The organism is Enterobacter cloacae complex sp. ESBL7 (assembly GCF_041679625.1).
Classification (GTDB): Bacteria; Pseudomonadota; Gammaproteobacteria; order Enterobacterales; family Enterobacteriaceae; genus Enterobacter; species Enterobacter asburiae_B.
In genome coordinates, this window is sequence record NZ_JBGORN010000005.1 from 1 (window position 1) to 195,215 (window position 195,215).

197 protein-coding genes, 1 rRNA gene and 1 pseudogene are annotated in these 195,215 nt (G+C 56.3%); 78 read left to right on the forward strand and 121 right to left on the reverse strand.

Features of this window, described 5'->3' with window-relative positions:
• Positions 1 to 355: 355 nt before the first annotated feature.
• A complete protein-coding gene (locus ACERY3_RS17205; protein WP_058841964.1) occupies positions 356 to 910 on the forward strand; it encodes a gamma carbonic anhydrase family protein in 555 nt (184 codons plus the stop codon).
• Here ACERY3_RS17205 and ACERY3_RS17210 read toward each other — a convergent pair.
• From ACERY3_RS17210 to dprA, 6 genes are read right to left on the reverse strand one after another with little or no spacing between them, the layout of a single operon-like run.
• Entirely contained in the window at positions 886 to 1,134 is a 249-nt protein-coding gene (locus tag ACERY3_RS17210; RefSeq protein WP_373226150.1) for a DUF1488 domain-containing protein, read from the reverse strand. The two genes, ACERY3_RS17205 and ACERY3_RS17210, sit on opposite strands and share 25 nt — an antisense overlap.
• Positions 1,131 to 1,949 carry a shikimate dehydrogenase gene (gene aroE, locus ACERY3_RS17215; RefSeq protein ID WP_048976998.1) on the reverse strand — a complete coding sequence of 273 codons (819 nt, stop codon included), beginning with the start codon at positions 1,947 to 1,949 and terminating at the stop codon, positions 1,131 to 1,133. Before aroE ends, ACERY3_RS17210 begins: the two co-directional genes overlap by 4 nt.
• A 4-nt stretch (positions 1,950 to 1,953) precedes the next feature.
• Entirely contained in the window at positions 1,954 to 2,526 is a 573-nt protein-coding gene (gene tsaC, locus ACERY3_RS17220) for an L-threonylcarbamoyladenylate synthase type 1 TsaC (protein WP_033146781.1), read from the reverse strand.
• Positions 2,519 to 3,073, reverse strand: coding sequence for a type I DNA topoisomerase (locus ACERY3_RS17225; RefSeq protein WP_023309445.1), 555 nt, complete (start codon positions 3,071 to 3,073; stop codon positions 2,519 to 2,521). Before ACERY3_RS17225 ends, tsaC begins: the two co-directional genes overlap by 8 nt.
• A gap of 26 nt (positions 3,074 to 3,099) precedes the next feature.
• A complete protein-coding gene (smg, locus tag ACERY3_RS17230) occupies positions 3,100 to 3,573 on the reverse strand; it encodes a DUF494 family protein Smg (RefSeq protein ID WP_008503477.1) in 474 nt (157 codons plus the stop codon).
• Entirely contained in the window at positions 3,545 to 4,669 is a 1,125-nt protein-coding gene (dprA, locus tag ACERY3_RS17235) for a DNA-protecting protein DprA (RefSeq protein ID WP_058841967.1), read from the reverse strand. The genes smg and dprA overlap by 29 nt, the downstream gene beginning before the upstream one ends.
• 127 nt (positions 4,670 to 4,796) lie before the next feature.
• On the opposite strand from dprA, the gene def reads away from it, so the two are divergent.
• The 5 genes from def (at position 4,797) to mscL (ending at position 9,574) form a co-directional block, all read left to right on the forward strand.
• Positions 4,797 to 5,306 (forward strand): peptide deformylase, encoded by a 510-nt coding sequence (gene def, locus ACERY3_RS17240; RefSeq protein ID WP_006812188.1) that lies wholly within the window; start codon positions 4,797 to 4,799, stop codon positions 5,304 to 5,306.
• Positions 5,307 to 5,331: 25 nt separating this feature from the next.
• Positions 5,332 to 6,279 (forward strand): methionyl-tRNA formyltransferase, encoded by a 948-nt coding sequence (fmt, locus tag ACERY3_RS17245; RefSeq protein WP_058841968.1) that lies wholly within the window; start codon positions 5,332 to 5,334, stop codon positions 6,277 to 6,279.
• 52 nt (positions 6,280 to 6,331) lie between these two features.
• On the forward strand, positions 6,332 to 7,618 hold the full coding sequence (rsmB, locus tag ACERY3_RS17250; protein WP_058842014.1) for a 16S rRNA (cytosine(967)-C(5))-methyltransferase RsmB: 1,287 nt from the start codon (positions 6,332 to 6,334) through the stop codon (positions 7,616 to 7,618).
• Between the two features lie 22 nt (positions 7,619 to 7,640).
• Positions 7,641 to 9,017: a Trk system potassium transporter TrkA gene (gene trkA, locus ACERY3_RS17255; protein WP_008503482.1), complete on the forward strand. Its 1,377-nt coding sequence runs from the start codon at positions 7,641 to 7,643 to the stop codon at positions 9,015 to 9,017.
• Positions 9,018 to 9,163: 146 nt separating this feature from the next.
• The gene (gene mscL / locus ACERY3_RS17260; protein WP_023309449.1) at positions 9,164 to 9,574 is read left to right on the forward strand and encodes a large-conductance mechanosensitive channel protein MscL; all 411 of its coding nucleotides are present in this window, start codon (positions 9,164 to 9,166) and stop codon (positions 9,572 to 9,574) included.
• Here mscL and ACERY3_RS17265 read toward each other — a convergent pair whose 3' ends face one another.
• The 31 genes from ACERY3_RS17265 to rpsJ form a co-directional block, all read right to left on the reverse strand.
• Positions 9,575 to 9,790, reverse strand: coding sequence for an alternative ribosome-rescue factor A (locus ACERY3_RS17265; RefSeq protein ID WP_023333665.1), 216 nt, complete (start codon positions 9,788 to 9,790; stop codon positions 9,575 to 9,577).
• Positions 9,791 to 9,847: 57 nt separating this feature from the next.
• Positions 9,848 to 10,273 (reverse strand): Zn(2+)-responsive transcriptional regulator, encoded by a 426-nt coding sequence (gene zntR, locus ACERY3_RS17270; protein WP_058841969.1) that lies wholly within the window; start codon positions 10,271 to 10,273, stop codon positions 9,848 to 9,850.
• 2 nt (positions 10,274 to 10,275) lie between these two features.
• The gene (locus tag ACERY3_RS17275; RefSeq protein ID WP_047059612.1) at positions 10,276 to 10,644 is read right to left on the reverse strand and encodes a DUF1992 domain-containing protein; all 369 of its coding nucleotides are present in this window, start codon (positions 10,642 to 10,644) and stop codon (positions 10,276 to 10,278) included.
• Positions 10,645 to 10,751: 107 nt separating this feature from the next.
• A complete protein-coding gene (gene rplQ / locus ACERY3_RS17280; protein WP_001216368.1) occupies positions 10,752 to 11,135 on the reverse strand; it encodes a 50S ribosomal protein L17 in 384 nt (127 codons plus the stop codon).
• 40 nt (positions 11,136 to 11,175) lie between these two features.
• A complete protein-coding gene (rpoA, locus tag ACERY3_RS17285) occupies positions 11,176 to 12,165 on the reverse strand; it encodes a DNA-directed RNA polymerase subunit alpha (RefSeq protein ID WP_002919219.1) in 990 nt (329 codons plus the stop codon).
• 25 nt (positions 12,166 to 12,190) lie between these two features.
• The gene (rpsD, locus tag ACERY3_RS17290; protein ID WP_004868345.1) at positions 12,191 to 12,811 is read right to left on the reverse strand and encodes a 30S ribosomal protein S4; all 621 of its coding nucleotides are present in this window, start codon (positions 12,809 to 12,811) and stop codon (positions 12,191 to 12,193) included.
• 33 nt (positions 12,812 to 12,844) lie between these two features.
• On the reverse strand, positions 12,845 to 13,234 hold the full coding sequence (rpsK, locus tag ACERY3_RS17295; protein WP_003863312.1) for a 30S ribosomal protein S11: 390 nt from the start codon (positions 13,232 to 13,234) through the stop codon (positions 12,845 to 12,847).
• 16 nt (positions 13,235 to 13,250) lie between these two features.
• The gene (rpsM, locus tag ACERY3_RS17300; protein WP_003863308.1) at positions 13,251 to 13,607 is read right to left on the reverse strand and encodes a 30S ribosomal protein S13; all 357 of its coding nucleotides are present in this window, start codon (positions 13,605 to 13,607) and stop codon (positions 13,251 to 13,253) included.
• A 146-nt stretch (positions 13,608 to 13,753) separates the two neighbouring features.
• Positions 13,754 to 13,870, reverse strand: coding sequence for a 50S ribosomal protein L36 (gene rpmJ, locus ACERY3_RS17305; RefSeq protein ID WP_000868187.1), 117 nt, complete (start codon positions 13,868 to 13,870; stop codon positions 13,754 to 13,756).
• Positions 13,871 to 13,901: 31 nt separating this feature from the next.
• Positions 13,902 to 15,233 (reverse strand): preprotein translocase subunit SecY, encoded by a 1,332-nt coding sequence (gene secY, locus ACERY3_RS17310; protein WP_003863305.1) that lies wholly within the window; start codon positions 15,231 to 15,233, stop codon positions 13,902 to 13,904.
• Positions 15,234 to 15,240: 7 nt separating this feature from the next.
• Positions 15,241 to 15,675: a 50S ribosomal protein L15 gene (gene rplO / locus ACERY3_RS17315; RefSeq protein WP_003863304.1), complete on the reverse strand. Its 435-nt coding sequence runs from the start codon at positions 15,673 to 15,675 to the stop codon at positions 15,241 to 15,243.
• A gap of 3 nt (positions 15,676 to 15,678) precedes the next feature.
• A complete protein-coding gene (rpmD, locus tag ACERY3_RS17320) occupies positions 15,679 to 15,858 on the reverse strand; it encodes a 50S ribosomal protein L30 (RefSeq protein WP_003863301.1) in 180 nt (59 codons plus the stop codon).
• 6 nt (positions 15,859 to 15,864) lie between these two features.
• Positions 15,865 to 16,365, reverse strand: a complete 501-nt coding sequence (gene rpsE / locus ACERY3_RS17325; protein ID WP_003863299.1) for a 30S ribosomal protein S5 — start codon at positions 16,363 to 16,365, stop codon at positions 15,865 to 15,867.
• 14 nt (positions 16,366 to 16,379) lie between these two features.
• Positions 16,380 to 16,733 carry a 50S ribosomal protein L18 gene (rplR, locus tag ACERY3_RS17330; protein WP_003863297.1) on the reverse strand — a complete coding sequence of 118 codons (354 nt, stop codon included), beginning with the start codon at positions 16,731 to 16,733 and terminating at the stop codon, positions 16,380 to 16,382.
• A 9-nt stretch (positions 16,734 to 16,742) separates the two neighbouring features.
• A complete protein-coding gene (rplF, locus tag ACERY3_RS17335; protein WP_003863296.1) occupies positions 16,743 to 17,276 on the reverse strand; it encodes a 50S ribosomal protein L6 in 534 nt (177 codons plus the stop codon).
• Between the two features lie 12 nt (positions 17,277 to 17,288).
• A complete protein-coding gene (gene rpsH, locus ACERY3_RS17340) occupies positions 17,289 to 17,681 on the reverse strand; it encodes a 30S ribosomal protein S8 (RefSeq protein ID WP_006178918.1) in 393 nt (130 codons plus the stop codon).
• A gap of 30 nt (positions 17,682 to 17,711) precedes the next feature.
• Positions 17,712 to 18,017, reverse strand: a complete 306-nt coding sequence (gene rpsN, locus ACERY3_RS17345) for a 30S ribosomal protein S14 (RefSeq protein ID WP_003863291.1) — start codon at positions 18,015 to 18,017, stop codon at positions 17,712 to 17,714.
• A gap of 14 nt (positions 18,018 to 18,031) precedes the next feature.
• A complete protein-coding gene (rplE, locus tag ACERY3_RS17350) occupies positions 18,032 to 18,571 on the reverse strand; it encodes a 50S ribosomal protein L5 (RefSeq protein ID WP_001096206.1) in 540 nt (179 codons plus the stop codon).
• Between the two features lie 14 nt (positions 18,572 to 18,585).
• Complete coding sequence (gene rplX, locus ACERY3_RS17355; protein WP_003863287.1) at positions 18,586 to 18,900, reverse strand: 50S ribosomal protein L24; 315 nt, start codon at positions 18,898 to 18,900, stop codon at positions 18,586 to 18,588.
• Between the two features lie 10 nt (positions 18,901 to 18,910).
• Positions 18,911 to 19,282 (reverse strand): 50S ribosomal protein L14, encoded by a 372-nt coding sequence (rplN, locus tag ACERY3_RS17360; protein WP_002919748.1) that lies wholly within the window; start codon positions 19,280 to 19,282, stop codon positions 18,911 to 18,913.
• A 166-nt stretch (positions 19,283 to 19,448) separates the two neighbouring features.
• Positions 19,449 to 19,703 carry a 30S ribosomal protein S17 gene (gene rpsQ, locus ACERY3_RS17365; RefSeq protein WP_008503489.1) on the reverse strand — a complete coding sequence of 85 codons (255 nt, stop codon included), beginning with the start codon at positions 19,701 to 19,703 and terminating at the stop codon, positions 19,449 to 19,451.
• Positions 19,703 to 19,894, reverse strand: a complete 192-nt coding sequence (gene rpmC / locus ACERY3_RS17370) for a 50S ribosomal protein L29 (RefSeq protein WP_003863282.1) — start codon at positions 19,892 to 19,894, stop codon at positions 19,703 to 19,705. Before rpmC ends, rpsQ begins: the two co-directional genes overlap by 1 nt.
• On the reverse strand, positions 19,894 to 20,304 hold the full coding sequence (rplP, locus tag ACERY3_RS17375; protein WP_002919759.1) for a 50S ribosomal protein L16: 411 nt from the start codon (positions 20,302 to 20,304) through the stop codon (positions 19,894 to 19,896). The genes rpmC and rplP overlap by 1 nt, the downstream gene beginning before the upstream one ends.
• Positions 20,305 to 20,316: 12 nt before the next feature.
• Positions 20,317 to 21,018, reverse strand: a complete 702-nt coding sequence (gene rpsC, locus ACERY3_RS17380; RefSeq protein ID WP_000529945.1) for a 30S ribosomal protein S3 — start codon at positions 21,016 to 21,018, stop codon at positions 20,317 to 20,319.
• 17 nt (positions 21,019 to 21,035) lie between these two features.
• Positions 21,036 to 21,368, reverse strand: coding sequence for a 50S ribosomal protein L22 (gene rplV / locus ACERY3_RS17385; RefSeq protein ID WP_002919773.1), 333 nt, complete (start codon positions 21,366 to 21,368; stop codon positions 21,036 to 21,038).
• Positions 21,369 to 21,382: 14 nt separating this feature from the next.
• The gene (gene rpsS, locus ACERY3_RS17390; RefSeq protein ID WP_001138117.1) at positions 21,383 to 21,661 is read right to left on the reverse strand and encodes a 30S ribosomal protein S19; all 279 of its coding nucleotides are present in this window, start codon (positions 21,659 to 21,661) and stop codon (positions 21,383 to 21,385) included.
• Positions 21,662 to 21,677: 16 nt separating this feature from the next.
• Positions 21,678 to 22,499: a 50S ribosomal protein L2 gene (gene rplB / locus ACERY3_RS17395; protein ID WP_000301859.1), complete on the reverse strand. Its 822-nt coding sequence runs from the start codon at positions 22,497 to 22,499 to the stop codon at positions 21,678 to 21,680.
• A gap of 17 nt (positions 22,500 to 22,516) precedes the next feature.
• The gene (gene rplW / locus ACERY3_RS17400; RefSeq protein WP_000617546.1) at positions 22,517 to 22,819 is read right to left on the reverse strand and encodes a 50S ribosomal protein L23; all 303 of its coding nucleotides are present in this window, start codon (positions 22,817 to 22,819) and stop codon (positions 22,517 to 22,519) included.
• Positions 22,816 to 23,421, reverse strand: coding sequence for a 50S ribosomal protein L4 (rplD, locus tag ACERY3_RS17405; RefSeq protein WP_000424395.1), 606 nt, complete (start codon positions 23,419 to 23,421; stop codon positions 22,816 to 22,818). Before rplD ends, rplW begins: the two co-directional genes overlap by 4 nt.
• Positions 23,422 to 23,431: 10 nt before the next feature.
• On the reverse strand, positions 23,432 to 24,061 hold the full coding sequence (gene rplC, locus ACERY3_RS17410) for a 50S ribosomal protein L3 (RefSeq protein WP_006178923.1): 630 nt from the start codon (positions 24,059 to 24,061) through the stop codon (positions 23,432 to 23,434).
• A 32-nt stretch (positions 24,062 to 24,093) separates the two neighbouring features.
• Positions 24,094 to 24,405, reverse strand: coding sequence for a 30S ribosomal protein S10 (gene rpsJ / locus ACERY3_RS17415; RefSeq protein WP_001181005.1), 312 nt, complete (start codon positions 24,403 to 24,405; stop codon positions 24,094 to 24,096).
• A gap of 380 nt (positions 24,406 to 24,785) precedes the next feature.
• On the opposite strand from rpsJ, the gene ACERY3_RS17420 reads away from it, so the two are divergent.
• The gene (locus ACERY3_RS17420; RefSeq protein ID WP_033146787.1) at positions 24,786 to 25,259 is read left to right on the forward strand and encodes an A24 family peptidase; all 474 of its coding nucleotides are present in this window, start codon (positions 24,786 to 24,788) and stop codon (positions 25,257 to 25,259) included.
• Here the strand turns inward: ACERY3_RS17420 and bfr are convergent.
• The 11 genes from bfr to fkpA all read right to left on the reverse strand — a co-directional run bounded on the left by bfr (position 25,243) and on the right by fkpA (position 33,443).
• Positions 25,243 to 25,719 (reverse strand): bacterioferritin, encoded by a 477-nt coding sequence (gene bfr / locus ACERY3_RS17425; RefSeq protein WP_008503492.1) that lies wholly within the window; start codon positions 25,717 to 25,719, stop codon positions 25,243 to 25,245. The two genes, ACERY3_RS17420 and bfr, sit on opposite strands and share 17 nt — an antisense overlap.
• A gap of 72 nt (positions 25,720 to 25,791) precedes the next feature.
• The gene (gene bfd / locus ACERY3_RS17430; protein ID WP_008503493.1) at positions 25,792 to 25,986 is read right to left on the reverse strand and encodes a bacterioferritin-associated ferredoxin; all 195 of its coding nucleotides are present in this window, start codon (positions 25,984 to 25,986) and stop codon (positions 25,792 to 25,794) included.
• Positions 25,987 to 26,164: 178 nt separating this feature from the next.
• The gene (tuf, locus tag ACERY3_RS17435; protein WP_014068448.1) at positions 26,165 to 27,349 is read right to left on the reverse strand and encodes an elongation factor Tu; all 1,185 of its coding nucleotides are present in this window, start codon (positions 27,347 to 27,349) and stop codon (positions 26,165 to 26,167) included.
• A 69-nt stretch (positions 27,350 to 27,418) separates the two neighbouring features.
• Positions 27,419 to 29,533: an elongation factor G gene (gene fusA, locus ACERY3_RS17440; protein ID WP_033146789.1), complete on the reverse strand. Its 2,115-nt coding sequence runs from the start codon at positions 29,531 to 29,533 to the stop codon at positions 27,419 to 27,421.
• Between the two features lie 96 nt (positions 29,534 to 29,629).
• Positions 29,630 to 30,100 carry a 30S ribosomal protein S7 gene (rpsG, locus tag ACERY3_RS17445; protein WP_004106370.1) on the reverse strand — a complete coding sequence of 157 codons (471 nt, stop codon included), beginning with the start codon at positions 30,098 to 30,100 and terminating at the stop codon, positions 29,630 to 29,632.
• Positions 30,101 to 30,196: 96 nt separating this feature from the next.
• Positions 30,197 to 30,571 carry a 30S ribosomal protein S12 gene (rpsL, locus tag ACERY3_RS17450; RefSeq protein ID WP_000246815.1) on the reverse strand — a complete coding sequence of 125 codons (375 nt, stop codon included), beginning with the start codon at positions 30,569 to 30,571 and terminating at the stop codon, positions 30,197 to 30,199.
• 124 nt (positions 30,572 to 30,695) lie between these two features.
• Complete coding sequence (gene tusB / locus ACERY3_RS17455; protein ID WP_033146790.1) at positions 30,696 to 30,983, reverse strand: sulfurtransferase complex subunit TusB; 288 nt, start codon at positions 30,981 to 30,983, stop codon at positions 30,696 to 30,698.
• 7 nt (positions 30,984 to 30,990) lie between these two features.
• The gene (gene tusC / locus ACERY3_RS17460) at positions 30,991 to 31,350 is read right to left on the reverse strand and encodes a sulfurtransferase complex subunit TusC (protein ID WP_033146791.1); all 360 of its coding nucleotides are present in this window, start codon (positions 31,348 to 31,350) and stop codon (positions 30,991 to 30,993) included.
• Positions 31,350 to 31,736, reverse strand: a complete 387-nt coding sequence (tusD, locus tag ACERY3_RS17465) for a sulfurtransferase complex subunit TusD (RefSeq protein WP_033146792.1) — start codon at positions 31,734 to 31,736, stop codon at positions 31,350 to 31,352. Before tusD ends, tusC begins: the two co-directional genes overlap by 1 nt.
• Positions 31,736 to 32,458 carry a transcriptional regulator gene (locus ACERY3_RS17470; protein ID WP_014171909.1) on the reverse strand — a complete coding sequence of 241 codons (723 nt, stop codon included), beginning with the start codon at positions 32,456 to 32,458 and terminating at the stop codon, positions 31,736 to 31,738. The genes tusD and ACERY3_RS17470 overlap by 1 nt, the downstream gene beginning before the upstream one ends.
• 166 nt (positions 32,459 to 32,624) lie before the next feature.
• A complete protein-coding gene (fkpA, locus tag ACERY3_RS17475) occupies positions 32,625 to 33,443 on the reverse strand; it encodes an FKBP-type peptidyl-prolyl cis-trans isomerase (protein ID WP_023309460.1) in 819 nt (272 codons plus the stop codon).
• A 238-nt stretch (positions 33,444 to 33,681) separates the two neighbouring features.
• On the opposite strand from fkpA, the gene ACERY3_RS17480 reads away from it, so the two are divergent.
• Complete coding sequence (locus ACERY3_RS17480) at positions 33,682 to 33,900, forward strand: protein SlyX (protein ID WP_023309461.1); 219 nt, start codon at positions 33,682 to 33,684, stop codon at positions 33,898 to 33,900.
• A 54-nt stretch (positions 33,901 to 33,954) separates the two neighbouring features.
• On the opposite strand, the gene slyD is transcribed toward ACERY3_RS17480, so the two are convergent.
• The 4 genes from slyD to kefG all read right to left on the reverse strand — a co-directional run bounded on the left by slyD (position 33,955) and on the right by kefG (position 37,213).
• Complete coding sequence (gene slyD, locus ACERY3_RS17485; RefSeq protein ID WP_014833521.1) at positions 33,955 to 34,545, reverse strand: peptidylprolyl isomerase; 591 nt, start codon at positions 34,543 to 34,545, stop codon at positions 33,955 to 33,957.
• A 94-nt stretch (positions 34,546 to 34,639) separates the two neighbouring features.
• Positions 34,640 to 34,840: a YheV family putative zinc ribbon protein gene (locus tag ACERY3_RS17490; RefSeq protein ID WP_033146793.1), complete on the reverse strand. Its 201-nt coding sequence runs from the start codon at positions 34,838 to 34,840 to the stop codon at positions 34,640 to 34,642.
• Between the two features lie 13 nt (positions 34,841 to 34,853).
• Complete coding sequence (gene kefB / locus ACERY3_RS17495) at positions 34,854 to 36,659, reverse strand: glutathione-regulated potassium-efflux system protein KefB (protein ID WP_373226159.1); 1,806 nt, start codon at positions 36,657 to 36,659, stop codon at positions 34,854 to 34,856.
• Positions 36,659 to 37,213, reverse strand: coding sequence for a glutathione-regulated potassium-efflux system ancillary protein KefG (gene kefG / locus ACERY3_RS17500; protein ID WP_021242220.1), 555 nt, complete (start codon positions 37,211 to 37,213; stop codon positions 36,659 to 36,661). The genes kefB and kefG overlap by 1 nt, the downstream gene beginning before the upstream one ends.
• A 135-nt stretch (positions 37,214 to 37,348) precedes the next feature.
• On the opposite strand from kefG, the gene ACERY3_RS17505 reads away from it, so the two are divergent.
• The 4 genes from ACERY3_RS17505 to ACERY3_RS17520 all read left to right on the forward strand — a co-directional run bounded on the left by ACERY3_RS17505 (position 37,349) and on the right by ACERY3_RS17520 (position 41,503).
• Entirely contained in the window at positions 37,349 to 39,253 is a 1,905-nt protein-coding gene (locus ACERY3_RS17505) for an ABC transporter ATP-binding protein (protein ID WP_033146795.1), read from the forward strand.
• Positions 39,254 to 39,365: 112 nt separating this feature from the next.
• Positions 39,366 to 40,388 (forward strand): hydrolase, encoded by a 1,023-nt coding sequence (locus tag ACERY3_RS17510; protein ID WP_039263094.1) that lies wholly within the window; start codon positions 39,366 to 39,368, stop codon positions 40,386 to 40,388.
• Positions 40,385 to 40,603 carry a YheU family protein gene (locus ACERY3_RS17515; protein ID WP_008503016.1) on the forward strand — a complete coding sequence of 73 codons (219 nt, stop codon included), beginning with the start codon at positions 40,385 to 40,387 and terminating at the stop codon, positions 40,601 to 40,603. Before ACERY3_RS17510 ends, ACERY3_RS17515 begins: the two co-directional genes overlap by 4 nt.
• Positions 40,604 to 40,633: 30 nt before the next feature.
• Positions 40,634 to 41,503 carry a phosphoribulokinase gene (locus tag ACERY3_RS17520; RefSeq protein ID WP_023309465.1) on the forward strand — a complete coding sequence of 290 codons (870 nt, stop codon included), beginning with the start codon at positions 40,634 to 40,636 and terminating at the stop codon, positions 41,501 to 41,503.
• Between the two features lie 66 nt (positions 41,504 to 41,569).
• Here ACERY3_RS17520 and ACERY3_RS17525 read toward each other — a convergent pair whose 3' ends face one another.
• A complete protein-coding gene (locus tag ACERY3_RS17525; protein ID WP_008503018.1) occupies positions 41,570 to 41,974 on the reverse strand; it encodes an OsmC family protein in 405 nt (134 codons plus the stop codon).
• A gap of 311 nt (positions 41,975 to 42,285) precedes the next feature.
• Here ACERY3_RS17525 and crp point away from each other — a divergent pair, with 311 nt between their 5' ends.
• Both crp and ACERY3_RS17535 read left to right on the forward strand, forming a co-directional pair.
• Positions 42,286 to 42,918 carry a cAMP-activated global transcriptional regulator CRP gene (gene crp, locus ACERY3_RS17530; RefSeq protein ID WP_000242758.1) on the forward strand — a complete coding sequence of 211 codons (633 nt, stop codon included), beginning with the start codon at positions 42,286 to 42,288 and terminating at the stop codon, positions 42,916 to 42,918.
• A 57-nt stretch (positions 42,919 to 42,975) separates the two neighbouring features.
• Entirely contained in the window at positions 42,976 to 45,063 is a 2,088-nt protein-coding gene (locus tag ACERY3_RS17535) for a YccS/YhfK family putative transporter (protein WP_217073234.1), read from the forward strand.
• Here the strand turns inward: ACERY3_RS17535 and ACERY3_RS17540 are convergent.
• From ACERY3_RS17540 to ppiA, 4 genes are all read right to left on the reverse strand, one after another.
• Positions 45,060 to 46,280 carry an aspartate aminotransferase family protein gene (locus ACERY3_RS17540; RefSeq protein WP_176686530.1) on the reverse strand — a complete coding sequence of 407 codons (1,221 nt, stop codon included), beginning with the start codon at positions 46,278 to 46,280 and terminating at the stop codon, positions 45,060 to 45,062. The genes ACERY3_RS17535 and ACERY3_RS17540 overlap by 4 nt on opposite strands.
• A gap of 87 nt (positions 46,281 to 46,367) precedes the next feature.
• The gene (gene pabA / locus ACERY3_RS17545; RefSeq protein ID WP_039263092.1) at positions 46,368 to 46,931 is read right to left on the reverse strand and encodes an aminodeoxychorismate synthase component 2; all 564 of its coding nucleotides are present in this window, start codon (positions 46,929 to 46,931) and stop codon (positions 46,368 to 46,370) included.
• 30 nt (positions 46,932 to 46,961) lie between these two features.
• Positions 46,962 to 47,546: a putative adenosine monophosphate-protein transferase Fic gene (locus ACERY3_RS17550; protein ID WP_207167869.1), complete on the reverse strand. Its 585-nt coding sequence runs from the start codon at positions 47,544 to 47,546 to the stop codon at positions 46,962 to 46,964.
• Between the two features lie 106 nt (positions 47,547 to 47,652).
• Positions 47,653 to 48,225 (reverse strand): peptidylprolyl isomerase A, encoded by a 573-nt coding sequence (ppiA, locus tag ACERY3_RS17555; protein WP_023309471.1) that lies wholly within the window; start codon positions 48,223 to 48,225, stop codon positions 47,653 to 47,655.
• 278 nt (positions 48,226 to 48,503) lie between these two features.
• Here ppiA and tsgA point away from each other — a divergent pair, with 278 nt between their 5' ends.
• Complete coding sequence (gene tsgA / locus ACERY3_RS17560) at positions 48,504 to 49,688, forward strand: MFS transporter TsgA (protein WP_373226161.1); 1,185 nt, start codon at positions 48,504 to 48,506, stop codon at positions 49,686 to 49,688.
• Between the two features lie 3 nt (positions 49,689 to 49,691).
• On the opposite strand, the gene ACERY3_RS17565 is transcribed toward tsgA, so the two are convergent.
• A complete protein-coding gene (locus tag ACERY3_RS17565) occupies positions 49,692 to 51,008 on the reverse strand; it encodes a cytosine deaminase (RefSeq protein WP_373226163.1) in 1,317 nt (438 codons plus the stop codon).
• A 239-nt stretch (positions 51,009 to 51,247) separates the two neighbouring features.
• Here ACERY3_RS17565 and nirB point away from each other — a divergent pair, with 239 nt between their 5' ends.
• The 4 genes from nirB to ACERY3_RS17585 all read left to right on the forward strand — a co-directional run bounded on the left by nirB (position 51,248) and on the right by ACERY3_RS17585 (position 55,937).
• Positions 51,248 to 53,791 (forward strand): nitrite reductase large subunit NirB, encoded by a 2,544-nt coding sequence (nirB, locus tag ACERY3_RS17570; RefSeq protein ID WP_373226164.1) that lies wholly within the window; start codon positions 51,248 to 51,250, stop codon positions 53,789 to 53,791.
• The gene (nirD, locus tag ACERY3_RS17575; RefSeq protein WP_023309475.1) at positions 53,788 to 54,114 is read left to right on the forward strand and encodes a nitrite reductase small subunit NirD; all 327 of its coding nucleotides are present in this window, start codon (positions 53,788 to 53,790) and stop codon (positions 54,112 to 54,114) included. The genes nirB and nirD overlap by 4 nt, the downstream gene beginning before the upstream one ends.
• Before the next feature lie 135 nt (positions 54,115 to 54,249).
• On the forward strand, positions 54,250 to 55,623 hold the full coding sequence (gene cysG, locus ACERY3_RS17580) for a siroheme synthase CysG (protein ID WP_224979669.1): 1,374 nt from the start codon (positions 54,250 to 54,252) through the stop codon (positions 55,621 to 55,623).
• A gap of 143 nt (positions 55,624 to 55,766) precedes the next feature.
• Positions 55,767 to 55,937 carry a YhfL family protein gene (locus ACERY3_RS17585; RefSeq protein ID WP_058841980.1) on the forward strand — a complete coding sequence of 57 codons (171 nt, stop codon included), beginning with the start codon at positions 55,767 to 55,769 and terminating at the stop codon, positions 55,935 to 55,937.
• 142 nt (positions 55,938 to 56,079) lie between these two features.
• Here the strand turns inward: ACERY3_RS17585 and trpS are convergent, their stop codons facing one another.
• From trpS to pilM, 12 genes are all read right to left on the reverse strand, one after another.
• The gene (gene trpS, locus ACERY3_RS17590) at positions 56,080 to 57,084 is read right to left on the reverse strand and encodes a tryptophan--tRNA ligase (RefSeq protein ID WP_023309477.1); all 1,005 of its coding nucleotides are present in this window, start codon (positions 57,082 to 57,084) and stop codon (positions 56,080 to 56,082) included.
• A complete protein-coding gene (gene gph / locus ACERY3_RS17595) occupies positions 57,077 to 57,838 on the reverse strand; it encodes a phosphoglycolate phosphatase (protein WP_033146807.1) in 762 nt (253 codons plus the stop codon). Before gph ends, trpS begins: the two co-directional genes overlap by 8 nt.
• Positions 57,831 to 58,508, reverse strand: coding sequence for a ribulose-phosphate 3-epimerase (gene rpe / locus ACERY3_RS17600; protein ID WP_024907923.1), 678 nt, complete (start codon positions 58,506 to 58,508; stop codon positions 57,831 to 57,833). Before rpe ends, gph begins: the two co-directional genes overlap by 8 nt.
• Before the next feature lie 41 nt (positions 58,509 to 58,549).
• Positions 58,550 to 59,362 (reverse strand): adenine-specific DNA-methyltransferase, encoded by an 813-nt coding sequence (gene dam, locus ACERY3_RS17605; protein ID WP_033146808.1) that lies wholly within the window; start codon positions 59,360 to 59,362, stop codon positions 58,550 to 58,552.
• A 67-nt stretch (positions 59,363 to 59,429) separates the two neighbouring features.
• Positions 59,430 to 60,728 carry a cell division protein DamX gene (gene damX / locus ACERY3_RS17610; RefSeq protein WP_319876844.1) on the reverse strand — a complete coding sequence of 433 codons (1,299 nt, stop codon included), beginning with the start codon at positions 60,726 to 60,728 and terminating at the stop codon, positions 59,430 to 59,432.
• 92 nt (positions 60,729 to 60,820) lie between these two features.
• Positions 60,821 to 61,909 (reverse strand): 3-dehydroquinate synthase, encoded by a 1,089-nt coding sequence (gene aroB / locus ACERY3_RS17615; protein ID WP_373226166.1) that lies wholly within the window; start codon positions 61,907 to 61,909, stop codon positions 60,821 to 60,823.
• A gap of 57 nt (positions 61,910 to 61,966) precedes the next feature.
• A complete protein-coding gene (gene aroK, locus ACERY3_RS17620) occupies positions 61,967 to 62,488 on the reverse strand; it encodes a shikimate kinase AroK (RefSeq protein ID WP_003861630.1) in 522 nt (173 codons plus the stop codon).
• A 286-nt stretch (positions 62,489 to 62,774) separates the two neighbouring features.
• Entirely contained in the window at positions 62,775 to 63,998 is a 1,224-nt protein-coding gene (gene hofQ / locus ACERY3_RS17625) for a DNA uptake porin HofQ (protein WP_231113511.1), read from the reverse strand.
• The gene (locus tag ACERY3_RS17630; RefSeq protein WP_373226167.1) at positions 63,925 to 64,329 is read right to left on the reverse strand and encodes a HofP DNA utilization family protein; all 405 of its coding nucleotides are present in this window, start codon (positions 64,327 to 64,329) and stop codon (positions 63,925 to 63,927) included. Before ACERY3_RS17630 ends, hofQ begins: the two co-directional genes overlap by 74 nt.
• A complete protein-coding gene (locus ACERY3_RS17635; RefSeq protein ID WP_094934891.1) occupies positions 64,319 to 64,774 on the reverse strand; it encodes a HofO in 456 nt (151 codons plus the stop codon). The genes ACERY3_RS17630 and ACERY3_RS17635 overlap by 11 nt, the downstream gene beginning before the upstream one ends.
• A 3-nt stretch (positions 64,775 to 64,777) precedes the next feature.
• Positions 64,778 to 65,272, reverse strand: a complete 495-nt coding sequence (locus ACERY3_RS17640) for a PilN domain-containing protein (protein ID WP_373226168.1) — start codon at positions 65,270 to 65,272, stop codon at positions 64,778 to 64,780.
• On the reverse strand, positions 65,269 to 66,051 hold the full coding sequence (gene pilM / locus ACERY3_RS17645; RefSeq protein WP_373226169.1) for a pilus assembly protein PilM: 783 nt from the start codon (positions 66,049 to 66,051) through the stop codon (positions 65,269 to 65,271). The genes ACERY3_RS17640 and pilM overlap by 4 nt, the downstream gene beginning before the upstream one ends.
• A 120-nt stretch (positions 66,052 to 66,171) precedes the next feature.
• Here pilM and mrcA point away from each other — a divergent pair, with 120 nt between their 5' ends.
• Positions 66,172 to 68,724 carry a peptidoglycan glycosyltransferase/peptidoglycan DD-transpeptidase MrcA gene (gene mrcA, locus ACERY3_RS17650; RefSeq protein ID WP_047059820.1) on the forward strand — a complete coding sequence of 851 codons (2,553 nt, stop codon included), beginning with the start codon at positions 66,172 to 66,174 and terminating at the stop codon, positions 68,722 to 68,724.
• 89 nt (positions 68,725 to 68,813) lie between these two features.
• On the opposite strand, the gene nudE is transcribed toward mrcA, so the two are convergent.
• Positions 68,814 to 69,374: an ADP compounds hydrolase NudE gene (nudE, locus tag ACERY3_RS17655; RefSeq protein ID WP_008503041.1), complete on the reverse strand. Its 561-nt coding sequence runs from the start codon at positions 69,372 to 69,374 to the stop codon at positions 68,814 to 68,816.
• A gap of 324 nt (positions 69,375 to 69,698) precedes the next feature.
• Between nudE and ACERY3_RS17660 the strand changes: the two genes are divergently transcribed.
• From ACERY3_RS17660 to pckA, 5 genes are all read left to right on the forward strand, one after another.
• Complete coding sequence (locus tag ACERY3_RS17660) at positions 69,699 to 71,834, forward strand: intracellular growth attenuator family protein (RefSeq protein WP_033146817.1); 2,136 nt, start codon at positions 69,699 to 69,701, stop codon at positions 71,832 to 71,834.
• A 67-nt stretch (positions 71,835 to 71,901) separates the two neighbouring features.
• A complete protein-coding gene (gene yrfG / locus ACERY3_RS17665) occupies positions 71,902 to 72,585 on the forward strand; it encodes a GMP/IMP nucleotidase (RefSeq protein WP_032662264.1) in 684 nt (227 codons plus the stop codon).
• A complete protein-coding gene (gene hslR / locus ACERY3_RS17670) occupies positions 72,582 to 72,983 on the forward strand; it encodes a ribosome-associated heat shock protein Hsp15 (RefSeq protein WP_029740483.1) in 402 nt (133 codons plus the stop codon). The genes yrfG and hslR overlap by 4 nt, the downstream gene beginning before the upstream one ends.
• 17 nt (positions 72,984 to 73,000) lie before the next feature.
• The gene (gene hslO, locus ACERY3_RS17675; protein WP_161495995.1) at positions 73,001 to 73,885 is read left to right on the forward strand and encodes an Hsp33 family molecular chaperone HslO; all 885 of its coding nucleotides are present in this window, start codon (positions 73,001 to 73,003) and stop codon (positions 73,883 to 73,885) included.
• Between the two features lie 391 nt (positions 73,886 to 74,276).
• On the forward strand, positions 74,277 to 75,896 hold the full coding sequence (pckA, locus tag ACERY3_RS17680) for a phosphoenolpyruvate carboxykinase (ATP) (protein ID WP_373226170.1): 1,620 nt from the start codon (positions 74,277 to 74,279) through the stop codon (positions 75,894 to 75,896).
• Positions 75,897 to 76,022: 126 nt separating this feature from the next.
• Here the strand turns inward: pckA and envZ are convergent, their stop codons facing one another.
• Positions 76,023 to 77,369: a two-component system sensor histidine kinase EnvZ gene (gene envZ, locus ACERY3_RS17685; RefSeq protein ID WP_010436407.1), complete on the reverse strand. Its 1,347-nt coding sequence runs from the start codon at positions 77,367 to 77,369 to the stop codon at positions 76,023 to 76,025.
• Positions 77,366 to 78,085 (reverse strand): two-component system response regulator OmpR, encoded by a 720-nt coding sequence (gene ompR / locus ACERY3_RS17690; RefSeq protein ID WP_001157751.1) that lies wholly within the window; start codon positions 78,083 to 78,085, stop codon positions 77,366 to 77,368. Before ompR ends, envZ begins: the two co-directional genes overlap by 4 nt.
• A gap of 232 nt (positions 78,086 to 78,317) precedes the next feature.
• On the opposite strand from ompR, the gene greB reads away from it, so the two are divergent.
• From greB to feoC, 5 genes are all read left to right on the forward strand, one after another.
• Positions 78,318 to 78,791 carry a transcription elongation factor GreB gene (gene greB, locus ACERY3_RS17695; RefSeq protein WP_014885539.1) on the forward strand — a complete coding sequence of 158 codons (474 nt, stop codon included), beginning with the start codon at positions 78,318 to 78,320 and terminating at the stop codon, positions 78,789 to 78,791.
• A gap of 87 nt (positions 78,792 to 78,878) precedes the next feature.
• Positions 78,879 to 81,209: a Tex family protein gene (locus tag ACERY3_RS17700; RefSeq protein ID WP_373226171.1), complete on the forward strand. Its 2,331-nt coding sequence runs from the start codon at positions 78,879 to 78,881 to the stop codon at positions 81,207 to 81,209.
• A gap of 337 nt (positions 81,210 to 81,546) precedes the next feature.
• Positions 81,547 to 81,774: a ferrous iron transporter A gene (feoA, locus tag ACERY3_RS17705; RefSeq protein ID WP_008503050.1), complete on the forward strand. Its 228-nt coding sequence runs from the start codon at positions 81,547 to 81,549 to the stop codon at positions 81,772 to 81,774.
• Between the two features lie 30 nt (positions 81,775 to 81,804).
• The gene (feoB, locus tag ACERY3_RS17710; RefSeq protein ID WP_373226172.1) at positions 81,805 to 84,123 is read left to right on the forward strand and encodes a Fe(2+) transporter permease subunit FeoB; all 2,319 of its coding nucleotides are present in this window, start codon (positions 81,805 to 81,807) and stop codon (positions 84,121 to 84,123) included.
• Between the two features lie 10 nt (positions 84,124 to 84,133).
• Positions 84,134 to 84,370 (forward strand): [Fe-S]-dependent transcriptional repressor FeoC, encoded by a 237-nt coding sequence (feoC, locus tag ACERY3_RS17715; RefSeq protein ID WP_048976275.1) that lies wholly within the window; start codon positions 84,134 to 84,136, stop codon positions 84,368 to 84,370.
• A gap of 33 nt (positions 84,371 to 84,403) precedes the next feature.
• Here the strand turns inward: feoC and ACERY3_RS17720 are convergent, their stop codons facing one another.
• Entirely contained in the window at positions 84,404 to 84,673 is a 270-nt protein-coding gene (locus ACERY3_RS17720) for a YdgH/BhsA/McbA-like domain containing protein (protein ID WP_033146824.1), read from the reverse strand.
• A 111-nt stretch (positions 84,674 to 84,784) separates the two neighbouring features.
• Entirely contained in the window at positions 84,785 to 85,558 is a 774-nt protein-coding gene (gene bioH / locus ACERY3_RS17725; protein WP_033146825.1) for a pimeloyl-ACP methyl ester esterase BioH, read from the reverse strand.
• A gap of 36 nt (positions 85,559 to 85,594) precedes the next feature.
• Here bioH and gntX point away from each other — a divergent pair, with 36 nt between their 5' ends.
• The 3 genes from gntX (at position 85,595) to gntT (ending at position 88,617) form a co-directional block, all read left to right on the forward strand.
• Positions 85,595 to 86,278, forward strand: a complete 684-nt coding sequence (gntX, locus tag ACERY3_RS17730) for a DNA utilization protein GntX (RefSeq protein WP_047059832.1) — start codon at positions 85,595 to 85,597, stop codon at positions 86,276 to 86,278.
• Positions 86,279 to 86,339: 61 nt separating this feature from the next.
• Positions 86,340 to 86,915 carry a Fe-S biogenesis protein NfuA gene (gene nfuA, locus ACERY3_RS17735; protein ID WP_008503055.1) on the forward strand — a complete coding sequence of 192 codons (576 nt, stop codon included), beginning with the start codon at positions 86,340 to 86,342 and terminating at the stop codon, positions 86,913 to 86,915.
• A gap of 385 nt (positions 86,916 to 87,300) precedes the next feature.
• The gene (gene gntT, locus ACERY3_RS17740) at positions 87,301 to 88,617 is read left to right on the forward strand and encodes a gluconate transporter (RefSeq protein ID WP_063441650.1); all 1,317 of its coding nucleotides are present in this window, start codon (positions 87,301 to 87,303) and stop codon (positions 88,615 to 88,617) included.
• Between the two features lie 80 nt (positions 88,618 to 88,697).
• Here the strand turns inward: gntT and malQ are convergent, their stop codons facing one another.
• Positions 88,698 to 90,779, reverse strand: a complete 2,082-nt coding sequence (malQ, locus tag ACERY3_RS17745; RefSeq protein WP_319876855.1) for a 4-alpha-glucanotransferase — start codon at positions 90,777 to 90,779, stop codon at positions 88,698 to 88,700.
• Between the two features lie 9 nt (positions 90,780 to 90,788).
• Positions 90,789 to 93,182 carry a maltodextrin phosphorylase gene (malP, locus tag ACERY3_RS17750; RefSeq protein WP_373226175.1) on the reverse strand — a complete coding sequence of 798 codons (2,394 nt, stop codon included), beginning with the start codon at positions 93,180 to 93,182 and terminating at the stop codon, positions 90,789 to 90,791.
• A 586-nt stretch (positions 93,183 to 93,768) separates the two neighbouring features.
• On the opposite strand from malP, the gene malT reads away from it, so the two are divergent.
• Positions 93,769 to 96,474, forward strand: coding sequence for an HTH-type transcriptional regulator MalT (gene malT, locus ACERY3_RS17755; protein ID WP_048981440.1), 2,706 nt, complete (start codon positions 93,769 to 93,771; stop codon positions 96,472 to 96,474).
• Positions 96,475 to 96,536: 62 nt separating this feature from the next.
• Here the strand turns inward: malT and ACERY3_RS17760 are convergent, their stop codons facing one another.
• The 3 genes from ACERY3_RS17760 to glpE are packed head-to-tail and all read right to left on the reverse strand — an operon-like array spanning position 96,537 to position 98,522.
• The gene (locus ACERY3_RS17760; RefSeq protein ID WP_008503060.1) at positions 96,537 to 97,295 is read right to left on the reverse strand and encodes a DeoR/GlpR family transcriptional regulator; all 759 of its coding nucleotides are present in this window, start codon (positions 97,293 to 97,295) and stop codon (positions 96,537 to 96,539) included.
• A gap of 16 nt (positions 97,296 to 97,311) precedes the next feature.
• Positions 97,312 to 98,142: a rhomboid family intramembrane serine protease GlpG gene (gene glpG, locus ACERY3_RS17765; protein WP_045888427.1), complete on the reverse strand. Its 831-nt coding sequence runs from the start codon at positions 98,140 to 98,142 to the stop codon at positions 97,312 to 97,314.
• Positions 98,143 to 98,189: 47 nt separating this feature from the next.
• Positions 98,190 to 98,522 (reverse strand): thiosulfate sulfurtransferase GlpE, encoded by a 333-nt coding sequence (glpE, locus tag ACERY3_RS17770; RefSeq protein ID WP_006177908.1) that lies wholly within the window; start codon positions 98,520 to 98,522, stop codon positions 98,190 to 98,192.
• A gap of 302 nt (positions 98,523 to 98,824) precedes the next feature.
• Here glpE and glpD point away from each other — a divergent pair, with 302 nt between their 5' ends.
• Positions 98,825 to 100,333, forward strand: a complete 1,509-nt coding sequence (gene glpD, locus ACERY3_RS17775; RefSeq protein ID WP_058841994.1) for a glycerol-3-phosphate dehydrogenase — start codon at positions 98,825 to 98,827, stop codon at positions 100,331 to 100,333.
• A 110-nt stretch (positions 100,334 to 100,443) separates the two neighbouring features.
• Here glpD and glgP read toward each other — a convergent pair whose 3' ends face one another.
• The 6 genes from glgP to asd all read right to left on the reverse strand — a co-directional run bounded on the left by glgP (position 100,444) and on the right by asd (position 111,165).
• Positions 100,444 to 102,891, reverse strand: coding sequence for a glycogen phosphorylase (gene glgP, locus ACERY3_RS17780; RefSeq protein WP_029740650.1), 2,448 nt, complete (start codon positions 102,889 to 102,891; stop codon positions 100,444 to 100,446).
• A gap of 18 nt (positions 102,892 to 102,909) precedes the next feature.
• Positions 102,910 to 104,343, reverse strand: coding sequence for a glycogen synthase GlgA (gene glgA, locus ACERY3_RS17785; RefSeq protein WP_023309509.1), 1,434 nt, complete (start codon positions 104,341 to 104,343; stop codon positions 102,910 to 102,912).
• Complete coding sequence (gene glgC / locus ACERY3_RS17790; protein ID WP_023337914.1) at positions 104,343 to 105,638, reverse strand: glucose-1-phosphate adenylyltransferase; 1,296 nt, start codon at positions 105,636 to 105,638, stop codon at positions 104,343 to 104,345. Before glgC ends, glgA begins: the two co-directional genes overlap by 1 nt.
• A gap of 17 nt (positions 105,639 to 105,655) precedes the next feature.
• Entirely contained in the window at positions 105,656 to 107,629 is a 1,974-nt protein-coding gene (gene glgX / locus ACERY3_RS17795) for a glycogen debranching protein GlgX (protein WP_047059850.1), read from the reverse strand.
• Positions 107,626 to 109,812, reverse strand: a complete 2,187-nt coding sequence (gene glgB, locus ACERY3_RS17800; RefSeq protein ID WP_047059922.1) for a 1,4-alpha-glucan branching enzyme — start codon at positions 109,810 to 109,812, stop codon at positions 107,626 to 107,628. Before glgB ends, glgX begins: the two co-directional genes overlap by 4 nt.
• A gap of 249 nt (positions 109,813 to 110,061) precedes the next feature.
• The gene (gene asd, locus ACERY3_RS17805; protein WP_033146834.1) at positions 110,062 to 111,165 is read right to left on the reverse strand and encodes an aspartate-semialdehyde dehydrogenase; all 1,104 of its coding nucleotides are present in this window, start codon (positions 111,163 to 111,165) and stop codon (positions 110,062 to 110,064) included.
• A 179-nt stretch (positions 111,166 to 111,344) separates the two neighbouring features.
• Here asd and yhgN point away from each other — a divergent pair, with 179 nt between their 5' ends.
• Complete coding sequence (yhgN, locus tag ACERY3_RS17810) at positions 111,345 to 111,938, forward strand: NAAT family transporter YhgN (RefSeq protein WP_003861574.1); 594 nt, start codon at positions 111,345 to 111,347, stop codon at positions 111,936 to 111,938.
• Positions 111,939 to 112,002: 64 nt separating this feature from the next.
• Here yhgN and tusA read toward each other — a convergent pair whose 3' ends face one another.
• Positions 112,003 to 112,245 carry a sulfurtransferase TusA gene (gene tusA, locus ACERY3_RS17815; protein WP_008503071.1) on the reverse strand — a complete coding sequence of 81 codons (243 nt, stop codon included), beginning with the start codon at positions 112,243 to 112,245 and terminating at the stop codon, positions 112,003 to 112,005.
• A gap of 167 nt (positions 112,246 to 112,412) precedes the next feature.
• On the opposite strand from tusA, the gene ACERY3_RS17820 reads away from it, so the two are divergent.
• Both ACERY3_RS17820 and ACERY3_RS17825 read left to right on the forward strand, forming a co-directional pair.
• Complete coding sequence (locus ACERY3_RS17820; protein WP_023309514.1) at positions 112,413 to 113,078, forward strand: 7-cyano-7-deazaguanine/7-aminomethyl-7-deazaguanine transporter; 666 nt, start codon at positions 112,413 to 112,415, stop codon at positions 113,076 to 113,078.
• A gap of 72 nt (positions 113,079 to 113,150) precedes the next feature.
• Positions 113,151 to 113,708, forward strand: a complete 558-nt coding sequence (locus ACERY3_RS17825) for a DcrB family lipoprotein (protein WP_023309515.1) — start codon at positions 113,151 to 113,153, stop codon at positions 113,706 to 113,708.
• Between the two features lie 4 nt (positions 113,709 to 113,712).
• On the opposite strand, the gene ACERY3_RS17830 is transcribed toward ACERY3_RS17825, so the two are convergent.
• On the reverse strand, positions 113,713 to 114,930 hold the full coding sequence (locus ACERY3_RS17830; RefSeq protein WP_058841995.1) for an MFS transporter: 1,218 nt from the start codon (positions 114,928 to 114,930) through the stop codon (positions 113,713 to 113,715).
• Between the two features lie 145 nt (positions 114,931 to 115,075).
• Here ACERY3_RS17830 and ACERY3_RS17835 point away from each other — a divergent pair, with 145 nt between their 5' ends.
• From ACERY3_RS17835 to acpT, 20 genes are all read left to right on the forward strand, one after another.
• Positions 115,076 to 116,125, forward strand: coding sequence for an AI-2E family transporter (locus ACERY3_RS17835; protein WP_032662225.1), 1,050 nt, complete (start codon positions 115,076 to 115,078; stop codon positions 116,123 to 116,125).
• Positions 116,126 to 116,462: 337 nt separating this feature from the next.
• Entirely contained in the window at positions 116,463 to 116,852 is a 390-nt protein-coding gene (locus ACERY3_RS17840) for a hypothetical protein (RefSeq protein WP_023309518.1), read from the forward strand.
• Between the two features lie 69 nt (positions 116,853 to 116,921).
• Positions 116,922 to 117,986 (forward strand): methyltransferase, encoded by a 1,065-nt coding sequence (locus tag ACERY3_RS17845; RefSeq protein ID WP_058841997.1) that lies wholly within the window; start codon positions 116,922 to 116,924, stop codon positions 117,984 to 117,986.
• A 66-nt stretch (positions 117,987 to 118,052) separates the two neighbouring features.
• Complete coding sequence (locus ACERY3_RS17850) at positions 118,053 to 118,775, forward strand: beta-ketoacyl synthase chain length factor (RefSeq protein ID WP_039263062.1); 723 nt, start codon at positions 118,053 to 118,055, stop codon at positions 118,773 to 118,775.
• Positions 118,772 to 119,587 (forward strand): 1-acyl-sn-glycerol-3-phosphate acyltransferase, encoded by an 816-nt coding sequence (locus ACERY3_RS17855; RefSeq protein ID WP_058841998.1) that lies wholly within the window; start codon positions 118,772 to 118,774, stop codon positions 119,585 to 119,587. Before ACERY3_RS17850 ends, ACERY3_RS17855 begins: the two co-directional genes overlap by 4 nt.
• The gene (locus ACERY3_RS17860) at positions 119,568 to 119,825 is read left to right on the forward strand and encodes a phosphopantetheine-binding protein (protein ID WP_008503081.1); all 258 of its coding nucleotides are present in this window, start codon (positions 119,568 to 119,570) and stop codon (positions 119,823 to 119,825) included. The genes ACERY3_RS17855 and ACERY3_RS17860 overlap by 20 nt, the downstream gene beginning before the upstream one ends.
• A 10-nt stretch (positions 119,826 to 119,835) precedes the next feature.
• The gene (locus tag ACERY3_RS17865) at positions 119,836 to 120,087 is read left to right on the forward strand and encodes an acyl carrier protein (protein ID WP_024908875.1); all 252 of its coding nucleotides are present in this window, start codon (positions 119,836 to 119,838) and stop codon (positions 120,085 to 120,087) included.
• Positions 120,088 to 120,093: 6 nt separating this feature from the next.
• A complete protein-coding gene (locus tag ACERY3_RS17870; protein ID WP_058841999.1) occupies positions 120,094 to 120,681 on the forward strand; it encodes a hypothetical protein in 588 nt (195 codons plus the stop codon).
• Positions 120,674 to 122,035 (forward strand): AMP-dependent synthetase, encoded by a 1,362-nt coding sequence (locus ACERY3_RS17875; protein WP_373226180.1) that lies wholly within the window; start codon positions 120,674 to 120,676, stop codon positions 122,033 to 122,035. Before ACERY3_RS17870 ends, ACERY3_RS17875 begins: the two co-directional genes overlap by 8 nt.
• Entirely contained in the window at positions 122,022 to 122,375 is a 354-nt protein-coding gene (locus ACERY3_RS17880) for a hydroxymyristoyl-ACP dehydratase (protein WP_039263058.1), read from the forward strand. The genes ACERY3_RS17875 and ACERY3_RS17880 overlap by 14 nt, the downstream gene beginning before the upstream one ends.
• The gene (locus ACERY3_RS17885; RefSeq protein ID WP_058842001.1) at positions 122,366 to 124,057 is read left to right on the forward strand and encodes a glycosyltransferase; all 1,692 of its coding nucleotides are present in this window, start codon (positions 122,366 to 122,368) and stop codon (positions 124,055 to 124,057) included. Before ACERY3_RS17880 ends, ACERY3_RS17885 begins: the two co-directional genes overlap by 10 nt.
• A gap of 3 nt (positions 124,058 to 124,060) precedes the next feature.
• On the forward strand, positions 124,061 to 124,483 hold the full coding sequence (locus ACERY3_RS17890; RefSeq protein WP_023309526.1) for a thioesterase family protein: 423 nt from the start codon (positions 124,061 to 124,063) through the stop codon (positions 124,481 to 124,483).
• Entirely contained in the window at positions 124,480 to 125,085 is a 606-nt protein-coding gene (locus tag ACERY3_RS17895; RefSeq protein ID WP_058842002.1) for an outer membrane lipoprotein carrier protein LolA, read from the forward strand. Before ACERY3_RS17890 ends, ACERY3_RS17895 begins: the two co-directional genes overlap by 4 nt.
• Entirely contained in the window at positions 125,054 to 127,378 is a 2,325-nt protein-coding gene (locus ACERY3_RS17900) for an MMPL family transporter (RefSeq protein WP_373226181.1), read from the forward strand. The genes ACERY3_RS17895 and ACERY3_RS17900 overlap by 32 nt, the downstream gene beginning before the upstream one ends.
• Positions 127,375 to 127,953 (forward strand): DUF3261 domain-containing protein, encoded by a 579-nt coding sequence (locus ACERY3_RS17905; RefSeq protein ID WP_033146845.1) that lies wholly within the window; start codon positions 127,375 to 127,377, stop codon positions 127,951 to 127,953. Before ACERY3_RS17900 ends, ACERY3_RS17905 begins: the two co-directional genes overlap by 4 nt.
• A gap of 1 nt (position 127,954) precedes the next feature.
• Positions 127,955 to 129,124 (forward strand): beta-ketoacyl-[acyl-carrier-protein] synthase family protein, encoded by a 1,170-nt coding sequence (locus ACERY3_RS17910; protein WP_373226182.1) that lies wholly within the window; start codon positions 127,955 to 127,957, stop codon positions 129,122 to 129,124.
• Complete coding sequence (locus ACERY3_RS17915) at positions 129,121 to 129,594, forward strand: 3-hydroxy-fatty acyl-ACP dehydratase (protein ID WP_373226183.1); 474 nt, start codon at positions 129,121 to 129,123, stop codon at positions 129,592 to 129,594. The genes ACERY3_RS17910 and ACERY3_RS17915 overlap by 4 nt, the downstream gene beginning before the upstream one ends.
• Positions 129,591 to 130,322: a 3-ketoacyl-ACP reductase FabG2 gene (locus ACERY3_RS17920; protein WP_373226184.1), complete on the forward strand. Its 732-nt coding sequence runs from the start codon at positions 129,591 to 129,593 to the stop codon at positions 130,320 to 130,322. Before ACERY3_RS17915 ends, ACERY3_RS17920 begins: the two co-directional genes overlap by 4 nt.
• On the forward strand, positions 130,319 to 131,548 hold the full coding sequence (locus ACERY3_RS17925; RefSeq protein WP_373226185.1) for a beta-ketoacyl-ACP synthase: 1,230 nt from the start codon (positions 130,319 to 130,321) through the stop codon (positions 131,546 to 131,548). The genes ACERY3_RS17920 and ACERY3_RS17925 overlap by 4 nt, the downstream gene beginning before the upstream one ends.
• Before the next feature lie 2 nt (positions 131,549 to 131,550).
• Positions 131,551 to 132,168, forward strand: coding sequence for a 4'-phosphopantetheinyl transferase AcpT (gene acpT, locus ACERY3_RS17930; RefSeq protein ID WP_048981452.1), 618 nt, complete (start codon positions 131,551 to 131,553; stop codon positions 132,166 to 132,168).
• Here the strand turns inward: acpT and arnF are convergent.
• The 8 genes from arnF to ACERY3_RS17970 all read right to left on the reverse strand — a co-directional run bounded on the left by arnF (position 132,116) and on the right by ACERY3_RS17970 (position 140,322).
• On the reverse strand, positions 132,116 to 132,505 hold the full coding sequence (arnF, locus tag ACERY3_RS17935; RefSeq protein ID WP_047059881.1) for a 4-amino-4-deoxy-L-arabinose-phosphoundecaprenol flippase subunit ArnF: 390 nt from the start codon (positions 132,503 to 132,505) through the stop codon (positions 132,116 to 132,118). The genes acpT and arnF overlap by 53 nt on opposite strands.
• Positions 132,502 to 132,837 (reverse strand): 4-amino-4-deoxy-L-arabinose-phosphoundecaprenol flippase subunit ArnE, encoded by a 336-nt coding sequence (gene arnE / locus ACERY3_RS17940; RefSeq protein WP_039263049.1) that lies wholly within the window; start codon positions 132,835 to 132,837, stop codon positions 132,502 to 132,504. Before arnE ends, arnF begins: the two co-directional genes overlap by 4 nt.
• Entirely contained in the window at positions 132,837 to 134,492 is a 1,656-nt protein-coding gene (gene arnT / locus ACERY3_RS17945; RefSeq protein WP_373226186.1) for a lipid IV(A) 4-amino-4-deoxy-L-arabinosyltransferase, read from the reverse strand. The genes arnE and arnT overlap by 1 nt, the downstream gene beginning before the upstream one ends.
• Complete coding sequence (gene arnD / locus ACERY3_RS17950) at positions 134,489 to 135,391, reverse strand: 4-deoxy-4-formamido-L-arabinose-phosphoundecaprenol deformylase (protein ID WP_094934867.1); 903 nt, start codon at positions 135,389 to 135,391, stop codon at positions 134,489 to 134,491. Before arnD ends, arnT begins: the two co-directional genes overlap by 4 nt.
• The gene (gene arnA / locus ACERY3_RS17955; RefSeq protein WP_373226187.1) at positions 135,388 to 137,370 is read right to left on the reverse strand and encodes a bifunctional UDP-4-amino-4-deoxy-L-arabinose formyltransferase/UDP-glucuronic acid oxidase ArnA; all 1,983 of its coding nucleotides are present in this window, start codon (positions 137,368 to 137,370) and stop codon (positions 135,388 to 135,390) included. The genes arnD and arnA overlap by 4 nt, the downstream gene beginning before the upstream one ends.
• Positions 137,367 to 138,350, reverse strand: a complete 984-nt coding sequence (gene arnC, locus ACERY3_RS17960) for an undecaprenyl-phosphate 4-deoxy-4-formamido-L-arabinose transferase (protein WP_058842009.1) — start codon at positions 138,348 to 138,350, stop codon at positions 137,367 to 137,369. Before arnC ends, arnA begins: the two co-directional genes overlap by 4 nt.
• Position 138,351: 1 nt before the next feature.
• Positions 138,352 to 139,491 (reverse strand): UDP-4-amino-4-deoxy-L-arabinose aminotransferase, encoded by a 1,140-nt coding sequence (arnB, locus tag ACERY3_RS17965; protein ID WP_039263045.1) that lies wholly within the window; start codon positions 139,489 to 139,491, stop codon positions 138,352 to 138,354.
• A gap of 327 nt (positions 139,492 to 139,818) precedes the next feature.
• Positions 139,819 to 140,322 (reverse strand): phenolic acid decarboxylase, encoded by a 504-nt coding sequence (locus ACERY3_RS17970; protein WP_058842010.1) that lies wholly within the window; start codon positions 140,320 to 140,322, stop codon positions 139,819 to 139,821.
• A gap of 99 nt (positions 140,323 to 140,421) precedes the next feature.
• Between ACERY3_RS17970 and ACERY3_RS17975 the strand changes: the two genes are divergently transcribed.
• Together ACERY3_RS17975 and ACERY3_RS17980 are read left to right on the forward strand one after the other, a co-directional pair.
• Positions 140,422 to 141,303, forward strand: coding sequence for a LysR family transcriptional regulator (locus tag ACERY3_RS17975; protein WP_033146854.1), 882 nt, complete (start codon positions 140,422 to 140,424; stop codon positions 141,301 to 141,303).
• 32 nt (positions 141,304 to 141,335) lie between these two features.
• Complete coding sequence (locus ACERY3_RS17980) at positions 141,336 to 142,130, forward strand: SDR family NAD(P)-dependent oxidoreductase (RefSeq protein WP_045403298.1); 795 nt, start codon at positions 141,336 to 141,338, stop codon at positions 142,128 to 142,130.
• 5 nt (positions 142,131 to 142,135) lie between these two features.
• On the opposite strand, the gene ACERY3_RS17985 is transcribed toward ACERY3_RS17980, so the two are convergent.
• Positions 142,136 to 142,663, reverse strand: coding sequence for an NlpC/P60 family protein (locus ACERY3_RS17985; protein ID WP_032667969.1), 528 nt, complete (start codon positions 142,661 to 142,663; stop codon positions 142,136 to 142,138).
• Positions 142,664 to 142,902: 239 nt separating this feature from the next.
• Between ACERY3_RS17985 and ACERY3_RS17990 the strand changes: the two genes are divergently transcribed.
• Positions 142,903 to 143,565, forward strand: a complete 663-nt coding sequence (locus tag ACERY3_RS17990; RefSeq protein ID WP_014885577.1) for an HAD family hydrolase — start codon at positions 142,903 to 142,905, stop codon at positions 143,563 to 143,565.
• Positions 143,566 to 143,625: 60 nt separating this feature from the next.
• Here the strand turns inward: ACERY3_RS17990 and ACERY3_RS17995 are convergent, their stop codons facing one another.
• Positions 143,626 to 144,651 carry a TerC/Alx family metal homeostasis membrane protein gene (locus ACERY3_RS17995; protein WP_024908851.1) on the reverse strand — a complete coding sequence of 342 codons (1,026 nt, stop codon included), beginning with the start codon at positions 144,649 to 144,651 and terminating at the stop codon, positions 143,626 to 143,628.
• A gap of 166 nt (positions 144,652 to 144,817) precedes the next feature.
• Positions 144,818 to 145,216, reverse strand: coding sequence for a potassium channel family protein (locus tag ACERY3_RS18000; RefSeq protein ID WP_023309546.1), 399 nt, complete (start codon positions 145,214 to 145,216; stop codon positions 144,818 to 144,820).
• A gap of 317 nt (positions 145,217 to 145,533) precedes the next feature.
• On the opposite strand from ACERY3_RS18000, the gene ACERY3_RS18005 reads away from it, so the two are divergent.
• Positions 145,534 to 146,868: an MFS transporter gene (locus tag ACERY3_RS18005; RefSeq protein WP_373226188.1), complete on the forward strand. Its 1,335-nt coding sequence runs from the start codon at positions 145,534 to 145,536 to the stop codon at positions 146,866 to 146,868.
• Positions 146,869 to 146,905: 37 nt separating this feature from the next.
• On the opposite strand, the gene ACERY3_RS18010 is transcribed toward ACERY3_RS18005, so the two are convergent.
• Positions 146,906 to 147,643 carry an IclR family transcriptional regulator gene (locus tag ACERY3_RS18010; protein ID WP_182071620.1) on the reverse strand — a complete coding sequence of 246 codons (738 nt, stop codon included), beginning with the start codon at positions 147,641 to 147,643 and terminating at the stop codon, positions 146,906 to 146,908.
• Between the two features lie 169 nt (positions 147,644 to 147,812).
• Here ACERY3_RS18010 and ACERY3_RS18015 point away from each other — a divergent pair, with 169 nt between their 5' ends.
• The gene (locus tag ACERY3_RS18015) at positions 147,813 to 148,505 is read left to right on the forward strand and encodes an RraA family protein (protein WP_373226189.1); all 693 of its coding nucleotides are present in this window, start codon (positions 147,813 to 147,815) and stop codon (positions 148,503 to 148,505) included.
• A complete protein-coding gene (locus ACERY3_RS18020) occupies positions 148,505 to 149,443 on the forward strand; it encodes an NAD(P)-dependent oxidoreductase (RefSeq protein WP_373226201.1) in 939 nt (312 codons plus the stop codon). Before ACERY3_RS18015 ends, ACERY3_RS18020 begins: the two co-directional genes overlap by 1 nt.
• 32 nt (positions 149,444 to 149,475) lie before the next feature.
• Here ACERY3_RS18020 and ACERY3_RS18025 read toward each other — a convergent pair whose 3' ends face one another.
• Complete coding sequence (locus tag ACERY3_RS18025) at positions 149,476 to 150,672, reverse strand: NAD(P)/FAD-dependent oxidoreductase (RefSeq protein WP_029740248.1); 1,197 nt, start codon at positions 150,670 to 150,672, stop codon at positions 149,476 to 149,478.
• 228 nt (positions 150,673 to 150,900) lie between these two features.
• Between ACERY3_RS18025 and pitA the strand changes: the two genes are divergently transcribed.
• Positions 150,901 to 152,400: an inorganic phosphate transporter PitA gene (pitA, locus tag ACERY3_RS18030; RefSeq protein WP_373226191.1), complete on the forward strand. Its 1,500-nt coding sequence runs from the start codon at positions 150,901 to 150,903 to the stop codon at positions 152,398 to 152,400.
• Between the two features lie 54 nt (positions 152,401 to 152,454).
• Here the strand turns inward: pitA and uspB are convergent, their stop codons facing one another.
• Entirely contained in the window at positions 152,455 to 152,790 is a 336-nt protein-coding gene (uspB, locus tag ACERY3_RS18035; RefSeq protein WP_003861224.1) for a universal stress protein UspB, read from the reverse strand.
• 282 nt (positions 152,791 to 153,072) lie between these two features.
• On the opposite strand from uspB, the gene uspA reads away from it, so the two are divergent.
• Positions 153,073 to 153,510, forward strand: coding sequence for a universal stress protein UspA (gene uspA, locus ACERY3_RS18040; protein ID WP_003861223.1), 438 nt, complete (start codon positions 153,073 to 153,075; stop codon positions 153,508 to 153,510).
• A gap of 96 nt (positions 153,511 to 153,606) precedes the next feature.
• On the opposite strand, the gene rsmJ is transcribed toward uspA, so the two are convergent.
• Complete coding sequence (gene rsmJ, locus ACERY3_RS18045; protein WP_373226192.1) at positions 153,607 to 154,359, reverse strand: 16S rRNA (guanine(1516)-N(2))-methyltransferase RsmJ; 753 nt, start codon at positions 154,357 to 154,359, stop codon at positions 153,607 to 153,609.
• Between the two features lie 7 nt (positions 154,360 to 154,366).
• Positions 154,367 to 156,409 carry an oligopeptidase A gene (prlC, locus tag ACERY3_RS18050; protein WP_048976969.1) on the reverse strand — a complete coding sequence of 681 codons (2,043 nt, stop codon included), beginning with the start codon at positions 156,407 to 156,409 and terminating at the stop codon, positions 154,367 to 154,369.
• Between the two features lie 207 nt (positions 156,410 to 156,616).
• On the opposite strand from prlC, the gene ACERY3_RS18055 reads away from it, so the two are divergent.
• From ACERY3_RS18055 to ACERY3_RS18065, 3 genes are all read left to right on the forward strand, one after another.
• The gene (locus tag ACERY3_RS18055; protein ID WP_032640380.1) at positions 156,617 to 157,459 is read left to right on the forward strand and encodes a 23S rRNA (adenine(2030)-N(6))-methyltransferase RlmJ; all 843 of its coding nucleotides are present in this window, start codon (positions 156,617 to 156,619) and stop codon (positions 157,457 to 157,459) included.
• Between the two features lie 71 nt (positions 157,460 to 157,530).
• Positions 157,531 to 158,883 carry a glutathione-disulfide reductase gene (gene gorA / locus ACERY3_RS18060; protein WP_033146863.1) on the forward strand — a complete coding sequence of 451 codons (1,353 nt, stop codon included), beginning with the start codon at positions 157,531 to 157,533 and terminating at the stop codon, positions 158,881 to 158,883.
• Between the two features lie 181 nt (positions 158,884 to 159,064).
• Positions 159,065 to 160,714, forward strand: coding sequence for an alpha,alpha-trehalase (locus ACERY3_RS18065; protein ID WP_045355923.1), 1,650 nt, complete (start codon positions 159,065 to 159,067; stop codon positions 160,712 to 160,714).
• Between the two features lie 127 nt (positions 160,715 to 160,841).
• Here ACERY3_RS18065 and ACERY3_RS18070 read toward each other — a convergent pair whose 3' ends face one another.
• Positions 160,842 to 162,431: an STY4199 family HEPN domain-containing protein gene (locus ACERY3_RS18070; protein WP_032662140.1), complete on the reverse strand. Its 1,590-nt coding sequence runs from the start codon at positions 162,429 to 162,431 to the stop codon at positions 160,842 to 160,844.
• Between the two features lie 148 nt (positions 162,432 to 162,579).
• Here ACERY3_RS18070 and ACERY3_RS18075 point away from each other — a divergent pair, with 148 nt between their 5' ends.
• Both ACERY3_RS18075 and ACERY3_RS18080 read left to right on the forward strand, forming a co-directional pair.
• Positions 162,580 to 163,119, forward strand: coding sequence for a GNAT family N-acetyltransferase (locus ACERY3_RS18075; RefSeq protein WP_058842087.1), 540 nt, complete (start codon positions 162,580 to 162,582; stop codon positions 163,117 to 163,119).
• Between the two features lie 71 nt (positions 163,120 to 163,190).
• Positions 163,191 to 163,289, forward strand: a pseudogene (locus ACERY3_RS18080) (lysozyme); the annotation flags it as partial.
• 97 nt (positions 163,290 to 163,386) lie between these two features.
• On the opposite strand, the gene ACERY3_RS18085 reads toward ACERY3_RS18080, so the two are convergent.
• Positions 163,387 to 164,145, reverse strand: coding sequence for an SDR family NAD(P)-dependent oxidoreductase (locus ACERY3_RS18085; protein ID WP_373226202.1), 759 nt, complete (start codon positions 164,143 to 164,145; stop codon positions 163,387 to 163,389).
• A 119-nt stretch (positions 164,146 to 164,264) separates the two neighbouring features.
• Here ACERY3_RS18085 and ACERY3_RS18090 point away from each other — a divergent pair, with 119 nt between their 5' ends.
• The 3 genes from ACERY3_RS18090 (at position 164,265) to ACERY3_RS18100 (ending at position 167,825) form a co-directional block, all read left to right on the forward strand.
• A complete protein-coding gene (locus tag ACERY3_RS18090; protein WP_029742152.1) occupies positions 164,265 to 165,164 on the forward strand; it encodes a LysR family transcriptional regulator in 900 nt (299 codons plus the stop codon).
• Positions 165,165 to 165,216: 52 nt separating this feature from the next.
• Positions 165,217 to 166,242 carry an inner membrane protein YhjD gene (yhjD, locus tag ACERY3_RS18095; protein ID WP_058842099.1) on the forward strand — a complete coding sequence of 342 codons (1,026 nt, stop codon included), beginning with the start codon at positions 165,217 to 165,219 and terminating at the stop codon, positions 166,240 to 166,242.
• A gap of 260 nt (positions 166,243 to 166,502) precedes the next feature.
• Positions 166,503 to 167,825 (forward strand): MFS transporter, encoded by a 1,323-nt coding sequence (locus ACERY3_RS18100; RefSeq protein WP_023309582.1) that lies wholly within the window; start codon positions 166,503 to 166,505, stop codon positions 167,823 to 167,825.
• A 60-nt stretch (positions 167,826 to 167,885) separates the two neighbouring features.
• On the opposite strand, the gene ACERY3_RS18105 is transcribed toward ACERY3_RS18100, so the two are convergent.
• A complete protein-coding gene (locus ACERY3_RS18105) occupies positions 167,886 to 169,928 on the reverse strand; it encodes an AsmA family protein (protein WP_058842089.1) in 2,043 nt (680 codons plus the stop codon).
• A 65-nt stretch (positions 169,929 to 169,993) separates the two neighbouring features.
• Positions 169,994 to 170,767 (reverse strand): cyclic-guanylate-specific phosphodiesterase, encoded by a 774-nt coding sequence (gene pdeH, locus ACERY3_RS18110; protein ID WP_039263033.1) that lies wholly within the window; start codon positions 170,765 to 170,767, stop codon positions 169,994 to 169,996.
• Positions 170,768 to 170,996: 229 nt separating this feature from the next.
• On the opposite strand from pdeH, the gene ACERY3_RS18115 reads away from it, so the two are divergent.
• Positions 170,997 to 171,926, forward strand: coding sequence for a sugar kinase (locus tag ACERY3_RS18115; protein ID WP_058842090.1), 930 nt, complete (start codon positions 170,997 to 170,999; stop codon positions 171,924 to 171,926).
• Between the two features lie 531 nt (positions 171,927 to 172,457).
• On the opposite strand, the gene ACERY3_RS18120 is transcribed toward ACERY3_RS18115, so the two are convergent.
• The 9 genes from ACERY3_RS18120 to bcsR form a co-directional block, all read right to left on the reverse strand.
• Positions 172,458 to 173,951: a pitrilysin family protein gene (locus ACERY3_RS18120; RefSeq protein ID WP_058842091.1), complete on the reverse strand. Its 1,494-nt coding sequence runs from the start codon at positions 173,949 to 173,951 to the stop codon at positions 172,458 to 172,460.
• A 227-nt stretch (positions 173,952 to 174,178) separates the two neighbouring features.
• The gene (locus ACERY3_RS18125) at positions 174,179 to 175,465 is read right to left on the reverse strand and encodes a dicarboxylate/amino acid:cation symporter (protein ID WP_023309587.1); all 1,287 of its coding nucleotides are present in this window, start codon (positions 175,463 to 175,465) and stop codon (positions 174,179 to 174,181) included.
• A gap of 159 nt (positions 175,466 to 175,624) precedes the next feature.
• Complete coding sequence (hmsP, locus tag ACERY3_RS18130; RefSeq protein WP_373226195.1) at positions 175,625 to 177,631, reverse strand: biofilm formation regulator HmsP; 2,007 nt, start codon at positions 177,629 to 177,631, stop codon at positions 175,625 to 175,627.
• A gap of 119 nt (positions 177,632 to 177,750) precedes the next feature.
• Entirely contained in the window at positions 177,751 to 181,233 is a 3,483-nt protein-coding gene (gene bcsC, locus ACERY3_RS18135) for a cellulose synthase complex outer membrane protein BcsC (protein ID WP_373226196.1), read from the reverse strand.
• Positions 181,215 to 182,321: a cellulose synthase complex periplasmic endoglucanase BcsZ gene (gene bcsZ / locus ACERY3_RS18140; protein WP_373226204.1), complete on the reverse strand. Its 1,107-nt coding sequence runs from the start codon at positions 182,319 to 182,321 to the stop codon at positions 181,215 to 181,217. Before bcsZ ends, bcsC begins: the two co-directional genes overlap by 19 nt.
• A gap of 6 nt (positions 182,322 to 182,327) precedes the next feature.
• Positions 182,328 to 184,748, reverse strand: a complete 2,421-nt coding sequence (gene bcsB, locus ACERY3_RS18145) for a cellulose biosynthesis cyclic di-GMP-binding regulatory protein BcsB (RefSeq protein WP_373226198.1) — start codon at positions 184,746 to 184,748, stop codon at positions 182,328 to 182,330.
• A 10-nt stretch (positions 184,749 to 184,758) separates the two neighbouring features.
• On the reverse strand, positions 184,759 to 187,374 hold the full coding sequence (bcsA, locus tag ACERY3_RS18150; protein ID WP_029740462.1) for a UDP-forming cellulose synthase catalytic subunit: 2,616 nt from the start codon (positions 187,372 to 187,374) through the stop codon (positions 184,759 to 184,761).
• Positions 187,371 to 188,123: a cellulose biosynthesis protein BcsQ gene (bcsQ, locus tag ACERY3_RS18155; protein WP_023333774.1), complete on the reverse strand. Its 753-nt coding sequence runs from the start codon at positions 188,121 to 188,123 to the stop codon at positions 187,371 to 187,373. Before bcsQ ends, bcsA begins: the two co-directional genes overlap by 4 nt.
• 11 nt (positions 188,124 to 188,134) lie before the next feature.
• Positions 188,135 to 188,323, reverse strand: coding sequence for a cellulose biosynthesis protein BcsR (gene bcsR / locus ACERY3_RS18160; RefSeq protein ID WP_008503237.1), 189 nt, complete (start codon positions 188,321 to 188,323; stop codon positions 188,135 to 188,137).
• A gap of 175 nt (positions 188,324 to 188,498) precedes the next feature.
• Here bcsR and bcsE point away from each other — a divergent pair, with 175 nt between their 5' ends.
• From bcsE to bcsG, 3 genes are read left to right on the forward strand one after another with little or no spacing between them, the layout of a single operon-like run.
• Complete coding sequence (gene bcsE, locus ACERY3_RS18165) at positions 188,499 to 190,061, forward strand: cellulose biosynthesis c-di-GMP-binding protein BcsE (RefSeq protein WP_033146877.1); 1,563 nt, start codon at positions 188,499 to 188,501, stop codon at positions 190,059 to 190,061.
• Positions 190,055 to 190,252, forward strand: coding sequence for a cellulose biosynthesis protein BcsF (gene bcsF / locus ACERY3_RS18170; RefSeq protein ID WP_024908822.1), 198 nt, complete (start codon positions 190,055 to 190,057; stop codon positions 190,250 to 190,252). Before bcsE ends, bcsF begins: the two co-directional genes overlap by 7 nt.
• Complete coding sequence (gene bcsG / locus ACERY3_RS18175; protein ID WP_033146878.1) at positions 190,245 to 191,924, forward strand: cellulose biosynthesis protein BcsG; 1,680 nt, start codon at positions 190,245 to 190,247, stop codon at positions 191,922 to 191,924. Before bcsF ends, bcsG begins: the two co-directional genes overlap by 8 nt.
• Before the next feature lie 48 nt (positions 191,925 to 191,972).
• Here bcsG and ACERY3_RS18180 read toward each other — a convergent pair whose 3' ends face one another.
• The 4 genes from ACERY3_RS18180 to rrf form a co-directional block, all read right to left on the reverse strand.
• Positions 191,973 to 192,965 (reverse strand): glycosyl hydrolase family 8, encoded by a 993-nt coding sequence (locus tag ACERY3_RS18180; protein ID WP_058842095.1) that lies wholly within the window; start codon positions 192,963 to 192,965, stop codon positions 191,973 to 191,975.
• A 16-nt stretch (positions 192,966 to 192,981) separates the two neighbouring features.
• Complete coding sequence (gene birA, locus ACERY3_RS18185) at positions 192,982 to 193,944, reverse strand: bifunctional biotin--[acetyl-CoA-carboxylase] ligase/biotin operon repressor BirA (RefSeq protein ID WP_058842096.1); 963 nt, start codon at positions 193,942 to 193,944, stop codon at positions 192,982 to 192,984.
• Complete coding sequence (gene murB / locus ACERY3_RS18190) at positions 193,941 to 194,969, reverse strand: UDP-N-acetylmuramate dehydrogenase (RefSeq protein ID WP_058842097.1); 1,029 nt, start codon at positions 194,967 to 194,969, stop codon at positions 193,941 to 193,943. The genes birA and murB overlap by 4 nt, the downstream gene beginning before the upstream one ends.
• Before the next feature lie 124 nt (positions 194,970 to 195,093).
• Positions 195,094 to 195,209: ribosomal RNA gene (rrf, locus tag ACERY3_RS18195) — 5S ribosomal RNA — on the reverse strand.
• Positions 195,210 to 195,215 lie beyond the last annotated feature (6 nt).

Here is a 195,215-nt window from a genome sequence, read left to right on the forward strand (position 1 = left end):
CAGATTGTCTGATAAATTGTTAAAGAGCAGTGCAACGCGGCTTTCGCTCACCGTTGCGAGGTGGCGTATATTACGCTTTCCTCTTTCAGAGTCAACCCGTTATTTCAGAATTTTTCTCTTCAACCGACCGCGTTGTCTGTGAAGTGATTCACATCCGCCGTGTCGATGGAGGCGCATTATAGGGATCCCATTTTTTAGCACAAGTATTTTTTAGATCTTTTTTTCCGACTGCTGATTTTCCGCGCTTTTCGCTGAAATCCCGCCCGATCTGCTTAAATATTGACGTATTTTGCCTTGCCGCGATCCATTAATATGATCAAAGTCTTCTGTATAGCGCTCATTGTTAGAGGTAGATATGCCTGCAGTATTACGTCCTTATAAAGATCTGTTCCCCCAAAAAGGCGATCGCGTGATGATCGATGCCAGCAGCGTGGTGATCGGCGATGTCCGAATGGCCGATGACGTCAGCATCTGGCCCCTCGTCGCCATCAGGGGAGATGTTAACTATGTGTCGATTGGCGCCCGTACCAATATTCAGGACGGCAGCGTTCTGCATGTCACGCACAAATCCTCCTATAACCCGGACGGTAATCCCCTCATCATTGGAGAAGAGGTTACCGTCGGCCATAAAGTGATGCTTCACGGCTGCACTATCGGGAATCGCGTACTTGTTGGCATGGGGTCGATTTTGCTGGATGGCGTCATAGTAGAAGATGACGTAATGATTGGTGCCGGTAGCCTGGTCCCGCAGAACAAACGGCTGGAGAGTGGCTATCTCTATCTGGGAAGCCCGGTAAAACAGATCCGCCCCCTGAAGGAGGCGGAGATCGAAGGATTAAAATACTCGGCGAACAACTACGTTAACTGGAAGAATGACTATTTGGATCAGGACAACCAAACCCAGCCCTGATCGTCTTCCTGCTGTTCGCGGATTAAATCGCTGGCTTCCTCTTCCAGATCCCAGCGATTTTCACAAAATATCGCTATCGGGTCTGAACCGCCAAAACGGCGCAACAGCGTCTCCCCATGAATGGCACAGGTAAGTTGCATCCCCTGCACCAGCACCGGAAAATAGACCGCTTGTTTAGTCTCATCCCAGTTCTCTCTGTCCGGGAAATGGATAGCCTGGTTCATGCCGAAAGCTCCTGCTTTAACTTTTCAATGACAGGTTCGACCGCAGGCAACACGCCATGCCAGAGCAGCACCGCATGCGCGGCCTGACCCACCAGCATTCCCAGTCCATCGGCTAACTGCTTCGCGCCGTGTTGTTCACACCAGTTAAGGAAAGGCGTTTTCCCTTTCTGATAAAACATGTCATAGAAGTACATATGCGCGCTGACCAGAGAAGCGGGAATTGCCGGGATCTCGCCATTGATGCCGCTGGACGTGGCATTGATGACAAGATCGAACTCACGATCGGCAAGATCGTCAAGCGCTACCGCGCTCACGCTGCCGGTATGCTCAAACAACGCCGCCAGCGCTTCCGCGCGGGAAAAGGTTCTGTTGGTAATGGTCACCGCACAGTCCAGTGAAAGCAGAGGCAACAGTACTCCCCGCGATGCGCCACCCGCACCAATCAGCAGGACCCGGAATCCGGGCTTAATAAACGACAGTCGTTCCAGATCGCTAAGTAAACCAATTCCGTCGGTGTTGTCACCCAAAAGGCGCCCATCCTCAAGCCGCTTTAGGGTATTGACTGCACCAGCCAGTGAAGCGCGCTCGGTCAGCTCATCCGCACGTTCAAAGGCTTCCTCTTTAAAAGGAACCGTCACATTCGCGCCTTTACCGCCCGCGGCGAAAAAAGCCTCCAGCGTTGGAATAAAGGCATCCACCGGTGCCAGTACGCGACCATAGGGATGATTTATCTGCAGCTGCTTCGCAAATTGCTGATGGATCAACGGTGACTTGCTGTGTGCAATCGGATTACCAAAAACAGCATAGGTTTCCATGAGATTACCCCTGGCGAAAACGTTCGCCGGTCAAAGCGTCGCGAATTTCAGACGGATTCAGGCGCCCTCCCGTTTCACCGACAGCGACTGGGAAGTCATTCCCGAACTGCGCCAGTACTTCTTCGGTTGTCCGACAAGGTGGCAATCCGGTCAGGTTGGCGCTAGTTGAGACCAGCGGTTTACCAAATGCCAGGCAAAGTTCAACAACCAGCGGATGGTCAGTTACGCGAACGGCGAGGGAATCAAAACGTCCGGTTAACCAGCGAGGCGTAGTCGGCTGCGCCGGGAAAACGAAGGTCACCGGGCCAGGCCACGCGGAGAAGATAGTCTCGCGCTGCGCCGGCGTCAGCATGGAGTCATCGATATAGGGTTTAAGCTGCTCATAATTCGCAGCGATCAAAATCAGCCCTTTCTCGACGGGTCTTTGTTTTAAGGCAAGCAGTCGGCTTACGGCCGTCTCGCTGTCAGGATCGCAACCGACTCCAAAAACAGCTTCAGTTGGATAGGCGATGACTTCTTCTTTTTTCAGTACGTCCACAGCATGCGCAATGGAGCCTGATGGCAGGTTATTATTCACTATTTTGATCCGCCGTAACCGGCTTTCCACATTGTTTACTGGCGCAGAAGCGTTTCATGCCTTGCGCGGTTTTCTTCTCTATAAGTAGCGGATAATTGCAATGAGGGCAGGTTCCCGCTACCGGTTTAAAATTGATAACGAACTGGCATTCAGGGTAGCGATCGCACGAATGGAAAGTCTTACCATAACGGGAACGGCGCTGTACCAACTGACCGCGCTGACACTGAGGGCACGCAATTGCCGTTTCATCAGGCTTATCAATTTGTTCCGTATGCTCACATTCCGGGTAGCGGCTACATCCAATAAACATGCCGAATCGCCCCTGCCGCAGGGCTAATTCACCACCGCAGAGTGGGCAATACTGACCTTCCAGAATTTTAACGATATGTCCATCCGCCTGGCTTTTCAGGGGACGGACATAATCACATTCCGGATAGTGTGAACAACCGAGAAACGGGCCGTGTTTCCCGGACCGAATAACAAGTTCAGCCCCGCACTGCGGGCAGGGCTCGTTTTTATGCACCGTGAATAGTGCTGATTTGGCCATAACAACTCTTGGTGCTGCACATTGAATTAGTGCAGCATACCTTCATTCACTTCAAAGAGTAATTCTTCCATTTGCTGATAGGCGTTTTCACAGCCCGGGATATTAAACAGAACCATCAGGATCACCCACTTGAGATCTTCCAGTTCAAATTCTGCTGTATCCAGCGCCATGACGCGCTCTATCACCATTTCTCTCGTTTCGAGGTTCAGCACCTGAATCTGCTCAAGGAATAAGATGAACCCCCGGCAGCTGGCGTCCAGCCTTTCACACTCTTCCGCTGTATAAATGCGTACTGACAATGGGTCAGAAGCAAGCTGCATCGGTTCGGCGAGGCCTTCCTGATAATCAGCCAGTTTTTCCAGCCACATCAACGCATTATAGATATCTTCCCGCTCAAACCCCGCATCGGTAAGATCCTGTGTCAATTTGTCCTGATCCACTCGCATTTCTGCTTCGTTATGGATGTAAGTCTCAAACAAATACATCAGTACGTCGAACATGGCATGCCCTCCTTAATCGGACATAGCCGCCGGGTACAGCTGCGATCCACCCTGCTAACTCCAGTTCGAGTAGCTGTGCTACCGTTACTGGCACAGGTTGGCCGGCACGTTCAGCGACAACGTCAACAGGTGTTACCTCATCTCCTACGTTAGCCAGGAGCTTGGGAAATGGCAATGCCACCTTTCCCTGATCTGATGAATATTGTCGCTTTTCGGGATCTTCCTGCAGCCATTGCAACCCATATTGCAAATTTTCAAGAATATCTCCTACTTCCGTTACCGGCGTTGCCCCCTGCTTAATCAGCCAGTGGGGCCCCTCGCATCCGGGGTTACCTATCGGTCCAGGTAAGGCGAAGACTTCTCTTCCCTGTTCGAGCGCGCATCGCGCCGTGACCAGCGAACCGCTTCGGCGCGCCGCTTCAACCACCAGCACGCCTTTGCTAAGCCCGCTGATAATTCGATTACGACGCGGAAAGTTTGCCGGCCTGGGCTGTGCGGAAAGCGGAAACTCAGACACTATAGCGCCGTCAGATTCGATAAGCCGCATCGCCAACGCCTGATGCCGGCGTGGATAAATGCTAAAAAGACCGTTCCCCAGCACCGCTACACTTCGTCCTTTAACTGACAGCGCCGCAGTGTGGGCTACGCCGTCAATACCGCAGGCCAGACCGCTGGTGATCGTGAAACCGCTTTGCGACAGTTGTTCGCACAGGATTTTCCCCCATCGCTCGCCGTACCATGACGGCGAACGACTGCCTACCACCGCCAGTTGAACCGTATTAAGCGCCTCAGGGTTACCTTTTATGAATAATGCCCCGGGATAATCTGGAATTGTTCGGAGTAAAGGAGGATAAAGGGGATGGTTGGCCGTTAATAAATAATGTCCAGGCTGCTCAAGCCACACAAGGCTACGTTCCAGCTCGCTCTCATCGAGTGCAAAGAACCGTTCAGCCTGCTTTGCTGTCAGCCCGGCCTCTCTGGCGACGAGCACGTTGAGGTGTTCCAGCTTCTGCAGTCGCGCAGCCGCTTCCAGCATTACATCACCACACAGAGACCCAGTGTGTACTAGCCGTAGCCATATCTCGGTAGACGTCATCCTTTCCCCTGCCATAAGCGGCCTCCGCAATCATTGCGATTGGTCACTGATGCTGTCAATCGATGGGGGATTTGTCTAGAATAGAGAGAGTATTCTTATCAACTCCTGAACACGACTCTGGAAATTTATGGCAGTTTTGCAAGTGTTACATATTCCGGACGAGCGCCTTCGCATCGTCGCTGAACCGGTCAAAGAAGTGAATGCAGAAATCCAGCGTATCGTTGATGATATGTTCGATACCATGTACGCCGAAGAAGGTATTGGCCTGGCGGCGACGCAGGTGGATATTCATAAGCGTATTATCGTGATTGATGTTTCCGAAAATCGCGATGAGCGTCTGGTGCTGATCAACCCTGAGCTTCTCGAAAAGAGTGGCGAAACCGGTATTGAGGAAGGCTGTCTGTCCATTCCTGAACAGCGCGCTTTAGTACCGCGTGCCGAAAAGGTGAAAATTCGCGCTCTGGATCGTGACGGTAACCCGTTCGAACTGGAAGCAGACGACCTGCTGGCGATTTGTATTCAGCATGAGATGGATCACCTGGTCGGTAAACTGTTTATCGATTATCTCTCGCCGCTGAAGCAGCAGCGTATTCGTCAAAAAGTAGAGAAACTGGATCGTTTGCGTTCTCGCGCATAACGTCCCCCCGGATACAAGGATCATCGTGTCTAAAACACTACGTATTATCTTCGCGGGAACCCCTGATTTTGCAGCGCGTCATCTTGACGCGCTGTTATCTTCTGGTCACCAGGTTGTTGGCGTCTTTACCCAGCCTGACCGTCCGGCAGGTCGAGGTAAAAAACTGATGCCGAGCCCGGTAAAGGTGCTGGCAGAAGAGCATGGGCTACCCGTTTTCCAGCCCGCATCGTTACGCCCACAGGAAAATCAGCAGCTGGTTGCTGACCTGAATGCCGACGTAATGGTGGTGGTGGCTTACGGTTTAATTCTGCCGAAAGCTGTGCTCGATATGCCTCGCCTGGGGTGCATCAACGTGCACGGGTCTCTGCTTCCGCGCTGGCGTGGTGCTGCACCTATCCAGCGCTCGCTGTGGGCAGGTGATGCCGAAACGGGCGTTACTATTATGAAGATGGACGTAGGTTTAGACACCGGCGATATGCTGTATAAACTGGCCTGCCCCATTACGTCAGACGATACCAGCGCTACGCTGTATGACAAACTGGCAGACCTTGGTCCACAAGGGCTTATCGAGACGCTCCAGCAGTTTGCTGACAACACGGCGAAACCGGAAGTTCAGGATGACGCGCTGGTGACTTATGCCGAAAAACTGAGCAAAGAAGAAGCGCGTATCGACTGGTCCCTGTCAGCCGCGCAGCTTGAACGCTGCATCCGCGCTTTTAATCCGTGGCCGATGAGCTGGATGGAGATTGATGAGCAGCCGGTGAAAGTCTGGAAAGCCTCCGTCATTAGCGGTACTACCACGGCTGAACCCGGTACGATTGTTGACGCCAACAAGAACGGGATCCAGGTGGCGACCGCACAAGGGATCCTGAATCTTGAATCGCTACAACCGGCCGGCAAGAAGGCCATGAGCGCTCAGGATCTGTTAAATTCCCGTCGCGAATGGTTTATTCCGGGCAATCGTCTTGCCTGAGCAAATCTATCCTTAAGGCCCGGTGTTTCCGGGCATTTTTATTTTTACGGTTATGAAAAAACAAAATCTACGCAGTATGGCGGCTCAGGCCGTTGAGCAGGTTATCGAGCAGGGCCAGTCCTTAAGTAACGTCCTGCCTCCCCTGCAACAAAAAGTATCTGATAAAGACAAAGCCCTGCTTCAGGAGCTCTGCTTTGGCGTTCTGCGCACGCTATCTCAGCTTGAGTGGTTGATTAACAAACTGATGTCACGCCCAATGACAGGCAAGCAGCGCACCGTACACTATTTGATTATGGTGGGTTTTTATCAGCTTCTTCATACCCGCATCCCACCGCATGCCGCGCTGGCTGAGACGGTTGAAGGCGCCGTTGCGATTAAACGCCCTCAGCTGAAAGGGCTGATCAACGGCGTACTGCGTCAGTTCCAGAGACAGCAGGAAGAGCTTCTGGCTGAATTTGCCCAAAGCGAAGCACGTTTCCTGCACCCGGACTGGCTGTTGAAGCGCCTGAAAAAAGCTTATCCACAGCAGTGGCAGGAGATTGCCGAGGCCAACAACCAGCGCCCGCCAATGTGGCTACGCGTGAATCGGAATCACCACACCCGTGACGCATGGCTGGCAATGCTTGAAGAAGCTGGAATGAGTGGATTCCCGCATCAAGCCTATCCGGATGCAGTACGCCTGGCCTCACCGACACCGGTACATGCATTACCCGGTTTTGATGAAGGCTGGGTAACAGTACAGGATGCCTCGGCTCAGGGTTGCATGACCTGGCTTGAACCCAAAAATGGTGAGCAGATCCTCGATCTTTGCGCCGCGCCTGGGGGAAAAACGACGCATATTCTTGAAGTGGCTCCGCAGGCCAGCGTGCTGGCAGTGGATGTCGATGAACAGCGTCTCTCACGCGTCTACGACAACCTCAAGCGTCTGGGCATGAAGGCTCAGGTTAAGCAGGGCGATGGACGCAAACCCGCAGAATGGTGCGGTGAAACCCAGTTCGATCGCATTTTGCTGGATGCCCCCTGCTCTGCAACCGGTGTTATTCGTCGTCATCCGGACATCAAGTGGCTACGCCGCGATCGTGATATTCAGGAACTTGCCCAACTGCAATCCGACATTCTCGACGCCATTTGGCCGCATCTTAAATCTGGCGGAACGCTGGTCTATGCAACCTGCTCCGTGCTGCCGGAAGAAAACAGCCAGCAAATCGCGGCCTTCCTTAAACGTACGCCGGACGCCGCGCTGCGCGATACGGGAACGCCTGAATCCCCAGGTCTGCAGAACCTGCCGGGTGCTGAAGAGGGCGATGGCTTCTTTTACGCTAAGCTAATCAAAGAATGATGTTGAGAACAGGTCACGAGATATGAAGATTATCATTCTGGGTGCAGGACAGGTGGGCGGAACGCTGGCGGAAAACCTGGTTGGCGAAAACAACGACATCACAATCGTTGATACCAACGGCGATCGTCTGCGTGTCTTACAGGACAAGTTTGACCTGCGCGTGGTGCAGGGTCATGGTTCGCACCCACGCGTTCTTCGTGAGGCGGGCGCCGACGATGCCGACATGCTGGTTGCGGTAACCAGTTCTGACGAAACCAATATGGTGGCCTGTCAGGTGGCCTACTCGCTTTTCAACACGCCAAACCGAATTGCGCGCATTCGCTCTCCGGACTATGTTCGCGATGCTGAAAAACTGTTTAATTCCGAAGCGGTCCCCATTGACCACCTCATCGCGCCAGAACAGCTGGTTATCGACAATATCTATCGCCTGATCGAATATCCGGGCGCTCTGCAGGTGGTGAACTTTGCCGAGGGCAAAGTGAGCCTGGCAGTGGTTAAGGCCTATTACGGCGGACCATTGATCGGCAATGCGCTTTCCACCATGCGCGAGCATATGCCGCATATCGATACGCGCGTCGCAGCGATTTTCCGTCACGACAGGCCAATTCGCCCGCAAGGTTCAACGATTGTCGAAGCCGGTGATGAGGTCTTCTTTATTGCGGCCTCACAGCATATTCGTGCGGTGATGAGTGAACTTCAGCGTCTCGAAAAACCCTATAAGCGCATTATGCTGGTCGGCGGTGGCAATATCGGTGCCGGCCTGGCACATCGGCTGGAAAAAGATTACAGCGTGAAGTTGATCGAGCGCGATCAACAGCGTGCTGCTGAACTAGCGGAAAAACTGCAAAATACGATCGTATTTTATGGTGATGCGTCGGATCAGGAGCTACTGGCTGAAGAGCATATTGATCAGGTTGATCTCTTTATTGCCGTCACCAACGACGACGAGGCGAATATAATGTCCGCCATGCTCGCGAAGCGCATGGGGGCTAAAAAAGTCATGGTGCTTATCCAGCGTAAGGCGTATGTCGATCTGGTTCAAGGCAGCGTTATTGATATTGCCATTTCCCCTCAGCAGGCGACAATTTCCGCGCTCCTGAGCCATGTTCGTAAAGCGGATATTGTCGGTGTGTCATCGCTTCGCCGTGGCGTAGCGGAAGCTATTGAAGCCGTTGCTCATGGAGATGAAACGACGTCGCGGGTCGTCGGCCGTTCGATCGACGAAATTAAACTGCCGCCAGGCACGATAATCGGCGCCGTTGTGCGCGGGAATGATGTCATGATTGCCAATGATAATTTACGAATTGAGCAAGGCGATCACGTTATTATGTTCCTTACCGATAAAAAGTTTATTACCGACGTCGAACGTTTATTCCAGCCAAGTCCATTCTTCCTTTAAAGAATTGGGTGCTCAAGTAAGAGCACCCTTACTTTATCCTTTTCATTTCTGTGCCTTTTATTTTTCATAATGTTTAATTATCCCGAATGGCAATTGGCTAATCATTTGTTAAACTTAAACTCGTCAGCTGGCACAAGGAGAGAAAAATGAGTTTTATTAAAGAATTTCGCGAATTTGCGATGCGCGGGAACGTGGTAGATTTGGCAGTGGGTGTCATTATTGGTGCGGCATTCGGCAAGATTGTTTCATCATTAGTGGCCGACATTATCATGCCACCTTTAGGGTTGTTAATCGGCGGCATTGATTTCAAACAGTTCGCTTTCACGCTGCGTGAAGCGCAGGGTGATGTTCCGGCAGTAGTGATGCACTACGGCGTATTTATTCAGAACGTATTTGATTTTGTGATTGTCGCGTTTGCCATATTTATGGCCATCAAGCTGATCAACAGGCTCAACCGTAAAAAAGAAGAGCCGGCTGCAGCACCTGCGCCAACGAAAGAAGAAGTGCTGTTGAGTGAGATCCGCGATCTGTTAAAAGAGCAAAATAACCGCGTCTAATCAACAGATAAAAGCAGGAAGGCCAGTGGTAAATAAGCGATTCGCTTGCTTGCCACTGGCCTCCCAGTTACCCCGTTTTTCATGTTTGTCTTTGCGCAGATAACTTCCTTTCCCTTTTTTATTCTTCTCAACGCGCTGCCTGAATAACGGGTCGTGAAGTAACGCCTCAATGGCATTGTCCTTAATTTGTCCTTTCGTGTGCTGATAGCGGCTCATAATGTCTCCAGAGCAGGGTTTATGACGAAGCGAGTCTAGACCCGGATGAACTTAAAATCAACAGCCCTGCGTTTCTCTACTCGCTCCCTGCTCAAGGGCTTCGAGAATTGAACAGTAAATGCTGCTGTGGGCCGTACCGCAGCAGGCATCATTCAGCCTTTGCAGAGAGCGCTGCATGGTTTGCAGTTCCTGTATACGCGCTTCAACTTCATCCAGCCGGGCCTGCACGATGCTTTTAGATTCCTGGCAGGTGTGATGTTCCGGATCGATGCGGATCGATAATAACTCGCGGATCGAATCCAGTGTAAAACCGAGCTGACGCGCATAACGAATAAACCGCAGGCGCTGCAGATCGTTATCGGAATAGAGGCGAAAGCCTCCTTCAGTCCGAACTTCATGATCGATCATCTGCTGCTTTTCGTAATATCGGATGGTATCCGGCGTGACGTTCGCAAGCTTCGCAAGTTCACCGATACGGTACATAACTACTCCTCGTTTATTTTCTGCATCAATCTTTCACCGTATTCACCGCGCAGAAAATCAGTGTTCATCCCAGCCTGGCGCAGCTTGAGTTCAAGCAGGGCGAGGCGGCGGCTAAGTTCAGAATGTCGTGGATCGTCATAGCGGATCCCTTTGAGAAGATCGGCCAGTTCAACAGCCTCTCTGCGCTGTTCGAGCTCCGGGGGGAGACAGCCCGCATTTTTCAGTAAACGGTATCCAGCCCGTAGTTCAGGCGCGATGTGCGAGTCATCGTCAAGCGCAAGGGGTTCACCGCTCCCCGGGAGATCGTCGAATTCACCTTTTTTTTGGGCATCGCGAATATGGCGTTCTGCCCACTGGTCGAGCAACCACATTACCAGCTCCAGGGGATGAACAGAATTGATACAGACATTGTAGAGAAGTGGGGGTATCGCGGATATAAAAAAACCCGCCGGAGCGGGTTTTTTTACGTTACTGCAGATTACTCTGCAGCAGCTTCTGCTTTCTCTGAACGATCAACCAGCTCGATGTAAGCCATCGGCGCGTTGTCGCCTGCACGGAAACCACACTTCAGAATGCGAGTGTAACCACCGGCACGGCTCGCGAAACGCGGGCCCAGTTCGTTAAACAGTTTTGCCACGATCTCGTTATCACGAGTACGGGCGAATGCCAGACGACGATTAGCAACGCTGTCAGTCTTGGCAAGAGTAATCAGCGGCTCAACTACGCGACGCAGCTCTTTCGCTTTAGGCAGGGTCGTCTTGATGATCTCATGACGAACCAGTGAACCTGCCATGTTGCGGAACATAGCCTGGCGATGGCTGCTGTTGCGGTTCAGTTGACGACCACTCTTACGATGGCGCATGACCTTATCCTTCTCAGTAAAACCTTAACCTGTGATCCGGTTACTCGTCAGCAATGCTTGCCGGTGGCCAGTTTTCCAGGCGCATGCCCAGAGACAGACCACGTGAAGCCAGCACGTCTTTAATCTCAGTAAGAGATTTTTTACCCAGGTTCGGCGTTTTCAGCAACTCAACCTCGGTACGCTGTACCAGATCACCGATATAGTGGATAGCTTCTGCCTTAAGGCAGTTAGCAGAGCGGACAGTCAATTCGAGATCGTCAACAGGGCGCAGCAGGATCGGATCGAATTCTGGTTTCTCTTCTTTAACTTCCGGCTGACGTACATCACGTAAGTCAACGAAAGCTTCAAGTTGTTCTGCCAGGATGGTCGCCGCACGACGAATCGCCTCTTCAGGATCGATTGTGCCATTGGTTTCCATTTCGATGACCAGCTTGTCCAGGTCGGTACGCTGTTCTACACGCGCTGCTTCAACATTGTAGGCAATACGCTCTACAGGGCTATAGCATGCGTCGACCAGCAGACGGCCGATTGGGCGCTCATCTTCTTCCGAATGAATTCGGGCAGAAGCCGGCACATAACCACGACCGCGCTGAACTTTGATACGCATGCTAATAGCTGCGTTCTCATCGGTCAGGTGGCAGATCACGTGCTGCGGCTTGACGATTTCAACATCACCGTCGTGGGTGATGTCGGCTGCAGTCACAGGGCCAATGCCAGATTTATTCAGAGTAAGAATAACTTCATCTTTACCCTGAACTCTCACCGCCAGCCCTTTCAGGTTGAGCAGGATTTCAAGGATATCTTCCTGAACGCCTTCTTTGGTGCTGTACTCATGAAGTACACCATCAATCTCAACCTCGGTCACCGCGCAACCCGGCATCGATGAGAGCAGAATACGGCGCAGTGCGTTACCCAGAGTATGGCCAAAGCCACGCTCTAAAGGCTCAAGGGTCACCTTGGCGTGCGTCGAACTCACTTGCTCGATATCTACCAGGCGCGGTTTTAGAAACTCTGTCACAGAACCCTGCATTGTGTCCTCTCTTTGGTACTAAGCTTTACTTGGAGTAAAGCTCGACGATCAGGTGTTCGTTAATGTCCGCAGACAGATCAGAACGTTCTGGCTGACGCTTGAACGTACCTTCCATCTTGCCAGCATCAACTTCCAGCCAGGTTGGCTTTTCACGCTGCTCAGCCAGCTCCAGAGCGGCCTTCACGCGAGATTGCTTTTTCGCTTTCTCACGAATGCTAACAACGTCATTCGCTTTAACCTGATAAGAAGCGATGTTAACAACACGACCGTTTACCATGATTGCTTTGTGGCTAACCAGCTGACGTGATTCAGCACGAGTAGCGCCGAAGCCCATACGGTATACAACGTTGTCCAGACGACCTTCCAGCAGAGCCAGCAGGTTTTCACCTGTGTTGCCTTTCAGACGTGCTGCTTCTTTATAGTAGTTACGGAACTGACGCTCCAGCACACCGTACATACGGCGAACTTTTTGCTTTTCACGCAACTGCACACCATAGTCAGACAGACGCGGTTTACGCGCACCGTGCTGGCCAGGAGCTTGTTCAATTTTACACTTGGTATCGATCGCGCGAACGCCAGACTTAAGGAATAAGTCGGTGCCCTCACGACGGCTCAGCTTGAGCTTAGGACCCAAATATCTTGCCATTTTCTATCTCCAACTAACCTAAAAAACGGAGCGTTATACGCGACGTTTTTTCGGCGGACGACAACCGTTATGAGGGATCGGAGTCACATCAGTAATATTCGTGATGCGGAAACCAGCGGCGTTCAGAGCGCGAACAGTAGATTCACGACCCGGACCCGGACCTTTAACCATAACTTCCAGATTCTTGATGCCGTATTCTTTTACGGCTTCTGCGCAACGCTCTGCTGCAACCTGAGCTGCGAACGGAGTGGATTTGCGAGAACCACGGAAACCGGAACCACCGGCTGTTGCCCAACCCAATGCGTTACCCTGACGATCAGTAATAGTAACGATGGTGTTGTTGAAAGAAGCATGGATATGAGCCACGCCGTCAGAGACTTGTTTTCTTACACGTTTACGTGCACGAACTGGTGCCTTTGCCATTATTCAATCACCCCGATTATTTCTTGATCGGTTTGCGCGGACCCTTACGGGTACGTGCGTTGGTCTTAGTACGCTGACCGCGCACTGGCAGACCACGACGATGACGCAAACCGCGATAGCAACCAAGATCCATCAGGCGCTTGATGCTCATGCTGATTTCACGGCGCAGATCACCTTCAACGACAAATTTGGCAACTTCGTCACGCAGCGTGTCGATTTGTTCTTCAGACAGCTCACTGATCTTAACATCTTCAGCGATACCCGCTGCAGCCAGAATGGCTTTAGAACGGGTCTTGCCGACGCCGTAGATCGAAGTTAATGCGATCACAGCATGTTTCTGATCAGGAATGTTAATGCCTGCTATACGGGCCACTATGCACTCCTACTATTTAATATGTACGCACCATGCTGAAAAGCCCGTTTTCAGGATACTCAAATGGAAACGTACAGACATACAAAAGATTGGCTGGCTAATCTAGCCAGCTCAACCCAACTTTGCAAGAAAAATATGCGAAATAATCAGCCTTGGCGCTGTTTATGCTTCGGCTCGGCACTGCAAATCACACGGATGACACCATCACGCTTAACGATTTTGCAGTTACGGCATAATTTCTTGACGGAAGCACGAACTTTCATTTTTACTCTCCGTAACTTCTCAGGCGACCATTTAGCGGCCGTAGCCTTTCAGGTTCGCCTTCTTCAATGCAGACTCGTACTGACTGGACATCATCAGAGTTTGCACTTGAGCCATAAAGTCCATAATCACGACAACAACGATAAGCAGTGAGGTCCCACCGAAGTAGAACGGTACTTTCATTGCATCACGCATGAACTCCGGGATCAGGCAGATAAAAGTAATATAAAGCGCACCAACCAAAGTCAGGCGAGTCATTACTTTATCGATATACTTCGCCGTTTGCTCTCCCGGACGAATTCCTGGTACAAATGCACCGGACTTCTTCAGGTTATCTGCTGTTTCACGCGGGTTGAAGACCAACGCCGTGTAGAAGAAACAGAAGAAGATGATCGCAGACGCATAGAGTAACACATAAAGTGGTTGCCCAGGCTGCAAATACAGCGAAATTGTTGTCAGCCAGTTCCAACCAGTACCGCCCCCGAACCATGACGCGATGGTCGCCGGGAACAGAATAATACTGGAAGCGAAGATAGCCGGGATAACCCCCGCCATGTTCACTTTCAGCGGTAAATGTGTGCTCTGTGCAGCATAGACACGACGACCCTGCTGACGTTTAGCGTAGTTCACCACAATGCGGCGTTGACCACGTTCAACGAAAACAACAAAGAACGTCACTGCAAATACTAATACTGCAACCAACAGCAACAGGAGGAAGTGCAGGTCGCCTTGACGCGCTTGCTCGATAGTATGGGCGATGGCTGGCGGGAGGCCCGCAACAATACCGGCGAAGATAATGATAGAGATACCGTTACCGATACCACGCTCAGTAATCTGTTCGCCGAGCCACATCAGGAACATAGTCCCTGTGACCAGACTTACAACAGCGGTGAAGTAGAATGCAAAGCCCGGGTTTAACACCAGGCCCTGCATACCAGGCATATTCGGCAGACCGGTAGCAATACCGATCGACTGGAATATTGCCAGCACCAGAGTACCGTAACGGGTGTACTGACTAATCTTACGACGTCCAGACTCCCCTTCTTTCTTCAACTCTGCCAGGGCCGGATGAACGACCGTCAGCAGCTGGATAATAATAGATGCCGAAATGTACGGCATAATACCCAATGCAAAGATAGAAGCACGGCTGAGAGCACCACCAGAGAACATGTTGAACATTTCAATGATGGTGCCTCGCTGTTGCTCAAGCAGTTTGGCAAGTACAGCGGCATCGATACCAGGGATCGGAATAAAAGAGCCAATACGGAACACAATCAGCGCGCCGATAACAAACAGCAGTCTGCGTTTCAGCTCGCCAAATCCACCTTTGGCACTTTGAAAATCTAATCCCGGTTGCTTAGCCATCTGCTACTTATTCCTCAATTTTACCGCCAGCAGCTTCGATAGCAGCACGAGCACCTTTAGTAACACGCAGGCCACGAACAGTTACCGGAGTAGAAACTTCACCAGCCAGGATCACTTTCGCGAACTCGATCTGGATACCGATAATGTTTGCTGCTTTCAGCGTGTTCAGGTCTACAACGCCGCCTTCAACTTTCGCCAGGTCAGACAGACGGATTTCCGCTGTGATCGCTGCTTTGCGAGAGGTGAAGCCGAACTTCGGCAGACGACGGTACAGTGGCATCTGGCCACCCTCGAAACCGCGACGTACGCCACCGCCAGAACGAGAGTTCTGACCTTTGTGACCACGACCACCGGTTTTGCCGAGGCCAGAACCGATACCACGACCCAGGCGTTTACCCGCCTTTTTAGAGCCTTCGGCCGGAGACAGAGTATTTAAACGCATCTCTTACTCCTCAACTTTAACCATGAAGTAAACCGCGTTGACCATACCACGAACAGCGGGAGTATCCTCGCGCTCAACGGTATGACCAATACGACGCAGACCCAGGCCAAGCAGCGTTGCCTTGTGTTTCGGCAGACGACCGATTGCACTGCGGGTTTGAGTGATTTTAATAGTCTTTGCCATGGTCAATTACCCCAGAATTTCTTCAACGGATTTACCACGCTTGGCAGCGACCATTTCTGGAGAATTCATATTTTCCAGGCCATCAATAGTTGCACGAACCACGTTGATCGGGTTGGTGGAACCATATGCTTTGGCCAGAACGTTATGAACCCCAGCAACTTCCAGAACGGCGCGCATTGCACCACCGGCGATGATACCGGTACCTTCTGAAGCTGGCTGCATGAATACACGAGAACCCGTGTGAACACCTTTAACTGGGTGTTGCAGGGTACCGTTGTTCAGCGCGACGTTAATCATATTGCGACGGGCTTTTTCCATCGCTTTCTGGATCGCTGCTGGAACTTCACGCGCTTTACCGTAACCAAAACCAACGCGACCGTTACCATCGCCTACTACAGTCAGAGCTGTGAAGGAGAAAATACGACCACCTTTAACGGTTTTAGATACGCGGTTTACCGCGATCAGCTTTTCCTGCAGTTCGCCAGCCTGTTTTTCGATGTGAGCCATCTTACACCTCTACCTTAGAACTGAAGGCCAGCTTCACGGGCAGCATCTGCCAGTGCCTGGACACGACCATGATATTGGAACCCGGAACGGTCAAAGGAAACATTGCTGATGCCTTTTTCCAGAGCGCGTTCAGCAACAGCTTTACCTACAGCTGCAGCGGCGTCTTTGTTACCGGTGTACTTCAATTGTTCTGAGATAGCTTTTTCTACAGTAGAAGCAGCTACCAGAACTTCAGAACCGTTCGGTGCAATTACCTGTGCGTAAATATGACGCGGGGTACGATGTACCACCAGGCGAGTTGCACCCAGCTCTTTGAGCTTGCGGCGTGCGCGGGTCGCACGACGGATACGAGCAGATTTCTTATCCATAGTGTTACCTTACTTCTTCTTAGCCTCTTTGGTACGCACGACTTCGTCGGCGTAACGAACACCCTTGCCTTTGTAAGGCTCAGGACGACGGTAGGCGCGCAGATCTGCTGCAACCTGACCGATCAGCTGTTTATCAGCGCCTTTCAGCACGATTTCAGTTTGAGTCGGACATTCTGCAGTGATACCGGCCGGCAGCGGATGCTCAACAGGGTGTGAGAAGCCCAGAGACAGGCCTACTGCATTCCCTTTGATAGCTGCACGATAACCTACACCAACCAGCTGAAGCTTTTTAGTGAAGCCTTCGGTAACACCAACAACCATTGAGTTCAGCAGGGCACGCGCGGTACCAGCCTGAGCCCATCCATCCACGAAACCATCACGTGGACCGAAGGTCAGAGCGTTATCTGCATGTTTAACTTCAACAGCTTTGTTGAGGGTACGAGTCAGCTCGCCGTTTTTACCTTTGATCGTAATAACCTGACCGTCGATTTTTACATCAACGCCGGCAGGAATAACGACCGGTGCTTTAGCAACACGAGACATTCTTTCCTCCGATTAGGCTACGTAGCAGATAATTTCGCCACCAAGACCAGCCTGGCGCGCTGCACGATCAGTCATAACACCTTTAGAGGTAGAAACAACTGCGATACCAAGACCAGCCATAACTTTTGGCAGCTCATCTTTTTTCTTATAGATGCGCAGGCCTGGGCGGCTGACACGCTGAATGCTTTCTACAACAGCTTTACCCTGGAAATACTTAAGAGTAAGTTCCAGTTCCGGCTTGGTGTCGCCTTCAACTTTAAAATCTTCGATAAAACCTTCTTCCTTCAGCACGTTGGCAATTGCCACTTTCAGCTTGGCGGAAGGCATGGTGACCGCAACTTTGTTCGCGGCCTGACCGTTACGGATACGGGTCAGCATATCCGCGATCGGATCTTGCATGCTCATCTGTCTTTACTCCCGTGATTCAATTGGTAATTACCAGCTAGCCTTTTTCAAGCCTGGCACTTCACCGCGCATGGCGGCTTCACGCAGTTTGATACGGCTCAACCCAAACTTGCCCACATAACCATGTGGACGACCTGTTTGACGACAGCGGTTACGCTGACGAGACGGGCTGGAATCACGCGGCAGAGACTGCAGCTTGAGAACCGCATTCCAACGATCTTCGTCGGAAGCGTTCACATCAGAAATGATCGCTTTCAGTTCAGCGCGTTTAGCGAAGAATTTATCAGCTAAAGCTACGCGCTTTACTTCGCGTGCTTTCATTGATTGCTTAGCCATTCAGTAACCCTACCTTACTTGCGGAACGGGAAGTCAAAGGCAGCCAGCAGAGCACGGCCTTCTTCGTCAGATTTCGCAGTAGTGGTAATGGTAATATCCAAACCACGCACGCGGTCGACTTTATCGTAGTCGATTTCTGGGAAGATGATCTGCTCACGGACACCCATGCTGTAGTTACCACGACCGTCGAAAGACTTAGCGGACAAGCCACGGAAGTCACGGATACGTGGAACAGCAATAGTGATCAGGCGCTCAAAGAACTCCCACATGCGTTCGCCACGCAGAGTTACTTTACAGCCGATCGGATAGCCCTGACGGATTTTGAAGCCTGCAACAGATTTGCGTGCTTTGGTGATCAGCGGTTTTTGACCGGAGATTGCTGTCAGGTCAGCTGCTGCGTTATCCAGCAGTTTCTTGTCAGCGATCGCTTCACCAACACCCATGTTCAGGGTGATCTTCTCGACCCGAGGGACTTGCATGACAGAATTGTAGTTAAACTCAGTCATGAGTTTGTTAACTACTTCGTCTTTGTAGTAATCATGCAGTTTCGCCATCGTACTACTCCAAATTACTTGATAGTTTCGCTGTTAGACTTGAAGAAACGGACTTTTTTGCCGTCTTCGAATCTAAAGCCTACACGGTCAGCCTTGCCGGTAGCCGCATTGAAGATTGCAACGTTAGAAACCTGAATAGCAGCTTCTTTTTCAACGATGCCACCTGGTTGGTTCAGGGCCGGAACCGGCTTCTGATGTTTCTTAACCAGGTTGATACCTTCAACGACAAGTTTGCCGGAAGACAGAACATTTTTTACTTTACCGCGTTTACCTTTATCTTTACCGGTTAACACGATAACTTCGTCATCACGACGGATTTTCGCTGCCATGATTCGCTCCTTAGAGTACTTCTGGTGCCAGAGAGATAATTTTCATGAACTTCTCAGTACGAAGTTCACGAGTTACCGGCCCAAAGATACGCGTGCCGATAGGCTGCTCGCTGTTATTGTTTAAAATAACGCATGCATTACCATCGAAGCGAATGACAGAACCGTCAGGGCGACGAACACCCTTCTTGGTGCGCACCACTACCGCCTTCAGCACATCACCTTTTTTGACCTTACCACGTGGAATTGCTTCCTTGATGGTGATCTTGATGATGTCGCCTACGCCTGCGTAGCGACGGTGCGAGCCACCCAGAACCTTGATACACATTACGCGACGTGCACCGGAGTTGTCGGCGACGTTCAGCATAGTCTGTTCTTGGATCATTTTAGTGCTCCGCTAATGTCAACTACTACCTGAGACTCTAAAATCAGAGCCGTTAAAAAGCCCCATATCGAGGGCGCGGCATTATAACACCGCTTCTGCAATATGGGTAGAAAAAATAAACGGCTCATCGCTGAGCCGTTTATTCGTATTGAGAAGGCGTACTGTATTACAGAACCGCTTTCTCTACAACGCGAACCAGCGTCCAGGACTTAGTCTTGGACAGTGGACGGCATTCACGGATTTCAACCTTGTCGCCGATACCACATTCGTTGTTCTCGTCATGTACGTGCAGTTTGGTCGTACGCTTGATGAATTTACCGTAGATCGGGTGTTTCACAATACGTTCGATAGCTACAACAATGGATTTCTCCATTTTGTCGCTAACAACACGACCTTGCAGAGTACGGATTTTATCGGTCATTACGCACCCGCCTTCTGAGTCAGTAAAGTCTTAACGCGTGCAACATTGCGACGCACTTGCTTCAGCAGGTGAGTCTGTTGCAGCTGGCCACTTGCAGCCTGCATACGCAGGTTGAACTGCTCACGCAGCAGGTTCAGCAGCTCAGCGTTCAGCTCTTCAACGCTTTTTTCACGCAGCTCTTTTGCTTTCATTACATCACCGTCTTAGTTACAAAGGTGGTTTTGATAGGCAGTTTCGCTGCTGCCAGGCCGAAGGCTTCACGGGCCAGCTCTTCCGGAACACCGTCCATTTCATAAAGGACTTTGCCCGGTTGGATCAAGGCAACCCAGTACTCCACGTTACCTTTACCTTTACCCATACGAACTTCCAGTGGCTTCTCGGTGATCGGTTTGTCCGGGAATACACGGATCCAGATCTTACCTTGACGCTTAACTGCACGGGTCATTGCACGACGTGCTGCTTCGATCTGACGTGCAGTCAGACGACCACGGCCAACAGCTTTCAGACCGAAAGTGCCGAAGCTAACATCCGTACCCTGCGCCAGACCACGGTTGCGGCCTTTGTGCACTTTACGGAATTTTGTACGCTTTGGTTGTAACATCAGCGACGCTCCTTATTTACGGCCTTTACGCTGCTGCTTTTTAGGTTGAGCAGCCGGTTTTTCCGGTTGTTCAACAGCAGCCATACCACCCAGGATCTCACCTTTGAAGATCCATACCTTAACGCCGATTACACCGTAAGTGGTGTGCGCTTCAGAGGTGTTGTAGTCGATGTCAGCACGCAGAGTGTGCAGCGGTACGCGACCTTCGCGGTACCATTCGGTACGTGCGATTTCCGCGCCGCCCAGACGGCCGCTAACTTCAACTTTGATACCTTTAGCGCCCAGACGCATTGCGTTCTGTACAGCACGCTTCATAGCACGACGGAACATAACACGACGTTCCAGCTGTGAAGTGATGCTGTCAGCAACCAATTTAGCGTCCAGTTCAGGCTTACGAACTTCAGCGATATTGATCTGTGCAGGAACGCCAGCGATATCCGCTACGACCTTGCGCAGTTTTTCTACGTCTTCGCCTTTCTTACCGATAACGATGCCAGGACGAGCAGTGTGAATAGTCACACGGATGCTCTTCGCTGGACGCTCGATAACGATACGAGATACAGACGCTTTAGCCAGTTCCTTAGTCAGGTACTGACGTACTTTAAAATCGCTGTCCAGGTTGTCAGCGAATTCTTTGGTGTTCGCAAACCAGGTAGAGTTCCATGGTTTTACAATACCCAGGCGAATACCATTAGGATGTACTTTCTGACCCATTGCTAGTCTCCAGAGTCTCAGCGATCGGACACAACCACAGTAATGTGGCTGGTGCGCTTCAGGATGCGATCTGCACGACCTTTCGCACGCGGCATAATGCGCTTCATGCTTGGGCCTTCATCTACGAAAATTTTCGCGACTTTCAGATCGTCGATGTCAGCGCCATCGTTGTGTTCAGCGTTAGCAATGGCAGATTCCAGTACTTTCTTGACCAATACCGCAGCTTTCTTGTTGGTATAGGTCAGGATGTCCAGGGCCTGCGACACTTTCTTACCGCGAATCAGGTCAGCAACAAGGCGAACCTTCTGAGCAGAAGAACGAGCATGGCGATGTTGAGCTAAAGTTTCCATCTCTTCCTCCTACCTTATTTCTTCTTCGCTTTTTTATCAGCAGCGTGGCCGCGATAAGTACGAGTCGGTGCGAATTCACCCAGTTTGTGACCAACCATTTCGTCGGTAACAAAGACTGGAACGTGCTGACGACCATTATGGACAGCGATGGTCAAACCGATCATGTTAGGAAAGATCGTTGAACGACGGGACCAAGTGCGCAGGGGCTTCTTGTCTCCGCTTTCCACCGCTTTCTCTACCTTCTTCAGCAAGTGCAGGTCAATAAAAGGACCTTTCTTGAGAGAACGTGGCATGGCTTATCCTCTAAAATTATTTGCTACGGCGACGTACGATAAATTTATCAGTACGCTTGTTGCTGCGGGTCTTCTTACCTTTGGTCTGAACGCCCCACGGAGTTACCGGGTGCTTACCAAAGTTACGACCTTCACCACCACCATGTGGGTGGTCGACTGGGTTCATCGCAGTACCGCGAACGGTAGGACGAACACCACGCCAGCGTGCAGCACCTGCTTTACCCAGAACGCGCAGCATATGCTCAGCATTGCCAACTTCGCCCAGAGTAGCGCGGCAGTCTGCTTCGACTTTACGCATTTCACCAGAACGCAGACGCAGGGTGACATACGCACCATCACGAGCAACGATCTGAACGTAAGTACCAGCGGAACGTGCCAGCTGACCGCCTTTACCTGGTTTCATTTCTACGTTATGAACGGTAGAACCAACCGGGATATTGCGCATCGGCAGGGTGTTGCCTGCTTTGATTGCAGCATCAACGCCAGACTGAATCTGGTCGCCAGCTTTCAGGCCTTTAGGGGCCAGGATGTAACGGCGTTCGCCGTCTTTGTACAGAACCAGCGCGATGTTCGCGGAACGGTTCGGATCGTACTCAAGACGTTCAACAACTGCTGGGATACCGTCTTTGTTGCGTTTGAAGTCAACAATACGATAAGCCTGCTTGTGGCCACCACCGATGTGACGAGTGGTGATACGGCCATTGTTGTTACGACCACCGGATTTGCTGTTTTTTTCCAGCAACGGAGCAAAAGGTTTGCCCTTGTGCAGCTCAGGGTTAACCACTTTAACTACGTGGCGACGACCCGGAGATGTCGGTTTACATTTAACAACTGCCATTGTATTACTCCTCCGACTTACTCAGCGCCGCCAACGAAGTCCAGATTCTGGCCTTCTTTCAGGGTGACGTAAGCTTTTTTCCAGTCGCTACGACGACCGATACGCTGTCCGTGACGTTTAACTTTCCCTTTAACTACCAGGGTGTTAACGACTTCGACTTCGACTTCAAACAGTTTCTGCACAGCAGCTTTGATCTCTGCTTTGGTCGCGTCTTTAGCAACTTTGAGAACGATGGTGTTTGTTTTTTCCATCGCAGTAGACGCTTTTTCAGAAACGTGCGGTGCGCGAAGCACCTTCAGCAGACGTTCTTCACGAATCATGCCAGCATCTCCTCAACTTGCTTAACAGCATCAGCAGTCATTACGACTTTGTCGAAGGCGATCAGGCTAACCGGGTCGATACCAGTCGCATCGCGTACGTCAACCTTGTGCAGGTTACGTGCGGCCAGGAACAGGTTCTCGTCCAGCTCACCGGTGATGATCAGCACATCTTCCAGAGCCATGTCTTTCAGTTTCTGTGCCAGCAGCTTAGTTTTAGGCGCTTCAACAGAGAACTTCTCGACAACGATCAGACGATCCTGACGTACCAGTTCGGACAGGATGCTTTTCAGCGCGCCGCGGTACATCTTTTTGTTAACTTTTTGACTGTGGTCCTGTGGACGCGCAGCGAAGGTCACGCCACCTGAACGCCAGATCGGGCTCTTGATAGAACCTGAACGCGCACGGCCGGTACCTTTCTGGCGCCATGGCTTTTTGCCAGAACCAGTTACTTCAGCACGAGTCTTCTGAGCACGAGTACCCTGACGAGCACCAGCTGCATAAGCAACAACAACCTGGTGAACCAGCGCTTCGTTGAAATCACGACCGAAGGTAGTTTCGGAAACAGTCAGCGCGCTCTGCGCGTCTTTCAATACTAATTCCATTGCTATCCCCTTACGCCTTCACAGCTGGTTTAACGATCAGGTCGCTACCGGTTGCACCCGGAACTGCACCTTTAACCAGCAGCAGGTTGCGCTCAGCGTCAACACGTACTACGTCCAGGCTCTGAACGGTCACACGTTCGTTACCCAGCTGACCTGCCATTTTCTTGCCTTTGAACACTTTGCCCGGAGTCTGGTTCTGACCGATAGAACCCGGAACGCGGTGAGACAAGGAGTTACCGTGGGTAGCGTCCTGGGTACGGAAGTTCCAGCGCTTAACGGTACCAGCAAAACCTTTACCTTTAGAGGTACCGGTTACGTCAACTTTTTTAACGTCAGCAAACAGCTCAACGCTAATGTCCTGACCTACGGTGAACTCTTCGCCTTCAGCAAGACGGAATTCCCACAGACCACGGCCAGCTTCTACGCCAGCTTTAGCGAAGTGACCCGCTTCTGGTTTGGTTACACGGTTAGCTTTTTTAGCACCAGTGGTCACCTGAACAGCGCGGTAGCCATCGTTAGCCAGATCTTTAACCTGGGTAACGCGGTTTGCTTCAACTTCGATTACGGTTACTGGGATTGAAACGCCATCTTCAGTGAAGATGCGGGTCATGCCCACTTTTTTACCGACTAAACCAATCATTGTATCAACCTCTCAATCGCTCGATGACCTGATTAACCCAGGCTGATCTGCACGTCTACACCGGCAGCCAGATCCAGACGCATCAGAGCATCAACGGTTTTCTCAGTTGGCTCAACGATGTCAACCAGACGCTTGTGAGTGCGGATTTCGTACTGATCACGCGCGTCTTTGTTGACGTGCGGAGAGATCAGAACGGTGAAGCGCTCTTTGCGGGTCGGCAGCGGGATCGGACCACGGACTTGCGCACCAGTGCGCTTAGCAGTCTCGACGATTTCCGCGGTTGATTGATCGATCAGACGATGATCAAACGCTTTAAGGCGGATACGGATTCTTTGGTTCTGCATGAGACCAGAGCTCCAATTATTTTATAAACGAAAATGATTACTCCTCAAACCCATTACGATTGATGGGAGAGTGTAACCGTTCTTACGTAGCTCCCCAATTGGGAGCATTGTTGAGTAACAAAATGAGCTACTCTGGTTCTGATTGAACCCGCCGTCAATTACGACAAGCCCGCGCATTATACGTAAATCTGGACAAGACGCAAGTGCCGTTTAGAAATTAAGCGCCAGAGGCGCAGTATGCGTATGGGCGCGCAACTTTTTACGCAATGTATCCCTTCTCAAGGCTTTGTCTCGAGCCCCTACGCAAGTGTCGTTTTTATAGATTGCCGACCAGGTCGATTATAGCGAGGATGCGCTCAAACCCTTTTGAGGCCTTTTCCATGTTAACCACCCTCCCCTTTTTGCTGGTCTATTTTTCGCTGACTGCCTTTCTCGTACGTGCAGATATTCGCTGCGGACTGCTTCCTGATAAATTTCTCTGCCCGTTGCTATGGGCGGGCCTGCTCTTTCAGCTCTGTGTCCAACCTGATTTTCTGCCGAGTGCAGTGGTGGGAGCGATGGCTGGATATGTCGGCTTTGCCGTTATTTACTGGGGATATCGGTTTATCTGCCGGCGTGAAGGGATGGGATACGGCGATGTAAAATACCTGGCGGCGCTTGGCGCGTGGCATGGCTGGTGCATGCTGCCTACACTGGCGTTACTCGCTGCGCTTATGGCGCTACTTAGCATTCTTGTGTTTTCGTTACTCACCGGCGATAAGGGAGCATTAAAAAACCCACTGCCTTTTGGGCCATTTCTGGCAGCAGCGGGTTTATGCGTAGGCTGGAAGACGGTGGTTACTCTTCCACTTTAATCTGCGACTGAAGGTAGTTCTGCAGACCGATTTTAGCAATCAGATCCAGCTCCGTTTCCAGCCAGTCAATATGACCTTCTTCATCGGCCAGGATCTGGATCATCATATCGCGACTAACGTAGTCATGTACGCTGTCGGCATAGGCAATGGCTTCACGGAGATCTTTGGCACCTTCAAGTTCCAGCCTGAGGTCGGAACGCAGCATCTCTTCGACATCTTCTCCGATGCCCAGCTTTCCGAGATCCTGCAGGTTTGGAATGCCTTCAAGGAATAAAATACGCTCGATATATTTATCAGCGTGCTTCATTTCATCGATCGATTCATGGTACTCAACGTCGTTCAGACGTTTAAGCCCCCAGTTTTTGAACATTCTCGCGTGAAGAAAGTACTGGTTAATTGCGACAAGCTCATTTCCCAATAATTTATTGAGATAACTTATGATTTTAACATCACCTTTCATTATATAGTCCCTCCGCTTCCACTCATTGAAGCGTAGATCGGGCTACAGGGATGTCAAAAAAAAGATGGGCGCTTACGCGATCTCTTTGTATTCCGGGATCTGCATCAATTCGTCCTGCATGATCTCTCGCGCAGCACGTACACATTTACCGCATTGATTTCCCACCGGAACAAATTTGCGTAGTTGCTGAAATGACTGAGGCTGAAACTGGCGAACGGCCTGACGTATTTTCTTGTCGCTTACACCATTACATAAACAAACGTACATAGAGACTCCCGTTCAAATTATGCGCAAAGTGTAAGTGAGAATGGTTATGATTACAATAGCACAAACGCCACAATACGGGGCGGGAGCAGGCAAAAAATGCGAAATTTTGTGACAGTAACTGAGCGGCAGAAAACAAAAAAGGACGCCGAAGCGTCCTTTTTTATTCGGGGATAATTAATTAGCCCAGAACTTTAGCAACAACGCCCGCGCCAACGGTACGGCCGCCTTCACGGATTGCGAAACGCAGACCGTCGTCCATCGCGATTGGGTGGATCAGAGTCACAACCATCTTGATGTTGTCGCCTGGCATTACCATCTCAACGCCTTCTGGCAGTTCGATGGTACCGGTCACGTCAGTTGTACGGAAGTAGAACTGTGGACGGTAGCCTTTGAAGAACGGAGTATGACGGCCGCCTTCGTCTTTGGACAGGATGTACACTTCAGATTCGAACTTGGTGTGTGGCTTGATTGAGCCTGGCTTCGCCAGAACCTGACCACGTTCGATTTCTTCACGTTTGATACCACGCAGCAGAACACCAACGTTCTCACCAGCACGGCCTTCGTCCAGCAGTTTGCGGAACATTTCAACGCCAGTACAGGTAGACTTAGCAGTCTCTTTGATACCAACGATTTCAACTTCTTCACCAACTTTGATGATACCGCGCTCTACACGACCGGTAACAACGGTACCACGACCGGAGATGGAGAATACGTCTTCGATTGGCAGCAGGAACGGCTTGTCAATCGCACGCTCTGGTTCTGGGATGTAAGAATCCAGGAAGCCAGCCAGTTCGATGATTTTAGCTTCCCACTCAGCTTCGCCTTCCAGCGCTTTCAGAGCAGAACCACGAACGATTGGAGTATCGTCGCCCGGGAAATCGTACTGAGACAGCAGTTCACGAACTTCCATCTCTACCAGTTCCAGCAGCTCTTCGTCATCAACCATGTCGCATTTGTTCAGGAACACGATGATGAAAGGAACGCCTACCTGACGACCCAGCAGGATGTGCTCACGAGTCTGAGGCATTGGGCCGTCAGTCGCAGCAACAACCAGGATCGCGCCGTCCATCTGCGCAGCACCGGTGATCATGTTTTTAACATAGTCGGCGTGGCCTGGGCAGTCTACGTGTGCGTAGTGGCGAGTCGGGGTGTCATATTCAACGTGGGAAGTGTTGATGGTGATACCACGTGCTTTTTCTTCTGGTGCGTTATCGATCTGGTCGAATGCACGAGCAGAACCACCGTAGGTTTTAGCCAGAACGGTAGTGATTGCAGCAGTCAGGGTAGTTTTACCATGGTCAACGTGGCCGATAGTACCAACGTTGACGTGCGGTTTTGTACGTTCAAATTTTTCTTTAGACACGGCTATATTCCTTACTATAGTGCTCTCCCCTGTGGAGAGAGCACGGGACTTAGGTTTTAATCCTGTGGATTACTTACCACGGGCTTCAATAACGGCCTGAGCAACGTTGTTAGGCGCATCATCATACTTCAGGAATTCCATGGTGTATGATGCACGACCTTTGGTCAGAGAACGCAGCTGAGTTGCATATCCGAACATTTCAGACAGCGGAACTTCAGCGTGGATCTTAACGCCAGTTACTTCGGATTCCTGACCACGCAGCATACCGCGACGACGGCTCAAGTCACCGATAACGTCACCGGTGTTCTCTTCAGGAGTTTCTACTTCAACCTTCATGATTGGCTCAAGCAGAACTGGTTTTGCTTTCTTAAAGCCTTCTTTAAAGGCAATAGACGCAGCCAGTTTAAACGCCAGTTCAGAGGAGTCAACGTCGTGGTAAGAACCGAAGTGCAGACGAACACCCATGTCAACAACCGGATAGCCAGCCAGAGGGCCCGCTTTCAGCTGTTCCTGGATGCCTTTATCAACGGCTGGGATGTATTCGCCAGGAATTACACCACCTTTGATGTCGTTGATGAACTCGTAACCTTTCGGGTTAGAGCCCGGCTCCAGTGGGTACATGTCGATCACAACGTGACCGTACTGACCGCGACCACCAGACTGCTTAGCGTGTTTACCTTCAACATCGGTAACTTTCGCGCGAATCGCTTCGCGGTAAGCAACCTGAGGTTTACCCACGTTCGCTTCAACGTTGAATTCACGCTTCATACGGTCAACGATGATGTCCAGGTGCAGTTCACCCATACCAGCGATGATGGTCTGGTTAGATTCTTCATCAGTCCATACGCGGAATGATGGGTCTTCTTTCGCCAGACGGCCCAGAGCCAGACCCATTTTTTCCTGGTCAGCTTTGGTTTTTGGTTCAACTGCGATGGAGATTACCGGCTCAGGGAATTCCATACGCTCCAGAATGATCGGGTGATCCGGGTCACACAGGGTGTCACCAGTGGTCACGTCTTTCAGACCGATAGCTGCAGCGATGTCGCCCGCACGAACTTCTTTGATCTCTTCACGTTTGTTAGCGTGCATCTGTACGATACGGCCAAAACGTTCACGCGCCGCTTTCACGGAGTTCAGGATGGTGTCACCGGAGTTAACCACACCAGAGTAAACGCGGAAGAAGGTCAGGTTACCCACGAATGGGTCGGTAGCAATTTTGAACGCCAGTGCAGAGAATGGCTCTTCGTCGCTTGCGTGACGCTCAGCCGGAGTATCTTTACCGTCGTCCAGGATGCCGTTGATCGCAGGAACGTCAACTGGGGATGGCAGGTAGTCAACTACCGCATCCAGCATCGCCTGAACACCTTTGTTCTTGAACGCAGAACCACAGGTTACCAGGATGATTTCGTTGTTCAGAACGCGCTGACGCAGAGCTTTTTTGATCTCTTCTTCAGTCAGTTCTTCACCACCCAGGTATTTCTCCATCAGCTCTTCAGAAGCTTCAGCAGCGGATTCGATCAGGTTCTGGTGCCATTCGTCAGCCAGGTCCTGCATTGCAGCTGGGATATCTTCGTATTCGAAGGTAACGCCCTGGTCTGCATCGTTCCAGTTGATGGCTTTCATTTTCACCAGGTCGATAACGCCGGTGAAGCCTTCTTCAGCACCAATTGCCAGCTGCAGCGGAACAGGGTTCGCGCCCAGACGGGTTTTGATCTGGCCAACAACTTTCAGGAAGTTAGCACCCATACGGTCCATTTTGTTAACGAACGCGATGCGTGGAACTTTATATTTGTTCGCCTGACGCCATACGGTTTCAGACTGTGGCTGAACACCACCAACTGCGCAATAAACCATTACCGCGCCGTCAAGAACACGCATGGAACGTTCTACTTCGATGGTGAAGTCAACGTGCCCTGGGGTGTCGATGATGTTTACGCGATGCGGTTCGTACTGCTTAGCCATACCTGACCAGAATGCAGTAGTCGCTGCGGAGGTGATAGTGATACCACGCTCCTGCTCCTGTTCCATCCAGTCCATGGTGGCTGCGCCGTCATGAACTTCACCGATTTTATGGTTTACACCGGTGTAGAACAGAATACGTTCGGTAGTAGTGGTTTTACCGGCGTCGATGTGCGCACTGATACCGATGTTACGGTAGCGTGCGATGGGTGTTGTACGAGCCATTTGATTCCTCGTTTATATCTTTAGGCGTTCAGTTAAGTTACCCAGAGCGGGCGGCTTCTCTGAAGCGCCCGCCTGGTGACTAATACTCCGAAGGGATTACCAACGGTAGTGTGCGAACGCCTTGTTGGCTTCTGCCATACGGTGAACGTCTTCACGTTTCTTAACTGCAGTACCTTTGTTGTCTGCAGCATCAGAAAGTTCGTTCGCCAGACGCAGAGCCATGGATTTATCACCGCGTTTACGAGCAGCTTCAACGATCCAACGCATTGCCAGAGCATTACGACGAACCGGACGAACTTCAACTGGAACCTGATAAGTAGAACCACCAACGCGGCGGGACTTAACTTCTACGGTTGGGCGAACGTTGTCGAGAGCGACTTCGAAAGCTTCCAGTTCATTTTTACCAGAACGCTGAGCCAGGGTCTCAAGCGCGCTGTATACGATTGCTTCTGCAGTAGATTTTTTACCATCTACCATCAGGATATTTACAAATTTTGCCAGCAGTTCTGATCCGAATTTCGGATCTGGAAGAATTTTACGCTGACCAATAACGCGACGACGTGGCATGGGAATACTCCGTTGTTAATTCAGGATTGTCCAAAACTCAAAGAGTTTAGTTTGACATTAAGATAAATCAGTTTGGCCTTACTTAACGGAGAACCATTAAGCCTTAGGACGCTTCACGCCGTACTTGGAGCGAGCCTGCTTACGGTCTTTAACACCTGAGCAGTCGAGCGCACCACGAACGGTGTGGTAACGAACACCCGGAAGGTCTTTAACACGACCGCCACGGATCAGGATCACGGAGTGCTCCTGCAGGTTGTGACCTTCACCACCGATGTAGGAAGTCACTTCGAAACCGTTAGTCAAACGCACACGGCATACTTTACGCAGTGCGGAGTTTGGTTTTTTAGGAGTGGTGGTATATACACGAGTACATACGCCACGTTTCTGCGGGCAGGCTTCCAGCGCAGGCACGTTGCTCTTTGCAACTTTGCGTGCGCGTGGTTTGCGTACCAGCTGGTTAACTGTTGCCATTAAATAGCTCCTGGTTTTAGCTTTTGCTTCGTAAACACGTAATAAAACGACCTCATACAATATGAGGACGCGAAATTTTAGGGCTACGTCGAAAAGGTGTCAAGAAATATACAGCGATCTCAAATCACCAGTTCATTTGACTGGCGTGCGTCACAGTAAGATTGACGAAATCAGTATAGCCAACCACGTCAATTTTGGCTGAAATTTGACCAGAAAGACCCCGCGCATCCAGATCGTCCTTCAGCGCAGAGACTGTTATGGGGGCATTCGTGAGGATTTCAACGAAACGACTGCCGTCCAGTGCGGCAAGCACACCATCCTGAATCAGCAGCAGGTCATCACCTTCGCGCAGCATACTCAGTAACGCGTCGATATCACATTGCCACGGTGAATGGCTCAGAGTATGGAGCATGTCAGCCTCAGAAAGTCAGAACGGTGTCGTAGTGGGAAAGGTGTTCGCGCAATGCAGCAGAAGACAAGACTGTCACATCCAGCACGAAAGGCGTTGCCTCGTTTAGGCCGCGCGCAGCCAGGGAGTCGGCACAGACATAGAAGGTTTCGATATCGTAAAGCGGTAACACTTTGAACGTCGCGATGTAATCACGCGCCAGAATGGCCTGAGGCTGTTGCCCCGCCAGAAGTTGAAATACGCCGTCGCCCAAAAAGAAGACACCGATATCTTCGGTCAATGCTGAGGTCGCGAGCAGCGCATCCAGCCCTTCTCTGCCGGACGCATTGCCGTGCGGTGCGGAGGAAAAAACAAACGCGACACGCTTCATCAGAATTGCACCACTCTGTCGCAGGTTAATGCCGCCTGTGCCAGTGCACCCAGGCCACTCAACGAAAAGCCGGGCTGCAGGTTAGAACCCGATAAACCAAGACGTGCGGCTTCGGTTGCATCGGTCACCCCGCGGCGCAGTGCCGCCGCCACGCAGATGTGCAGTTCTACGCCCTGCTTTTCGTTTAATGCCTGCCAGGCGCGCACCAGATCGAATTCGTCGCTCGCCGGTGACGTAAACTGATTCGCGTTATACACCCCTTCCCGATAGAAGAAGACGCTCGCTAGCTCATGTCCGGCCGCCAGTAGCGCATGCGCAAACTGCAGCGCGCTGCTGGCCTGCTGAGTGCCGTACGCCGGGCCTGTCACCATTAACGCAAAACGCATTACTTGTCTTGTCCCTGGAAATCGCCGCTTTTGAACTGGCGAATATAGAGGTAGACCGTGTGCTTGGAGATGTTCAGACGATCGGCCACCTGGTTGATGGCGTCTTTAATATCAAAAATCCCTTTTTCGTAGAGATTAAGCACGATCTGGCGATTCTTGGCGTTGTTCGAGACGTTGCGATCGGCATTCACCTCTTCAATCGTAAACTCAAGCGTCTGCGTCACCAGATCTTCAACGGAGGAGGCAAAGTTAACAGAAGAGCCAACGTCCGGCGTTTCTGGTGGAATAAAGGTGCTCATGATTTGCGAGAATGGCACATCAAGGTTCATGTTGATGCACAGCAGCCCAATAACACGATGCTCGCGGTTTCGAATCGCGATGGTTTCTGATTTCATCAGCACGCCGCTTTTGGCGCGGGTGAAATAGCATTTTGAGACGCTGCTGTCCGCGCCGGTCATGTCATGCAGCATACGCAATGCAAGGTCGGTAATTGGCGAACCAATTTTACGGCCAGTATGCTCACCATTCGCAATGCGGATGGCGGAACACTTCAGATCTTGCAGGGAGTGCAATACGATTTCGCAGTGGGAGCCAATGAGCATCGCTAACCCGTCCACTACCGCTTCGTAGGATTTCAGAATATCGAAGTCGGTCTGATCGAAAGGACGTTGATCCAGCAAATCAAGTTCACTGGTTTCGTTGGTTAAAAGCGACCTGGACATGAAAAAAACACTCCTTTTCAGGAGCCTGTCGTTAGGTTTTCAGGGCAGGCTCATTATCTACACGGACAACTAAATTAATACAGCGTGCGTAGCGCTTTCCAGTGTTAATTATATCTGCCCCACAATAAAAAAACCGCCGCCTGAAAGGCGGCGGTTTTTTTCAACATTACTTCTTAGCAGCAGCGGCTTTATCGTCAGCCGGTGCGTCTGCTTTCGCATCCGCTTTCGGTGCCGGTTTGATATCCAGCAGCTCTACGTCAAAGACCAGCGTAGAGTTGGCAGGGATACCCGGAACGCCGGTTTTGCCATAGGCCAGATCCGGTGGGATAACCATCTTGATCTTGCCGCCTTTCTTGATGTTTTTCAGGCCTTCAGTCCAGCCAGGGATCACACCATCCAGACGGAAGGAGAGCGGCTCACCGCGGGTGTAAGAGTTATCGAACTCTTTACCGTCGATCAGCGTACCTTTGTAGTTCACAACAACGGTGTCGCTGTCTTTAGGCGCATCGCCGGTGCCTTCTTTCTCAACTTTGTACACCAGGCCGGTAGAAGAGGTTTTCACACCTTTCTCTTTGGCAAAGGTATCTCGGTAGGCTTTGCCTTTCGCTTCGTTGTCTTTAGCGTCCGCGTCCATCTTGGTCTGCGCGGCACCCTTCACGCGCGCTTCGAACGCCTGCAGAGTCTGTTCAATTTCCTGGTCAGACAGCTTGCTCTTATCTGCAAATGCGTCCTGAACGCCCGCGATCAGCTGAGCTTTATCCAGTTTGATGCCCAGTTTCTCTTGTTCTTTCAGAGAGTTTTCCATGTAGCGACCCAGAGATGCGCCCAGTGCGTAGGCGGATTTCTGGTCGTCATTTTTGAACGCCGCTTTGCTGTCTGCAGTGGCAGCAGGCTTCGCAGCAGTATCAGCAGCGAATGACAGCGGCGCGTTCAGCGCAACAGCCATCGTCGTCGCCAGCAGCGTTACTTTAAACAGTGATTTCATCCATATCTCCAGGGCCTGGGGACTCTCACCCCAGCGTTAAACGTAAATGAGTTACGTACTATAAAACGTTGCGGAAGAAATCTACAGACAGACACTTCCAATTCTCGCCACTTTTCAGACTATTTTTGTTTAAATAAGTTTCCTGCCAAGGGGATGCGGACTGTACTTAAGGATAAACTCAGTTAAACTGCGCCGCCGCAGGGCCATTATGGCGAATCTGAAATAAACGAGGTGAATGATGAAGGATACAGCAATAGAAGCGAGAATGGCTGAGCTGGAAAGCCGCCTGGCTTTTCAGGACATCACCATCGAAGAGCTAAACCAGACCGTGACCGCACATGAGCTCGAAATGGCAAAACTGCGGGATCATATGCGCCTGCTGACGGAAAAGCTGAAGGCTACACAGCCGTCAAACATTGCCTCTCAGTCAGAAGAGACGCCACCTCCTCATTATTGAGGCGTAAAAAAAGCGGGATTATTATCCCGCTTTTTTATTTTCCGCATGACGGAATTAGTGGCAACCGCAGCCGCCGTTACCGCAACCACCTTTACCATGATCATGACCATGGTCGTGATCGTGGCCGTGACCACCGCAGCAGCCGTCGTGGCCGTGATCGTGGTCATGGTCGTGACCATGTGCACCGTGAACGTGGCCATGAGCCAGCTCTTCTTCGGTCGCTTCACGGATCGCAACAACTTCTACGTTGAACTTCAGGTTCTGGCCAGCCAGCATGTGGTTGCCGTCAACCACGACGTGGTCATCTTCCACTTCGGTGATTTCAACAGGAACCGGACCCTGGTCAGTTTCAGCCAGGAAGCGCATGCCAACCTGCAGTTCGTCAACGCCCATGAACACGTCTTTAGGAACGCGCTGAACCAGGTTGTCGTCATACTGACCGTAAGCGTCGTTCGCGCCTACAGCAACGTCAAATTTGTCGCCAACTTCATGACCTTCCAGCGCGTTTTCCAGGCCGGAAATCAGGGAACCGTGACCATGCAGGTAGTCAAGCGGCGCACTCACCGGAGACTCATCAACCAACACACCGTCTTCTGTACGTACCTGATAGGCCAGGCTGACCACCAGGTCTTTTGCTACTTTCATGATATCTCCTGAGCGTGGGAAAATTGCTGGCGCAGATTGTAGCGGAAATCTGCACCCGTGTACCCTTTAGCTTAAAAAAACTCAGGGCATATCGCTAGTCCGGATGAAAAATCCCGATAACTTGCTCTTCTTTGCGAACGTGATCGCGGGCCTCTTTATCGGCCTCACGCATCTGGTGACCGCACTTAACACACTCAACAACATCAACATTATTTTCCCGCCACATCGCCAGGGTATCTTGCGCCTGACAGGTCGGGCATTTTGCACCCGCGATAAAGCGTTTACGTACAGCCATCTTTCGTTACCCTTTATTCAAATTCATCCCAGCCATCAAGCTGGCGTCGTTCCTGTTGCATCTCTCGCTGGAAGATCTCCTCCAGCTCGCGACGCGCTTCCCGCACGCGGGAGATCTGCGCCGTATCGGTATGTACCGGCATCAGCTCGCGCAGCATCCGCATATCCAGCCGGCGGAAGTGCATCTGGGCGCGCTGCGCCTGATGCGGATGCATGCCGAGCGAGATCAGCGCCTTACGGCCCAGCTCCAGCGCACTGGAGAACGTCTCACGGGAGAAGTGTTTCACACCCGCCTGCAACAATTCGTGAGCTTCAACACGTCCCCGCGCACGCGCCAGAATATGCAGATGCGGGAAATGCTGCTGGCACAGATCCACCAGCTTCATCGTGTCTTCCGGATCGTTACAGGTAATCACGATGGACTCTGCCGCTTCCGCCCCCGCCGAGCGCAGCAGCTCGAGCTGGGTCGCATCGCCGTAGTAAACCTTGTAGCCATATTTACGCATCAGGTTGACCGCGCTGATATCCCGCTCCAGTACCGTAATGCGCATTTTGTTCGCCATCAGCAGGCGTCCAATCACCTGTCCAAAACGGCCAAAGCCCACCACAATCACCTGCGGCTTATCGTCTTCCACCCACGGCGCTTCGTCTTCATCGTCATTTGGGTTCAGGCGGCGCGACAGCAGTTTATCCACCAGCTTCATCAGCAGCGGCGTGGTCATCATAGACAGCGTGACCGTCACCAGCAAAAGCGCCATCTGATCGTCTTTAAACAGCTTCTGGGAGGATGCGGTCGAGAACAGCACAAACGCGAACTCGCCTCCCTGGCTTAACACGCTGGCAAACTGCATGCGTTCCGAACTGCGCAGCCCGTAGATACGCGCCATGACGTACAGTACCAGCATCTTCACCGCCACCAGGATAGCGACGCTCACGACCACCCACAGCAGATGGGTATAGAGCACACCGAGGTTGAGCGCCATCCCCACAGAAATAAAGAACAGGCCTAACAGCAGCCCTTTGAAGGGATCGATGGCAATTTCCAGCTCGTGCCGATACTCGCTCTCCGCCAGCAGCACCCCGGCGATAAAGGTCCCGAGCGCCATCGACAGCCCCAGCGCGTCCATAAACAACGCCGATCCCAGCACCAGCAGCAGCGTCGCGGCGGTAAACACCTCGCGAACGCCCGACGCGGCAATAAAGCGGAACACGGGACGTAACAGGAAACGACCGCCAATCAGCATGCCCGCGAAGGCCAGCACCTTCATGGCAATTTTAGCCCAGTCGAAGTGATCGTCCCCGGACCCCGCCAGCAGCGGCACCAGCGCCAGCGCCGGGATCACCGCCAAATCCTGGAACAGCAGCACCGAAAAGCCCAGCTGACCGGCTTCGTTGCGATTCATCCCTTTGTCGCGCATCAGCTGCAGCGCCATCGCCGTCGACGACATCGCAAGGCCTATCCCGCCAATCACCGCCGCCTGCCATGAAAAGTTTGTCAGCATTAACAGGCCACCCAGGATCGCGGCGCTGAACAACAACTGCGCGGCGCCCACGCCAAAGATAGAGCGTCGGAGCTGCCACAATTTCGAAGGATTCAGCTCCAGGCCGATGATGAACATCAGGAACACCACGCCCAGCTCGGAGAAATGGAGGATCTCATCGACATCGCTGATGAATCCCAGCCCCCAAGGGCCAATCGCGATCCCCGCCAGCAGATACCCCAGCACCGCACCGATACCAATGCGTGCAGCAAGCGGCACCGCGACGACGGCCGCAAATAAAAACAGCACCCCGGCGAGGAGTAAATTCGATCCTTCCATTAACGACCTCCTGCCGGAATAGGTGACGCCAGCCATTCACCGTAGGCTCTGGCGTGGCTTGCCAGCTCTTTCGGATCCTGACGCCGCGCCCAGTAGACAATAATCGGGCTCATCCAGTGCATACGGCACATCGCCGCCGTCAGCTCGAATGGCCTGAGGATATCGCTCATCGGATAGCGGTTCAGCCCGTCGTGACGGTAAGCGCTTTCGGGTTCACCGGTCGTAATCACGCTACGCCAGTACTTTCCCGCCAGCTGGTTGCCCCCCACCCCGCTGGAGAAGCCCCGGCTCAGCACGCGGTCCAGCCACTCTTTCAGCAGCGCCGGACAGCTATAGGTATAAAGCGGATGCTGGAACACAATCACGTCATGCTGACGCAGCAGCTCCTGCTCGTAAGGGATATCAATAAAGAAATCAGGATAGTGCGCGTAGAGATCGTGCACCGTTACGTTACTAAGCTGTGTGGCCGGCTTAAGCAGCACCCGGTTTGCCACCGAGTCCTGAGATTCCGGATGGGCATACAGCAGCAGCACTTTTGCTGTCTGAGACATCATTCCCCTCCCGGTCTTGTTTCTGTTTTTGTGTATCGTCGCTGTTTTGGGCTACCATGGCGGCCCGGTGCGGAAAATGGCCCACACCTTACATTATCATAATGACAAATTAACATAGTCGGAACATACGGCGCTTCTATGATTGTTTTCTCCTCGTTACAAATTCGTCGCGGCGTGCGCGTCCTGCTGGATAACGCCACTGCTACCATCAACCCGGGCCAAAAAGTGGGTCTGGTCGGCAAAAACGGCTGCGGTAAATCCACCCTGCTGGCGCTGCTGAAAAACGAGATTAGCGCGGATGGCGGTAACTTTACCTTCCCGGGGAACTGGCAGCTCGCCTGGGTAAACCAGGAGACGCCGGCGCTGAGTGAACCGGCGCTCGACTATGTTATCGACGGCGACCGTGAATACCGCAAGCTCGAAGCGGAACTTCATTCTGCTAACGAGCGCAACGACGGTCACGCCATCGCCACCGTTCACGGCAAGCTGGACGCCATCGACGCGTGGACCATTCGCTCCCGCGCCTCCAGCCTGCTGCACGGCCTGGGCTTCAGCAACGAACAGCTGGAACGCCCGGTCAGCGACTTCTCCGGCGGCTGGCGTATGCGCCTCAACCTGGCGCAGGCGCTGATCTGCCGCTCTGACCTGCTGTTGCTCGACGAACCGACCAACCACCTCGATCTCGATGCGGTTATTTGGCTGGAGAAGTGGCTCAAGAGCTATCAGGGCACTCTGATTCTGATCTCCCACGACCGCGACTTCCTTGACCCTGTGGTGGATAAAATTATTCATATCGAACAGCAAACGATGTTCGAGTACACCGGCAACTACAGCTCCTTCGAGCGCCAGCGCGCGACGCGTCTCGCCCAGCAGCAGTCCATGTATGAAAGCCAGCAGCAGCGCGTGGCGCATCTGCAGAGCTTTGTGGATCGCTTTAAGGCCAAAGCCTCAAAAGCCAAGCAGGCCCAGAGCCGCATCAAGATGCTGGAACGTATGGAGATGATTGCCCCGGCGCACGTGGATAACCCGTTCCACTTCAGCTTCCGCGAGCCGGAAAGCCTGCCTAACCCGCTGCTGAAAATGGAAAAAGTCAGCGCTGGCTATGCCGACCGCATTATTCTCGACTCCATCAAGCTCAACCTGGTGCCGGGTTCCCGCATTGGCCTGCTGGGGCGTAACGGCGCCGGTAAATCGACGCTGATCAAACTGCTGGCGGGCGAGCTTAACCCGGTCAGCGGTGAAATTGGTCTGGCGAAGGGTATCAAGCTGGGTTACTTCGCCCAGCATCAGCTGGAATTTTTACGCGCGGATGAATCGCCGATTCAGCACCTCGCGCGTCTTGCGCCGCAGGAGATGGAGCAGAAGCTGCGCGACTATCTCGGCGGCTTTGGCTTCCAGGGCGATAAGGTGACTGAAAACACCGAGCGCTTCTCCGGCGGCGAAAAGGCCCGTCTGGTGCTGGCGCTGATCGTCTGGCAGCGCCCGAACCTGCTGCTGCTCGATGAACCGACCAACCACCTGGATCTCGACATGCGTCAGGCGCTGACCGAAGCGCTGATTGAGTTCGAAGGCGCGCTGGTGGTGGTTTCGCACGACCGTCACCTGATCCGCTCCACCACGGACGATCTCTATTTAGTGCACGGCGGCAAAGTCGAACCGTTCGACGGCGATCTGGAAGACTACCAGCAGTGGCTGACGGACGTGCAGAAGCAGGAAAACCAGCCTGAAGAGTCAGCGAAAGACAACGCCAACAGCGCGCAGGCGCGTAAAGATCAGAAGCGCCGTGAGGCGGAGCTGCGCACCCAGACGCAGCCCCTGCGTAAAGAGATTACCCGTCTCGAAAAAGAGATGGAAAAACTCAACGCCACGCTGGCTATCGTTGAAGAGAAGCTTGGTGATAGCGGCCTGTATGACCAGAGCCGCAAGGCTGAGCTGACCGACTGCCTGCAAACCCAGGCGAAGACCAAATCCAGTCTCGAAGAGTGCGAGATGGCGTGGCTCGACGCGCAGGAACAGCTGGAAGCGATGCTGCAGGCTGACTGACTTATTTACCCCGTTTGAAGAGCAGAATCCGTACCGGGTTCGGAAATCCAGCTTAAACGGGGTACAATTCGGAAAGTATCGTAAATTTCCGACAAGAATCAGCATCGCGCTTATGACCCAAATCATTCCATCAGACTTCGACATTGCGGCCGAAGACAGCACTGAGTTCGTGCCTATGCGCGGCGTGGCCAATCCGCATTTGCAGACCATGCTGCCGCGACTGATCCGCCGCAAGGTTCAGTTCACCCCGCACTGGCAACGGCTTGACCTGCCAGACGGTGATTTTCTGGATCTCGCCTGGAGCGAAGCGCCTGAACAGGCTCGCCATAAGCCGCGTCTGGTGGTTTTCCACGGTCTGGAAGGCAGCCTGCACAGCCCGTATGCGCATGGGCTAATTGAGGCGGCAAAAGCGCGCGGCTGGCTCGGCGTGGTGATGCATTTTCGCGGCTGCAGCGGTGAACCGAATCGTCAGAAACGCATTTATCACTCGGGTGAAACCGAAGACGGGACGTGGTTTTTACACTGGCTGCGGGAAAATTATGGCACCGTGCCAACGGCCGCCGTGGGCTACTCGCTGGGCGGGAATATGCTGGCCTGTCTGCTGGCCAAAGAGGGTGAAAGCGTACCGCTGGATGCCGCCGTCATTGTCTCCGCGCCGTTTATGCTCGAGCAGTGCAGCTACCACATGGATAAAGGCTTTTCCCGCGTCTACCAGCGCTACCTGCTCAACCTGCTGAAGGCCAACGCGGCGCGTAAGCTGAAGGCCTACCCGGATACCCTGCCGGTAAGCCTGCGCCAGCTGAAAAAGGTGCGTCGTATCCGCGAGTTCGACGACCTGATCACCGCGAAAATCCACGGCTTCGCCGACGCGATTGACTATTATCGTCAGTGCAGCGCCATGCCGCTGCTCAGCAAGATCACGCAGCCGACGCTGATTATTCATGCCAAAGATGACCCGTTTATGGATCATCACTCGATCCCCGCTCAGGAATTCCTGCCCGACAACGTTCACTATCAGTTGACCGAGCACGGCGGCCACGTCGGGTTTATCGGCGGCACGCTGCGCCGCCCGAAAATGTGGCTTGAGGCGCGTATTCCTGACTGGCTGACCCCTTATCTGGACGGTGCAAAATGATTATTCCCTGGCAGGATCTGGCTCCCGAAACGCTCGATAATCTGATTGAAAGCTTTGTATTACGCGAAGGCACCGATTATGGTGAACAGGAACGCTCGCTTGAGCAAAAGGTCAACGATGTTAAGCGCCAGCTGAAAAGCGGCGACGTGGTGCTGGTGTGGTCAGAACTGCATGAGACGGTCAATATCATGCCCCGCAACGCGTTTCACGGCTGATCTTCCACCCTTTTCAGTCAGGGAGTTGCTATGTCTGCCAGACATCCGGTTATTGCCGTTACGGGGTCGAGTGGTGCGGGAACCACCACCACCAGCCTCGCATTTCGCAAGATTTTCGCCCAGCTGAATCTCCGTGCGGCGGAGGTCGAAGGCGACAGCTTTCACCGCTACACGCGTCCGGAGATGGACATGGCCATTCGTAAGGCGCGCGATTCGGGTAAACACATCAGCTACTTCGGCCCGGAGGCCAATGACTTCGGCCTGCTGGAACAAACCTTTATAGAGTACGGTAAGAGCGGCAAAGGGCAGTCCCGCAAGTATCTGCACACCTATGATGAAGCCGTACCCTGGAATCAGGTGCCGGGAACCTTTACCCCGTGGCAGCCGCTGCCGGAACCCACCGACGTCCTGTTTTACGAAGGATTGCACGGCGGTGTGGTCACGCCTCAACACGACGTGGCGCGCCATGTGGATCTGCTGGTCGGCGTGGTCCCTATCGTTAACCTGGAGTGGATCCAGAAGCTGACGCGCGACATGAGCGAGCGCGGCCATTCGCGAGAGGCGGTGATGGACTCCGTGGTGCGCTCCATGGAGGATTACATTAACTTCCTGACGCCGCAGTTCTCCCGCACCCATATCAACTTCCAGCGCGTGCCGACGGTGGATACCTCGAACCCGTTTGCCGCTAAAAGCATCCCGTCGCTGGATGAGAGCTTTGTGGTGATCCATTTCCGCAATCTCGAAGGTATTGATTACCCCTGGCTGCTGGCAATGCTGCAGGGCTCGTTTATTTCGCACATGAATACGTTAGTCGTGCCGGGCGGAAAAATGGGGCTGGCGATGGAGCTCATCATGACGCCGCTGGTGGAGCGACTGATGGAAGGGAAGCAGATCGCGTGAGCATGTTCCCTCTCCCTGTGGGAGAGGGTTAGGGTGAGGGCATCAACACGCACGATGCCCCATCAATCACGCCTCGATCACTTCATACGAATGCGTGATTTTTACCGCTTTCTCCAGCATTAACGCCACCGAGCAGTACTTCTCCGCAGACAGGTCCACCGCACGCGAGACCGCCGCGTCTTTCAGCTCTTTACCGGTGACCACAAAGTGCAGGTTAATATGGGTGAACAGGCGTGGCGCCTCTTCGCGACGTTCTGACGTGAGTTTAACCTCACAATCCGTCACGTCATGACGACCTTTTTGCAGAATCGACACCACGTCAATTGCGCTGCATCCGCCTGCCGCCATCAGCACCATTTCCATTGGGCTGGGTGCTTTATCGCCGGAGTTACCGTCCATCAAAATCTGGTGTCCTGACGCGGACTCGCCCAGGAACGTTAAACCTTCAACCCATTTCACGCGCGCTTGCATATTCATTAACTCCAACGTTGCATTTTTGGTGACAGATTACGTGTGCGTTACATTTATCGCAATGGAAGGCGACCTGCATCATGCTGAAGCGAGACACCAGGAGACACGCGGCGAAAGCTATGCTAAAACACTCAGGATGCTACAGTAATACATTGACGTTACACGTGTATGCAGAGGACATCAAACTTTACTGGCTGCGAAACGTTACGGTAGCCGACTTCCCAGGGTATGGGTAAGAATTCGATTGCAACCCCAGAGTCCGGATGCATCTGATGACTCTGGTGACAGCTTATAACAGAGGATAACAGCGCATGGTGCTTGGCAAACCGCAAACAGACCCGACTCTCGAATGGTTCTTGTCTCATTGCCACATTCATAAGTACCCATCGAAGAGCACGCTGATTCACCAGGGTGAAAAAGCGGAAACGTTGTATTACATCGTTAAAGGCTCGGTGGCAGTGCTGATCAAAGATGAAGAAGGGAAAGAGATGATCCTTTCTTATCTGAACCAGGGCGATTTCATCGGTGAACTGGGCCTGTTTGAAGAGGGCCAGGAACGTAGCGCCTGGGTTCGAGCAAAGACAGCATGTGAAGTGGCTGAAATTTCTTACAAGAAGTTCCGTCAGCTGATTCAGGTTAACCCTGACATCCTGATGCGTCTTTCTTCCCAGATGGCGCGCCGTCTGCAGGTCACGTCAGAGAAAGTGGGTAACCTCGCCTTCCTGGACGTTACCGGCCGCATCGCACAAACCCTGCTGAACCTGGCGAAACAGCCAGACGCTATGACCCACCCGGACGGCATGCAAATTAAAATTACCCGTCAGGAAATTGGTCAGATCGTCGGTTGCTCCCGTGAAACAGTGGGCCGTATCCTGAAAATGCTGGAAGATCAAAACCTGATCTCCGCCCACGGTAAAACCATCGTGGTCTACGGAACGCGTTAATTCCGCTTAAACGGCGTGCCATCGCAAGGTGTCACGCCGTTTTTGTCTCTACTCCCCATGTGGCGCAGGCTGATCTATCACCCGGAAGTTAACTACGCACTGCGACAAACGCTGGTGTTGTGTCTTCCTGTGGCCATAGGCCTGATCCTCGGACATCTTCAACAAGGCCTCCTGTTTTCCCTCGTGCCCGCCTGCTGCAACATTGCCGGTCTGGACACGCCGCATAAGCGCTTTTTCAAACGCCTGATCGTTGGTGGCTGCCTGTTTGCGGGCTGTAGCCTCGCCGTGCAGCTTCTGCTTGCCCGGGATATCCCGCTGCCGCTGATCCTGACCGTACTGGCGATGACCCTTGGCGTCACGGCGGAAATCAGTTCGCTGCACGCCCGCCTGCTTCCCGCTTCGCTGATTGCGGCCATTTTCACGCTGAGCCTCGCCGGGAACATGCCGGTGTGGGAGCCGCTGCTGATCTACGCCCTGGGGACATTATGGTACGGGCTGTTTAACTGGTTTTGGTTCTGGCTGTGGCGCGAACAGCCGCTGCGTGAATCCCTGAGCCTGCTCTATGTGCAGCTTGCGGATTACTGCGAAGCCAAATACACCCTGCTCACCCAGCATACCGACCCGGAAAAATCCTTACCGCCGCTGCTGACGCGCCAGCAGAAGGTGGTGGATCTCATAAGCCAGTGCTATCAGCAGCTGCATATGCTCGCCGCCAACAAGAACCACGAGTACAAACGGCTGCTGCGCACCTTCCAGGTCGGGCTGGATCTGCAGGAGCACATCTCCGTAAGCCTTCACCACCCGCAGGAGGTGCAAAAGCTGGTCGAACGCAGCCACGCCGAAGCGGTGATCCGCTGGAACGCGCAGACCGTCTCGGCACGTCTGCGCGTGCTGGCCGATGATATTCTCTATCACCGCTACCCGACGCGCTTTAACATGGAAAAACAGCTCGGCGCGCTGGAGAAAATCGCCCGTCAGCATCCCGATAACCCGGTCGGCCAGTTTGCCGCCTGGCACTTCAGCCGCATCGCCCGCGTGTTACGCACGCAGCGCCCGCTGTATCCCCGCGACCTGATGGCGGATAAGCAAAAACGGCTTCCGCTATTGCCCGCGCTCAAAAGCTATCTTTCTCTTAAATCGTCCGCTCTGCGCAACGCCGCAAGGATCAGCGTGATGCTCAGTACCGCCAGTCTGATGGGCATGGCGCTGCACCTGCCGAAACCGTACTGGATCTTAATGACCGTGCTGTTTGTCACCCAGAACGGCTACGGCGCCACGCGGGTGCGTATTCTGCATCGGGCTGGCGGAACGATGGCCGGGCTGATCATTGCGGGCGTGACGCTGCACTTCCACGTGCCGGAAGGCTATACCCTGGCAGGGATGCTGGCGATTACGCTGGTGAGCTATCTGATTATCCGCAAAAACTACGGCTGGGCGATGGTGGGCTTTACGGTGACGGCGGTATATACGCTGCAGTTGCTCACGCTCAATGGCGAACAGTTTATTGTCGCCAGGCTGATTGATACCCTGATCGGCTGCCTGATTGCCTTTGGCGGCATGGTCTGGCTGTGGCCGCAGTGGCAGAGCGGGCTGCTGAGGCAGAACGCCCACGACGCGCTGGAAGCCGACCAACAGGCTATTCGCCTGATCCTGAGCGACGACCCGCAGCCCTCCCCGCTGGCCTATCAGCGGATGAAGGTCAACCAGGCGCACAACGCCCTGTTTAACTCGCTCAACCAGGCGATGCAGGAGCCGGGCTTTAACTCGCACTATCTGGCAGACATGAAGCTCTGGGTGACGCACAGCCAGTTTATCGTCGAGCATATTAACGCCATGACCACGCTGGCGCGCGAGCACACGATGCTAACGCCGGATCTGGCGCAGCGCTATTTGCAGTCGTGTGAAATTGCGTTGCAGAGGTGCCAGCAGCGTCTGGAGTATGACGCGCCGGGCGAGTCGGGCGACTCAAATATTCTGGAAGCGCCGGAGACGTTAACCCACGGGCCAATGAGTACGCTGGAGCAGCACTTGCAGCGCGTTCTGGGGCATCTGAACACCATGCACACCATTTCGTCGGTGGCATGGCGTCAGCGTCCGCATCACGGGATTTGGTTAACGCGCCGGTTAAAGCGAACCGAGTATTAGCCTTTAACGATCTTCGCGACCGCCGTGGCAAAGCGGGTTAACCCCTCTTCGATGTCTTTGTCTTCTACCACCAGCGACGGCGCAAAGCGCATCACGTCCGGCCCGGCATTGAGCACCATCACCCCTTCGTGGGCGGCGGCGTGCAGGAAATCACGCGCCCGGCCTTTGTACTGCGGCTTCAGCTCGGCGCCAATCAACAGCCCCATCCCACGGATTTCGCTGAACACGTCGTACTGTTCATCAATCTTTTGCAGGTGTTTTACGAACAGCTCGCGCTTCGCGCTCACGGCGTTCAACACCTCCGGCGTGTTGATAATGTCGAATGCGGCACCCGCCACGGCACTCGCCAGCGGGTTACCGCCGTAGGTGGAACCGTGAGAACCGACGTGGAACGCGGAGGCGATCTCCTGCGTCGTCAGTACCGCACTCACCGGGAAACCGCCGCCGAGCGCTTTGGCGCTGGTCAGGATGTCCGGCGTCACGCCGTAATGCATATAAGCGAACAGATCGCCGGTACGCCCCATCCCGCACTGCACTTCATCAAAGACCAGCAGCGCCTGATGCTCGTCGCACAGCGCGCGCAGCCCTTTCAGGAATTCCGGAGTTGCCGCCGTCACGCCGCCTTCCCCCTGGATCGGCTCGACAACAACGGCGCAGGTATGGTCGTCCATGACCGCTTTCACCGCGTGCAGATCGTTAAACGGCACGTGGACAATGTCGGCCGGTTTCGGGCCAAACCCGTCGGAATACTTCGGCTGGCCGCCAACGGAGACGGTAAAGAAGGAGCGTCCGTGGAAGGCATTGTGGAAGGCGATGATTTTGGTTTTGTACGGGCTGTGGCGCGTTGTCGCGTAGTAGCGCGCCAGCTTAAACGCAGTTTCGTTGGCTTCAGTGCCGGAGTTCATAAACAGCACGCGCTCGGCAAAGGTCGCATCGATGATCTTGCGGCCCAGGCGCAGCGCCGGTTCGTTGGTGAACACATTGCTGGTATGCCACAGGGTTTCGCCCTGGGTTTTCAGCGCCTCAACCAGCGCGGGATGGCAATGACCCAGCGCCGTGACCGCAATACCGCCCGCGAAATCCACATACTCTTTCCCCTGCTGATCCCAGACGCGGCTGCCTTTTCCCTTCACCGGGATAAACTCAGCCGGTGCATAAATCGGCAGGATCACTTCATCAAATGTCGCGCGGGTAATTGCTGGTTGTTCAGTTGCCATGTCATGACCATCCATTTTTATGTCACAGTGATTGTGAAAATATAATCACAAAATATGCATAAAAAATCACAGCAAGGCAACAGATATTCAGCGATTGAGGAAATTTGCCAGCAGCGCGTGCCCCTGCTCGCTGAGGATGCTTTCCGGGTGGAACTGCACGCCTTCGAGGTCCCATTCGCGGTGGCGAATCCCCATGATCTCCTGCGTATCGCTCCAGGCGGTCACCTCAAAGCAGTCGGGCAGGGTCGACGGGTCAATCACCAGGGAATGGTAGCGCGTCACGGTTAACGGGTTATTGAGCCCCGTGAATACCCCGGTGCCGGCGTGGGTGACCGGAGAGGTTTTACCGTGCATCACTTTCGCGGCGCGCACGATGGTGGCACCAAACGCCTGAGCAATCGCCTGATGGCCCAGACAAACGCCCAGGATCGGCAGCTTGCCGGCATAGTGCTGGATAACATCCAGAGAAATACCCGATTCTGACGGCGTACACGGCCCCGGAGAAATCACGATTTTCTGCGGAGCCAGCATCCCGATATCGGCCAGTCCGATCTCGTCGTTACGGCGGACAACCACCTCTGCACCCAGTTCACAAAAATACTGGTAAAGGTTCCAGGTGAAGGAATCGTAGTTATCAATCAGCAGAATCATGGCGGCTCCCGAAAAAAATGCCGCCCTATTCTACTCAGATTCCCGCGCTTCGCTCACTACTTTGGCAAAGATAGCGTTGAGCGCGGTTAAATCTCCCGTTGCGCCGCTTCGGTTAGCCGTCACCCACTGGTCGGGATCGATATCGCGCCAGTCCAATGCGTAGCCTGCGTGGAGCGCCAGCTGCTCGAAGAAAACGCGTTGGGCAATACCGTTGCCGCGCATAAATGGATGCAGCATGTTGATTTCGCAGTAATAGTGGCTAACCCGGTCAACAAACGCCGCTTTCTCAAGACCCACGAGATACTTTTCGCTTTCCAGCGCCGCCATTAGCTCGTTGCCCATCTTCTCGATGTATTCGAAATGGCAGAAAGGAATGTCACCCTTAAAAATATCGTCGGTACGTAACTCGCCTGCCCGCTTCATCTCGCTGCGGTACAGATGACGATGAATGAGGCACAGATGGGGCAACCCGGGCGCGGAAGGCCCAAGCTCCAGCGTCTCAATATGGGGCTCTGAGGGACCATTACCTTTTTCAAGGAGACAACTGGCCTGTAAATTGACGTTACGCTGCTGTTCCCAGAGACGGGATTTTTGCTTGTCGGTGAGCTTTTTCACTTAACGCCTCCCTGAATAGTCCGTTTGCCACAAGTATAAGCAGCAAAACGCGCTTTCGCAGGGAGGGTCATATAACGCGGGCAGAAGAAGCCCGCGTTCAGAAGAATTACGGCAGAACTTTTGCGGAGAGGATAACCACCGGTTTTGACGGCACATTCTGGTACGGACCGACGTCGTGAGTAGGCACCTGAGAAATCTTATCGGCCACGTCCATGCCTTTCACAATCTTACCGAAAACGGCATAGCCAAAGTCGCGCTGACCGTGGTCGAGGAAGGCGTTATCCGCCACGTTCAGGAAGAACTGGCTGGTCGCGCTGTCTTTGTCTGCGGTACGCGCCATGGAGATGGTGCCGCGTTTGTTCAGCAGGCCGTTGTCCGCTTCGTTTTTGATTGGCGGGTTCGGCTGCTTCTGCTGCATTTGCTCGTTGAAGCCGCCGCCCTGCACCATAAAGCCTGGGATCACGCGGTGGAAAGTGGTGTTGTTATAGAAACCACTGTTCACATAGTCGAGGAAGTTTTTCACGGAAACAGGGGCTTTCTGGCTATTCAGTTCCAGCTCAATATTCCCGGCAGAGGTGGTCAGCAGAACGTGAGGGTCCCCTTTGGCTGCCAGCGCAGCAGGGGAAACGGCAGAAAGAGCAAACACAGCTGCGACAGCCGCCAGTGTTGATTTGAGCATGAGAATTCCTTAACAAAGCGCAGTATAAAAAGCGAATGGCTTGATTCTAAAGAGCAGTATGAACGGAGACCAGCCTTTTACCTAATTTTACGAAATTGAAACAATTATTACCGCGCAAACGATTGGTTACGCCGTCAAATAATGTGATTTAGATCACACTAAAACCTGCAATGACGTACTCATTGCCCTTAAAAGATAGGAATAGATCACTTTAGCGACTAAAATCTGCCCGCTCTCAGCGCCCCCCGGGCGTTTTTCTTTTTCTGAACAGGCCAGACATGACTAACAGCAATCGCATCAAGCTCACATGGATCAGCTTCTTCTCCTACGCCCTGACCGGCGCGTTGGTGATCGTCACCGGGATGGTGATGGGGAATATCGCAGACTACTTCCAGCTGCCCGTTTCCAGCATGAGTAACACCTTTACCTTCCTCAACGCGGGGATCCTGATCTCTATCTTCCTGAATGCCTGGCTAATGGAAATCGTCCCGCTGAAAACCCAGCTACGCTTTGGCTTTGTGCTGATGGTTGCCGCCGTGGCGGGCCTGATGCTGAGCCACAGCATCGCCCTGTTCTCCGCCGCCATGTTCGTGCTGGGTCTGGTCAGCGGGATCACCATGTCGATCGGTACGTTCCTGATTACCCATATGTATGAAGGCCGCCAGCGCGGCGCGCGTCTGCTGTTTACCGACTCCTTCTTCAGCATGGCCGGAATGATTTTTCCGATGCTCGCGGCGGTTCTGCTGGCGCGCAGCATTGAGTGGTACTGGGTCTATGCCTGCATCGGCCTGGTCTACGTGGCGATCTTTATTCTGACCTTCGGCTGCGACTTCCCGGTGCTGGGCAAGAAAGCACAAACCACGGCAGAGCCCGTTGCGAAGGAAAAGTGGGGCATTGGCGTGCTGTTCCTCTCCGTTGCCGCGCTGTGCTACATCCTAGGCCAGCTGGGCTTTATCTCCTGGGTACCGGAGTACGCCAAAGGGCTGGGCATGAGCCTGAACGACGCGGGTAAACTGGTGAGCGATTTCTGGATGTCTTACATGTTCGGCATGTGGGCGTTTAGCTTCATCCTGCGCTTCTTCGACCTGCAGCGCATTCTGACCGTGCTGGCGGGGCTGGCGACCGTGCTGATGTACCTGTTCATCAACGGTTCCCCGGAGCATATGCCGTGGTTCATTCTGACCCTGGGCTTCTTCTCCAGCGCCATTTATACCTCGATCATCACCCTGGGCTCCCTGCAGACCAAAGTGGCCTCGCCGAAGCTGGTTAACTTCGTCCTGACCTGCGGCACCATCGGCACCATGCTGACCTTCGTGGTCACCGGCCCGATCGTCGCCCACAGCGGCCCGCTGGCGGCGCTGCACACCGCGAACGGTCTGTATGCCGTGGTATTCATCATGTGCTTCATTCTGGGCTTCGTGACCCGCCACCGCCAGCACAACGCGGCAGCAGCGTCTCACTAACCCCTACGCCCCTTTGCGCTCGGCAGAGGGGCTGTTTCTGGCAAAACTTACCTCTTCTCCTCCGATATCCATCTGGATCCACGTCTGCGCCAGCTGCGTCGTGGCGATCACGCGTCCCTGACGAATCGACCAGCGCACCGGCACCTGACAGCGCACCGCTTCAAACCCGCTCTCGGCAGGCAGAATAATCAGGTTCGCCGGGTTCCCCGTGGCAATACCGTAATCGCTCAGGCCGAAGGTACGGGCGCTGTTATGGGTGATGAGATTCAGACCGCTGTCGATTTGCGGATAGCCCATCATCTGGCAGACGTGCAGCCCCATATGCAGCACCTGCAGCATGTTGCCGGTGCCGAGCGGGTACCACGGGTCGAAGACGTCGTCATGGCCGAAGCAGACGTTAATGCCCGCTTCCTGCAGCTCTCTCACCCGGGTGATGCCGCGGCGCTTCGGATAATCATCAAAGCGTCCCTGCAGGTGAATGTTGACCAGCGGGTTGGCAACGAAATTAATCCCCGACATTTTCAGCAGACGGAAGAGCCGCGAGGTGTAAGCACCGTTGTAGGAGTGCATGGCGGTGGTGTGGCTGGCCGTCACGCGCGGGCCAATACCGGCCTCATACGCCAGCGCTGCCACCGTCTCGACAAACCGCGACTGCTCGTCGTCGATTTCATCGCAGTGGATATCCAGCGGACGGTCATACTTCTTCGCCAGTTCAAAAGCGATATGCAGCGACTGCACGCCATACTCGCGGGTGAACTCGAAGTGCGGGATCGCCCCCACCACGTCGGCCCCCAGCTTTAACGCCTCTTCCAGCAGCGCCGCGCCGTTCGGGTAAGAGAGAATACCTTCCTGCGGGAACGCAACGATTTGCAGCGTCACCCACGGGGCAACCTCCTGCTTCACCTCCAGCATCGCCTTCAGGGCGGTGAGCGTCGGGTCGGAGACATCCACATGGGTGCGGACAAACTGGATGCCGTTGGCAATTTGCCACTTCAGCGTTTTCCAGGCGCGCGCTTTAACATCCTCATGGCTGAGCAACGCCTTGCGCTCCGCCCAGCGCTCAATGCCTTCGAACAGCGTGCCGGACTGGTTCCAGCTCGGCTCACCCGCGGTCTGGGTCGTATCAAGATGGATATGCGGCTCAATGAACGGCGGGATAGCAAGACCACCGCGCGCGTTCAATACTTCATAACTTTCGGCGTGGGTGTCGTTCATCGGGGTGATGTCACCAAATCGCCCGTTCTCAATGGCGAGCTGCCACAGCCCTTCGTGACCCGGTAAACGAACATTCTGAACAAGCCATAACGGTGTTGTAGACATACCCTTCCCCTAAAAAACGCCGCTGATATTCAGGCGTATCGATTTTGGCAAAACCGCCCCTGATTTGTACACAAATTCAACGGGCACGAAAAGCCTGCGATTTCCGCCACTTATAAAAATCCTGACAAATCAGTCGCATACCACCTAAGGAGTAGGCGAAGACGTATTTGATTTGCATCAATAAGCACTCCTGCTGAATCGTTAAGGTAGGCAATAATAGAAAAGAAATCGAGGCAATAATGAGCAAAGTCAGACTCGCTATCATCGGTAACGGCATGGTCGGCCACCGCTTTATCGAGGATCTTCTCGATAAGGCCGATGCTGAGCAGTTCGATATTACCGTATTCTGTGAAGAACCCCGCAAGGCGTACGACCGTGTGCACCTGTCTTCCTACTTCTCCCATCATACCGCCGAAGAGCTCTCTCTGGTGCGCGAAGGTTTCTACGAGAAGCATGGCGTAAAAGTGCTGGTGGGCGAACGCGCTATCACCATCAACCGTCAGGAAAAAGTGATCCACTCCAGCGCCGGGCGTACGGTTTTTTACGACAAGCTGATCATGGCGACGGGCTCCTATCCGTGGATCCCGCCGATCAAAGGCTCGGAAACTCAGGATTGCTTCGTCTACCGTACCATTGAAGACCTCAACGCCATCGAATCCTGCGCCCGTCGCAGCCGTCGCGGCGCGGTCGTCGGCGGCGGCCTGCTGGGTCTGGAAGCGGCAGGCGCGCTGAAAAACCTCGGCGTTGAAACCCACGTCATCGAATTTGCCCCGATGCTGATGGCCGAACAGCTCGACCACATGGGCGGTGACCAGCTGCGTCGTAAAATCGAAAGCATGGGCGTGAAGGTTCACACCAGCAAAAACACCAAAGAGATCGTTCAGGAAGGGACTGAAGCGCGCAAAACCATGCGCTTTGCCGACGGCAGCGAGCTGGAAGTGGACTTCATCGTCTTCTCCACCGGTATTCGCCCGCGCGACAAGCTGGCGACCCAGTGCGGGCTGGCCGTGGCGCAGCGCGGCGGGATCATGATCAACGACGCCTGCCAGACCTCCGATCCGGATATCTACGCCATCGGCGAATGCGCCAGCTGGAATAACCGCGTCTACGGCCTGGTGGCGCCGGGCTACAAAATGGCGCAGGTCGCCGTGGACCATATCCTCGGCAGCGAAAACGCGTTTACCGGTGCAGACATGAGCGCCAAGCTGAAGCTGCTGGGCGTGGACGTGGGTGGTATTGGCGATGCGCATGGCCGCACGCCCGGCGCTCGCAGCTATGTCTATCTCGACGAAAGCAAAGAAGTCTACAAACGCCTCATCGTCAGCCAGGACAACAAAACCCTGCTCGGCGCGGTGCTGGTGGGCGACACCAGCGACTTCGGCAACCTGCTCCAGCTGGTGCTGAACGCCATCGAACTGCCGGAAAACCCGGATGCGCTGATCCTCCCGGCGCACGCGTCCAGCGGCAAGCCGTCTATCGGCGTGGATAAACTGCCGGACAGCGCGCAGATTTGCTCCTGCTTCGACGTCACCAAAGGCATGCTGATCTCCGCCATCAACAAAGGCTGCCACACCGTGGCGGCGCTGAAAGCGGAAACCAAAGCCGGTACCGGCTGCGGCGGCTGTATTCCGCTGGTCACTCAGGTGCTGAACGCCGAACTGGCGAAACAGGGCATCGAAGTGAACAACAACCTGTGCGAGCACTTCGCGTATTCTCGCCAGGAGCTGTATCACCTGATCCGCGTGGAAGGCATCATGTCCTTCGACGAACTGCTGGCGAAACACGGCCAGGGCTACGGCTGCGAAGTGTGTAAACCGACCGTCGGCTCCCTGCTGGCCTCCTGCTGGAACGAGTACGTACTCAAGCCGGAACATACGCCGCTGCAGGACACCAACGACAACTTCCTGGCGAACATCCAGAAAGACGGCACCTACTCCGTTATTCCACGCTCAGCCGGTGGCGAAATCACGCCGGAAGGGCTGGTCGCCGTGGGTCGTATTGCGCGTGAATTTAACCTCTACACCAAAATCACCGGTTCCCAGCGTATCGGCCTGTTTGGCGCGCAGAAAGACGATCTGCCGGAAATCTGGCGTCAGCTCATTGAAGCCGGCTTCGAAACCGGTCACGCGTATGCCAAAGCGCTGCGCATGGCGAAAACCTGCGTGGGCAGCACCTGGTGCCGCTACGGCGTGGGCGACAGCGTGGGCTTCGGCGTGGAGCTGGAAAACCGCTACAAAGGCATCCGCACCCCGCACAAAATGAAGTTTGGCGTCTCCGGCTGTACCCGCGAATGTGCGGAAGCGCAGGGTAAAGACGTGGGGATCATCGCCACCGAGAAGGGCTGGAACCTGTACGTCTGCGGCAACGGCGGGATGAAGCCACGCCACGCGGACCTGCTGGCGGCGGATCTCGATCGCGACACGCTGATTCAGTATCTCGACCGCTTCATGATGTTCTATATCCGCACCGCCGATAAGCTGACCCGTACCGCCTCCTGGCTCGATAACCTGGAAGGCGGCATCGACTACCTGAAAGCGGTGATCATCGACGACAAGCTGGGCCTGAACGAGCACCTGGAAGCGGAGATGGCGCACCTGCGCGAGGCGGTGATCTGCGAATGGACGGAAACCGTCAACACCCCGGCGGCGCAGACGCGCTTCAAACACTTCATCAACAGCACCCAGCGCGACCCGAACGTACAGGTAGTGCCCGAGCGTGAACAGCATCGTCCAGCGACACCGTATGAACGTATTCCGGTCAAGCTGGTGGAGGAAAACGCATGAGCCAGTGGATAAACATTTGCGATATTAACGACATCATCCCGGCCACCGGCGTATGCGCGCTGCTGGGCAGCGAGCAGGTTGCGATTTTCCGCCCTCGCCACGATGAACAGGTTTTTGCCATCAGCAATATCGACCCGTTCTTCGAGGCCAGCGTGCTCTCCCGCGGACTGATTGCCGAGCATCAGGGCGAACTGTGGGTCGCCAGCCCGCTGAAAAAGCAGCGTTTCCGCTTAAGCGACGGTTACTGCATGGAAGATGAGAGTCATTCAGTGAAGCACTATGACGTTCGCGTGAAGGACGGCAAGGTGCAGTTGAAAGGCTAATCCCCCGCCTTTTCAATACGAATAGCTTATGACCCCTTGTGGGTAACGGCAGGAAAAACCGTATGTTTTGTACGATTCCTGCTGTTATCCTGACGTCAATTCTTACCCCCTCCATGAAAGCTGCGAGGTAACGTCGTGGATCACCTGCCGATTTTTTGTCAATTACGCAACCGCGACTGCCTGCTCGTGGGCGGCGGCGACGTGGCTGAACGCAAAGCGCGCCTGCTGTTAGAGGCTGGCGCCCGGCTCACCGTCAACGCCCTCGCCTTCGCCCCACAGTTTGAGGTCTGGGCCCAGGAAGGGATGCTCACGCTGGAACAGGGTGAGTTTAATGAATCCCTGCTCGATACCTGCTGGCTGACGATTGCCGCAACGGACGACGATGAAGTGAACCAGCGCGTCAGCGACGCCTGCGAAGCGCGCCGAATCTTCTGCAACGTGGTGGATGCGCCGAAAGAGGCCAGCTTTATCATGCCCTCGATTATTGACCGCTCGCCGCTGATGATTGCAGTGTCGTCCGGCGGACGCTCGCCGGTTCTCGCCCGCCTGCTGCGGGAAAAGCTGGAGGCCGTGCTGCCGCAGCACCTTGGTCAGATTGCGCATTACGCCGGGCAGCTCCGCTCCCGCGTGAAGCAAACTTTCTCCACCGTGGGCGAGCGCCGCCGCTTCTGGGAAAAATTCTTTGTGAACGACAGGCTGGCGCAGTCGCTGGCTAATCAGGACACCAAGGCCGTTGAAGAGACGACCGAACGGCTCCTGAGCGAGCCGCTGGACCATCGCGGCGAAGTGGTGCTGGTGGGCGCAGGCCCCGGCGATGCGGGCTTGCTGACGCTGAAAGGGCTACAGCAGATCCAGCAGGCCGATACCGTGGTTTACGATCGCCTGGTCTCCGATGACATCATGAACCTGGTACGCCGCGATGCCGACCGCGTATTCGTTGGAAAACGGGCGGGCTATCACTGCGTGCCGCAGGAGGAGATTAACCAGATCCTGCTGCGCGAGGCGCAGAAAGGTAAGCGCGTGGTGCGCCTTAAGGGTGGCGATCCGTTTATCTTTGGTCGCGGCGGCGAGGAGCTGGAAACCCTGTGTGACGCGGGTATTCCGTTCTCCGTGGTGCCGGGCATTACGGCGGCATCCGGCTGCTCAGCTTACTCTGGCATTCCGCTGACCCACCGCGACTATGCCCAGAGCGTGCGTCTGGTGACGGGCCATCTGAAAACCGGCTGCGAGCTGGACTGGCATAACCTGGCCGCTGAAAAGCAAACGCTGGTCTTCTACATGGGGCTGAACCAGGCCGCGACGATTCAGGCGAAGCTGCTGGAGCACGGCATGGAGGCTGATATGCCGGTTGCGCTGGTGGAAAACGGTACGTCCATCAAGCAACGCGTGGTGAATGGTGTACTGACGCAGCTCGGTGAACTAGCTCAGCAGGTCGAAAGCCCGGCGCTGATTGTGGTGGGTCGCGTGGTTGAGCTGCGCGATAAGCTGAACTGGTTCTCAAATCACTAACGCATATTCTTCCTTTGCGGAGTAGTCCTTATGCGGACTACTCCCCTCTTACCGCTGTCGATAACATACCGCCCCGAAGTGGAATTTCTCCCTTTATTCCCTTGAGTTACATCCAACTTTCGTTTTTAAGACAAGGAATGCGTATGTTCAAACTGGCAAAAGCCGCCGTTCTGGTTGGCCTGTTATCGACTCTGACTGCCTGTACCGGTCATGTACAGAACACCAAAAATAACTGCAGCTACGATTACCTGCTGCACCCGGCGGTCTCCATTTCGAAGATCATCGGCGGTTGCGGCCCGGCGGCGGATCAGTAAGCGTTTTTCAGGCGTAAAAAAACCGGGATATCCCGGTTTTTTTGTTTAGGGAAGTGCGGCCTGATGCCCTCACCCTGACCCTCTCCCACAGTGAGAGGGTACAACCCTAAAAACGGTAACGTGGTTACCGTTTTGCTTTTACCTAAGGTTTACCCACAAACCCAATCGCTTCGTACACCGCTTTCAGGGTTTCGGACGCGCGCGCGCTGGCTTTTTCCGCGCCGTCTTTCATCACCTTCTGCAGGAAAGCTTCATCGTTACGGTAGCGGTGATAACGCTCCTGCAGCTCGGTCAGCATGCCGGAAACGGCGTCTGCCACTTCACCTTTCAGGTGGCCGTACATCTTGCCTTCGAAGTGTTTTTCCAGTTCAGGAATGCTCTGGCCGGTCACGCCGGAGAGGATATCCAGCAGGTTGGAGACGCCCGCTTTGTTCTGCACGTCGTAGCGCACTACAGGCGGCTCGTCGGAGTCGGTGACCGCGCGCTTGAGCTTTTTGACGACAGATTTCGGATCTTCCAGCAGGCCGATAACGTTGTTGCGGTTATCGTCAGACTTGGACATCTTCTTGGTCGGCTCCAGCAGCGACATCACGCGCGCACCGGACTTCGGAATGAATGGCTCTGGCACTTTAAACACATCGCCGTAAATCGCGTTAAAGCGCTGGGCGATATCGCGGCTCAGCTCCAGGTGCTGCTTCTGGTCTTCACCTACCGGTACCTGGTTGGTTTGATACAGCAGGATGTCCGCCGCCATCAGCACCGGATAGTCGAACAGACCGGCGTTGATGTTTTCAGAGTAGCGCGCGGATTTATCCTTGAACTGGGTCATACGGCTCAACTCGCCGAAATAGGTGTAGCAGTTCAGCGCCCAGCCCAGCTGCGCGTGCTCCGGCACGTGAGACTGAACGAAAATGGTGCTCTTCTCAGGATCGATGCCGCAGGCCAGGTACAGCGCCAGGGTGTCCAGGGTAGCTTTACGCAACTTCTCAGGATCCTGACGCGCGGTAATCGCATGGAGATCGACGATGCAGTAAATGCAATGGTACTCATCCTGCATGCTGACCCACTGACGTAACGCACCCATGTAGTTACCAATGGTCAATTCACCTGAAGGCTGTGCGCCACTAAAAACGATGGGCTTAGTCATTATTCAATTCCTGATGTTCACTGTGCGAAAGCCCGAGTGCGGGCAACAAATCTTTGAAGTGGTCGAAGACCACATCCGGCTCACTTAGCGTGATGGCTTCACCGTAGTTGTAGCCATAGGTTAATCCGACGGAAGGACACCCTGCCGCTCGGGCAGCCAGAATATCATTGCGCGAATCCCCGACAAAGAGCAGCTCCGCAGGCGTTAAGGATAATTTTCCTGCCACCAGCAACAGCGGTTCCGGATGCGGCTTTTTGTTCTGCACGTCGTCGCCGCCCACAATCACGGAGAAATACTTCGCGATATCGAGCGCTTCCAGCAGCGGTGCAACAAACGGCGTCGGTTTGTTGGTCACCAGCCCCAGCGGAATGCCCTTCGCGTGCAGCGCGCTCAGCGTTTCCTGAACGTCCGGGAACAGGAAACTGCCCTCCTCGACGGTCTCTTCATAGAAACGATCGAACAGTTTGCGCAGAATCCGCAGCTGTTCATCCTTAGGGATGTCAGCGTGGTCAACGCTCGGTTTACCCTGCGCGGAACGCTGCGACGCGCGCTCCTGACGCGCCCACGTCAACGCGCGCTCCATCAGGACATCGGCGCCGTTGCCAATCCACGTTACCACGCGCTCTTCTCCCGCAACGGGGAGTTCAAGGGCGTACAGCGCCTGGTCTACGGCGCTCGTTAAGCCCGGCGCGCTGTCGACCAGCGTGCCGTCGAGGTCAAATGCGATACCCCGAATTGCCTGCAATTTATCCATGACTTACCTTCGCCAGCTCACGGCGCATTTCATCAATGACTTTTTTGTAATCCGGTTGGTCGAAAATTGCCGAACCTGCAACGAACATATCCGCGCCGGCTGCCGCAATTTCACCAATGTTATTTACTTTCACACCGCCGTCCACTTCCAGGCGAATATCGTAACCTGACTCATCAATACGACGGCGCACTTCACGCAGCTTATCCAGCGTGTGGGGAATGAACGACTGACCGCCAAAGCCCGGGTTAACGGACATCAGCAGGATCACGTCCAGCTTGTCCATGACATAGTCGAGATAGCTCAGCGGCGTGGCCGGGTTAAACACCAGGCCCGCCTTACAGCCGTTCTCTTTGATCAGCTGCAGCGTGCGGTCCACGTGTTCAGAGGCTTCCGGATGGAAAGTGATGATACTGGCACCCGCTGCGGCGAAGTCAGGCACGATGCGATCAACAGGCTTCACCATCAGGTGAACGTCGATAGGCGCGGTAATGCCATAGTTACGTAATGCCTTGAGCACCATTGGGCCAATGGTCAGGTTAGGGACGTAGTGGTTATCCATAACGTCAAAATGGACGACATCTGCGCCAGCCGCGAGAGCTTTGGCGGTGTCTTCACCCAGGCGGGCAAAATCGGCCGACAGAATTGAGGGAGCAATCAAAAACTGTTTCATCCGCTTCTCCTTGAAATGTGTTTACCGGCGGGCAAAACGGCTCAGGGGCGATAAAGAGCCAGAAGTTCGTCCACCTTTTTACGTGTGCCGCCGTTGCTGCTAATGCTACGCCGCACTTTGACCTGAAAATGCTTCGCGGCTTTATACCATTCGCGCGTATCAGGCGTGTCGTGATTCGAAATTAACACCGGAATTCTTTTGCTGACCAGCTTTTCTGCCATCTCCGCCAGACGGGCCTGTTCGGCCGGGCTGAAGCTGTTGGTGTGATAAGCGGTGAAATTCGCCGTTGCCGACAGTGGTGCGTAAGGCGGGTCACAGTAAACCACCGAGTTTACGCCTGCCAGCTCCATACACTCTTCATAGGAGAGGCAATGAAACTCTGCGTTCTGCGCTTTTTCGGCAAAGTGGTACAGCTCGTCCTGCGGGAAATACGGGCGCTTATAGCGACCAAACGGCACGTTAAACTCCCCGCGCAGGTTATAGCGGCACAGGCCGTTGTAACCATGACGGTTGAGATAGAGGAACAGCAGCGCCCGACGGAACGGATCCTGACTCTGATTAAACTCAGTGCGGAACTGGTAGTAAACGTCCGGCTGATTGTTCTCCGGCGTAAACAGTTTGCGCGCCTCTGCGACATACTCTTCGGTACGCAGCTTAACAATGTTATAGAGGCTGATGAGGTCGTTGTTGATATCCGCCAGGATATAACGAGAAAAATCGGTGTTCAGGAACACCGATCCTGCGCCCACGAAAGGCTCGATTAGACACTCGCCTTTTGGCAGGTGCTTTTTAATATCATCGAGCAGGGGGTATTTCCCCCCAGCCCATTTCAGAAAAGCGCGATTTTTTTTCATGCTGACTAACTGATTACACCTTCTCCGGCTGTGGAGAAAGCTCCGACAGCATCCTGCGCTTTAAACATTACTTCAGATCGGCCTGAACCTGATGAATCGGCTTCGCCCAGGGATTTTTTGCCTGAACATCCGCTGGCAGTGCCGCTACGGCACGTTTCGCTTCATCTTTGGACGAATAAACGCCGCTGACCAGCACATACCACGGTTGACCGTTACGGGTCGTCTGATAAACAACATAGTCTTTCAGATTTGATTTCTTCGCCCAGCTGTTGAGGTTGTCATAGTTAGACGAACTGCTCAGCTGCAACGTGTAGTTGCTGGATGGCGCAGACTTCATCGAGCCAACGTTACCTGCAGTTTTGCCTGCGGCGCTGCTGGAGGCTGTTGCCGTGGCTGCCGGAGCCGTTGCTGCAGGTGCCACTGTGGTTGCCGTTGCTTTCGGCGCAGTCTGCGTGACTGGCGCTTTAGCAGGCTCGCTCACCGCAGCCGTTTCGGTGCGTTTCGGCTGTGCCGGTACCGCTTTCACTTCAGGCGCTTTTACGACTGCCTGAGGTTTGGTTTCACGCTTAGGCTCAATCACCGCCTGCTTACGTTCAGGACGCGTCGCAGTTTGCGTCTGGCGCGGTTTGGTTTCCGTCGCAGCCGTTTGTGGCTGAGCGTTACCGCCGCGAATTGGGGCAACGGTTGCCGGCTCAGTTGGCAGCGTAGAGTTAACCACGACGTTATCAACCTGCTGCTGGTTCTGCGGCTGCGTCAGCGCATTGTTCAAATCTCCCTGAACTTCTACGCGCTGCTGGCCTTCAGGCGTAGCAGGTGCCTGACCCTGAGCAGGGGTTGAAGAAACGGGCGGCAGAGAAACATCCTGCGGCGCTGTGGTGTTACCTGCGGTCTGCTCTGCGGAAGTCGCACCCGGTGCAGGCTGTGCGCCATTCGCCTGATTGGTCGCATCGTTACCGGACAGGTTGATGCTCTTCTCAGCGGAAGCAGTTTGCTCGGTTGAGTTCGTTGACGGTGCTTTAAGCGCGGAGCCAATGCCGACAATCAGCAGCACAAGCACCAGAACGCCCAGGCCCATCATGATGTACTGGCGGGAAGCCGGTTTCGGCGCAGCGGCTTTTTTACGTTTACGTGGGCGACGCTCTACAGGCTGTTCGTCCATTGAATCTTCTTCGGACTCATAATCCTCTTCTGCTCGCTCTTCGTGCGCGTTGCGGCTGCGCGAAGGGCGACGATCGTCTGCATCCAGATCAACATCGTCAAAGTTGATCTGCGGCTCGTTATCACGTTCTGAAGATTGACGAGAACGACCAGTACGACGATCGCTGGGATCGGGTTTCAGCTCGTCTTCTGGTTTGAATTCATCCATTTAACACCCCACTCAAAGGCTTATGCTAACGACTTTGCATTTCACCTGAAGCTAAACGACCACCTGCGACAGTGGCCTGACCTTTCTAGTTGTTACGCCTGCTGACAATCAGCGATAGCGCCAAGAACGACATCGTGCGGCACTCCGCCACGCACTTCACTCTTCCCTATTGCAAGCGGGAGTACAAGACGCATCTCACCTGCCAATACTTTTTTATCGCGTATCATGTGGGGTAAATACGCTTGCGCCGACATCTCCTGCGGCCCGGTTACCGGCAAACCTGCACGCTCAAGCAGCGCAATGATGCGTGCCGTCTCTTCAGGTTTAAACTGCCCCAGACGTTCAGAGGTGCGCGCTGCCATGACCATACCGGCCGCGACGGCTTCACCGTGCAGCCAGTTGCCGTAACCCATCTCGGCTTCAATGGCGTGGCCAAACGTATGCCCAAGATTCAGTAAAGCACGTAAGCCCGTTTCACGCTCGTCTGCAGCGACAACTTCTGCTTTCAGTTCACAACAACGACGAATGCAGTATGCCAGTGTAGCCTCATCCAGGCACAGCAGCGCATCCATATTCTCTTCAAGCCAGCTAAAGAACTCGCCATCGAGAATAATGCCGTATTTGATCACTTCTGCCAGACCCGAAGCCAGTTCGCGCTTCGGCAGGGTTTTCAGACAGTCGAGATCCACCACCACCGATGCGGGCTGGTAGAACGCGCCAATCATGTTTTTGCCGAGCGGATGGTTGACTGCCGTTTTGCCACCCACAGAGGAGTCGACCTGGGACAGCAACGTGGTCGGGATTTGAATAAAACGGACGCCACGTTGATAGCTTGCGGCCGCAAAGCCGGTCAGATCGCCCACAACACCGCCGCCCAGGGCAAGCAGTGTTGTATCGCGACCGTGCGGTTTTTGCAGCAATGCGGTAAAGACGGTATCCAGTACCGTCAGGCTTTTATACTGCTCGCCATCGGGGAGAATCACACTGTCGACTTTTACGCCCGCCTGCTCAAGCAGGTGGCGTACGCGGTCAAGATAAAGCGGAGCCAGCGTCTCATTGGTGACCAGCATCGCCTGATCACCCGCTTTCAGTGGTAAAAAGGAAGCTGGGTCGTTAAACAAACCAGCCGCGATGGTGATAGGGTAACTACGTTCCCCGAGAGTAACTGTAATCCTCTCCATGACGCGACATCCACCTTTAATGCTTTTACCCGCAGGCGAGTGTATATAAAGCCAGAATCAGTTGCTTTCCAGCATATGAATAATCTGGTTTGCAACCACTTTAGCGCTCTGGTCGTCAGTACGAATGGTCACGTCGGCAATCTCTTCATACAGCGGATTGCGTTCATCGGCCAACGCTTCCAGAACTTCGCGTGGTGGCGTTTCAACCTGCAGCAGCGGGCGCTTTTTATCGCGCTGCGTACGTGCCAGCTGTTTCTCGATGGTCGTCTCAAGATAGACCACTACGCCACGGGCGGAGAGACGGTTACGGGTTTCGCGAGATTTCACAGAACCGCCGCCTGTTGCCAGAACGATGCCCTGTTTTTCCGTGAGTTCGTTGATCACTTTTTCTTCTCGGTCACGGAAACCTTCTTCGCCTTCTACATCGAAAACCCAGCCCACATCAGCTCCGGTTCGTTTCTCAATCTCTTGATCAGAATCGTAAAATTCCATATTGAGTTGTTGAGCTAACTGACGCCCAATAGTGCTTTTGCCGGCACCCATAGGCCCAACCAGAAAGATATTGCGTTTCTCTGCCATTTTATCGGTACTACTAAGACTATTCGTTAATGGTAATTCCCGCTTCGCAGACACCCAGCGTAGCAGGACATGAACTGAAACCTCATATGCAATAGAGCGAGAGTCAGACTAAAAATTATCTCAATACTCCGGCTTGTTTGGCAACTGATTAAATCACCGCGCCGGGCGCATAAGGTAATAAGACGTAAGTCCAACTCAAATCGGTACTCCTTGTATGCTAATTCATGCCCCACGTCAAACATCTGCAACAAACTGAATGCAAAATCATTGCGGGGATCGTTACCCGTCAGCGAATACCGACCAGACGTGGTGTAATAAACACCACTAGCTCGCGCCGTTCATTATCCTTCCCATCGTGGCGAAAAAGCTGCCCAAGCCAGGGGATTTTCCCCAGCCCCGGCACGCTGTCGCTGCCAGTTTTGTTCTTCTGCGAAAAAATTCCCCCCAACGCCAGCGTTTCTCCACTTTTTACCTCCACCTGGGTTTCTATCTCCTGTTTGTCGATCGCCAGCGTTTCGCCGTCAGCCTGCTGCAGGACTTGTCCCGGCATATTTTCACTGATGTGCAATTTCAGGCGCACGCGCCCTCCCGGTAAGACCACCGGCGTGACCTCCATCCCTAATACCGCCTCTTTAAACTCAACGGAGGTTGCGCCACTTTCGCCGCTTGAGACCTGATACGGAATTTCACTCCCCTGCTTGATGCTGGCCGGTTGCATATGCGAGGCCAGCAGCCGCGGGCTGGCGATGATATCGACCTGCTGTTTTTGCTCCAGCGCAGAAAGCTCCAGATCCAGCAGCCGACCATTGATCCGTCCGATGTTAAAACCCACGTGGCTGGTGGCGCTGGCGACGGAAAGATCGCTGCCAAGCGTGGTGAGCTGGCCAACCTTTCCCGCGTCGGCGGCGTCGGCGAGATTCCATTTCACTCCCAGCTCACGCAGGCTTTTTTCATTAATGGTCACAATATGCGCCGCCAGCTCGACCTGTTCGACAGGAATATCCATCTGAGCGGCCCAGCGCTGCAGCGTCTCCACCACCGTCTGGTTATCGCGAATCAGCAGCCGGTTGGTGCGTTTGTCGAGAGACAAACTTCCCTTTGGGCTCAGGAGTTTTTCAGCGTCTTTTTGCAGCTCTCCGGCATCGGCATAGGAGAAAGCGAGGCTGTGAGAAACCAGCGGCGCCTCAAGCTGTCGACGCGTTCGCTCCTGTTCTGAGCGCTCCTGCTGTTCACGCTGCCAGGCCGCGGTATGAACATAAAAAATGCCGCCCTCCTCTCGCAAAACGAGGCCAGCGCTGGTGACAACCGTCTGTAACGCTTGCCGCCAGGGGACGCGCGTCAGGTTGAGCGAAAGCGAGCCGCCGACGTCAGGCGATATCACCAGATTTCGGTTCTCCTGTGCGACCAGGCTCTGCAGCACCTGGACTACAGGCACGTCATCCACCACCAGCGTGACCGGTTTTGGCGCGGCGGCCCACAGCGGATGGCTGAACGCCATCAGCCACAGCATTATCCGTAAATTCATTCTTATCCGTTCCTTCTCGTTGCCACGTCCATGTTCCTGGTTCACATGTGTCACCCACATCAACAACCAGTTCCGTTTCATTGATGGCTGTTATCGTCCAGCCCGCCGGGAAGCGTTCATGCGTTTTCAGCCGGTACCAGCGCTTTTGCCCATCCTGTAAAATGCCGATAGCCTGCTGTCCTCCCACCATGCCGCGATAGCGCCACTGCGCCAGCTCGCCAATGGCACAGGGATCGTCCGGCGGGCGAAACGGATCGCGCATGCCGGTCAATAGCAGCGCTGAGCAAACCAGCAAATATCGCGCGCTATTTCGCATGTTCCAGCTCCAGTCGCAGGCGCAACGCTGTACCTTGTGGTGCAATCGCGAAAGCGGCGATCTGCACATCCCGCTGCGCCAGCCGGGAAAAAAGCGCCGGGAGAGCCTGCCACTCCACCTCCAGCATCAGTTCCCCTCCGTTTTGCAGCGGCTTCCAGTGAACCAGCGTCGCGTTATCACCCTGAAAATCGAGCGGGGAAAACGGCGTCAGCTCGCGTACTTCCGTTGTTTCCGTACGAAACGGCACCTTTCTGACGGCAGGCCATAACGCCGCGTTCGTCCTCGCGTCCTGAATCAGCTGTCGCTGTCGTTCAGCACACTGCCTGTCCAGCGGTCTGAGCAAGGTACCCCACGCGGCCAGTCCTGCCAGGAGGCTCCCCAGACACCAGAAAAGCACCCGATACCAGGGACGGCTTTCGCACCAGCGTTCTAACAGGGTATCCATGCGTTACCCCTCGCTTTTAAGATGGAGGGTGAACATCCAGCGCCCCTGGCTGTCCTGCCGAAGCTCACCCGCCGTTCCGGGCGTAAAACCCGCTATTTGGCCCAGCGCATCGCGCAGAGCAGACAGGGCTGGCAGGGTTATGGCATACCCGGTCAACATCAGAGCAGGAGGCTGATAGCGCAGCTCTGTCAGCCAGACCTGTGAAGGAGTGGCGCGGGAAAGGGATTCCAGAACCGGTTGCCATGCGCGTCGTTGAAGGGTCTGCGCTGGCTTCTGCGCCTGTGAGGCGAGTTTCTGCCGGGAGGCAAGAGCGTGCTGCACGGCCTGCGTTCCCGTCAGCTCCGTTTGCAGCACGTGTAGCCTCATAACAGGGTTTATCCGCAGGCAGAAAATGATCGCGAACATCAACAGCACGGTGCCGACACACATTGCCCCCCAGAAACGCAGGCATCGTGCGCGCCGCTGCTGTCGCCAGGGCAGAAAGTTCATGAGGCTCATCCGGGCACCTCGCTCATGGCCAGCGCCAGCGCCAGCGCAACGGTATAATCAGCGCCGCAGTCCGGTAGCGGGGCCTGGCAGCGCTCCAGGATTTCCCACGGGTCACGTCGGCTATCAAACAGCGCGATGTCATCCGGACCAAGCGCCAGCAGCGCCGCCAGCTCGGCCACGCTTTCGGCTTCTGTCGTAAAACGGCGTCCCCACTGGTGGCGCATCGCCCACAGCCACTGCCGCTCGTCCCGCCAGGCGACGCACGTCGCTGGTGCCACCGCGGGAAGAAGATTCGCCAGCGCGCTGGCATCCGGCGTAATCGCCACCAGCCGCAAACGCAGCGTTTTCGCCAGCGCCAGCAGGGTGTCGATCTCGTTGTTTTGCGCGGCGGTCACGTGAAAGGTATTGCTGAAGGTATCCTGCGCGTAATCGAAACAGAGCGTATCGGCAGACATCTCCAGTTCGCGCGCGAGCGCCGCACCAAGCCATGAGAGCTGCTCGCTGTCGCGCAGCGCGACGGTCGGGCGGGGGAGCGTCCGTTGCAGGGTGCGTGCTGCCGGGAAAGAGAGGAACACCCGGTGGTAGTGCGGCAGCGTTTTCCGCCAGTCGCGTAACGCATCAACCAGCTGTTCTGGCTGACAAATTTTGCCGTCACGAATGATGCCCTCGTCCAGAGGAATCGCCCACCAGCGGCGCATGCACCAGCCCGACTTCTCCCGTGCCAGCGCAACGATCCGCACCCTATCCTGTTGAATATGAACGCCCGTTTGCCATGTTTTGAAAGCCATGCTTCACGATCTCCTTATCGCCCGTCGTCTTGACGGCTATATCAATGAATCAGGCTTGCCTTTATACTACCGCGCGATTGTTTAGAAACTGCCCAAGTGAAACCAAATGGGAAATCTCCGGTGAAGTTCGTAAAGTATTTATTCATCCTTGCAGTCTGTTGCATTCTGCTGGGAGCAGGCTCGATATACGGTTTATACAAATATATTGAGCCACAGCTACCTGATGTCGCCACGCTTCGCGATGTGCGCCTCCAGATCCCGATGCAAGTCTATAGCGCCGATGGCGAGCTGATGGCGCAGTATGGCGAGAAGCGTCGTATTCCGCTGACCTTAAACCAAATCCCCCCCGTGATGGTGAAAGCCTTTATCGCCACGGAGGACAGCCGTTTTTACGAGCACCACGGTGTCGATCCGGTGGGGATTTTCCGTGCCGCGAGCATTGCGTTGTTCTCTGGTCACGCCTCTCAGGGGGCGAGTACCATTACGCAGCAGCTGGCGCGTAACTTCTTCCTCAGCCCTGAAAAGACGCTGATACGCAAGATCAAAGAGGTGTTCCTCGCGATCCGTATTGAGCAGCTGCTGAGCAAAGACGAAATCCTTGAGCTGTACCTCAACAAAATCTACCTGGGTTACCGCGCCTATGGCGTGGGGGCTGCCGCACAGGTGTACTTCGGTAAGCCCGTTGAGCAGCTCACCTTAAGCGAAATGGCAACCATCGCCGGTCTGCCGAAAGCGCCGTCCACGTTTAACCCGCTCTACTCGCTCGATCGCGCCACCGCGCGCCGTAACGTCGTTTTGTCACGTATGCTGAGCGAAGGCTACATCAGCCAGAGCGAGTACGACCAGGCGCGTAACGATGTCATTGACGCTAACTACCACGCCCCTGAGATCGCCTTCGCGTCCCCTTACCTGACCGAAATGGTTCGCCAGGAGATGGTGAATCGCTATGGTGACAAGGCCTATGAAGATGGCTATCGCGTGTACACCACCGTCACCCGTAAGGTCCAGCAGGCGGCTCAGGAAGCGGTGCGGAACAACGTGATGGACTACGATATGCGTCACGGCTATCGCGGCCCGTCAAACGTGCTCTGGAAAGTGGGCGAAAGCGCGTGGGACAGCAAAAAAATCACCAGTACGCTGAAGGCGCTGCCAACCTATGGTCCGCTCCTTCCTGCCGTGGTGACGCAGGCCGATCCTCAGGAAGCCGTTGCGACGCTCGCGGACGGTACGTCCGTCTCGCTGCGTATGGACGGTATCCGCTGGGCGCGTCCTTACCGCTCGGATACGCTGCAGGGCGCAACGCCGCGTAAAGTGACCGATGCCGTCCAGACCGGGCAGCAAATCTGGGTGCGCAAGGTAGGCGAATCCTGGTGGCTGGCACAGGTGCCGGACGTCAACTCGGCCCTGGTCTCTATCAATCCACAGAACGGTGCCGTTCTGGCCCTGGTCGGCGGGTTTGATTTCAACCAGAGCAAATTTAACCGCGCCACTCAGGCGCTGCGTCAGGTCGGTTCCAATATCAAACCGTTCCTCTACACGGCAGCGATGGATAAGGGCTTGACCCTCGCCAGCATCCTTAACGACGTCCCAATCTCCCGCTGGGATGCCGGTGCCGGTTCCGACTGGCAGCCGAAGAACTCCCCTGCGGAGTATGCCGGCCCAATTCGTCTCCGTCAGGGCCTGGGACAGTCGAAAAACGTGGTGATGGTGCGCGCCATGCGCGCAATGGGCGTCGACTATGCCGCAGAGTATCTGCAGCGCTTCGGTTTCCCGGCGCAGAACATCGTTCGCACCGAGTCGCTGGCGTTAGGCTCCGCCTCGTTTACGCCGCTTCAGGTCGCACGCGGGTACTCGGTGATGGCCAACGGCGGCTTCCTGATTGACCCGTACTTCATCAGCAAAATCGAGAACGACCAGGGCGGCGTGCTGTTCGAAGCGAAGCCGAAAATTGCCTGCCCTGACTGCGATATTCCGGTGATTTATGGTAATACGCCAAAATCCGAGGTGCTTGAGAATAAGGACATGGAAGACCCTGCCGTGTCTCAGGAGCAGCAGAACGGCGTCGTGCCGCAGCCGCAGCTTGAGCAGGCTAACCAGTCGCTGGTGGCACAGACTGGCGCGCCAGAATATGCCCCGCACGTGATCAACACGCCGCTGTCGTTCCTGATCAAAAGCGCGCTGAACACCAACATCTTCGGTGAACCGGGCTGGCAGGGCACAGGCTGGCGCGCAGGGCGCGATTTGCAGCGTCATGACATCGGCGGTAAAACGGGGACAACCAACAGCTCGAAAGATGCGTGGTTCTCCGGCTACGGCCCGGGCGTGGTGACGTCGGTCTGGATCGGTTTCGACGATCACCGCCGTGACTTAGGCCGTACAACGGCATCCGGCGCGATTAAGGATCAGATTTCCGGCTACGAAGGCGGAGCAAAGAGCGCGCAGCCGGCCTGGGACGCCTACATGAAGTCCGTTCTTGAAGGCGTGCCGGAGCAGCCGTTAACGCCACCGCCAGGCGTGGTGACGGTTAATATCGACCGCAGCACGGGCCAGCTCGCCAACGGCGGTAATAGTCGCGAAGAGTATTTCATCGAGGGCACGCAGCCAACCACGCAGGCGGTGCATGAGGTGGGGACAGAGATTATTGATAACGGCGAGACGCACGAGCTGTTCTGACAACAAAGCAAAACGGCAACCTTTGGTTGCCGTTTTTGTGTTTGCTCCCTCTTCCCGTGGGAGAGGGTTGGGGTGAGGGCATCAGGCCACTACAATCGCCCCTGCCCCTTCAACCACTCCCGTACCAGGAACAGCGCGCTCACGTTGCGAGCCTCATTAAAGTCAGGGTCTTCAAGCAGATCCATCAGGTGCGCTAGCGGCCAGCGAACCTGCGGCAGCGGCTCCGGCTCATCCCCTTCCAGCGATTCAGGATAGAGATCTTCAGCCACCACGATATTCATTTTGCTGGAAAAATAGGACGGCGCCATGCTTAGCTTTTTCAGGAATGAAAGCTCATTCGCACCGAAGCCGACCTCTTCTTTCAGCTCGCGGTTTGCCGCTTCAAAGACGGTTTCACCCGGGTCGATAAGCCCTTTCGAGAACCCAAGCTCGTAAGATTCCGTTCCCACAGCGTATTCGCGGATCAAAATCAGATGATCGTCGACAATGGGAACAATCATCACCGCTTCGCGCGAAGAGGGGCGCATACGTTCATAAACGCGACGCACACCGTTGCTGAACTCCAGGTCCACACTTTCGACATTAAACAGGCGCGATTTGGCGACAGTTTCAACATTCAGAATGGTGGGTTTTTGTAATGGTTTGCTCATCTTGATGGGTCTTAGCAGTGAGAACTGGCGTTATTGTGCGATATGCCGCACGGTTTCGGCAATGTCAATCGTTCTTTATTTACATTTATGCAACGTATCAGGGATCAATCCTCAATTCAAAACAAATGTCAAGAGGTTGAAATGTTTCCAGGAATTTGCTGATATCGCGCCATAACAGGCTTTGCTATCATCACCGGTCACTGGGATGCGCTTCAGAATGCTCAAGTTCGACTCCATACTTGCCGATAGCCAGCCACAGACTCTCATTCAATGTAAAGGTGCTACTGACTACACCTGTAAGAAGATAAGTAAGATGGGGAAAGCATGAGCACCATTTTGATTGTTCTCGCTGCTATGCTGGCCGGCGCGTTGGTTGCAGGGTGGTTGTACAGGCGCCGCGTACAGCGCCGTTATCGTCTGCCTTTTTTAAACGCATTTGCGGGTGCGAGCACGCGTAAACTCACGCAGGACGAGCGCGATGCGGTTGAAAACTATCTCGAAATCCTGAACCGTACTCAGTTAACGCCTGGGCCAACGGGAGCCACCGCTGCGCCCGTCGCGCTAAAGCTGAATGCGCAAAGTGATACCGTGCTGTGCGTGACGCGCTCCATCACGCGCTATGGCATTACCACTGATGACCCGAACAAATGGCGCTATTACCTTGATTCCGTCGAAGTGCATCTGCCCCCGTCCTGGGAGCAATACATTAATGACGAAAACAGCGTTGAGCTGATTCACACCGATTCGTTGCCTCTGGTTATCACGCTTAACGGCCATACGCTGAATGAATACCTTCAGGAAGCCCCGCGTTTTGCGCTGGAGCGCGCGAGTTCAACGCAGGCGTCCATTCGTGGCGAAGAGACAGAGCAGATCGAACTGCTGAACATTCGCCAGGAAACGCATGAAGAGTACGCCCTGAGCCGCCCGGACGGCATCCGTGAAGCCATTCTGATCGTTGCTGCCTTCCTGCTCTTTTTTATCTGCCTGCTGACGCCGGATGTGTTTGTCCCCTGGCTGGCTGGCGGCGCGGTGCTGCTGCTGGCCGGCGGGCTTTGGGGTCTCTTTGCTCCACCGGCTAAAACCTCGTTGCGCGAGATCCACTGCCTGCGCGGGACGCCAAAGCGCTGGGGCCTGTTCGGTGAAAACGATCAGGAACATCTCAACAATATTTCGCTCGGTATTATCGACCTGATCTACCCGCGTCACTGGCAGCCGTGGATCGCACAGGATTTAGGGCAGAAAACCGATATTGATATCTACCTTGACCGCCACGTTGTGCGCCAGGGGCGCTTCTTATCCCTGCATGATGAAGTGAAAAATTTCCCGCTTCAGCACTGGCTGCGCAGTACGGTCATTGCCGGCGGCGCCGCGCTGGTCTTAGCCATGCTGCTGCTTTTCGTGCCGCTGGATATGCCCATTAAATTCACCCTGTCGTGGATCAAAGGGGCGCAAACCATTGAAGCGACCAGCGTCAACAAACTGGATGAAGCCGGTGTACGCGTGGGGGACACGCTGCGCCTGAAAGGGACCGGGATGTGTAATATTCACACCCCGGGGGCGTGGAACACGCGTCAGAGCTCGCCGTTCATGCCGTTCGACTGTTCGCAAATTATCTGGAACGACGCGCCGCCGCTGCCGCTGCCGGAATCCGAAGTGGTGAATAAGGCCACGGCTCTTACCCAGACGGTTAACCGCCAGCTGCATCCGAAACCGGACGATGATTCGCGCGTCAGCCCCGCGCTGCGCTCGGCCATTCAGAAATCAGGCATGGTTCTGCTGGATGATTTTGGTGACATCGTCCTGAAAACGCAGGATTTATGCTCCTCTCAGGATGAGTGCATACGCCTTAAAAACGCCCTGGTAAACCTGGGGAACAGCAAAGACTGGGACTCGCTGGTAAAACGCGCCGAAGCGGGACGACTGGATGGCGTTAACGTGCTGCTGCGTCCGGTGAGCGCGGAATCGCTGGATAACCTGGTCGCCACCTCGACGTCGCCGTTCATGATGCGCGAGACCACCCGTGCGGCTCAGGCGCTGAACAGCCCGGCGCCGGGTGGCTTTGTGATAGCAAGCGATGAAGGCAGCGATCTGGTCGATCAGCCCTACCCGCAGGTTGCGCTTTATGACTACCCGGCGCAGGAGCAGTGGAGCCAGTTCCAGCGCCTGGCGCAGATGCTGATGCAAACGCCGTTCAGCGCCGAAGGGATTGTTACGAGTATTTATACCGACGCCAACGGCACTCGCCATATCGGCCTGCACCGGATGCCGGATAGCGCAGGCTTGTGGCGTTACATCGGCACCTCTCTGCTGATGACCGCGATGCTGATCGCCATTTTCTGGAACGGCTTTATGGCCCTGCGCCGCTACCAGCGCTCGCGCACCCGGCTTGCCGACATTCAGCAGTATTATGAAAACTGCCTCAATCCAAAGCTGATCCCCTCGTCTGAGAGCCTGATCTGATAACGTCGTTGCGCGACAAGATGTGCTACCCTGTCGCGCACGTTTCTTCTGGCTGGAGTTCCCCCTTATGCATCTTGATATCGCCTGGCAGGAGGTAGATACCGTTCTGCTGGATATGGACGGCACGCTGCTCGATCTCGCCTTTGATAACTATTTCTGGCAAACGCTGGTTCCTGAAACCTATGGCGAGCAGCAGGGGATCTCCCCGGCAGAAGCGCAGGCATTCATTCGTTCGCAATATAGCGCGGTGCAACATACGCTAAACTGGTACTGTCTTGACTACTGGAGCGAGCGCCTCGGTTTGGATATTTGTGCCATGACCACCGCCCAGGGCCCGCGCGCCGTTCTGCGCGAGGACACCGTGCCCTTTCTGGATGCGCTGAAAGCGAGCGGCAAGCGCCGTATTTTGTTGACCAACGCGCATCCACATAATCTGGCGGTGAAGCTGGAGCATACCGGTCTGGCGTCGCACCTTGATTTATTACTTTCCACCCACACATTTGGTTATCCGAAAGAGGATCAGCGGTTGTGGCATGCGGTAAGGGAAGAGACGGGTTTGCAGCCAGAACGTACGTTGTTCATTGATGACAGCGAGCCCATTCTGGATTCCGCGGCAAGGTTCGGCATTCGCTACTGTCTGGGCGTGACCAATCCTGACTCTGGCCTGGCTGAAAAAAGCTATCTGCGCCACCCTGGGCTGAACGACTATCGCCAGATGATCCCCTCACTGACCGTGAAGGAGACGCCATGAAAGAAAAACCCTCTGACGGGGTAAGACTGGATAAATGGCTGTGGGCAGCGCGTTTTTATAAAACACGCGCCCTTGCCCGCGAGATGGTTGACGGCGGAAAAGTGCATTACAACGGCCAGCGCAGCAAACCGAGCAAGCTGGTTGAGCTGAATGCCACCTTAACGCTGCGTCAGGGCAACGATGAACGTACGGTGGTGATTAAAGCCATTACCGAACAGCGTCGACCTGCAGCGGAAGCCGTACTACTTTATGAAGAGACGGCGGAGAGCATTGAAAAGCGCGAGAAGACCGCGCTGGCGCGCAAAATGAACGCGCTGACGATGCCCCACCCGGACCGGCGACCGGATAAAAAAGAGCGCCGCGATCTAATGAAATTTAAACACGGTGAGACTGATTAACCTCACCCGCACGAGAGATGAAAATGGCCCAACACGACCAATTACACCGCTATCTGTTTGAACAATTCGCCGTGCGCGGCGAGCTGGTCACCGTATCCGAAACCTGGAAACAGATTCTGGAAAACCACAACTACCCGCTGCCGGTGAAGACCCTGTTGGGCGAACTGCTGGTTGCCACCAGCCTGCTGACGGCGACGCTGAAGTTTGCCGGTGATATCACCGTGCAGCTGCAGGGTGACGGCCCGATGACGCTGGCGGTGATCAACGGCAATAACCAGCAGCAGATGCGCGGCGTGGCGCGCGTTCAGGGCGACGTGCCTGAAAATGCAGACCTCAAAACGCTGGTGGGTAATGGCTACCTGGTGATCACCATCTCCCCAGAGGAAGGCGAGCGCTATCAGGGCGTGGTGGGTCTGGAAGGCGATACCCTGGCAGCCTGCCTGGAAGATTACTTCATGCGTTCTGAACAGCTGCCGACGCGTCTCTTCATCCGCACCGGTGAAGTGGACGGTCAGCCTGCTGCGGGCGGTATGCTGCTGCAGGTTCTGCCTGCGCAGGACGCACAAACCAATGACTTTGAGCACCTGGCGACGCTGACCGAAACCATCAAAGCGGAAGAGCTGTTCAACCTGTCGGCGACCGACGTGCTGTGGCGTCTGTACCACGAAGAAGAAGTAACGGTTTACGACCCGCAGTCCGTGGAATTTAAGTGCACCTGCTCACGCGAGCGCTGTGCTGGCGCGCTGAAAACCCTGCCGGATGAAGAGATCGACAGCATCATGGCGGAAGACGGCGAAATTGATATGCACTGTGACTACTGCGGTACGCACTACGTGTTCAATTCGATGGATATCGCTGAGATCCGCAATAACGCCTCCCCAGCGGATCCGCAGGTTCACTAAACCTCTTTCCCCTCACCCAGCCCTCTCCCCAAAGGGGAGAGGGAACTTGAACCCCCTCTCCCCTTTGGGGAGAGGGCTGGGGTGAGGGGTAAAAAACTCCCCCCAAGCTGAATCGTTTTCCTTATGTAACTCTTACGTAATTTTCTTACGTGTATGCGATTACATTCACATTCTTTCCGATAAAATCACCACTCTTTAACCTTTTCGGAACATTTTCCCCAACCAAAAAGCGATTCCTGCGATAATCCGCCTGCGCTGTGACTGGAGTCGCAGCGTTTTCCGTTAGTAAGGGTTTTGTCCAGATGCGTAAATCTATGAGCCCCGTCGCGGTTAACAACCTCAGAAAAACCCTACAATTTCAGGCAGTACATATTGGCTAAGGAGCAGTGATATGCGTGTTACTGGTTTAACCCCGCAAGATCTCAAGGCTTATGGTATTCACGACGTCCAGGAAATCGTCTACAACCCCGACTACGATACGCTGTATCAGGAAGAGCTCAATCCAGCACTGGAAGGATACGAGCGTGGTGTGTTGACGAATCTTGGTGCTATCGCCGTCGATACCGGTATTTTTACCGGTCGTTCGCCGAAAGATAAGTATATCGTCCGAGACGAAACCACCCGCGATACGCTATGGTGGGCTGATAAGGGCAAAGGGAAGAACGACAACAAACCGCTCTCCCCGGAAACCTGGCAGCACCTGAAAGGGCTCGTCACTCATCAACTTTCCGGCAAGCGTCTGTTCATTGTCGACGCTTTCTGCGGCGCTAACGCCGATACCCGTCTCTCCGTGCGTTTTATCACTGAAGTGGCCTGGCAGGCGCACTTCGTGAAAAACATGTTTATTCGTCCAACCGACGAAGAGCTGCAGGATTTCACCCCGGATTTCATCGTGATGAACGGTGCGAAATGCACGAACCCACAGTGGAAAGAGCAGGGTCTGAACTCCGAAAACTTTGTGGCCTTCAACCTGACCGAGCGTATCCAGCTGATAGGCGGTACCTGGTACGGCGGCGAAATGAAGAAAGGGATGTTCTCGGTCATGAACTACCTGCTGCCGCTGCGGGGCATCGCCTCCATGCACTGCTCGGCTAACGTCGGTGAAAAAGGCGACGTGGCGGTATTCTTCGGCCTGTCCGGCACCGGGAAAACCACCCTGTCCACCGATGCAAAACGTCGCCTGATTGGCGATGACGAACACGGCTGGGATGACGACGGCGTATTCAACTTTGAAGGCGGCTGCTACGCGAAGACCATTCGCCTGTCTGAAGAGGCCGAGCCTGATATCTTCCACGCGATCCGTCGCGATGCGCTGCTGGAAAACGTCACCGTGCGTGCCGACGGCTCCATCGACTTCGACGATGCGTCGAAAACGGAGAACACCCGCGTTTCTTACCCGATCTACCACATCGACAATATCGTGAAGCCGGTGTCAAAAGCGGGTCATGCCACGAAGGTCATTTTCCTGACCGCGGATGCGTTCGGCGTGCTGCCTCCGGTGTCTCGCCTGACGGCCAGCCAGACGCAGTATCACTTCCTCTCCGGTTTTACCGCCAAGCTGGCGGGTACCGAGCGTGGCGTGACGGAGCCAACCCCAACCTTCTCCGCCTGCTTCGGCGCGGCCTTCCTGTCGCTGCACCCGACGCAGTACGCTGAAGTGCTGGTGAAACGCATGCAGGCATCCGGCGCGCAGGCATACCTGGTGAACACCGGCTGGAACGGTACCGGCAAACGTATCTCCATCAAAGATACCCGCGCGATTATCGACGCCATTCTGGATGGTTCTCTGGACGACGCCGAAACCTTCACGCTGCCGATGTTTGACCTGGCGATCCCTACGTCGCTGCCGGGTGTGGATACGCATATCCTCGACCCGCGCAACACGTACGGTTCTCCGGAGCAGTGGCGCGAGAAAGCAGAATCGCTGGCGAAGCTGTTTATCGAGAACTTCGAGAAGTACACCGATACCCCGGCGGGTGCTGCGCTGGTGAGCGCGGGTCCGAAGCTGTAGTCCTTCTCCCTCTCCCCGTGGGAGAGGGCCGGGGTGAGGGCATCAGACCGCAGAGACCGCATTTTGTCGGGTGGCGGCTTCACCTTACCCGACCTACAAAAAAGGGTGGCAATTGCCACCCTTTTTTTAACCCTCTTTCACCTGCCCCCGCGTCACCGGTACCGGCAGCCAGGCGCGAATGCTCAGCCCACCCCGCTCGCTGGTGCCAATCTCCAGCAGTCCGTTGTGGTTATCGATAATACGCTGAACAATCGCCAGGCCTAAGCCCGTGCCGCTGGTGCTGCGCGCGCTGTCGCCGCGCACAAACGGCTGGAACAGATGCTTACGCTGCTCGGGCTTGATGCCAGGACCGTCGTCTTCCACCTGGAACCAGGCGCGGTTGAGTTCAGACCCGCTGCTGACTTTGATCCAGCCATTGCCGTAGCGCGCCGCGTTGACCACCATGTTCGCCACCGCGCGCTTAATGGAGAGCGGGTGCATGCGTACCTGAATTTCACCCGCCTGCAGGTCGGTATCAATCTCGCGCTCGTAGCCGCTTTCCGCCGCCACCACCTCGCCCAGCACCGCGTTCAGATCCGCCATCTCCATTGGCATCTCTTGCCCGGTGCGCAGGTAGTCGATGAACTGCTCGATGATGGCATTACACTCTTCGATGTCCTTGTTAATGGACTCGGCGAGATAACCGTCCTCTTCCCCCATCATCTCCGTCGCCAGACGAATACGCGTTAGCGGCGTGCGCAGGTCATGGCTTACGCCCGCCATCAGCAGCGTACGATCGTCCGCCAGCTGCTTCACGCCTGCCGCCATATGGTTAAACGCGCGCGTCACCGAACGGACTTCCGAGGCACCATACTCGCGCAGCGGAGGTGGAATAATTCCTTTACCGACCTGCAGCGCAGCGTGCTCCAGGTCGACCAGCGGTCGGTTCTGGATACGGATAAATAGCCACGCGCCGCCTATCGCCAGCAGCATAATCGCCAGGGTGTAGCGGAACAGCGGCGAGAAGTCGCCCTGATGGATTTCGGTCAGCGGAACGCGCACCCAGATATTGGGTGACAGCCACGTTTTCAGCCAGACGACGGGCGAGCTTTTGTTGACCTCAACGCGCACTTCCGTTGGGCCGCCCAGCTGCTGCGCCATCTGCTGGCTGAGGAATTCGTAGTGCTGCGCCCAGCGCAGGCCAGCGTCTTCCGCCGCTTCGTTGGAGTAGAGCGAAATGCCCAGCTCACGGTAGATTTCACGGCGAAACGCCGGGGGAACGACGAGCTGCGTGCCGTCCTCCAGCTGCAGTTTGTCGGTCATCAGCATACGGACTTCGTAGGCCAGGACCTTATTAAACTGCTGGAGGCTCGGCAGGATCGCAAAGTTCAGCACCACCAGATAGGTCGTCACCAGGCTGACGAACAGCAGGGTGACGATCAGCAACAGGGTGCGGGCAAACGAGCTACGCGGCGAGAAGCGCATTCGCCTCATGCTTTAGAGCCGTCCGGGACGAACACGTAGCCCAGACCCCATACGGTCTGAATATAACGAGGATGCGCAGGATCTTCTTCCACCATGCGGCGCAGGCGGGAGATCTGCACGTCAATGGAGCGTTCCATTGCGGAGTATTCGCGACCGCGCGCCAGGTTCATCAGCTTGTCGCGGGAAAGCGGTTCACGCGGGTGGCTGACCAGCGCTTTCAGAACCGCAAACTCGCCGCTGGTGAGCGGCATTGGCTCATCTTCACGGAACATCTCGCGCGTGCCGAGGTTCAGCTTGAACTTGCCGAAGGCAATGACGGCTTCTTCCTGAGACGGTGCGCCAGGCAGTTCGTTCGCCTGACGGCGCAGCACAGCGCGAATACGCGCCAGCAGTTCACGCGGGTTAAACGGTTTTGGAATGTAGTCATCTGCGCCGATTTCGAGGCCGACGATACGGTCAACTTCCTCACCCTTCGCCGTCACCATGATGATCGGCATCGGGTTGCTCTGGCTGCGCAGACGGCGGCAAATAGAAAGCCCGTCTTCGCCAGGCAGCATCAGGTCGAGAACCATCAGGTGGAAAGATTCACGGGTCAGCAGACGGTCCATCTGCTCAGCGTTCGCGACGCTACGAACCTGGAAGCCCTGCTCGGTCAGATAACGCTCCAGCAGCGCGCGCAGGCGCATGTCGTCATCCACGACCAGAATTTTGTAGTTCTCTTGCATTGTGTGTACTCCCAAAGGTTCGGATAGTCTTTGTAACAGCGTATTCTAAAAAAGTGCACGTATTCGACCAGTTAATTCTGGTATAAATTCTAGTCGAAATTGTTACAAAGCATATTTAACAGCAGCTTATCTGCTCATTTCATCACATAAATCATTATTAATCCTGTCTGTTACACTGTGCGGTACGTATTGTGCGCAAGACAGTTAACCGGCAGGCAGCAAAGGCTTTACCATGAAAACGCCCCTGATCACCCGCGAAGGGTACGAAAAGCTCAAAAAAGAGATGGATTACCTCTGGCGCGAAGAGCGTCCTGAAGTAACCAAAAAGGTGACCTGGGCAGCAAGCCTGGGCGATCGCAGCGAAAACGCTGACTACCAGTACAACAAAAAGCGGCTGCGCGAAATTGACCGCCGGGTTCGCTACCTGACGAAGTGTCTCGAGAATCTCAAAATTGTCGATTACTCCCCGCAGCAGGAGGGCAAAGTGTTCTTCGGCGCGTGGGTGGAGATTGAAAACGACGATGGCGACACTCTGCGTTTTCGCATTGTCGGCTACGATGAAATTTTTGGTCGTAAGGACTACATCTCCATCGACTCCCCGATGGCTCGCGCGCTGCTGAAAAAGGAAGTGGGCGATCTGGCCGTCGTTCAGACCCCTGCCGGTGAAGCCAGCTGGTACGTCAATGAGATCGTCTACGTAAAATAGTCCGAGAGCGCCCTCCCCGGCTGGCATTTTGCCGTGTCAGCCCGTATAACTATCCCCTGATTTTTCGACTCAACAGATGATAAAGCCATGATGAAAGATTCGCTCTGCCGCATTATTGCGGGTGATATTCAGGCCAGAGCCGAACAGGTAGAAGCTGCCGTTCGCCTGCTTGATGAAGGGAACACCGTGCCGTTTATTGCACGCTATCGTAAGGAAGTCACCGGCGGTCTGGATGACACGCAGCTGCGTAACCTGGAGACCCGTCTGGGCTATCTGCGCGAGCTGGAAGAACGTCGTCAGGCGATCCTCAAATCCATCGGCGAACAGGGCAAGCTGACCAGCGAGCTTGAAAGCGCCATCAACGGCACCCTGAGCAAAACCGAACTCGAAGATCTCTATCTGCCGTACAAACCGAAGCGCCGCACGCGCGGGCAGATTGCGATTGAAGCGGGTCTTGAGCCGCTGGCCGACCTGCTGTGGAGCGAGCCGTCCCACGATCCGGAAACCGAAGCTGCCAAATTTATCGACGCCGACAAAGGCGTAGCGGATACCAAGGCCGCCCTCGACGGCGCGCGCTACATTCTGATGGAGCGCTTCGCCGAAGACGCCGCCCTGCTCGCTAAAGTGCGTGATTACCTGTGGAAGAATGCCCACATCGTCTCTACCGTCGTCGCGGGCAAAGAGGAAGAAGGCGCGAAATTCCGCGACTACTTCGATCACCACGAACCGATCTCTACCGCCCCTTCACACCGCGCGCTGGCGATGTTCCGCGGCCGCAACGAAGGCGTGCTCCAGCTCTCCCTGAACGCCGACCCGCAGTTTGACGAGCCGCCGAAAGAGAGCCACTGCGAGCAGATCATTATCGACCATCTCGGCCTGCGCCTGAACAACGCCCCGGCGGACAGCTGGCGCAAAGGCGTGGTGAGCTGGACCTGGCGCATCAAGGTGCTGATGCACCTCGAAACCGAGCTGATGGGCACCGTGCGCGAGCGCGCCGAAGACGAAGCGATTAACGTCTTCGCCCGTAACCTGCACGACCTGCTGATGGCCGCCCCTGCCGGCCTGCGTGCGACTATGGGTCTCGATCCGGGTCTGCGTACCGGCGTGAAGGTCGCTGTGGTTGACGGCACCGGCAAGCTGGTGGCGACCGATACCATTTATCCGCACACCGGCCAGGCAGCGAAAGCGGCCGTCGTGGTGGCGGCGCTGTGCGAAAAATACAATGTGGAGCTGGTTGCCATCGGCAACGGTACGGCCTCACGCGAAACCGAGCGTTTCTACCTCGACGTGCAGAAGCAGTTCCCGAAAGTGACGGCACAGAAAGTGATAGTCAGCGAAGCGGGAGCATCCGTCTATTCTGCGTCCGAGCTGGCGGCCCAGGAGTTCCCGGACCTGGACGTTTCCCTGCGCGGTGCGGTCTCTATCGCACGCCGCCTGCAGGATCCGCTGGCGGAGCTGGTGAAGATCGACCCGAAATCCATCGGCGTGGGCCAGTATCAGCACGACGTGAGCCAGACTCAGCTGGCGCGCAAGCTGGATGCGGTGGTGGAAGACTGCGTAAACGCCGTCGGCGTTGACCTGAACACCGCTTCCGTTCCCCTGCTGACCCGCGTGGCGGGCTTAACCCGCATGATGGCGCAGAACATCGTCGCCTGGCGTGATGAGAACGGCCAGTTCCAAAATCGTCAGCAGCTGCTGAAGGTGAGCCGTCTGGGGCCAAAAGCCTTTGAGCAGTGTGCGGGCTTCCTGCGCATCAACCACGGCGATAACCCGCTGGATGCCTCCACCGTTCACCCGGAAGCGTACCCGGTTGTGGAGCGCATTCTGGCCGCCACCCAGCAGGCACTGAAAGATCTTATGGGTGACAGCAGCGCCCTGCGCAACCTGAAAGCCGTTGATTTCACCGATGACAAATTTGGTGTCCCCACCGTCACCGACATCATCAAAGAGCTGGAAAAGCCGGGCCGCGATCCGCGTCCTGAGTTCAAGACGGCGACCTTTGCTGACGGCGTGGAAACCATGAATGACCTGCTGCCCGGCATGGTGCTGGAAGGCGCGGTGACCAACGTCACTAACTTTGGCGCGTTTGTGGATATCGGCGTACATCAGGACGGTCTGGTGCATATCTCTTCCCTTGCCGACAAGTTCGTTGAAGACCCGCACACCGTGGTCAAAGCGGGCGACATCGTGAAGGTGAAAGTGCTGGAAGTCGATCTGCAGCGCAAGCGTATCGCGCTGACCATGCGTCTGGACGAGCAGCCGGGCGACACCAGCGCGCGCCGCGGCGGCAATGGCAGCGGTCGCGAGCAGCAGCGCCCGGCCGCGAAAGCGGCAAAACCGCGCGGACGTGATGCTCAGCCTGCAGGCAACAGCGCGATGATGGATGCGCTGGCGGCAGCGATGGGTAAGAAACGCTAAGGCTGTCAATGCCCCTCACCCTAACCCTCTCCCCAAAGGGGAGAGGGGATCGCACGGTGCAGTCTTTCCCCCTCGTCCTCATGGGTGGGGGGAATAAATTCATATCGAAATATATGAAACCGATTGCATAGCCATATTTAAACCATGAATTATCACCCCGTTAACAAATACTCCCCTTTTTGTTTTCCAGGCAATTCAGCAAATATTGAGCCAGGTCAAACAGGCCGTAAATTAATACCGTAAACAACATTCCGTCACAGTTTTAATATTGCTGATAAAAACTATTCTCATTATCATCCCATAGTAGATAATTTAACCTTTCGTGGAATCAGGCGTTATGCAATTCACTCCAGACAGTGCATGGAAGATTACCGGTTTTACCCGCGAAATTAGCCCAGCCTATCGGCAAAAGCTGCTGTCGCTGGGCATGCTGCCCGGCTCGTCATTCCAGGTCGTGCGCGTGGCGCCGCTGGGCGATCCGGTTCACATCGAAACCCGCCGCGTGAATCTGGTGCTGCGTAAGAAAGACCTCGCGTTAATAGAAGTCGAAGCCTTATCCCGATAACAAGCCAGCGGTTTCAGTGAGTCTAAAAAAATGAAAAAGTTAACTATTGGCTTAATTGGCAATCCTAATTCCGGCAAGACTACGCTTTTTAACCAGCTGACCGGAGCCCGCCAGCGCGTGGGCAACTGGGCGGGCGTGACGGTTGAGCGTAAAGAGGGCCAGTTCACGACAACGGACAGCCAGGTGACGCTGGTTGACCTTCCCGGCACCTACTCCTTAACCACCATTTCGTCGCAAACCTCGCTCGATGAGCAGATTGCCTGCCACTACATTCTTGGCGGCGACGCGGACCTGCTGATCAACGTGGTCGACGCTTCCAATCTCGAACGTAACCTTTATCTGACGCTGCAGCTGCTGGAGCTGGGTATCCCCTGCATCGTGGCGCTCAACATGCTCGACATTGCGGAGAAACAAAAGCTGCGTATCGACGTCGATGCCCTCTCCGCGCGCCTGGGTTGCCCGGTCGTTCCGCTGGTCTCGACGCGCGCTCGCGGTATTGATGCGCTGAAGCTGGCTATTGACCGTCACCAGGGAAATCATGACATTGAGCTGGTGCATTACGCGAAGCCTCTCCTGCGCGAAGCCAATGTGCTGGCGCAGGAGATGGACAAAAGCATGCCTGCAAAACAGCGCCTGTGGCTCGGCCTGCAGATGCTGGAAGGGGATATCTACAGCCGCGCTTACGCCGGGCATGCGGCTGATAAGCTGGACGCGACGGTGGCCCGTCTTAGCGACGAGCTGGACGACCCGGCGCTGCACATCGCCGACGCGCGTTACCAGGCCATCGCCTCGATTTGCGACGTTGTCAGTAACGCCCTGACGGCAGAGCCCAGCCGCTTTACGGCAGCGGTGGATAAGGTTGTGCTTAACCGCTTCCTCGGTTTGCCCATCTTCCTGCTGGTCATGTACGTGATGTTCCTGCTCGCCATTAACATCGGCGGCGCACTCCAGCCTATTTTCGACGCCGGTTCCGTCGCGGTCTTCGTCCACGGAATTCAGTGGGTGGGTTACACCCTGCACTTCCCTGAATGGTTAACCATCTTCCTCGCACAGGGGATCGGCGGCGGTATCAACACCGTTCTGCCTCTGGTGCCGCAGATCGGCATGATGTATCTGTTCCTCTCGTTCCTGGAAGATTCCGGCTACATGGCGCGCGCCGCGTTCGTGATGGATCGTCTGATGCAGGCGCTGGGTCTGCCAGGTAAATCCTTCGTCCCGCTGATTGTCGGCTTCGGCTGTAACGTACCGTCGGTGATGGGCGCGCGCACCCTGGATGCGCCACGTGAGCGTCTGATGACCATCATGATGGCGCCGTTTATGTCCTGTGGCGCCCGTCTGGCAATCTTTGCGGTCTTTGCCGCAGCCTTCTTTGGTCAGCAGGGCGCGCTGGCGGTCTTCTCGCTGTACGTGCTGGGCATCGTGATGGCTATTCTTACCGGTTTAATGCTGAAGCACACCATCATGCGCGGTGAAGCGTCGCCGTTTGTGATGGAGCTGCCGGTGTATCACGTGCCGCATCTGAAAAGCCTGGCGATCCAGACCTGGCAACGCCTGAAGGGCTTTGTGCTGCGCGCCGGTAAGGTGATTGTCATCGTCAGCATTTTCCTGAGCGCGCTGAACAGCTTCACCCTCAGCGGGCAGGCGGCGGATAACATCAACGACTCTGCCCTCGCCTCCGTCAGCCGCGTCATCACGCCGGTCTTCAAACCGATTGGCGTGCATGAGGATAACTGGCAGGCAACCGTCGGGCTATTCACCGGAGCGATGGCGAAAGAGGTGGTTGTCGGCACCCTGAACACGCTTTACACCGCCGAGAACATTCAGGAACAGGAATTTAATCCGGCAGAGTTTCATCTCGGTCATGAACTGCTGGGTGCCGTAGAGGAAACCTGGCAGAGCCTGAAAGACACCTTCAGCCTGAGCGTGCTGGCGAACCCTATTGAGGCCAGCAAAGGCGACGGCGAAATGGCAACAGGTGCCATGGGCGTGATGGGGGAGAAATTTGGCAGCGCGTCCGCGGCCTACAGCTACCTCATCTTTGTTCTGCTCTACATTCCGTGCATCTCCGTGATGGGGGCGATTGCCCGCGAGTCCAGCCGCGGCTGGATGGGCTTCTCCATCCTGTGGGGGTTAAACATTGCGTACTCGCTGTCGACGCTCTTTTATCAAACCGTTAATTTCAGCCAGCATCCGCGCTACAGCCTGGTCTGCATTCTCGCGGTTGTGCTGTTTAACGTGATAGTGCTCGGTTTACTGCGGCGTGCGCGCAGCCGCGTCGACATCGACCTGCTGGCAAACCGTAAAACCGCCGCGACCTGCTGCAGCAGCCCGGCGGGCGACTGTCACTAAGGAGCACACCATGGCATCGTTGATTCAGGTTCGTGACCTGCTGGCACTGCAAGGGCGAATGGAGGCGAAACAGCTGAGCCTCAGCCTGCATACGCCGCAGCCGATGATCGATGCCATGCTGGAAAGACTGGAAGCCATGGGGAAAGCCGTGCGGATTCAGGAAGAAGCGGACGGTTGTCTCTCCGGCAGTTGTAAAAGCTGTCCGGAAGGAAAGGCCTGCCTCAGGGAGTGGTGGACGCTGCGTTAACAAAGCCGGGCATCGCTGCCCGGCTTTATCGTATTACTTGTAGACGTCCGCCGTTGCGCGTACGTTTTTGGTCTGTTTTTCTGCACTGGTGACGACGTAGTACGTTCCGCCCAGCTCATCCGCTTTCTTCGACAGCTCTCTGCGAGCATCCATCGGCGCGGTGGTGTCAGACGTAGAAATCTCACCAATTTTCGTCAGATTCATGCCGGCAACTTTATCTTTTTCCAGCTCTTTTGCCGCAAAGACGCCAAATGACAGTGACCCAATAACCAGAGAAGTGACAATACCTGTAACAAGTTTCATAGCCTGACTCTCCATAGGATTGTTGTTTTGATTATCGTAGGCAGAACAACCGCAACGACATCTGGAGTATGGTTGCGGTGTGTTACTTTTTCCAGGCAGGATAGAAAATAATCAGTCGAAACGTTGACTTAACGCAATCAGCGCTGAACAAAATTCCGTCGGATGAGAGATAAACGGGGCATGTGCGGCTTTGGCAATAATCTGCGATTCACTCTCCGGCCAGAGTGAATCCAGCAGCGGAACCACTTTGCGCGGCACAATCCCGTCGAGATAACCGTAGATACGCAGGTGCGGCACCGTCAGCGCGGCCAGCGGCTCGCGCAGGTCAACCGTTTTCAGGAGCTCAAGTCCGCCGTTAAGCACCTCAACCTCCGGCATCGGCAGCGAAAGCACGGTCTGCTTCAGCGTTCGGGCATCCTTACGCGCGGTGTCAGTGCCCATTGTCTGCAATGCCAGGAACCGCTCTACGGTCCGCTGGAAATCTTCGCTCAGCTGCTGCTGGAAGCCCGCCAGCACGTCAGGCTTGATCCCCGGCCACTCTTCCTGCGCGCTAAAACAGGGCGATGACGCCACCGTCACCAGCGCTTTTACGCGTTCAGGCTGCGACAGCGCAATCTGGCTCGCCACCAGCCCGCCCAGGCTCCAGCCCAGCCAGACCGCGTTTTGCGGCGCAGCGTCCAGAACCTGCTGCGCCATTTCATCAAGCGACAACGCGCCATACCCGCGGCTGCGGCCAAAGCCGGGTAAATCCACCAGATGCAGCGTGAAATGCGAGGCAAGTTCCTCACGTATGCAATGCCATATCTCCGCATTCAGGCCCCATCCGTGCAGCAGCACAAGATGGCAATTTCCTGTCCCTACGGTCTGCCACCACAGCGTCTTCATCAGTTACTGTTCTCTTTTTTCACATGGAGGTTGCACATGCTAACAGTACCCGGCTTGTGCTGGCTATGCCAAATGCCGCTGGCGCTCAGCGGGTGGGGCGTCTGCTCCGTCTGCACGCGATCGCTGCAATGGCGTATCGGGATCTGTCCACAATGTGGTTTACCGGCCACGAACCCCTCGTTGCCCTGTGGCCGCTGCCTGAAAAAATCCCCGCCGTGGAGTGCGCTGGTGGCCGTGGATGATTATGTTCCGCCGCTGAACAGGCTGATCCACGCGCTGAAGTTTTCCGGGCAGAGCTCGCTGGCACAGCCCCTTGCCCGCCTGCTGTTGCTGGCAGTTTTGCAGGCGCGACGTCACCGGGCACTGCCGAAAATTGACATGGTGGTGAATGTCCCTTTATACCGACGTCGGCACTGGCGGCGCGGCTATAACCAGAGTGACCTGCTCTGCCGTCCCCTCGCGCGGTGGCTCGGCTGCCGGTATGAGGCCCGCGCGCTGACACGCGTTCATGCCACCGCCATCCAGCATCAGCTCAGCGCACGGCTGCGCAAAAGAAACCTCAAAAATGCCTTTCGCCTTGAATTGCCGGTCGACGGTCTCCATATCGCGATTGTGGATGATGTCGTCACCACGGGCAGTACCGTTGCTGAACTTTCCCGACTGCTTTTGCGAAGCGGCGCCGCGTCGGTTCAGGTATGGTGTCTGTGCCGTACCTTGTAGCCCTTCTTCAATGGGCGTATGATTATACCCAGGTAATTTAGTCAACTATTAGGCCAAAGCTATGATCCGTATTTCCGATTCTGCACAAGCGCACTTTGCCAAACTGCTGGCAAATCAGGAAGAAGGGACGCAGATCCGCGTGTTTGTGATTAATCCAGGCACTCCGAATGCAGAATGTGGTGTTTCTTATTGTCCTCCGGACGCTGTGGAAGCCACCGACACTGCCCTTAAATTTGAACAGCTCACCGCCTACGTTGATGAGCTGAGTGCACCGTATCTTGAAGATGCGGAGATCGACTTCGTCACCGACCAGCTGGGTTCTCAGCTGACCCTGAAAGCGCCGAACGCGAAAATGCGTAAAGTGTCTGACGATGCCCCGCTGATGGAGCGCGTTGAGTATCTGCTGCAATCCCAGATCAACCCACAGCTGGCGGGCCACGGCGGTCGTGTTTCCCTGATGGAAATCACCGACGAAGGTTTTGCCATTCTGCAGTTTGGCGGCGGCTGTAACGGCTGTTCAATGGTCGATGTGACGCTGAAAGAAGGGATCGAGAAGCAGCTGCTGAACGAGTTCCCGGAACTGAAAGGCGTGCGTGACCTGACCGAGCACCAGCGCGGCGAGCACTCTTACTACTAATTCAGTATCCGTCTGTATCGCCCGGTAGCGCTGCGCTTGCCGGGCCTACAAAACTGTGCCTGCGCGTATGCCTGGACACAGCATCCGAATCGTAGGCCGGGTAAGGCGAAGCCGCCACCCGGCTTTTGTTTTCCCGCCGCTCTCCCTCTATATGTTGACCTGCGTCTCATAATTCAAATTTAGCCTCCCAGGGTGATTCTCAATCGCGCCATGTTACCCGTATCATTCTCGTGGGCACTCAGCATCCTTATAACAGCCGACTAAACTTAATGGTTTCGAAGGCATCAGTATGAGTGCCGTTAACACTCTGTTCCCAGTTGGGACAATCGGAATTTGTCGTTGAAACAATGACGTTACCCATAACAATTCAAAGGCCAGGTAAATCATGCCATTAGTCATCGTTGCTATCGGTGTTGTGTTATTACTGCTCTTGATGATCCGTTTCAAAATGAACGGATTTATCGCTCTGGTTCTGGTGGCACTTGCAGTCGGTCTGATGCAGGGTATGCCGCTGGTTAAAGTTATCAGTTCTATCAAAGCCGGCGTCGGAGGCACGCTCGGCAGCCTGGCGCTGATCATGGGCTTCGGCGCCATGCTCGGCAAAATGCTGGCGGACTGCGGGGGCGCACAGCGTATTGCCACCACCCTGATTGCCAAATTCGGTAAACAGCACATTCAGTGGGCCGTGGTGTTAACCGGTTTTACCGTCGGCTTCGCGCTGTTCTATGAAGTGGGCTTCGTGCTGATGCTGCCGCTGGTGTTCACCATCGCGGCTGCGGCAAACATCCCGCTGCTGTATGTCGGTGTGCCAATGGCTGCGGCGCTGTCCGTGACCCACGGCTTCCTGCCGCCGCACCCGGGCCCAACCGCTATAGCAACCATTTTCCACGCGGATATGGGTAAAACCCTGCTGTTCGGTACAATTCTGGCGATCCCAACCGTGATTCTGGCGGGCCCGGTTTATGCCCGCTTCCTGAAAGGCATTGATAAGCCGATTCCGGAAGGTCTGTACAGCGCCAAAACCTTCACCGAAGAAGAGATGCCGGGCTTTGGCGTCAGCGTCTGGACCTCTCTGGTACCGGTGATCCTGATGGCGATGCGTGCCGTGGCGGAGATGATTCTGCCGAAAGGTCATCCGTTCCTGTCCGTTGCGGAATTCCTCGGTGACCCGGTCATGGCAACGCTGATTGCGGTGCTGATCGCGATGTTCACCTTCGGCCTGAACCGCGGCCGTTCTATGGATCAGATCAACGACACGCTGACCTCTTCCATCAAAATCATTGCCATGATGCTCCTGATCATCGGCGGCGGCGGCGCATTCAAGCAGGTTCTGGTCGACAGCGGCGTGGATAAATACATCGCTGCCATGATGCATGAAACCAACGTATCGCCGCTCCTGATGGCCTGGTCTATTGCCGCGGTTCTGCGTATTGCGCTGGGTTCTGCGACCGTTGCGGCGATCACCGCGGGCGGTATCGTTGCCCCGCTGATTGCGACCACGGGCGTAAGCCCTGAGCTGATGGTTATCGCCGTCGGTTCCGGTAGCGTGATTTTCTCTCACGTTAACGACCCTGGCTTCTGGCTGTTCAAGGAGTACTTCAACCTGACGATCGGTGAAACCATCAAGTCCTGGTCCGCGCTGGAAACCATTATTTCGGTGTGCGGTCTGGTCGGGGTACTGCTGTTGAATATGGTGGTTTGATGTAAAAAAGCCGGGTAGCGCTGACGCTTACCCGGCCTACATTCTATTTCCTCTCCCTCCGGGAGAGGGTTAGGGTGAAACTACCGCTTCTTGCCCACCGCCCTTCTGCGTTTGTCCAAATCCTTAATCAGCTTGTTCACCCCGTCATCGGCAAACATCTTCTCAAGCGATGTGGACAGCTTGCGACGCCAGTTCTTGTACTGATAGCTGGTCCCCGGAATGTTCACCGGCTCCGCCATATCAATCCAGTCTTCCGGCTGCAGGCCCAGCAGGGCGCTGTTGCTGTCGGCAATATAGCGCTGCAAGCCGCGATTGAGGGTAGCGGTCATCGACATCAATGACGCCTTATGTCCGGCACGTTTCGGCAGACAGCCCTGCTTGTGCAGCGCATCCAGCAGCCCCTGTTTGGAGAGCTCGCGATCCTGATACAGGCCGCGCAAAACCTCTTCATCAGGGTACAGCCCCAGCGTTTTACCGAGCGTCAGATCGCCGCTTTCCCAATAGCCACGAAGCGTAGGAAGGTCATGCGTCGTCGCGACTGCCATTGACTGTTCAGGGTACGCTTTCGGCGCGCGGAAGGTTTTCTCATGGTCGTTTTCAAAATAGAGCACTTTATAGGAGTAGACGCCGCTGTCGCGGAGCTTGCTGACAATTTCCACCGGCACGGTACCGAGATCTTCACCGATCACCATGCACTGATGGCGTTTACTTTCCAGGGCCAGGATCGACAGCAGATCGTCAACCGGATACTGCACGTACGCCCCGTGATCGGCCGTTTCACCGTACGGGATCCACCACAGACGCAGCACGGACATCACGTGGTCGATACGCAGCGCGCCGCAGTTCTGCATGTTAGCGCGCAGCAGGTCGATAAACGGCTCGTAGGCGCGCGCCGCCATGACGTGCGGATCCATCGGCGGCAACCCCCAGTTCTGACCGAGAGGCCCAAGAATATCCGGCGGCGCGCCGACGGAGGCTTTCAGACAGTAAAGCTCACGGTCGCACCAGGTTTCCGCGCCGCCCTCTGCCACGCCGACGGCCAGATCGCGATACAGGCCGATCGGCATCTTATAGCCCTGGCTCACCTGCCAGCAGGCGGCAAACTGGCTGTACGCCAGCCACTGCAGCCACAGGTAGAAGTCCACTTCATCGGCATATTTTTTACAGAACGCTTTTACTTCAGGCGTGTCGACAGACTGATACGCTTCCGGCCAGACCGGCCAGCCCCAGCGCATTTCGTCCTCCTTCACCTGATATGCGTGCAGCGCATCAAACGCCGCCTGCCAGTACAGGCTCTCGCCCTCCTGCGTCACAAACTGGCGGAACGCGGCCATCTGCTCGTCATCGCGCTGCGAAAAGCCTTTCCACGCCAGACGCAGCGCGGCCATTTTCAGCGCCGTGACGGTGGAATAGTCCACCCAGTCCGCGTCGCGCGCCTGCTTCAGGGCCTGCTGCGTGGTGCTGAGTTTCCACCACGCCTGCGCCTCTTTGCTGTTTTTGAAGTCATCTAACGCGTTAACGTCGATATAAATCACGTTCAGCCAGCGACGGGACGACGGGCTGTACGGGCTGGCGCTCTCCGGGTTGGCCGGATAGAGCGCGTGGATCGGGTTAAGCCCGATAAACGCGCCGCCGCGCTCGCCCACATCCGCCAGCATCTTTTTCAGATCGCCAAAATCACCGATGCCCCAGTTGCTGTCGGATCGCAGCGTATAGAGCTGCACGCAGGCGCCCCACAGTTTTTTACCTTCGAGCAACGCCTGCGGCTCGTAGCAGCGTTTTGGCGCGACGATCACCCGGCAGTGGAAACGCAGGTCATCCTGGGTAAGCGTTAGAGTGTGATACCCCTCCGGCAGCTTCGCCGGAAGGTTTAACGTTTTGCCGCCGGTGGCGTGGCCTTTGTGCTGATGCCCCTCTTCGGTGGTAAGCAGCCAGCTAAACTCGCCGCGCCCCTCCACCGCCAGCGGCATCTTTTTGCCTGCGGTGAATACCTTCACGTTCGGCACCGGCGCAACCGACGCTTTCGCGTCGGCCTTGTGCATGGCATCCAGCAAACGTCTTTTGGTGTCGGCGCCAATAGACTGCGGTTTGCCGTGCGCATTAATGTAACTGAGGCTGATCCCCGCCGCCTGCGCGGCGCTGTCCAGACGTTTACTCTCCATCGCGCTTCCTTAGCGTTTTTCCTGCCAGATACGGGCCTGATAATCACGGATTGAACGGTCAGAGCTGAACATACCGCAGCGGGCAGTGTTCAGAATGCACGCGCGGGTCCACGCCTCCTGGTCACGATACAGCACGTCGACCTGCTTTTGCGCTTCAACGTAGGCCGTGAAGTCCGCCATCACCAGATACGGGTCACCGCCGTGTTTGTCCATGCTGTGCAGCATCTGGTCAAACGCGTGCTTGTCGCCGTCGCTGTATTTACCGCTTTCCAGCTCCTTCAGCACCGCGTCGAGCACTTTGTCTTTCTTACGCCATTTCACCGGATCATAGCCTTTGGCCTTGATGGCTTTCACCTCTTCCACGGTATGGCCGAAGATAAAGATGTTCTCTTCACCCACCTTCTCGGCGATTTCGACGTTTGCCCCGTCGAGCGTACCGACGGTCAGCGCGCCGTTCAGCGCCAGCTTCATGTTGCCGGTACCGGACGCTTCTTTCCCTGCCGTCGAGATCTGCTCGGAGATATCCGCCGCCGGGATCAGCATTTCAGCCGCCGAGACGCAGTAGTCCGGCAGGAACACCACCTTCAGCTTGTCGCCCACTTTCGGATCGCTGTTGATCGCCGCCGCCACTTTATTGATGGCGAGGATAATGTTTTTCGCCAGGTAGTAGCCCGGCGCCGCTTTCGCACCGAACAGGAACACGCGCGGCACGCGGTCGGCCTGCGGGTTCTCGCGGATCTCTTTGTACAGCGCCAGAATGTGCAGCAGGTTCAGGTGCTGGCGTTTGTACTCGTGCAGACGTTTGATCTGAATGTCGAAAATGGCATTCGGGTTGATCTCAATCCCGGTACGCACTTTCACAAACTCCGCCAGGCGAACCTTGTTCTCCAGCTTGATCGCGCGGTACTGCTCGCGGAATTTCGCGTCGTCAGCCTGTTTTTCCAGGTTGATGAGCTGGTCCAGATCGTTGGCCCACTCTTTCTTCAGGGTCTTATCCAGCAGACCGGCCAGCAGCGGGTTGCACTGCTTGATCCAGCGACGCGGCGTGATGCCGTTGGTCACGTTGTGGAATTTGGTCGGCCACAGCTGGTGATATTCCGGGAAGAGATCTTTGACCACCAGATCCGAGTGGAGCGCCGCCACGCCGTTCACCGCAAAGCCGCTGACCACGCACATGTTCGCCATGCGCACCTGTTTGTCATGCACAACCGCCAGCTTCGCCCAGACCGCTTTGTTGCCTGGCCAGGTTTTATCCACCAGGGTTTTAAACTGGTCGTTAATCTTGTTGATGATCTGCATGTGGCGCGGCAGCAGCGTTTTCACCAGCTTCTCATCCCAGCACTCGAGCGCTTCTGGCATCAGGGTGTGGTTGGTGTAGGCAAAGGTACGGCTGGTGATGGCCCAGGCGTCATCCCAGCTCAGCTGATGCTCGTCGATCAGCACGCGCAGCAGTTCCGGGATCGCAATCGTCGGGTGCGTGTCGTTGAGCTGAATCACTTCGAAGTCCGGCAGCTGCGCCAGCTTGCGGCCCGCCAGATGATGGCGACGCAGAATGTCCGCCACGGAGCAGGCGCACTGGAAGTACTGCTGCATCAGGCGCAGCTTTTTACCGGCCAGGTGGTTGTCGTTCGGGTAGAGGACTTTGGTCAGCTTCTCGGCGTCGATGCCCTGCTGCTCGGCGCGCAGGAAATCGCCGTCGTTGAATTTGGTCAGGTTAAACGGATGCGCGTGCTTCGCCTGCCACAGACGCAGCGGCTGCGCCACGCCGTTACGGTAGCCGAGCACCGGCAGATCCCAGGCTTCACCGGTAATGGTGAACGCCGGTTCCCAGAGCCCCTGCTTTGTCACTTTCCCGCCAATACCGACCTGCACATCCAGCTGCGCGTTGTGGCGGAACCACGGATAGGTATTGCGATGCCAGTCGTCCGGCGCTTCCATCTGATGGCCATCGGCAAACGACTGACGGAACAGGCCATACTGATAGTTCAGACCATAGCCAATCGCGGACTGGCCGACGGTCGCCATGGAGTCCAGGAAGCAGGCCGCCAGGCGTCCCAGGCCGCCGTTGCCCAGCGCCGGGTCAATCTCTTCTTCCAGCAGGTCGGTCAGGTTAATGTCGTGTTCTTTGAGGACGTCACCGACCTCCTGATACCAGCCAAGGTTCAACAGGTTGTTGCCCGTCAGACGGCCAATCAGGAATTCCATTGAAATGTAGTTTACATGGCGCTGGTTCTTCACCGGCTTTGCCAAAGGCTGAGCATCCAGCTGTTCTGCGAGCGCACCGCTCACGGCCTGCCACCACTGGTGAGGCGTCATCTCGTTTGCAGCATGAAGGCCAAAACGCTGCCACTGACGCGTCAGGGCAGCCTGGAATTGAGCTTTGTTGAAGGTAGGCTGTGACATAGGGGATCGGCATCCTTTAGAAAGAAAACACAAGTTGGCGCTAGTGTGCCTGGCTCATTTCCCCTCTTCCTCCTCCTGTGGGGGATTAGACAGGGAGGAGTAGCGGGGATGAGCATAAAAGTGTGATCGAGGCCACTCTCAGAGCATAGTTCGAGTGTGCCCGGAAGATAAAAAAGTAACCGGGGAGAATGTCAAAGAAATGAAATGCAGTTTCGGGTGAAATTAATCCGTTCTGAAATGATTACTTACGTAGAATAATAATTTAGCCATCGGGACAGATCTCAAAAGACTATTACTCTCACTCAACTTTACCCGCACTTTATTAAATTTGACGTCACTATACCTTTCTGAAACCAGTTTCAGCGCAGCGGCAATGTATACAGACAAACCAGCAGTGACGCGGCGTTACGGCCCTTTCGAGAAAGTTCCAACATTTGCCTGAATGTTTTGTGACAGAGTGCAAATTCAGAACCACAAAACCCAGACATAACTTGCAATAGTTCTCTTTCTGTTCGACCTTATATCGTATTAATTACGAAGCGCAAAAAAAATAAAATCTCTCGTTCCCCACAGTGAAGTGAAACCTATGTTGATTCCGTCTAAATTAAGTCGCCCGGTTCGTCTTGACCATACAGTGGTCCGCGAGCGTCTGTTGGCTAAACTTTCCGGCGCGCATAATTTCCGACTGGCGCTGGTTACGAGCCCTGCAGGCTATGGAAAAACAACGCTCATTTCGCAATGGGCCGCGGGTAAAAGCGATCTTGGCTGGTACTCCCTCGACGAGGGCGATAACCAGCAGGAGCGTTTTGCCAGCTATCTGATTGCCGCCATACAGCAAGCCACCCATGGACACTGCGTCGCCAGTGAGGTGATGGTGCAAAAGCGCCAGTACGCCAGCCTGTCCTCCCTTTTCTCACAGCTGTTTATCGAACTGGCCGAATGGCATCGCCCGCTTTACGTGGTGATTGATGATTACCATCTCATCACGAATCCGGTGATTCATGAATCTATGCGTTTCTTCCTGCGCCATCAGCCGGAAAACCTGACTTTAGTGGTGCTGTCACGCAACCTGCCGCAGCTGGGTATTGCCAACCTGCGCGTGCGCGATCAGCTTCTGGAAGTGGGCAGCCAGCAGCTGGCCTTTACCCACCAGGAAGCGAAACAGTTCTTTGACTGCCGCCTGACATCACCGATTGAGGCCGCCGAGAGCAGCCGTCTGTGTGATGACGTTGCCGGCTGGGCCACGGCGCTGCAGCTCATCGCGCTCTCTGCCCGACAAAACAACAGTCCGGCGCATCAGTCTGCGCGGCGTCTGGCGGGCATCAACGCCAGTCACCTTTCCGACTATCTGGTGGATGAGGTGCTGGACAGCGTCGATCCCTCGACGCGTAATTTCCTGCTGAAAAGCTCGCTGCTGCGTTCCATGAACGATGCGCTTATCGTGCGCGTAACGGGCTGTGAAAACGGTCAGCTGCAGCTCGAAGAGATTGAACGTCAGGGCCTTTTCCTGACGCGCATGGACGATCCCGGCGAGTGGTTTAGCTATCACCCGCTGTTTGGCAGCTTCCTGCGCCAGCGCTGTCAGTGGGAACTGGCGGTTGAACTGCCAGAGATCCACCGCGCCGCTGCCGAAAGCTGGATGGCGCAAGGCTTCCCGAGTGAGGCCATCCACCACGCGCTGGCCGCCGGTGATGCCAGCATGCTGCGCGATATCCTCCTCAATCATGCGTGGGGCCTGTTTAACCACAGCGAACTAACGCTGCTGGAAGAGTCTCTCAAAGCCCTGCCGTGGGAAAGCCTGCTGGAGAACCCGCGTCTGGTGCTGCTGCAGGCCTGGCTGATGCAGAGCCAGCACCGCTACAGCGAAGTGAACACCCTGCTGGCGCGTGCAGAGCAGGAGATGGAAAGCGAAATGGATACCACCCTGCACGGCGAGTTCAACGCGCTGCGCGCTCAGGTGGCCATTAACGACGGCGACCCGGACGAAGCTGAACGGCTGGCGATGGTCGCGCTGGATGAACTGCCGCTGGCCAACTTCTACAGCCGCATCGTGGCGACCTCGGTGCACGGTGAAGTGCTGCACTGCAAAGGCGACCTCACCCGTTCGCTTTCACTGATGCAGCAAACCGAACAGATGGCGCGTCGACATGATGTCTGGCATTACGCGCTGTGGAGCCTGATCCAACAGAGCGAGATTTTATTCGCGCAGGGGTTCCTGCAGGCCGCCTGGGAAAACCAGGAAAAAGCGTTCCAGCTGATTCGTGAACAGCATCTGGAACAGCTGCCGATGCACGAGTTCCTGTTGCGTATTCGCGCTCAGCTGCTGTGGGCATGGTCGCGTCTGGATGAAGCAGAAAGCTGCGCCCGCCAGGGTGTGGATGTCCTTTCCAGCTTCCAGCCTCAGCAGCAGCTGCAGTGTCTGGCGCTGCTGGTGCAGTGCTCGCTGGCGCGCGGCGATCTCGATAACGCCCGCAACCATCTGAACCGCCTGGAGAACCTGCTCGGCAACGGTCAGTATCACAGCGACTGGGTCTCAAACGCCGATAAGGTCCGGGTGATTTACTGGCAGATGACCGGCGATAAAAAATCCGCCGCCAACTGGCTGCGTCAGACGCCTAAACCGGAATTTGCGAACAACCACTTCCTGCAGAGCCAGTGGCGCAACATTGCCCGCGCGCAGATCCTGCTCGGCGAAGTAGAGCCCGCAGAGATTGTGCTGGAAGAGCTGAACGAGAACGCGCGCAGCCTGCGTCTGATGAGCGACCTGAACCGCAACCTGCTGCTGCTGAACCAGCTTTACTGGCAGGCGGGTCGTAAAAACGATGCCCAGCGCGTGCTGCTGGAAGCGCTGCAGCTGGCTAACCGCACCGGTTTTATCAGCCACTTTGTAATTGAAGGTGAAGTGATGGCGCAGCAGCTGCGTCAGCTTATTCAGCTCAACACGCTGCCGGAGCTGGACCAGCATCGCGCCCAGCGCATTCTGCGCGAGATAAACCAGCATCATCGGCACAAGTTCGCGCATTTTGATGAGAACTTCGTTGAGCGTCTGCTGAACCACCCGGAAGTGCCGGAACTTATCCGCACCAGTCCGCTCACCCAGCGCGAATGGCAGGTTCTGGGTCTGATCTATTCAGGCTACAGCAACGAGCAGATTGCCGGTGAGCTTGCGGTGGCGGCGACCACCATCAAAACGCATATCCGCAATCTGTATCAGAAGCTGGGCGTGGCGCATCGTCAGGATGCGGTGCAGCATGCGCAGCAGCTGTTGAAGATGATGGGGTATGGCGTTTAGGACCTCTGCGGTCTGATGCCCTCACCCCGGCCCTCTCCCACAGGGAGAGGGAGAACGGCTTTTCAACACAACTCTAACTGCAAATTATTATCCTTAATCACCTGCATCACGCCCGCCGGCGGCATCACGTCGGTGTAGACCGCATCCACCATGCTGATGCTGCCCATGTTTACCATCGCATTTCGGCCAAACTTCGAATGGTCCACCACCAGCATCACGTGGCGTGAGTTTTCAATAATCGCACGCTTGGTGCGCACCTCGTGATAATCAAATTCCAGCAGCGAGCCGTCGCTGTCGATGCCGCTGATCCCGAGAATGCCGAAGTCGAGGCGGAACTGAGAGATAAAATCGAGGGTCGCTTCGCCGATGATCCCGCCGTCGCGGCTGCGCAGTTCGCCGCCCGCGAGGATGATGCGGAAGTCATCTTTCTGCATCAGGGTATTGGCCACGTTCAGGTTGTTCGTGACCACGCGCAGGTTCTCGTGATCCAGCAGCGCATGGGCGACCGCTTCCGGCGTGGTGCCGATATCAATAAACAGCGTCGCCCCGTTCGGGATCTGGCTGGCGACCTTGCGGGCAATGCGCTCTTTCTCTGCCGTCTGCGTGGCTTTACGGTCATGCCAGGAGGTATTGACCGAACTGGACGGCAGCGCCGCGCCGCCGTGGTGGCGAAGAATGCGGTTCTGATCGGCCAGGTCGTTCAGGTCACGACGGATGGTTTGCGGGCTGACGGCAAACTGCTCCACCAGCTCTTCGGTGCTGACGTATCCCTGTTTTTTTACCAGTTCGATAATAGCGTCATGACGTTGTGTTTGTTTCATCAATTATCCCTGAGAATTATGTTCGTTTTCGCGCATGGAGCGTGTCGGCAAAGGCCATCGCTAACCCCACGGCCAGCCCGGCGACGTGTGCACCGTTGGCGATAGACATACCAAACAGATCAAACCATCCGGCAATAAGCCATATTAACGCAAAGGTTATTAATCCGCGTTGCAGATAGATGCCGCTTTCCGGATCGCGCTCCCCGCGAAGCCAGACATAGCCCATCAGGGCATACACGACGCCCGACAGCCCGCCGAACCACGGCCCGCTGAACTTGTGCTGCACATAGCCGCTCAGCAGGGCGCTGATAAGGGTGATAACGATCAGCTTGCCGCTGCCCAGACGCTTTTCAACAGCGCCGCCGAGATACCACCACCAGAGCAGGTTAAAGAGAATATGCATCACCGAGAAGTGCATCAGCGCGTGGCTAAAGTAGCGCCAGACGTCAAACTCAAGAGACGGGTCATAGGGCCAGGCCAGGGCAATCATCACGCTCTGGTCGCCCACCACGTTCATAATGATGAAAACGATAATGCAGGCCGCCATCAGCAGCAGCGTAAACGGGCCGGCGCGCTCGCGGATGGTGGCGAGGAAGGGAAAACGGCTGTAGTGCAGTCCGCTGTCGGTCTGCCCGGACTGCCAGCTGGCCGCCAGATAGCGCGGGTCGCCGGGGTTCTCAAGAAAACGCGCCAGCTCTTCGTTTACGCGCGCGGCCTGGCTCTCGTCGGCCAGCCAGACGTCGGTCTGCGTATGTTGCTGAATGGTCAGAATAACGCCCTGCGTCGCCATATAGTCGACAAACGCCTGGGCGACGCGCGGGTTGGTAAAAGAAGTGATCATCAACATGGGCAGCGGTCGCTTATTTCCACACAAAAGGGGACAGTATAGCGGGATCAGCGCTCAAAAGCGTATTCCACTTCTGCCGGGAAATGACGATGCCAGGCATCGAAGCCGCCGTCGACGCTGTACACCGCGTCGTAGCCCTGCTGAAGCAGATACTGCGCCGCACCTTTGCTGCTGTTGCCGTGGTAGCACATGACCATCACCGGCGTCTCGAAGTCGTTATCGCGCATAAACGCGCCCAGCGTGTCGTTAGTGAGATGAAACGCGCCCGGCGTGTGGCCCATCGCAAAACTCTGCGGATCGCGGATGTCCACCAGCACCGCTTTTCCCTGGTGCATCTTCTGGTGGGCTTCTTCTACGTTAATACATTCAAACTGATCCATGGTGTTCTCTTTCGCTTATTCAGGTTTTATGCCGCCTGCTGACCCTCACCCCTGCCCTCTCCCTAAAAGGGAGAGGGAGCAAACCATCCCCTCGCCCCTCAGGGGAGAGGGTTAGGGTGAGGGGAGAGAGCATCAGACCGCACTATTTTACCCCGTAGTGTACGTCCTGGCGGCGGGTAAACGCCATTATGTTATCCATATCACTCTAAATTGTTTTTTTGATGTTACCAAAAGCGCGTTCCTTTGCTATTATGAGCGATATCGAACATTTCTGAGCTTTAACGAAAGTGCATGAGGGTGTTATGGAAACCAAAGATCTGATTGTGATAGGCGGTGGCATCAACGGTGCCGGTATTGCGGTCGATGCCGCAGGACGCGGTTTATCCGTACTGATGCTGGAAGCTAACGACCTCGCCTGCGCGACGTCGTCCGCCAGCTCCAAACTGATTCACGGTGGCCTGCGCTACCTGGAACACTACGAATTCCGCCTGGTCAGTGAAGCACTGGCCGAACGTGAAGTGCTGCTGAAAATGGCACCGCATCTGGCGATTCCGATGCGCTTCCGCCTGCCCCATCGCCCGCATCTGCGTCCGGCGTGGATGATTCGAATCGGTCTGTTTATGTACGATCATCTGGGTAAACGCACCAGCCTCCCGGGTTCGACAGGTTTGCGTTTTGGCTCAGAATCGGTCCTTAAGCCTGAAATCGTGCGCGGTTTCGAATATTCCGACTGCTGGGTGGACGACGCGCGTCTGGTACTGGCGAATGCCCAGATGGTCGAGAAGAAAGGCGGCGAGGTGAAAACCCGTACCCGCGCGACCGCTGCCCGTCGTGAAAACGGCCTGTGGATTGTGGAAGCGGAAGACATCGATACCGGCGAGAAATTCAGCTGGAAAGCGCGCGGCCTGGTGAACGCTACCGGCCCGTGGGTGAAGCAGTTCTTCGACGACGGCATGCATCTGCCTTCGCCGTACGGCATTCGCCTGATCAAGGGCAGCCACATTGTGGTGCCGCGCGCGCATACGCAGAAGCAGGCCTACATTCTGCAGAACGAAGACAAGCGCATCGTGTTTGTGATCCCGTGGATGGACGAATTCTCGATCATCGGCACCACCGACGTGGAGTACAAAGGCGATCCGAAGAACGTCGAGATCGACGAGAGCGAAGTGAACTACCTGCTCAAAGTGTATAACGCGCACTTCAGGAAGCAGCTGTCACGCGATGACGTGGTCTGGACCTACTCCGGCGTGCGTCCGCTGTGCGATGACGAGTCTGACTCACCGCAGGCGATTACCCGCGACTATACGCTCGATATTCACGACGTTGACGGTCAGGCACCGCTGCTTTCCGTGTTTGGCGGCAAGCTGACCACCTACCGCAAGCTGGCCGAGCACGCGCTGGAAAAACTGGCGCCGTACTACAAAGGCATTGGTCCGGCATGGACCAAAGGCGCGGTACTACCCGGCGGTGATATCGGCGACAATCGCGATGATTACGCCGCGAAGCTGCGCCGTCGCTTCCCGTTCATCACCGAAGGGATGGCGCGCCACTATGCCCGCACCTACGGCAGCAATACCGAGCTGTTCCTGGGCGATGCGAAGGACATTGCGGATCTGGGCGAACATTTCGGCCACGAGCTGTACGAAGCCGAGCTGCGTTACCTGGTTGAGCATGAGTGGGTTCGTCGTCTGGATGATGCTATCTGGCGTCGTACCAAAGAAGGGATGTGGCTCAACGCCGAGCAGCAGTCTCGCGTGGCGCAATGGTTACAGCAAAATGCGGGGAAGCGTGAGCTGTCGCTGGCGTCGTAATACGATCGGTGCGGGCTGATGCCCCCTCACCCTAACCCTCTCCCCGAAGGGGAGAGGGTACTTTAACACCCTCTCCCCTTCGGGGAGAGGGCTGGGGTGAGGGGTTGTTTTTACAACCTCACCGGATCAATATGCCAGATCGTCTCGGCATACTCCTTGATGGTCCTGTCGGACGAGAAATAGCCCATATTGGCGATGTTATACATCGCGGCGCTGGTCCACTTCTCCTGCTGACGGTACAGCTCGTCAACCTTATCCTGACAGTCCACGTAGCTGCGATAGTCCGCCAGCACCTGGTAGTGATCGCCAAAGTTAATCAGCGAATCCACCAGATCGCGGTAGCGGCTCGGTTCATCCGGGCTAAACACGCCGGTCGCGATCTGCGTCAGCACCTGACGTAACTCTTCATCCTCTTCGTAATATTGACGCGGCGAGTAGCCTTTCCTGCGCAGCGCCTCCACCTCTTCCGTCGTATTACCGAAGATAAAGATATTTTCTTCGCCCACGTGCTCCAGCATCTCGACGTTCGCCCCGTCCAGCGTACCAATGGTCAGCGCGCCGTTAAGGGCAAACTTCATGTTACTGGTGCCGGAGGCTTCCGTACCCGCCGTGGAAATCTGCTCAGAGAGATCCGCCGCCGGGATGATCATCTGCGCCAGGCTCACGCTGTAGTTCGGAATGAACACCACTTTCAGCTTGTCGCCAATGTCCGGATCCTGGTTGACCACCTTCGCCACGTCGTTGATGAGATGAATGATGTGCTTCGCCATGTAGTAGGCGGAAGCCGCCTTACCGGCGAAGATCTTCACGCGCGGCACCCATTCGGCCGTTGGATCGGCCTTGATGCGGTTGTAATGGGTGATCACGTGCAGCACGTTCATCAGCTGACGCTTGTATTCGTGGATGCGTTTGATCTGAACGTCAAACAGCGCTTTCGGGTTTGCCACCACGTTGAGGTGCATCGCCAGCCAGACCGCCAGACGCTTTTTGTTCAGCAGCTTGGCTTCGCGCACGGCTTTGTTCACCGTCGGGAAATCAATATGCTGTTCCAGCTCGCTCAGCTGGCTCAAGTCGGTACGCCAGGTACGGCCGATATTCTCGTCCAGCACCTCAGAGAGCGGCTGGTTGGCCAGCGCCAGCCAGCGGCGCGGCGTGACGCCGTTGGTCACGTTGCAGAACCGCGTCGGGAAGATTTTCGCGAAGTCCGCAAAAAGCGACTGCACCATCAGGTTCGAGTGGAGCTCGGACACGCCGTTGACCTTGTGGCTGATGACGACCGCCAGCCAGGCCATGCGCACGCGGCGCCCGTTCGATTCATCAATGATGGAAGCGCGGCTCAGCAGCCCGGTATCGTTCGGGTATTGCTCCTGCAGGGTCTTGAGGAAGTAGTCGTTAATCTCAAAGATAATCTGCAGATGGCGCGGCAGGATTTTGCCGAGCATGTCTACCGGCCACGTTTCCAGCGCTTCGCTCATCAGCGTGTGGTTGGTGTAGGAGAATACCTGACAGGTCACTTCAAACGCGTCATCCCAGCTGAACTTATGCTCGTCGATCAGCAGACGCATCAGCTCCGGTATGGAAAGCACCGGGTGGGTGTCGTTAAGGTGGATCGCGGTTTTCTCCGCCAGGTTGGCGTAGGTTTTGTGCAGCTGATGGTGGCGGCTGAGGATATCCTGAATCGTCGAGGAGACGAGGAAATACTCCTGACGCAGGCGCAGCTCGCGACCGGAGTAGGTCGAGTCATCCGGGTACAGCACGCGGGACACGTTCTCGGAGTGGTTTTTGTCTTCCACCGCCGCAAAGTAGTCCCCCTGGTTGAATTTACCGAGGTTGATTTCGCTACTGGCCTGGGCGCTCCACAGGCGCAGCGTGTTGGTGGCATCGGTGTCATAGCCGGGGATAATCTGGTCGTAGGCCACGGCCAGGATCTCTTCCGTTTCTACCCAGCGGGATTTTTTGCCTTCCTGCTGGATACGTCCGCCAAAGCGCACCTTGTAGCGCGTATTGTGGCGCTTAAACTCCCACGGGTTGCCGTACTCCAGCCAGTAGTCCGGCGACTCTTTCTGGCGTCCGTCGACGATGTTCTGTTTGAACATACCGTAGTCGTAGCGAATACCGTAGCCGCGGCCCGGCAGCGCCAGCGTTGCCAGCGAGTCGAGGAAGCAGGCGGCGAGACGCCCCAGGCCGCCGTTGCCGAGGCCCGGGTCGTTCTCTTCGTCGATCAGCTCTTCTAAATCTAACCCCATCTCTTCCAGGGCGGTTTTGACGTCGTCATAAATACCGAGCGACAACAGCGCGTTGGACAGCGTGCGGCCAATCAAAAATTCCATCGACAGGTAGTAAACCTGACGCGTTTCCTGCGAGAGCTGGGCGCGGTTTGAGCGCAGCCAGCGTTCAACTAAGCGGTCACGCACCGCAAACAGGGTGGCGTTCAGCCACTCGTGCTTGTTGGCGATAACCGGATCTTTCCCGATGGTGAACATCAGCTTGTAGGCGATGGAGTGCTTTAACGCCTCAACGCTGAGCGTGGGTGAAGAGTAGCTAAATGGAGCGTTCATATCAGTAACTTCGCCTCGTTACATCAAGCGTTGATAGAGATCGCGGTATGACTGCGCCGCAACATGCCAGCTAAAGTCCATGGACATCGCCTGACGCTGAACGTAACGCCAGAGCGATGGACGGGACCACAAGACGAAAGCACGCCGAATCGCCCGAAGCAGCGACCAGGCATTACTGTCCTCAAAGACAAACCCGCTGGCGATACCGTCCGCCAGGTTTTCCAGAGAGCTATCGGATACGGTATCCGCCAGTCCGCCCGTGCGGCGCACCAGCGGCAGCGTGCCGTATTTCAGGCCGTAAAGCTGCGTCAGGCCGCAGGGTTCGAAACGGCTCGGCACCAGGATGACGTCCGCGCCTCCCATGATGCGGTGCGAGAACGCTTCGTGATAGCCAATCTGCACGCCCACCTGCCCCGGATGTTCCGCCGCAGCGGCAAGGAAGCCTTCCTGCAGCACCGGGTCGCCCGCGCCGAGCAGCGCCAGCTGTCCGCCCTGCTCCAGTAAACCGGGCAGCGCCTCCAGCACCAGATCCAGCCCTTTCTGGCTGGTCAGGCGGCTGACCACCGCGAACAGCGGCACTTTATCGTTAACCTTCAGGCCCATTGCAATCTGCAGCTGGCGTTTGTTCTCCGCTTTGTCTTCCACGGAATCACGGCCATAGCGCGCCGCCAGCAGGAGATCGGTTTCCGGGCTCCAGATCTGTTCATCCACGCCGTTCAGAATGCCTGACAGGCGGCCTTCGCGGTGGCGCTGTTGCAGCAACCCTTCCATGCCGTAGCCAAACTCCGGCTGGGTGATCTCACGCGCGTAGGTTGGGCTCACGGCGGTAATATGATCGGCGTAATACAGCCCGGCTTTCAGGAACGAGATCTGCCCGTTAAATTCCAGCCCGTGCATGTTATAGAACGATAATGGCAGATCGATTTCACTCATGTGATGGGCATAGTACATCCCCTGATACGCCAGGTTATGCACGGTAAAGACCGATTTCGCCGGGTGGCCGCGCGCCGCGAGATACGCCGGGGCAAGCCCGGCGTGCCAGTCGTGCGCGTGCACCACATCCGGGCGCCAGAACGGATCCAGCCCCGTCGCCATTTCTGCCCCGACCCAGCCGAGCAGCGCAAAGCGCAGCACGTTATCGGTGTAGGCGAACAGGTTCGTATCGTGATACGGGCTGCCCGGTCGATCGTATAAGTGTGGCGCGTCGATCAGGTAAATCCCTACGCCATTGTAATGTCCAAACAGCAGGGTGATGCGTCCGGCGAAGGTCTCACGGCGGGTCACCACTTTTGCATCGGGAATTCCACGCCGGATATCCGGAAAGGCGGGCAGCAGGACTCGGGTATCCACGCCTCCGGCGATTTGCGCTGCCGGTAATGCACCCAGAACATCTGCCAGACCGCCCGTTTTTAACAACGGGAACATCTCAGAACATACATGTAAAACCTGCATCATCGCTCCTGTTTGATCTGCAGCTTCCGCAACATTTCCCGTGTGACTAACACGATCCCCTCTTCCGAACGATAGAAACGACGCGCGTCTTCTTCCGCGTTCTCACCAATCACCATCCCTTCTGGAATGACGCAGGCACGATCGATAACGCAGCGACGCAGACGGCACGAGCGCCCTACCCAGACATCAGGCAGTAAGACTGCCGAATCGATATTACAGAATGAATTTATTCGCACGCGGGGGAACAGTACCGACTGCACCACCACAGAGCCTGAAATAATGCACCCGCCGGACACCAGCGAGTTCAGCGTCATACCGTGGCTGCCGGAGCGGTCCTGCACGAATTTGGCCGGCGGCAGCGATTCCATATGGGTACGAATCGGCCAGTTCTGGTCGTACATATCCAGCTCAGGCGTGACCGACGCCAGGTCGAGGTTCGCTTTCCAGTACGCTTCCAGGGTTCCCACATCGCGCCAGTAAGGTTCCGCATTGGGGTCGGACTGCACGCAGGACAGCGGGAAAGGATGTGCATACGCCATGCCAGCTTTAGTAATTTTCGGAATGATGTCTTTACCGAAGTCGTGGCTGGAGTTTTCGTCTTTATCGTCGTCTTCAAGCAGCTCATAAAGATAATCTGCATCAAAGACATAAATCCCCATGCTGGCGAGCGATTTGGTGTCATCGCCCGGCATGGTTGGCGGGTTCGCCGGCTTTTCAACAAAGTCGATAATTTTGTCGTCGGCATCCACGTGCATCACGCCAAACGCCGTCGCTTCAGCAACGGGCACAGGCAGACACGCTACGGTGCAGCGCGCCCCTTTTTCGACGTGGTCGATGAGCATGTGGGAGTAATCTTGCTTGTAGATATGGTCCCCGGCGAGGATCACGATGTATTCCGCGTTATAGCGGCGAATGATGTCGAGGTTCTGCGTCACTGCATCCGCCGTTCCGCGGTACCAGTTCTCACCGTGGACGCGTTGCTGAGCGGGAAGGAGATCGACAAACTCGTTCATCTCTTCGCTGAAGAATGACCAGCCGCGCTGGATATGCTGAACCAGCGTGTGCGACTGATACTGCGTAATGACGCCAATACGGCGAATGCCCGAGTTAAGGCAGTTGGAGAGCGCAAAGTCGATGATACGGAACTTACCACCAAAGTGAACGGCCGGTTTCGCGCGCTTGATGGTCAAATCTTTCAGACGGGTACCACGTCCACCCGCAAGTATCAGGGCAACCGTTTTTAATGGTAGCTGGCGCGCCAACATTAAGGGATCGTTCTTCTCTAATCTAACCATGACTAACTCCTTTTTTATCATCTTTGGAATACGCACACTCCGTGCGCAGGCCCGTGCCAGACAGCCATTACTACCGGATTATCCGCTCCGGCAAAGGGGGGAACAGCTCGCCATTCCCCTTCAGGTAAAACAATCTCTGCGACGTCATCCGTCGCGTTCAGCGTGACCAGCCATTTATCCGACAGCAGGATTTGCAGGCGTGGTACGCCGTGTTGCCACTCTTGCGCGCTTAAGGGTTGCGCGTCTTGATTCAACCAGCGAACGTTGCCGTCACCCTCTTCCCACCAGCGGTCGGCGGTCAGCGCGGGGATCTGCTGGCGAAGATGGATCAGCGCAGCGGTAAAATGAATCAGCCCGCTGTTGGCTTCACCCCAGTCGAGCCAGGTTAACGTGTTGTCCTGGCAATACGCATTGTTGTTACCGTGCTGGCTATGGCCGTGTTCATCGCCTGCCAGCAGCATCGGCGTGCCCTGCGACAATAAAAGCGTTGTCAGCAAAGCGTGAACGCTGGCGCGTCGCCGCTCGATGACGTCCAGGCTTCCGCCTAACCCTTCTATACCATGATTAAAGCTATGGTTATTGTTAGTGCCATCGCGATTCTCTTCGCCGTTTGCCTCATTGTGTTTCTGATTGAAACAAACGCAGTCCCTGAGCGTAAAACCGTCGTGTGCCGTCAACAGATTGACGGTGGCCGACGGGCGTTTGCCGTCGCGCTTAAAGAGATCGCTTGAAGCGGCAAAGCGTCCGGCGAACTCCCCCAGCGACAGATTTCGTTCCAGCCAGAAGCGGCGCGCGGCATCGCGGTAGTGATCGTTCCACTCGGCAAACAGCGGCGGGAAATTCCCGACCTGATAACCGCCTTCACCGATGTCCCACGGTTCGGCAATGAGCTTCACCTGCGAGAGCACCGGACAGTTTTTTATCGCCTCAAACAGCGGAGCCTGCTGGCTGAACGCCGGCGTGCGCCCCATCACGGGCGCCAGGTCGAAACGAAAACCGTCGACGTGGAACGTCTCCACCCAGTATTTCAGGCATTCATAAGCAAAATGCGTGACCGCCGGATGGCTGAGGTTGAGTGTGTTACCGCAGCCGGTCCAGTTCTCATAATCGCCATCCTGCCTGATCCAATAATAGCTACGGTTATCAATTCCGCGCATGGAGAGCGTCGGACCGTCGAGATCGCTTTCGGCACTGTGGTTCAGCACGACGTCCAGAATGACCTCAATGCCCGCCGTATGGAGCGCCTTCACCGCATCGCGAAACTCGTCCCGCGCCTTTTCCGGATGGGCGGCATAGCGTGGCTCAAGCGCGAACATCGCCAGCGGGTTGTAGCCCCAGTAGTTGCTTAGCCCCAGCCGCTGCAGGCGCGGTTCGCTGGCGAAATGGGCGACGGGCAACAGTTCCAGAGCGGTGATGCCGAGGTGTTTCAGGTAGGCGATCATGGTGGGATGCCCGAGCGCCTTATAGGTGCCGCGCATCTCTTTGGGGATCGACGGGTGCAGGTACGTCAGCCCTTTGACGTGGGCTTCATAAATGACGGTATTGCCCCACGGCGTCTGCGGCGGGGCATCGTCTTCCCAGTCATAAAGATCGTTCACCACCACGCTTTTTGGCGCGACGGGCGCGCTGTCGCGGTGGTCGGGCTCGCCGTAGCCCACGTGGAAGAGCGGGTCGTCTTTAAATTCGCCGTCCACGCGGTGCGCGCACGGGTCGATCAGCAGCTTCGCCGGGTTAAACCAGTGCCCCTGCGCCGGATCCCACGGACCATGTACGCGAAAGCCATAGTGCATGCCTGGCCGTCCTCCGGCCAGGTAGCCGTGCCAGGTATCCCCCGTGCGCGCGGGTAAATCGTAACGGTGTTCGTTACCTTCCCCATCAAACACGCACAGTTCTACCCGCTCAGCGTGAGCGGAAAAGAGGGTGAAATTGACACCCTTTCCGTCAAAACGCGCGCCGAGCGGTTCGGGTTTACCTGCCGTAAGCTGCGTCATTCGCCCTCCCGCATCAGCCAGATGGTGCCAAGCGGCGGCAGCGTCAGGCTCAGGGAGTTGGGTCGCCCGTGGCTTTCGATGGCGTCGCTCTGTACCAGCCCGCCGTTACCGGCGTTGCTGCCGTGATAGTGCATCGAGTCGGTATTCAGGATCTCGCGCCATTTGCCCGGCTGGTTAATGCCGAAGCGGTAGTGTTCGCGCGGCACCGGCGTGAAGTTGCTGGCGACGACGATCTCGTTACCCGCTTTGTCACGACGCACAAAGACAAACACCGAGCGCTCGTGGTCGTCCACCACCAGCCACTCAAAGCCGTACGGATCGAAGTCGAGCTCGTGCAGCGCTTTGTGGTGGCGATAGGTCAGGTTCAGGTCGCGCACCAGACGCTGCACCCCGTGGTGCCAGTTGTCGCCGCCTTCCAGCAGGTGCCAGTCGAGGCTGGCATCGTGGTTCCACTCGCGTCCCTGGGCGAACTCATTGCCCATAAACAGCAGTTTCTTGCCCGGGAAGGCAAACATCCAGCCGTAGTAGGCGCGCAGGTTGGCAAACTTCTGCCACGCGTCGCCCGGCATGCGGTCGAGAATGGATTTTTTGCCGTGCACCACTTCATCGTGCGACAGCGGCAGCATGAAGTTTTCGGTGTAGTTGTAGAGCATCCCGAACGTCAGCTTATCGTGATGATACTTACGGTGAACCGGATCCAGCTTCATGTAGTCGAGCGTGTCGTGCATCCAGCCCAGGTTCCACTTATACCAGAACCCCAGGCCGCCTGATGACGGCGGACGGGAGACGCCCGCAAAGTCGGTCGACTCTTCCGCCATAGTCACGGCACCGTCCACCTGTTCGCCGATAATGCGGTTTGTATTGCGCAGGAATTCAATCGCTTCCAGATTTTCACGGCCGCCAAACTCGTTCGGGATCCACTCGCCCTCTTTGCGGCTGTAGTCGCGGTAGATCATCGACGCCACCGCATCGACGCGCAGGGCATCAATGCCAAACCGCTCGATCCAGTACAGGGCATTCCCGACCAGATAGTTTGCGACTTCACGGCGACCGTAGTTGTAGATGAGCGTATTCCAGTCCTGGTGATAGCCTTCGCGCGGGTCGCTGTGCTCGTACAGCTTCGTGCCGTCAAACTCTGCCAGCGCAAAATCATCCGACGGGAAATGGCCCGGCACCCAGTCGAGGATGACGTTCAGCCCGGCGGCGTGCGCGGCATCAATGAAATAGCGGAAGTCATCGCGCGTGCCGAAGCGGCGCGTTGGCGCATACAGCCCGGTGGGCTGATAGCCCCAGCTGCCGTCGAACGGATGCTCGTTGACCGGCAGCAGCTCAAGGTGGGTAAAGCCCATCCATTTGGCGTAGGGCACCAGCTGGTCGGCAAGCTCCCGGTAGCTGAGCCAGAAGTTGTTATCGGTATGGCGACGCCAGGAGCCAAGGTGTACCTCATAGACGGAGATCGGCGCATCAAAGCGGTTGGCCTGTTTGCGCTCCTCCGTCTGGACGACCTTCTCCGGCAGGCCGCAAATCAGCGACGCGGTATCCGGGCGCATCTGCGCTTCGAAGGCATACGGGTCGGCTTTAATGCGCAGCTTGCCGTTGGCGTCGATCATCTCGAATTTATAAAGCTGCCCGGGGTGCGCCCCCGGGATAAACAGCTCCCAGATGCCGCTTTCCCGGCGCAGGCGCATCGGATGGCGGCGACCGTCCCAGTAGTTGAACTGGCCGACAACGGAGACGCGCTGGGCGTTAGGCGCCCACACGGAGAACCGCGTGCCGGTAATGCCGTCCATGGTATCGGCATGGGCACCCAGGGTTTCATAAGGGCGAAGATGCGTTCCTTCGGAGAGCAGCCATGCATCCATCTCTTTAAGCAGAGGGCCAAAGCTGTAAGGATCGTCAATCAGGTTTTGCTGACCGTGCCAGAGAACGGCGAGCTGATAGCGAAAAGGGTTTTTACGGCGGGGCATCACGCCCGAGAAGAAGCCACGGGAATCGAGGCATTCAAGATTACCGACCTTGCGGCCGGTTTTGGGTTCAATCACCCAGACTTCTGTGGCATCCGGTAACAGTGCCCGAACTTCAAGGCCATCCTCAGTTTGATGCATCCCAAGCACAGAAAAGGGGTCAGCAAAATGACCCGCAATAAGCGCATTAATCACGTCTCTATCCACACGATCGGACATGGTATTCATCCTGTTTTTTATGTCGTCCTTTTTAAGCGCTCCGGGACGACTTTTAATGTGACCTGAACGGGACAGCACAAAAATGTGCATCCATTCTGCTCCGTTCGAACCTCAGGTAAGAAATGACTCTTCCTTAAAGCATAGCCAACGCTCTAGATGACTCCTGATAAAAAATAAGACATACGCGTGTTACTCCATGTAGTACGCAAAAAAAAGGGGTGAAAATCACCCCCGGTAGTTAACAAATTATTACGCCAGCTGGCGCAGCATGCGGCGCAGCGGCTCGGCGGCGCCCCACAGGAGCTGGTCGCCGACGGTGAACGCGGAGAGATACTCCGGCCCCATGTTCAGCTTGCGCAGACGGCCAACCGGCGTGGTCAGCGTGCCGGTAACGGCAGCCGGGGTCAGCTCGCGCATGGTGATATCGCGATCGTTTGGCACCACTTTCGCCCACGGGTTGTGCGCGGCCAGCAGCTCTTCCACGGTCGGAATAGACACATCTTTTTTCAGTTTAATGGTGAAGGCCTGGCTGTGGCAGCGCAGCGCGCCGATACGCACGCACAGACCGTCAACCGGAATGGTGTTCGCGGTCGCGAGGATTTTGTTGGTCTCGGCCTGGCCCTTCCACTCTTCGCGGGTCTGGCCGTTATCCAGCTGTTTGTCGATCCACGGGATCAGGCCACCGGCCAGCGGTACGCCGAAGTTGTCCACCGGCAGCTCGCCGCTGCGGGTCAGCTGAGTCACTTTACGTTCAATATCAAGGATCGCGGACGCCGGGTTTGCCAGCTCGGTCGCGACGCTCTGGTGCAGCTGGCCCATCTGGGTCAGCAGCTCGCGCATATGACGCGCGCCGCCGCCGGACGCGGCCTGGTAGGTCGCCACGGAGACCCACTCCACCAGATCCTGCGCGAACAGGCCGCCGAGGGACATCAGCATCAGGCTGACGGTGCAGTTACCGCCAACAAAGGTTTTCACGCCGTTGTTCAGGCCGTCGGTGATGACGCCCTGGTTAACCGGGTCAAGAATGATGATGGCATCGTCTTTCATGCGCAGCGAAGAGGCCGCGTCAATCCAGTAGCCCTGCCAGCCGCTTTCACGCAGCTTTGGATAGATTTCGTTGGTATAATCGCCGCCCTGGCACGTCACAATAATGTCGAGTGCCTTCAGCGCTTCCAGATCGTAAGCATCCTGCAACGTGCCTGTGGTACCACCAAAGGACGGAGCAGCCTGGCCGAGCTGGGAAGTGGAGAAGAAGACCGGGCGGATAGCGTCGAAATCGCGCTCTTCAACCATGCGTTGCATGAGTACAGAGCCGACCATACCGCGCCAGCCGATAAAACCAACGTTTTTCATAGCATTTTTTTCCTGCTGAGGGTGTGTGCTGATTGTGCAAGCCAGTATTGAACTGGGATATGCTTCACATTACAAAATGCTGCCAAAGTCGCAAGCGAAATTAATCGATGATTGCCCGGCAATCAGAAAAAGCGCTAATCATCGGAATAACACTACTAAGTATCAGGGATAATTTAAAGATGAGTGAAATCATTTCCGCGGCGGTTTTATTGATCCTGATTATGGATCCACTGGGAAACCTGCCTATCTTCATGTCGGTGCTGAAGCACACCGAGCCGAAGCGCCGCCGGGCGATCATGATCCGCGAGCTGCTTATCGCCCTGCTGGTGATGTTTATCTTCCTGTTTGCGGGTGAAAAAATTCTCGCGTTCCTGAACCTGCGCGCCGAAACCGTGTCGATTTCCGGCGGGATTATTCTGTTCCTGATTGCCATTAAGATGATTTTCCCGAGCGCGGAAGGCAGCAGCAGCGGCCTGCCTGCGGGTGAAGAGCCGTTTATCGTGCCGCTGGCGATTCCACTCGTCGCCGGGCCGACCATTCTGGCCACGCTGATGCTGCTGTCGCATCAGTATCCGAACCAGATGAGCCATCTGGTGATTGCCCTGCTGATCGCCTGGGGCGGGACGTTTATTATCCTGCTGCAGTCGTCGCTGTTCCTGCGCCTGCTGGGTGAGAAAGGGGTGAACGCGCTGGAACGCCTGATGGGGCTGATTCTGGTGATGATGGCAACGCAGATGTTCCTGGACGGGATCCGCGCGTGGATGAAAGGATGACGTTCTCCCTCTCCCCGTGGGAGAGGGCCGGGGTGAGGGCATCAGGCCGCAGAGGACAGCCCATCTACCCCTTACGAATCAAATACCGGTACGGCAGCGCTTCGGTCTGCTGTGCCACCAGCTCATGCTCCATAAAGGTACAAAAACCGGGAATATCGCGGGTCGTGGCCGGGTCGTCGGCAATAATCAGCAGCGTTTCACCGGTCTGCATGTTGCGCACGGTTTTGCGTACCATCATTACCGGTTCCGGGCAGCGAAGGCCCTGGGCATCAAGAGTGTGGTCTGGGCTGGAAAACAGGTCTGTCATGGTCTTCTCGGTCTGGTAAAAACGGCTGTAGTTTACGCCCGGTTGCGATCAATGCAAACCAGGTTAACGATTGCGTAAAAACTAACCATTGCAATGTCCTGCCAAAGCAGTATCATGCTGCGGTTTTTATTGGGTTCCCTCACCCCAACGTATAAAAAGGTTACAATATGACGTCGTTTTCTGAATCACAGCGCGTAAAAGCGTTGTTCTGGCTTTCGCTTTTCCATTTGCTGGTGATCACCTCCAGCAACTATCTGGTGCAGCTCCCAATCTCCATCTTTGGTTTTCATACCACCTGGGGCGCGTTCAGCTTCCCGTTTATTTTCCTCGCGACGGATTTGACCGTGCGTATCTTTGGCGCACCGCTGGCTCGCCGTATTATTTTTTCGGTCATGCTCCCGGCGCTGTTCATCTCGTACGTGGTTTCGTCACTGTTTTATATGGGAAGCTGGCAGGGCTTTGAGGCGTTAACCCACTTCAACCTGTTTGTTGCCCGTATCGCCGCAGCAAGCTTTATGGCCTACGCGCTGGGGCAGATCCTCGACGTGCATGTGTTTAACCGCCTGCGTCAGAACCATCGCTGGTGGATGGCGCCAACCGCCTCCACGCTGTTCGGTAACGTGAGCGATACGCTGGCCTTCTTCTTCATCGCCTTCTGGCGCAGCCCGGATGCGTTCATGGCCGAACACTGGATGGAAATCGCGCTGGTGGACTACTGCTTCAAGGTCCTTATCAGCATTGTGTTCTTCCTGCCGATGTACGGCGTGCTGCTCAATATGCTGCTGAAAAGGCTGGCAGATAAATCTGAAATCACGGCATTGCAGGCTGGTTAAGGGTTCGCTTTATCAGTTGTGATAAGATGAGCGAATGAGCCGTTATGGCCGTTTATCGAAAGGAAGAAGTCAATGCGCAATCTGGTTAAATATGTCGGGATTGGCCTGCTGGTTGTGGGTCTTGCAGCCTGTGATAACAGCGACACGAAAACGCCTGCTCAGGGCGCATCCGCAGAGAGCAACGCGACCGGCCAGCCGGTGAATCTGATGGATGGCAAACTCAGCTTCTCTCTGCCAGCCGATATGACCGATCAGAGCGGCAAGCTGGGCACCCAGGCGAATAACATGCACGTTTACTCCGACGCAACCGGGCAGAAAGCGGTCATTGTGATTGTGGGCGACGACACCAGCGAAGACCTGGCCGTCCTGTCCAAACGTCTGGAAGATCAGCAGCGCGGCCGCGATCCTCAGCTGCAGGTCGTGACCAATAAATCCATCGAGCTGAAAGGCCACACGCTGCAACAGCTCGACAGCATCATCTCCGCAAAAGGCCAGACCGCATACTCTTCTGTGGTGCTGGGCAAGGTCGATAACAAACTGCTGACCCTGCAGATCACCCTGCCAGCCGAAGATCAGCAGAAAGCGCAGACGGCTGCTGAAAACATCATTAACACCATCGTGATCCAGTAACGCTTCACGACGATGACGTGGCCTCCGGTGCCTGCACCGGGGGCCATTTTTTTAGCCGCCACGTCAGCAGCAGCGCAATCACCACCAGACCCGCCGCGGCAAGATAGATCACCGGAACCCCTGCCCAGGCCATCACCAGCCCCGCCAGCGGGCCGGTAATGCCTAAAGACATATCCATAAATACCGTATAGGTCGCCAGCGCCGCCCCCTGATTCTGCTGCGGCACGGCTTTTACCGCCACCACGCCCAGCGCCGGGAAGACCAGGGAAAAGCCAGCCCCCGCGAGGAATACGCCCACTTTCGCGACCCAGGGCACCATCGCAATTCCGGTCAGCAGCAGCCCGACAATCTCTATCGCAAAGCAGATCATCGCCACATTCAGCCCGCCAAGACGGTTGATGCCGTTAGGGAAAAGCAGGCGGGCGCCAACAAACGCACAGCTAAACAGGGTTAACGCAAAGGCTGCGCCGTCCCAGCCTTTGGCGTCGTAGAACAGGGTAATGAAGGTCGCAATCACGCCGAAACCGGTAGTCGCCAGCGCCAGCGCCATGCCGTACGGCCAGACGCGCCCCAGCACCGCCCGAAACGGCAGCGGCTTGCCCTTGCTGGCCTTCACTTTCGGGCGCGGCAGCGCAAAGAGGATTGCCAGCAGCGCGACCGCCATAATGGTGATGGAAAGCCCATATAGCCCGCCAAGCGCATAGCAGGCCACGCCGAGCGGCGCCCCGAGCGCCATCGCACCGTAGGTGACAATCCCGTTCCAGGAGATCACCCGGCCAATGTGCGGCGCGCCTACCACACCCACGCCCCACAGCGTCGAGCCGGTTCCCGCCAGACTTTGCCCGATGCCAAGAATAACGCGGCCCAGGCAGAGCAGCGCCAGGCTGACCAGCGGCCAGTGGCTGGTGGTGGCAGCCAGCAGGTAGCTCAGGCCGCTGAGGAAACAGCCGCACAGTCCCACCACCACGATGCTTTTTGGACCGAACGTGTCCGCGTAGCGCCCGGCATGCGGGCGGCTGAGGAGCGTGGCGAAATATTGCAGGCTTATCACCAGCCCCGCCCAGAAGGCGCTGAAGCCCATCACGTCATGGACATAGCCCGGCAGGACCGCCAGCGGCAAGCCGATGGTCAAATAGCTGGCAAAGTTGAAAATAACAACGGAAACGATGCGCAGATTGAGGCGCAGTCCGCTCAGTGCCGGTTCAGCGGCAGGTTCGGGCATGGGGTTCTACCTGGATTTTTTACAACAGTGTTTCACTATTACCACGGCGCAATAAGAAAATCAGCCCCGACTTTCAGATTAACGGTGCCAGACGAAGCGAAGCCCGGGCACTACACTTATCGGGTCATCATATTAAGGAACACGCATGATCGCTAACCCGTCCGACAAAGCAGGACTCCACATCTTATTAAAACTCGCCTGTCTGGTGGTTATCCTTGCGGGTATCCATGCTGCCGCTGACATTATTGTTCAGCTCCTGCTGGCGCTCTTTTTTGCCATCGTGCTTAATCCTCTGGTCACCTGGTTTTTACGCCGGGGCGTCAGCCGTCCGGTAGCCATCACCATCGTGGTTATTGTCATGCTGATTGGCCTGACGGCGCTCTTCGGCGTGCTGGCGGCATCGCTGAGCGAATTCTCCACCATGCTGCCGCAGTACAACAAAGAGCTGACGCGTAAAATTGTCGCGCTGCAGGAGATGGTGCCCTTCCTTAATCTGCATATCTCACCCGAACGGATGCTGCGCAGGATGGACTCCGAGAAGGTCATGACCTACGCCACCACCCTGATGACGGGGCTTTCCGGCGCGATGGCCAGCATTCTGCTGCTGGTCATGACCGTTGTGTTTATGCTGTTCGAAGTTCGCCACGTCCCCTATAAGCTGCGCTTTGCGCTGAACAATCCGCAAATTCACATTGCCGGGCTACACCGGGCCCTGAAGGGAGTATCCAAATATCTGGCGCTGAAAACGCTCCTGAGCGTATGGACCGGGGTGATTGTCTGGCTGGGGCTGATGCTGATGGACGTACAGTTCGCGCTGATGTGGGGCGTGCTGGCCTTTCTGCTGAACTACGTGCCCAATATTGGCGCGGTGCTTTCCGCCGTGCCGCCGATGATTCAGGCGTTTCTGTTTAACGGTTTCTACGAATGCATGCTGGTCGGTGCGCTGTTCCTCGTCGTGCATATGGTTCTGGGCAATATTCTTGAGCCGCGCATGATGGGACACCGGCTGGGCATGTCGACGCTGGTGGTCTTTTTATCCTTACTGGTTTGGGGATGGCTGCTGGGCCCGGTCGGTATGCTGCTGTCGGTTCCTCTGACCAGCGTATGTAAAATTTGGATGGAAACCACCAAAGGCGGCAGCAAGCTGGCGATCCTGCTCGGGCCGGGGAGGCCGAAAAGCCGGTTACCCGGCTAACCGACCTACCTGTACAGGTAGGTTTAAACCGTCAGTAATACACCGTAAATTACCGCGTTCCTAATCCGTCGCGGTATTTTTATTTGCGTTAAGGCGATACTCATTCTGTTTTTAATTACGCCGCGCGCATTACGTTGAAACGCAACTCATGATTTAACGCAAATTATAAAAAATGAAATTCTTATTTATTTTCCATGTTATTATGCCCGTCTTCGCGTCAACGTAATGTAAACATTAATATTGATTAAAAAATACACCCGGCGATAACAAACAGCCGGATGAATATTATTTGTAAAAAACACTACCTTTAATTGTTATTATTGATATGGAGTTGTTGATGAAAAAGATCGTTAAATGGTGTGCTGCTGCCGTATTCGTTGGCGCACTGGCAGGCTGCGCGCGTACCGCCCCAATTGCTCAGGTTCACTCTATTGTAAGCGCGGGCCATACTGCCGATCAGGTAAAAACGGCAATTTTGAAAGCAGGCCAAAAACGCGACTGGATCATGACGGAAACCGGCCCGGGAATGATTAAGGGGCGTCTGCAGTCACGCGATCACTCCGTCCAGGTAAGTATTCCGTACACGGCCACAAGCTATTCAATCAACTATGAAAACAGCCTTAACCTGAAAGCGGCAGACGGTAAAATTCACAAAAATTATAACCGTTGGGTAAATAACCTCGACCACGATATTCAGCTGAACCTCTCCGCTGGCGCCGCGCTGTAATATTTTTCTAAAGTCGGGCCGCGTATGGCCCGATAACCTCTCTTTATTAGCTTCAAAGGTTACGCAGGAATGTACGAAAAGGACATACTCAGCGCACTGGATGCCATTACCGAAGCGCAACGCATCGCCTTTGCCCCGATGTTATTCCAGACTGCGCTTTGTCTGCGTAACTCAGGCGTTCTCGCCTGGCTCGATAAACAAGGTAAAGCGGGGGCAAGCCTCGACGAAATAACCGAACACAGCACGCTCGGCAGCTATGGCGTCAGCGTACTGCTGGATATGGGATTAAGCGGTCGAATCGTTACCCAACAGAATGGACGTTATTTCCTGGCGAAAGTGGGCCATTTTTTACTGCACGACGAAATGACCCGCGTAAATATGGATTTCACCCAGGACGTTTGTTATCAGGGGCTATTTCACCTGGCGGACGCCCTGCAGGAGGAAAAACCTGCCGGATTAGCCGTGTTTGGCAACTGGCCAACCATCTACCCGGCGTTATCCCAATTACCTGCTCCGGCGAAAGAGAGCTGGTTCGCCTTCGATCATTACTATTCTGACGCCGCTTTTGACGCTGCGTTGCCATATATATTCGCAAGCTCGCCGACAAAATTGTACGATGTGGGCGGAAATACGGGTAAATGGTCGTTACGCTGCTGCCGCTATGACGAAAATGTTGCCGTGACGATCCTCGATCTGCCGCAGCAGATAGCGCTGGCGCAGGAAAACATCGCAAAAGCAGGTTTTTCTCATCGTATTGCATTCCATGCTGTCGATATGCTTAGCCCAGCAACATTGCCGGGTGACGCCGACGTCTGGTGGATGAGCCAGTTCCTGGATTGTTTCTCTCCGGATCAGATTGTCGCCATGCTGACGCGCGTCGCACAGGCCATGAAGCCAGGCGCACGTTTGTGCATCATGGAGCTTTTCTGGGATGCTCAGAAATTTGAAGCAGCCTCTTTCAGCCTGAATGCCACCTCGCTCTATTTCACCTGTATGGCGAATGGCAATAGCCGGTTTTACAGCGTAGAGAAGTTCTATCGCTACCTGGAGAGCGCAGGTTTCAGCGTTGAACAGCGGCTGGACAACCTTGGGGTCGGTCATACCCTGCTGATATGCACCAAACGTGAACAATAGAGCAGCTTAGCTGCCGGGTGGCCCAGTCTGCCCTTTGAATACGGTTTTTTTCGCGGACGCGCGTAGATGAAATTTTCACTGAACATTATCGACTGGCAGGCGAGAGCGCCAGGACTCAGCGATGCCACAGAGTGGCAGGCATGGTCGCGCCTGCAGCTGGCCGTTGACCCAGCGGCCCCGCTTCCCCGCCTGACCGCTTTACCCATGATGACCGCGCGCCGCCTCAATTCAGGCAGTAAGCTGGCGGTGGATATTGGTCTGGCCATGCTGCAAAACCACGCCATTGATGCCGTCGTCTATTCCAGCCGCCACGGCGAGCTGGAGCGCAACTACCGTATTCTGCATGCTCTGGCGACCGGGCAGTCCGTTTCACCCACCGACTTCGCGATGTCCGTGCACAATTCCGCGGTGGGCAATCTCACGATCACCGCACGCCAGGCCATCGTCTCGTCATCCATTTCTGCCGGGCTGGACACCTTCCAGCAGGCCCTATGCGAAGTGCTGAGCCTGCTGCATGCGGGCTATTCCCGCGTCCTGCTGGTCGACTTTGACGGCGCGCTGCCGGAATTTTACCATCCGGCGCTACCGCCGCACATGCCCACCTGGCCCTACGCGCTGGCGCTGGTGATTGAATCCGGCAACGGATTGCAGTGTGAAACCCGCAGCGGCAGCACGGGTGAAGAACCCGCCCTGCCGCAAAGCCTGATGTTCCTGCAGCGCTATCTCAGCGAGGAACGTCAGTTTGCGGTGCCCGGCGAACGTTTGCTGTGGCAATGGACGCGCGCATGAACCGCCTGGCTGCCCGTATCAACTGGTTATGGCGTCTGGTGATGACCGGCTTCTGCTTCGCGCTGTTTGGCGTGGGCGGGCTGATGCTGTCGCTGGTCTGGTTCAACCTGCTGCCGATCGTCCAGCGCGACCGCGCCAGCCGTCGCCGCCTGGCGCGTCGCAGCATTGCGGCCAGCTTCCGCTTCTTCCTGACCGTTGCGCGCGGCCTCGGCGTACTGGACTATCGCATTCACAATCTTGACGCGCTGCGCAGCGATCGGGGTTGTCTGGTGGTGGCTAACCACCCCACGTTAATAGACTACGTGATTCTGGCGTCGGTGATGCCCGAAACAGACTGCCTGGTGAAAAGCGCGCTGCTGCGCAATCCCTTTGTCAGCGGCGTTATCCGCGCGGCGGATTACCTGATTAACAGCGAAGCCGAGCCCCTGCTCGCGGCCAGCCAGCAGCGTCTGGCTCAGGGCGACACGCTGTTAATCTTCCCGGAAGGCACGCGTACCCGGTTTGGCGAGGCTATCTCCCTCCAGCGCGGCGCGGCAAATATCGCCGTGCGCTGTAACAGCGATCTGCGGGTGGTGCTGATCCACTGTAGCGAACACCTGCTGGATAAAAAAAGCCACTGGTATGATATACCGCCAGAAAAACCTGTTTTCACCGTGGATGTCCGCGACCGCGTGAACATCGACGAATTTTACGATGCAAATGAACAAGAACCGGCGCTGGCGGCAAGGCAGTTAAACCGGCATCTGCAGCATCGATTAACATCAGGCCTTCAATCTTTGTCAGGAATTAATGATGCAAGCGCTTTATCTTGAAATTAAGAATCTCATTATCACCACGCTGAATCTGGACGAGCTTACCGCAGAGGATATTGATACCGATGCCGCGCTGTTTGGCGATGGGCTGGGTCTGGACTCCATTGACGCGCTGGAACTGGGTCTGGCGGTAAAAAACCAGTATGGCGTGGTGCTTTCTGCCGAAAGCGAAGAGATGCGCCAGCACTTCTTTTCCGTCGCCACGCTGGCGTCCTTTATCAACGCTCAACGCGCCTGAGATGTGAACGATGACTGAACAAGAAACCATTTATCAGGAAGTCTGCGGCCTTCTGACCAAGCTCTTTGAAATCGACCCGCAGGACATTACGCCCGAAGCCCGTCTTTACGAAGACCTGGAGCTGGACAGCATTGATGCGGTGGACATGATTGTTCATCTGCAGAAGAAAACGGGCAAGAAAATCAAGCCGGAAACCTTCAAGTCGGTTCGTACCGTTCAGGATGTGGTAGACGCCGTCGAACAGCTTCTGCGCGAAGAGTAAGACGTCGTGCGTGGTGGACGGACGTTCCCGGTCATCCCACTGCTGACGGGGCTGATGCTGCTGTCGTGGCCCTTCCTGATTGGATTTGGGCTGACGCACAACAGCCTGCAGTGGCTGTTGCCGGTGATGGCGCTGGTATTGCTGCTGCGGCTGCGCCAGGCGCGACGGAACGCTGGCCCGATGCGGTATGTGGTGCAGTGCGTGGCGCTCGCGGGCATCGCGCTCTGCGCGGCCAGCTACCTGCTGAAAACCCACCAGTGGCTGCTGTTCTACCCGGTGGTCGTCAACCTTGTGATGCTGGCCGTGTTCGGCGGTTCGCTGTGGACCGCGATGCCGCTGGTCGAACGACTGGCGCGCCTGCGCGAGCCAAATCTGCCCCCGGAGGGCGTGCGCTATACCCGCAAGGTGACCCTCGTCTGGTGCGGCTTTTTCATCGGAAACGGCGCGATGGCGCTGTTCACCGTGCTCCACGGCGACATGCATCTGTGGACGCTGTGGAACGGTATGGTGGCCTACATCCTGATGGGAACGCTGATGGCGACCGAGTGGCTGGTGCGCCAGCGGGTGATTAAAAAAGAGATGCACAATGACTAACCCCCTTCCGCTGGGCCAGTGGTTAAACGCGCCCCGCCCTGACGACATGCCCGTTGCCTGGCTTGACGATCGTACCTGGACGCTTGGCCAGCTGCGCCACGACGTGACCTTGCTGGTCGACACTCTGCATCAGCAGGAAGGCGAGCGCTGGGCGCTGTGCTTTGAAAACAGCTACCTGTTTATCGTTGCGCTGCTGGCCTCGCTGCATGCCGGTAAAACGCCGGTCATTCCCGGCCATAGCCGCGTCTCGCAGCTTGAAGAACAGCAGGCGTTGTTTAGCGGCGTTCTGAGCGATCGCTCTCTCGATTTCCATGGCAAGCTGATAGTGGTGGCCTCCAGCCATCTGACGGCTCGCCGCTGGGCGCCCCTGCCGGCCATTGACGAAAGCCGCTTCGTTGAACTGTTCACCTCCGGCTCCACGGGTACCCCGCGCCGGGTGATTAAGCACATCGTCAGCCTGGATCGCGAAGCCCGTCTGCTGGCTGACCGCTTCGGCGAACGTCTGACCGGCTGTAGCGTTGTCGCCTCGGTCGTACCGCAACATCTGTACGGGCTGACCTTCCGCATCGTCTTGCCGATGGCGCTGGGCCTGCCGCTGCATGCCGCGATGCTCTACTACGCCGAGCAGCTGGCCGCCCTTCCTCATGACCGGCATTACCTGTTCATCAGCAGCCCGGCGTTCCTGAAGCGCCTGGATACGGAGCTGCCCGCGCCGCCCGTCAGAATGCTGATTTCAGCAGGGGGCATGCTGCCGTGGTGTGACGTCGCCACCACCGCTGGCTGGCTTAACATCTGCCCGGATGAAATTTATGGCAGCACCGAAACCGGCATCCTCGCCTGGCGCCATCGCCAGCAGGATAACGTCCCGTGGCTGGCCTTCCCCGGCGTTATCTTCCATCAGGAAGATGACGCCTGTCGCGTCACGTCGCCACTGATCCACGAGGCCGAAGGACTCCAGCTGGACGATATCCTGCACTTCGACAGCGAGGGGCTATTCAGCATCGCCGGTCGTCGCGGGCGGGTGGTCAAAATTGAAGAAAAGCGCATCTCGCTTAACGAGATCGAACGTCGCCTGCTGGAGCTCGACGGCATTTGCGAAGCGGCTGCGCTGTCGGTCACGCGCGGAGGCCGTCAGGGGATTGGCGCACTGCTGGTCCTGGACGAAGCGGTTCGCCAGCGCGGCTATATGCAGGATAAAAAAGCGCAGGAGTTCGCCTGGCGTCGCGCCCTGCTGCCGTGGCTTGAGCCGGTCGCCGTTCCGCGCTACTGGCGCATTGTCGATGAAATGCCGGTAAACAGTATGAACAAGCGTGTCTATGCGCAGCTAGAGGAGTTATTTCATGAAAATTCATGAACTTGAGCGCCACCAGACACAGCCGGAGAAGCTGGAAATCATTTTGCATCTCGACGCGGCGCTGTTCTGGTTTCAGGGCCATTTTGCCGTACAGCCGCTGCTGCCCGGCGTTGCGCAGCTTGACTGGGTGATGCACTACGCCACGACGTTACTGGCGCCGGGCTACCGCTTTCACAGCATTCAAAACGTGAAGTTCCAGGCGCCTCTGCTGCCGGAAACCACAGTGACGCTGGTGCTTGAGTGGCATGCCGAACGTCAGATGCTGACCTTCAGCTACCAGCGTCACGCCGGGGCGGAGCGCCATACCGCCAGCAGCGGGAAAATTCGGCTATGTCAGTGATCTTTCGCCCCTGCGTGCTGATCCCGTGCTACAACCACGGCGCCATGATCGCCAGCGTGCTGTCGCGTCTCGCGCCGTTTGGCCTGCCGTGCCTGGTGGTGGATGACGGCAGCGAAGCGAGCACCCGACAGGAGCTCGAGCGCCTGGCGGCGGAGCAGCCGCAGGTAACGCTGGTCCGCCTGGCGCAAAACGCCGGGAAAGGTGCCGCGGTCATCAGGGGGCTGGAGGAGTGCGCGCGCGCGGGCTATACCCACGCCGTGCAGGTGGACGCGGACGGTCAACACGCCATCGAAGATATCCCCAAACTGCTGGCGCTGGCGGAGCGCCACCCGGACGCGCTGATTTCCGGCCAGCCCATTTACGATGATTCCATTCCGCGCTCGCGGCTCTACGGGCGCTGGGTAACCCACGTCTGGGTTTGGATTGAGACCTTATCCCTGCAGCTTAAAGACAGCATGTGCGGCTTTCGGGTCTACCCGGTCTCGCCCACGCTGCGCCTGGCAGCGCGTGAAACGCTCGGCAAACGGATGGACTTTGACACCGAAGTGATGGTCCGTCTTTACTGGCAGGGTAACACCAGCGTCTTTCTGCCGACCCGCGTCACCTACCCGCAGGACGGGTTGTCCCACTTCGACGCGTTAAAAGATAACGTGCGGATCTCCCTGATGCATACCCGGCTGTTCTTCGGCATGCTGCCCCGCATGCCCGGCCTGCTTTTCCGTCGACGCCGCCAGCACTGGGCGCAGCAGGACGAGGTCAAGGGCCTGTGGGGCATGCGCCTGATGCTGCGCGTCTGGAAGCTGATGGGCCGCCGGGCCTTTACCGTGCTGCTGTGGCCGGTGATCGGCGTGTACTGGCTTATCGCACGTCCGGCGCGGCAGGCCTCGCGGCAGTGGATTGAGAGAGTGAAGCAAGAACTGCGTCAGCGGAACATGCCCGTTCCCCCGCGGCTCAACAGCTTTTTCCATTTCATGCGCTTCGGCAACGCGATGCTGGATAAAGTCGCCAGCTGGCGCGGTGAGCTGAAGTTTGATCGCGACGTGGTCTTTGCCCCCGGCGCGAGCGAAACGCTTAACGTCGCGGCGCCGCAGGGCAAGCTGCTGCTGGCCTCGCATCTTGGCGACGTTGAGGCCTGCCGGGCGCTGGCCCAGCTGGACGGCAGCAAAACTATCACCGCCCTGGTCTTCAGCGAAAACGCCCGGCGCTTTAAGCAAATCATGAGCGAAATGGCGCCCCAGGCGGGCGTGAATTTGATGTCGGTTACCGACATCGGCCCGGACACCGCGATTGCCATCAAAGAGAAGCTTGAGCGGGGAGAATGGGTCGCGATTGTGGGCGACCGCATCGCGGTGAATCCGCAGCGTGGCGGCGAGTGGCGCGTGATCTGGAGTCCGTTCATGGGCCAGCCAGCGCCGTTCCCACAGGGGCCGTTTATCCTGGCCTCCATCCTGCGCTGCCCGGTGGTGCTGATTTTTGCCCTGCGCCAGCAGGGTAAGCTCGTCCTGCACAGCGAACCGTTTGCCGACCCGCTGCGCCTGCCGCGCGGCGAACGCCAGCAGGCGCTGCAGGAGACCGTCGATCGCTACGCGCAGCGGCTGGAGCATTACGCCCTCCTGTCGCCGCTCGACTGGTTTAATTTTTTCGATTTCTGGCATCTGCCAGAGTCCAGAGAGAAGGAGTAAAGGGTGCTGACCGATCCCCGCTTTACGACTGAAGTTGAGATCACCGTTCCGTTCCACGACGTCGATATGATGGGCGTGGTCTGGCACGGTAACTATTTCCGCTACTTTGAGATCGCCCGCGAGGCGCTGCTCAATCAGTTTGACTATGGCTATCGCCAGATGAAGGCCTCCGGCTACGTCTGGCCCGTCGTCGATACCCGGGTGAAATACCGCGATGCGGTGACCTTTGAGCAGCGTATTCGCGTCCGCGCGCACGTTGAAGAGTATGAAAACCGCCTGCGCATTGCCTATCAAATTTTCGATGCGCAGACCGGCAAACGCACCACCACCGGTTACACCATCCAGGTAGCGGTGGAAGAAGCCACCCGCGAGATGTGCTTTGTGAGCCCGGCAATACTGTTTGAACGAATGGGAGTGACGCCATGAAATGGTGGCCTTTGCTGGCGCTGATCGTCAGCCCGCTGGTCAGCGCCGTGACGCTGGATGAACTGCAGCAGCGCTTCACCGGGCAGCCCGTCGTGCGCGCGCACTTCGAACAGGTTCGCACCATAAAAGATATGCCGCAGCCGCTGCGCTCGCAGGGCGAGATGCTGATCGCCCGCGACAGCGGCCTGCTGTGGGACCAAAAAGCGCCGTTTCCGATGACGCTCCTGCTCGATGACAAGCGGATGGTTCAGGCCATTAACGGCCAGCCGCCGCAGACCGTCACCGCCGACAATAATCCGCAGATGTTCCAGTTCAACCATCTTCTGCGGGCCCTGTTCCAGGCCGACCGCAAGGTGCTTGAAGAGAACTTCCTCATCGATTTTAAAGACCTGGGCGCCGGCCGCTGGTCGCTGGTGCTTACGCCCAAAACGACGCCGCTGGACAAGATTTTCGCCACCCTCGATCTGGGCGGCGCGACCTATCTGGAGACGATTCGCCTCAACGATAAACAGGGCGACCGTACCGATATCGCCCTTTCACGCCACCAACTGACGCCCGCCAGCCTGACCGATGACGAACGCCAACGCTTTGCCGCACCGTAAATCCCTGCGCCCGGCGCTGCTGTGGGCCACGCTATGCCTGATTCTGCTGGGCGTGCTGTTGTCGCTGCTGCCCGGCGCGCGTCTGAACAGCAGCGTGCTGGCCATGCTGCCGAAGCAGACGCTGGGGGCGATCCCGCCGGCGCTCAACGACGGGTTTATGCAGCGTCTCGACCGCCAGCTGGTCTGGCTGGTCAGCCCCGGCAAAGAGCCCGATCCGCGCGTGGCGCAGCAGTGGCTGGCGCTGCTGCAAAGCAGCGATTCGCTCAGCGAGGTCAAAGGCCCGATGGACGCCGCCGGGCAAAAGGCCTGGGGAGAGTTCTTCTGGCAGCACCGAAATGGCCTGATCGATCCCGCCACCCGCGCCCGCCTGCAAAACGGCGGAGAAGCGCAGGCGCAGTGGATTTTATCTCAGCTCTATTCGGCCTTTTCCGGCGTCAGCGGCAAAGAGCTGCAAAACGATCCCCTGATGCTGATGCGCGGCTCGCAGATCGCTCTGGCGCAAAACGGCCAGAAGCTGCGGCTGATGGACGGCTGGCTGGTCACACAGGATGAGGCGGGAAACTACTGGTATCTGCTGCACGGCGAGCTGGCGGGCTCGTCATTTGATATGCAGCAGACCCACCGGCTGGTGACGACGCTTAACGCGCTGCAGGAGACGCTAAAAGCCCGTTTCCCGCAGTCGCAGCTGCTTTCGCGCGGGACCGTTTTCTACAGCGATTACGCCAGCCAGCAGGCCAAACGCGACGTCTCGACGCTGGGCATCGCCACCCTGCTTGGCGTGTTCCTGCTCATCGTGGCGGTGTTCCGCTCTCTGCGCCCGCTGCTGCTGAGCGTGCTCTCCATTGCCATCGGCGCGCTGGCGGGTACGGTGGTGACGCTGCTGCTCTTTGGCGAACTGCACCTGATGACGCTGGTGATGAGCATGAGCATCATCGGTATTTCAGCCGACTACACGCTCTACTACCTGACCGAACGGATGGTGCACGGCGCGGAGCACTCCCCCTGGCAAAGCCTGGCGAAAGTGCGCAATGCGCTGCTGCTGGCGCTGCTGACGACCGTCGCCGCCTACCTGATTATGATGCTGGCCCCCTTCCCCGGGATCCGCCAGATGGCGGTGTTCGCCGCCGTGGGGCTGAGCGCCTCCTGCCTGACGGTGATTTTCTGGCATCCGTGGCTGTGCCGGGGTTTACCGGTGCGCCCGGTTCCGCTGATGGTTATCATGCTGCGCTGGCTGGCCGCGTGGCGACGCAATAAAAAATTGTCCGTGGGTTTGCCCGTCGCGCTGGCGCTGCTCTCCGCCGTGGGGATGAGCACCCTGAGGGTGGACGACGACATCGCACAGCTGCAGGCGCTGCCGAAAAATATTCTGGCGCAGGAGAAGGCCATTACCGCCCTGACCGGACAGAGCGTCGATCAGAAATGGTTTGTGGTTCATGGCGCCTCGCCTCAGCAAACGCTGGAGCGGCTGGAAGCCTTTACCCCGGCGCTGGCACAGGCGCAGAAAGCTGGAGAGATCGCCCGCTGGCGTACGCTGCCGCTGAACTCGCTGGCCCGCCAGAAAAGCGATCTGAAGCTGCTGCGCGAGGCTGCTCCTGCGGTAACGAACGTGCTGAAAAGCGCCGGGCTCAGCGCCGTATCTCCAAATCTCGACGCCATGCCGGTCAGCGTGGACGCGTGGCTTAAAAGCCCGGCCAGCGAAGGCTGGCGTCTGCTCTGGCTGACCCTGCCCAACGGGGAAAGCGGCGTGCTCGTGCCGGTGGACGGCGCGAAAAACAGCGCTCACCTCGGTGAACTGGCCGCACGCCATGACGGCGTCGTCTGGGTCGATCGCAAAGCCAGCTTTGACAGCCTGTTTGCCCTCTACCGCACGCTGCTGACGGGGCTACTGTTTGCCGCGCTGGCAGTGATTGCCTGCGGGGCGATGCTGCGCCTCGGCTGGCGTAAAGGGCTGATAAGCCTGGTGCCGTCCGTGCTGTCGCTGAGCTGCGGCCTGGCGGTGCTGGCCGCAACGGGCCACCCGGTGAATCTGTTCTCACTGCTGGCGCTGGTACTGGTGCTCGGCATTGGCATTAACTACACGCTGTTTTTCAGCAACCCGCGCGGTACGCCGCTGACCTCAATGCTGGCGATTACGCTGGCCATGATGACCACGCTGCTGACGCTGGGCATGCTCGTCTTCAGCGCCACCCAGGCCATCAGCAGCTTTGGCATCGTGCTGGTGAGCGGTATTTTTACCGCGTTCCTGCTGGCTCCGCTGGCGATGCCGGATAAGAAAGAGAGAAAACGTAAATGAACGCTTTTTATCGCGCCGTTGCGCTGGCCGCGGCGCTGCTGCTGGCGGGCTGCAGCCATTCGACCGATACCAAAGAGACGCGGCCTCAGGCCTGGCTCCAGCCGGGCACCAGAGTGACGCTGCCGCCGCCCGGCATCAGCCCGGCGGTAAGCTCCCAGCAGCTGCTGACCGGCAGCTTTAACGGACAAACGCAGTCCCTGCTGGTGATGCTCAACGCGGATGCGCATAAGGTCACGCTGGCCGGGCTCTCTTCCGTGGGCATTCGTCTGTTCCTGGCAACGTACGATGAGACCGGTATTCATACCGAGCAGTCGATCGTCGTGCCGCAGCTGCCGCCCGCCAGCCAGGTGCTGGCCGACGTGATGCTCAGCCACTGGCCGATTAGCGCCTGGCAGCCGCAGTTGCCGAAGGGCTGGACGTTAACGGACAATGGCGATCGGCGCGAGCTGCGTAACGCCAGCGGCAAGCTGGTGACGGAGATTGTCTACCTGCAGCGCAAAGGCAAGCGCGAGCCGATCAGCATCGAGCAACACGTCTTTAAATACCACATCACCATTCAATATCTGGGTGACTGAGATGATTTATATATCCGCTGTTGGCATGGTCAACGCGCTGGGCAACTCGCCTGACGAGATTGCCGCGAACCTGACGGCAGGCGTGGCGCCGGGGATGCACGCCCGGACCGGCTGGTTGCAGGGTTTACCCGAAGCCGTACTGGGCGGCGTGGAAGGCGAGCTTCCACCCATCCCGGACGCTTTCGCCGCACACCGCACCCGCAATAACCAGCTGCTGCTGGCCGCGCTGGCGCAGATTCAGCCCGCCGTTGACGAGGCCATCGCCCGCGTCGGTCGCGACCGCGTGGCCGTGGTGCTGGGGACCAGCACCTCCGGGCTGGACGAAGGCGATGAGCACGTGCGCCACATGGCCCATGGCGAAGCGAGCACGCGCTGGCAGTATCCGCAGCAGGAGCTTGGCGATCCGTCCCGCTTCCTCGCCAACTGGCTTCAGCTCGAAGGCCCGGCCTATACGATCTCCACGGCCTGCTCTTCCAGCGCACGGGCGATGATCGGCGGCAAACGTCTGATTGAAGCCGGGCTGGTGGACATCGCCATTGTCGGCGGGGCCGATACCCTGAGCCGGATGCCCGTCAACGGCTTTAACAGCCTTGAATCTTTCTCCCCTACGCTCTGCGAGCCGTTTGGTCGCGACCGCCGGGGGATCACCATTGGTGAAGCCGCCGCGCTGATGGTATTGAGCCGGGAGCCCGCCGACGTGGCGCTGCTCGGAACGGGCGAATCCAGCGATGCGTACCATATTTCCGCCCCGCATCCGCAGGGTGAAGGGGCGATAAGGGCTATCGCGCAGGCGCTTAACGAAGCGGATATGCAGCCGCAGGATATCGGCTACATCAACCTGCACGGCACGGCCACGCCGCTCAACGATCAGATTGAATCGCAGGTGATTCACGATCTCTTCGGGGAAAGCGTGCCGTGCAGCTCAACCAAACACCTTACCGGCCATACGCTGGGCGCCGCCGGTATTACCGAAGCGGCCCTGAGCTGGCTGATTCTGACGCGCGATCTGCCGTTGCCGCCGCAGGACTTCGCCCGCTACGCGCCGGACGACACGCTGGCGTCGTGCGGCCTGCTGCACCAGCGCACCGCTCTGAAAAAGTCGGTCATTTTGTCTAACTCGTTCGCGTTTGGCGGCAATAACGCCAGCATCCTGCTGGGGAGAGCCTCATGAGCTACTTATCACCCGAAGCCTATCTGCCGCACGAGGCGCCGATGATGCTGCTGGGGTCCGTTGAGAACGTTTCGGACGACACGGCGGTCTGCCGCGTGGCCGTCAACGGGCAAAGCGTGCTGGCGCCGTTTCTCAACGCCGATGGCGACCTGCCGGGCTGGTACGCGCTCGAGCTGATGGCGCAGACCGTCGGCGTCTGGTCAGGCTGGCATCGCCAGCAGCAGGGGCAGGAACATATCGCGCTGGGCATGGTGCTCGGCGCGCGCGAGCTGGTCTGCGCCAGCGGGCATTTCGCCGCAGGCCTGACGCTGGACATCACCGTTAAGCTGCTGATGCAGGACGAACGCTTCGGCAGCTTTGAATGCGCGATTTCCGCTAATGAAGAGACGCTGGCCACGGGCCGGGTCAACACCTTCCAGCCGAGCGCAGAAGAATTAACATCGCTTTTTAATCAGGGATCTAACGCATGAGTCGTTCCGTACTGGTCACCGGGGCCAGCAAAGGCATAGGGCGCGCCATCGCTCATCAGCTTGCCGCCGACGGGTTTACCGTAGGCGTGCATTACCATCGTGATGCCGCAGGCGCGCAGGAGACGCTGGACGCCATCACGCAGGCGGGTGGCAACGGTCGTTTACTCGCCTTTGATGTGGGCAACCGCGAACAGTGCCGCGAGGTGCTGGAGCAGGAGATTGAAGCCCATGGCGCATGGTATGGCGTGGTCAGCAACGCCGGAATTACCCGCGATGGCGCCTTTCCGGCGCTGAGCGAAGACGACTGGGACAGCGTGATCCACACCAATCTCGACAGTTTTTATAACGTCATTCACCCCTGCATTATGCCGATGATTGGCACCCGTAAAGGGGGGCGCATTATCACCTTATCGTCCGTGTCCGGCGTGATGGGCAACCGCGGACAGGTGAACTACAGCGCGGCCAAAGCGGGTATTATCGGCGCCACTAAAGCGCTGGCGATTGAGCTGGCAAAACGCAAAATCACCGTCAACTGCATTGCCCCGGGCCTGATTGATACCGGCATGATTGAGATGGAAGAAGCCGCGCTGAAGGAAGCGATGTCCATCATCCCAATGAAACGTATGGGCCAGGCTGAGGAGGTCGCCGGGCTGGCAAGCTATCTGATGTCGGATATTGCGGGCTACGTTACCCGCCAGGTCATTTCCATTAACGGAGGCATGCTATGACGCGTCGCGTGGTGATTACGGGCATGGGCGGCGTGACCGCCTTTGGCGAAACCTGGCAATCCGTTTCCAGCAGGCTGCTGGCGTATGAAAACGCGGTGCGTAAAATGCCGGAATGGCAGGTGTACGATGGCCTGCATACCCTGCTGGGCGCGCCGATCGACGATTTCACGCTGCCGGAACACTATACCCGCAAGCGTATTCGCGCCATGGGCCGCGTGTCGCTGATGTCGACCCGCGCCACCGAGCTGGCGCTGGAGCAGGCGGGGCTGATTGGCGAAGCGGTGCTCACCAACGGCCAAACCGGTATCGCCTACGGTTCTTCGACAGGCAGCACCGGTCCGGTCAGCGAATTCGCGACCATGCTCACCGAAAAGCACACCAATAACATCACCGGAACAACCTACGTCCAGATGATGCCGCACACCACGGCGGTGAATACCGGGCTGTTCTTTGGGTTGCGCGGCCGCGTGATCCCGACGTCGAGCGCCTGTACCTCCGGCAGCCAGGCGATTGGCTACGCCTGGGAGGCGATTCGCCACGGGTATCAGACCGTGATGGTCGCGGGGGGTGCTGAGGAGCTGTGTCCGTCTGAAGCGGCGGTGTTTGACACGCTGTTCGCCACCAGCCAGCGTAACGACGAACCCAAAACCACCCCTTCACCGTTCGATACGCAGCGCGATGGTCTGGTCATTGGGGAAGGCGCAGGCACCCTGATTCTGGAAGAGCTGGAGCACGCCAGAGCGCGCGGGGCGACAATCTACGGTGAGATCGTGGGCTTTGCCACCAACTGTGACGCGGCCCATATCACCCAGCCTCAGCGTGAAACCATGCAGATTTGCATGGAGCAGTCGCTGGCCATGGCGGGATTAAGCGCCCGGGATATGGGGTATATCTCCGCGCACGGTACCGCCACCGATCGCGGCGATATCGCCGAAAGCCTGGCCACCGCCGCCATCTACGGTGACAGCGTGCCGGTTTCCTCGCTGAAGAGCTATTTTGGCCATACGCTGGGTGCCTGCGGCGCGCTGGAAGCGTGGATGAGCCTGCAGATGATGCGTGAAGGCTGGTTTGCCCCGACGCTCAATTTAACGCAGCCGGATGAGCAATGCGGTGCTTTAGATTATATTATGGGAGAAGCCCGCCAGATTGACTGCGAGTATCTGCAGAGCAATAACTTCGCGTTTGGCGGCATCAACACCTCGATTATCATTAAACGCTGGGCGTAACTATGTACCAGTTTGTACTGGGAAAAATCTCCACCCTTTGCGCGGACCCGCTGGCGTCAGCGCTCGCAGACAGGGCGCCTCAGGGTGCCCGACAGGCCTCCTGGCTGGCCGGGAGAACGCTGCTCGCCAGAACGTTATCCCCTCGCCCGCTCCCCGACATCATTTACGGCGAGCAGGGCAAACCGGCCTTTGCGAAGGGTCATCCGCTGTGGTTCAACCTGAGCCACAGCGGTGACGATATCGCCCTGCTGATGAGCGATGAAGGTGAAGTCGGCTGCGATATCGAAGTGATTCGCCCGAGGAAGAACTGGCAGGCGCTGGCTAATGCGGTATTCAGCATGACGGAGCATGACGAGCTGGAGCGTGAAGCGCCCGAGGAACGGCTTTCCGCCTTCTGGCGTATCTGGACGCGGAAAGAAGCGATTGTGAAACAGCGTGGCGGCAGCGCCTGGCAGATTGTCAGCATCGACAGCACGGCGCAGACGCACGCGGTCAGCCAGCTACAGGTAGGCTCGCTGAGCCTTGCCGTCTGCACATCGACCCCTTACACCCTGACCCACGAGTCGATTATTCACGTTGGGACGTTCGGGGCAGAAAAATCACTAACACACCCAGAATAATAAACCCGACGCCCACCAGCCCGTGCCAGGAGAAGCGTTCTCCCCAGCCGGGCAGCAGGATCGCGGCGGCCCACACCAGAATATAGCTGAGGCTCAGCAGGGCATAGGCTTTGCTGAGCGCCATGCGATGCAGCGCCAGATACCAGCAGCCCATCGAGGCCACGTACCCCGTCAACCCCAGCAGCAGCGCGCCCGTGCCGGATGAGAAGTGCCACAGCGCGGAAACAAACGCCAGGATCTCACTGACCGGTGGCAATGCCTGCATGGCATTGCGCAGCAACAGCTGCGCCGCGCTGACTAACAGCACGCTGCATAAGGCCCAGAACGCTCCTTTCACAGGCTCCCTCCCAGGATAACAATCCCAATAATGATGAACCCTACCCCCAGCCAGTGATGCGCAGCAACGTGCTCACGCCAGAACGCCTTCGCCGCCAGCGTCACCCAGACAAAATTGAGGCTCAGCATAGGATACGCAATGCCGACAGGCAGGCGTTGCAGCACCACCAGCCAGACCAGCATCCCGCTGCCCAGCGCCAGCAGTGCCAGGCCAAGCCACAGCGCAATGTGCGCCCCACGCCGCCCGGCTTTCGCCGGACGGGTGGCCTGTTTCTGGCACAGCTGCCCCGCGCAGCTGAGCAGGCTTGCCAGTATCAGCCAGATCCAGGTCATCACTTCGGCAGGTACTCCAGTAAGGCCAGACGCCCCTGGATATAGAGATTGTCCGGCTGCGGTAAATTCGCCCGTGAAATATCGTCGCGTTTTGACAGCAGCATCACCAGCGATACGCGCCCCTGCTGACGATGCGCTGCCAGCCACTGCGCGAAGTCGTCCTCACTGACAAAACGATCTTTCACATCGGGATAATCCAGCCCGTAGCGCAGTTCGCCGCTCTGACCAAACAGCGTGATGTCATTACGCTTCAGCTCCCACGCCAGGCCCGCGGCCACGCCCACGTTATTGGCCAGCACGAATCGGCTTTCCTGAAGCGGCTCGCGCACGGTAACGACCAGCGACTGCGGCTGTTTGGAATCCACCACCAGGTTAGGAATGGCAAAACCAATCAGCAGCGCCAGCCCTGCGGGGCACAGTGCCGCCAGCCACCAGCGCTGCTGGCTCTGTCTGAAGGTAAACCAGCCTACCGCGGCCCAGATGAGGAACGCCACCACCGCACAGAAGACTTTATACAGTTCGACCGACGTCCAGACCGGGTGCTTAGACAGCCCCCAGGGCGAGACCACCAGCGCCGCCGCCACGCCGATAACGCCAAACGCCAGGTTAATCCCGCCGTTAATGCGTAACGCTCTGGCACCTTTTTCCGCCGCGAGGCAGGCATAGCGCGCCATCAGGATCGCCAGCGGGGCAAAGCACGGCAGGATATAGGTCGGCAGCTTGCCTTTAGCGATGCTGAAGAACAGCAGCGGCATCACCACCCAACCCAGCAGATAGAACCCGCCACCCGCGTTTTGTCGGTCATTCCAGCCGAGACGAATCGCACCGGGCAAAAGCGCAAGCCACGGCAGGCTGCCCGCGATCAGGAACGGTATGTAGTACCAGAACGGGGCTTTGTGCTGCGCGTCGCTCTGGGCAAAACGCTGAATATGCTCAACCCAGAAGAAGTAACGCCAGAAGTCAGGCTCACGCTGCGCAATAGCCAGCCCCCATGGCAGAACAATCAGCACGCAGCTCAGGATCGCGAGCCAGCCAAAAATCAGCACCTCTTTCCAGCGCTTATGGGCGATCACCCACGGCAGCACGCCAATCACCGGTACCGCCAGCGCCAGGAAGCCTTTGGTCATCACCCCCATCCCGCAGGCCAGCCCAAGCAGCACATAGCCGCCCGCTTTTCCGGCAACGGTTTGGGCCTGTGAGGCCAGCCAGAAGCTGCACATCGCCGCCACCAGCCACAGGGTGATGATAGGATCCAGCACCGCATACGTGCCGATGCCATACACCAGGAACAGGGTCAGGAAGATAAGACCGGAGAAAATGGCGGTCCGCTTATCTCGCCAGAGACGCCAGGCCATCCAGATGACCAGCAGCGCCGCTAACCCGGTGGAGAATATAGAACCGGCGCGCACGGCGAGGTTGGTGTGCCCGAACAGCAGCTGCCCGATGCTGTTGATCCAGTAGCCAGCAATCGGTTTTTCAAAGTAACGCAGCCCCAGAAAATGCGGGACTACCCAGTCTCCGGATGCCAGCATTTCGCGGCTGATTTCCGCATAGCGCGTTTCATCAGGCTGCCAGAGCAGACGAATATCGACCGGAATGAGGTAGTAAACGATAAACAGTGCGAGAAGCGCTAAGCCATAACGGGCTGTTTTCATGGGACCGGACTCACGGTTTGTTGATAGCCAAGCCAGCCTTCCCGGCCAGCCATTTCATTACGGACGACTTTGCCCACGGGCAGGGTGCTGAGATCGTCCGGCAGCAGCTCGCTCAACGGACAAAATTCAATGCCCTCCTGAGCGGCCATCGTCAGCAGTTCATCGAAATCATGCTGATACGCAATCCCTTCCACTTCGGCATGGATGGTATACACCGGCGTACCGGCGTCACGATGGATGCGGTCCAGAATGTAGCGATTGAACTCATCCGCCTTCACCTCGCGCCCGACCACTTCATCCCAGGTGGGAAGCGTAACCGGAATTTGCACCGTTCCGTAGCGATTTTCACCTAACAGCGGCAAAAAGGGTCCGGTTCCGCGGCAGTCGCTGTTGTAGCGAAACGCAAAGGCTTCTTTGGCCTTCACGACGCGCTGATCCGCACGCCATCCCGCCACGGCGGAGCAGCGCACGGGCTGACCGGTAATGGCCTCCAGCTCCAGCATCCCACGCTCGACCTCACGGGACAGGCGCGGGATATCCCAGACGCCCGCCCAGGCTTGCCAGGCATGGTGGTCCCAGGCGTGCAGACCCACCTCATGATGCTGCGCCGCCTCACGGATAACGGCTTCATTACCCGCGCCGATACGTCTGCCGGGCCAGGCGGTGCCGGCCAGCAAAATATCCCAGCCGTAGAGGGATGCTGCGCGCGAGCGCAGCATTTTGAACAGAAATGCCGGTTTAATCAGACGCCATAAATGGCGTCCCATGTTGTCAGGCCCCACGCTGAAGAAAATACTGGAACGCACACCGTGCTTGTTCAGCAGTTCCAGCAGTTTGGGTACGCCGTCACGCGTTCCCCTGAAGGTGTCGACATCAATGCGTAAACCGACTTTTTTCATGAGGCCTGTTCCGACAGCTCCACGGTGCGCAGGAAGAAATCGAGCGTTTCGTCAATGGTCTGCTCCATCTTCACCGTCGGCGTCCAGTTCAGGCAGCGCTTCGCGTTGCGAATGCTTGGCTTACGGTGCTCAACGTCCTGGTAGCCCTTACCATAGTAGCTGCTGCTTTCCACTTCGCGGAAACCGGCAAACGGCGGGAACTTGTCGCGAAGCGGATGGCGCTCAAAGCTGGCCAGCAGCATCTCTGCCAGCTCGCGAATGCTCGCTTCGTTTTCCGGGTTACCGATGTTGATGATTTCACCGTTGCAGCGGTTATCTTTGTTTTCGATGATGCGGAACAGCGCTTCAATACCGTCGCTGATGTCCGTAAAGCAGCGTTTCTGTTTCCCGCCTTCGATAAGCTTAATTGGCGAGCCTTCCACCAGGTTCAGGATCAGCTGGGTGATCGCACGGGAACTGCCGATACGCGCCGCGTTGAGGTTATCCAGACGCGGGCCCATCCAGTTGAACGGACGGAACAGGGTAAAGCGCAGGCCTTCTTTCTCACCGTAGGCCCAAATCACGCGGTCCAGCAGCTGTTTGGAGACGGAATAAATCCAGCGCTGTTTGTTGATCGGCCCGACCACCAGGTTGGAGGTGTCTTCATCGAAGTTCTTATCGGTACACATGCCGTACACTTCAGACGTGGACGGGAAGATGATGCGCTTGTCGTATTTCACGCAGTCGCGGATGATCTTCAGGTTCTCTTCGAAGTCCAGCTCGAACACGCGCAGCGGGTTACGGGTGTACTCAATCGGAGTGGCAATGGCGACCAGCGGCAGCACCACGTCGCATTTTTTAATGTGGTATTCAATCCATTCGGAATGGATGCTGATATCCCCTTCCACGAAGTGGAAACGCGGGTTATCGAGGAAACGGCTGATGGCGTCAGAGCCGATATCCAGACCGTAGATTTCGTAGTTATCGTCTTTGAGCAGACGTTCCGTCAGGTGGTTACCGATAAAGCCGTTCACGCCGAGGATCAGCACGCGGGTACGGCGCTTGATGGCAACCACCGGCGCGCTTGTAATCAGCGCTCCGGCCACCAGACCCAGAGACTGTGCCAGCTGCGTGCCCTGCACGTACAGGCCGTTGTCGGTTTGTCCGGTGACGATCTCCAGCGCCTGCTCGCCGCAGCTTACAATCAGCGGAGAGACAGAGACGACGGTGCCCGGTTTGGCGGCAGGGATGTCGTCACGCACGCGGGATTTCCAGACGATAAATTTGCTTACGCCCGCAAAGCTGTACGCGCCCGGCCACGGGTCGGTCACGGCACGCACCAGGTTGTGCAGCTGGCGGGCGGGCTTGTTCCAGTCCAGACGACCATCTTCCGGCGCGCGGCGACCAAAGCAGCTTGCCTTGCTCTCATCCTGCGCGGTCTCGCTGAAGGTGCCGTTGAGAATACCTGGAAGTGCATCACGCAGCAGCGTCTGTGCCGACGCATTCAGCTTTTGATGCAGCTGCAGCGCAGTTTCGTCCGCATCAATAGCGACCTTCTGCTGTGCCACGATAGCGCCCGCGTCCGCACGGCGCACCATGCGGTGCAGCGTCACGCCCGTTTCCGTTTCACCGTTCACCAACACCCAGTTCAGCGGCGCGCGGCCACGGTAGGCGGGCAGCAGAGAACCATGAAGATTAAAGGCGCCTTTTGCGGCCAGGCCTAAGATCTCGTCGGAAAGCAGGTTGCGATAGTAGAACGAGAAGATTACGTCAGGCGCGAGCGCGCGGATGCGCTCCACCCACAGCGGATGGTTTACATCGTCCGGTGCATAAACCGGGATCCCGCGCTCGGCGGCGATACGCGCCACGGAGCCAAAAAAGTTATTCTCTCCGGCCGTGTCCGGATGGGTAAAGATTGCCGCAATGTCATAGCCCGCTTCCAGCAGGGCCAGCGTGCCCGTGCACCCCATATCGTGATAGGCAAATACAACAGCTTTCATGGGTGAATTTCCTCTTGAGATGCTTTGTGTTCCTGACGGACAACACGTTGAATAAAGTAGCGCGGACGCGCGCGAACATCGTTATAGATACGGCCAATGTATTCACCGAGAAGGCCCATCCCGACAAACTGGGCGCCGATGAACATAAACAGCACGGCAAAGAGCATGAAGACCCCTTCCGCCGCCCACTGCGGGCCAAAGACCAGGCGCAGCACCACCAGCAGAACGGACAGCGCAAACCCGGCCACGGCGATGATGCTGCCGAACACGCTCAGCAGACGCAGCGGCGTGGTGGTCAGGCAGGTGATGAGGTCATACATCAGGTTGATGAGACGCATAAAGCTGTACTTCGATTCCCCGTGCTCGCGCTCGGCGTGCAGAACCGGAATCTCCGTTGCCTTGCGGGCAAAGGTGTTGGCAAGGATCGGAATAAAGGTGCTGCGCTCATGGCAGTGCAGCATCGCGTCGACAATATGGCGGCGGTAGGCGCGCAGCATGCAGCCGTAATCGCCCATCGCTTTACCGGTCGTGCGCTGGATAAGACGGTTGATGGTGCGTGAGGCCAGCTTGCGGAACAGACTGTCCTGACGGTTCTGACGTACCGTGCCGACCACGTCATAGCCTTCATCGGCTTTGGCGACCAGGCGCGGGATCTCTTCCGGCGGGTTTTGCAGGTCAGCGTCCAGGGTGATGACCAGATCGCCCGTGACGTGGCTAAACCCCGCCATAATCGCCGAGTGCTGGCCGTAGTTGCGGTTGAGCAGCACGGCAACAATATGGCTGCCTTTGGCCTGCGCGGCCTCTGTCAGCATCAGCGCGGAATTATCGCTACTGCCGTCATCTACCAGCAGAATTTCGTAAGCCTTGCCCATCGTGTCGCAGGCGGCGGTTGTACGACGGATCAGTTCGGGCAGGCTCTCCTGCTCGTTATAAACCGGGATTACCACGGAAACTTTTTGTACAGGCGGTGCACTGAACATATCAATGTCCTGCAAGCTGATGGAGTGCGGTAATGACGCGGGTTGTGTCGTCATGAGTCATATCCGGGAAAAGAGGGAGAGAACAAATACGCGCGCTATTCCATTCAGAATTCGGGAGCGATACATCAGGAAAACGCTCGCGGTAGTATTTTTGGGTGTGCGCCGCGCGGAAGTGGAGGCCGGTACCGATGCCTTTCTCTTTCAGCGCCGCCATCAGGTTGTCGCGGGAAATTCCGCAGCGCGCTTCGTCAACGCGAATAATAAACAGGTGCCAGGCGTGCACGTGCGGCCATGACGGAATGGTGAGCGGCTGGAACGGCGTATCGGCAAGCTCACGCAGGTAGCGTTCAGCAATTTCCTGGCGGCGCCTGTTGGCCTCTTTCAGCTTGCCTAACTGCACCAGCGCCAGCGCGGCGTTGATATCCGCCAGGTTGTATTTATAGCCCGGCGCGATCACTTCCGCCTGCGGCGCGCGGCCGTGCGTCTGGCGGTCATAGGCATCTACGCCCAGGCCATGGAATTTCAGGCTGCGGATCCGCTGTGCCAGCTGGGCATTATCCGTGACGACTAAGCCGCCTTCCGCGCAGGTCATATTTTTAATGGCGTGGAAGGAAAAAATCGCCGTTCCTTTCCAGCCCACATGACGGTTCTTGTAGTAGGTTCCGGCGGCATGGGCCGCATCTTCAATAACCGGAATACCGTGACGTTCACCGATGGCATGAATGGCGTCGATTTCACACGGCGCGCCGGCATAATGAACGGGAATAATGGCTTTGGTACGCGGGGTAATGGCGGCTTCAACGGCTTCTGGCGTCACCATTAATGTATCTTTGTCCACATCAATCATGACCGGCGTGGCACCCAGCAACACGATCATATTCAGCGTGGATACCCAGGTCTGGGAAGGGGTAATGACTTCATCGCCCGGGCCAATATCCAGCGCCATCAGCGTGACGTGCATACCCGCGGTGGCTGAACAGACGGCAATCGCATGCTGATTCCCGGTAAGCTGACAGAATGCCTCTTCAAGTTCCTGATTCTTAGGCCCAGTGGTGATCCAGCCAGAGGTTAAAACCTCCTGCAACGCCGCTAATTCCTCATGACCCATTGACGGGCGGGAAAAAGGCAAAAAATCACTCATCATTAATTTCCTTGCAATAAGAATGGCACGCGCTTGATATTAACCAATTACTTTTTCGTTTATTTCAACGAACCATAAACTCATATCAAGGTATCGTTCATTTCTTAGGGAAAAATTAAGATGTGTATTGCAGATGTAACAAAACCAATGACATTTCATTTATAAACAATGATTTATATAATTGTGAATTATTTATTTCGTGATCCAACTCAATTTTTACAAGATGCTATTTTTAAACCAAACATAAACAAACAAAAAAAATCCCGGTTATTTCTGTAAAAGAAGAAATAACCGGGAACTTTTCTTTTTAGTTAATTGTCGCGCTTATTATAAGTTATCTGGAAAGTTTTCCGGTAACTCGCTGGCCGCACAGGCGATAACGCTTTCATTATTGGCACCGCAGTCGCGCACAAAGGTGATCGTGGCAAATTCATCAATCACTTCCGTTGGATACGCCGGGCCCGCATCGCGATAGCTGTTCATCAGCGGAATATGGTCGTTCTGGAAGCAGACGGTTTTTTCCGGGTTGTTCATGACCCAGCGTGGGAAGAAGATGGTGCCGTGGAACAGCTTGTCGCCCAGGTTCACGATCAGGCTGACGTCGGTACCGGTTGGCTCGGTCCAGGAAATTTTATAGATGCTTTCCCCTACCCGCACAATGTAAGCCTGCTGATCTTTCACCCAACGGTTGGCCACGAGACCGCTGTGAATACGGTAATCAAGCGTGGTCTCATTTTTTACGTAAATCTCGTAGTTCCAGCCGTTATCGTAGGTATATACAAGATGTTTACCAACAAAGCCGCTTAAGTCGTGTTTGTCGAAGGTGTTCATAAGATGTCTCCTTTGTTTTGATGAGACGATCGTACCCCTTCAAAAAATGAATGAATAACGCTATTTTTTAATCAAATTCATCCAAATTTTAGATAAATTATGCATAAGACGACGCTGGAACAATGGGCTTTACTGGAAAGAGTGGTGGAAGCGGGCAGCTTTGCCAAAGCCGCGGAAGAAACCCACCGCAGCCAGTCCTCGGTGAGCTATAACCTGTCGCTGCTGCAGGAGCGGCTCGGCGTGGCGCTGCTGGTCCCGGAGGGGCGACGGGCGGTGTTAACTCCGGCCGGAGAACTTCTTCTCAACCAGGTTAAACCGCTGCTGAAAGCGTTTTCGTACGTTGAGACGCGCGCAGCGACACTTCGCAACGGGATGCGAACGCGGTTAGATCTGGTGGTGGACTCCATTTTCCCGCGCCGCCGCCTGTTCGCTATTCTTCGTCAGTTCCAGCAGCAGTATCCGCAGACTCAGGTACGTCTGACCGAGGTGCTGGAAAATACCCGCGCCGATGCCATTAACGACGAAGCCGATGTGATGGTCTTAACCCGCCGCCAGGACATTACCGGGCTCGGAGAATGGCTGATGAATATCGACTTTGTTGCTGTGGCCCATTCCCGGCACCCCTTGTTTCTCCTCGACGCGCCGCTAAATGATGAGATGCTGCGCCCGTGGCCGCTCATCCAGATTGCGGACAGCCAGCCCGCCGCGCGTGCTGCCGGCGAGTCGTGGACCTTCTCCACCATCGATGCCGCGATTGAAGCCGTTGTCTCTCAGGTCGGCTACGGCTGGCTGCCAGAGGAACGCATCCAGACCCAGCTGGATCAGGGCGTACTCAAACGCCTGCCGCTGAGCCACGGCGCGCGCAGGGCAACGCCGCTTCACCTGATTGTTAAACGTTCCCTCGCCCCGCTTGATGAACAGGTTGAGACGCTGTTGCGCCTTTTTAGCCAGGAGCCGTCATCCTCACCTGCTACGCTTTAAGGTCCGAACGTTAAAACGAGAAGGAGCAAATGATGAAAATCGACTTTGCGGGGAAAGTGGCGCTGGTGACCGCCTCAACCGGCGGGATCGGGTTCGCCATTGCCAGAGGCCTGGCAGAAAGCGGTGCGGAAGTGATCGTCAATGGCCGCAGCACGGAATCGGTGAATAAAGGCATTCAGCAGCTCCAGCAGGTGGTGCCGGGCGTACAGGTCCGTGCCGCGATTGCCGATCTCAGCACGGCGGAAGGGGTCGAGTCGCTTCTGAAGGTGGCGAATAACGTCGATATTCTGGTCAACAACGCCGGGATTTACGGCCCGCAGGATTTCTATGCCACCGACGATGAGACCTGGGAGCGTTACTGGCAGACCAACGTGATGTCCGGCGTGCGTCTGTCCCGCGCCCTGCTGCCGGGTATGGTGCAGAAAGGCTGGGGACGCGTGGTGTTTATCTCGTCAGAGTCGGCCTGCAATATTCCGGCGGATATGATCCACTACGGCGTGACCAAAACGGCGCAGCTCTCGCTGGCGCGCGGTCTGGCGAAGTTTGTGGCGGGGAGCGGCGTGACGGTCAACAGCGTCCTGCCGGGCCCGACGATGTCTGACGGTTTCGCAGAGATGATGAAAGATGAAATCGAAAAAACCGGCAAATCGCTGGAGCAGCTGGCGAAAGAGTTTGTGATGGCCAATCGCCCCAGCTCGGTTATCCAGCGCGCGGCCACGGTTGAAGAGGTGGCCAATATGGTGATTTATGTCTGTTCGACCCAGGCCTCCGCCACCTCGGGCGCGGCGCTGCGCGTCGACGGTGGCGTCGTGGATGACATCATCTGACGCTGTCAGGCCGCGCTGCCTGCGATGCGACGGGCGGTAATGTAGTGTGCCTGCCAGTAATCATCCGTCAGGGTTGAAACCGTTACGCCCTGACTGGTTGAGGCATGAATAAACTGGTTTTCACCAATATAAACGCCAACGTGCTTGCGGTTCGGGCCCGTCTGGAAGAAGACCAGATCGCCGGCTCTCAGGCGGTATTGCGCCACCTGCACGCCGCGATGGATCTGTTCACTCGTTGTGCGCGGCAAATTAAGATGCGCCGCATCGGTGAACAGGTGCTGCATCAGTGCGGAGCAATCCACCCCGCGATGCGTGGTTCCGCCCCACCGGTACTGGGTGCCTTTCCATTTCTGGTATTGATCGAGAATACGCGAGCGCAGCGGACCTGTTTCCTGATGCACCAGCGCAGATTTCGCCGGTGATGCCGCCAGCTCGCTGTTCATCGATAACATCGACGCTGGAAGTTGAAAGCTGAACGCAGAAAACGAAGCAAAACTTAACGTGAGGATTGAAATAAGCGATCTAAGAGTCATATCAAGAAAGAAGTAGTGAGTGAGTTTTTCCTTACCTGTGGGGGCCAATGGTTCCCCTAAATATCTTGCGATGTGGCGATAATATAGACAGCTCGTTTTTTCACCAATTGTTATCGAGGCCAAAAATGGACTCACTTTGAGATCGCAAGATCGAGAAAAAAAGAGTGGTGATATAAGGACTGTCCAGCTAAAGCAGGTAAACTGATCCGCAGAATGTGTATTTCAGCTAAGACGTATTTATGACCAATATGATTGCCGACGAGACGGTGGCTAAATCCAGCGTGCTCTCTGTCTTCGACTTTGACGGGACATTAACGCACCACGACAGCTTTATCCCTTTCCTGCGTTTTGCCTTCGGCAAACGTTACTTCGCGGGCCGCCTGGTGCGCATGGCGCTGCCCACGCTCCACTGCGTGCGTCGCAAGCTGACGCGCGATGAGCTGAAGGAAGTGCTGATTAAAACGTTCCTGACGGGCGTGGATGAACACTGGCTGCGCCAGCAGGCGGAAGCCTTTTGCGAAAAATACTGGAACAAGCTGATGCGCCCTGAAGGGGTTCTGGCGGTGGCGGCTGAGGTAAATTCCGGTGCGGAAGTGACCATCTGTTCCGCGTCCCCGGCGCTGGTGCTCCAGCCGTGGGCTGACAAACTGGGCATTAAGCTGATTGGCACGCAGCTGGAAGTGAAAGACGGCAAGCTGACGGGGCGCATCACGGGCAATAACTGCCGCTGCGCCCAGAAGGTGGCAAGGCTGGAAAAAGTGTATGGCGATCTGAACGCCTATCACCTGCGCGCCTGGGGAGACACCCGCGGCGACCACGAACTGCTGGCGGCGGCGCAGGATCCGCACTGGCGGCACTTCCATCACCCGCGCAAGCGTCGGAATTCACCAATTAAGGGTTAGGTGCGGTCCGGTGCCCTCACCCCGGCCCTCTCCCACAGGGAGAGGGAGAAAGGCGCTACATCAGGCCTCACGTTTCCCCGGGAACATCACGCTCGCAATAATCCCCAGCGCCAGCACGCCTAATACCACAAACAGACTGGCCGTGGCGCCAATGCTGTAACCGTGATGCCAGAAGTGATCGGTGGCATTTAACCCCAGCTTGAACGCCACGAAGAACAGCAGCAGCACCACGGCTTTCTCGAGGTGCACGAGATACTGCTTCAGCGCTTCCAGCACGAAGTAAAGCGTACGCAGGCCAAGGATGGCGAACATCATGGCGCTGTAGATAATCAGCGGCTCGCGGCTCACGGCAATAATGGCCGGCACGGAGTCAAACGCGAACATGACGTCAGAGAGCTCGACGACGGCCACGCAAAGCAGCAGCGGCGTCGCATAGCGCTTCGCCTTCTTCACGCGTCCGACCATCACGTCCTGGTTTTCCGGTTTTTCAAGCTCAGCATCCACCTCTTTCTGCGTCAGAATAAAGGCGTTGCTGCTGATTTTCGGCCAGACCGGATAGAAGCGCTTCACCAGGCGATAGGCGAGATGACCCGAGTAATCCTCCACTTCGTCGCTCTCTTCATTGCGCCTGAGCATCATCACCGCCGTCCAGCCGACGACCAGCGCGAAGATCACCTCAACGTACGGCCCCAGGCTGAGCAGGCTGGTGCCGATAGCCACAAAGATGCCGCGGAAGACTATCGCCCCCAGCACGCCCCAGTAGAGCACGCGGTGACGGTACTTATCCGGCACGCCGAACCAGGCGAAGATTGCCATCATCACAAACAGGTTATCGACGGAGAGCACCTCTTCCAGCGCGTAGCCGGTGAGGAACAGGCTCGCCATCTCGGCGCCGTGGTGAACATACAGGAATCCGGCGAAGGCCATCGCCATCATGACCCAGAAAATGGACCACATCGCCGCGCTTTTCAGCGAGACGGGTTTATCGTGACGGTGCATAAAGAGGTCGATAAACATCGCCCCAACGGCCATCACCACAAAGACAACAACGGTTTCCGTCGGGAAACCGAGATGAGCAGCAGACATACAACACCCTTTTGGCAGACAAAACACAACACCATGCAAACTGGCGTAAACCAGGAACAGAAAAGGGCGGGCCGTTAATTAGCCTCTTCGCCCTCAAAGTCGCGGCCTTCCGGCCACGCAAGGAGAAGTACTTTACCTTACCAGGCGGGGATCGCGCATCTGCCGTTTAGGCGCTCATGCCTCGCAAACGCTGCAGCACCGCCACCAGAACCGCCACAGACCAGCCCACCATCAACGCGCCCACCAGCCCTTCCACCCCGCCGATGAGCCGCCAGTGCTGGGGTAACGTGACATCGCCGTATCCCACGGTAGCGTAGCTGACCAGTGAAAAATAGAAGCTGGTGTTCCAGTCATTAAACGCGTCGATGACAAAATAAAACGCAGCAAACAGTCCGGCCTCAAGGAGGTGGGCGAAGATCATGGAGATCACGATACCGACATTGCGTAAAACGATGCGTACCGCCGAATCGACTTCTAATTTGATGAACTTTAAAACGCCAAACATCCACAGCGAATGGATCACCACGGTAAGGGTAAGCAAAATAATAATACTGAGTAGCTGCATGATGCGTGCTCGACCAAAAGGAATCTGGCCCCGCGAACGAGGCGGGGCACCTGGTCGAAGCTTAGTTGAATGACGAGGAAAAGTTGGTGCAATAATTGCGTTGCGTGATTATCTCCCTTGCAGCGTGCCCTCTTTGCGGCTGGTTCGACTGCTGTGAGCGATATATCTGCAGCGCACTATCTGTGAGTCACCTCTTATTTACATCATTTAAACCTTCCATTAACTGGATAAAAATAACGCGCCGTCGCTATAGTGGTTTTGTTTAATAAAACTGAGTTGTACCTAATAAAACAAAGAACAAACCCTGCGAGGACACAATGACAGAACATTTACGTAACGGCGCTACCGCCACCGAGGACATAGAAAGAGAGACGATGCGGAAGGTGATCTTGCGTATTCTCCCGTTTCTGATTGTCAGTTACCTGGTCTCCATTATCGATCGCGGGAATATCGGCATGGCTTCGCTGCAGATGAATGAGGACCTTGGCCTCAGTAAAGCCGCGTTTGGCTTCGCCAGCAGTCTTTATTTCGTGGCCTATTTTTTGTTTGAAGTACCCAGCAACCTGGCCATGCAGAAAGTCGGCGCCCGGCTGTGGATCCCGCGCATTATGATCAGCTGGGGCATCGTCTCCATGTGTATGGCCCTGGTGCAGAACACCACGTCGCTCTATATCGTCCGTTTTCTTCTCGGTGCTGCAGAGGCGGGCTTCTTCCCGGGCGTCGTGCTGTATCTGACCTGGTGGATCCCGTCCCGCTACCGCGCACGCATTATTGCGTCCTTTATGGTCGCCATCCCGCTCGCTAACTTCATCGGCTCCCCGCTTTCCGGGTTGATACTGTCACTGGATGGCTGGCTGGGTCTTCGCGGCTGGCATCTGCTGTTCATTATTGAAGGCTTGCCGGCGGTGCTGCTGGGTATTGCAGCCTGGTTTATTCTCCGGGATCGCCCTCATCAGGCGAGCTGGCTCAGCAGCGAACAGAAACAATGGCTGGAAACCACGCTGGAAACCGAGCGCAATCAGCAAAAGAGTATCGGACACCAGACGACGTGGCAGTTGCTGAAGCATCGCCAAATCTGGCTGATGGCCCTGATTTACGCGGGTGCATCTTCCGCGGGCACCACGATCAGCGTCTGGTCTCCTCAACTGCTGAAATCCTTCCATCTGGATAACCTTGAGACAGGTCTGTTTAACGCCATTCCTTACGGTCTGGCATCGGTTCTGATGATTGTATGGGGACGGAATTCCGATCGTACCAACGAACGCCGCTGGCATACCGCGCTCACGCTGTTCATGATTGCCGCCGGCGTGTTCGCCGCCTTTGTAAGCGTCTCGCTGTCTGCCACGATCGTTATCCTGAGCATTATGCTGATAGGCGCTTATTCAATGAAAGGGCCTTTCTGGGCGCTGGCGTCTGGTTGGATGAGCAGTACCTCAGCGGCGGCGGGACTGGCCGCGATTGGCGCCATCGCAAACCTGATAGGCGGGGCGGTGATGGTAAACGCGTACGGCATTATCAATGAGCGGACGGGCAGCTACACGCTGGCAATGCTTCCGCTGGCCGCGCTGTGCGTGGCCGGGGGTATCGCGGTGCTCATTATGGGGCGGCAGGCCCGCCGCGCTCAGCTACACGAAAAACAGGTCACGCATTAACGATGACAGAAGCGGGACATTTGTCCCGCTTCTGCGTTTAAAGATTTTCTTCCGCCGCGTCGCTCGTTTCACCAAAGAACTGCTGACAGAAGGGCTTGCTGGCGCCCATTTTCTGCGACAGACGGCTTGCAGCCGCCTTCATCAACTGCCCTATCTCCTTCTCACGACGATCTTCCGTCAGCCGTGAGATGGGGCCGGTCAGGGCTAACGCCGCAACCAGCTTGTCGTGAACGCCGAAGACAGGCATCGCAAACGCAGCGGTGTGGGGATCGCGCGCGCCTGACGTGTAGAATGGGAGTTCAGCTTCTCCCTCCGGTAGGCTTTCATTGAGCCCCCAATGGCGTAATACCTTACTGATGGCCGAATTATCGAGCGGGAACTGGCTGCCGGGAAGATTGCTGTGTCGCAGGCCATGCGACGCTTCAGCGCGAAACAGGCAAAGCCGCTGCCCTCCCTCCAGCACATACCAGCTGGCACTCTCCTGAGACGCCAGGGATAAGGCCTGAAGCTCTGGCTGAACCACCCGGGAAAGATGGAAAGATTGTTCATACAGCTTGCCGAGGTAAAGCAGACGTGGGCCCAGCGCATAATTGCCGTCTTCATGCCTGACGACGTAATTCATCCGTTCAAGAGAATTCATCAAGCGGTAAACCGTGGTTTTGTGATAACCCGACAGCTGTGCCAGCGCGGTCAGCGTCAGGCTCTCATCTCCAGGACGGAAGCAATCCAGTAAAGCCAGCGCTTTTTCAACCGCTACAACGCCTTCATTCCCCATCATTATCTCCTTGTTAGCCCGGCAGTGAGTGTACCTCAAATTTTGTGAGTCACTTCGTGTTTACATCACAAACGCCACCTCGGGTCTGGCTAAAAGGAAAGCAACACCGCTATAGTTGTTTTGTTCTGTACACCTGCATTGTACTCAGTAAAACAATATGGAGGCATTTATGTCCGTTACTGAAAAAAAATCGATTAATCGCCATTTCGAGCGCGTTTCTGCCGAGGACGTTCGTCGGGCTGCCGAGTATCAGGCAGCTATTCTGGCCGACGTGGCCGGTCGCCGCGGTACGCTTCATGGCCGCATCAAACCGCTGGCCCCACACATGTCCGTTGCAGGTCCGGCCATCACCGTTGAAGTCCGTCCGGGGGATAATCTGGCGATTCATGCCGCGATGGCGGTGGCGCAGCCCGGCGATGTCATGATCGTCGATGGCAAAGGCGACCTGAGCTGCGCGCTGCTTGGGGAAATCATGGCCACTCAGGCTCAGGCGAGCGGCATTGCGGGCATTATTATTGATGGCGCTGTACGTGACGCCGACACCCTGAGCAAAGGTCACTACCCCGTCTTTTCTGCCGGTTTGAACCCCTGCGGCCCGACAAAGTTAATTTCTGGCCGGGTGAATCATCCCATTTCAGTCGCCGGGGCGACGGTTCAGGCCGGGGATCTGGTTGTCGCGGATATCGACGGCGTGGTCGTTATCCCGCGCGATGAGGTTCAGGAGGTTATCGCTCTGGCAAAAGAAAAGCTGGAGATGGAGACCCGGCGTCTTGCCGCCATCCGTAAAGGCGATTTACGTCCACACTGGCTTGATGACGCGCTTCGTAAGGCAGGTATGTTGAGCGACGAGGAGACGCTGTGATGGGGGGCAAAGACGTAGTGCTGGTTACCGGAAGCGACCTGGCGGAGCAGGCCATGGTGATGTTACAGGGCTTTGAGGTAGTGTTTGCGGGCCGCCAGCCCACAGAAGATGACCTGATCGCGCTGTGTAAACGACACAATCCTGTGGCGATCCTGGTACGTTACGGCAGGATCACCGAGAAAGTTATGGATGCCGCCCCGGCTTTGCAGGTTATTTCCAAGCACGGAAGCGGGATCGATGTGATAGACCAGACGGCAGCGGCCGAGCGCAACATCGCCGTCCGGGCTGCGCCAGGCGCAAACGCGGCGGCAGTGGCTGAACATACCTGGGCGCTGATCCTCGCCTGCGCAAAGTCAGTGGTGCCTCTGGACAAGCGGCTGCGAGACGGGCACTGGGATAAGGCGACGCATAAATCCATTGAACTGGAGGGCTTAACGTTAGGGCTAATTGGGTTGGGTGCTATCGGCTCGCGCGTGGCGACTATTGGTCACGCTTTCGGCATGAAGGTGCTGGCTTACGATCCCTATGCTAAGACTATGCCTGCCCTGTGCGAACGCGCAGAAACGCTGAACGGACTTCTTTCCCGTTCCGATGTCATCTCTTTGCACTGTCCGCTGACCGATGAGAATCGGGGGATGATCAATAGCGAAACGCTCGCACACTGCAAGCGGAAAGCAATTCTGGTCAATACGGCACGCGGTGGACTGATCCACGATGAGTCGTTACTGGCGGCGCTCAGGGATGGCACGCTGCACAGCGCCGCGCTGGACAGCTTTACCCACGAGCCGCTGACCGCGCCGCACCTCTGGCAGTCCGTAGAAAACGTGGTTATTTCACCACATATTGGCGGCGTTACCGCAGCGTCATATATCAGGATGGGGACCGTGGCCGCGAGCAATATTCTTGCTGTGACAGACGTCACCACCGTCAGCTCGTAAAGCCAACCGTGACGAGTGGCTGTGCTCTTATGTCACTTGTCTTCTGCCAGCGCCTGAGCGCACGCCCAGGCACTTGCCCATGCCCACTGGAAGTTGTACCCGCCGAGCCAGCCGGTCACATCCATCACTTCGCCAATAAAATAGAGCCCCGGCACGTTGCGCGCTTCCATGGTGCGGGACGAGAGCTCATTCGTATCGACGCCACCCAGCGTGACCTCTGCGGTGCGGTAGCCTTCGGTGCCGTTTGGCTGCACGCGCCAGTTTGTCAGGGTTTCCACCAGCATCTCCTGCTCGCGGCTGTTAAGCTGCTTGAGCGACACATCCGGGATCTGCCCCAGCGCCTGCAAACATTCCACCAGACGTTTTGGCAGCTGCATTGCCAGGGTGTTTTTCAGGCTTTGATTCGGGTGCGCGGTACGCTGCTCGTTAAGGAATGCGTCGAGATCGCAATCGGGGAGCAGATTCACCGTGACAAACTCCCCCGGCTGCCAGTAGCTGGAGATTTGCAGTACCGCCGGGCCAGAAAGACCGCGATGGGTAAAGAGCAGATTTTCGCGGAACACCGTCCCGTCTTCGGCGGTAATGACCGAGGGAACGGACACGCCGGACAGCGTCTGAAGCTGTTCGAGAAGCGGTTTATGCAGCGTGAACGGCACCAGCCCGGCGCGCGTGGGCAAGACTTTCAGGCCAAACTGTTCGGCAATCTTATAGCCGAACGGGGAGGCGCCCAGCCCCGGCATCGACAGACCGCCGCTGGCGATCACCAGGCTGTCAGCGCTGACGGTTTCACCGTTCAGCTGCAGCGTATAGCCCTGGTCGTCGCGGGCGACCTCCAGCACTTCCGTGCGCAGGCGCATGACGACGCCGCCCTTCTCGCACTCGGCCACCAGCATATCGACAATCTGCTGCGCGGAGTCGTCGCAGAACAGCTGTCCCAGCGTCTTTTCATGCCACGCAATGCCGTGCTTTCCCACCAGATCGATAAAATCCCATTGGGTGTAGCGCGCCAGCGCAGATTTACAAAAATGACGGTTTTGGCTCAAATAGGCCGCGGGTTCAACATACAGATTAGTAAAGTTGCAGCGCCCGCCGCCGGACATCAGGATCTTACGGCCGGGCTTTTTACCGTTATCCAGCAGCAGCACGCGACGACCCGCCTGTCCGGCCATTGCCGCACAAAACATACCCGCCGCACCGGCGCCAATTACCACGGCATCAAACCTTTCCACGTCAAAACCCTCTTTGTTAACTGCCGCGGATTGTAAAGTTTCCTCTGTGGTCACACCAGCGTAAAAAGATATTACAAAGGCATTCCATTGAAATTTAAAGAATATCCTTTCTGGTGCTTTTCTCAAATCAGGTGGTATGTCAAAAAAAGTCTATATTTCACTTTGCCCGCCGCGCATTTGTCCTGGATAATGCGCCGCGTTCATGTCCTCAAAATGGCGTAACGTCCTATGCTACATTTGTTTGCCGGCCTGGATTTACATACCGGGCTTTTATTATTGCTTGCTCTGGTTTTTGTACTGTTTTACGAAGCGATCAACGGCTTCCACGACACTGCAAACGCAGTAGCGACGGTTATCTACACTCGCGCAATGCGATCGCAGCTTGCGGTTGTTATGGCGGCGGTATTTAACTTTTTTGGTGTTCTCCTGGGCGGGCTGAGCGTTGCGTATGCCATCGTGCATATGCTGCCAACGGATCTGCTGCTTAACGTTAGTTCTGGCCATGGCCTCGCTATGGTGTTCTCAATGCTGCTTGCTGCAATTATCTGGAACCTCGGTACCTGGTATTTTGGCCTGCCTGCATCCAGTTCTCACACCCTCATCGGCGCGATTATCGGTATCGGGTTAACCAACGCCCTGATGACCGGGACATCGGTTGTTGATGCGCTGAACCTGCCTAAAGTATTGGGCATTTTCGGCTCCCTGATCATCTCCCCTATCGTGGGTCTGGTAGTCGCGGGGGGATTGATTTTCATCCTGCGTCGCTACTGGAGTAACACGAAAAAACGTGCGCGTATCCACCTGACGCCAGCAGAGCGTGAGAAGAAAGACGGCAAGAAAAAGCCGCCGTTCTGGACGCGTATCGCCCTGATCATTTCTGCTATCGGCGTGGCCTTCTCTCACGGCGCGAACGACGGGCAGAAAGGCATTGGTCTGGTGATGCTGGTTCTGATCGGCGTCGCACCGGCAGGCTTCGTGGTGAACATGAACGCCTCGGGTTACGAAATCACCCGTACCCGCGATGCGGTCAACAACGTTGAAACCTATTTCCAGCAGCATCCTGACCTGCTGAAAAAAGCGACCGGCGTTGATCAATTGATCCCTTCTCCGGAAGCCGGTGCAACCACCTCGCCTGGCGAGTTCCACTGCCATCCGGCAAACGCGATTAACGCGCTGGAACGTGCGAAAGGCATGCTGGGCGATATCGAAAGCTACGACAAACTGGCTGTAGAACAGCGTGGTCAGCTGCGTCGTATCATGCTCTGTATCTCTGATGTGACCGATAAAGTCGCGAAGCTGCCAGAGGTGAATGGTGACGACAAACGTCTGCTGAAGAAACTGAAAAGCGATATGCTCAACACCATTGAGTACGCGCCAATCTGGATCATCATGGCCGTCGCGCTGGCGCTTGGTATCGGTACGATGATTGGCTGGCGTCGTGTGGCGACCACCATCGGCGAGAAGATCGGTAAGAAAGGCATGACCTATGCGCAGGGTATGTCCGCGCAGATGACGGCGGCAGTGTCTATCGGTCTGGCGAGCTACACCGGTATGCCGGTATCCACCACCCACGTACTCTCTTCGTCCGTGGCAGGTACCATGATTGTTGACGGTGGCGGTCTGCAGCGCAAAACCGTGACCAACATTCTGATGGCCTGGGTGTTCACCCTTCCGGCGTCCATCCTGCTGTCTGGCGGTTTGTACTGGATTTCGCTGAAGCTGATTTAATCGGTTGAAGGCGACAAAAAAGCGGGTCAGGAAACTGACCCGCTTTTTTTATGCTCAGTGCCAAATCATCAATGCAATCATACTGACTACGACCAGCCCGCACAGGGCACTGGTCAAAATGAACTGACGACGCAGGCGCTCGCAGCGACGAATAAACTCTTCATCGTGATGATCGCGGTAGCGCTGGTAGTAGATGTACCCCACCAGACGCATCTGCTTGCTGGGCTGTCCATGCGAGGTGAAGAACCCTCCACCGTCCACATACTGATAAAGCAACGGATCGCAACCACGAAGTACCACTAACAGCGCACGTAACGATGAGAAGTAGCGCGCCATATTCACTATGCAAACCACGCATAACGCCCAAAACAATGCGACGGTGCTAATCATACATCCTCCCCGGCGTCCGCCCACGAAGCAAGGCTCCTGAGCTACCGCACCCCAATGCCCTGACAGACAGTTCAGTGAAAGAATGACCAAAATCGATCCGGTTCGCGTTTTAATATCCGAACGGCTCATTTAACAGTGTAGGAGATCCGTTAATTTTTTTGCCACAAGGTTAATCGTTATCAACACCAAAGCTTGAAAAATATGTTTAACTGGGCCGTAATGAAAGTATCAGACGACGGCATTCTCACTTAGTCATCGATAACTTAAGGAAGGAGTAACACTATGGCTTACAAACACATTCTCATCGCGGTTGACCTCTCTCCGGAGAGCAAAGTGCTGGTTGATAAAGCGGTATCCATGGCACGTCCCTACAACGCGAAAGTTTCGCTGATTCACGTTGACGTGAATTACTCCGACCTCTACACCGGTCTGATCGACGTGAATCTTGGCGATATGCAGAAACGCATTTCCGAAGAGACTCACCATGCCCTGAGCGAACTCTCCACCAACGCGGGCTATCCGATTACCGAAACCCTGAGCGGCAGCGGCGACCTGGGCCAGGTGCTGGTTGATGCGATTAAGAAATACGATATGGACCTGGTGGTTTGCGGTCATCATCAGGACTTCTGGAGCAAGCTGATGTCTTCAGCGCGCCAGCTGATTAACACCGTTCACGTGGATATGCTGATTGTTCCACTGCGTGACGAAGAAGACGAGTAAGTGCGTTAAACTCCCCTCACCCTAACCCTCTCCCAAAGGGAGAGGGGATAGATCGAGGACACAGGCCGGGTAAGGCGAAGCCGCCACCCGGTTTTTTTATTCCGGCGTACCCGGATAAATATCAAACCGGTGCCCTTTGGTGGTCACCGCGTTAGTGGTCGCAACGTCCGCCAGCGGCGGCGCATAGTCCGGGCGCTTTACCACCACCCGCTTCGTGGCAAGCTGACGAGCCGGCTCCAGCAGGCCATCGGCATCCAAATCCGGTCCCACCAGCGACTGAAACACCCGCATCTCTTTCTTCACCAGCGCGCTTTTCTGCTTATGCGGGAACATAGGGTCGAGATAGACCACCTGCGGGCGCGGGGTGATGTCCGTCAATGCCGTCAGGCTGGAGGCGTGGATCAGCTGCAAACGATCCTGTAGCCAGGGGCCGATTTCCGGGTCCGCGTAGCCTCGCGCCAGCCCGTCGTCGAGCAGCGCAGCGACCACCGGATTACGCTCCAGCATCCGCACGCGACAGCCGACGGACGCCAGCACAAACGCATCGCGCCCCAGCCCCGCCGTTGCATCGATCACGTCCGGGAGGTAGCTCCCTTTGATGCCGACCGCTTTGGCCACCGCTTCGCCGCGACCGCCTCCGAACTTGCGCCGGTGCGCCATCGCGCCGCCGACAAAATCGACGAAAATCCCGCCGAGCTTCGGTTCGTCGCGCTTGCGTAATTCGAGATGTTCCGGCGTCATCACCAGCGCCATCAGGTTTTCTTCATCGTGCTCCAGCCCCCAGCGGGCCGCCAGAACAGATAAGGCGCCGTCTCCGGCGCCTGTTTCATCTACTAAGCAGATCTTCACGTAACAATCAGCCTTTGATCCCGTAATGCTCAAGCATCGCATCCAGCTGCGGCTCGCGTCCGCGGAAGCGTTTGAACAGCACCATTGGCTCTTCAGACCCGCCGCGGGTCAGGATGTTATCGAGGAAAGACTGGCCGGTTTCGCGGTTGAAGATCCCCTCTTCTTCGAAGCGGGAGAAGGCATCTGCCGCCAGCACGTCGGCCCACAGGTAGCTGTAGTAGCCCGCCGCGTAGCCGCCGGCGAAGATATGGCTGAAGGCATGCGGGAAGCGGCCCCAGGTTGGCCCTGGAATAACGGCAACCTGCTTTTTAATCTCGGCCAGGGTCTCAAGGATTTTCGCACCCTGCTCCGGGCTAAACTCGGCGTGCAGGCGGAAATCGAACAGGCCGAACTCCAGCTGGCGCAGAATGAACATCGCCGCCTGGTAGTTTTTCGCCGCCAGCATTTTGTCCAGCAGCGCTTTCGGCAGCGGCTCGCCGGTCTCATAGTGACCGGAGATAAACGCCAGCGCGTCCGGCTCCCAGCACCAGTTTTCCATAAACTGGCTTGGCAGCTCGACCGCATCCCACGGCACGCCGCTGATACCGGCTACGCCTGCGGTTTCGATGCGGGTCAGCATGTGGTGCAGACCATGACCGAACTCGTGGAAAAGGGTGATCACTTCGTCGTGGGTGAACAGCGCCGGTTTGCCGCTTACCGGACGGTTGAAGTTACAGGTCAGGTAGGCGACTGGCTTCTGCAGAGAACCGTCGGCTTTACGCATCTGGCCCACGCAGTCGTCCATCCACGCCCCGCCGCGCTTGTTCTCACGCGCGTAAAGATCGAGGTAGAAGCTGCCGCGCAGCTCGTTTTTCTCGTCATACAGCTCGAAGAAGCGCACGTCCGGGTGCCAGACGTCGATATCGGTACGCTCTTTGGCGGTGATGCCGTAGATGCGTTTCACCACTTCGAACAGGCCGTTAACGGCTTTGTTTTCCGGGAAGTACGGGCGCAGCTGCTCGTCGCTGATGCTGTAGAGGTGCTGCTTCTGTTTTTCGCTGTAGTACGCGATATCCCACGGCTGCAGCTCGTCCACGCCGAACTCGGCTTTCGCGAAGGCACGCAGCTGGGCCAGCTCTTTCTCACCCTGCGGACGGGCGCGTTTCGCCAGATCGGTCAGGAAGTCGAGCACCTGCTGCGGGTTCTCCGCCATTTTGGTGGCGAGGGATTTATCGGCGTAGTTTTCGAAGCCCAGCAGCTGCGCCAGCTCGTGACGCAGGGCGAGGATTTCCGCCATTACCGGGCTGTTGTCCCACTTACCGGCATTCGGCCCCTGATCGGAGGCGCGGGTGCTGTACGCGCGGTACATCTCTTCGCGGAGGGCCTGGTTGTCGCAGTAGGTCATCACCGGCAGATAGCTCGGGATATCCAGCGTCAACAGGAAGCCTTCCTGCTCTTTCGCTTCGGCCTGGGCTTTTGCCGCCGCCAGCGCGCTTTCCGGCATACCGGCCAGTTCCGCTTCGTCGGTAATCAGCTTCGTCCAACCCATGGTGGCGTCGAGCACGTTGTTGCTGTACTGGTTACCCAGCTCGGACAGGCGCGCGGCGATTTCACCGTAGCGGGTTTGTTTCTCTTTTGGCAGGCCAATCCCGGACAGCTCAAAATCACGCAGGGCGTTATCGACCGATTTTTTCTGCGCCGTGTTCAGTTCGGCATAGTGGTCGCCGTCGCGCAGGTCGCGGTAGGCTTTGTACAGCCCTTCGTGCTGCCCGACCCAGGTGCTGTACTCAGAGAGCAGCGGCAGGGTCTGTTCGTAGGCTTCGCGCAGTTCCGGGCTGTTTTTTACCGAGTTCAAGTGGCTCACAGGGGAGAAGATACGCCCCAGCACGTCGTCCACTTCGGCCAGCGGCTGACACAGATTTTCCCAGGTGTACGGCGCGCCCTGCGCTACCACGCTTTCTACCGCCGCGCGGCAGTTGTCCAGCGATTGCGTAACGGCTGGAACCACATGCTCAGGGAGGATTTTAGAAAACGGCGGCAACGAAAAAGGCGTCAGTAATGGATTGGTCATAAACGCTGTCCTGTTGAAATAGGTGAATGAAGCGCGCATCCGGCGCTGTGCATATGGGATCTAGAATGGGGTTAAGTGTAGAGGATTTCAATGCCGGACGTTGCGGAAAAGAGCCCGGTGGCGCTGCGCTTACCGGGCCTACGGGTAATCTGCGCCGTTCTGCTGTAAACTGTGGCAAATCGTCAATTCAGCGGAATATCATTACCCATGCTCAGTTATCGCCACAGCTTCCACGCAGGCAACCACGCCGACGTCCTTAAACACACCGTTCAGAGCCTGATCATCGAATCGCTCAAAGAGAAAGAGAAGCCGTTTCTCTATCTGGACACGCACGCGGGCGCGGGCCGTTATCAGCTGAGCGGCGAGCATGCCGAGCGTACCGGTGAATATCTGGAAGGGATTGCCCGCATCTGGCAGCAGGACGACCTGCCTGCCGAGCTGGAGCCGTACATCGGAGTGGTGAATCACTTCAACCGCAACGGCCAGCTGCGCTACTACCCTGGCTCACCGCTGATTGCGCGCCAGCTGCTGCGCGAGCAGGACAGTCTCCAGCTGACCGAGCTGCATCCGAGCGACTTCCCGCTGCTGCGTTCCGAATTCCAGAAAGACAGCCGCGCCCGCGTGGAAAAAGCCGACGGTTACCAGCAGCTGAAAGCCAAACTGCCGCCGGTTTCCCGTCGCGGCCTGGTGCTGATCGACCCGCCGTACGAAATCAAAACCGACTATCAGGCTGTGGTAACCGGCATCCACGAAGGTTACAAACGCTTTGCTACCGGCACCTATGCCCTGTGGTACCCGGTAGTGCTGCGCGCGCAAATCAAACGCATGATCAAAGACCTGGAAGCGACAGGCATCCGCAAGATCCTGCAGATCGAGCTGGCGGTTCGCCCTGACAGCGATCAGCGCGGCATGACCGCCTCCGGCATGATTGTGATCAACCCGCCGTGGAAGCTCGAAGCGCAGATGAACAACGTGCTGCCGTGGCTGCATAAAACGCTGGTGCCCGCCGGTACAGGCCACGCCACCGTCAGTTGGATCGTGCCGGAGTAATCGCAGTCATCGGTGGAAACTATTGATTTCAGGTATACAATCGCGGCAATTCACGATTAAGGACAAAAGCAATGACTAAGCATTATGACTACATCGCAATCGGCGGCGGCAGCGGCGGCATCGCCTCCATCAACCGTGCGGCCATGTACGGCCAGAAGTGCGCGCTGATTGAAGCCAAAGCGCTGGGCGGCACCTGCGTGAACGTGGGTTGTGTACCGAAGAAAGTGATGTGGCATGCGGCGCAGATCCGTGAAGCTATCCATATGTATGGCCCGGACTACGGCTTTGACACCACCATCAACCGCTTCGACTGGGACAAACTGATCGCCAGCCGTACCGCCTACATCGACCGTATTCACACCTCGTACGACAACGTGCTGGGTAAAAATAACGTCGATGTTATCCACGGTTTCGCCCGCTTTGTGGACGCGAAAACGATCGAAGTGAACGGCGAGACGATCACCGCCGATCACATCCTGATCGCCACCGGCGGTCGTCCGAGCCACCCGAACATCCCGGGCGTGGAATACGGCATCGACTCCGACGGTTTCTTCGAGCTGCCTGCCCTGCCAAAACGCGTTGCCGTTGTTGGCGCGGGCTATATCGCGGTGGAACTGGCTGGCGTGATTAACGGCCTGGGCGCGGAAGCGCACCTGTTCGTACGTAAACACGCGCCGCTGCGCAGCTTTGACCCGCTGATTGTCGATACGCTGGTTGAAGTGATGAACACCGAAGGCCCGACCCTGCACACCAACGCCGTGCCAAAAGCGGTGGTGAAAAACGCGGATGGTAGCCTGACGCTTGAGCTGGAAGATGGCCGCAGCCAGACCGTCGATTGCCTGATCTGGGCGATTGGCCGTGAACCTGCGAACGATAACTTCAACCTGGGCGTGACGGGCGTGAAAACCGACGAAAAAGGCTATATCGTCGTCGATAAATTCCAGAACACCAGCGTACCGGGCATTTATGCGGTCGGCGATAACACCGGCGCGGTTGAGCTGACGCCGGTCGCCGTTGCGGCGGGTCGTCGTCTCTCCGAGCGCCTGTTCAACAACAAGCCGGACGAGCATCTGGACTACAGCAACATCCCGACCGTGGTCTTCAGCCACCCGCCAATCGGCACCGTCGGCTTAACCGAGCCGCAGGCGCGCGAACAGTACGGCGACGACCAGGTGAAAGTGTATAAATCGGCGTTTACCGCCATGTACACCGCCGTCACCTCACACCGTCAGCCGTGCCGCATGAAGCTGGTCTGCGTGGGCCCGGAAGAGAAGATTGTCGGCATCCACGGCATCGGCTTCGGTATGGACGAGATCCTGCAGGGCTTCGCCGTGGCGCTGAAGATGGGCGCAACCAAGAAAGACTTCGACAACACCGTGGCCATCCACCCGACGGCCGCGGAAGAGTTTGTGACCATGCGTTAATCCTGATGCCCCTCTCCGGAGGGGCATTTTTTTAACATTCATAAATCGTTGCAAAACGAATGCTCCGAAAATAGTGATCTACCGCACATATCCCTCCCCATCTACCGAAGCGAATGTCTACGCTTATAAGACGCCCGGATAAACCTGTCTTTTGAACACACAACCGGAGGTCCCTATCACCATGTTCAACCAGAAACTACAGGCTACCGAGAACATCGAGTTCGAGATTGCAGAAGAGCTGCGCTACGAGACCGATCCCTGCGAGTTGAAACTGGATGAAATGATTGAGGCGGAGCCGGAACCCGAAATGATCGAGGGGCTACCCGCCTCCGATGCGTTGACGCCCGCAGACCGCTATCTTGAACTGTTCGAGCATGTGCAGTCGACGCGGCTGTTTGCGGACAGTAAAACCTTCCCCGACTGCGCGCCGAAGATGGATCCGCTGGATATCCTGATCCGCTACCGCAAGGTCAGACGCCACCGGGATTTCGACCTGCGCCAGTTTGTGGAGAACCACTTCTGGATGCCAGAAACGTACGGCACAGAATATGTCTCCGACCCGGGACTCTCCCTGAAAGAGCATATTGATAACCTGTGGCCGGTGCTGACGCGCGAGCCGCAGGATCATATTCCCTGGTCTTCCCTGCTGGCCCTGCCGCAGGCTTATATCGTTCCCGGCGGGCGATTCAGCGAGACCTACTACTGGGATTCCTATTTCTCCATGCTGGGGCTGGCGGAGAGCGGCCGTAACGATCTGCTCAAATGTATGGCGGACAACTTCGCCTGGCTGATTGAACGCTACGGGCATATCCCCAACGGCAACCGCACCTATTACCTCAGCCGCTCGCAGCCGCCGGTCTTTGCCCTGATGGTAGAGCTGTTCGAGGAGGACGGCGTGCGCGGTGCGAAACGCTATCTGGATCACCTCAAAATGGAGTACGCCTTCTGGATGGACGGCGCGGAGTCTCTGCTGCTTAACCAGGCTTACCGCAGCGCCGTGCGTATGCCGGACGGTTCACTGCTCAACCGCTACTGGGACGACCGTGATACCCCGCGCGACGAATCGTGGATCGAGGACGTTGAAACCGCGCGCCACTCGGGTCGTCCGCCCAATGAGGTGTATCGCGATCTGCGCGCGGGGGCGGCGTCCGGCTGGGATTATTCGTCCCGCTGGCTGCGCGATCCGTCGCGGCTCGCCAGCATCCGCACGACGCAGTTTATCCCCATCGATCTGAACGCCTTCCTGTTCAAGCTGGAAAGCGCTATCGCCAACATCTCGGCGTCGAAAGGGGATAAAGAGACGGCAGAGGCGTTCCGCCAGAAAGCCAACGATCGCCGCGCGGCGGTGAACCGCTATCTGTGGGATGAGGAGAGCGGCTGCTACCGCGATTACGACTGGCGACGCGAAGAGCTGGCGCTGTTTTCTGCCGCCAGCATTGTGCCGCTGTATGTTGGAATGGCGACGCACGAGCAGGCAGAACGTTTGTCTGATGCGGTCAAATCGCGGCTGCTGACCCCGGGCGGAATTCTGGCGACCGAGTACGAAACCGGCGAGCAGTGGGATAAACCCAACGGCTGGGCGCCGCTGCAGTGGATGGCGATTCAGGGGTTCAAGCAGTACGGCAACGACTCGCTGGGCGATGAGATCGCCTGGAGCTGGCTGCATACGGTGAACCATTTTTATAAGACGCATCACAAGCTGATTGAGAAGTATCACATCGCCAGCAGCACGCCGCGCGAAGGCGGCGGGGGTGAGTATCCGCTGCAGGACGGTTTCGGCTGGACGAACGGCGTGGTGCGGCGGCTGATTGGGTTGTATGGGGAGCCTTAAGCGGGGTGCGGTCTGGTGCCCTCACCCCTCACCCTAACCCTCTCCCCAAAGGGGAGAGGGGACTGCACGGTGCGCTCTTCATCTCCCTCGCCCCTATGGGGAGAGGGTTAGGGTGAGGGGAAAAATTTTAGCGAATCACCTCATAAATGGCAGTCTGAATGGACTGCCATTTTTTCGTGGTGGCATCCGGCTGCGACTGCGCGCGGCGAGTGGCCATGTCGAGATCGTGCTGCTGGCGTTTCACTACGGCAGGCACGGTGCAGAAAGCTTTGAGATACTCTTTACGAACCGAGGTCAGAGACTCTCCGTTCGACATGGCGTGGCTGAGCGTGTTGATGAAGCGACGACACGGCTTTTCTTCCACCATGTTCTGCCGGTAGCGTAACATCAGCTCCAGCACATCGTCATAGCCTGCCGACATCGCCTCTTCGGTCCAGGACAGCTTCCAGTCCATACCGCCCTGCAAAAATAGCAGGGTCACTCGGGTATCGTTGCGGTTAATGGCCGAGCGGAAATTATTCTCGTCCCAGGTGACCCCCATGCGCGTGAGCGTTTCGCGCGAAGAAGGCGTCTCGCGCATTTCCTGCGGAGGGGCCGCTTCAGCCGCGCTGGCGGTTGCAGGCTGCGGTTTGCTGCTGGTCACCAGCCAGAAGCCTCCCGCCACGATAGCAATCACCATGACGCCAACCGCCCCCCATAGCGCACCGGAAATGAGCTGCTCGCGTTGTTCAGGGGTACGCGGCGCGCGCTGGGTCGGCTTTTCAATGGTGTCACGGACTTCAAACAGATCCCCACCAGTGACCCGATCCATTTTCTGCGCCTTTTCCCAGAAGGTATGCAATTCGCTGGCATCTACCGCCATGAATCCGGCCGGATTGACGCGCGTTCTCCCCTCTTCAAACGCGCGCTGAACGGGCCGCGCGATCTGCGCGTAGTAGTTATCCAGCAGCTGGATTTGCGCCGAGCTTAGCGTTTTCTGAACGGTGATGCTGTTGCGGATTTGCCGAATGTCATCGAGGAAGGTTTGCAGCGTTTTGCGCGGTTCAACCAGCAGCGTCAGCATGGACGGGTCGCTGAACAGCGAAGCGTAATAGCGGCTGAACTCTTTTTTATCCACCAGCATCTGCGCCAGTTCACTGAACATCATGCCGCTGAGGACATCATTGATCTCGCCAAGCTTCAGCCAGCGCCGCACGCGATCAGCGTTAAACAGGGTCTTAAGATGGTTGTTCAGCCGCACCTGATCGGGCCAGGCCTGCTGGATGAGCCCTTTAATCATCAGCTCAATCGCGCGTACCTGCTTGTGCGCCTGCTGCTGCTGGAGTTCGCTACCCGGTGCCAGGTCAGTGCTGTAGGTCAACAGCGGCTGCTGCAGGCGAAGATGTTCCAGCGCGGTCACAAACCGCATCGCCGCAATAAGCTGGTTTTCACTCACATCCTGTCCGCTTTCATACTGCGGAACGCGCTGCTGCAGCAGGCGCAGCTGGAGCGTAAATTCCGACATCTCGGCATCATTGAGGTTGAGTTTTTTCGCAACGGCTCCCCAGCCGCCCAGAGCTAATCGCGCGCTGTCGAGTTGTTCCAGGAACCAGCGTGGATCTTTTCCCTCAGAAGCATGTACATTCAGAAGGAGTAAAATTTCCACCGACGCATGGCGAATGACCGCCAGACAGTGTTCAAACTGTTCGCGAATATGATGTGATGTGCTGAGAGTCATTGTTTTCCTTAAGCGACAACGAAGACATCCGGAATGGGCACGAAACGCCCTTTATTCTTTTTATTTATACGCGGTTAACCATACCTGACTTTCTGTTGAAATAAAGTGACAACCCTAAAATGATTTAAAATGTTTCAGGAGAATCTGAATGCCGGTTTTAATTACCTCTCGCCTGACCTGTTCGCCCCTGCAGGAGCAAGACTGGCCCTTTTTTCTGGCGCTACAGCAGCACCCGGACGTGATGCGCTTTGTGGCGGAAGGCCGCCCCGTCGCGGCGATCCGCGAGGCGTTTGATTCGCGCCTGGCCCCATGGGCACCGGGCAGCGCGCACTGGCTTTGTCTCGTCGTGCGTGACACCGCCTCACAGGCCCCGCTGGGCGTTACCGGGTATATTCATCGGGAGGAGGATTGCGCCGAAGTGGGCTTCCTTTTCGCACCCGAGGCGCAGGGGAAAGGTTACGGCTTTGAATCCCTGAAAGCGCTTTGCGATTACGCTTTTGATCAGGGCGGTATACGGCGGCTCACCGCCACCGTCACCGCGGGAAATGTCGCGTCAAGACGCCTGCTGGAAAAAGCCCGCTTTCGTCTGGAAGGTGAATTACGCGAGAGCTATTACCTTGCGGGGCGCTGGCAAAATGACTGGCTATTTGGTTTATTACAGCAGGAATACCTGAATAATAATTCCTGACCAACCGCTTTTTAGCAGATATTTCCCGGACGTCGTTTCCTCTTCAGTGTCGCTATTAAGAGGAAACGAATATCAAACGTCATTCGCTGAAAATATTTTCTGCCGCCATTGCGTTAATAAATAAACATCAGGGTCTTTCTCTGGAGAAATATCGTGATGAAAAGGGGTTATCGGCTATGGCTGCCTGCGTTCTTTATCACTGTCAGTATGCAGACACATCCATATTAAGGGTTTCATTAAGGGGTTCCTTCCCCTTAAGCCCGTGCATCACAGGAACATACCGCCTGATACTTCAATACGTTGCGCATTCATCCAGCCCAATTTATCGCTGAGCAGTGCCGCAATGGCATCGCCAATATCGTCCGGCAGCCCCACCCGTCCCAGCGCCGTCTGCGAGGCCAGAAGCTGATTCAGCTCCGCGTTGTCGCGCACGCGTCCGCCGCCAAAGTCGGTTTCAATCGCGCCCGGCGCAATGATATTGACGGAAATTCCGCGCGCGCCCAGCTCTTTCGCCTGATAACGCGTCAGCACTTCCATCGCCCCCTTCATGGCCGCGTAGGTCCCTGAGCCCGGCTGGGTAAAACGGGCCAGACCGCTGGAGACGTTGAGGATACGTCCCCCGTCGTTAAGCAGCGGCAGCAGGCGCTGGGTCAGGAAGAAAGGTCCTTTGAAATGAATGTTCAGCGCTTCATCAAACTGGGCTTCCGTCGTGTCGGCATAGGGCGCATATAAACCCGTTCCGGCATTGTTCAATAAATAGTCAAAGGTTTCGCGCTGCCAGACGGTCTTGAGGGTTTCCTGAAGCTGTCGGGCAAAATGTTCAAAACTCGTGATATCCCCGACGTTGAGCTGTAATACCGCTGCGTTGACGCCTTTTTGCTGAATTTCATGCACAACATCCAACGCTTCCTGCTGGCTACGGTTGTATGTCAGGACAATTCCCGTTCCGTCTGCCGCCAGCTTTAACGCAGCGTTTTTACCCAGACCACGGCTACCACCCGTCACTAATGCGATACGTTCACTCATCATAAACCTCGTTTTGGCTGTTAAGGAGATTGAGAAAGAGCTTATTAGGTGATAGAAAATCAATAAAGATGGGTTAAAACGCTTCACTGTTTCACCAGAAACAACAATGAGCTTCCTCTATGGATAAAATTCACGCAATGCAGTTGTTCGTCCGCGTCGCGGAACTGGAGAGTTTTTCCCGCGCGGCCGAAACATTAACCCTGCCGAAAGGCAGCGTCTCGCGGCAAATTCAGGCTCTGGAAAACCGGCTTGGCACCCAGCTATTGCACCGCACCACGCGCCGCGTCAGCCTGACGCAGGACGGCATGGTCTATTACGAACGGGCAAAAGATCTGCTGGCAAACCTTGATGAACTCGACGGTATGTTTCAGCACGATCCCTCCAGCATCAGCGGTCGGCTCCGCGTGGATATGCCCGTCGGCGTTGCTCGAAATTTAGTCATCCCCAAACTGCCTGCTTTTCTGCAGCACTATCCGGGCATTGAACTCGAGCTCAGCAGCAGCGATCGTCTGGTGGATGTGATCCGCGAAGGGTTTGATTGCGTGGTGCGCGTCGGCACGCTGAAGGATTCAGGGCTGATTGCTCGTCCGCTGGGCAAGCTGTCGGTGATTAACTGCGCCAGCCCGGATTATCTGACGCGTTTTGGCTATCCGGAAACCCTGGACGATTTAGGCTCGCACGCCGTGATCCATTACGCCGCAATGCTGGGAACCCGCCCGCAGGGCTTTGAGTTTTATAACGGCAGTGCGACGCAGTGGATAAAAACGGGCGGGGTGTTAACCGTCAACAGTACGGAAACTTACCAGGCTGCCTGTCTCGCCGGGCTGGGCATTATTCAGGTTCCGCGGGTTGGGGTGCGCGATTTACTGCGCGCGAAGAAACTGATTGAGATCCTCCCGCAATACCGGGCCGAACCGATGCCTGTCTCCCTGATTTACCCTCACCGCCGCAACCTCTCCCGCCGGGTCCATCTGTTCATGGAGTGGCTAACCGAACTCACAAAAGCTTACGTGGACTAGCCGCAAGCTATAATTCAAAAACACATCCAGCTCAACGAAAAGGAAAATGCGCGTGACGCCGGAAAACAACCCGCAACGACCCACCCAACATTTAGAGTATGAGCCCGTCAAAAAGATGGAAACCGGGCCCGAAGAGGCCAAAACGCCGGGCACCACCAGCAAAGCGCTGGGGACCGTCACCGGCATCGCCGCGAGAATTCAGCAGCTTCCCATGATTGCGCACCTGATACGCGCCACAGAACGGTTTAATGACCGCATGGGAAACCAGTTTGGTGCCGCCATCACCTATTTTTCCTTCCTGTCGATGATCCCAATCCTGATGGTGTCGTTTGCGGCAGCCGGTTTTGTGCTCGCGTCGCACCCGACGCTGCTGCAGGATATCTTCAGTAAGATCCTGAATAACGTCAGTGATCCGACCCTTGCCAGCACGCTCAAGAGCACCATCAATACCGCCGTTCAGCAGCGTACCACCGTGGGTATCGTCGGTTTGCTGATTGCCCTTTACTCCGGCGTTAACTGGATGGGCAACCTGCGCGAGGCCATTCGCGCCCAGTCGCGCGACGTCTGGGAGCGTAAGCCGCAGGACCAGGAGAAAATCTGGGTGAAGTATCTCCGCGATTTTGTTTCGCTGATTGGCCTGCTCGTCGCGCTGATCGTGACGCTTTCCATTACCTCCGTGGCGGGCTCGGCGCAGCAGATGATCATCTCCGCGCTCTATCTTGATTACATCGAATGGCTGAAGCCCGCCTGGCGCGGCATTGGGCTGGCCATTTCTATCTTCGCCAACTACCTGCTGTTCTTCTGGATCTTCTGGCGCTTGCCCCGCCATCGTCCGCGCAAGAAGGCGCTGATCCGCGGCACGTTGATTGCGGCGATCGGCTTTGAGGTGATCAAAATCGTGATGACCTACACGCTGCCGTCGCTGGTGAAATCCCCTTCTGGCGCGGCGTTTGGCTCGGTGCTGGGACTGATGGCCTTCTTCTATTTCTTCGCCCGTCTGACCCTGTTCTGCGCGGCATGGATTGCCACCGCCGAGTACAAAGGCGACACGCGAATGCCCGGTAAAACGCACCGCTAGCCCCGCTCTCGGGCTGAAATTTCAGCCCGATTCATCATTTCAGCATATAAATCCAGTCCGTAACTTTTATTTAACTGAAAACCAGTTTAATTGACTGATATTTAAAATCTGTGAAGCATTTCATAGACGTGTTTTCGCTGGCCTGAAAATTATCCGCTTTTTGTTGCTTTTATCACCAGCTCGCGGTTTTGTTACAGATTGAAATGTCGCTTTTGCTGTGCGTAATATGGCCTTTCGTTCGACAAAAATAAGAAAATATTATGCAAGCAACAGCCACCACACTCGACTCAGGAACGGAAAACGTTCCGGTAAACTCGCGCAATAAAGTTGTCGTCGCCTCGCTGATTGGCACCGCCATTGAGTTCTTCGACTTTTATATTTATGCCACCGCCGCGGTCATCGTCTTCCCGCATATTTTCTTCCCGCAGGGCGATCCGACGGCGGCCACGCTGCAGTCTCTGGCGACCTTTGCCATCGCGTTTGTTGCGCGTCCGATTGGCTCTGCGCTGTTTGGACACTTTGGCGATCGCATTGGCCGAAAAGTCACCCTGGTGGCCTCGCTGCTGACGATGGGCATCTCCACCGTGGCCATCGGTCTGCTGCCGACCTATGAAACCATCGGCATTCTGGCGCCGGTCCTGCTGGCGCTGGCGCGTTTCGGTCAGGGTCTGGGGCTGGGCGGTGAATGGGGCGGCGCGGCGCTGCTGGCCACCGAGAACGCCCCGGCGCGCAAGCGCGCGCTGTACGGTTCATTCCCGCAGCTGGGCGCGCCGATTGGCTTCTTCTTTGCCAACGGGACGTTCCTGCTGCTCTCCTGGCTGCTGACGGATGAACAGTTCATGAGCTGGGGCTGGCGTCTCCCGTTTATCTTCTCAGCCGTGCTGGTGCTGATTGGCCTGTATGTGCGTGTTTCGCTGCATGAGACTCCTGTTTTTGCGAAAGTGGCCGCGGCGAACAAGCAGGTGAAAGTGCCGCTGGGTACGCTGCTGACCAAACACGTCCGCGTGACCGTGCTGGGCACGTTTATCATGCTGGCAACCTATACGCTGTTCTACATCATGACCGTCTACTCCATGACGTTCAGTACCGCCGCCGCGCCGGTTGGCCTGGGGCTGCCGCGTAACGAAGTGCTGTGGATGCTGATGATGGCGGTGATCGGGTTTGGCGTGATGGTACCGATTGCGGGCCTGCTGGCGGATAAATTCGGTCGTCGTGCGAGCATGATTACGATCACCACGCTGATTATTCTGTTCGCGCTGTTCGTCTTCCCACCGCTGCTGGGTTCAGGTAGCCCGGCGCTGGTGATGGCCTATCTGCTGATTGGCCTGAGCCTGATGGGGCTGACCTTCGGCCCGATGGGCGCGCTGCTGCCTGAGCTGTTCCCGACGGAAGTGCGTTATACCGGCGCGTCGTTCTCCTATAACGTTGCCTCTATTCTGGGCGCGTCCGTTGCGCCGTATATCGCCACCTGGCTGCAGGCGAACTATGGTCTGTTCTATGTGGGCGTCTATCTGGCGGCCATGGCGGCGCTGACGCTGATTGCGCTGCTGCTGACGCACGAGACGAAGCACCAGGCTCTGTAATTCACTGCGGCCTGATGCCCTCACCCCGGCCCTCTCCCACAGGGAGAGGGAGAAAGGGAGCTACTTCTTCATCTGCGACAAAATAGTCCGGCACTGATTGGCCTCGCCTTCTGACGGCGAAATCAACGCCAGCAGCGCTGCGGCCGGGGTGACCAGCGTCGCCAGGGCCGCAGCCACCGCACCGCGCGCAATCAGCGGTCCGGGCTTCACGCCCGCCTGCGGGTTTTTGAAGGTTCCGCGCACGTAAAGCGGCGAGCGCAGGGTGATGATGCGGATCCCCTTACTTTCCGGGTCAATCGTCAAATCAAGCTGCTCCGAGGCCATGCTGGCGGTCCCGGTCACGTTAATCACCGCGTTTTCCGTGTCGAAGGCAAATATCTGCGGACGCGCCACGCCGTTAACCAGATCCAGATTGGCCGCCGCGCAGTTCACCCGCACCTCGTCATCACCAAAAATTTGCCCGATGACGTAGTTACCGACGTTCAGCCCCAGGATCTCCATCAGGTTTCGGCTCACCAGCCCGTCGTTCATCAGCAGCTTCAGGTTACCATTGCCGCTGCCCAGCAGCGCCGCCACCGAGTTCCCTACGCCGCGAATGTCGGCATCACCGTTCATTTCCCCGAGGGTTTTCTGCATCAGCTCTACGTTCGGCATCAGCTCTTTCAGCTTCAATCTACGCGCCTGGATCTCCGCCCGTCCCTGCATCGGCTTCTTATCGCCTTCCAGGTGAATATTCGAGGAAATCGTCCCGCCCGCCATGCCGAACTTCAGCGGCTGCAGGCGCAGGTCGGCGTTTTTGAGGAGGATATGGGTCGAAAGATTGCTGATCGGCAGCGTACTGCCATGTTCAATTTTTCCGCCTTTAAAGCGCACATCCGCATCCATCACGTCCCATTTATCGGTTTCGAAGCGATCGTATGGCAGCACTTTGCCCGCAGGCTGAACATCCTTTTTGACCTCTTTCGACTTTGTGCCTTTGCCCGAATCCACACCAATCAGCGGACCAAGATCGGCCAGACGCAGCTGACGGGACTCAACATCCCCTTCCAGTTTCGGGCGCGGTTTTCCGGTGGTGTAGGTCAGCGTGCCGTGAATGTCGCTGTCGCCGATGCGGCCGTTGAAGTCCCGGTAGTCAAAAACGGACGATTTTTCGGTATCGATTTTGGCGACCAGATGCCCGTCCGTTTCGAACGGCGGGGTATCCGGCAGCAGTACGCCGGTCAGTTCATACAGCTCGCCCAGCGAATCACCGGCAAATTTAAGCTGAAGGTCGACGCCGCCCATATTCATCGGATCGTTGACCGTGCCGACGAACGCCACGCGGGTGTTACCGGAACGGAAGTCCGCCTGCACCGGGAACGGCGTGCCTTCGCTCCGCAGCGCCAGCATGCCGCCAATTTTCCCTTTACCGCTGAGAGGCCGATCGTTGTAGCGTCCTTTTGCCGTCAGGCCGAAGACATAGTCCCCCACGCTTGCCGCGTCGCCTTTTGCTTTCGTGCCCGTGACCTCGCTAAACGGCAGCGGTTTGCCCAGCGGATCGACGAGGATCTCCACGTCCGCCTTGCTGACTTTATCGTCGATGGCGATCCGCCCGCGATCGAAAAGAATATTGTCGAGACGGAACGACCAGGAGGAAGGCCGGGCATTCGGATCTTTTTCGCTGTCGCTGGCAAGGTTAAACGTCCAGTTGTTGTTTTTTTCTGAGAGTCGGATCAGGCGCGCATCGGGCTGCTGAAGTTTGATCCACGGCAGATAGACCGTTTTGGTGAGGAGCGCCAGCGGAGCCAGCGTGGCTTCAACGCGCGGCAGGTGGATCATGGTGACGTCCGGGATATCCGGCGGGTTGCCGAGAATGATGTCGTCGGCATGGACGTGAGGCCAGGGGATCCAGCTGCGCCAGCCGGGCTCCTCTTTCTGACGCTCCCATACCACCCCTAAATCGCCGCGTATGGCGAAGGGGCGGTTCAGTTCGGTTGAGACTTTCTGGTTGATGGTCGGCTTGAGACGGTTCCAGTCAAACGTCGCAATAATGATGGCGACGACCACGATCAACAACAAGAAAATCCCTGCTGTCCAGGAGATTACCCTGGTTGTTCTCGTCATTTTTATCCCCTTTCCTGATGACCTGTCCTGTAAAACTATAGTCCAGACAAAGGGAAGCGGGCTTATCAGAGGGTCGTTATAACGCTATCCAGGCGATCCATGGGTACCGGGCGGGAGAGATAATAGCCTTGCGCCGCCGCTGCAGGAGAGTTTTGCACATCACGCCACTCTTCCAGTGTTTCCACACCTTCAACAATCACGCCCTGGCAATAGCGGTTCATCAGCTGTAATAACAGCGTAAACAGATTCCGCCCTTCCGGGGTCTGACGCAGCATAATGAACAGGTCGCGGGCCACTTTGATGTAGTCGTAGCGCACCTCACTCAGGGCGGAGAAGTTCGCCATGCCGGTGCCAAAGTCATCCAGCCACAGCGGGCCGTATTCGCATATCGACGCAAACGAGGAGTCCTGCGGCAGGCGGACATGCTCCACCAGCTCAAAGCGCATCCACGGCAGGGTGGCGATCAGCTCCTGCAATTTTGCGTTCTGACGCAGCGCCAGCAGGGTTGGACCATCGACGTTCACCGAGGCGAGGATATCGTGCCGTTCGAAAAAGGACTGCTTCGTCGCCAGCATACGAAGCTGTTCTTCCAGCACGTCCAGACGCTGGCGAACGGCAACTTCGGCAAAATAGCGATCCGGCGCGATGCGCTGAGTAGGGTTTGAGGGATGCGTAACGACGGTCAAAATTTCAATTGCCATCAGTCGACCATCTGTTCGGTAGATCGGCTGATAGGTGTACGCACGCTCACATTGCAGCCAGTAGCGATGCTCCTGCAAGTTCTCAATACTTGCCTCAGGCGTAGTGCTCAGCCGCTGGATAACCTGCTCTGACTTCATTTCAGATGTCCTGTTGTTGGGATAGCCTTTCTGGACTCGTCACAGGATTATCGGCGCAACAATTGAGAACTTTATGTTCAATTCACCGGGAAAATGAAATTAAGATGACAGAAATGCGCGGGAACACGCGCTGGCTCAAATAAAATAATGGAACGTTGTTTTAATATAGTTGACCGGTTAATTCACTCAGCGCACACTGCTGATAATTCTTCTGTTCAGGTTCACGACTATGTCCAAAAAAATTGCCGTGATTGGCGAATGCATGATTGAGCTGTCACAAAAAGGCGCGGAAGTCAGCCGCGGATTTGGTGGCGATACGTTAAACACGTCCGTTTATATTGCCCGTCAGGTCGCACCTGACGCGCTCACCGTGAACTACGTGACCGCCCTGGGCACGGACAGCTTCAGCCAGCAAATGCTGGAGGCCTGGCAGAGTGAACATGTCGAAACGTCGCTGATTCAGCGTATGGAGAACCGCCTCCCGGGGCTTTATTACATCGAAACCGACAGCACCGGCGAACGCACGTTTTATTACTGGCGTAACGAAGCCGCGGCCAAATTCTGGCTGGAGAGCGACGCGGCCGCGGCCATCTGCGAAGAGCTGGCGACCTTTGACTACCTCTATCTGAGCGGGATTAGCCTGGCGATCCTGAGCCCTACCAGCCGTGAAAAGCTGCTCTCGCTGCTGCGCGAATGCCGTGCAAACGGCGGCAAGGTTATTTTCGATAACAACTACCGCCCGCGCCTGTGGACCAGCCGTGAAGAGACGCAGCAGGTCTATCAGCAGATGCTGCAGTGCACCGACATCGCCTTCCTCACGCTCGACGATGAAGACGCCCTGTGGGGTGAGAAACCGGTAGAGGACGTGATTGCACGCACGCAGGCGGCAGGCGTGAGCGAAGTGGTGATTAAGCGCGGGGCGGATTCGTGCCTGGTCGCGGTGGCGGGCGAAGCGCTGGCTGACGTGCCGGCGGTGAAGCTTGCCAAAGAGAAAGTGATTGATACCACGGCGGCCGGTGATTCATTCAGCGCGGGATATCTGGCGGTACGTCTGACGGGTGGAACGCCGGAAGCGGCGGCACAGCGTGGTCACCTGACGGCCAGCACGGTGATTCAGTATCGCGGGGCGATTATTCCGCGTGAGGCGATGCCTGTTTAAGTCAGGTGCGGGCTGATGCCCTCACCCTAACCCTCTCCCACAGGCCTGAGGGTTCCCCACAAAATAATGCCAGCACGGACTACCCCCTCTCCCTTGAGGGAGAGGGCTGGGGTGAGGGGGAACATACGGCTCTGGTGGTCATTCCGTTCACTTTATGTTCCTTGCTACTCTGTAATGACATTACCGGTGAACGTGCCATGGCGGCTCAGTCGCCGCCGCCCTGGCGACCCGGGCTCCCGGCGATAAATCGCCGCTTCGCGGTGCCCTCGGCTTATTCCTTCCGGCTTATCGGGTACGGGCGGAGGTAACGTCCCTGTAAAGCCCGCCCTCTCGGCGCATCCATGCGCCTCGCCCCGGCCGGAAGGCAAACGCCTCAGCGATTTACAGCCGGACCAGGGCATCGCTGTAAGTCATTCATTTACCTGAAGCAACATTCATCGCTTCAGGTAAAAAATTACTGGGGATTACTCTCCCCACAGGGAGAGTGGACGATGAACACCCCCTCCCTGTGGGAGAGGGAATGTTTAAGCATTACTGCCCCTGCGGAATATCCGTCGCGTCCGGATGTAAATCATCAGCCGTGGGGGCCTGCGCAGGCTGCGGCGCGGTAGCCATAATGGAATCCCAGGTCTTCTGAAGTTCCTTCATGTCATATTCCGGCTCGCCCTTCGGTTGCAGGAGGATCAACGCCATCTCCTGCGACAGCTGCTGACGGAGGTCCTGATTGAGCATCTCGACGGTCAGACCGTTCAGGAAGTCCTGACGCAGTTTCTGGTACTGTTCCGGCGCAATGTCCACCACCTGATTCTGCAGGGAACGAATACGCTGGCTGATCAGAATGTCGGTATCGGCGCGAGCGTAGGTCGCAAACAGCTTCTGCAGCTCGAGTTTTTTCTGCGCCACGAGAGCGTTGAATTCCTCTTCGGAAAGCCCCTCTTTACGCACTTTTGCCAGCTCTTTTGCGACCACGCCCAGATTGGCATTCAGCTTATCGCCCGGCGATTCAACGTTGATGGCGCACTGCGCACGCTGGAACAGCACGCGGCAGTCAAAGCCAAGACCGATATTCTTCACGTTGTTCTTGCTCAGCGTCTGCTGAACGTGCCAGAACAGTGCTTCACGCGCGAGATCGGCACGCCAGTAGCGCAACATCGCCGCGGACTCGCGGATTGGCTGCCAGGCGTTATCCCACATGACGGAGAGGCGATCCTGACGCACGGCGTCCGTCATAATGCTGACAGGCTCTGCACGCAGCGGAGAAAGCGTCGGGACAGGGGCTGGCGTTTCACGCTTGCCTTTCAAATCACCAAACGCTTTGTTGATCTGCTCCACCACCGCGCGGCTGTCCACGTTACCCACCACGATCAGCGTCATCGCATCCGGGGTGTACCACTTCTGGTAGAACGATTTTACCTGTTCGGCGTCCACCGGCTGTTTCAGCGGTTCGGCCGGGTCATGTCCCAGCAGCGTCGAGCCCTTCAGGCGGTAACGCCACCAGCCCTCTTTGGTATCCCCGGGCCAGGTCGCCACCATGTCGCTGTTGCTCAGCGCATAGTTGACGGTGTCCGGCGTAATCGCCAGATTGCCAGAGGCATCGGAGAGATACGTAAGCGCTTCTTTAAGGAGGTCGTTACGGTTATTTGGCAGGCTCAGGTTAAACATGGTGTAGTCATACGAGACCACAGCCGGAGGGAGCGGGCGTTTCGGATCGATGGCCTGCTGCCAAAGCGAACGCACCTGAACCGCTTGCAGGCTGCCGCTCTGCGTGAGCGCCAGCCGTGGAATAAAATGGCTAAAACCGGTTTGCTGAGTGCTTTCCGCGAGGGAACCGGTATTAATGGACAGACGGATTTCTACACGGTCACTGGGACGTTGCGGAGTGGCTAAAACCTGCCACTGAAAACCGTTCGCTAATGTCCCTTGTTGCCAGGCCGGGTCTGGCTGGAGCGCATCTGCCTGCACATAACTGGCTGCTGCCATCATCAGCAAACCGCCGGTTAAGAGTCGAATTTTTGTGCCCTGCATGTGAACCCCTGATCAACATTCCTGGTTAAAAAAGAGTGTTTCGCGACGCGCTTCACTCTTAAAGATGACGATGAAAACACGTCGATTAGACCGCGCGTTCGGCAAAACGTCACGGTCAGAAGTGAAATATACCCAAAAAAAATCTTGTCGAATTATGACAGGTACGAACAGTTATTATGCGCAGGAGCCCGCATCCCGACAAGGGAATACGGGCATTTGTGACAAGATTAAGAGGTTAAGCCAGGATTTTTGCTGTCAGTTGAACGGTTATTCAGAGTATCGTCGAGCTTTTTGTGATCCAGCTCTTTCACCCATTTCGCCACCACCACCGTTGCCACGCCGTTACCTACCAGGTTGGTTAACGCACGCGCCTCTGACATGAAGCGGTCGATACCCAGAATCAACGCCAGACCCGCCACCGGCAGGTGACCCACAGCGGAAATGGTGGCAGCCAGCACGATAAATCCGCTGCCCGTCACCCCTGCCGCGCCTTTAGAGGAGAGCAGGAGCACCACCAGCAGGGTAATCTGATGGAAAATATCCATATGGCTGTTGGTCGCCTGAGCGATAAACACGGCCGCCATCGTCAGGTATATCGAGGTGCCGTCAAGGTTGAAGGAGTAGCCCGTCGGGATCACCAGCCCGACCACCGATTTACGGCACCCCAGCTTTTCCATCTTGTCGAGCATACGCGGCAGCGCGGATTCTGAAGAGGAGGTCCCCAGAACGATCAGCAGCTCTTCGCGGATGTAACGGATAAATTTGAAGATGTTGAAACCCGTCGCGCGGGCGATGGAGCCCAGCACCACGACCACGAAAAGGATACAGGTGATATAGAAGCAGATAATCAGCTGACCCAGCTGCACCAGCGTACCGACGCCATATTTACCGATGGTGAAGGCCATCGCGCCGAAAGCACCGATCGGCGCCAGGCGCATGATCATATTGATGATGCCGAAAATCACCTGGGAGAAGCTTTCGATCACATTAAAGATAAGCTGGCCTTTGCTGCCCAGACGGTGCAGAGCAAAGCCAAACATCACGGCGAACAGCAGAACCTGCAGGATGTTTCCGCTGGCGAACGCGCCAATGACGCTGCCCGGTATCACGTCCAGCAGGAAAGCCACCACGCCCTGATCCTTCGCCTGCTCGGCATACACCGCGACCGCTTTGGCATCCAGCGTTGACGGGTCTACGTTCATCCCCGCGCCCGGCTGCACCACGTTGACGATGATCAGACCGATAATCAGCGCAAGGGTACTGACCACTTCAAAATAGAGAAGCGCCACTGCACCGGTACGACCGACCGCCTTCATGCTTTCCATGCCAGCGATGCCCGTCACGACGGTACAAAAGATCACCGGCGCGATGACCATTTTGATGAGCTTAACGAACGCGTCGCCAAGCGGTTTCATTTGCGCGCCCAGCTCAGGGTAATAGTGACCCAGCAGAATACCGATGGCGATGGCTGTCAGGACCTGGAAATAAAGACTTTTGAAGAGTGAGGTTTTCATAAGGTGTCCTTGGGAAGAAAAACCACAGGCTTTGTAAGGTTATGGTTAACCTGCGGCTTTAAAATAACACCCACATAACAGGACAGAAATAAACTCAGTTCAAATTTGAAACACAAATGTTAAGAACTTTGAGCTGGCTCGCACAAGCCAGCAACAAAATTACACTTTTGCGTTATTGTCAGCACCAGAAAGGTATCGTTCTTCAAAGACATCCGAAGGAACAGCAGGGGCAAAAAGGAAGCCTTGTCCGCTCTCCACGCCCGCCTCTGCCAGCCATGCGCGTTGCGCTTCGGTTTCAATCCCCTCGGCAATAAGATGCAGGTTGAGGCTGCGCGCCATCTGGATAATCGCCTGCACCATGCTGCTGTCGCCAGGCAGACCGTCGACAAACGCTTTATCAATTTTGAGCACATCCACCGGAAGGGTTTTCATGTGCTGAAGCTGACGCAGCCCGGCGTATCCCATGCCAAAATCGTCCAGCGCAATGCGAATGCCGGCATTACGCAGCGGTTTCAGAATTGCGACTGCCTGATTAGGGTCGTCGATGCGTCGGCTCTCCGTCACTTCCAGAGTTAACGTATCAGGCTTGATTCGGTAACGATGGATCAGCTCCAGCATCTCTGAAACCATGGTCGGGTGCATCAGCTGCAGGGCAGACAAATTGACCGACAGCGGAAGCGTCACGCCGCGCTCCTGCCAGGCGGCAAGCTGACGGCAGGACTCCTCCAGCACCCAGTAGCCGACGGTAACCATCAGGCCACAGGACTCAATGCGCTCAATCAGCCCTTCCGGCAGCTCCCATGAACCATCCGGCTGTTGCACGCGCAGCAGTGCCTCGGCGCTTTTCACTTCTCCCGTCAGCAAATTCACCTGCGGCTGTAGCCAGAGGGCAAACTGGCGGTTATCCAGCGCGGTCAGGATGTCGCTCTCTTCCGTCAGGCGCTGCTGCGCCTTTTCCATCTCTTCCGGCGCGAAGAACTGGATCTGATTTTTGCCTTTGCGCCGGGCGGTGAACGCCGCCGAGAACGCGCGATGATAAAGCTGCTCTGCCGTTAAATCGCCATAGTACATCGCAATACCGATACTGGCGCTTGGACGAAGCTGGATACCCTGAATGGGCAACCGCTCATTAATGACAGTGAGTACTTGCTGACCTAAAGTGATCGCATGCCAGGGTTCTTTTACGCCGTTGGCAATCACCACCAGGTCGTAACCGCTGACCTGGGTCAGCACCATGCGCGGGGCAAGGACAGACTTCACTTTTTCCACCAGGGTCAGCAGCAGTATTTCGCGCTGGCTCTCCCTGAGCACGCCAGCCGTGTCCTGCAGGGTTTCACAGGCGATAACCATCAGCGCCGTGGTTTGCTGACGGGCAACGGTCTGCTCCAGCATCGCCATCAGGAAGGCTTTATTGGGAAGCTCCGACACCGGGAAGCGCGTGGCGCTGCTGTTTAACTCATCCTGCTGGCGCTGAATGCGCTGCTGGTTGAGGTTGTAGCTGCGCACCAGCATGCCTATCTCATCGTCATGATGCAGACGCGGCAGCTCAAGCTGATGCCCCATCTGATCCTGCGGCGCAAGCGTATTCAGCTCGCGGGCGATACGGCGCAGCGGATGAACAATCAGCCGGTTAATGCACCAGGTGAGCGCCACGCTGAGAATAAGCGTCATAAGTAAGCAAGTGGTCACTAACGTAACCACCCAGCTCATGACGAATTTATACATGCGGTAGGAATCCGCCTGTAATACCAGGTAGGCCAGCGGCTGCGGATTGGCAGGGCGTTCAAGCGAATAAACGGGCAGCGAAATCTGCACCGGCAGTTCAAACAGGCGCATCACCATCATCGGGACGGGACGCTCCGGGATAAAGCTCATCCGCAGCGCCTGAAACTGGTTGGGCAAGACCACATCGGCGCGGCTAACGACGCCGGCAGGCTGAATGCGTTTTAAAATGGTTTCCGCTTCGGGAATATCCCCTTTCAGGATAGCGGCAGAGAGCGGGCCGCGCACCGAGCGCGCGATACTTTCTAACTGCGAAGCCGTGTTATAGCGATTCTGCTGTACGGAATGAAACAGCAAAATTACGCAGAAGAGCAGTACAAACAGCATGGTGACGGCAGAAACCATCGCCATCTGTTTGATTGTTAAGGAACGGCTGACACGCAAAATGACTCTCCACAAAACTCGAAGCGCAGGGCGCGCCAGGGTGTAAACCTGGCGCGCCTGAGTATACCCGATTGCCGCGCTATTAAGAGAGACTTACAAATGGATTAAGGATAATCCGATTACCAGTCCGCGTAAGGGATGAGCGGCTGCGGCGGTAAGTCCATAGCGCCCTGCCAGCCTGCAGCAGAGTAACGCACATAGATCAGCGCATGGCTTGGGGTATAGTCTTTCGCTTCCTGAATATCCACGCCCATGCCCACAAACCAGTTGGACGTTACGCGGCGTTCGATAATGGCCCGCGCGGTATAACCCGTGCCTGAGGAGCTGCTGCCGGTTTCCATCACGCCCCGGTCGGTATAGCGGTCTGGCTCATCGGTCGGGATCAGATTCTGGATCGGGTAGCGCAGTTCGTCTTTGGTTTTCGAGTGAGACCAGGACACCGAGCCGCCCAGCTCCCATGACCAGTTCTCCGTGCGTTTACGCCAGGTCACCGGCAGTGCGAAGGAGACATACTCCTGCGGGCTGTAGTAGCCGCCCTGACCCAGGGTATAACCGCTCAGATCTTTGTCGTAGTGCCAGAGCATATTGGAGACGCCGACCGTCAGGCGCTCGTTGTTTTTATTTATGAGCTTGTAGTAGTAACCCGTCATCCAGCGGACGCGCCAGTTATCTTCCACATTTTTACCCGTCAGCGTTTCCGCGTTCAGGCTTGACCAGACGCCGTTCGCTTCCCCTTTGTCATAGCTCACGCTTACGCCGCCACCGGTGGCACGTACGCCGCCCCAGGTGGTGCCGGTGTTGGTATCTTTTTGCCCGGCGAACGCCAGCAGAGAGCTGGAGATGGGGCGGCGATGGGCGTTAACGGTATAGCCGATGGGGCCCAGATCGCTGCTGTAGCTGATGCCGCCCACCACGTCGACGACGTCAAAGCCCATTGGCGTGGTGCCAATATCCATCGCCCAGGTTTTATTCTGCCAGCCGACGGCGACGCTTGCGCCATTGTCGGACTGATGGGTGTTGCCGCTACACGGCGTTTCGTAGCAGGTCCCCCATTTTGGATCGTAGGTCCCGTTATTGTTATCAAATGAACCGGCGTCCATGTTGACCAGATCGCTTCTGAAGAACATGCGCCCGTCAGACAGCGGAGCATCCACCTGCAGCATGGTAGTGTGCGCTTTCAGGTCAGAATAGCCGCCCGTGCCGCTGGAGCCCCAGTAGTCGTGCTGCAGCGTGACGTTAACATCCTGCTGACGGTACAAGTCACCGGCATCGCTGCGCACGCCGCGCTTCAGCCAGTCGTCTTTTTCATCGTTACGCGTCAGACGAGTGAAACTGTCGTTGTCGGCCGGACGCGTCGTGGTGATGCCCGTCGACACCATCGCGTCTTTATAGGTTTCCAGCGCCTGCTGAGGCTGACCGTTTTGCGCCTGGAAACGCGCGGCATCACGTAACACCAGCGCGTTTTCCATGGAGCCGGGCTGCGATTTAGCCTGCGGAATGATTTTGTTGAAGGTCTGTTCTGCGGCAGCGGAATCGCCCAGACCTGCCTGCGCCATCGCGATCCGGCGCTGCATGTTGAGCGACAGCGGCTGGCCGTTTTGCGCGGCGGGCAGTTTCGCCAACTCTGCGCGCGCGGCATCTTTGTCGCCCTGCGCGCTGTAAATCTCGGTCAGGCCGAGGATCGCGTCTTCGTTCTGCGGTTCACGCTGCAGAACGGCGTTATACGTCGTTTTCGCCGACGCCAGATCGCCACGCTGCTGCGCCCAGTCAGCCAGCGTCAGGTCGATGCGGGTGGAGGTCGGCTGCTGACGCAGAAGGTTTTCCGCCTCCTGCTCTTTTCCGCTGTCGCGCAGACGATTGGCGGTTTCCAGCACCTGATTGCTTTGCAGGCGGTCGGCAAGCTCCTGAATATTGCCGTTCCACCGGCTGCGCGGCAGCGTGTCCAGATGCGCCAGCGCGGCGCGGTCCTGATCGTTGCCGGAAAGATAGAGCCCGCTGGCGTACACCTGATCCGGATCGGTCGGTTTCTGGCTGGCAAGCTGACGCATCAGGGTATCCGCCTGGCTGCGCTGACCCGCGCTGTAGAGATCGCGCGAGAGACGATAGGTTATCCACACGTCGCCCGGTGAGAGCGCCAGACGACGGCGCTGAACCTCTGCCGCCTGAGCGTATTTCCCCTGATTTTCCAGCTGTTCTGCCTGAGCGGAGAGCTGCTCGTTGGTCAGGCTGCGTTCAATATCATCAATGCTCCGACGCTGGCTGGCGGAGAGAGACTGGATAAACTGCGAGGCCTTCTCCGGGGACTGCGCGCGGTAAATATTGGCCAGGCCGCGGACCGCATTGCTGTTGCCGCTGTCCATACGCAGCGCCTGGCGATAGTAACGTTCCGCTGCGTCATTATCTTTACGCGCCGCGGCGGCATCGCCCAACCCCAGCACGGCATAACTGTCGGTATTGTCGATACTGCGCGCCTGCTGATAGTAACGCTCCGCCTGCGCAGGGTTATTCGCCTTCAGGGCCGCATCGCCCTGCTGGATCAGCAGCCAGTAGCGGTTGACCTTCAGCAGACTGTCCCATTTACCCCGGTTATCGCTCTGGGGATCGAGGGCAATCGCCTTTTCAAACTGCGCCACCGCGCGGGCGCGGTCGCCTTTCTGAGAATAAGCCTGGCCAAGGGCACCCACCGCTTCACTGTCGGCATGGTTGGCGCTGACGGCTTTTTGCAGCTCAGCCACCGCCTTACTTCCCTGCCCGGCATCCACCGCCGCCAGCCCTTCCGCTTTCGCGCGGAACGCCGGGTCAGCGAGCTGTTTTTGCTGTTCTTCGAGCTGGGCACGCGCCGCCGCGACGCTATCGCCGTCACTGAATACGCTCAGGTATTTTTGCAGCGCGCTGACGCTGGCGCTGCTGGCAGGCTGGCCTTTGATTTGGTCATACCACATATCAGACGCCTGGCTGCGCCCGTTGGTCGATTTAGCCATATCCTGCAATACCGCAAAGCCTTCGTCACGGCGTCCGCTCTGGAACAAAAGCTGGGACAGCGTCGCCTGCAGCTGTGTATTTCCGGGGCTGCTGGTGTTGATTTTCTTGAGCTGGTTAATGGCTGCATTCCGGCGAGCGGGGTCTTTCGCCACGACGTTCCAGTATTCCGTCGCCACGTCGCCGCCCGGCGGGTTGCCGTCAAACAGCTTGTCATAGGCTGCAATCGCCTCCTGCGTGTGTCCCGTGGTGGCGAGCAAACGCGCCTGCTGGAGCTGCTGGCGGCCATCCGGCGTGGACAGCAGCATCGTGTTGCGTGATGACTGGTATGCATTCGAGCCCGGCGCAATCCCTTTCAGACGATCCAGCTCTTTTTGCGCACCGGCGTTATCGCCCTGGCGCAGCAGGTAGCGAAAGCGTGCGGCAATGACGTCAGGGTTGTTCGGGTCAATCAGCTCAAGACGGTAAAGCGACTGACGAACCAAATCCTCACGCTGTGTCGATTCGCCCAGCCGAACCTGTTCCAGCAGCTGTTTCTGCTGCGGAGAGTTGGCGGCTTCAGCCATCGGCATCAGTGCCAGGCCAAGCGATAAAGTGAGTAGATTTACTGTGAACTTGCGCATTCCTGGCCCCAATCCGGTATTAATTCACCTTTTGCGGTGAAGCGAAAACGATGCTGATCCCATCCTTGCCCAAAGAGAGTCAGCACGTAGCTGTAATAGGCATTGTTATCGGGAAAATGGTCCGCAACGCGCTGGCGCTGAACCGCCAGGGCATCACGTTGTTGTAAAAACGGCAGCATGGCGGCAGAGAACCCGACCGGGCCATTCCCGGTGCGTTTACCCGTCGCCACATCCACTTTCTCCGGCGGCACACCCCGTTTCATTGTCTTTGCCGCCATCGGCTGGAAGCGCGTCAGCAGCCGGGCTTTCTGAGGATCTTTATCACTCATCATTCCCACCCAGAGATAAACGCGGATGGCGTCGTAGCCGCCCACCAGCGATTTATCCTGCTGTAACCGCCAGCCTTTGTTTTTCTGATACTGAACCCAGTCCGGCGAAAACCCTTTCGGCGCGCTCTCCAGCAGCAGACGCTGATTGGTTTCACGAAGCTGGGTCCACGGCGGACCAAAGCGCGTGAAATAACTCGCTAACTGCGGAGGAAGATAGCTGGGGTTAAAACGCCAGACGTTTTCATCGGCAAAACCGACTTTACCGGGAAGCAGCATTGCGCCGAGCCCCGGCACTTTCACCACTTCCTCACTGACAATGTGTTTCAGCAGCGCCTTACCCGTGCGGGTATAGTCCGGATGTTTCCACAACCGGCCCGCTTCGAGCAGAGACCAGGCGATCCAGACATCGGCATCAGAGGCGGAGTTGGTATCAATCACCGCCCACGTCTCTTTATCTTTCTGGCCCCATAGCCAGGCGGGCAGATGGTCGTTGAGATTGCCGCTGGCAAGATTATCGCGCGTCCAGGTCAGCAGCTGGTCAAACGCGCTGCGATCGTTCGCCGCAAGGGCAAAGAACAAGGCGTAGCTTTGCCCTTCCGAGGTCGTAATTTTGCGCGTGTCGCTGGGATCAACGACACGCCCGCCCTCACTGATGTAATCCTTTTTAAACTGCTCCCAGGCAGGCCAGGTACAGGCGGCGCGAAGAGGAAGCGCCGCCAGCATCAACGCTGCTAATGCACACCAGCGAAAGGCTTTCATCACATCTTACTCATCCGGGTTCAGGCGACGACGGCTGATGATACGCAGCAGACGCCACAGCACCCATGCCAGCAAGACCACGCTGACCGCCGCCAGGATGGCGAGCAGAACCGGATGGTTAGCCAGCGCATACCACAGGCGTTCGAACCACGGCAGATGGCCCACGTAGTACACGTCGCCCACGCGCAGGCTATTGACGCCGGACTCACGGATCACCGAAACGGATCCAAACATCGCGGCACGTTTACCGCTGTCGTTCATGGCCGTATTGAGCAGTTCATACCCGCGCGGGCTGTCCGCCAGGAGAGCCACCACGCTACGCTGTTCGTTGTAAGGTGACTGGAAGCCCACCACCGCGGCCATTGCCCCCTGAGACGTTACCGTCGTCTGCGCGCTGGCCTGACGGTCGTTCATATCCGGCATAATGCTCGGGAACTCGGTCTGACGCAGCGGCGTGTTAACCCAGGACTGGGCCGCTTTCACCAGCAGATCGATACGTTTGTCATCCTTCAGCTTATCCGGAATGGTACCGATCACCATGATGTCAGCATCTTTGTTCTGGATCTGGCTGCCATCGTCCGTCAACGTGACGTTAATCGCCGGTAATCCCGTCTGTCCCCCAACGGTCGCCATGGTATCCAGCAGGGTCGTAACCTGCCCTTCGCTTGGCGCTTTTGGCATCACAACGATGGACTCAGAGAGATCGGCCATGCGGCTGAACGGGAAGCCCGCGTTAGCAAAGGCGCGCAGATCCGGCATCGCCAGGAAGTGATAGTACTTCGAGAAGTCGATGGTCGACTCATCGCCAATCACGACGTGGTTCTGTACGGGCTGGAAGGTGATGCAGTTTTCCGCCGAACCGCCAGGCGTCGGGTTCATGTACTGGAAGTCAAAGCGCAGCTGGTTTATCGCGCCCAGCTTCAGTGCCGGAATGGAGACATCCGTTTTACCGTCCAGCAGCCCCTGCAACACCGGCAGGCGAAGCATCAGGCGGTTAGTATCCTGCGTGCTTTGCAGGCTGAACGATTGCAGGAACTGGTTGTTCAGGCTGATATCCATGCGCGAGCTGTCTTTGGTCGCTGGCGCGGTATAACGGTAGTTCAGATTGATATCGATGCCGTTGGTACGCAGCAGATACAGATCCGGCGGCAGATTCAGTGACAGGCTAATCGGCGCAGGCTCAAGCCCCGTCGCCTGCAGCTGTTCTTCATAGGTTTTCAGCTCGCCAAATGTCACCGCACGGTCGGTACGCACCCAGTTTGGCGCATCATAAGGTTTACGCGCCAGCAGCGGTTTGACCTCATCCACTACAACGCTGTTGCCACGGAAAAGGACGTTGCCCTGGGCAATCGCTTTTGCTGCCTGCACCAGATCTTTATCATCACGGCCAAAGACCACCAGCAGCTTCACGTACGGGTTTTCCGGGTGGCTTATCATCTCAACGGTCGGCGCTTTAACGTCCGGATGATCGCGCAGGAAGGTCGGGCGTTTCGCGTTGGTCGCAAACACAATGGCATTTCTGTCCGGCAGTTTGTCATACATCGCCGGGAAGCTCTGTCCACGCCAGCCGGCGCGTGAACCAAACCAGGACGCCACAATGGTGGCCGCCAGCTGCTCGGTCACGTCCGGTGACGATGCAAACACCATCGGCAGCGTGAGCGGACGGTTATCACGCGGATCGAAGAATGGAACCGGGAATGCCGAGAGATCGTTTTTCAGCGCCAGCGACTGGTAGGTCATCTGCAGCGAGGAGTTACGCCCGATGTCCATCCAAAGCGTGTTGCTGGCCGGGTTTTCGCAGACATCGCGGTAGTGACCGACAAATTCCAGACGGATACGGTTAAAGTCGGTGATGAACAGCGGGTTGATCGGCACCTGCGCCTGGGTTTTCTTGCCCAGCTGCTCTTTGGTGACCGGCAGTACGTCCATCAGCTCATCATTCAGGTAGACCTTCAGCTGGGACTGCGTCGGCAGCAGAGACGGCGACGGCGTGTATTCCAGGTTCAGCACCGCATTAGAAACGACCTCATCGCTACGCATGCCAAACTCAATGCCGCCGTTAGGGTTGATGCCGCGCAGCACCATACTGCCCGGAGGCGGTGCAATTTGCGCGAAGGTCAGCTTCACGTCCCGCGACGGCGCATTGTCCGCAACGACGGGCGCATTCGCCCCCCGGACGCCAGGCATCACCTGCCCGATGACCTGGCCGTCTGCCGGCAGGGTGTTCCCCTCCGTTGGCTGGTTCGGCATGATATTTTCTGTTTGACCAGGTGCCGCGGTGACAACCGGATCGGTTGCTTGCGCGACGACAGGTACCGTTGGCGCAGGCGTTGCCGCTGCGTTACCAGGAGCTGCGTTAGCCATTGTTGCGGGGAGAACATTCATCCCCATTGCCACTGCACATAACCAGGAAAGTTTTGTTTTCATCGCGTTATCATCATTGTTGAGCCATAACCGGGTCCGCCTGCTTCGCCTCATCCCGCTCAGGACGACGAGGAATGAACGACACGACCCAGGAAACCAGCGAAGTAAGTGACCGGAAAATTAATTTCACCGACGACGGGGCGAATTCTGCAAGGTGACGATAGCCACGGAACCCCAGCTTCAGAATATCCAGCAGGCTTTCCAGAGGTTTATCTTCCGGGAAGCTGTCCTGCCAGAGAGCCCACGTATCCGCGCGGGCAAACGTACACTGCACAAAATCGATATGTTGCTTTTTGGTCAACGGCATCAGCTGCAAACCGACTTCATTGCCCGCCACGCGCACAACCTGCGTCGGGAAGACATACTCCTGCTGGCCGCGCTTAAGCAGCAGGTTAACTTTCTGGCCTTCCAGCACCTTAGCCTGGCCGTTGATTTTGATCCCCAGACCACCGTCAGAGAAGTCGTGCACGGTACAGGAGAAGAGGTGGCCATCTTCACGGGCGATCGCCGCAGGCATGCAGATTTCAACGCGATGCGCGCGACGAACCTGTTTACTCTCCACCGACACCGCTACCGCGCCGCCGAGGATAATCAGGTTGTAGAAGACCCAGGCCATACTCACAAAGACGGTCAGGATTTCGTTTTCCGGGCCGTAGAAGTAACGCCAGATACCGGCGATGACGCCAACGATATTCAGCAATACCAGGAAGATATACGGACGGGAGATCACCCAGTCGACGTACTCCTCTTCCACCAGGCCGCCCTTGGCGGTGACGTTAAATTTCCCTTTGTGCGGGTTAATCAGCGCCACCATCGTCGGCGGTGCGATATACCAGGCCAGCACCGTTTCGTAGATTTCGCTCCAGAAGGAATGGCGGTATTTACCCTGTATCTTCGAGTTAGTCAGGCTCGCGTGGATCATGTGCGGCAGAACAAACAGCGCAATCATCAGCGCCGGGGCGTAAATGATATAAGCGTGAAGGAGCAGGAACGCCAGCGGCGCGGTCAGGAAGATCAGCCGCGGGATACCGGATAAGAAGTGAAACATGGCGTTGACGTAGCAGAGACGTTGCGCCAGCTTGAGCCCTTTCCCAATCAGTGGGTTATCGAGACGGAAGATCTGCACCATGCCGCGCGCCCAGCGAATACGCTGACCAATGTGCGCCGACAGTGACTCCGTTGCCAGACCGGCGGCCTGCGGAATACGCATATACGCCGAGGTATAGCCACGACGGTGCAGGCGCAAAGAGGTATGCGCATCTTCAGTGACCGTTTCGACGGCGATACCGCCAATTTCATCCAGCGGCTTACGGCGGATAACCGCACAGGAGCCGCAGAAGAAGGTGGCATCCCACATGTCGTTTCCGTCCTGCACCAGGCCATAGAACAGCGTGCCTTCGTTCGGGGTTTTACGGAAGCGGCCAAGGTTACGTTCAAACGGATCCGGCGAGAAGAAGTGGTGCGGCGTCTGCATCATCGCCAGCTCTTTCTCCTTCAGGAACCAGCCCATGGTCATCTGCAGGAACGAGCGCGTCGGCACGTGGTCACAGTCAAAGATCGAGACAAACTCCCCTGTGGCATACTTCAACGCGTTGTTGATGTTCCCGGCTTTCGCATGCTCGTGAGTCGGACGAGCGATGTACTCGACGCCGACCTCCTCTGCGAACTGGCGGAACGCCGGACGGTTGCCGTCATCCAGGATCCAGACCTTGAGCTTGTCTTTCGGCCAGTCGATGCCCAGCGCGGCATAAATGGTGTTTTTCACCACGCTCAGATCTTCGTTGTAGGTCGGTACAAAGAGATCAACAGACGGCCACTGCGCGGTGTCTTTAGGCAGCGGAACCGGCTGGCGGTTGAGCGGCCAAATGACCTGGAAATAGCCCAGCACCAGCACGATCCAGGCGTAGGTTTCGGCAAACAGCAGCACCAGGCCGCACACCAGGCTGACCGGATCGTCCCAGTTCAGGGTTGAGGTATAACGCCACCAGATGTAGCGACAGGAGACGGTCAACGACAGCACAATCAGCATCAGCGCCGAGAAGCGGCCCGGAATACGGCGGACCAGCAGCGCCACGCCCCACAGCAGGATCAGGAAGGTGAACTGCGCCAGAGGGTTGAAAGGCTGCGTAATACAGACCAGCGCCAGAATGAGCGAGAACACGACGATCACGCCGAGGATAAAACGCCGCAGGCCCGGATGCAGATGCCCGAGCTCTTTATGGTTATCCAGATGGCTGGTCTTATCGCTTACGCTGTTGGGCAGTCTGTCCAGCCACTGGTGGTAGCGCTCACGTAACTGCTGGACGCGGGAGAAGCTGCGCCAGTGCGGCGTTATTTTCTCTGAGCGGGATGACGTGACCACCAGCCAGATGGCCTGAATGAGATATCGCGCCGGATCCAAAGGACGCGGCCGGTTGGGATTAATGTGCGGATATAGCTCACTGTGCCGGGCACGTATGCGCTGCCAGCGCGGGTGTTCGAGTGGAATAAACATCCAGGCCAGAATCATCCAGAAACAGCCGAGCGCGGCGCTAAATGCCGAAGCACCGTGCCGGCGGAAATGCCGGTAATGTTCGCTCAAACGCGAACTGACCGGTGGGATGAGTAACCAGCTGGCGAGACGACTCATACAGAACTCCCTGCATGCTCCGCCCTGTTGGCGAAGTTCAGCAGACACCAGTTAGCCAGCGTCAGGATCTCTTCTGCCGCCAGTGAATCGCTGCGGTATTCGCCGAGCGGTTGCTTAGACGCTAGGCATTCCGCCATCCCCTCATCACGATGGATGACAATGGGAAGCAGACGGCGCTGGCTTTGCAGCCAGACCTGATACAGATCGTCCTGGATCTGGCTGCCAATGCGCAAATCGTTAATCAGAAGGTGAGCGTTCTGAGGCAGCCCCTGCTGATGCAGGCGGATATGGCAGTTCGCATCGACGTTGACGATGGAAAGTATATGATCGCACTGGGCGATAAGCTGTCGAGTGAGCGTGCCGGCGCCGTGCGGCAGATCCAGCAGGATCCACTTGTAGTGCCCCTTTTCTTTCAGGGTTTGCAGCGCCAGCGTGAATTGCGAAAACAGGCGCTGATACGCGGCTTCATTCTCGCGTTCCGTGGTAGTCAGTTGCCCAAACGGCAGCAGATCGAGCTGGGAGGTATAGCGCATCCCTGCATCCTGCCAGTCTTTATCATCAAGCAGTGCCCGGGCCCAGCCCTCTTCACGAGAAAAGTCGACGTTAAACGACATACGCAACAAATTATCGGCGCAGGCGTCAATAACCAGCACCGATTCACCTAAAAGCTGTAATGACCACGCCAGCGCCGCGGTAACTGATGTGGTACCCACACCGCCACGGACACCCTGTAATCCGAGTATGGCCATCAATGGCTCCCTTATTGTTGATGGGCGAATTCAGCTAATAACGGCCAGCGTTTAATAGCCGCGGCCAACTGTTCCCGCTGGGAAATATCGGTGTAATCTATTTCAGGTAAAGAAAAGGCCTGCGTCAGCGCCAGAAAATCGTTTTGGAATGTGTAACCCAGAGTCGAGTCGACTGGGGTTCCAGGTTCGTTATTATCCATTCTTTTTCCATCCCTTTAAGGAAAATCGCACGCTAAAGAAGTTGCGGGGCTTCCTGCCCTGACAAATTTCATTTACATGCTAAATCTGATGTTCTTTAATTTCAATGTTAGGTTTATTTCTACGCTTTCGCTAGTAAACTGAGATACAGATAAATTAGACGAAAAGAGGGACACCGTGGACTCCATATTTTCTATTGGCATCCAGTCATTATGGGACGAATTGAGCCACATGCCAGTCGGAGGAGTCTGGTGGATTAATACGGACCGTAATGAAGATGCTATCAGTCTGGTAAACCAGACAATTGCTGCTCAGGATAAGGATTCCCGCGTGGCCGTCATTAGCATGGGCGAAGATCCGAAGAAAATTATTACGCTTGAAAGTGGTCGCGGCCCCCAGACGGTGCGATTATTTTCCATGACATCGGAAGCCGATAGTCTATACTTTTTGTCCCGCGACGTTCAGTGCTCTATTGATCCGGATCACTATTTTGTGATTCTGAAATGCGCAAATAACGTCCTGCAAAATATGCCCGCTGAAAAACTGCTGCCCTGGCTGGAAAAAATCAATAAATGGGCAAAATTTCAAAATTGCACGCTATTGATAGTCAATCCCGGCAGTAATAATGACAAGCTGTTCTCACTTTTAATGGGCGAATATCGCTCCCTGTTCGGTCTGGCAAGCATTCGTGACCAGGCAGGCAGCTATCTCTACGATATTGCATTCTGGTGTAATGAAAAAGGCGTGAGCGCCAGGCAACAGCTTACGCTGAAACATATTGAGGGCGAGTGGCACCTGGCGCAGCAGGAAGAAACCGTGGTGCAGCCGCGCAGTGATGAAAAACGCATCCTGAGCCATATCGCGGTTTTAGAGGGGGCACCCGCCCTGTCGGAAAACTGGACATTGTTTGATTCTAACGAAGCCCTTTTCCATGAAGCCCGCACAACCCAGGCGGCAACCCTTATTTTCTCGCTGATGCAGAATAACCAGATTGAGACGCTGGCACGACAAATCCACACCTTACGCCGCCAGCGCGGAAGTGCGTTGAAAATCATCGTGCGCGAAAATAATACCAGCCTGCGCGCCACCGATGAGCGCCTGCTTCTGGGCTGCGGCGCCAATATGGTTATTCCATGGAATGCGCCGTTGTCACGCTGCCTGACGCTTATCGAAAGCGTTCAGGGCCAGCAGTTTAGCCGCCACGTACCGGAAGATATTTCCACGCTGCTCTCCATGACGCAGCCGATGAAGCTGCGTGGGTACCAAAAATGGGATACCTTCTGCGACGCCGTGGGCAACATGATGAACAACACGCTTCTTCCTGCTGACGGAAAAGGGGTCATGGTTGCTCTGCGTCCTGTACCGGGTATTCGCGTTGAACAGGCTCTCACCTTATGTCGCCCGAACCGTACAGGGGACATCATGACCATTGGCGACAATCGCCTGGTGCTGTTTTTGTCCTTCTGCCGGGTAAACGATCTCGATACGGCGCTTAACCACATCTTCCCTCTGCCTACAGGGGATATTTTCTCGAACCGTATGATTTGGTTCGAAGATAATACGATTAGCGCGGAGCTGGTGCAGATGCGTGCGCTCCAGCCTGAACAATGGGTTAAGCCGCTCGCTATCAAGAGCGATGCCAAACCGATCCTCAATGCCAGACATGATGGACACGTCTGGCGTCGGGTTCCGGAACCCCTTCGCTTATTAACAGACAACGCGGAGAACGCATCATCATGAACATCAGCGATATCATTCAACTGGTTATATTCTGTGCGCTGATCTTTTTCCCGCTTGGCTACTATGCGCGCCATTCCATCCGCCGTATCCGTGATACGGCCAGAGTGCTGTTTATTAAACCTCGCTATGTAAAACCAGCCGGAACACTGACACGGGCATCACACGTCAAGGCAGACCGAAAACATGACTAATTCTACCTATACCGCTTCGTCACCCTCGCCGCTCTGGCAATACTGGCGCGGCCTTTCCGGCTGGAACTTCTACTTTCTGGTGAAGTTTGGCCTGCTGTGGGCAGGCTATCTGAATTTCCATCCCCTTCTAAACCTCGTGTTTATGGCCTTCCTGCTGATGCCGCTGCCGAATATCAGGTTACATCGCTTGCGCCACTGGGTCGCTATACCTGTCGGTTTTGCGCTGTTCTGGCATGATACCTGGCTACCGGGGCCGGACAGCATTATGAGCCAGGGGTCGCAGGTGGCGGGCTTTAGCGCCAGCTATGTCCTCGATCTGACCGAGCGTTTTATTAACTGGCAGATGATTGGCGCGGTATTTGTGCTGCTGGTTGCCTGGCTGTTCCTGTCACAGTGGATCCGCGTCACGGTGTTTGTCGTCGCGATTATGATCTGGCTTAACGTGCTGACGCTGGCTGGGCCGAACTTTTCGCTGTGGCCTGCTGGTCAACCGACCACCACGGTGACCACCACAGGGGGAAGCGCGGCGGCAACCGTCACAACGGCAGGCGATACGCCTGTGGTGGGCGATATCCCAACCCAGACCGCACCGCCTACTTCTACAAACCTGAACGCCTGGCTCTCCAGTTTCTATACCGCGGAAGACAAGCGACAGACTAAATTCCCGGACGCGCTGCCGGCGGATGCTCAGCCGTTTGAACTGCTGGTGATCAACATCTGCTCTCTCTCCTGGGCCGACGTGGACGCCGCCGGTTTGATGTCTCATCCGCTGTGGTCACACTTCGATATTCAGTTTAAAGATTTCAACTCTGCCACCTCGTACAGCGGCCCGGCGGCGATCCGCCTGCTGCGTGCAAGCTGTGGTCAGACATCGCATAAAAACCTGTATCAACCCGCCGGCAACCAGTGTTATCTGTTCGATAACCTCGCAAAGCTGGGCTTTACGCAGCACCTGATGCTGGGGCATAACGGCCAGTTCGGTAACTTCCTGAAAGAGGTGCGCGAACAGGGCGGCATGCAGGCACCGCTGATGGATCAAACCGGTCTTCCTGTCTCTCTGCTGGGCTTCGACGGCTCGCCCGTTTATGACGATACTGCCGTCCTGCAGCGCTGGCTGCAGACCATCGAAAAAGACAGCAATCCACGCAGCGCGACGTTCTTTAATACCCTGCCGCTCCACGACGGTAACCATTTCCCGGGCGTGAGCAAAACGGCTGATTATAAAGTGCGTGCGCAGAAGTTCTTTGACGAGCTGGACGCGTTCTTCACGGAGCTGGAAAAATCAGGCCGTAAAGTGATGGTGGTTGTGGTACCTGAGCACGGTGGTGCGCTGAAAGGTGACAGAATGCAGGTGTCGGGTCTGCGTGATATCCCAAGCCCGTCCATCACCAACGTGCCTGCAGGCATTAAATTCTTTGGGATGAAGGCACCGCATCAGGGCGCACCGATTGAGATTACACAGCCAACCAGCTATCTGGCGATCTCAGAGCTGGTTGCCCGCGCCGTTGACGGGAAGCTGTTTGTAGAAGATAGCGTGAACTGGGATCAGCTCACCAGCAACCTGCCGCAAACCGCAGAAGTCTCAGAAAACGCTAACGCGGTCGTCATTCAGTATCAGAACAAACCGTACGTTCGCCTGAACGGCGGGGATTGGGTACCGTATCCGCAGTAACACGGTATAACGTCCCTCTCCCCATCGGGGAGAGGGGCAATGTCGACATTATTGCTGGGCGATCCACACCAGCATTTTCAGACTTGCCGAATAGTAGTCGTCTTTAGAGGTGATTTCGGGTTCACCGGAAGACTGCCCCATCGTGAAATCACGTACAGCCAGCAGGCCGCCTTCCATCATGTAGGGCGCATATTCGTTGGTCGCGACGTTAACCCAGGCGGGAGTTTGTTCCCGGGGAAACTGTCCGAACCAGGCCTTCCACGGCGTCAGCAGCGGGCTTTGCTTATCAGACCAGGCAACGTACAGCGGAACACGAATCGCGTCATAGCTCATTCGCGGCGGCCAGCCTTTGGCAGGAGTCAGCTTGCCACCTGATGCCAGTGAAACCCAGTCAGTGGGCAGATTCGCTTTACCCGAGCCCATTTTCCCCAGCAGGCGTTTCCCGTCCTTAATCAAATCGCGCCAGACCGGCAAATGACTGCGTCTGGAGAAGGCCTGCCAGGCCGGAAACACGAAATAGGAAGGATTGAGGACCACTTCACCCTCAAGCTTAAACCCCTGGACGCCGGGCAGCATCACGCGGTAACCGGCATAGCGGATCACGCTGTGGTCAATCAGTGCTTTGGTAATTGCATCCGATGCGGCGCTGTAGCGCTTGTCATGCCAGCGGGCGTCGGCTTTCAGCAACGCCCAGGCAATCATCACGTCGCCATCTGCAGCGTTGTTTTTGTCGGCGACCGGGTTGGACTCTGCGGGGTTATAGCGCCAGTAAAACAGACCATTTTCTTTGTTCTTTAGCCGACTGTCTGTCCATTGCCAGAGCTTATCGAACGTGGCTTTATCGTCGTTGGCCACCGCCATCAGCATGGCAAAACCCTGACCTTCCGTATGCGACACGCCGCCATTACCGGTATCAACAATACGGCCTTCCGGTTTGAAAAAGCGGGCCTTGTAATTCTCCCAGGCCCGATCCGCATGAGAGAGAGGCGAAAACAGCACACTCATCATGACGGCCAGCGTTGCGCACACGGGTTTTCGCATAATTAACTCGATCCGGTTATTCGGCACTTCGCAGTGAAATCTCACCGCCCATCCAGGGTTTGATCACGCCATCCTGCTCCAGGAGCAGCGCGCCCTGTGCGTCAATACCGCGGGAAGTTCCGTAGATCTCTTTATCACCAATCAGCAATTTCACCGGGCGGTTGATGAAGTTATCCAGCTTTTCCCAACGAGACAGGAACGATGCCAGCCCTTCCTGCTCAAAAAGCGTGAGTGAACTGCGCAACTCTTTAATCATACGCACGGCAAGGGTGTTGCGATCGATGACGATCCCCGCCTCCTGGAGGTTAGTCCAGGCCTGATTCACCACATCATTTTGTACATTGCGCATTACCATGTTGAGGCCTGCGCCGATGACGATTTGCGCCGCATCGCCCGTTTTTCCCGTCAGTTCGACCAGAATACCGGCAAGTTTACGATCGTTGAGGTAGAGGTCATTAGGCCACTTAACACGTACTTTATCCGCCCCCAGATCGTGCAGCACTTCCGCCATGACGATGCCGATGACCAGACTCAGACCAATGGCAGCGGCCGGGCCCTGCTCGAGTCGCCAGTACATGGACAGATAGAGGTTAGCGCCAAATGGCGAAAACCATTTTCGACCGCGACGGCCGCGACCGGCCTGTTGATATTCAGCAACGCAGGCATCGCCGGATTTCAGCTCAGGCAGACGATCCAGAAGATACTGGTTCGTCGAATCAATCACCGGCAGCACCGCAACATTGCCGCGTCCGATCTGGCTGCGGATCGCTTCTTCATTCAGCAATTGAATCGGTTCCGGCAGGCTGTAGCCTTTTCCGGGAACCGTGAACACATCAACACCCCAGTCGCGAAGCGTCTGGATATGTTTATTGATAGCAGCACGGCTCATGCCAAGCTGTTCACCCAGCTGCTCGCCAGAATGAAACTCGCCGTCAGCAAGGATGCTAATCAGGGTTAAGGGAACGGTATTGTCCTTCACGCGATAGCCTCCACGGCATTAACTTCACCTGTGCAGCCAATGAAGCGAACTTCTGGCTCCAGCCAGACGTTAAATTTTTTGCCCACACGCTGACGAACATAATGAGCCAGCTGTACAACATCATCGCTGGTCGCATCGCGCTGATTAATCAGCACAAGAGCCTGCTGCTGGTGAACGGCAGCACCGCCTACTGAAGTGCCTTTTAGCTGGCATTGATCGATAAGCCATCCTGCGGCAAGCTTCACGCTGCCATCCGCCTGAGGGTAATGTGGCGCGGCTGGCCATCCTTCAAGAAAGACTTTTGCATTTTCGCTGCTGATAACCGGGTTTTTGAAGAAGCTTCCTGCGTTTCCGTTTACTTTTGGATCGGGAAGTTTGGTCATCCGCATACGGCAAACGGAATCAAAAACGTCGCGGGCGGTTACGGTAGCCGGATCGAGACGCGTTAAATCTCCGTAGGTCAACACGGGCTGCCAGTTCTTCAACAGGCGCAGGCCCACGGCAACAATCACGTAGCGATCCTGATATTCATGTTTGAAGATACTGTCACGATAGCCAAACCGGCACTGTTCCGCCGTTAAACGCTTTGCCGTTCCGGTTGCCAGTTCGATGCAGTCGACATATTCACAGACATGTTTCAGTTCGATGCCGTAGGCACCGATGTTTTGAATAGGTGACGATCCGGCGCAGCCTGGAATAAGCGCAAGGTTTTCCAGGCCCGGCATCCCTTTTTCGAGGGTGAATTGCACCAGATGATGCCAGTTTTCTCCGGCCCCCACGTGCAGGTGCCAGCTGTCGGCACGCTCTTCCACATCAATTCCCATGATGCGGTTAACGATCACCGTTCCCGCAAAATCATCGAGAAAGAGGACATTACTTCCTTCGCCCAGAATCAGTACGGGTTCGTTATTTTCAGTTGCGCTTTGCCATGCATCCAGCAGTTGCTGTGCAGTATCGGCACGTACAATTTGTTTAGCATTGCGTTGAATGCCAAAGGTATTCCAGGGCTTAAGGGAGTGGTTCATAGACGCTATCCTGATGCAAAAACGCAGGTAGTTTACCGTATAAGCAGGGCGTTGGGGGATTAGTTTGTGCAGCGTATAAACGCAAAAAGGCCATCCTTTCGGATGGCCTCTTCACTTATTTGATGCCTGGCAGTTCCCTACTCTCACATGGGGAGACCCCACACTACCATCGGCGCTACGGCGTTTCACTTCTGAGTTCGGCATGGGGTCAGGTGGGACCACCGCGCTAAAGCCGCCAGGCAAATT

Excerpts from the sequence above, each read along its gene's own strand:
- ACERY3_RS17635 (WP_094934891.1), bottom strand. The coding sequence starts at position 64,774 with ATGGATACCCTGTTAGAACGCTGGTGCGAAAGCCGTCCCTGGTATCGG.
- fkpA (WP_023309460.1), bottom strand. The coding sequence starts at position 33,443 with ATGAAATCACTGTTTAAAGTAACGCTGCTGGCGACGACGATGGCTGTT.
- rpsN (WP_003863291.1), bottom strand. The coding sequence starts at position 18,017 with ATGGCTAAGCAATCAATGAAAGCACGCGAAGTAAAGCGCGTAGCTTTA.
- bcsQ (WP_023333774.1), bottom strand. The coding sequence starts at position 188,123 with ATGGCCATACTCGGATTACAGGGTGTCCGTGGCGGTGTGGGTACCACA.
- arnD (WP_094934867.1), bottom strand. The coding sequence starts at position 135,391 with ATGAAAAAAGTCGGTTTACGCATTGATGTCGACACCTTCAGGGGAACG.
- tusB (WP_033146790.1), bottom strand. The coding sequence starts at position 30,983 with ATGCTCCATACTCTGAGCCATTCACCGTGGCAATGTGATATCGACGCG.
- tsgA (WP_373226161.1), top strand. The coding sequence starts at position 48,504 with ATGACTAACAGCAATCGCATCAAGCTCACATGGATCAGCTTCTTCTCC.
- ACERY3_RS17505 (WP_033146795.1), top strand. The coding sequence starts at position 37,349 with ATGATTGTTTTCTCCTCGTTACAAATTCGTCGCGGCGTGCGCGTCCTG.
- ACERY3_RS18010 (WP_182071620.1), bottom strand. The coding sequence starts at position 147,643 with ATGGGGAATGAAGGCGTTGTAGCGGTTGAAAAAGCGCTGGCTTTACTG.
- ACERY3_RS17265 (WP_023333665.1), bottom strand. The coding sequence starts at position 9,790 with ATGAGCCGCTATCAGCACACGAAAGGACAAATTAAGGACAATGCCATT.
- rpsC (WP_000529945.1), bottom strand. The coding sequence starts at position 21,018 with ATGGGTCAGAAAGTACATCCTAATGGTATTCGCCTGGGTATTGTAAAA.
- ACERY3_RS18125 (WP_023309587.1), bottom strand. The coding sequence starts at position 175,465 with ATGAAAACCTCACTCTTCAAAAGTCTTTATTTCCAGGTCCTGACAGCC.
- tusD (WP_033146792.1), bottom strand. The coding sequence starts at position 31,736 with ATGCGTTTTGCGTTAATGGTGACAGGCCCGGCGTACGGCACTCAGCAG.
- rplN (WP_002919748.1), bottom strand. The coding sequence starts at position 19,282 with ATGATCCAAGAACAGACTATGCTGAACGTCGCCGACAACTCCGGTGCA.
- ACERY3_RS17850 (WP_039263062.1), top strand. The coding sequence starts at position 118,053 with ATGAAATTTTCACTGAACATTATCGACTGGCAGGCGAGAGCGCCAGGA.
- ACERY3_RS17640 (WP_373226168.1), bottom strand. The coding sequence starts at position 65,272 with ATGAGCCTCATGAACTTTCTGCCCTGGCGACAGCAGCGGCGCGCACGA.
- ACERY3_RS17985 (WP_032667969.1), bottom strand. The coding sequence starts at position 142,663 with ATGACTCTTAGATCGCTTATTTCAATCCTCACGTTAAGTTTTGCTTCG.
- ACERY3_RS17630 (WP_373226167.1), bottom strand. The coding sequence starts at position 64,329 with ATGCGAAATAGCGCGCGATATTTGCTGGTTTGCTCAGCGCTGCTATTG.
- ACERY3_RS17205 (WP_058841964.1), top strand. The coding sequence starts at position 356 with ATGCCTGCAGTATTACGTCCTTATAAAGATCTGTTCCCCCAAAAAGGC.
- feoB (WP_373226172.1), top strand. The coding sequence starts at position 81,805 with ATGAAAAAGTTAACTATTGGCTTAATTGGCAATCCTAATTCCGGCAAG.
- rpsS (WP_001138117.1), bottom strand. The coding sequence starts at position 21,661 with ATGCCACGTTCTCTCAAGAAAGGTCCTTTTATTGACCTGCACTTGCTG.
- rpe (WP_024907923.1), bottom strand. The coding sequence starts at position 58,508 with ATGAAACAGTTTTTGATTGCTCCCTCAATTCTGTCGGCCGATTTTGCC.
- fusA (WP_033146789.1), bottom strand. The coding sequence starts at position 29,533 with ATGGCTCGTACAACACCCATCGCACGCTACCGTAACATCGGTATCAGT.
- ACERY3_RS17480 (WP_023309461.1), top strand. The coding sequence starts at position 33,682 with ATGAAGGATACAGCAATAGAAGCGAGAATGGCTGAGCTGGAAAGCCGC.
- bfr (WP_008503492.1), bottom strand. The coding sequence starts at position 25,719 with ATGAAAGGTGATGTTAAAATCATAAGTTATCTCAATAAATTATTGGGA.
- slyD (WP_014833521.1), bottom strand. The coding sequence starts at position 34,545 with ATGAAAGTAGCAAAAGACCTGGTGGTCAGCCTGGCCTATCAGGTACGT.
- ACERY3_RS17845 (WP_058841997.1), top strand. The coding sequence starts at position 116,922 with ATGTACGAAAAGGACATACTCAGCGCACTGGATGCCATTACCGAAGCG.
- ACERY3_RS18180 (WP_058842095.1), bottom strand. The coding sequence starts at position 192,965 with ATGCGAAAACCCGTGTGCGCAACGCTGGCCGTCATGATGAGTGTGCTG.
- ACERY3_RS18120 (WP_058842091.1), bottom strand. The coding sequence starts at position 173,951 with ATGCAGGGCACAAAAATTCGACTCTTAACCGGCGGTTTGCTGATGATG.
- bcsB (WP_373226198.1), bottom strand. The coding sequence starts at position 184,748 with ATGAAAACAAAACTTTCCTGGTTATGTGCAGTGGCAATGGGGATGAAT.
- secY (WP_003863305.1), bottom strand. The coding sequence starts at position 15,233 with ATGGCTAAGCAACCGGGATTAGATTTTCAAAGTGCCAAAGGTGGATTT.
- prlC (WP_048976969.1), bottom strand. The coding sequence starts at position 156,409 with ATGACCAATCCATTACTGACGCCTTTTTCGTTGCCGCCGTTTTCTAAA.
- ACERY3_RS17825 (WP_023309515.1), top strand. The coding sequence starts at position 113,151 with ATGCGCAATCTGGTTAAATATGTCGGGATTGGCCTGCTGGTTGTGGGT.
- rpsE (WP_003863299.1), bottom strand. The coding sequence starts at position 16,365 with ATGGCTCACATCGAAAAACAGGCTGGCGAACTGCAGGAAAAGCTGATC.
- rpsG (WP_004106370.1), bottom strand. The coding sequence starts at position 30,100 with ATGCCACGTCGTCGCGTTATTGGTCAGCGTAAAATTCTTCCAGATCCG.
- glgP (WP_029740650.1), bottom strand. The coding sequence starts at position 102,891 with ATGAACGCTCCATTTAGCTACTCTTCACCCACGCTCAGCGTTGAGGCG.
- rplR (WP_003863297.1), bottom strand. The coding sequence starts at position 16,733 with ATGGATAAGAAATCTGCTCGTATCCGTCGTGCGACCCGCGCACGCCGC.
- gph (WP_033146807.1), bottom strand. The coding sequence starts at position 57,838 with ATGGATAAATTGCAGGCAATTCGGGGTATCGCATTTGACCTCGACGGC.
- ACERY3_RS18115 (WP_058842090.1), top strand. The coding sequence starts at position 170,997 with ATGTCCAAAAAAATTGCCGTGATTGGCGAATGCATGATTGAGCTGTCA.
- pitA (WP_373226191.1), top strand. The coding sequence starts at position 150,901 with ATGCTACATTTGTTTGCCGGCCTGGATTTACATACCGGGCTTTTATTA.
- pckA (WP_373226170.1), top strand. The coding sequence starts at position 74,277 with ATGCGTGTTACTGGTTTAACCCCGCAAGATCTCAAGGCTTATGGTATT.
- zntR (WP_058841969.1), bottom strand. The coding sequence starts at position 10,273 with ATGTACCGTATCGGTGAACTTGCGAAGCTTGCGAACGTCACGCCGGAT.
- ACERY3_RS17885 (WP_058842001.1), top strand. The coding sequence starts at position 122,366 with ATGTCAGTGATCTTTCGCCCCTGCGTGCTGATCCCGTGCTACAACCAC.
- kefG (WP_021242220.1), bottom strand. The coding sequence starts at position 37,213 with ATGATGTCTCAGACAGCAAAAGTGCTGCTGCTGTATGCCCATCCGGAA.
- bcsC (WP_373226196.1), bottom strand. The coding sequence starts at position 181,233 with ATGCGCAAGTTCACAGTAAATCTACTCACTTTATCGCTTGGCCTGGCA.
- glgC (WP_023337914.1), bottom strand. The coding sequence starts at position 105,638 with ATGGTTAGATTAGAGAAGAACGATCCCTTAATGTTGGCGCGCCAGCTA.
- rplD (WP_000424395.1), bottom strand. The coding sequence starts at position 23,421 with ATGGAATTAGTATTGAAAGACGCGCAGAGCGCGCTGACTGTTTCCGAA.
- ACERY3_RS17910 (WP_373226182.1), top strand. The coding sequence starts at position 127,955 with ATGATTTATATATCCGCTGTTGGCATGGTCAACGCGCTGGGCAACTCG.
- ACERY3_RS17980 (WP_045403298.1), top strand. The coding sequence starts at position 141,336 with ATGAAAATCGACTTTGCGGGGAAAGTGGCGCTGGTGACCGCCTCAACC.
- rplC (WP_006178923.1), bottom strand. The coding sequence starts at position 24,061 with ATGATTGGTTTAGTCGGTAAAAAAGTGGGCATGACCCGCATCTTCACT.
- bioH (WP_033146825.1), bottom strand. The coding sequence starts at position 85,558 with ATGAAGACGCTGTGGTGGCAGACCGTAGGGACAGGAAATTGCCATCTT.
- ACERY3_RS17700 (WP_373226171.1), top strand. The coding sequence starts at position 78,879 with ATGATGAAAGATTCGCTCTGCCGCATTATTGCGGGTGATATTCAGGCC.
- ACERY3_RS17275 (WP_047059612.1), bottom strand. The coding sequence starts at position 10,644 with ATGTGGTTGCTCGACCAGTGGGCAGAACGCCATATTCGCGATGCCCAA.
- ACERY3_RS17835 (WP_032662225.1), top strand. The coding sequence starts at position 115,076 with ATGATCGCTAACCCGTCCGACAAAGCAGGACTCCACATCTTATTAAAA.
- aroK (WP_003861630.1), bottom strand. The coding sequence starts at position 62,488 with ATGGCAGAGAAACGCAATATCTTTCTGGTTGGGCCTATGGGTGCCGGC.
- ACERY3_RS17925 (WP_373226185.1), top strand. The coding sequence starts at position 130,319 with ATGACGCGTCGCGTGGTGATTACGGGCATGGGCGGCGTGACCGCCTTT.
- rplE (WP_001096206.1), bottom strand. The coding sequence starts at position 18,571 with ATGGCGAAACTGCATGATTACTACAAAGACGAAGTAGTTAACAAACTC.
- ACERY3_RS17920 (WP_373226184.1), top strand. The coding sequence starts at position 129,591 with ATGAGTCGTTCCGTACTGGTCACCGGGGCCAGCAAAGGCATAGGGCGC.
- glpG (WP_045888427.1), bottom strand. The coding sequence starts at position 98,142 with ATGTTGATGATCACTTCTTTTACCAACCCGCGCGTCGCCCAGGCGTTT.
- ACERY3_RS17525 (WP_008503018.1), bottom strand. The coding sequence starts at position 41,974 with ATGCAAGCGCGCGTGAAATGGGTTGAAGGTTTAACGTTCCTGGGCGAG.
- aroE (WP_048976998.1), bottom strand. The coding sequence starts at position 1,949 with ATGGAAACCTATGCTGTTTTTGGTAATCCGATTGCACACAGCAAGTCA.
- yrfG (WP_032662264.1), top strand. The coding sequence starts at position 71,902 with ATGCATCTTGATATCGCCTGGCAGGAGGTAGATACCGTTCTGCTGGAT.
- ACERY3_RS17975 (WP_033146854.1), top strand. The coding sequence starts at position 140,422 with ATGCATAAGACGACGCTGGAACAATGGGCTTTACTGGAAAGAGTGGTG.
- ppiA (WP_023309471.1), bottom strand. The coding sequence starts at position 48,225 with ATGCTCAAATCAACACTGGCGGCTGTCGCAGCTGTGTTTGCTCTTTCT.
- arnC (WP_058842009.1), bottom strand. The coding sequence starts at position 138,350 with ATGTTCAGTGCACCGCCTGTACAAAAAGTTTCCGTGGTAATCCCGGTT.
- nirD (WP_023309475.1), top strand. The coding sequence starts at position 53,788 with ATGAGCCAGTGGATAAACATTTGCGATATTAACGACATCATCCCGGCC.
- malT (WP_048981440.1), top strand. The coding sequence starts at position 93,769 with ATGTTGATTCCGTCTAAATTAAGTCGCCCGGTTCGTCTTGACCATACA.
- ACERY3_RS17565 (WP_373226163.1), bottom strand. The coding sequence starts at position 51,008 with ATGTCTACAACACCGTTATGGCTTGTTCAGAATGTTCGTTTACCGGGT.
- ACERY3_RS17905 (WP_033146845.1), top strand. The coding sequence starts at position 127,375 with ATGAACGCTTTTTATCGCGCCGTTGCGCTGGCCGCGGCGCTGCTGCTG.
- malP (WP_373226175.1), bottom strand. The coding sequence starts at position 93,182 with ATGTCACAGCCTACCTTCAACAAAGCTCAATTCCAGGCTGCCCTGACG.
- ACERY3_RS17855 (WP_058841998.1), top strand. The coding sequence starts at position 118,772 with ATGAACCGCCTGGCTGCCCGTATCAACTGGTTATGGCGTCTGGTGATG.
- trkA (WP_008503482.1), top strand. The coding sequence starts at position 7,641 with ATGAAGATTATCATTCTGGGTGCAGGACAGGTGGGCGGAACGCTGGCG.
- ACERY3_RS18070 (WP_032662140.1), bottom strand. The coding sequence starts at position 162,431 with ATGACTCTCAGCACATCACATCATATTCGCGAACAGTTTGAACACTGT.
- rplX (WP_003863287.1), bottom strand. The coding sequence starts at position 18,900 with ATGGCAGCGAAAATCCGTCGTGATGACGAAGTTATCGTGTTAACCGGT.
- ACERY3_RS17860 (WP_008503081.1), top strand. The coding sequence starts at position 119,568 with ATGCAAGCGCTTTATCTTGAAATTAAGAATCTCATTATCACCACGCTG.
- ACERY3_RS18075 (WP_058842087.1), top strand. The coding sequence starts at position 162,580 with ATGCCGGTTTTAATTACCTCTCGCCTGACCTGTTCGCCCCTGCAGGAG.
- ACERY3_RS17660 (WP_033146817.1), top strand. The coding sequence starts at position 69,699 with ATGAGCACCATTTTGATTGTTCTCGCTGCTATGCTGGCCGGCGCGTTG.
- kefB (WP_373226159.1), bottom strand. The coding sequence starts at position 36,659 with ATGGAAGGATCGAATTTACTCCTCGCCGGGGTGCTGTTTTTATTTGCG.
- ACERY3_RS17880 (WP_039263058.1), top strand. The coding sequence starts at position 122,022 with ATGAAAATTCATGAACTTGAGCGCCACCAGACACAGCCGGAGAAGCTG.
- rplV (WP_002919773.1), bottom strand. The coding sequence starts at position 21,368 with ATGGAAACTTTAGCTCAACATCGCCATGCTCGTTCTTCTGCTCAGAAG.
- rpmD (WP_003863301.1), bottom strand. The coding sequence starts at position 15,858 with ATGGCAAAGACTATTAAAATCACTCAAACCCGCAGTGCAATCGGTCGT.
- hslO (WP_161495995.1), top strand. The coding sequence starts at position 73,001 with ATGAAAATGGCCCAACACGACCAATTACACCGCTATCTGTTTGAACAA.
- ACERY3_RS17510 (WP_039263094.1), top strand. The coding sequence starts at position 39,366 with ATGACCCAAATCATTCCATCAGACTTCGACATTGCGGCCGAAGACAGC.
- rpsK (WP_003863312.1), bottom strand. The coding sequence starts at position 13,234 with ATGGCAAAGGCACCAGTTCGTGCACGTAAACGTGTAAGAAAACAAGTC.
- ACERY3_RS17995 (WP_024908851.1), bottom strand. The coding sequence starts at position 144,651 with ATGTCTGCTGCTCATCTCGGTTTCCCGACGGAAACCGTTGTTGTCTTT.
- ACERY3_RS17915 (WP_373226183.1), top strand. The coding sequence starts at position 129,121 with ATGAGCTACTTATCACCCGAAGCCTATCTGCCGCACGAGGCGCCGATG.
- ACERY3_RS17830 (WP_058841995.1), bottom strand. The coding sequence starts at position 114,930 with ATGCCCGAACCTGCCGCTGAACCGGCACTGAGCGGACTGCGCCTCAAT.
- bcsZ (WP_373226204.1), bottom strand. The coding sequence starts at position 182,321 with ATGAAAGCCTTTCGCTGGTGTGCATTAGCAGCGTTGATGCTGGCGGCG.
- gorA (WP_033146863.1), top strand. The coding sequence starts at position 157,531 with ATGACTAAGCATTATGACTACATCGCAATCGGCGGCGGCAGCGGCGGC.
- asd (WP_033146834.1), bottom strand. The coding sequence starts at position 111,165 with ATGAAAAACGTTGGTTTTATCGGCTGGCGCGGTATGGTCGGCTCTGTA.
- rplW (WP_000617546.1), bottom strand. The coding sequence starts at position 22,819 with ATGATTCGTGAAGAACGTCTGCTGAAGGTGCTTCGCGCACCGCACGTT.
- envZ (WP_010436407.1), bottom strand. The coding sequence starts at position 77,369 with ATGAGGCGAATGCGCTTCTCGCCGCGTAGCTCGTTTGCCCGCACCCTG.
- gntX (WP_047059832.1), top strand. The coding sequence starts at position 85,595 with ATGCTAACAGTACCCGGCTTGTGCTGGCTATGCCAAATGCCGCTGGCG.
- ompR (WP_001157751.1), bottom strand. The coding sequence starts at position 78,085 with ATGCAAGAGAACTACAAAATTCTGGTCGTGGATGACGACATGCGCCTG.
- ACERY3_RS18020 (WP_373226201.1), top strand. The coding sequence starts at position 148,505 with ATGGGGGGCAAAGACGTAGTGCTGGTTACCGGAAGCGACCTGGCGGAG.
- arnE (WP_039263049.1), bottom strand. The coding sequence starts at position 132,837 with ATGACCTGGATCTGGCTGATACTGGCAAGCCTGCTCAGCTGCGCGGGG.
- ACERY3_RS18000 (WP_023309546.1), bottom strand. The coding sequence starts at position 145,216 with ATGCAGCTACTCAGTATTATTATTTTGCTTACCCTTACCGTGGTGATC.
- glgB (WP_047059922.1), bottom strand. The coding sequence starts at position 109,812 with ATGTCCGATCGTGTGGATAGAGACGTGATTAATGCGCTTATTGCGGGT.
- yhgN (WP_003861574.1), top strand. The coding sequence starts at position 111,345 with ATGAGTGAAATCATTTCCGCGGCGGTTTTATTGATCCTGATTATGGAT.
- tusA (WP_008503071.1), bottom strand. The coding sequence starts at position 112,245 with ATGACAGACCTGTTTTCCAGCCCAGACCACACTCTTGATGCCCAGGGC.
- hslR (WP_029740483.1), top strand. The coding sequence starts at position 72,582 with ATGAAAGAAAAACCCTCTGACGGGGTAAGACTGGATAAATGGCTGTGG.
- dam (WP_033146808.1), bottom strand. The coding sequence starts at position 59,362 with ATGAAAAAAAATCGCGCTTTTCTGAAATGGGCTGGGGGGAAATACCCC.
- aroB (WP_373226166.1), bottom strand. The coding sequence starts at position 61,909 with ATGGAGAGGATTACAGTTACTCTCGGGGAACGTAGTTACCCTATCACC.
- ACERY3_RS18090 (WP_029742152.1), top strand. The coding sequence starts at position 164,265 with ATGGATAAAATTCACGCAATGCAGTTGTTCGTCCGCGTCGCGGAACTG.
- mscL (WP_023309449.1), top strand. The coding sequence starts at position 9,164 with ATGAGTTTTATTAAAGAATTTCGCGAATTTGCGATGCGCGGGAACGTG.
- ACERY3_RS17760 (WP_008503060.1), bottom strand. The coding sequence starts at position 97,295 with ATGAAACAAACACAACGTCATGACGCTATTATCGAACTGGTAAAAAAA.
- ACERY3_RS18065 (WP_045355923.1), top strand. The coding sequence starts at position 159,065 with ATGTTCAACCAGAAACTACAGGCTACCGAGAACATCGAGTTCGAGATT.
- arnT (WP_373226186.1), bottom strand. The coding sequence starts at position 134,492 with ATGAAAACAGCCCGTTATGGCTTAGCGCTTCTCGCACTGTTTATCGTT.
- arnA (WP_373226187.1), bottom strand. The coding sequence starts at position 137,370 with ATGAAAGCTGTTGTATTTGCCTATCACGATATGGGGTGCACGGGCACG.
- ACERY3_RS17900 (WP_373226181.1), top strand. The coding sequence starts at position 125,054 with ATGACGAACGCCAACGCTTTGCCGCACCGTAAATCCCTGCGCCCGGCG.
- ACERY3_RS18105 (WP_058842089.1), bottom strand. The coding sequence starts at position 169,928 with ATGACGAGAACAACCAGGGTAATCTCCTGGACAGCAGGGATTTTCTTG.
- bcsA (WP_029740462.1), bottom strand. The coding sequence starts at position 187,374 with ATGAGTCGTCTCGCCAGCTGGTTACTCATCCCACCGGTCAGTTCGCGT.
- glgX (WP_047059850.1), bottom strand. The coding sequence starts at position 107,629 with ATGACGCAGCTTACGGCAGGTAAACCCGAACCGCTCGGCGCGCGTTTT.
- feoA (WP_008503050.1), top strand. The coding sequence starts at position 81,547 with ATGCAATTCACTCCAGACAGTGCATGGAAGATTACCGGTTTTACCCGC.
- murB (WP_058842097.1), bottom strand. The coding sequence starts at position 194,969 with ATGAACCACTCCCTTAAGCCCTGGAATACCTTTGGCATTCAACGCAAT.
- bcsR (WP_008503237.1), bottom strand. The coding sequence starts at position 188,323 with ATGGATAATAACGAACCTGGAACCCCAGTCGACTCGACTCTGGGTTAC.
- hofQ (WP_231113511.1), bottom strand. The coding sequence starts at position 63,998 with ATGCTGTGGCTGATGGCGTTCAGCCATCCGCTGTGGGCCGCCGCGCCA.
- glpE (WP_006177908.1), bottom strand. The coding sequence starts at position 98,522 with ATGGATCAGTTTGAATGTATTAACGTAGAAGAAGCCCACCAGAAGATG.
- nirB (WP_373226164.1), top strand. The coding sequence starts at position 51,248 with ATGAGCAAAGTCAGACTCGCTATCATCGGTAACGGCATGGTCGGCCAC.
- ACERY3_RS18055 (WP_032640380.1), top strand. The coding sequence starts at position 156,617 with ATGCTCAGTTATCGCCACAGCTTCCACGCAGGCAACCACGCCGACGTC.
- ACERY3_RS17490 (WP_033146793.1), bottom strand. The coding sequence starts at position 34,840 with ATGGCTGTACGTAAACGCTTTATCGCGGGTGCAAAATGCCCGACCTGT.
- malQ (WP_319876855.1), bottom strand. The coding sequence starts at position 90,779 with ATGGAGAGTAAACGTCTGGACAGCGCCGCGCAGGCGGCGGGGATCAGC.
- ACERY3_RS17865 (WP_024908875.1), top strand. The coding sequence starts at position 119,836 with ATGACTGAACAAGAAACCATTTATCAGGAAGTCTGCGGCCTTCTGACC.
- ACERY3_RS17990 (WP_014885577.1), top strand. The coding sequence starts at position 142,903 with ATGACCAATATGATTGCCGACGAGACGGTGGCTAAATCCAGCGTGCTC.
- uspB (WP_003861224.1), bottom strand. The coding sequence starts at position 152,790 with ATGATTAGCACCGTCGCATTGTTTTGGGCGTTATGCGTGGTTTGCATA.
- greB (WP_014885539.1), top strand. The coding sequence starts at position 78,318 with ATGAAAACGCCCCTGATCACCCGCGAAGGGTACGAAAAGCTCAAAAAA.
- tusC (WP_033146791.1), bottom strand. The coding sequence starts at position 31,350 with ATGAAGCGTGTCGCGTTTGTTTTTTCCTCCGCACCGCACGGCAATGCG.
- rpsL (WP_000246815.1), bottom strand. The coding sequence starts at position 30,571 with ATGGCAACAGTTAACCAGCTGGTACGCAAACCACGCGCACGCAAAGTT.
- pabA (WP_039263092.1), bottom strand. The coding sequence starts at position 46,931 with ATGATTCTGCTGATTGATAACTACGATTCCTTCACCTGGAACCTTTAC.
- dprA (WP_058841967.1), bottom strand. The coding sequence starts at position 4,669 with ATGACGTCTACCGAGATATGGCTACGGCTAGTACACACTGGGTCTCTG.
- ACERY3_RS18015 (WP_373226189.1), top strand. The coding sequence starts at position 147,813 with ATGTCCGTTACTGAAAAAAAATCGATTAATCGCCATTTCGAGCGCGTT.
- pilM (WP_373226169.1), bottom strand. The coding sequence starts at position 66,051 with ATGGCTTTCAAAACATGGCAAACGGGCGTTCATATTCAACAGGATAGG.
- ACERY3_RS17535 (WP_217073234.1), top strand. The coding sequence starts at position 42,976 with ATGTGGCGCAGGCTGATCTATCACCCGGAAGTTAACTACGCACTGCGA.
- rpmC (WP_003863282.1), bottom strand. The coding sequence starts at position 19,894 with ATGAAAGCAAAAGAGCTGCGTGAAAAAAGCGTTGAAGAGCTGAACGCT.
- acpT (WP_048981452.1), top strand. The coding sequence starts at position 131,551 with ATGTACCAGTTTGTACTGGGAAAAATCTCCACCCTTTGCGCGGACCCG.
- rplB (WP_000301859.1), bottom strand. The coding sequence starts at position 22,499 with ATGGCAGTTGTTAAATGTAAACCGACATCTCCGGGTCGTCGCCACGTA.
- rplP (WP_002919759.1), bottom strand. The coding sequence starts at position 20,304 with ATGTTACAACCAAAGCGTACAAAATTCCGTAAAGTGCACAAAGGCCGC.
- ACERY3_RS18005 (WP_373226188.1), top strand. The coding sequence starts at position 145,534 with ATGACAGAACATTTACGTAACGGCGCTACCGCCACCGAGGACATAGAA.
- ACERY3_RS17720 (WP_033146824.1), bottom strand. The coding sequence starts at position 84,673 with ATGAAACTTGTTACAGGTATTGTCACTTCTCTGGTTATTGGGTCACTG.
- rpmJ (WP_000868187.1), bottom strand. The coding sequence starts at position 13,870 with ATGAAAGTTCGTGCTTCCGTCAAGAAATTATGCCGTAACTGCAAAATC.
- nfuA (WP_008503055.1), top strand. The coding sequence starts at position 86,340 with ATGATCCGTATTTCCGATTCTGCACAAGCGCACTTTGCCAAACTGCTG.
- ACERY3_RS17820 (WP_023309514.1), top strand. The coding sequence starts at position 112,413 with ATGACGTCGTTTTCTGAATCACAGCGCGTAAAAGCGTTGTTCTGGCTT.
- ACERY3_RS17210 (WP_373226150.1), bottom strand. The coding sequence starts at position 1,134 with ATGAACCAGGCTATCCATTTCCCGGACAGAGAGAACTGGGATGAGACT.
- ACERY3_RS17840 (WP_023309518.1), top strand. The coding sequence starts at position 116,463 with ATGAAAAAGATCGTTAAATGGTGTGCTGCTGCCGTATTCGTTGGCGCA.
- pdeH (WP_039263033.1), bottom strand. The coding sequence starts at position 170,767 with ATGAAGTCAGAGCAGGTTATCCAGCGGCTGAGCACTACGCCTGAGGCA.
- trpS (WP_023309477.1), bottom strand. The coding sequence starts at position 57,084 with ATGACTAAGCCCATCGTTTTTAGTGGCGCACAGCCTTCAGGTGAATTG.
- smg (WP_008503477.1), bottom strand. The coding sequence starts at position 3,573 with ATGTTCGACGTACTGATGTATTTGTTTGAGACTTACATCCATAACGAA.
- ACERY3_RS17970 (WP_058842010.1), bottom strand. The coding sequence starts at position 140,322 with ATGAACACCTTCGACAAACACGACTTAAGCGGCTTTGTTGGTAAACAT.
- glgA (WP_023309509.1), bottom strand. The coding sequence starts at position 104,343 with ATGCAGGTTTTACATGTATGTTCTGAGATGTTCCCGTTGTTAAAAACG.
- bcsG (WP_033146878.1), top strand. The coding sequence starts at position 190,245 with ATGACTAATTCTACCTATACCGCTTCGTCACCCTCGCCGCTCTGGCAA.
- damX (WP_319876844.1), bottom strand. The coding sequence starts at position 60,728 with ATGGATGAATTCAAACCAGAAGACGAGCTGAAACCCGATCCCAGCGAT.
- def (WP_006812188.1), top strand. The coding sequence starts at position 4,797 with ATGGCAGTTTTGCAAGTGTTACATATTCCGGACGAGCGCCTTCGCATC.
- gntT (WP_063441650.1), top strand. The coding sequence starts at position 87,301 with ATGCCATTAGTCATCGTTGCTATCGGTGTTGTGTTATTACTGCTCTTG.
- rpsJ (WP_001181005.1), bottom strand. The coding sequence starts at position 24,405 with ATGCAGAACCAAAGAATCCGTATCCGCCTTAAAGCGTTTGATCATCGT.
- ACERY3_RS17225 (WP_023309445.1), bottom strand. The coding sequence starts at position 3,073 with ATGGCCAAATCAGCACTATTCACGGTGCATAAAAACGAGCCCTGCCCG.
- rpsD (WP_004868345.1), bottom strand. The coding sequence starts at position 12,811 with ATGGCAAGATATTTGGGTCCTAAGCTCAAGCTGAGCCGTCGTGAGGGC.
- ACERY3_RS17875 (WP_373226180.1), top strand. The coding sequence starts at position 120,674 with ATGACTAACCCCCTTCCGCTGGGCCAGTGGTTAAACGCGCCCCGCCCT.
- rpsQ (WP_008503489.1), bottom strand. The coding sequence starts at position 19,703 with ATGACCGATAAAATCCGTACTCTGCAAGGTCGTGTTGTTAGCGACAAA.
- glpD (WP_058841994.1), top strand. The coding sequence starts at position 98,825 with ATGGAAACCAAAGATCTGATTGTGATAGGCGGTGGCATCAACGGTGCC.
- rpoA (WP_002919219.1), bottom strand. The coding sequence starts at position 12,165 with ATGCAGGGTTCTGTGACAGAGTTTCTAAAACCGCGCCTGGTAGATATC.
- rsmB (WP_058842014.1), top strand. The coding sequence starts at position 6,332 with ATGAAAAAACAAAATCTACGCAGTATGGCGGCTCAGGCCGTTGAGCAG.
- ACERY3_RS18085 (WP_373226202.1), bottom strand. The coding sequence starts at position 164,145 with ATGAGTGAACGTATCGCATTAGTGACGGGTGGTAGCCGTGGTCTGGGT.
- ACERY3_RS17585 (WP_058841980.1), top strand. The coding sequence starts at position 55,767 with ATGTTCAAACTGGCAAAAGCCGCCGTTCTGGTTGGCCTGTTATCGACT.
- crp (WP_000242758.1), top strand. The coding sequence starts at position 42,286 with ATGGTGCTTGGCAAACCGCAAACAGACCCGACTCTCGAATGGTTCTTG.
- ACERY3_RS17540 (WP_176686530.1), bottom strand. The coding sequence starts at position 46,280 with ATGGCAACTGAACAACCAGCAATTACCCGCGCGACATTTGATGAAGTG.
- rpsH (WP_006178918.1), bottom strand. The coding sequence starts at position 17,681 with ATGAGCATGCAAGATCCGATCGCGGATATGCTGACCCGTATCCGTAAC.
- ACERY3_RS17420 (WP_033146787.1), top strand. The coding sequence starts at position 24,786 with ATGTTAACCACCCTCCCCTTTTTGCTGGTCTATTTTTCGCTGACTGCC.
- ACERY3_RS18100 (WP_023309582.1), top strand. The coding sequence starts at position 166,503 with ATGCAAGCAACAGCCACCACACTCGACTCAGGAACGGAAAACGTTCCG.
- ACERY3_RS17520 (WP_023309465.1), top strand. The coding sequence starts at position 40,634 with ATGTCTGCCAGACATCCGGTTATTGCCGTTACGGGGTCGAGTGGTGCG.
- feoC (WP_048976275.1), top strand. The coding sequence starts at position 84,134 with ATGGCATCGTTGATTCAGGTTCGTGACCTGCTGGCACTGCAAGGGCGA.
- ACERY3_RS17895 (WP_058842002.1), top strand. The coding sequence starts at position 124,480 with ATGAAATGGTGGCCTTTGCTGGCGCTGATCGTCAGCCCGCTGGTCAGC.
- nudE (WP_008503041.1), bottom strand. The coding sequence starts at position 69,374 with ATGAGCAAACCATTACAAAAACCCACCATTCTGAATGTTGAAACTGTC.
- rplF (WP_003863296.1), bottom strand. The coding sequence starts at position 17,276 with ATGTCTCGTGTTGCTAAAGCACCGGTCGTTATTCCTGCCGGCGTTGAT.
- rplO (WP_003863304.1), bottom strand. The coding sequence starts at position 15,675 with ATGCGTTTAAATACTCTGTCTCCGGCCGAAGGCTCTAAAAAGGCGGGT.
- ACERY3_RS17515 (WP_008503016.1), top strand. The coding sequence starts at position 40,385 with ATGATTATTCCCTGGCAGGATCTGGCTCCCGAAACGCTCGATAATCTG.
- bfd (WP_008503493.1), bottom strand. The coding sequence starts at position 25,986 with ATGTACGTTTGTTTATGTAATGGTGTAAGCGACAAGAAAATACGTCAG.
- arnB (WP_039263045.1), bottom strand. The coding sequence starts at position 139,491 with ATGAGTGATTTTTTGCCTTTTTCCCGCCCGTCAATGGGTCATGAGGAA.
- rplQ (WP_001216368.1), bottom strand. The coding sequence starts at position 11,135 with ATGCGCCATCGTAAGAGTGGTCGTCAACTGAACCGCAACAGCAGCCAT.
- ACERY3_RS17470 (WP_014171909.1), bottom strand. The coding sequence starts at position 32,458 with ATGTCCAGGTCGCTTTTAACCAACGAAACCAGTGAACTTGATTTGCTG.
- uspA (WP_003861223.1), top strand. The coding sequence starts at position 153,073 with ATGGCTTACAAACACATTCTCATCGCGGTTGACCTCTCTCCGGAGAGC.